We start from the raw sequence: 223,120 nt of genomic DNA on the forward strand, positions 1-223,120 counted from the left end.
GGACGCGCCCTGCGCGGCGTCGCCGAGTGCGGAGCCGCCCCCGTTGGCCAGCACCGGCCCGGCCGACAGCGTGGTGTCCGATGCCGACCGGCGCGACGAGTCGTTGACCATCGCCGCGGACAGCGACGGGTCCTCGGTACCGGGCTGCAGCAGCGTCAGCACCATCGTCGCGGCGAGCACCGCGGCGGCCCCGACGCCCAGCGGGGCGAACCGGCGGATGCGGGAGCGGGCGGGACGGCCGCGGTCGATCGCGACGACCGAGCCCGTCCCCGACAGCGAACCGGAGCCGTCCGGCTCGTGCAGCCCGGCGATGACCCCGCCGTCGACCTCGGTGCGCGGCGCGGGCACATCGGCCTGCGGGGTCTGCAGGGTCTCGGGCCCGTCGGGCACGAGGGAGGTCGAGGGGGAGGGAGCCCCGCCGAACAGCTCCACGCCGGACAGCCCGGCCGCCGACGACGACCCCACCCGCCGTGCGCGACGGCCCGGCGTCCGGCTGGCGGGCACGGCGTGCGCGCCCGTCCCGGTGACCGTCGCGTCCCCGGCCACCGCGGTGTCCCCGGTGGCACCGTGCGCCCCGGTCCCGGTGACGGTGTGCGCCCCGGTTCCGGTGACCGCGTGGGACCCGGTGCCGGTCGTGCGGCTGCGTGGTGCCCACGGGCCGGGGTCGGCCGTGTCGGCCCAGGTGATCCGCCCGGCATCCGTCGCCGCGGCACCGGTGGGGGAGTCCGCCGTGACGGCGGCACCGGTGTCGTCGGGGTCGGAGCCGGAGCGGGCGTCGCGGTCGTCGTCGTCGAGGACGCGGTGCCGCCCGGAGGCGCTCACCCGGTCCATGAGCTGGGTGGCCGTGGGTATGGCCGATCGGGCCGTGTCGTCCGCCGGGGCGGAGGACGCGGCATGCCTGCCCCGGGGAGACGGCACAGAGGGGGAGCTGTGCTCGGCGGCGAGTCGCGCGATCAGGTCGCGGGGGTCGACCTGATCAGCCGCAGCGGAACTCTTCCGTCGCATGAGGGGGGACTCTAGGTAGGGTGACCGACTGTGAACACCCTCGCTGAGAAGGGTGGTTGCGTCTCCGCGCCGACAGGTCGTCGGAGAGCGCCGAAGAGCAAGATCCCGCCATTTCGGCAGTATTGCTGGGCCGAACAGAGCAACCGCACTCTCAGGTGCACCCATTCGGGCTACACGGTCACGGTACGTCGCACCGTTAGCCGATTGTGACGGGCTACCGGTCGCGGAACAGTGGCCGTGCCTCCCCGGTGCTCCCCGCAAGACCTCCCCGCTCCCCGACCTCCGCAGGATCTGTGAACGATCACGCTCCCCCCGTCACGCCGTCCCTCCCGATCCCCGCACCGCGTTCCGAGATGCGCGCGCTCTGCGTGCTGCTGGCGCTGCCGCCGTCGGCGGGCACGGCCGCGCTCGGCCGCGGGCTGCGTCAGGACCTCGCCGCGGAGGGCGTGGACCTCGTCGTCGTCGCCGACGGCATCGAGCTGCTGGACACCCTGCGCTCCCGCGGCGCGGACCTGCTCGTGCTCGACATGGAGCTGCCCGGCCCCGAACCCTCGGTGCTGCTGGGCGCCGTCCAGTCCGAGTCGCCACCGACCCCGGTGATCACCGTCGTGCCGCGCGAACGGCGGGCCGGGGTGATCGGCATGCTGCGCGGCGACCGCGACGACTTCCTGATCCGGCCGTTCGTCCCGGACGAGCTCGCGTCCCGGATCCGGCTCCGGCTGCGTGCCGCCGCGGGCCTGCCGGCGCCGACGGTGCTCGGCCACGGCGGCCTGTCCGTCGACGTCGACGCCGGACAGGTCTTCGTCGACGGCCGCCGGGTCGCGCTGTCGCCGACCGAGTACGCGCTGCTGCTCGCGCTGGCCGAACGGGCGGGCGAGCCGGTCGCGCTCGACGACCTGGGCCGGCGGGCCTGGACCGAACCGGTGTCGGCCAACCTGGTGCAGGTCTACGTGTCCTACCTGCGGCGCAAGATCGGTCCCGAACGGATCAGGACCATCCGGGGGCTGGGCTACCAGCTGGACGGCTGAGCACCGGCTCTCAGGGCCCGAAGGACGACGCGACGTCGAGGAGCATGTCGTTCTCCTCCGGCGTGGACACCGTGACCCGCACCCCGTCGTCGGCGAACGGGCGCACGATCACCTTCCGCTCGCCGCAGTGCGTCGCGAACGCCGCGGTCCGGTCCCCGAGCGGCAGCCACACGAAGTTGGCCTGGCTCTCCGGGACGGTGAACCCGGACCCACGCAGCCCGGCGGCCACCCGGTCCCGCTCCGCGACGACGGCGGCGCAGTCGGCGAGGATCTCCTCCCGGTGCTCCAGCGCGGCGACGGCACCCGCCTGGGCGATCGAGCTGACCCCGAACGGCGGCGCCACCTTGCGCAGCGCGGTCGCGATCTCGGTGGAGGTCAGGGCGTAGCCGACCCGCAGTCCCGCCAGCCGGTAGGCCTTGGAGAAGGTGCGCAGCACGACCAGGTTCGGGTGCTCGTCGAGCAGCGGCCGGCCGCTGACGGCGTCGGGGTCGGTCACGAACTCGGCGTAGGCCTCGTCGAGCGCCACCAGCACGTCCGGCGGCACGGCGCCCAGGAAGCGGACGAACTCGTCGCGGTGCACGGCCGGGCCGGTCGGGTTGTTCGGGCTGCACACGAACACCACCCGGGTCCGCTCGGTGACGGCGGCGGCCATCGCGTCGAGGTCGTGCCGGTAGGCGGCGTCCAGCGGGACGGTGCGGATCTCCGCCCCGCCGATCTGGGTCACGATCGGGTACGCCTCGAACGAACGCCAGGCGAACAGCACCTCGTCACCGGGGCCCAGGCAGCCGATCTGCACGAGCTGCTGGCACAGCGTCACCGAGCCGCAGCCGACCGCGACCCGCTCCGGCGCGAGGTCGTACAGGTCGGCGATGCGGCCGGTCAGCTCGACGACGCCGAGGTCCGGATACCGGTTGCCACCTGCGGCGGCACGGGCCACGGCCGCCAGCACCGCCGGAGCGGGCGGCGCGGCCACCTCGTTGCTGGCGAGCTTGACCGCCCCGGGGACGGTGCGGCCCGGCACGTAGGCGGGCAGGGTGTCCAGATCGGGGCGGATGAGCGTCATGACGGCAACGGTATCCGTCGGGGGTCGAAACGCGGGCCGGTGCTCTGGTTGAGTGACGACATGACGACCACCGCTGTCCGGACCGAGGGCGTGCCGCTGACCGACGGGGGCGAGCTGCGCCTGACCGTGGCCGAACCCGACGGTGCCGCCCGCGGCGGGATCGTGGTGCTGCAGGAGGCGCGCGGGGTCACCGACTCGATCCGGCTGCTGGTCACCGGGCTCGCCGCGGACGGCTGGCTGGCCGTCGCGCCGCACCTCTACCGCGACGCGGACGCCGGTGGCGACCTCGCCGACGGCTCGGAGGCCGCGGTGGCCGAGCACGTCGGCAGCCTGGACCCGCGCCAGGTCATGGACGACTGCGACACCGCCTTCGGCTGGCTCGGCGACCAGGGCTTCGAGGCCGACCGGATGGGCGTGCTCGGCTTCGACCTCGGCGGCACGGTCGCGTTGCACGTGGCGGCGAACCGCACCCTCGGCGCGGCGATCACCGTCGCCGGCAGCGGGATCGAGTCCTCGCCGTGGTCCAGCCTGCCCGCGCTGGTGGAGACCGCGCCGGAGCTGACCTGCCCCTGGCTGGGCATCTACTCGGAGGCCTCCGACACCGACGCCGTCGCCCGCCTGCGCGACGCCGCGGCGTCCTCCGGGAAGGCGACCGACGTCGTCGTCTACCCGAGCACCGGCTACCGCTTCGACGACGACCCGGAGTCGGCCGCCGAGGCGTGGCAGCGGGTCCTCAACTGGTTCGACGCGCACCTGCGCTGACGAACGCCCCGGCCCGCGCGGCCACCCCGGCGACGACGGCGGCCCGCCGCGCGTCGTCGGCGTCCGGGAGTGCGCCGCGGGTCAGGAGCAGGTGGTAGAGCGGGGCGGAGACCGCCCGCACCACGGCGGCCGGATCGGTGCCGTCGGGCACCTCGCCGCGGGCCACCGCGTCGGTGACGCACGGCTCCCAGGCGGCGGTGCGGGCGTCGTAGAAGCCGCGCAGCGCCCGCGCCGTCCCCGCGTCGCCGACGGCGGCGCAGATCAGCGCGGTCAGCAGCCTGCCCTGCCGTGGGTCGGCCAGCGTGGCGCGGACGAGCTCGGCATTGGCGAGCAGGTCGCCGTCGAGGGAGCCGGTGTCCGCGCGCGGTGCGGAGGTCTCGACCATGTCCGACACCATGTCCTCGAGCACCGCCGCGACGCTGCCCCAGCGCCGGTAGACCGTCGTCTTGCCGACCCCGGCCCGCCGCGCGAGCTCTGCCAGGTCCAGCCCGGTCGGCCCGAGCTCGATCAGGGCATCGCCCGCCGCCGCCAGCACGGCCGACCGGACCCGCGCGGTCCGGCCCCCCGGTCTGCTCATCTCCGGTGCCACGGCGCCCACCCTAGCCCTTGACGGAACCAGGGTCCCGTTTGACGTGCTACGTTCAAACGGAACCACAGTTCCGTTAGAGGGGAGACGGTCATGGAGTACCGACGGTTGGGACGCAGTGGGCTGCAGGTCCCGGTGCTGAGCCTCGGCGCGGGCACCTTCGGCGGCAGCGGCGAGCTGTTCGGGGCATGGGGATCGGTCGACGTCGCCGGTGCGCGCCGGATGGTCGACCGCTGCCTCGACGCCGGGGTGACCCTGTTCGACACCGCGGACGTCTACTCCGCGGGAGCCTCGGAGGAGGTGCTCGGCGCGGCCGTCGCGCACCGCCGCGACGAGGTGCTGATCTCGACCAAGGCGGGGCTGCCCACCGGCCCCGGCCCGAACGACGCCGGGACCTCTCGGCCGCGCCTGGTCCGGGCCGTCGAGGACGCCCTGCGTCGGCTGCGGACCGACCACATCGACCTGTTCCAGCTGCACGCCTACGACGCGGGCACCCCGCCCGAGGAGGTCCTCTCCACCCTCGACGAGCTGGTCCGCGCGGGGAAGGTGCGCTACACCGGCGTCTCCAACTTCCCCGGGCGACGGCTCGTGCGGGCCCTGGACCTCGCCGACCGGCACGGGTGGGCACGGCCCGTCGCCCACCAGGTCTACTACTCGCTGGTCGGGCGCGACTACGAGTGGGACCTGATGCCGCTGGGCCGCGAGGAGGGGGTCGGCGCGCTGGTCTGGAGCCCGCTGGGCTGGGGGCGGCTGACCGGCCGGATCCGCCGGGGCACCCCGCTGCCCGCGGGCAGCCGCCTGCACGCCACCGCCGAGGCGGGCCCGCCGGTGCCCGACGACCTGCTCCACGACGTCGTCGACGTGCTCGACGCGATCGCCGCCGAGACCGGCGCGACGGTGCCCCAGATCGCGCTGAACTGGCTCACCACCCGGCCGACGGTCACCTCGGTGATCATCGGTGCCCGGGACCCGGAACAGCTGGAACAGAACCTCGGCGCCGTCGGGTGGAGCCTCGACGACGACCAGCTGGCCCGTCTGGACGCGGTGTCCCGCCGGCCCGCGCCGTACCCGCACTTCCCCTACGAGCGGCAGGAGGGCTTCGCCCGGCTCGCGCCGCCGATCGTCGGTGCGGCCTGACCGTCCCGGTGGGGCCGGACCACTGGTGCGTGGCAGGTGCCGTCGGGGATGCTCGGGTCATGTCGCCCGTGCCGTCACCGCAGACCGTCACCGACCCGGAGGTCCCCGAGCTCCTGTGGAGCCCGGACCCGACGCGGACCGGCGACACCGAGATCGTCCGCTTCGCCACCTGGGCGCGCGACGAGCGGGGCGCCCCGCTGACCGACGTTACCGACTACGCGCAGCTGCACGCCTGGTCGGTGACCGACCTGGAGGGCTTCTGGTCGGCCGTCGCCGAGTACTGCGGCGTGCTGTTCCACGACCGCCCGACGGCGACGCTCGGCTCGCGGGACATGCCCGGCGCGCAGTGGTTCCCCGGCGCGACGCTGAACTACGCCGAGCACGCCCTGACCCCCGGCCCGGGCCGCGCCGACGACGACGTCGCCGTCGAGTTCGTGCGAGAGGACGGCCTGGAGCGCACCGTCACCCACGCCGAGCTGCGCGACCAGGTCGCCCGCGCCCGCGCGGGGCTCGTCCGGGCCGGGGTGGGCGCGGGCGACCGGGTCGTCGCGCTCGCCCCGAACAGCGTCGAGACCCTTGTCGCCTTCCTTGCCGCGGCGAGCCTCGGGGCGATCTGGTCGTCGTGCTCGCCGGACTTCGGCGCCCGCGCGGTGCACGACCGCTTCGCCCAGATCGAGCCCGCCGTGCTCGTCGCCGTCGACGGATACCGCTACAACGGCAAGGGCTTCGACGTCCGGGACAAGGTCGCCGACCTGCAGGCCAGGCTGCCCACACTGCGCGCGACCGTCCTCGTGCCCTACCTCGACCCCGACGCCGCCCTCGACGGCACGACGACCTGGGCCGAGTTCACCGCCGAGACCGGCCCGCTGGAGTTCACCCCCGTCGCGTTCGACCACCCGCTCTGGGTGCTCTACTCCTCCGGTACCACGGGCCTGCCGAAGGGCATCGTGCACGGCCACGGCGGGATCGTCGTCGAGCACCTCAAGGCGATGCGCCTGCAGCACGGGCTCGAGCCGGGGGAGCGGTTCTTCTGGTTCACCACCACCGGCTGGATGATGTGGAACTTCCTGGTCGGCGGCCTGCTCGTGGGCGCGACGATCGTGATGTTCGACGGCAGCCCCGGCCACCCCGACCTCGGCGCGCTGTGGGCGCTCGCCGCGAAGCACCGGGTGGCGCTGTTCGGCGTCTCCGCCCCGTACGTGCAGTCCTGCATGAAGGCCGGCCTGCGTCCCGGCGAGGACCACGACCTCTCCGCGATGCGCGCGCTCGGCTCCACCGGCGCACCGCTGTCGGTCGACGGCTTCCGCTGGATCGGCGAGGCAGCCGGGTCACACATCCAGATCTGCTCGGTCTCCGGCGGCACCGACGTGTGCGCCGCGTTCCTCACCAGCGCCCCGACCGTGCCGGTCTGGCTGGGGGAGCTGTCCTGCGCGGCGCTCGGCGCCGACGTCCGCTCCTGGGCCGAGGACGGCACCGACCTGCTCGACGACGTCGGCGAGCTGGTCATCACCACGCCGACCCCGTCGATGCCGGTCATGTTCTGGAACGACCCGGACGGCACCCGGCTGCGCGAGTCCTACTACGAGGACTTCCCCGGCAACTGGCGCCACGGCGACTGGGTCCGCCGCACCCCGCGCGGCTCCTACGTCATCTACGGCCGCTCGGACTCCACCCTCAACCGCGGCGGGGTCCGGATGGGCACCGCGGACTTCTACGCCGTCGTCGAGAACGTGGAGGGCGTCGCCGACTCGCTGGTGATCGACACCACCGCGCTCGGCGCCCGCGAGGAGGGCACCCTGCTCTGCTTCCTGGTGCTCGACGACGGCACCACCCTCGACGACGTCGAGCCCACCCTGCGCACCCTGCTGCGCAAGGAGCTCTCGCCGCGGCACGTGCCGGACCGGTTCGTCGTCGTCGACGCGGTGCCGCGCACCCTGAACGGCAAGAAGTGCGAGGTGCCGGTGAAGAAGATCCTCTCCGGGACCGCACCGGAGAAGGCGGTGTCGGCCGGCGCGCTGCAGAACCCGGACGCGCTGACCCCGTTCGTGGCCCTCGCGGGAGCCTGACCTGCGCCGGACCGGGGTCCCTCGGTCAGGGGGACCCCGGTTCGGGAAGACCGGAACGCGCGTGTAGTGTTGTCCTCGCTGGTGGCCGTCAGGCACCGGGGAGGCTTCGCCTAGTCTGGTCTATGGCGCCGCACTGCTAATGCGGTTTGGGGTAACCCCCCCATCCCGGGTTCAAATCCCGGAGCCTCCGCACCGGCACGGCGGTCGATACACCGGTCGCCGGCCGACAACTGAAGATTGCTACGCTGGAAACAGCAACGCGCCCGTAGCTCAACGGATAGAGCATCTGACTACGGATCAGAAGGTTAGGGGTTCGAATCCCTTCGGGCGCACCACACGAGATCCGGCTCTGACCAGCGACAACGGTCAGGGCCGGATCTTTTTTCGTCGGTGGAAGTTGATCGCGGTCCACGAACCGGTCCACGAACCTTGCTAGCTTCCGCCACGTGGCCAGCCGATCCGACGCCCCCGTCAAGCGCCAGCGCGGCAGCATCCGCCGCCGGGCTCGGTGCTACGAGGTCCGTGTGTCGGCTGGTGAAGATTCCTCGACCGGCGAGCGGATCGTGTTGTGCGAGAGCGTCGACATCGAGGGAGACGGCGACCGCGCCGAGAAGGCCGCCTACCGCGAGGCCGAGAAGATCCGGACCCGGCTCCTCGCAGACGCGGACGAACTGAAGGTCGCGCGCACCAAGGCCACCGTCGGGGCCCTGCTCGAACGCTGGATGCAGCAGCACGAGATCGACGCCACCACCCGGATGACCTACGAGTCCCAGATCCGGATGTACATCCTCCCGAACCTCGGTGACGTCCCGCTGGTGCTGTTCGTCCGGGAGGCATCGCAGCGCCTGGAGACGCTCTACAGCCGCCTGCGGAGGTGCCGCGCACTGTGCAGCGGCCGGCTGTTCGTCGAGAAGCACGCGGCCGAGGGTCCGCACGACTGCGTGGTCGCGGGCTGCAAGCGGCACGTGTGCAAGCCCTACGCGGCGTCGAGTGTGCGGTCGATCCACGCGATCCTCTCCGGGGCGTGCAGCGCCGCGGTGCGTTGGGGCTGGATCGCGTTCAACCCCATGCCGTCGGTCCGGCCACCGTCGAAGGCGAGGCCGCAGCCGCGCCCGCCGACGAGCGCGCAGATGGCCCGCATCGTCGAGGCGGCCTGGGACGCGGCTGCTGAGTGGGGTCTCTACGTCTGGCTGTCCGCGGTGCTCGGAGCCCGCCGGGGCGAGGTCGTCGCACTCCAGTGGGAGGACATCGACCTGACCGCGGGCGTCGTCCGCCTGGACGAGAACTACGTCCGGGTCCCCGGCGGGATGGTCGTCAAGGACACGAAGACCCACCAGATGCGCCGGGTCTCGATCGACCCGCCCACGGTCGAGCTGCTCCGCCAGCACCGCGCGGACTGCGTGGAACGGCTCGCCCTGCTCGGGCTGACCGTGACCGACCGGACGTGGCTGTTCTCGGCGACGCCGGACATGAGCCGCCCTCGTGACCCGTCGTCGCTCACCCGGCGGTACGCCCGGCTGGTCGCCAAGCTCGACATCGACACCGGCTTGAAGGAGCTTCGCCACTACTCGGCGACCGAACTCCTGACCGCGGGCGTCGATCTCCGCACCGTCGCCGGACGGCTCGGCCACGGCGACGGCACCACCACCCTGCGGCACTACGCGGCATGGGTCACGGCCGCGGATGAGGGGGCGGCCGGCGTGATCGGCGGCCGGATGCCGGTGGTCCGCAGGCCACAGCGCAACGCTGGCGATGTCGCCGAGCCTGCGTAGGCTTGGGCTGAACCGATCCGGTCCGGCCGAAGCGGAGACGACGGCATGGCAGACCTCGCGACGGGCGCCCCGTCGTCGTTCACCGAACCGCTTGCCCGCCGCGTTCTGGCCGAGGCAGTCGACCGGGCGGACCTGCCGCGTGGCCCTGTCGAGCTGATCAGGATCGGCTCCAACGCCGTGTTCCGGATCGCCGGTGACCTCATCGCGCGGGTCGCGTCGCCCTCGGCACCGCTCGCCACCGCGGAGAAGCAGATCCGGGTCGCCCGCTGGCTGGCGGCGGAACGGTTCCCGGTGACCCGCGCGGTCGACGTCGAGCAACCGGTCGAGTTCGGCAGCTGCGCCGTCACCTTCTGGGAATCCGTCGCCCCGGGAACGACGTACGCGCCGATCGGTGACGTCGCCGCCGTCATCCGCCGACTCCATCAGCTCCCGACGCCCGACGGCCTCGACCTCCCGGAGATCGAACCGTTCGGGCCGGCCGGGGCCGACCTGCCCGACTTCCCGGGGCTCGCGCCGGACGACGCCTGCTTCCTCCAAGAACGGATCGAGTGGGCGCGCGAGGCATTCCCACGGTTGCCGTTCGAACTGCCGTACGGGGCCATTCACGGGGACGCGAATGTGGGCAACGTGCTCGTCGACACCGCCGGACATCCGGTGCTGATCGACCTCGACAGTTTCGCCACCGGACCGCGCGAGTGGGATCTGATTCAGACGGCGTTGTTCGCGACGCGTCTCGGCTGGCACAGTCGATCCGAGTACGCGGACTTCGTCCGTGTCTATGGATACGACGTCACTCAGTGGTCCGGTTTCGAGTGTTTGGCCGACATGCGTGAGATCGCGATGACCTCGTGGCTGAGCAAGAAGGCTACGGAGTCCCAGGCGACTGCGCGCGAGGCCGGCCGTCGCATCTCCGACATCCGGAATGGCGCTCCCCGAACGGACTGGGGAGCCTACTGATCACGCGGACCGTCATTCCGACGGTCGCCAGAGCCGAAGGTGTCGAGCGGAGTCGGCGAAGGTCCGCACCGCCGTGCTGCGCCGGTGCCGGACCAGCCGTTCCCTGAACTCATCCACGTAGCTGCTGCACCGTGCCGACCGGAGTTCCTCGCCGACCTCCAGGGCGTCCGCCGCGACCCTGCATCCCTCGTCGAGATCGCCCCGGTCGATCAAGGAGTCGGCGAGCACCATCGCCACGAAGAAGTCGCTCCTGACGTAATCGCCGGACGCGGATGTGAGCGCCCGCTGCGCGTGCTCCACCGCGATGTCGGCGCGGCCGAGGTCGCGGTGGCAGTGCGCCAGCTCCGCCGCCATCTCGGCCTGGTCGAAGTAGCTGATCCAGGCGGGTTCGTCCCCGGCCCGGCGCTGCTCGAAATGGTGCACCGCCGATCCCATCGCGCGGTCGCACGCGTCGGCGTCACCGATCCGTGCCAGCGCCCGGGCCTCCATGATGTGGAAATGCGATGTGAGGATCGGAATGCCGATCGAGTCGGTCCCGAGGCGAGCGGCCCGAGCCATGTTCGCGGCCTCGCGATAGCGACCGAGGAAACTCGCCTGATGACTCATCGCGTCCAGAATGCTCGCCGCAAGCAGACAGTCCTCTCCGGCGTCGGCCAGTCCGAGTGCCTGGATGAAATAGCGTTGCGCGAGTCCGTGGAGCCCGGCGTCGTACGCCATCCACGCGGCGAGTTGTGTCGATTCTCCGGCGGCTGCGAACAGGGCGCGCCGCACGTCTGCGGTGCCTGCGGCCCGCAGGAGCAGCGGCAGCTCCGTGCGGAGGTACTGCACCAGCGAGTTCCGGGCGTGTGCGCCGCCGAACGTGCTGTCCAGACGGTCGAAGGTCTCGCGCATCGTACGGAGCCGTTGAACGTCGGACAGCCCGATGCGCGACGGGCCCTCGGCGCGATCGCCGACCGGTGGTTGTGAACCCACCAGCCAGGAGACCGACGCCTCGTTCCAGGCCGCGACGTTCGTCGGCGCGCCGAGCACCACGGGCGCGCTCGCAAGATCGGCGTCGAGGAGCTGCGCGGTCGCCACGACTCCGTCCTCCGCCGAACCGGGGTAGGCGAGACCTGCCTGCGGGTCCGCCGTCGTCGGCCGGCGGAATCCGAGCTCGTCGAGCGCGACCGTGCGTCCGAGCGCAGCGCCCACCGCCTGCGCGATCGCCGTCCGCGTCGCGTCGTCACGAGGGACCGTCCCGGCGATCCACCGGCTCACGTAGGTGTGGGAGTAGCTCCGGCCGGCGGTCCGCGCAGCTGGGGACTCACTGACGGCGCGGGCGAACCGCTTCCGGCCGATCGTCCCGGCACGGTCGAGGAACCCCGCCTCGATCAGCAGTGAGGACAGCCGCTCGTTCGCCACGCGCCGGTCCCCCTCCCGGATCAGTGCGCCGTCTGACCGAGTGTGCCCCCCACTGCGCCCTGTCGCGGGTGAATCCGGAAATCCACTCTGGTTCCTGTCAGGACAACCGACGCGGTAGCTCTGGGAGGTGAGCGGGATGAACCGGTCAGGACTTCATGTCGACGGCGCGTTCGAGGGCCTCGACCCGGCGTCGGAGGTCGCGGAGTTCCCCGCGAACGTCCACGGGGTCGTCGTGCCGCGGATCGTCGCCGGTGCGACCGCCGCGCAGCACGGTGCCGAGATGGTCGGCAGGCCATCCGAGCGCCACGGAGAGGGCGACCAGCGTCCTGGGCTGACGCCGACGGGTGTTCAGGACGTGCACCAGCTCGCGGACGGTCGTCAGCGAGACCCCCGACTTCGACGCGAGATCGGTCATCGTCATGCCTCGCTCGTCGAGCCGGACCTTGATCGCGTCCGACACCGCGGACCAGTCCTGATTCACGTGCGCTCCCGCCCTGTCGAGGTGCGGCGAGCGTAGCGAGAGCGCGGTACCGCGCGCACTTCACGCGCGAAGCCGTGTTGACGAACTATCAATCTGAGCTCAATATGAGCGTGAAACTGGCACTGCTGGATCGGCTGGCAGGCCACGACAGGGGAGGCACGAGTGGATACGACGAAGACCTCGACGGCGGAGGTTCCGGCCGCCGACGCGACGGTGAGCAGGCCCGCCTTCTACACCGCGGCGGAGACTGCGGCGATGCTCCGGCTCGACGAGTCGACGCTGTACCGGCACCTGCGGCGGGGGACCTTTCCCGGACTCAAGATCGGTGGGCGCTACGTCGTTCCCGGAGCGGTCCTGGAGCGTCTGGTGGCCGACATCCTCACGACCGGGCGCTGCATCGACCTTGGCTCCTGGACCGAGCAGTGGCGGCACGATCAGGTCGCAGCGCTCGCCCGGGCCGCGGCCGCGGACGTCACGATCGTGGGCGGGGCGTCCTGATGGGCAGCGTCGGGGTGCTGATCTTGTTCATGGTCGTCGGTGCGGTGATCTGCGCGAAGGCGCGGGTGGCCGCCGGTGCGGTCGCGTTCTCGCTGATCGCGTTGGTGCTGTTCATCGCCACGCCGGTCGGGGCTGGCCTGCCGGACGCGATCGGCACGTTCATTTCGGCGTTCGACCGGGCGGCGACGCCCGCGCTGAACGGCGCCGAGACCGCGGGGGCCGGGTCGTGAGCGCGGCCGCCGAGCCCGGAGCGGGAGACCTCGCCCTCACGGCCGGGCGGGCCGAGAACCCGGAGGGACCCGCCTGCGGCGGGGCGGAGGGCCGTCCGGCCCGAGTTTGGCCCGGCCTCACTCAGATTCAAGGGCGCTCCGCTGGCGCTACGCGTCGCTGCGCGACCGACCTTCGGCCGGCCCTTGAGTCCGAGCCTCGGAGGCCGTGCGCGCCTGACGGCGCGGTGGCGGACGGGACGCCGCCACCGGGGGGGGGCGGACCGGCCGACCCTCCTCGCTCTTTCCGGAGGCCAGCATGACCGCGATCTTCCTACCCGGCCCGCCCGTCGTGGACCTGGACGACGACCCGACCGACCTGATCGACGTCACGGACCTGGTGTGCCCGGGCTGCGCCGGCCCCGTCATCGACGCCCCGCCGTCGGGATGGCCCGCCCGCGCCGGGCGCCCGCCGGAGTTCTCCCACGCCGACGGCTCGGTGCTCTGCCCGGACGGCATGGGCCGGGTCCCGGAGCCGGTGGAGGCGGCCGGGCTGCGGTATGGGCTCACCGACGCCGGTGCCGCCGTGTGGCGGGACGAGGGCACCGGGTGGTTGGCGTGAGCGCCCGCCCATCACGGGAGTGGGTGGTCCCGGAGCGGGTCGCGCAGCCCGGGGACCTGGACCCGCGGTTGCTGCGCCCGACCGGGCGGACGGACCGGCTGCAGGTCGTGGTCGAGCACTACGTCGTCGGGGCGGGGCGCTGCCCGGGGTGCGGCTGGCCGGTAGCGCGTCGGGAGGAGTGCCCGTCGCGTCAGGCCGCGGTGTGCCTGCTGGACAACCGGCCGTTGCCGGTCCGGCTGGCCCACCTGGTCGACGTCGTGCCCGGGGCCCGAGCGGGCCGCGACAGCGCGGCGGAGCGCGAGGAGCGGCGGCAGGCCGAGGACGCGTTGCCGGGGCTGTTCGAGGCGCTCGCACGCGGGCCGGAGAGGAACACGCAGTGAACGACAGAAAGCAGATGGGGCGGCCCGGCGACGGGATCTTGGCGGAACACGACCGCCGGGCCGCTCTCACCAACCAGTACGTGGAGGCAGGCGAGATGACGAGCGTAAACCCGAGCCCCGGACGGGTCGACGAGCTGGACTGGCGGACCCGCGCGGCGTGCCGCGACGTCGACCCGGAGCTGTTCTTCCCGACCGCGACCGCCGGTGCGGCCCTGATCGAGGCGGAGTCGGCGGCGGTGGCGGTGTGCACGGGGTGCCCGGTGATCGCCGAGTGCCGCAGGTGGGCGGTCGCGGAGCAGCCGCACGGCATCGCGGGCGGGTTGACCGAGGCGCAGCGCACCGCGCTGCGCCATCCCCGCCCGGCCCGGCGTGGCCGGCCGGTCGGGGTTCGGGTGCCGGTGTCGGTGCGGGGTGCGCGGCACCGCGAGACCGGTCGGGCCGCGCTGGCGGCCGGCGCCGAGCCAGGTCTGGTGGCTGCGCAGTGCGGGGTCACGCGGCGCACCGCGGAGCGGTGGGCGGCCGAGCTGCGCCGTGACCACCGCGTCGCGGTGGGCGTGCGGGTCGGGGGTGGCCGGTGATGGGCGTGTTCGGTGAGCCGACCGAGGTTGAGCGTCGGGTGTGGCGGGTCCGGGACCTGATCCGGTCCCTGGCCGTGGAGTGGTTCGGCACCCGTGAGACCCGCGCACCGATCGGCGACAGCAGCATGCCCCGCCCGGTCCTGGCCGATCCGCTGGCGGGGTTGCGGGCGGCGGTGCAGGTGCGGCGGGTCGCCGCTGCGCAGGGCCGGGAGTACGCCCGGGACGCCCGCGGCGCCGGACGGTCCTGGGCCGAGATCGCGTCGGTACTCGGGTTCGACGGTTTGGACGAGCCGGAGGTGCTGGCGTTCGAGCACATCGCCGAACGCGGCGGAGCCGCGGCGCCGCGGTGGGAATCGGTGTCGTGGCGCTGCACCACCTGCGCCGCCCGGGTCACCGACACCGGCCCCTACGGCAGCCACCCGACCGACGTCGAGTCCGGGCACACCGACGGCTGCGCGCGTCACTGCGCGGACATCGCCGCGTGGTCCGCCCGGACCGGATGGGACGACTGAGATGAGCGTTCTGTTCAGCTCCACCAGCCTCGTCCTCGCCGCGTTCGCCGCGGGCGCCCTGCTCGCCTGGGCCCGCGGCGCCCGCGCCCTGGCCGCCGGCCTCGCCCTGGTCGCGCTGCTCCCCGCAGCGACGATCGTCACCGCCCTCTCGTGGCCCGCCCTCATCGCCGTGGTCGGCCTCGCCGCGGCGATCGTCTGGCACCGCTGGTCGCGCTCGTCAGCGACCGTGTCTCGCTGGGCTGCGCGGTCGCGTCGCAAGGTCGGGGTGGCCTCGTCGCTGGACATCGTCCGCCACGCCGGGACCCTCGCCGTCCGGCGTCGCACCGGCACCGTCCGGCCCTCGCTGGCCGGGCTCCCGCGCTGGCAGCGGTTCCGGCTCGCCACGAGCGAGGCCGCCGTCGAGCTGTGCCGCACCGGCGCCCTTCGGGTGTGGGCGCTGGTCGAGGACGTCGTGATCGTCGTCGGCGGCCCCCGCACCGGCAAGACCGGCTGGCTCGCCGGCCGCGTCCTCGACGCCCCCGGCGCAGCCCTGGTCACCTCCACCCGCACCGACCTGCTCGACCTGTGCGCGCCGCTACGCCGCCAGACCCGGGGCGAGGTGCTCGTGTTCAACCCCGCCGGCCTCGGCGGCCGCGCGTCGACGATCACGTTCGACCCGCTGACCGGCTGCACCGACCCCGTCACGGCCACCGAGCGGGCCACGGACATGCTCGCTGCCGTCGCCAGCGGGTCCGGTGGGGACCGCGAGTTCTGGGACGGGCAGGCCCGCCGCGTCCTCGCGGCCCTGCTGCACGCTGCCGCCCTCGGACACAAGCGGATGGCCGACGTCCTGGGCTGGGTCGCCGACCCCGACACCGCCGGCCGCGAGGTCCCAGCCCTGCTGCGCCGCTCGGGGGTGACCGCGTTCGAGCAGGACGTCATGCAGTTCCTGACCACCAACGAGCGCACCCGCTCCTCGATCACCTCCAGCGTGATGCCCGCCCTGGGCTGGCTGACCCACCCCGCGGCGGCAGCGGCGGCGGAGCCGGGGGAGGGGTTCGACGTCGCCCGCCTCCTCGACGACCGCGCCACGGTGTTCCTGCTCGGCGCCGAGGAAGCCCAGACCGCACCCCTGGTCTGCGCGCTGACCGGGCACATCGCCCGCGAGGCCCGACGCCTGGCCGCCGGGCAGCCCAAGGGCCGGCTGGACCCGCCGCTGGGGCTGTTCCTCGACGAGGCCGCCCTCATCTCCCCGGTCCCCCTCGAATCGTGGACCGCGGACATGGGCGGGCGAGGGGTGACGATCCTGTGCGCGTTCCAGTCCCGCGCCCAGCTCCTCGCACGGTGGGGCGAGCACAAGGCCGCGACGATCCTGAACAACACCGCCGCGGTGATGATCTTCGGCGGGACCCGTGACAAGGCGGACCTGGAGTTCTGGTCCACCCTGGCGGGTGAGCGCGACGAGCGGGTCACCACGACCGACGACCACGGCCGCGTCGCGTCCCGGTCGGTCCGCAAGGTGCCGGTGTTGGCGCCGGCGCAGATCGCGAACCTCCCGGCTGGCCGGGTGGTGGTGATCCGGCGCGGGATCGCCCCGGTGATCGGCCGCGCTCAGATGGCGTGGCGCCGCCGCGATGTCCGGCGTCGGGCCTGGCTGCTGGCGCGGATCGAGGCTGAGACCCGCTGGCACCGCCGCAGCGAGGTCCTGCGCGCCTGGACGGACCAGCAGCTCGAACACGCGCTCGCCGCGCTTGCCGCGCGCTGGCCGGAGCGCTACGGCGAGGCGGCGGAGCGGGTCCGGTCGTCGAACCGGATGTTCGCTGAGCTGCGCACGATCCGCCGAGGCGGCGAGCACGACCAGGCCGTTGAGGCGACCGCGCTGAACGAGCCGTCCCCTGGCGCCGGGCCCGGTGGGGCTGCGGGTCCGGCCGGCCCCGCCGACGGCGCTGCGGGTGACGGGCGGTGGACCCGATGAGCGAGCGCTACGAGCTTCTGACCCCGGCCCAGGCCGTCGACCGGCTCGCCGACGACCTCCCCGGCGGCCGGGCGGACGCCGAGCAGATCGTCGCCTCCTATCTGCGCGATGCCACCGGTGTGCACGGCCGGCCCTCGTCGGGCTGGCGGCTGGATGAGTTCGATCTCGACGACGCCCGTGCCCGGTTCGGGTGGGTCGACTTCACGGGCGGGGAGACCGTCGCCCAGGCCCGCACCCGTGCCGACGCTGCCGCGGTCGCGGCTCTGCGCGAGGCGCGGGGGACGTCGGCGATCACCGACCGGACCCGGCTGTTCGCGCTGCACTCCGACGCGGAGATGTGGGGCTACCGCGCCCACCCGGTCGGGCTGGACGAGCTGACCGACACCACGGCGTGTGACCCGCAGCCGCGGCTCGTGACCGTCGCCCGAGAGGGGCGGGAGCGCTCGCACCGCGAGGCCACCGCCACCCACGACGCCCGCGTCCTGGCCGCCGAAGCCGCGGCCGCCGCGTCGACGACCGACGCCGATCACCACCAGCAGACCGACCGCGACCCGCGCGAGCAGCGGAGCGACGACCACGAGAAGGACGACACGATGCCCGCTGCGGATGACCGCAACCAGGACGAGGGGTGGTCGCTCGCCCCGGACGGGCGGCGGATGCAGATGCTGTCCGACGACCACCCGTCGATGTGTGCCCTGCGCGCGGAGATGGAGACGGCCGCCCGCACCGACGACGGCCCCGACCCTGTCGACGACGACAAGCGGGGTGACCGCGAGCGGATCCTCGACGAGGGGCCCGGGGGGTTCGTCGGTGGGATGTGGTTCACGCCGGACGAGGCCGCCGAGGGTGGGGTCCGGCCGTTGACCGAGACCGAGATGCGGCGGGTCGCGGACCTGGTCAGCGAGACCCAGACCGAGGCGCTCGCCGCGCACTTCGACGAGGTCTCGGACGCCGTCCGCGCCCGATCGGTCGGCGACGGTGACGGGGCGGGGCGGGAGCGATGAGCACGCCCCCGCACCCGCAGAACCCGGCCGGCCCCACCCCTGGGGCGTCGGAGGTCGTGGTGGCCGGTCTGGCCCGCGAGGTCCACGAGCTGCACCGCCGGGTCGACGACTTGGACCCGGTGGTGGAGCGGGTGGAGCGGTTGGAGGAGATGGCCGCGCGCACGGCGGACACCCTGGCCGCGGTCGTCGGGCGCCGGCAGAGGGCGACCGCCCCGTCGTGGCTGCTCGCCCCCACCGACACCGCCGACGTCGGCGGGTTGCTCGACGAGCTGACCGTGTGGTTGGGGGCGGTGTTCCTGCGCTACCCCGACGGGGCGTCGGTGCTGCCGGAGTGCTGGCTGTGGCACCCCGACGTCGTCGAGGAGCTGCTCTGGCTGGCCCACGCGTGGCTCGCCGCCTACCAGGGCCCGGATGCCTCGGTCAGTGCGGCGGGGGACTGGCACGACCGCCAGCGCCCCGGCGTCGTCGCCCGGGTCCGCAAGAGCGCGGGGTCGTGCTCGATCGAGCGCCACCAGACCCGCCCCGGCTGGTCGGCGCCGGGCGGGGCACCGGTCCCGGTCCCGGGCCTGGAGCACGCGGCCGCGATCACCGGGTGGTGGGCGCAGCACCGGGAGCAGATGCCGCCCGAGCCCGCTCCGGCCGCGGCCGGCCCGATCGGGGGTGCGCTCGGATGACCACCACCAGCAGCAGTGCGGGGCGGTGGGGTCGGGCCGCGGTGTGGCTCCCGGGCCTGGCCGTCGCGCTTGGCGCCGCGGTCGCGACCGCGCACGGCCTGTTTGAGGTCGCCGTGGCCGCCCGGGTCCCGGTCGGGGTGGCGTGGATCTACCCGCTGATCACCGACGGCCTGGCGTTGGCCGCCTACGCGGCGACGGCGCGGCTGGCCGGTTCCGCGGCCCGCTACGCGTGGAGCGTGGTGGTCGTCTCGGCCGGGCTCTCGGGGTTGGCGCAGGCGGTCTACCTCGCCTCGGACGCGGTGACCGCGGGTGGGGAGCTGGAGGTGTCGGCTGGGCTGCGGTTCGGGGTCGGGGCGTGGCCCGCGGTCGCTGCTGCGGTCGTGGCGCACCTGCTCTACCTCCTGGCCGAGACCCGCACCGCGGCCCCGGTCGCCGCGACGGATCCGCGGCCGACGGCCGAGCACGACGCCGGGCCCGCGCTGCGGGTCCGGGCGAGCATCACTGTCCCGGCGCCCGGCCGGACGCCGGTGGGACACCCCGGCGGGTTGGAACGCGGGTCGGGTGTCCCGCCCGCGCTGGACGGGCCGGTGATCTCGAGCCCGCCGCGGCCGGTGTCCCACCCCGCTCCGCGCCCCGCGGTCCGGCCGGACGGCTCCGGCCCGGGTGGGACGGGTGGGTCGGGTGCGGGCGCGCAGGAGCGCGCCCGCACCACCGCCCAGACCCACCGCGAGCGCCACGGCGACCTGCCCACGGTGCGTGAGCTGCAGGAGATGGCCGAGGTCGGCCGGGGCACTGCCGCCCGAGCGCTCCAGCAGCTCCGCGACACCCCACCGCAGGCCGCGAGCGGCCTGCACCTCGTCCCCGACGAGCCCCAGAACAGGACCCAGCCATGAACCCGAGCAGCCCAACCAGCAGCAGCACCACCGCCGAGACGAGCACGAGCAGCAGCGAGAGCGAGCAGAAGACCAGAACCGAGAACGACTACACCGAACAGAGCAAGAGCACCCCAAGATCAAAGGCAGCACACCTTGGCATCACGATCCGAGGGTGCGGTCCGGCCTGTGGCCGGTCCGCGAACCCCGACGCCGCTCCCGACCGGGCCCCGACCGGTTTCATGACCGTTTCGGGGTGGTCGGGATGCTGAAGGTCGTCAACGGCTACAGCCCCGAGTACCTGTTGAAGGAGGTCGCGACCGGGCGGGAGAACTACTACACCGGCGCCGTCACCGACGGGGAGCCGCCGGGCCGCTGGTGGGGTGCTGGGGCCAAGCGCCTCGGCCTCACCGGTCTGGTCGACGCCCAGGACATGCGCGCCCTCTACGAACGCTTCCTCGACCCGCGGCACGCAGGGTTTCGGGATCCGTCCCAGTGGGACAGCGTCCCAACGCTGGGACACACCGGGCGCAAGTACCTGTCCGAGGACGACCTGTACGCGGCCGCGTTGGAACGCGAGCCGGACGCGGCGGCCGAACGCCGCGCCGAGCTGCGTACCGAAGCCGGGAAAGCGGCCCGGCACAACGTCGCGTTCCTAGACGCCACGTTCAGCGTGCAGAAGTCGGTGACGCTGCTGCACACCGCGTTCGAGGCCCGCGAGGTCGCCGCCCGCCAGGCCGGCGACGAGGCCACCGCGGCGGCGTGGGGCGAGTTCCGGCAGGCCGTGGAGGACGCGATCTGGGCGGGCAACAACGCCGCCCTCGCGTACTTGCAGGACAAAGCCGGCTACTCACGGGTCGGGCACCACGGCGGCGCGGCGGGCCGGTGGGTGGACGCCCACGCGTTCACCGTCGCGTCGTTCCTCCAGCACGACTCCCGCGACCGGGACCCGCAGCTGCACATCCACAACACGATCCTGAACCGCGTCGAGTGCCCGGACGGGACGTGGCGGACCCTGGACTCCCGCGCGGTCCACCGGTGGCGCCCGGGCGCAGCGGCGGTCGGGGAACGCACGTGTGAGGAGCGGTTGACCGCGACGATCGGGGTGCTGCTGGCGATGCGCCCCGACGGCAAGGCCCGCGAGGTGATCGGGGTCCCGGCACAGGCGATGTCGCTGCTGTCGAGCCGTCGCCACGCCCTGACCGCAAAGGCGGCCGACCTGGTCGAGGCGTTCGAAGCCCGCTACGGGCGCGCCCCGAACGGTTACGAGCACGAGCGCCTCACCCAGCAGGCAACCCTGCTCACGAGGTCCGGGAAGTCCCACGACGGCGAGTCCCGCGACGACCTGCTGTCCCGGGTCGAGGTCCGGTTGCGCGCCGACATCGAGGGCGGTCTGGCCGGGATCGCCGACTCCGCCCTCGCGGCGCGCCGCGAGGGTGTGGAGCCGATGACGTTCGACCCGCGGGCGGTGATCGAACTCGCGCTGGCCGAGGTCGGGAACCGCAAGACGCACTGGACGACCGCGGACCTCACCCGGGCGGTCAACGCCGCCCTGCCCGACTACCTCGGCGTCTCCGACGGCGCCGAGATCGCGGCGTTGTTGGATCAGCTCACCGACGCCGCCCTCGACCACGCCCTGACCATGGACACCGCGAAACCCGCCGCCGAGCTGCTCCCCGACGACCTGCTCCTGGCCAACGGCCAGTCCGCCTACCAGGCCCCGGGCGGGGCGCTGTACGCGACACCGGAGCAGGTCCACACCGAACGGTTCCTCCTGGCGGCCACCGCCGCCCGGGACGGGGCGGCGTTGCCGGTCCGCGCGGCCCGCCGGTTCCTCGACCGGCTCGGTGAGGAGGGCATCGAGCTGGGCGTCGACCAGGCCGCCGCCGTGCGCGGCATCCTCACCTCCGGCGCCCGGATCGAGACCCTCGTCGGCCCGGCCGGGACGGGCAAGTCCTTCGTCGTCGGCGCCCTGGCCCGTGCCTGGACCGACCCCACCCTCCACGACCGCGCCGACGGCGGCGGGTCGGGGCCGGTGGGGCGGGTGTTCGGGCTCGCCACGAGCCAGATGGCGACCGAGGTCCTGTCCGGGGAAGGGCTCGACGCCCGCAACGTCGCCGCCTGGCTCGCCACCCAGGACCGCCTCCACACCGGCCGGACCCGGGACGAGGACGAGGCGTGGCGGCTGGGTGAGGGGGACCTGCTGGTGGTCGACGAGTCCGCGATGACCGACACCGCTGCGCTGGCCGCGATCCACCGCCACGCCGACACGGCTGGGGCGAAGCTGCTGCTGGTCGGCGATCACCGCCAGCTCGCCGCCGTCGGCGCCGGCGGCGGCATGGACCTGCTCGCCACCGCCGGGTCCCGCTACGAGCTCACCGACGCCCGCCGCTTCACCCACCCGTGGGCGCAGGAGGCGAGCCTGCGCCTGCGCGCCGGAGACGACACCGTGCTGCGCACCTACCACCAGCACGGCCGCATCCTCGACTCCGGAACCTGCGACGACGCCGAAGCCTCCGCCGTGCGCGGGTGGCTGGCCGACACCCTCGCCGGACACCACTCGCTGCTGCTGGTCGACACCAACGACCAGGCCGCCCGCGTGTCCGCGACGTTGCGCGCGGAGCTGGTCCGCCTCGGCCGCGTCGCCGAGGACGGGGTCTGGCTCGGCCGTCAGGGCACCGTGGCCGGGGTCGGGGACCTCGTGCAGGCCCGCCGCAACGCCTGGCACCTCGCCGGACGCCACGGCAACCGCCGCGGCCCGATCAACCGCGAGACCTACCGCATCACCGCCGTCCGCGACGACGGCGCTATCGAGGTCACCACCGACACCAGCCCCACCGACGGCGTCGCAGGTGGGGCCGACGGCAGCGGCGGGCTCGGGCAGATGCTCGTCCTGCCCGCCTCCTACGTCGCCGAGGATCTCGCCCTCGGCTATGCCGCCACCGTGCACGCCGCCCAGGGCACCACCGTCGACACCACCCACACCGTCGTCACCCCCACCACCGGCCCCGCCGCCCTCTACGTCGGCATGTCCCGCGGACGACAGACCAACACCGCTCACGTCACCACCCGCACCGCACCCGAGGACCCCGCTGACGGCACCGCGCGGCACGCCCTGCACCGCGACCCCGTCGCCACCCTCGCCGCGATCCTCGACACCACCGAAACCTCCCTGTCCCGCTCCGCCGTCGCGGTCGCCACCGAATCCGCAGAGAACGCCGCCAGCGTCCGGACCGCAGCCGAGCTGCTCGCCGACGCCGCGCAGCTGACTGCGACCGAACGCACCCGCGACCACCTCGACCGTCTCGTCGCCCACGGCGCCCTCACCGACCACCAACGCGCCCAGATCGCCGCCGAGGACGGCGCCGCGTCACTGACCCGCGTGCTGCGCCGGGCCGAACTCGCCGGCCTCGACCCCCAGGCCGTGCTCGTCGACGCCGTCGAGCGCGGCCCGCTGACCGGGTCGCGGAACCTGACCAACGTCCTGTACTCCCGCATCCGCGATAGCCACCGCTTCGACCCCGTCGGCGACACCTGGGCCGAATGGACACCCCGCACCGACAACCCCGAATGGCACGACTACCTCACCGCCCTCGCCCGCGCCGCCGACGACCGCGCCGCCACCCTCGGCCGCGCTGCCGCCGCCGACCCGCCCACATGGGCCACCAGCGCGTTCGGCGCCTGCCCGGCCGACGCCGACCAGCAGGCCGAGTGGAGCGCCGCCGTCGGCCGCGTGGCCGCCTACCGCGAGATGCGCGGCCACGACGACCCCGACGACGCACTCGGACCCGCACCCAAGCCCGGGCAGGTCGAGGAGTTCGCCGCCTACCGCTCCGCCCGGCGGACCCTCGGCCGCCCCGAGATCGACCGCGAGCACCTGGAACTGTCCAACGGACAGCTCCGCGCCCGCATCCGCGCCTACCAGCGCGAACTCGCCGCCGCACCCCGCTACGTCGCCAACGAACTCGCCGGAACCCGCCAGACCGCCGCTACCCACCAGCAGACCGCCGCGCTTCGCCGCGCCGAAGCCGACGCCCTCACCGATCCGAGTGAGCGGCAGCGGATCCTCGACGAGGCGAACCAGGCGACCGCTCTGGCCGCGGTGCTCGACGCCCGCGCCGAGCAGCTCCAGCAGATCGACGACGCCCGCGCCGCCTGGCTCGCCCACACCGCCCACACCAGGGTTCAGGCCGAACTGTCCAAGGCCGAGCTGTCCGCCCGCGACGCCGACGACGACCCCGCCCAGCAGGTCACCGCCCAGGAGTGGAAGGCCGCCCACGACGCCGCCATCGTCGACGACGACGCCCACCGCGAGATCACCGAGGACGACATCGACCACACCGATGCCGACCAGCAGCCCCACACCGCAGACGGCGGACGCACGGCCCCGGCCGCCTCGGTCGCCGACTCCGGGTGGGACGACGTCCGGGAGCGGGCCGAGCGCGAACCACGCCCCAGCGGGGAGGACGTCGTCCGGATCCCCGACGCCGCCGAGACGACCGGGTACCTCGACCACGCCGGCCGGGTCCTGGACGAGATCCGCTACCGCGACACCGGCGAGGACCTCGCCCGCGCCGTCGAGCTGACCCGCTGGCACACCGACGACCACACAATGGCCGAGGACGACAGCACGGCGGACGACGTGGTCGACGAGTACAGCGGCCGGTAGCGGGTCGGGTTCAGTCGGTGTCGGCCCGGCGGGGCACGGCGAGGGGCGCCGGACCCTCGCCCCGCCAGGCCCACCACAACGTCGCCCGGATCCCCTCACACCACCCCGGGCGGTCCACCACGAGATCGGGCTGGCGCACCGGGAGCAGCTCGACGGCCACGCACTCGGCCTCGATCAGCTCCTCATAGGCCGTCGCGCACGAGCGGGTCACCGGGGCCGCCGGCCGCTGCACCTGACCCCAGGACGTGCGATGCGGAGCACCGGCCAGCCACCGGCACGTCGCCACGACACCAGCCGCATACCAATCCTGTACCCTGTGCCCACCCCGGTCACGGGTCCGGGCCAGCGCTGCAGCCCATACTGCGACGAACTCTACGAGAGGTGCATGAACGTTCGACTCGGGGATCCGCTCGATCTGCTCGACTGGAATGCCCATAAGGCCAGCATCTCATAAGTCCCGATAGTTATCACCAGTTCAGCGAGAGGGAACTCGATGACCGGATGCCGTCCGCATGCCCTGCGGCGCTGAATCTGTGGAGTCGCGGGATGATGGGCGATCACAGCTTGCTGCTGGGCACCAGAGATAAGGTCTTCACGGAGAATCCAAGGACTGGACCGACGAGTAGTGCAAACATGATAGTTCCTACCCCAACCGTTCCACCAAGAATGAATCCGACGATTAGCACGGAGATCTCTAGGAACCATCGAACTTGGGTGATGGACCGTCCCGTGACTCGGTGTAGGCCGGTCATCAAACCGTCGCGCGGCCCGGGACCGAGTGCGGCCCCGAGGTAGAGGCCACCTCCGAGACCGACTAGAAGAATACCCAAGACAATTAGCAAGAAGTTGATCACAACTGAGTTTGATGGAGGAACTACTGCCAGGGTGATATCCATGAAGACGCCCAAGAGCAACGCGTTGCATACTGTGCCGAGGCCTGGGCGCTGTCGAAGAGGGAGCCAGAGGAGTAGCACGAGTAGCCCGATGGCGTTCGTCACGATGCCGACCGATAAGCCTGTGACTCGGGCAAGACCCTCGGCGAGGACGGTCCAGGGTGAGTTTCCCAGGCCGGACAGTACCAGTAGCCCTTCGCCAGTACCGAAGATACAGAGGCCGACGAGAAGCATGGTTACGCGACGCGGGCTTGGTCGCCATCGGCTGAGATCATTAGTTCCGCTGTTTCCGGCGGTCGGATGCACGTCCACTAGATTAGGTCATTCTTTTGGCAACGGACGAGGGACTGATACTCGTTTTGTAGGGCGCGAGTGACGGGGCCTGGGGTGAAGACTCTGTCATCAATCGCCCGCACGGGCTGCACTTCGTACGCGGTACCGGTAAGGAAAATTTCATCGGCACCGCCGATCTCCTCTGGCCAAATCCGGCGCTCGATCACCGAGATCCCCTGCCGTTCTGCAATCTTCATGACGGTAGCGCGGGTGATACCAGCGAGGAAGCAGTCTGCGATGGGTGTGTGTAGAGCACCGCCGCTAACGAGGAAGAGGTTGGCTCCAGTAGCCTCAGCGAGGCGCCCCTGCCAGTCGAGTAGGAGAGCATCGTCGAAGCCACGTTCGGCTACCTCGTGGCGGGCGAGCGTGCCGATAGCGTAATTTGAAGCCGCCTTGGCATGGGTCGGTGCTGTCGCTGGGGCCGGCCGCCGCCAGCTTGACGTGCCTAGTCGAATACCGGCCATCTTGGCTTCATCGCCAAAGACTGAGGGCCAGTCCCAGATGGCGATTGCAGTATGCGAACCTGCGTCGAAGCCTGGGACCTCGATGGAACCTGAGCCCCGCCATGAGATGGGCCGCACATAGCCGTTCATCACACCCATTTTAGAGACAAGCGCAACAGTTGCGTCACACAGCTCGTCGGCCGCAAATGGGACGTCGATACGCAGCGCTGCGGCTGAAGCGAGAAGACGACGGTGATGCTGCTCTAAGGCGAAGGCGGTTCCGTCGTAGACTCGAATTCCTTCAAAGACGGAGCTTGCGTAATGCAGTCCATGTGTCAGGACATGAAAGGTGGCATTGCCCCATTCTGTCAACTTTCCGTCAAGCCAGATGTGGCCCTTGCGGTTAGAGAAGTTCAACGCTACGCTTCCGATCGCATCAATCGATTGAGTGCCGCTACCGCTGAGTGTCATCAAAAGCTAGGAGTTGATCCTCAGCTACTGACCTTCGGGATAGCAGTAGAAGTTGGTCGGCCGAGAAAGCAAATCGGTCTCGATTCTCTCCTTCGCTTAGGTAGCGGCGCACGAAAGACTTTGCTTCCGTCTTGTACATATCTGCGTCGGTGACACGGCCCTCGAGTTCTTCGATCTCGTGGACGTATTCGCGGAGTGCTGCAACTGCGGCTCCACGATCGAAGATCAGGCCCGAGGGGGTCAGCTCGATTCCACCGCGCTCCCGGAACCATGAGTACAAGAATACACCCGTACCGGCATCGAAATTCCGGGTAGCGGCACGTGAGCGCGGATAGCGGATGAGGCGTTCGAGAAGGATCATGTCAATCTGCTCCTCGCGGAAAGGCACACGATCATCATCGACCGCCACGATTACAGTCTTCGCATCTACTTTCGTCTCTTCAAGTAGTCCAACGAACCAGTTGGTTTTCAAAGCTACGTTCTCGTCAAGAGGCCAGCGGCCTTGATGGTGATAGTAGTCATGAAGGTAACCCCACACGGACCGCGCATTGTAGCACCGGTCCGGCTGAAGTCCAGCTGATGCGCTCGGAGCGGTCCCGTTCACTAGAATTCGAGTAGCGGGAGGAATTGCCATTTCCTCGTGTATGCGCCGGAACTTGCTGAAAAAGAATAGTGCGTACGATTGCGAATACACCGGGCGCGAAGATGGCACATTCTCCGGAAAGAAGACGAGGCAGTTGCCGAGTCGAAACCCTGCGCTTCCATGCAGAAGAATGACAGACTGACAGTTGTTCTTTGGGTGTGGATAGAATGCTGCTAGGTCGTCAATCTCACGCGGCTCCTGGCGGCGCACGAGAAAACACTCTAGGCGGCGTCCGACGGGTGGAGCACCGTTGGTGGTCAATGCGCAGCCGAGGAAGAATGCAAGCTGGTCTCGGTCAGGAGGAACGAATGCTTCCCGCGTGGCGCCGAAGTCTGGTGCTGTGTTAAGCCCGGCAGCGATCCAAGTCGCCACATCGGATCGTAGTGCTTCAAGCTGGCGTTCAGACCTGAGGTGCAGGAGAACGTCGCTCGCGCGTTGGACGATAGTGCGTAGGAGATTGGCATCGTCTGAGCAAGCATTCGCTATCGATCCGTCACGTTCCTGTCGCAGTCGGAATCGGTCGACGAGGCCAGTGATCTCATGGACAGCTTCGTATAGCTCAGATTGAGTTCCCGACATCACTTGGCCTCAACGCGGTGAATCGTAAAGATCATAGGCACTGGACCAAAGTCTTCTAGGATTTGGAGTCCGTGTCGCTTCGCTGCGACGATAGTAGTGATGCAGGCATCGGTAGTCCCCTCGGCGCAATCCAGGGCTGCCTGACTGTTGCTCAGCACAATCCGGCGCTCGACGCCGCGAGGGACAAGGCCGGACGGTGCGGGGTGTGTTGCCGCGGTACGTGGCGTTGTGGTCAACCCTGCGTAGACCATGTTGTGTGTCGGCAACAGAAAACTGTCCACCATAGTTAGCCGCTGCAGGTTCGAGAATGTAAGTTTGTGCAGATCAGGATAAACTGCGCATGCGACCAGGGCGTGTTCTCCCGTTTCGGGTACCTGCTCTAGTGCAGTCTCAAGTGACTCGTGAAGCGTCACTCGGCCAACAGTTCCCTGCCGTTGAAACCACGCGTGAGCAGCACTCTCCAGATTCGTTCCCGAGGGGCCCAGCGTATGGAGGTGGCGAATGCCTTCCAGGTCGACGCAAGTCGCTTCTGGAATGACTACAGGATATTTTGCTGAAGACACACGAATCCTCTCGCTGGTGGCAAGTAGACGCAGGGTGCTCGGATCGAGTCGAGGCTTATGGGCTCGTACTCGTCTTTGGGGCCGGCCGACGCTTGTACGGTCGACAGGATCATTGCTGTCCGTGCGGCGGCAAGTCAAGGAACTCTCACGCGCAGGCGAGGTCGAAGTGAAGTTTGTGTGGCCAGTCACACTTAGAGGTCGCGCGGATTGATGGATGATCATGGGCGGCGGTGTGGTCGGCTGTCCCAGCGGTGCGTGGTCCAGGCCTGCCGGATCAGGCTACGGAGTGTGATGATGGTGTCGGCGAGGTCGAAGAACGCGTCGACGACGGTTTCGCGGCGTTCGTAGCAGCGCTGCAGCCGGTTGAAGCTGTTGTGCCAGGCGTTGGTGCGCTCGATGTGCCAGCGTTGGGTGGCCTGGATCGGTGCTTTCTCGCCCTTGCGCGCGATCTCGCTGTGCAGGCCCCGTTCGGTGAGTGTGTCGCGGGTCTTACCGGAGTCATAGCCGGCGTCGAGGTGCACGGTGATGTCGTCGGGCAGCGGGCCGAGAGCGTCGAGGTGGTCGAGAGTGGGGCCCAGTAGCGGGGAGTCGTGGCGGTGTGCCCCGGCCAGGACCCGGCCCAGTGGGATGCCATGGCCCTCGACGAGCACCGATCGCTTCATGCCCCTTGCGCCGGTCGACCGGTGACGGTCCGGCGACCTCACCGCCGCCGGGGGCCTTGGTGATGGCGCCGTCGACGGCAACGTCGTCAAGCAGCAGGCCGACGATGCGGTCGTAGGCGTCCAGGGCGATCCGGCGTAGCTGGGCGAAGACCCCGAGCCGGATCCACTCGTCACGGCGATCGCGGATGGTGGTCGCCGAGCAGGTGCTGTCGGCGATGCCCTGATACGGGCAGCCGAACCGCAGCACCTGCAGGAGCTTGTCGAACACGACCCGATCCGCGATCCGGCGGCGGTGACAGCCCCACGGATGAGTGGGATCGAACTCGACCCGGGGCGGCAGCAGCGCGGCGAACTGGTCCCACAACGGCTCGGTCAACCATGATGGCAGGGCGGGCACGCGGCCTCCAGACGATCACGAAGAGTCAACAACTTCATGATCGACAGGCCCGTGCCCGCCCCTCACCATCGACACCCGGCCGCGACCCAGCTGTGATCAATCCGCGCGACCTCTTAGAGGCCGCGCGGATTGATCACACCTCGGCCGTGGTTGGGTGTCTGAGGCGAGGGCGGGCACGGGCCTGTCGATCATGAAGTTGTTGACTCTTCGCAGACCATGGTCGACCACTGTTCCATACGGCACTCAGGACCCATCAGGTTCCGGGTCGGCCCACGGCTGCGATCGCTGTGGCTTGCGAGGCCCAGCAGGGCTTGCGGCGAGCCCGGTCCACGACCCGGTCCACGAACTGCACAGCCCTACTGCCGCTGATGCTCATCCCGTCACCCAGAGAGCACGCTCGCACCTGGGAATCCAGCCCTACGGGTGCGGACGCGCCAACTACGGATCAGAAGGTTAGGGGTTCGAATCCCTTCGGGCGCACACGACACGACAGGCTCCACCGGACTCCCGGTGGGGCCTGTTCGCTGTTCGGGCCACTCGACCGGCAGGGACCTCTCGACGGTGTGGGGTCAGCCGGGGACGGGACGCAGACGCGGCCGGGGCCGCGCCCCGGGGATCGGGTGCGGGGCGCGGCCGGGTACGACGGTGTTGCGCACGGTGCGGAGGCCGTCGACGGTCATCTCGACGACGTCGCCGGGGACCAGCGCGGGGAGGTCGGTACGGCCCCGCCGTGGTGCAGCGGCACCTCGCCCGTGCGCTCGCCACCAACGGGGCACTGCGCGTGCTGGCGTGTCCGTGGAACGTCGTCCCCATCGCCGAGACCCTGTGGTGGCACCCGGTGCACACCTACGGCCACGACGACGTCTGGTTCCGGGAGCTCCTCGGCGAGGCGGCGGGGGAGCTCACCGGAGACCCGGGTCCCCCCGGACTGCGGACGTCGGCCCCGGCCACGTCGTGACCGGGGCCGCGGCGTCGTGCCGGCGGGAGCCGGGCCGTGATCCGGAGTTCACCGGCGGAAACACCCATGTGCCCTGGAGCGGTCATGCTTCGGTCACCCCGCGCACCCCCGCCGGGACCTGGGTTCCGATGCGCCACCTCGATAGTGTCCTGGCTCACGGCGGCGACGCCATCGGAGCCGATGCGAGCCGTCGAGGAGGCCCCGAGTGCGCTACTGGACCACTGAGGACCGCCCGGCCGGCGAGCAGTTCAGCTACTGGCGCGAGGTGATCTGCGAGGCGTTCACCCCGCTCGCCGCGGAGCTGCCCGGCGCCCGGCGGACCGGGCGGGCGTACGCACACGAGATCCGCAGCTGGGTGCGTTCCAGCAGGCTGACCGCGACCAACTGCGCCGAGGTGTCGTCGGCGACCCAGCTCATCACCCACGGCCCGGCCGAGGTGCGTCGCACCGTCACCGACCACGTGTTCGTGAACCTGCAGATCAGCGGCCACTGCATCGGCACCCAGGCCGGGCGCCGCTGCGTCGTGGAGCCGGGCGGGTTCGCGTTGTTCGACACCACCCGTGAGTACGGGCTGGAGTTCGTCGCCGACGACCGGTCCCAGGAGTGGCGCTGTGTGTCGTTCCGGGTGCCCCGCGCCCGGCTGCTGCCGCTGGTGGCCGACCTCGACGCCGCCACCGCGACCACCCACGACGGCTCCTCGCCCGGTCTGGCCCGCATCGTCGCCTCCGCCATGCTGTCCACCTGGAACGGCCTCGACGCACTCGACCCGGCCGGCGCGGACGCCGCCGACACCGCGTTCACGACGCTGCTGGCCGCGGCGGCCGGCGGCTCCGACCGGCTGCGCGACACCGGACGCGCGGATCTCGACGCGGGCCTGCGGGCCGCGGTCAACCGCTACCTGGCGGCGCACCTGCGGACCGGCGACACCTCGGCCGCGGCGGTCGCCGCGCGCTTCGGCATCTCGGTCCGCAAGCTGCACCAGCTCTACGAGGGCACCGACCGCAGCTTCTCCCGCACCGTCATGGCCCTGCGCGTCGACGGGTGCACCCGTGAGCTCACCGCACCGACGCGGGCCGGGACCCTCACCGAGCTCGCCGCCCGCTGGGGCTTCGCCGACCTGTCCCACCTCAACCGGGTCTTCCGCGCCCACCACGGCTGCCTGCCGTCGGAGTTCGGCGAGCGCGAACCGGCCGGACCGGACGGACCGTGCACGCCGGTACCGGTCGCCGTGCACACCGGTTCGATCCCGGGGCGGCCTCCGGCGGCCACGATCGCCCGGCGTCCCTGACCCGGGTCGGGTCGGGGCCCGAGCGGAAGGCATCCGACGATGACTCTGGACTTCACCCTCGACGCCGAGCAGCTGGGCCTGCGGGAGCAGGCCCGGCAGTTCGCCGACACCGTCCTCACCGGTGTCGAGGCGGCGATCGCGCCGTTCTCGCAGCCCGCGGAGCGGTTCTACGCCATCGAGCCGTTCTACCGGCAGATGGCCGAGGCCGGGTTCGTGAAGGCGCTGATCCCGGCCGAGTACGGCGGCGGCAAGTTCACCTCGCTGCAGTTCGTGCTCGCCGTCGAGGAGATCGCCCGGGTCGACGTCAACGTCGCCTCCGCGATCCTCGGCACCGGCCTCGGGCTGCACCCGATCGTCCACTTCGGTACCGAGGAGCAGAAGCAGCGGTGGCTGCCCGCGTTCTGCGGGTCCGAGCCCAGGCTCGCCGCGATCGCCTACACCGAGGTCACCGGCGGTGCGAACTACGACTCGCCCGACCCGAAGGTCGGGGTCCAGACCTTCGCCCGGATCGAGGGTGACGAGATCGTCCTCGACGGCGCCAAGCACTACACCACCAACGGCTCCGGCTTCGACGGCCGCGGCGCCGACCTCATCTCGGTCGTCTGTCGTACCGACCCCGCGCTGCCGCCGCAGGAGTCGCTCGCGATCGTCGTCGTCGAGCGGGGCACCCCCGGTGTGGAGATCACCGGCATGCTCGACACCATCGGTCACCGCGCGACCAACTCGCCGCGGGTCGAGTTCCACGACGTCCGGGTCCCGCTGGCGAACATGATCGGCGGCCCCGGCGACGGCATGGAGATGGTGAAGACCGCGTTCACCTGGACCTGTGCGCCGATCGGCGCGGCCTGTGTCGGGCGGATGCGGGCGGCCTTCGACTACGCCTACGAGTTCGCGAAGACCGACAGCCGTTCCGGCCCGCGCCCGGTCATCGAGTACCAGAACGCCGGGTACATGCTCGCCGACATCAAGATCCGCATCGAGGCGACCCGCTACCTGTCGTGGAAGGCGGCCGACCACTTCGACCGCACCGGGGGCAAGGACCGCGAGCTCGCGAACATCACGAAGATCTACGCCTCGGAGCGGTCGGTCGACGTCGTCTACGACGCGATGCGCCTGGTCGGGGTGGACGCCTACACCACCGAGACGCCGATCGCCGGGATCATGCAGGACGTCCTGTGCTTCCCCGTCTACGACGGCGGCAACATGGGCGTCCGCCGCCGGCACCTGCACGAGATGCTGATGGAGCCGAGCTACGACCCGCTGGCGTCGGCGGAGAACCGGCTCGCGACCGGCGCTTGACGGTCCGGGGCCGGCCCGTGGTGGGACGGCCGGCCCCGGTCACGGTGGGGCCGGAACCCGCGTCAGTCCGGCAGTGTCGGGGGAGCGAGCTCGGCGAACCGGTCCCCGGGGCCGGGGTTCTCCGGCGGGGTCGCCCCGCCCAGGTGCGCGACGATCCCCCAGACCGCGTTGAGCGCGGTCTGCACGGCACCCTCCGCCCAGGCCGGGGTCCACGACACGTCGTCGCCCGCCATGAAGATCCCGCGCTCGGCCGCCGGCAGGTCGTCCTGCACGAAGTGGCAGTACATCCGCCGGTTGTAGCGGTAGTGGCCGGGCAGGGCGCCCTTGAACGCACCCAGGCTGTGCGGGTCGGACTCCCAGGTCACCGTGATCGGGTCGCCGATGACGTGCGCTCCGATGTCGACGGACGGGTAGATCCGCCGCAGCGCGCCCAGCGCCAGCTCGACCCGCTTCTCCACCGGGTACGGCAGCATCTTCAGCGAGTCGCTCATCCACGAGTAGGACAGGCAGATCACCCCGGGCCGGCCCGGTCCGTTGTCGAACAGGTAGGTGCTGCGGGTGAGCCGGTCGGTCAGCGTGGTGGACATGACCTCGCGGCCGGTCGACGGGTCGATGTCCCGCCAGAACGGCCGGTCCACCATCACGAACGTCTTGGTCGACTGCATGTAGCGGGTGCGGTCCAGGGCCATCCACACGTCCTGGCCGAACAGCGACTCGTCGGTGTCGATCTGGGTGGACAACAGCCAGCTCTGGCAGGTGGTGAGCACCGCGGACACGTCGCGGGTGCCGCCGTAGACGTCGGTGATGCGGATCGTGTCCGCGTCGAGCCGGTGCAGCCGGGCGACGCCCGGGCGGGTCCCGCCCCCGTGCAGCGACGACAGGCTGGTCCCGGCGGGCCAGTGCACCAGGTCGTCGGGGGTGCGCGTCCACAGTCCCTGCGGCACCTGCTCCACCCCGCCGACGACCAGCTGCTGGTCGTCCTCGCAGCCGGTCAGCACCACCCGCAGGATCTCCAGCATCGAGTTCGGGAAGTCCGAGTCCCAACCACCGGTTCCGAACCCCACCTGGCCGAACGCCTCGCGGTGGGCGAAGGACAGGTCGGAGAACGCCTTCGACGTGGACACGAAGTCGTAGAAGGTGCGGTCGTCCCACACCTCGACGAGCTCCGCCCACAGCGCCCGGATGCGCGCGGTGTCGCGCTCGCGGATCGCCTGCTGCAGGTCGCTGAAGCCCGCGCCCTCCTCCAGCGCGCTCGCCCAGGCGTCGGCGACCTCGGTGAAGAACGGCGGCAGGTCGGCCAGGGTCCGGCCGTAGTACGTCCGCCCGTGCAGGTCGATCACCGTGCTGCCGGCGGCCTCGGTCAGCGGGTTCGGGAACGGCGCGGTCTCCAGCCCGAGCAGGTCCACGTAGTGGTGGAACGCGGTCGAGGAGCGGGGGAAGCGCATCCCGCCCAGCTCGGCGACGATCCCGTCGGCCCCCTCGAAGGGCTGTGAGCGCAGCCGTCCACCCAGGTGCGAGGACTCGTACACGACCGGCCGCAGCCCGATGCGCATCAGCTCGTAGGCGGCGACGAGCCCGGCGATCCCGGCCCCGACGACCACGACCTCGGACCCCAGCCGGTCCGGTGGGACCCGGCCGAGACCGGCTGGGTGGGCCAGCCAGTCGTCGTAGGGGAAGGGGAAGTCCGGGCCGAACGCGGTGAGGGGTGGCTGCTCGGGGCTCATGGGTGGGCTCCTCGGGTCGTGTGCCGGGGGTCACCCGGCCCTACGACCCTAGTCAGGGCCCACCGGGGAATCAGCCCTTTCCGCGTCGCGAGCGCACGGCCCCGGTGACGATCCGCTGGTAGGTGGTCGGCAGCAGCCGCACCATGGAGTCGATGGCCCAGGCGTCCGGTCCGATGAGGACACGGCGCTGGTTGCGCCGAACGCCGTCGAGGATGGTCTTCGCGGCCCGGTCGGGGGTCGTGTTCAGCATCCGCTCGAACTCCGCGGTGGCCGCGGCGGCGGGCTTGCCGGTGGCGGTGGCGACGCTGTCGTCGACCCGGGCGGCCTTCGCGATGTTGGTGCGGATCCCGCCGGGGTGCACGCAGGTCGCCGACACCGGGGAGCCGGTGAGCTCGAGGTCCTGGCGCAGCGACTCGGTGAACCCGCGGACCGCGTACTTGCTGGCGTTGTAGCCGCTCATCAGGGGCTGCGCGGCGACGCCGAAGATGCTGGACAGGTTGACGACGTGCCCCGCCCCGGCGGCCTCCAGGTGCGGCAGGAACGCCTTGGTCCCGTGGACCACGCCCCAGAAGTTGATGTCCATGATCCAGCGGTAGTCCTCGAGGGACAGGCCCCCGACGGTCCCGGACAGCGCGACCCCGGCGTTGTTCACGATCATGTGCACCGCGCCGTGGTCGGCGACGACGACGTCGGCCCAGCCGTAGACGGCCTTCTCGTCGGCGACGTCGAGCTCGGCGATGGTGACCCGCACCTGCGGTCCGGCGAGCGCGGCGGTCTCGGCGAGGCCCGCGGCGTCCCGGTCGGCCAGGGCGAGGTGGCAGCCGTCGCCCGCGAGGCGCAGGGCCAGCGCGCGCCCGATGCCGGACCCGGCTCCGGTGATCGCGGCGGTACGACCGGTGAAGGACTTCATCGTCGAGCTCCCCCTCCTACGGGTGTGCCGGAGACCCTAATCCGACGACGGCCGACTCCTCAGGCCCGGGTGATCGGCACCACCCACCGGTCGATCGAGCCAATGGAACGAGACCGTTCCGTCTGCTAGCGTCGAACGAGACGGAACGGTTCCGTCTCGTTTACCTAGGAGGGTCCGATGAAGTTCCTCTACGACGACGAGTCCTTCTCCTTCGAGGCGCTGCGGGCCGCGGGCTACGCCCCCTACGGCGGCGCCGAGCTGGGGGAGGTCCTGGTCACCTGCCGGGCGATCCCCGAGGGCGACGAGGTGGCGTGGTCGACCCGGTGGGCCGCCACCGCCGCGCGGGTCGAGCGCATCGGACGCGACGCACTGGCCGCGGGGCACCGGGTCAGTGCCCGCGAGGCGCTGCTGCGGGCGTCGAACTACTACCGGACCGCGGACTTCTACCGCCGCGAGGACTCGGCCCGCGACCAGGAGTCCGTCCGGCTGCAGACCGCGTCGCGCCGGACCTTCGCCGACGCCGCCGCGCTGCTCGACACCCCGGCCCGCGCCCTGGAGATCCCCTACGAGGGCACCACGCTGCCCGCGTACCTGTTCACCGTCGACGGCTCGGGCGTCCCGCGCCCGACCGTGATCTACCACGGCGGCTACGACTCCACCCTGGAGGAGGACTACTTCGCCCTCGCCGCCGGGGCGCTGCGGCGCGGCTACAACGTGCTCGCCTTCGACGGCCCCGGCCAGGGCGCGACCGTGCGCGCCGGGCTGCACTTCCGCCCCGACTGGGAGGCCGTGGTCACCCCGGTGGTCGACGTCGCGGTCACCCTGCCCGAGGTCGACACCGGGAAAATCGCCCTGGTCGGCACCAGCCTCGGTGGCTACCTCGCGGCCCGCGCCGCCGCCTTCGAGCACCGCCTCGCCGCCTGCGTGCTCCACGACGGCGTCTGGGACATGTACGAGACCGTGGCAGGCGTGGCCGCCGCCGCAGCGGACGCCGGTGGTATCGAGGCACTCGTGGCCACGAGCACCTCGGCGCGCTGGCTGGTCGACAACGGGCGCTGGACCTACGGGGTGGCGACCTTCGACGACCTGCTCGAGGCCACCAGGGCCTACACCCTCGACGGCGTCGCCGACCGGATCACCTGCCCCACGCTGGTGCTCGAGGCCGAGAACGACCAGTTCTTCCGTGGTCAGCCGCAGCGGGTCCACGACGCGCTGACCTGCCCCAAGGACCTCGTGGTGTTCCCGGAGGACGAGGGCGGCGGCGAACACTGTCACGAGGGCGCCACCCTGCGGTTCCACCAGGTCGCCTTCGACTGGCTCGACGGCGTCCTCGCTGACTAGTCCCATCGGGTGAACCTCGCGGCGCACGACCGGCCTGGGCGCGCCACGACCGAAAACGGTCCGACCGCTCGGAATCTGCACTCTTCGTGACCGAATCATGCCTCCGGGAGGGGCATTCACCTGCGTGTTCGGGTGGCAGCACCCCGGTTGATTTGCAGTGGACGTGACTTCTGTCGCACTGTAAAACAGTCAATGATGACCGTAAGTGAGGCGGATCCGAGGATCCGGGCGGTCGCAACCCGGGCGTCCCCACCTCGTTGCAGGGGAGAGCAACACACCCCGGGGTCGATGGTGACGTCGACACCGCCTCAACGAAGAGGAGGACGGTATGGGCGAGAGCACGAGCCGCGTGGCGTTCATGCGTCGCTGCGACACCGGCGGCCGCTGGCCCGGCCAGGGGCGCCGGATGCCGCGGGCCCAGTCCTCACGCGTCGTGGACCTGCTGTTGGCCGCTCGCCGCCTCCTCGACGACGGTCGCCTCCCGCACCCCGAGCACGTCGTCGACCTGGGGTCGGCCCGCGTGGTGCTGCGGACGGTGTGGGCCGAGGCCATGTCCTCGCTCGGGTCGGGCTCGGTCCCGTCGCCGGACTTGGTGAGCATGCTCGGTGAGGTCAAGGAGCTCGACGAGCAGCTCCTGCTCGACGAGCTCGCCCACTCCGACCGTGCGCTGCAGGGCGTCCGCGCCGCGCTCGCCCAGCTCGGTGAGGCCCGCACCAGCACCACCCTGTTGGACACCGCCGCCTCCACCGCCTGCAGCCTCGGCTTCGACCGCTCGATCATCTCCCGGGTCGCGGACTCGCTGTGGATCCCGGAGCGCGTGCACGTGGAACGCGACCCGGCCTGGGCCGAGGAGATCCTCGCGCTGGGGCGCTGTCACCCGCAGACCCTCGACGGCCGGATCGTCGAGACCGAGATGGTCCGGCGCCGCACCTCGCTGCTGGTCGACGAGGTGCAGGAACGCCCCGGCGTCAACCGGCCGATCGCCGACGCCTCGATGTCGCGCAGCTACTGCGCGGCGCCGATCCTCGTGCACGGTGTCGTCGCCGGGTTCGTCCACGCCGACTGCTACTACCAGCAGCGCAACGTCGACCCGCTCGACCGTCAGCTGCTCACCCTCTACGCGCAGGGACTCGGCCAGGCGCTGACCCGCACGATGGTCCTCGACGAGATGGACCAGATCCGCGCCGACGCCGACCGGCTCGCCCGCCGGATCACCGACGCCCGCGAGGGCGACCTCGGCGACGGCTGGTGGGGCCACGGCGAGAACGGCCGGGTCACCGAGGGGGTCCCGGGCGGACAGACCGGTCCGCAGCGCAGCATCGTCGACGGGTTCCTGCGCTCCGCGCCGGTCGACCCGTCGCTCACCCGCCGCGAGGTCGAGGTCCTGCGGCTGATGGCCACCGGCGACACCAACGCCCGCATCGCCACCCGCCTGGTGATCTCCGAGGGCACGGTGAAGTCGCACGTCAAGCACATCCTGCGCAAGCTCGGCGCTGCGAACCGCGCCGAGGCCGTCTCGCACTGGCTGCGGGCCGAGCACGACCGGGCGGGCCGGATGTCCGCGGGTCCGGCCGGCTACCGGTGACCGCTCGCGCGGGTTCGTCCCGCGGAGCGCTGCCCCCGCCGTTGCGGGACTACCTGGGCCGGCTCGACGCGGCCACCCGCCACCTCACGTTCACCGCCCGCCAGGACCTGCGGTCCCACGTCTGGACCGAGCTGGCGCGCACGGCGGGTCCCGCGCCGGCCGAGGAGCAGCTCGTCCGCGCCCTGGAACGCCTCGGCCCGCCCGAGGCCCTCGTGCCCTCCCCCGTGGGGGGTGCCCCGCGTGCCCCCCGCGACCCCGCGGTCGTGCACCTGCTCGGCTGTTCCCTGCTGACCGTGGGGGTGACCGGGCTGATCGGGCTGGTCCGGGTCTGGCGTTCGCCGACCTGGCCGGTCCGCGACGCGCTGACCGCCACCGTCCTGGTGGTGGCCGGTGCCGCTGCACTTCCCCTGGTGACCGCGATCCACCCGGTCGCCGGAGCACTGCTCGGCGGCCTCGGAGCGGGAGCCCCGGCGGCCGCGCTCGTCCTCGGTGCGGTGCTGCTGATCCAGCGCCGGGCCCAGCGCAGGGAACTCCGTACGGAGCACGCCGCGGAGCCGGTCGCCCGTACCACCGATACCCCCCAGGGGGAGGGTGATCCGCCCCCCACGGGAGGTGTGACCCCCGCCTCCGCGGAGCGAGACTTCAGCTCGGTGGACCCGGACTGTTCCGGCCCCGCACTCGAAGGAGAGTTATGACCACGCCTGGGACCCTCACCCAGACGCCCGACGAGACCGTCGAGGTACCGCGCAGGACGGCGGGTTCCGGCGGGGCGGGCGTGCTGCGTCAGGTCGCCGACCCGTTCGTCACCGCGGGCGAGATGTGGCAGCTGATGGTCAAGGTGTTCGTCCTTGCCGTCCGCAAGCCGGTCGGCTTCTGGGCCGACACCCGCGACCAGTGCTTCGACATCCTCAAGCTCACCTGGCTCCCGATGTCCCTCGCGGCGTTCGGGTTCGGGTTCGGTGCGCCGGGGCTCACCGGCGGCGCCATCTTCTACACCTTCGGCATCCCGTACCGGCTCGGAGCGTTCTTCGAGTTCGCGTCGGTCCGCGAGTTCGCCCCGTTCATCAACGGGATGGTCGTCGCCGGTGTCGTCGGAACGGCCATCACGGCCGACCTCGGAGCCCGCCGCATCCGCGACGAGATCGACGCCATGGAGGTCCTCGGCGTCGACCCGATGCGGACGCTGGTGCTGCCGCGGGTCCTGGCCTGCACGATCATGACCGCCGTCCTGGACATCCTGGCGCTGGTCGTCGGTCTGGTCAGCGGCTACGTCGCGGCGGGTCCGATCTTCGACGCCAGCTACGCGGGCTACTACGGCTCCCTGTTCGACCTGCTCAACACGGTCGACCTCTGGGGCAGCGTCGTGAAGTGCGCGATCTACGGGCTGATCATCGGCGTCGTCTGCTGCTACGTCGGGCTCAACGCCAAGGGCGGTCCGATCGGTGTGGGGAAAGCGGTCAACCAGGCCGTCGTCATCTCCTTCGCCGGCATCTGGGTCATCAACTTCGTGTTCACGCTGACCATGCTCGGCCTGAACCCGCAGATGAGCGTCTACAAGTAAGGGAGGTGTCACGGACATGACGCAGCTCGACGACCGGGGGCCGCAGGGCGACCCCGACCGCACCGAACTCCGGGCACCCGAGAAGCAGGGCGTGGACGTCAGCTTCTCCTCGATCACCGGGAAGCTGAAGACCGGCCTCACCGAGGCCGGCGACATCGGCCGGTTCACCGCCGACGTCGTCCGGGACTTCCCGGACATGTTCCGCCGCTACGTGCCCGAGGTGTTCCGCCAGGCGGGCATCCTGATCTTCAGCTCCGCTCTGATCATCTGGTTCATGATGTTCATCATGGGCGGGCAGTGCGGCCTGGAGGCCAGCTACACGCTCAAGCAGATCGGCGCCCCGCTGTACTCCGCGGTGTTCGACGCCTACTGCGGCCTGCGCGAGCTCTCGGTCTACATGTGGGGCTGGATCCTCGCGGCGAAGGTCGGCTGCGGCTACGTGGCCGAGATCGGCTCCATGCGGATCTCCGACGAGATCGACGCCATGGAGGTCATGGGCATCAAGTCGAAGTCGTTCCTGGTCGGTACCCGGATCGCGGCCACCGTGATCGCCGTGCCGTTCATGTACTTCGTCGGACTGGCCATCCTCTACGTGGCGATGTACCTGGTCACGGTGGTGAACCTCGGCGGTGTCTCACCGGGTGGGTTCCTCTACCTGTTCTGGCTGTACCAGAGCCCGTACGACATGTTCGCGGTGATGGTCAAGATCATGACCGAGTCCATCGTGATCGTCGGCGTGGGCCTCTACTACGGCTACAACGCCAGCGGCGGGCCGGTCGGCGTCGGCCGTGCCACCGCGAAGTCGATGATCATCAACCTGGTGCTGATCTCGGTCATCGGGACCATCGGCACGCTGGCCTTCTGGGGGCTCGAGACGAACTCTCCGATCGCCAACTGACCTCTCCGGGGTCGTGCCGCTCATCCCCGGCGGCCGGCCCCGGAGTTCCCCGGCCCGCCCCGACAACCCCCGAACCCCGACGACAGCCCCCCGCCACGGTCCCGGCCCTCCCCAGCCGGCCACGGTCCGGACGTCGCTCCCCGCCGCCCGGTCCGCCGCACCGCGCCCGCTCCCCGGGACCGAGGTGCCCGCTCGCAGTCCCGCCGGACGCGTCCCCCGCGTCCACGGTCCCCGGAAGCCTCCGGGGCCGCTCCCCTCAGCACGTGATCCGCGTGCCGGTTCCCCCGCGCCGGCACGCGCCAGGTCGTCCAGGAGGATCAGTGACCTCGCCGAACCAGCCCCGGCACACCGGACCGGACTCCGAGTACCCCACCCAGCAGATTCCACCCGTCCACGACGGGGGGACCCAGGCCGCGGCCACCCGCGGACCCGGCTGGTCGACCGAGACCCGGGAGTTCCGGTACGGAACGGACCCGATCCTGCAGGTCGAGGGCCTCGCGAAGTCGTTCGGCAGCACCCAGATCCTGAAGAACATCAACTTCAACTTCCAGCACGACGCCATCACCACCGTGCTGGGCCCGTCGGGCACCGGGAAGTCGGTGCTCATCAAGCACCTGGTCGGGCTGCTCGCCCCGGACCGCGGCGCGGTCTACGTCGGCGGTGTCGACATCTGGTCGATGAGCGAGAACGAGCGCTACGACATGCGGACCCGGTTCGGCGTCTGCTGGCAGGACGGCGCGCTGTTCGGCTCCATGAACCTCTACGACAACGTCGCCTTCCCGCTCCGCAAGCACACGCGGATGTCGGAGAAGGAGGTCGAGAAGACGGTCATGACCGCACTCGACGAGGTCGGTCTGGCCAAGGCCGCGCACAAGGCGCCCAACGAGGTCTCCGGCGGCATGAAGAAGCGCGCCGGCTTCGCCCGCGCGCTGGTGATGAACCCCGACATCGTGCTGTTCGACGAGCCGGACTCCGGTCTCGACCCGGTCCGCACCTCGCTGCTCTGCGACATCATCATGGACGTCCACAACCAGCACGGCGGCACGTACCTGCTGGTCACGCACGACATCAAGACCGCCCGCAAGGTCAGCGACTACGTCGGCCTGATCTGGAAGGGCGAGGTCGTCCACTACGGACCGGCGCACGAGGCCTTCGAGCACCAGGACCCGTTCGTCAAGCAGTTCCTCGCGGGACAGTCCGCCGGCCCGCTCGGGATGGACTGAGCGATGAGCGGACTCCTCGGCAAGATCGCCGCCGGTCTGGTGGCGCTGCTCGTGGTCGGCGGTGTGTTCGTCGCCGTCGGCGGGACGCAGCCGTACACGGTCAGCGCGGTCCTGCCCGCCGGCAACCCCAACCTCATCCCCGGCGCACCGATCTACATCGACGGCTTCCAGGCGGGCGAGATCCGGTCCGTGCGGCCCGAGGAGGGCCACGCGGTCGTCGACTTCACCGTCGACGACGGACTGGCCCCGCTGCACGCCGGCGCGTTCGTCCACGTGCAGTGGAAGGCCGTCGTCGGTGAGCGCCTGCTGTTCGTGCAGGACGGTCCCAAGGACTACGCCGAGATCCCGAGCGGCGGCATGGTGCAGGGCGACTTCCCGAAGCCGACCGAGGTCGCGGACGTGCTCGCCGCCCTCGACGAGCCCACCCGGGCGCGGCTGACCAGCCTGGTCGGCACCCTGCAGAACACGGTCACCGGGCACGAGCAGGACCTCAACGCCACCGTCGACACCGCCGGACCGGCGCTCGCCGCGGTCGGCAACGTGCTGCGCGGCATCGGCACCGACGGTCCGGCGATCTCCAAGCTGGTCACCGACCTCAACGGCACGGTGGACACCCTGGCCAGGCGCCAGCAGGACCTCGGCTCGGTGGTCGACGAGCTGGGCACCAGCGCCCGGGCGACGGCCGCCCAGCGCGAGCAGCTCCGCTCCGCGCTGGCCAAGCTGCCCCCGACGCTGCGCACCGCCCAGGGCACGCTGAACAAGGTCCCCGGCGTCACCGACGAGGCCCTGCCGCTGCTGGAGGACCTGCGCCCGGCGACCGAGAAGCTGCCCGGCGTGTCCGAGCAGCTCGCCCCGCTGCTGCAGGACCTGCGGCCACTGGTCGCCGACCTCAAGCCCACGCTCGAGGCGGCCTCGGCGCTGCTCGACCGCACCCCCGGCCTCCTCGACTCGTCGAACCGGGCGCTGCCGGGCCTCGCCGAGACCGCGGGCGGCTACGCGCCGGTGCTCGAGGCGCTGCGCCCCTACACCCCCGACGTCGTCGGATTCCTCTCCACCTGGGGATCCGCCGCGCAGAACTTCGACTCGAACGGCCGTTACATGCGGATCTTCGCGCAGGCCGGCCCCGCCACGCCGGTCGTCTACCCGCCGGGCGTGACGCCGCCGGGGATCGTCCCGAACCTGAACCCGGCCCCTGGCTCCGCCGACCAGACCTCGGGCAACGGGGAGCAGGGGCCCGGCGCCCCGCTGCTGCCGCAGCTCGGCGACGCCAGCGGGGAGGGTCCGCGATGAGCCTCGGAGTCTCCCGCTGGCGGGTCCTCGCCGTCGGCCTGGTCGCGCTGCTCGCGGGCACCGGTGCCGCCGCCGGCCTCTCCAACGCCGAGTCCGGCCGGATCCTGATCGCGGAGTTCGCCGACGTCAGCCCGATCCTCGCCGGCCAGCAGGTCAAGATCAACGGCGTCACGGTCGGGGAGGTCGGGCAGCTCCAGTTCGACCCGCAGCGCAAGGTCGCCGAGGTCCCGCTGCGCGTCGACACCCGCGCCCTGCCGATCCACGCCGACGCGAAGGTGACCGTCGCCCCGGTGTCGCTGCTCGGGGAGCGCTTCCTCAACCTGAACACCGGCACCCCGGGCTCGCCCGAGCTGCCCATGAACCAGCCCATCGGGGTGGAGCGGACCGGCCAGGAGGCCGACCTGCAGAACATCCTCGACACCTTGGACGACCCGACGGCGGGCGCGCTCGCCGCACTGGTCACCACGCTGGGCCAGGGCACCGCGAACAACGGCGAGAACATCCAGAAGACCCTCGCCGCGCTCGCCCCGGCCATGAAGGACACCCACCAGCTCGTCGGCGTCCTGTCCGACCAGAACGAGCTGCTCGGCCGGGTCATCGACCAGGTCGAGCCGGTCACCGGCGCACTCGCCGTCGACCAGGGCAGGCGGCTCGACGGCCTGGTCGCCTCGACCACGTCGCTGCTCGACACCACCGCCGCCCGCGACGCGCAGCTGCGCGGCACCCTGCAGGAGCTCCCCGGCACCCTGGCCGCGGCCCGCGCCACCCTCGGCGAGCTCGCCGGCACGGCGCAGTCCACCGCGGTCACCCTGGGCAACCTGCGGCCGACCACCGACAACCTGGTGGACATCAGCCGTGAGCTGCAGCGCTTCGCCGACTCGGCCGACCCGGCGCTGGCCTCGGCCGACCCGGTCCTGGACCGGGCGAGCGAGCTGCTCGACCAGGCCCGGCCGGTCGCCGCGGAGCTCCGGGCCGCGGGCCCGGACCTGCAGCGCACGGTCACCGGTGCCGAGCCGATCGTCCGGGAGCTCAACGGGAACCTCGGCAACGTGCTCGGCTTCATCCGGAACTGGGCGCTGACCACCAACCAGAAGGACGGGCTGTCCCACTACTTCCGGGCCAGCTACGTGCTCAACGGTGACCCGGTCACCGGATTCCTGCCGGGCGGCGTGCCGGACTCCGCACCCGCGCCCGGACCGGACGCCAGCCCGAACCCGCAGGTGAACGAGCCCGCCCCGTCCCAGCCGGGGCCGGGGACCGCGGCCCAGCCGGGCCAGGACTCCAACACCCTGCTGCAGAGCCAGCCCACCCCCGAGAGCAGCGCCACCGGGCTCAGCCCGGAGCAGGAGCAGGGCGCGCTCGGAACCCTGCTGGGAGGCCAGTAATGGCGAGTGCCAAGCCCAAGCGCGGCGCGCGCTTCCGATCCGGTGTGATCGGCCTGCTGATGTTCGTCGCGGCGGGGTTCTTCCTCTACGTCGCGCTGACCGCCCAGAAGGGTCTGCCCTTCGCCCAGCACGAGTTCCGCACCGCGGCCGTCTCGGACACCGGTGACCTCGCCGTCGGCAACGACGTCCGGGTCGGCCAGGTCCGCGTCGGACGCGTCGACGACATCACCCTCGCCGACGGCGTCCCGCAGGTCCGGATGCAGCTCGACGACGCCGCCACGAAGGTCTTCAAGGACGGCTCGGCCGCGGTGACCGGCCGGTCCGGTCTCGGTCAGCAGTACCTGGACCTCGACATCGGCACCGAGCAGGCCGGCGTCCTCGGCGAGGACGACGTGCTCCCGGTCCAGCGCTCCCGCGGCGCGGTGCAGCTGCTGGACCTGGCCAAGGTCTTCGACCCGGCCACCCAGGACTCCACCCGCTCCGCGTTGCAGCAGCTCGGCAACGGTGCGGCCGGACACGGCCAGGACCTGGCGGACGTGGCGAAGGCCGGCCCGCAGATCCTGCCCTCGCTCGGCACGACCGCCCGGTCGCTGTCGGTCGACGGCGGCCGCGACCTGACCGGGATGCTGCAGTCGCTGGAGAGCCTGTCCTCGCGCTTCGCCGGCCGGGAGCAGGAGATCTCCTCGCTGGTCGGGCAGCTCGACACCACGTTCGCGGCGATCGACGCGGACAAGGGCACGGCGCTGGGGGACACCCTCGACATCGCCCCCGAGGCGCTGCCGGCCGCCCGCAAGGCCCTGGAGGACCTGCAGCAGCCGCTGGCGTCGACGAACTCGGCGATGACGCAGCTGCAGACCGGGTCCCGCTCGCTCGGCGACGCCACCCCGGACCTGCGGGGCGTGCTGGTCGAGGCCCCGCAGCCGCTGGACAAGCTGCCCGGCGTCTCCGACTCGGCCGAGCCCGCGCTCGGCTCGCTGACCCCCGCCGTCGCCGATGCGCGCCCCGTCGCGCCGAAGGTGACCCAGGGAGTCGGCTTCGCGAACACCCCGCTGCAGGTCCTGGCGCCCTACGCGCCGGAGATCGCGCAGTGGTTCACCAGCGCCTCGTCCGGCCTGTCCGACGGCGATGCCGCGGGCCACCACCTGCGGTTCACCCTGATGGTCCGGCCGGAGTCCTTCGTCGGAGCGGCGGGTCTGCCCGACCCCACCGCGGCGAGCAACCCGTACCCGGCCCCCGGCCAGGCACCGAACGACGCATCGCTGGGCCTGCTGCCCGCCCCGGGCCCGTCCAACCGGACGCCCCAGGAGCAGCCCGGCCAGGGCGACAGCGCCGCCGGCGGCGGCCTTCTGGGAGGTAACCGATGACCGCCCCCGCACAGGGCACCGGCACGCCACGGCTGCGCCGCCGGCTCCCGCTCTGGGTGGCCGCTCTCGCGGTCATCGGGATCATGCTGCTGTCGCTGGTCCTGGGCCTGCTCAAGCCGCAGGTCACGACGCTGCTCATGAAGCTGACCGGCGCCTCGACCCGGACCGTGCACTTCACCGCGAACCAGTTCCTCTTCGAGGACGTCTCGAAGGTGAAGGTCGCCGGTGTCGACTCCGGTGTCGTGAGCTCGGTCGACCCGGCGCCCGACGGCGGCGCGATCGTGACCGTCGTCGTCGACCCGGAGGTCGTGGACACCGTCGGCGACCAGCCGTCGGCACGGCTGCGGCCCACCACCCTGCTGTCCGGCCTGTTCTACATCGACCTCGTCCCGGGCGGTGACCGCTCCGCGGAGTGGACCGAGCAGATCCCGGTGGACCGCACCCGGCTCCCCACCGAGGTCGACGACGTCGCCGAGCGTCTCCAGCCCGACGCCCTCGAGGGCGCGAAGGCCGCGGTCACCCAGTTCGACGAGACCCTCGGCAACGCCGGCGGCAACGAGGCGCTCCACGAGCTCCTCGCCACGGCGCCGGGGACCCTCGGTCCGGCCGCCGGGGTCGTCGAGTCGCTGCGCGGCACCCAGCCGGAGAAGGACCTGACCGAGGTCGTGCGGGGTCTGCAGCGCACCACCGGCACGCTGAACCGCGAGCCGGGGCAGCTGGACGGCATCGTCGCGAACCTGCAGGACACCACGCAGGTCCTGGCCGAGACCTCCGGTCCGGTCGCCGACGCGGTCTCCAGGCTGCCCGGCGTCCTCGACACCACCGACGCCGGCCTGAAGCGGCTGAACGTGTCGCTGGACAAGCTGCGCGACACCGCGGGCCCGGCCCGGCCCACCGTCCAGGAGCTGGACGAGCTCCTGGGCCGTGCCGAGCCGGTGCTGGCCGACGCCCGCCCGCTGGTGTCCGACCTGCGCGCGGCGCTGGTCGACGCCCGCCCGCTGGTCGAGGGCCTGGTCCCGGCGAGCGAGGGCGCGACGCGGGTCCTCGACGACCTGCCGGCGCCGCTCGAGCGACTGGGCGAACCGGTCCTCGACTCGCTGAACACCCCGTTCGTCGGCGAGGGCCCGTACTCCGCGGTCGACAGCCGCGGTGTCCCCCTCAAGGACGAGGTCGGTCACATGTTCTCGAACCTCAGCAGGACCGGCGCCTACGTCGACCCCAACGGGCACGCGGTGTCCTTCCACCCCGGTCCCGGCCTCGGCACCGTGCCCGGCCTGGGCTCGGTGAGCCTGGAGAACATGTTCCAGCAGATCTTCCACGGGACGGGTGGTCGGTGATGGCGGCAACTCCCACACCTGCACCGGAGGCCCCCCGCGGGTTCCGGGCCAGGTTCCGGTCCGGACTGGACCGCGTCCGCAACGAGCCCGGTCTGGGCCGGAACGTGATCGCCCTCGGCGTCGTGATGGTGCTCGGCCTGGTCTGCGGGGGCTACATCCTGTCCCAGCAGCGGTTCGTGCCGCCGTGGGCGAACGAGCGGATGGTCTACGCGACCTTCTCCGAGACCCCGGCGCTGGCCCCCGGCCGCGGCCAGGAGGTCCGGATGTCCGGCGTCCCGGTCGGCGACATCCGCTCCTCCGAGCTCACGCCGGAGGGCACCGCCCGGGTGCTCCTGGCGATCGACGGCAACGACTACGACGGCCCCGTCTACGACAACGCCACCGTGGTCCTGCGGCCGAAGAGCCCGCTCAACGAGATGTACATCGAGATGGACCCCGGCACCCCCGCCGGCAAGGTCCTCGACGACTACGGCGTGCTCCCCGTCGCCAACGCCAAGCCGCCGGTGCAGATCGACGCGGCACTGGCCCACCTGGACCAGAACGCGCTCGCCGCGGTGCAGTCGCTGCTGGAGGCGTCCGACGTCGCCCTCGCGACGGCGCCCCAGGACCTCCCGCAGGGCGTGCGTGCCACCACCGAGGTGGTCGACCGGCTCAAGCCGGTCGTCGACCAGCTCGACCGGCGCCGCGACAACCTGGCCCGCCTGGTCACCTCGATCGGCCAACTCTCCACCGCCGTCGGCGGCGACGAGAAGCGGCTCACCGCCCTGGCGAACTCGCTGTCGACCACGCTGAGGACGGTGTCCGCGCAGAGCCAGGCCCTGCGTGACTCGCTGAACCAGCTGCCCGGCGTCGTCGACAACCTCGGTGCGGCCACCGGCAACGTCGCGCAGCTCTCCGACCAGCTCGACCCGACCCTGGACAACGTCCGGGCCGCCTCGGAGCAGCTGCCCGGCGCGCTGGACCGGCTGACCGACACCGTCGACACGCTCCACACCACCGTGGACAAGGCCCGGCCGGTCGCCAAGAAGCTCATGCCGGTCGCGGCGGACCTGCGCCCGTTCGTGAACGACCTGAACGGGACGCTGCCCGCGCTGAAGGAGATCTCCGGCCGGCTCGACCCGGTCACCGCCGGCCTCCAGCAGTACCTGCCGGACCTGAACGCCTTCGTCTACCAGACGTCGTCGGTGACCAGCCTGCGCGACGCCAACGGCGGCATCCTGCGCGGTCTGCTCCAGTTCGGCCCGACCACCATCCCGGCGCCCGGCGCCGACGAGCTCTCCCAGACGCCCCGGTAAGGAGGTGACCCCCGGATGAAGATCCCCCACTCCGCGCTCCCCGCGATCAGGACGACGATCCTGCTCGCCTTCACCGCGGCGTCGGCGTTCGTGTTCCTGTTCTTCTGGACCTCGGTCGGCGGCTACGTACCCGGCTACACCCAGGAGCAGTACACGACGTCGTTCCACGTCGACAAGGTCAACAACCTGGTCCCGCAGTCCGATGTCACCCTGAACGGGGTGAAGGTCGGCAAGGTCCTGACCGTCGAGGCGACCCCGGACGGGCGCGCCGAGGTGGTCGTCAACCTGACCGACGAGGACGCCATCCCGCTGCACGAGGGCATCACCGGCCGCATCAACTCGAAGACGCTGGTCGAGGAGACCTACGTGTCCCTCGTCGACGGCCGCGGTGCCGAGCTGCCCGACGGCAGCCGGCTCCCCGACGGCGCCGTGCAGTCCGCCGTCCTGCTCGACGACCTGATCCGGACGCTGCCCGACGATCGCCGCGTCGCGCTGGCCTCCACCCTGCAGTCGCTGGGTGCGGCCACGAAGGACACCCAGGCGGGGGTCGACGGCGCGCTGGCCGGCCTCGGCCAGCTCGGTCGCGAGGGCGGCACCGCCCTGGACGCGCTCGCCGCGCAGTCGAAGGACCTGGAGCAGCTCTCGCAGAACACCGCCGCGGTGCTCGCCGCGCTGGACGTGCAGCGCGGCCGCATCGCCGACCTGGTGACCGACGCCAACCTGGTCACCGAGGTCACCGCGAACAGCCGCACCGACCTGGAGAACACCGTCCGGGAGCTGCCGCCGACGCTGAAGGCCGCCCACGACGCCAGCGACGACCTGTCCCGGCTCGCCGGTGGGCTCGGCCCGGTCGCGGCGAACCTGGACCGGGCGGCGCCCGCCCTCGACGCGGCGCTGAACGAGCTCCCGGCGACCACCCGCGACCTGCGCGGACTGCTGCCCTCGCTCGACGCGACCCTGGGCAAGGCCCCGGTCACCCTGGACAAGGTCCCGCAGTTCTCCGACGACCTGCGGGCACTGCTGCCCGAGGCCGACCGGGCGCTGCTCCAGCTCAACCCGATGCTGGAGTACCTGAAGCCCTACGGCGGCGACATCTACCAGTTCTTCACCAACTTCGGTGAGGCGGTGTCGCGCGGCGATGCCAACGGCACGCTCCTGCGCGTGATGCTGGTGTTCCACGCCCAGTCGTTCGCGGGCAGTCCCGTCCCGCTCAACGGGATCCCGCCGCTGGACGACAACAACCCGTACCCGCGGCCGGGCACGCAGAACAACCCGCAGGACGACGCGCCCCCGCCGCAGGTGGCCGATCCCGGACCGGCGAACCAGGCGCCGCCGCCCGGGCCGGCCCCCACCGTCGGGCCGCAGCCCACGGGCGAGGCCGCCGAGGGCGACCAGCCCCCGGCACCGGCGCCGTCCGGTGGTGGACTCCTGGGGCTCGGCGGATGATCCGCGGCCTCCGCACGACCCTCGACGGGCGTGGCGCCGCATCCGCGGCGTCGCGCCCGTCGGGGCGTTCCGCCCTGGTCTGGATCATGCTGCTGGCCCTGGCGGCGCTGACCGTCGCCGGCGTGTCCCGGGTGAAGGTCGAGACCGGGGTCGAGTCGTTCCTGCCGTCGTCGGACCCGTCGGTGCAGCGCTACACCGAGCTCGCCCGCTCCTTCGGTGGCGACCCGATCGTCGTGCTGCTGCGCGCCCCGCAGGCCCCCGGCCTGCTCGACCGGGACGTGCTGCCGCACGTGCTCGGCATCGAGGGGCAGCTGTCGCAGCTGCCCGACGTCGCCTCGGTCTACGGCCCGGCGACGACGCTGAACCAGCTGGCGTCGCAGTCCCAGAAGCTGCTCGCCGAGCTCACCGGACGTCGCGACGGGCTGCAGCGCGCCGCGGCGATCACCGCCCGGCAGCGCGGCGAGGACCCGGCCGCCGCCGCGAACGCCGCCGTCGCGGCGTTCGACGCCCGGTACGGCCCGCTGATCGTGCAGGGCCTGCCGGTGGGTCTGCCGACCCTGCGCAACCAGCGCTTCATCGACCACTCGATCATGGGTTCGGGCGGTGAGCCGCGCCCGCAGTGGCGCTACGTCGTCCCCGACAACCGTTCGCTGGCCGTGCTGGTCCGCCCCCGCGAGGGGCTCGACCAGGCCGGGACCGAGCAGCTCGTCGCCGCGGTGAACGACACCGTCGCCCGGGCGCAGCTGCCCGCCGAGGCCACCGTCTCCGGCGTCCCGGCCATCACCGCCTCGCTCGGCGTCGCGGTGGACCGGGAGGCGCCGGTCCTGGGCGCGGTCGCAGTCGTCGCGATCGGGCTCTGCCTGTTCCTGGTGCCCTGGACCCGGCGGCGGCGACGGCTGATCCCGCTCGCGGTGACCCTCGCGGCGACCGCGGCGACGCTGGCCGTGCTGGGCTGGATCGGCCGCCCCGTCTCGCTCGGGGTGGTCGCGTTCCTGCCGGTCCTGGTGGGTCTGGGCAGCTACTACCCGACCTACTTCGCCCGCGGGGCACGGCCGCGGACGGTCGTCGTCGTCGCGGCGGGGACGGCGGCCGGGTTCGGTGCGCTGCTGCTCTCGCCGCTGCCGTTCGTGCGGGACCTCGGGTCGACCCTGGCCCTGGGCGTCGCGTTCGCGGTGGCGCTGGGCTGGTTCGTCTACCGGCCCGGTGGCTGGGCCGGCCCGGACCGGCCCGCGTCCGCCGCGCCGGCCGACCCCGCGACCGATGCCGCCGCCGACCCGGCCGACCCGGACCCGGCCGCCCCCGACGCCGACCCGGCCGACGCAGGTGCACCCGCCGGCGACGACGCGGCGGCGCCGGACGGTCCCGGGCCGGTGGCCCGCCCGGGCCGGTCGCGGCTGGTCGCCGTCGTCCTCGCCGGTCTGGTCGCGGTCGGCGGCTGGGCCACGCTGCCCTTCCTGCCCCTGCAGACCAGCGTCGACGCGTTGTCGGCCGGGCTGCCCGCCGTCTCCGACGCCACCCGGGTCGAGCAGATCCTGGGCTCGGGCGGCGAGCTCGCCGTCGTCCTGCGGTCCACCGACGGGAAGGGCGACGTGCTCACCCCGCAGGCGTGGACGTGGATGACGACGGCCCAGCAGTCGATCGTGCGGCTGCACGGCGACCAGGCGCGGCCCGCGCTCTCGGCGCCCACGCTGCTGTCGTTCCTCGGCCCCACCCCGGACCAGGAGCAGACCCGGGCCGGCGTCCGGCTGCTGCCGCCGTACCTCACCGGCGCGGTGCTGCGGCCCGACGGCCAGGTCGCGGTGCTGTCCTTCGGCGTCCGGCTCGACGACCTCGATCGGCTCCGTGGGCTGACCGACGCGATCACCGCCGAGCTGCCCCCGGCCCCGCCCGGCTTCGTCGCCGAGGTCTCCGGGCTGCCCGCCGTCGCGGTGCAGGGCTACGAGCTCGTCTCCGCCGACCGCTACCTCGCCGGCACCGCCGGCCTGGTCGCCGCGGCGCTGGTGCTCGGGGTCGGGCTGCGGCACCGGCGCGACGCGCTGCGCGCCGCACTGGCCGCCGTGCTGGCGACCGGCGCCAACCTGTTCCTGCTCTGGGGGTTCGGCATCCCGCTGAACCCGCTCACCGTCGCGCTCGGGTCGCTCACCGCCGCCGTCGGCTGTGAGTTCACCGTGATGACCTGCGACGCCGTCCGCACGCGCGACCCGCGCCTGCGGACCGCGGTGACCCTCGCCGCCCTCACCTCGGGCACCGGGTTCGCCGTGCTGGCGTTGTCCGACCTCGCCCTCATGCGCGAGTTCGGGCTGCTCCTGGCGTTGTCCGTACTGCTGTCCTACCTGGCCGCACGGGTCGTGGTGCGGGCGTTCCCGCCCGCGCACGGCCCGGCCGACCCCGCGCGGAGTACCCCCGCCCGGGAGAAGCTCGTTGGAGTGATGTGATGCGAGTCAAGTCCACACTGGCGTGGATCGCCGGCGCCGCCCTCGACCGGGTCCGGACCACCTGGACCGGCCGGATCGTGGCGGGAGTCCTCGTCCTCGCCCTCGTCGCCGGGGTCGGCGGCGGGGTCTGGTGGAAGATGCAGCAGGTCCCCGACGGCGCGGCGCTGGCCGTCGGCGACCGGGTCGTGACCGTCACCGACCTCGACGACCGGGTGCAGACCCTGCGTGCGCTCTACGGCGTCCAGCCGCCGGTCGAGGACCCGGTGAAGATGGACGGCTTCCGCCGCGACGCGGCCAAGGCCGTCGCGCTGAGCATGGTGCTGGAGGACCGGGCGACCGAGCTGGGCGTCGGCGTCGCGGACGCGAAGGTCCGCCAGACCCTCGACCAGTACATCACCCAGCAGCTCGGCAACGGCCCCGGTGCGCGCGACGACTTCGTCAAGGTCCTCGGCAACGTCGGCACCACCGAGGACAAGGTGATGAACGAGGTCCGCCAGCAGATGGTCGTCGGGGAGCTGTTCGACAAGGTCACCAAGGACGTGACCGTCACCGACGACGACCTGCGTGCCGAGTTCCCGAAGTATGCCCAGCGGCTCGGGACCCCGGAGAAGCGCGAGCTGTCCAACATCGTCGTCGCCAGCAAGGAGGCCGCCGACAAGATCGCGGCCGACCTGCGGGGCGGCGCCGACTTCGCGACCGTCGCGCGGGCCACCACGATCGACAACGCCACCCGCGCGAACGGCGGGGCGCTGGGCCCGATCGGCGCCGACCAGCTGCAGCCCGACTACGCGAAGGCCGCCTTCGGCGGCCCGGCCGGCCAGGTGTTCGGCCCGGTGCAGAACCAGTTCGGCTGGAACGTCGGCCGGTCGGGGGCGGTGACCCCGGGCGTCCCGGCGAACTTCGACCAGGTCAAGGACCGACTCCGCGAGCTGGTGCTGTTCGACCGCCGGATCGGCCTCTGGGGTCAGTGGATGACCGACTCGCTGGCCGACGGCGACGTCCGCTACGCCGACGACTACCGCCCCGCCGACCCGGACACCGCGCCCACCGGCGCGAGCCCGGGCCTGCCCTCGGGCACGCCGCAGACGGTCCCGCCCGCGCCGGGCGGCGGCGGGTGAGTCCCGCCTGGACCGTCCTGACCTTCGCGGGTCTGGGCGTCCTGCTCGCCCTCATGGGGTGGGCGGGACGCCGGCACGCCGCGGGCCTCGGCGCGGTCCCGGGGATGCCCGCCGAGCTGCAGCGGCACCGGGTGGCGGTCATCCGCCGCGGCGCCACGGCCTGCCTGGTGGTCGGCGTCGCGTTCGTCGTGGTCGGGGTGCTGGCACCGTTGCTGTGAGGCCCATCGGGTCACCAGCAGGTCATCAGCGGGTCAGCAGCAGGAACAGGCAGTACGAGGTGACCAGCGCCAGCACCACCAGCGCGGGCACCACCAGCCGCGGGTCGAGCTCGACGGTCCGGGAGCCCCGGCGCGGCCCCTCCAGCTCGGCGCGGGTCGCGTCCGGGTCGGGCGGGCCGAGGAGGTCCGAGATCCGGAAGCGGCGCTCGACGTCGGAGACGGCGGCGACGCCGTGCAGCAGCTCCGCGGGCGGCCCGCAGGCCACGATCCGGCCGTGGCACAGGATCGCGACGACGTCGGCCAGCTCCCGGGCCAGCGCGACGTCGTGCGTGGTGACCAGCACCGTCGCCCCCGACCGCTCCTGCTGCTCGCGGACCGCCGTCACCAGCGTGTCCGCGTGCGCGGCGTCCAGCCCGGTCTCCAGCTCGTCGAGGACCAGGACCGGCGCCTCCACGGCGAGGGTGCGGGCGATCGCGAGCCGTTTGCGTCCGTGTGCCGGCAGCTCCGCGGGGAGCGCGTCGGCCCGGTCGTGCAGCCGCATCTCGCGCAGCCGGTGCATCGCGATGCGCTCGACCCGCTCCGCGGACAGACCGCGGCCATCGAGGGCGTAGGTCAGGTTGTCGTAGGCCGACAGGGACCCGAACAGCGACGACTCGAACACCGACGGGCCGCCGAACAGCACGCTCATGCCGCGGCGCAGGCGTCGCAGCTCGGTCTCGCCGGCCGCGTGCACGTCGACACCGCCGACGGTGACGGTGCCCCGGCCCGGCGCGACGAGCCCGGCGAGGTGGCGCACCAGGGGGGTCTTGCCCGAGCCGGACGGGCCCATCAACACCGTCACGGTGCCGGGCGCCAGGTGCAGCCCGAGTCGGAACAGCACCGGGGTGTCGTCGATCATCGTCGTCACGTCGGTGAAGTCGACCGCCGGCCCGCGGGGCGGCCTGCCGCCGGACACGGGATCGGTCATCGCACCAGTGGACGCCCCGGGCTCCGGAGGCTCGTCTCCCGGCGGTGGTGACTCCCTCTCCCGTAGTGGGTGTCCCTGCGTGCGGAGGGGGCCTACGCCCGGGCGGTCCCTCTAGCCTGCGGCCATGATCGAGCAGGTGCGGAGCCGGTCCACGATGCCGTGGGCCCTGGTCCTGTCGGCCGCCGCGTGGATGCTGAGCGCGGTGCTGCTGGCCGTCGCGTGGGCCGGGCTGCGGCCGGAGCCGACGGTCGACGAGGACACGGCGAGCACGCTGGCGGGCCAGGGTGCCCCGGTCGTGGCGTCCGGGGCGACGGCGCCGTACCCGACCTGGCTGCTGCTCGTCCTCGCGGTGCTGCTCCTCGCGGCGGGCGCCGCCCTGGCGCTGCGCCGCCGCGTCGCCCGTTACCCCGCGGTCGTCCTGTCCGTTGTGTCGGTGGTGCTCCTCGCCGTGGCGGGGCGCTGGGAGACGATCCCGGCGATGGCCCTGCTGGTGGTCGGGACCGTCCCGCTGCTGACGCCCTCCGCGCTGCGACACCTGCGCTGAGCGACCGAAGGGAGACCTCGTGGCCGTCCCGGGGTTCGACTGGTTCTCCGACCGCGTGGACTGGGTCAGCCTGGTCCGCGGCGCCTCGCTGGCGTTCAGCGTGCTCGTGATCGGCGGGCTCGCCGCGCCGCTGGGCTCGCAGATCCCGGTCGTCGGGCCGGCCTGGCTGATCATCACCGCGGTCGTCGCGTTCGTGCTGGCGGGCTACCGGATCGGCGACGCCGTCGACCCGCGGGTGCACGGCGCCGGCGCGGCCGTCGCCGGGTACCTGCTCGTGTTGCCGCTGGTGGTGCTGGGCACCGGTGGGCTCGACCCGACCCAGCTCGTCCTCACCCTGCTCACCGCCGTGGTCATGGGCGCGATCGCCGGGCATCTCGCGGGCCGGAACCGGGACCGCCGCACCGTGTGACGACGCGGCCGGCCGGCGACGGCTCCGCACCCGAGCGGGGGATACGCCGAGCTCGACGACCGCTCGCGCCGGATCGCCCACGTCCTGCGCGACGCCGGGCTGCGCCGCGGCGACCACGTCGCCTTCCTCTCCGACAACGCCCCCGAGGTCTTCGAGATCTACTGGGCGGCGATGCGCTCGGGCCTGTACATCACCGGCATCAACCACCACCTCGCCGCGGACGAGGCCGCCTACATCGTGGACGACTGCGGTGCCCGGGTGCTGTTCGTCTCGGCCGCGAAGCGCGAGCTCGCCGAGGCGCTCGTGGAGCGGACCCCCGGCGTGGAGCGCCGTTTCGCCTTCGGGGGAGCGGTCGAGGGCCACGAGTCGCTCGGCGCCGCGACGGAGCTCGCCGTCGACGGGCCGCTGCCCGAGCAGCCCCGCGGCGCGGACATGCTCTACTCCTCGGGCACCACCGGACGCCCCAAGGGCATCAAGCCCGCGCTGCCGACGATCCAGGTCGACGAGCCCGGTGACCTCTACACCGCGGTGTTCGGCCCGATGTACGGCTTCGGCGAGGACACCGTCTACTACTCGCCGGCGCCGGTGTACCACGCCGCGCCGCTGCGCTTCGGCGGCATCGTGCACGCCCTCGGCGGGACCGTGGTGATGGCGCAGAAGTTCGACGCCGAGGCCGCGCTGGCGCACATCGCGCACCACCGGGTGACCCACGGCCAGTTCGTCCCGACGATGTTCGTCCGGATGCTCAAGCTCCCCGACGCCGTCCGGACGTCCTACGACGTCTCCTCGCTGCGGGTGGCCGTGCACGCCGCCGCGCCGTGCCCGGTCGACGTCAAGCAGAAGATGATCGACTGGTGGGGCCCGGTCCTGTACGAGTACTACTCCTCGACAGAGGGCAACGGCGTCACCTTCATCGACCCGGCGGCGTGGGCGGACAAGCCCGGCTCGGTCGGCAAGGCAGGCCTCGGGGTCATCCACGTCTGCGACGACGACGGCCGCGAGCTGCCGACCGGCGAGGTCGGCACCGTCTACTTCGAGCGCGACGTACCGCCGTTCGAGTACCACAACGACCCGGAGAAGACCCGTGCCGGCCGCCACCCCGAGCACGACAACTGGTCCACCACCGGCGACGTCGGCTACCTCGACCCCGACGGCTACCTGTTCCTCACGGACCGCAAGGCATTCATGATCATCTCCGGTGGGGTGAACATCTACCCGCAGGAGATCGAGGACGTCCTCACCCTGCACCCCGCGGTCTACGACGTCGCCGTCATCGGCGTGCCGGACCCGGAGATGGGCGAGCAGGTCAAGGCGGTCGTGCAGACCCCCGACGGCGTCGAGGGCTCGCCGGAGCTAGCGGCCGAGCTCCTCGAGTTCGTCCGCGAGCGGATCGCCCGCTACAAGGCCCCGCGCAGCGTGGACTTCACCGACCAGCTGCCCCGCAGCGCCACCGGCAAGCTCGTCAAGGGCGAGCTGCGCGCGCGGTACGCGGAGCCGGCCACCGCCTGACGGCCCACAGCGGTCACTCCCGGGGCAGCCGGTCACACACTGTGCCTCCGTAGGGAGTACGGAACCACCCCCCGGGAGCGATGTGACCTCCCTCGCTCCCCGGCCACCATCTGGTCCGACGGCAGCGCCCGGCCCCCGGACGTCTGCCCCTGCACTCAACGAGGAGATCACCATGGGCTTCTTCGCCGACAGCAACGAGGTCGACACCTACATCGGCGGCGCCTTCCGCGCGGCCAACGACCACCCCGAGTCCGGCCCGAAGATGCGTGCCGCCGGCATCAACCTCCGCGTGCTCTACACCGACCCGGACACCGAGATGTGGGTCAAGATGCGTGAGCCGGCGATGGAGGTCCACACCGGCGCCGACGACGACAAGGCCGACATCACCCTGATGATGCGCGCCGACACCGGCGACAAGTTCTGGCGCGGCGAGTACAACCTCGCCGTCGGTCTCGCCAAGGGCGAGGTCAAGGCCAAGGGCCCGGTCAACAAGATCCTGAAGCTGGTCCCGCTGACCAAGCCGATGTTCCCGATGTACCGGGAGCTGGTCGCCGAGAAGGACGCGACCGCGAACGCCTGACCGCCCCGTCCCAGAGCAGAGGAAGGACGCCGATCCGATGGCGACCATGAAGGCGGTCGTGCTCCGCGAGCCGCACAAGATCGAGGTCATGGAGGTCCCGAAGCCGGAGATCACCGACCCCGGTGACGTCCTGCTGCGGGTCGACCTCACGGCGATCTGCGGGACCGACCTGCACCCCTACGAGGGGCGCATCGTGATCGAGGACGACGTGGTGCTCGGCCACGAGTTCCTCGGCACCGTCGAGGCCGTCGGATCCGCGGTCAACCTCGTCTCCGAGGGCGACCGCGCCGTCGCCTCCTGCGTCGTGAGCTGCGGCAACTGCTACAACTGCCGCCGCAACCGGCCGGGCCAGTGCTTCGGCACGATGATCTTCGGGCTCGGGGTGACCTTCGGCAGCCTGTCCGGCGGCCAGGCCGAGTACGTGATCGTGCCGAACGCCGACCGCACGCTGCGCAAGCTCTCCGACGAGGGCAAGGGCAACGACGAGGACAAGCTGTTCGTCGGCGACATCATGGCGACCGGCTACGAGGCCGTCCGCAAGTTCATCCAGCCCGGCGACACCGTCGCCGTGGTCGGGGCCGGCCCGGTCGGGCTGTGTGCCGCGATGTCGGCGAACGTGCTCGGCGCCGCGCAGACGATCGTGGTGGACAAGGTCCCGGCCCGCCTCAAGGAGGCGGAGGCCATCGGTGCCGTCCCGGTGAACGCCGACGAGACCGACCCGGCCGACGCCGTGCAGGACCTCACCGACTGGCGGGGCGCCGACGTCGTGATCGACGCCGTCGGGCACCCGTCGGCGCTGCTGTCGGCCTGCACCCTGGTCCGCTCCGGTGGCGCGATCTCGATCCCCGGTGTGTACACCGAGGACAGCATCGAGCTGCCCTTCGGCGACCTGTACCTGAAGGGCGTCACCATCGCCCAGGGCGTCGCGAACATCACGAACTACATGGACGAGACGCTGGCGCTCATCGCGGCGGGCAAGCTCGACCCGAGCCGGTTCATCTCGCACCGCATGCCGATGTCGCAGGCGACCGAGGCGTACCGGATGTTCGAGGAGCGCGAAGCCACCAAGATCGTCCTGGACCCGACCGCATGACCGCCGGGACGACCGTCCGCCACTTCCCGATGCGGATCGGTGGCGAGGACGTGGACTCGAACGACCGCCTCGAGATCCGTGACCCGCAGAACGGTGAGCTGGTCGCCACCGCCGCCTCCGGTGGCGCGTCGGCGATCGACGCGGCCGTCGACGCGGCCCAGGCCGCCTTCGACGACGGCGGCTGGTCGCGAGCCACCCCGGCGCACCGCGCCTCGGTGATGCGCGCGATCGCCGACCGGCTCGGCGAGCGGCTCGACGAGATGGTCGAGCTGGAGATCATGGCCAACGGCGCCACCGTGCGTCAGGCCACCGGCTTCCACGTCGGCTACTGCGCCCCGCACCTGGAGTACTTCGCCGGCCTGGCGGAGCGCTACGAGTTCGAGACGCCCATGCCGCGGGCCACGTTCCCGGTGCTCGGCCAGTCGACGCTCCGCAAGGAGCCGATCGGCGTGGTCGGCGCGATCGCACCGTGGAACTTTCCGCTGCTGCTGAGCCTGTGGAAGTTCGCCCCGGCCCTGGCCGTCGGCAACTCGGTGATCCTCAAGCCGGACGAGAAGACCCCGCTGTCGGCGCTGGAGTTCGCGGCCATCGCCGAGGAGTGCGGGCTGCCGCCGGGTGTGTTCAACGTCGTCCCGGGCCCCGGCCCGGACGCCGGCGCGCGCCTGGCCAGCCACCCGGGCGTCGGCAAGATCGGCTTCACCGGATCCACCGACGTCGGACGCGAGATCATGCGCCTGGCCTCGGGCACGGTCAAGGCCGTGACCCTGGAGCTCGGCGGCAAGTCGCCGGCGCTGGTCCTCGACGACGCCGACCTCGACATCGCCGTCGACGGGGTGCTCTACGGCTGCATGCTGTACTCCGGCCAGATCTGCGAGTCGATGACCCGGCTGCTGCTGCCGGACTCGCTGCACGACGAGTTCGTGGAGCGCATGGTCGCCCGCGCGTCCACCATCCGGCTCGGGGACACCCGGGACTGGGAGACCGACATGGGCCCGGTCGTCTCGGCGAAGCAGAAGGACCGGATCCTCGAGCTGATCCGGTCCGGCAAGGACGAGGGCGCCACCGCGGTCCTGGGCGGCGACGAGGCCCACGTCGAGGGCTACGAGGGCGGTCACTGGATCCAGCCGACCATCTTCACCGGCGTCCGCAACGACATGCGGATCGCCCGCGAGGAGATCTTCGGTCCGGTGCTGTCGGTCATCCGCTACGGCTCGGAGGCCGAGGGCGTCGCCCTGGCCAACGACACGCAGTACGGGCTGGCGTCGTCGGTGTGGAGCCGCGACAACTCCCGGGCCCTGGACGTCGCCGAGAAGATCAAGGCCGGCTCGGTCTGGATCAACGACGCGCACCAGATCAACTGCGAGGTGCCGTTCGGCGGGTACAAGCAGTCCGGCGTCGGCCGTGAGCTCGGCCCACGCGCGCTGGACCCCTACGTCGAGGAGAAGAACGTCCACCTCGACCTGTCCGGCACCCGCGAGGCGCGTCCGTACGACGTCCTGCTGAGCCACGCCGACGACTGAGGCCTGCCCCGCCATCGGCCCCGTCCCCCGGTACCCCCTCACCGGGGGACGGGGCCGCCTCTCCCGATGGGGGTACGACCTCCCCCTCCCGGGGAGACGACCGTCCCCACGTCTCTCCGCACACTCGTCAGTGACCCCGTGTCACCAGCTTTCCGCCCGCGGAGCACCCCGCCGGGCTCGGAGGAGATCCGATGACCGCCACCTTCGACGCCACCGACTTCGAGTCGGAGATGTACGACCCGGACGCCGTGGACATGATCCCGGCCACCAGCGAGGGCAAGCCCGAGCACTACCCGATCGACATCTCGACCAAGGCGTTCTGGAACCAGACCTCGGAGCAGCGTGAGGAGACCTTCAAGGTCCTGCGCCGCGAGCAGCCGGTCTCCTGGCAGCGTCCGGTCGACGACGCCGTCACCCCCGACCCCGACGACCCCGGCTACTGGGCGGTGGTCAGCCACGCCGACATCGTCACGGTCAGCCGGGACAACGACACCTTCATCTCCGGGCAGGGTGTGCTGTTCGACCTGCTCCCGCCGATCTTCCTCGAGCTGACCCAGTCCTTCCTCGCGATGGACAACCCCAAGCACGACCGGCTCCGCAAGCTCGTCGCCTCGGCGTTCACGCCCAAGCAGATCAAGCTGATCGACGACCGGATCGCGCTGGCCGCGAAGGAGATCGTCGACGACGTCGTCGCCGAGCCCTCCGGCGAGATCGACTTCGTCCAGCGGGTCGCGAAGGTGCTCCCCACCCGCATCTTCTGCGACATCATGGGCGTCCCCGAGCACCTGCGCGAGGCCACTGAGCGCAACGCCGCCGACATCGTCGCCTGGGCCGACGACGAGGTCCTCGCCGGCCGCGCCGCCGACGAGGTGCAGGTGCAGGCCGCGACGAACCTGCACGACATCGCCGCCGAGCTCATCGAGCTGAAGACCGCGGAGCCGTCCGACGACCTGATCACCTCGCTGATCAACGCCGAGGTGGACGGCCAGAAGCTCGACGAGTTCGAGATCGGCTCGTTCTTCGTGCTCATGGCGGTCGCCGGCACCGACACCACCCGGCACACCTCGGCGTTCACCGTCCGCGCCTTCACCCACTTCCCCGAGCAGAAGCAGTGGCTCATGGAGGACTTCGACGGCCGGATCAACAACGCGATCGAGGAGTTCGTCCGGTACGCCTGCCCGGTCATGACCTTCCGCCGCACCGCGGTCGTCGAGACCGAGCTGGGCGGCAAGAAGATCGTCCCCGGCGACAAGGTCGTCATGTTCTACCCGTCGGGCTGCATGGACGAGAAGGTCTTCGACGACCCGGAGAAGTTCGACCTCTCCCGGGAGAACGCGAAGGCGCACACCGGCTTCGGCGGCGGCGGCGTGCACTTCTGCCTGGGCAACCAGCTCGCGAAGTCCATGCTCAAGGCGCTGTTTCGCGAGCTGCTGTTCCGCATCCCGCAGTTCGAGGTCGGCGAGCCCGAGCTGCTGGGCACCAACTTCATGCGCGGGGTGAAGCGCATGCCGTTCCGATTCTCCCTGGAGAAGTGATGGGTCTGCGTATCGAGCTCGACGAGGGCAAGTGCAGCGGCCTGGGCCTGTGCGAGGCCGAGGCGCCGGAGCTCTTCGAGGTCCGCGACGACGGTTCGCTCGCGGTGCTGGACGCCACCCCGGCCGAGGAGCACCGGGCGGCCTGCGAGGCGGCGATCGCCTCCTGTCCGACCGAGGCGCTGCGCCTCGTCGAGAGCTGACCGCACACACCCCCTCACCGCGGGGACGCCGGGAGACCGCCACTCCCGGCGTCCCCACTCCCTTCTCCGGAGGAGCACACCGTGGAGCACCTCGTCGTCGTCGGTGCGTCGCTGGCCGGCATCCGGGCCGTCGAGGCGGCCCGCAAGGCCGGCCACCGGGGCGCCGTGACCCTCGTCGGGGCCGAGCGGCACCTGCCCTACGATCGCCCGCCGTTGTCGAAGGCCTTCCTCGACGACACCGGCGAGGAGCCGGCCGACCCGCGGTTCCGGACCGAGGAGCACCTGCGCGACGAGCTGGGGGTCGAGCTGCGCCTCGGCGTCCCGGCGACCTCGCTGGACACCGCGGCGAGACTGGTCGGGCTCGGCGACGGCGCCGAGCTGGGCTACGACGCGCTCGTCGTCGCGACCGGCGGGGCGGCGCGGACGCTGCCCGGCACCGAGGACCTCTCCGGGGTGCACGCGCTGCGGACCTGGGACGACGCGCTCGCCGTCCGCTCCGCGCTGGACGCGGGCGCCCGCACCGTCGTCATCGGTGCGGGGTTCATCGGCTCGGAGGTCGCCAGCTCGGCGCGCAAGCGCGGCCTGCCCGCGACGATCGTGGAGACCCTGCCGGTCCCGCTGGTCCGTTCGGTCGGCGAGGACATGGGCAAGGCCTGCGCCGACCTGCACCGCGCGCACGGCACCGACCTGCGCTGCGGAGAGACCGTCGACGGGCTGGAGTCCTCCGGCGGCGCGGTCACCGGGGTCCGCCTGGGGTCGGGCGAGATCGTCCCGGCGGACCTGGTCGTCGTCGGGATCGGGGTGTCCCCGTGCACCGGCTGGCTGGAGGGCTCGGGCGTCGAGCTGCACCAACGCGACCGCGGCGTCGTCGCCGACGCCACGCTGCGTGCCGCCGACGGGGTGTACGCCGCGGGCGACGTCGTGCACTTCCCGAACCACCTGTTCGACGGCGAGGTCATGCGGCTGGAGCACTGGACCACCGCCGCCGAGCAGGGCGCGGTGGCAGCCAGGAACGCGCTGGACCCGGCGAACGCCACCGAGCTCGGCACCGTTCCGTACTTCTGGTCGGACTGGTACTCCAGCCGGATCCAGTTCGTCGGCCGGCCCGCCGCCGACGAGATCCGGGTGGTGTCCTCCGAGCAGGGCGACGACCGCTTCCTCGCGCTCTACCGGCGCGGCGACCGGCTGGTCGGGACGATCACGATCGACCGGCCCACCCAGATCATGAAGTACAAGCGGCTGATCTCGAAGCGGGCGAGCTGGGCCGAGGCGCTGGAGTTCGCCGGGGTGGGCTAACCGTTCCGCTGGCCGTGCTGACCCGAGGCGTCCGCGGCATCGCCGTCGTCGACCTCGAGCATCCGGCGGGCCAGGCGCTTCCAGCTCGCGAGGTGCGGCTCGGTCTCGTGGTCGCGGGGGTTGATGGCGTAGGTCATCGCGACCCCGCGCATGCTGGTGAACAGCAGCTCGCGGCACTCGTCGAAGGCCGGGTGGCTGGACAGCGCGGGGCCGAACAGGGTGGCGACCACGTGGGCCACCGCGGTGCCGAGGCGCCGCTCCGCGGGGAGCAGCTCGGCACGGATGTCGTCGTTGGTGCGGGCCGCGACCCACAGCTCCATCGACGCCCAGAAGTACGGCTGCATGAACGTGCCCCACAGCAGCTCCACGGCCCGCTCACAGCGGGCGGTGCCGGTGGTCCCCCCGTACTCCGAGTCCACCACCCACTGCTCCATGTCGGCGATCCGCTCGGCGGCCAGGTGCTGCGCGGCCGCGATGAGCAGTGACTCGCGGCTCGGGAAGTGGTGCAGCAGCCGCCCGCGCGACACCCCCGCGCGCCGCTGCACGGTCACGGTCGTCGAGTGCGCGTGGCCGTGCTCGTACAGCTCGTCGAGGGCGGCCGCGAGGATGATGGCCCGGCTGCTGGCCCGGCGTTCGTCCTGCGTGCGGCGGGGGCGGGGCGAGTGCGGTCCGCCCGCGGGGGAAGCCATGCCGGGGAGGGTAGCCCTCGGCGGCGTGACGGACGGCCGTACGTGCTGCTCCACCCGACCCCGGGGTTCGTCGTCCGAGGGGGGTCGATGATCGATGACGACACTCGTCCGCTCACATCGTGGGACGGGACGTAACACTCTCGGGTATCCGCTTCGATCACCAGAGTGACGTCGGACGTGAGGCGGGTGGATGGACAGCACCGGACCGTACGGGCGGTACTACGCGGAGCGCGCCGCGGCGGGTCAGCGCACCGTGCTGTGGCCGTGGCTGCTGCTGGCGCTGGTCGTGCCGGTGGTGCTGCTGGGCGGGGCGATCGTGAACGGCGACGACCGTGCCGAGGCGACCACCGTCCACCGGGCCGCGCCCGTCCCGGCGCGGGAGGCGACCGAGGGCGTGTACCGCGCCGGTCTCGACCTCGCACCGGGCACCTGGGCCACCGACGGTCCGACCCCGGGCCGGGAGTGCGGCTACACGCGCACCGGCGTGGACGGCACCGAGGTGTCCCGCGGGGTCCTGCACGGCCCGGCCGCCGCCCGGATCCTCGACGGCGAGTCGGTCGTCCTCACCGGAGCCTGCACCTGGTCGCTCCGCTGACCCGTCGGTCGGGATCGCCCGTCCGCGTGCCCGGTCCGTACATTCAGCGGGGTGCGTGACGCCGAGTCGGGACCGGTCCCCGGACCCGCCGTGCTCCGTCGCGAGCCGGGGCGGCTGCTCTGGGAGCAGCTGCTCGATGACCTGCGCCGCCGCCTGGACTCCGACGCGTTCACCCACGGCTTCCCCGGCGAGCTCGCCCTGGGCCGGGAGTACGGCGTCAGCAGACACACCGTCCGCCAGGCGGTGAAGGTGCTGCGCGACGAGGGCCGCGTCGTCGGGACGCGGGGCCGGCCGTCGCGGCAGGCGGCGCCGGTCGAGACCGCCCAGCGCCTGGGCGCGCTGTACAGCATCCACGAGTCCGTCCGGGCCATGGGCCTGGAGCAGCGCAGCGTCGTGCGCTCCCTGGACGTCCGCGCCGACGGCGTGGTCGCGGCGCGTCTCGGCCTGGAGGAGTCGACACCGCTGGTGCACCTGGAACGGCTGCGGCTGGCCGGTGGCGAGCCGCTCGCGCTGGACCGGGTGTGGCTCCCGCACGACCTGGCCGCGCCGCTGCTGCACGCCGACTTCACCGGGGTCGCCCTCTACCAGCGCTACGCCGAGCTGTGCGGCGTGGTGCTCACCGGTGGCCACGAGACCATCGCGCCGATCCTGCCCACCCCCGCCGAACACCGGCTGCTGGGCGGGAGCCCGTCGACCGCCGCGTTCTCGGTGTCCCGGCTCGGCAGCGCGAAGGGGCGCCCGGTCGAGTGGCGCCGCACGCTGGTGCGCGGGGACCGCTTCGTGCTGCGGGCCGACTTCTCCACCCGCGACGGCTACCAGCTCGACCTGCTCAAGGCCCCCGACCGCAGCGACCCGCGTCGCTGAACGCCCCTATGCGGGGCGAGCAGGTTCGGAGCGGACGAGCGCACCGTGCACGGTCCGGGCACCGACGACGAGCCAGGCCGCCACCAGCAGCACGTACAGCGCCATAGCGACGACGGCGAGCGCCGGCGTCCCCAGCCGTTCCACCAGCAGGTTCGTGCCGGTCACGCAGGTCCCCAACGGGAAGGTGAAGCTCCACCAGGTCAGCGTGAACGGCAGTCCCCGCCGGACGGTCCGCAGGGTCACCGCGGCCGCGAGCGCCAGCCACAGCATCGCGAACCCCCACACCGGGACTCCGTAGACCACCGCGATCACCGCCGCGGCGCCCGCGTACGGCTCCGGCACGCTGCCGGGCGCGGCGTTCGCCAGGAGCCCGGCCGCGGTGACCGACTGGCCGAGCGGGCCGAGCACGATCCACAGGGTGGGGACGGCCGCCGCCGGGCCGGTCCCGTGCACGACGAGCCGGTGCCAGATCTGCGGGAGCAGGGCCAGCGTCGCGAACAGGCTCATCCCGAACAGCGCGACGCAGGCGAGCAGCAGCGTGGTGCGGCCCTGGCCCGGCGCCAGGTGCACGACGAGCAGCGCCCCGTCCGCGGCCGACACCATCGGCGGCACCACCGGCAGCAGCCACGCGGGGGACACCGCGTCCGGCCCGACCGTGTGCCGGGTGATCATCAGATACGGCACGCCGACCGCGGTGACCAGCCCGAACACCGTCCCGACGAGCCACAGCACCGCGCTCGTCGCGAGCGCGGCCGGAGCGCCGAGCACGGCAGGGCCGAACTGGACCGCGCCGGCGCCGACCGTCATGAAGGCCATCGCGACGGCGCCGTAGGACTGCACGGCCACCGGGTCCGCGGCGTGCGCGCGGGCCCGCTCGGGGGAGCGCACCCGGTGCGCCACCGCCGCGGCCACGAGCACCACCAGCAGTGCCGAGGCCAGGCCCCACACCCCGGTCGCCCACGCGGTCAGCAGCGGGGAGCGGAACGGCAGCGTCGCGGCGGCCCCGCCGACGATCCCGGTGCCCATCACCGCGGCGAACCAGTTCGGCCCGAACGACCGGACCGCGTCGCCCGGGGTGTCGAGCCCGCGCAGCAGCCCGAGGCGGACGAACGCGTGCGGCGGAGCGGCCGCGGCCGGGGGACGGAGGTGCGTGGTCATGTCCCCACGGTCGGCCGGTCGGTGACCGGGCGGTACCCGTCGCGGCGTTGCGGAGTCACAATCAGAGGTTGTGACCCTGTCCCCGCGCGTCGCCGACCTCGTGCCCTACGACCTGCTGGTCTCGGTCGCCACCCTGGGGAGCATGGGCAGGGCTGCCGCGGTCCACGGCATCTCCCAGGCCGCGGTCAGCGCCCGGGTCAGGACGCTGGAGGCCGCACTCGGGCTGACCCTGCTGGAACGGTCGCCGCGCGGTACCCGGCTCACCCCGGACGGGGCGCTCGTCGTCGAACGGGCGCGGGCCGTGCTGGACGCCGCGCACGCCCTGGACGAGGGCGTCGCCGCGCTGCGCACCGACCGGGCGGCCCGGCTGCGGGTGGCCGCCAGCTTCACCGTCGCGGAGTACCTGCTGCCCCGCTGGCTGGTCGCGCTGCGCGCCGAGCTGCCCGGCACCGCGGTCACGCTGACCTCGCACAACACCGCCGAGGTGGTCGACGACGTCCGCTCCGGCGACGCCGACCTCGGATTCGTCGAGGGCCCGGACCTGCCCGCCGACCTCGACGGCCAGGTCGTCGGGCGGGACCGGCTGGTGCTCGTCGTCGCGCCGGACCACCCGTGGGCCCGGCGCCGTGCGGTGGACGCGGCGCGGCTCGCGACGACGCCGCTGGTGGCCCGCGAGCCCGGCTCGGGCACCCGGGAGTTCCTGGAGCGCGCCCTCGGGGACCTCGCGCCGCCGGTGCTGGAGCTCGGCTCGACGACGGCGATCAAGAACGCGGTCGCGGGCGGCGCGGGCCCGGCGGTGATCAGCGGTCTGGCGGTGGCGGCCGAGGTGGCGGCCGGAACGCTGCGGACGGTCCCGGTGCGCGGCGCCGACCTGCAGCGACGCCTGCGCGCCGCCTGGCGGCGGGGCCGCGCGCCGTCCGGGCCCGCGCTGGTCCTGGTGCGGCTCGCGGCTCACCGCTGACCGGTCCCGGGGCACCGCAGGTTCCCGTCCGCGACGGACGGGCGCCGCGGACGGGACCGTCGAGGTGCAGGCTCAGCAGGCAGCCAAGGCCGTGTCGAGGTCCGGGTACCAGGTGATGACCTGGTCCAGCCCGGTCATCCGCACCGGTCGGATCACCGCCCGGTTGTCCGGGCCGGTGACCCCGTCCAGGCGGACCCCGGCCTCGCCGGCCGCGCGCGAGGACCGGACCACCGCCGTCAGACCGTGCGACCCGAGGAACCCGACGCCGGACAGGTCCAGCAGGGCCCGCGCCGGTCGCGTCTGGTGGAGCATCTCCGACATCCGCACCCGGATCGCCTCGGCCTCGGCGAGGTCGACCTCGCCGATCACCTCGAGGACGGTCACCCCGGGCGCCGGGGTGTGCTCGCGCAGGCTCACCCGGGAGTGCGGTTCCGGCCAGCTGCCCGTGTGGCCGAGCCGCCGGCGGTCGGGCTCGGCCGCCGTCACGACGGCCGCCCGACGCCGGGCACGCCTGGCCGGCGACCCCGCCTGCCCGATGGGGCGGGGCCGCGTGTCCGGGAACGTGCGGCCGAGTTTCCGATGGGCTCACCGTACCGGGCCCGGGTCGGTTGTCCACCGGTCGACCTGCAGGATCCCGGCCCGAGGGACAGTCTTCACCGGGTGACCACCTCCGCATCACCGCGGCCGGAGGACCCGGCCGGCGACGGCGCCGTGACCGTCGTGCGGCGCGGGCCGACGGGTGTACCGGCACACCGCCGGGTCGATCGTCCGGCTGCCGCAGGAGTGATCCGCCGACCGCCGGGAACCCCGTCGGGGCACACCCGAGGAGAGGACACCCGTCGTGCAGATCGGCTTCAAGCTCTTCGCCGAGGCCTACACACCGCAGGAGATGGTCCGTCAGGCCGTCCGTGCCGAGGAGGCCGGTTTCGACTTCGTCGAGATCTCCGACCACTACCACCCGTGGCTGGAGAGCCACGGCCACTCCGGGTTCGCCTGGTCGATCCTCGCCGCCATCGCGATGCGGACCGAGCGGATCGGCCTGGCCACCGGGGTGACCTGCCCGACGATCCGCTACCACCCGGCGATCATCGCCCAGGCCGCGGCGACGACCGCGCTGCTGTCCGAGGGCCGGTTCACCCTCGGCGTCGGCTCGGGCGAGCAGCTGTCCGAGCACGTCACCGGACATCCGTGGCCGGTCGTCGGCGTGCGGCACGCGATGCTCCGCGAGGCGTTGGAGATCATCCGGCTGCTGTGGACCGGTGGCTACCGGACCTACCGCGGCACCCACCTGTCCGTCGAGGACTCGCGGGTGTTCGACCTGCCGGAGACGCTGCCGGACATCGTCGTCGCCGCGGGTGGGCCGAAGGCGGCCCGGATCGCCGGTGAGCTGGGTGACGGCCTGTTCGCCACCGAGCCCCGCACCGACCTGATCGACGCCTACACCGCCGCCGGCGGCACCGGTTCCCGCTGGGCCGAGGTCCCGCTGGCCTACGCCGGAACCGTCGACGCGGCGCTGGAGTCGGCGCACCGGCTGTTCCGGTTCGGTCCGACCGGCTGGAAGATCCAGGCCGAGCTGCCCAACGTGCGCAACTTCGAGGCGGCGACGGCCTTCGTCCGTCAGGAGGACATGGCCGACGCGTTCGGAGCGGGCCCGGACGTCGAGGCCCACGTCGCGACGGTGCAGGGCTTCGCCGACGCGGGCTACGACCGGCTCGCGCTGATCAGCGCCGGACCGGACGTCGACGAGTTCTTCACCTTCTACGAGGAGCAGCTCGCCGGCCGCCTGCGCGACCTCGCCGACCGGTGACCACGGATCGGGCACCGGACGGGTCGGCGTGCGACGTGTCCGGTGCCCGACCGTGACCACGGCCGGTCGGCCGTACGGTCCCGGTGACCGCGCCGCGGCAGGCACCGGGACGAGCGGGCCCCTCGTCAGCCGTCCAGCTTCGACGGGTCCAGGGTCGCCGTCTTCACCCCGAGGCTGCGGTTGAGCAGCAGGGTGATCCCGTAGAGGACCAGGCCGAGCAGGAGCAGCAGCCCGGCCAGCTCGTACTGGATCGCGTCCCGCCCGGAGAAGGGCAGGACCAGGTACAGGCTCGCGACCGCGCCGACGATCGGCAGTCCGGGCGGAGCCCGGAAGTGGTCCTCGGCGATCCGGTCGCGGCGCAGCACCAGCACCGCGATGTTGACGATCGTGAACACCGCGAGCAGCAGCAGCGACGTGGTGCCGCCGAGCGCGGAGACGACGTCGGAGTCCGAGTCGAGCGACACGTAGCTGATCAGGGCGAACGAGATCAGCGTCGTGAAGATGATCGACACCCACGGCGTGCGGCGGAACGGGTGCACCCTGGCCAGCGGCTTGGGCAGCACGGCCTGGTTGGCCATCCCGTAGAGCAGCCGCGATGCCATCAGCATGTTGATCAGGGCCGAGTTGGCGACGGCGAACATCGAGATGAACGGCAGCACGACGTCGGCCGGGATGCCGGGGGCGCCGGCGCGGACGACCTCGACCAGCGGAGTCTCGCTCGCGGCCAGCGGGCCGACCGGGACCAGCGCCACCGAGCAGATGGCGACGAGCACGTAGATGATCCCGGTGACGGTCAGGCCGGTGATCATGATCTTGGGGAAGATGCGGCGCGGCTCGTGGCACTCCTCGGCCATGTTCACCGAGTCCTCGAAGCCGACCATCGCGAAGAACGCGAGCGAGGTCGCCGAGGTGACGGCGAGGAACACCCCCTTGTCCTCCGGGGTGTCGAAGGCGACCACGCGCGACCAGTCGGCGTCGCCGCCGGCGATGGCGTAGATCCCGATCAGGATCACCAGGAGCAGGCCGGACAGCTCGACCAGGGTGAGCACTACGTTGAGCTTCACGCTCTCGCCGACGCCGCGGAAGTTCACCAGCGCGACCAGCAGCATGAAGCCGAGCGCGATCAGGACGATCCCGCCGTTGCCCAGGTCCAGCCCGAAGCCCTCGTTCAGGTTCGCCGCGAACGCCCGGGACGCCGTCGACGCCGAGGTGATCCCCGAGCTCATCACCACGAAGGTGACCATGAAGGTCAGGAAGTGGATGCCGAACGCCTTGTGCGTGTAGAGCGCCGCGCCCGCTGCCTGCGGGTACTTGGTGACGAGCTCCAGGTAGGAGAACGCGGTGATCATGGCGACGGCGAAGGCGACCAGGAACGGCACCCACGCCGCCCCGCCGACCTCCTCGGCGACCTGACCGACCAGGGCGTAGATCCCGGTACCCAGGATGTCGCCGATGATGAACAGCAGCAGCAGCTTGGGCCCCATGACGCGCTTCAGCCCGGGACCGTCCTCCGCCACCTGCGTCGTGGCTTCCGCCATCGTGCCGTGCTCCCCTCCGCGGCGGCCCGGTGCCGCCCGCGACCGGGCCAGCCTGGTGGGGGGTTCGTGCCGTGTCGAGTCGAAAGGGCGGCGTGTTTCCTCCGGAACGAGTGTGTGTGCCGTCGGCCACGGGACGGCCACCCTCCGATGTCTGCTCGCGGGCCGTCGGGCGGCGCCCCGGAGGAACCGGGCTCAGCCGCGGTGGCGGGGCCGGCGCGGAGTGTCCGGGTAGGGCTCGGGGTGGCCGTCGTCGACCGGGCCGGGCCGGGGTGCCTGCGGCGCGGGCTGCGGAGGCAGCGGACGGCCCTGTGGCTGCCCGGGCGGCACCGGCGGCGCCGGCGCCGTTGGCTGCCCGACGGCACCGGGCGACGGCGCGAGGGTCCGCTCGCGGTCCCGCTCGGCCTGGTCGCGGAGCAGGTCGCGGATCTCCTTGAGCAGGTCCAGGTCGGTCTCCAGGGCCGGGTCCTCCGCGTCGCGCCTGCGGCGGTCCTGGAGCCACTTCATCGGGAAGACGACCAGGAAGTAGATGACCGCGGCGGTGATCAGGAAGGTGATGACGGCGTTGAGGAAGCTCGCGTAGTCGAGCTGCACCTCGTCGGTCAGCGGGATCGTGCCCGGGGGCACGGCGTTCTCCCCGCCGGAGAACAACCGGAGCAGCGGCTCCAGGAACGCCTTGGTGAAGGCGGTGACCACGGACGTGAACGCCGCACCGATGACGACGGCGACGGCCAGGTCGATCACGTTGCCGCGCAGCAGGAATTCCTTGAAGCCCTTCAGCACGCCGGAGCACTCCTCGGGGTCGGGGGCGGGGTGGGTCCGGCGCAGGAGGGTAACCGGACCGGGACCGCCGCGCCGGGCCTGCGGCTGCCCGGTGCCGCACCGGCCCGGGCGGTGGGGGTCAGGCGGTGGGGCCGGCCCCGGCCGCCGGAGCGTCCGTGCGGGCAGAGGCGTCCGGGACGCCCGGGCGGGCGGCGATGAGCCGGTCCAGGAAGTCCCCGGCCTCGCGGGCGGCGCGGTCCACGTCGCCGTCCGCGATGGCATCGACGATCCCGGTGTGCGAGATGTCGTCGTCGGTGCCCGCGGTGCCCGGCATCGTGGTCTTCACGCTGTCCGCGACCGCCTCCACCACGCCCCGGTAGAGCTCGACGAGCAGGCTGTTGCCCGCACAGCGGACGACGGCGACGTGGAAGTCGGTGTCGGCGCGGGCGGCGAGCTCCACGTCCGCGGCGTCCGGCTCCTCCCCGCGACGGCCGCACTCCGCGACGGCGGCGACGGCCCGGTCGCGCTCGGCCAGCGCGGCCCGCAGGACGGTCAGGTCGGCGTCGGTCCGGCGGGCGGCCGCCATCCGGGCCGCCTCGACCTCCAGGGTGCGGCGGACCTCCAGCACCTCGCGCAGCTCCGGGCCGCACAGCGTGCGCAGCGCCCCGGACAGCTCGGTGGTGGCCCGCACGTAGGTGCCGTCGCCCTGGCGCACCTCCAGCAGGCCGCCGTGGGAGAGGGCACGGACGGCCTCGCGGACGGTGTTCCGGCCGACCTCCAACGACGAGGCCAGCTCCGACTCCGGCGGGATCCGGGCGCCGACCGGCCACTCACCGCCGGTGATGGCGGAACGGAGCTGACCGATGACCTGGTCGACCAGGCCACCGCGGCGCGCTGTGACGAGAGGCACCGGAACATCCTTCCATCCGAACATCCTACGTCTGTAACAATACTGTTTCGTGAGCATTGCTGAGCAGGAGACACGCGCGGAGGAGACCATCGCCACCGGACGGGCCGAGGACATCGGGCCGTCGCGCCGTGGCGCGCTCGTCGGGACCCCCCTGCTCGTCGTCGGGGTGGCGCTCGCCGCCGCGAACCTCCGTCCGGCCGTGACCTCGATGTCCTCGGTGCTCGGCGAGGTCCGCGACGGCCTCGGTGCCTCCGCGATCTGGGCCAGCGTGCTCACCGCCGTCCCCACCATCTGCTTCGGTCTCGCCGCGATCGCGGCCCCGCTGCTCGCCCGTCGCCTCGGCACGGCCCGCGCGATCGGCCTGGCGATGGCGGTCCTGACCGCGGGGCTCGTGCTGCGCGTCGTCGACGGCCCGTGGGTCGTGCTCGGCGGCACCTTCGTCGCCGCGGCGGGCATCGCGATCGGCAACGTGCTGATCCCGGTGGTGGTCAAGCAGTCCTTCCCGCACGCCGTCGGCCGGGTCACCGGCATCTACACCGCGGCGCTGGCCGCGGGTGGCGGGATCGGCGCGGCGTTCACCCCGCCGCTGGAGCCACTGCTCGGCGGCTGGCGCGGCGCGGTCGGGGCGTGGGCGCTGCTGTCGCTGGCCGCACTCGTCGTGTGGGCCGCCGGGGCCCGGCACGGCGAGCCGGAGCCGGTCGTGCGCACCGCGGAGGCCGTGGAGCGACGCCCGATGGTGCGCCGCCCGCTGGCCTGGGTGGTCACCGCGTTCTTCGGGCTGCAGGCCTGCGTCGCCTACGTCGCGATGGGCTGGCTGTCGGAGCTGTTCGTCTCGGTCGGGGTGACCCGCACCGACGCCGGCCTGATGCTCGCCCTGATCAACCTCATCGGCATCCCGCTGAGCTTCATCATCCCGCCGATCGCGCTGAACCGGCCGTCGCAGTCGGGCTGGATCGTCGGGCTCGCCTGCTGCTCGCTGGCCGCCGTCGCCGGGCTCGCGATCGCCCCGGCCGCCGCGCCGTGGCTGTGGACGGTCCTGCTCGGCACCGGCATGGCGGTCTTCCCGCTGGGGCTCGGCGTGATCGCGCTGCGCACCCGCGAGTCCGCCGAGACCACCGACCTGTCGGCGATGGCGCAGGGCTTCGGCTACCTCATCGGCGCGGCGGGTCCGTTCCTGTTCGGGGTCCTGCACGGCGCCACCGGTTCCTGGACGCCGTCGCTGGTGCTGCTCGGCGTGGTGATCGTCGTCGAGATGGTGCTGGGCTGGGTCGCGGGACGCCCGCGACTCGTCTGAAGGCCGGCCGCGCGGCACCGTCGCGGTGATATATGAGAGCCCCCGGTGCCGCGTCCGGCGTCGTGGGCCCGGTGTACCGTCGTGGACGTCCGATCTCCCGGCGCATCTCCGCCCGGCGGCGGCCCGAGATCGGGGTCCTCGATCCGTCAGGGAGTACTCGTGACCGACACCGCCCTTCCCCCGGCCGGGGACACGGCGCGGCTGGTCGACCAGACCGGCCCGTACTTCGGCCGCTTCGGCGGCCGCTACGTCCCGGAGGCGCTGGTCGCCGCGCTGGACGAGCTCGAGCAGGCCTACCACGCGGCGATGACCGACGAGGCCTTCCAGGCCGAGCTCGCCGAGCTGCACCGCACCTACTCGGGGCGTCCGAGCCTGCTCACCGAGGCGCCGCGGTTCGCCGCGCACGCGGGCGGTGCACGCATCCTGCTCAAGCGGGAGGATCTGAACCACACCGGCTCGCACAAGATCAACAACGTGCTGGGCCAGGCACTGCTCACCAAGCGGATGGGCAAGACCCGGGTCATCGCGGAGACCGGCGCCGGGCAGCACGGTGTCGCCTCGGCCACCGCCGCCGCCCTGATGGGGCTGGAGTGCGTCGTCTACATGGGCGAGGTCGACACCGAGCGCCAGGCGCTCAACGTCGCCCGGATGCGCATGCTCGGCGCCGAGGTCCGCCCGGTCACCTCGGGCACGCGCACCCTCAAGGACGCGATGAACGAGGCGATGCGCGACTGGGTCACCAACGTGGCCGACACGCACTACCTCATCGGCTCGGTCGCCGGTCCGCACCCGTTCCCGGCGATGGTGCGCGACTTCCAGCGGATCATCGGGGTCGAGGCCCGCCAGCAGGTCCAGGACCTGACCGGTGCGCTGCCCGACCTGGTGTGCGCCTGTGTCGGCGGCGGCTCCAACGCGATGGGCATCTTCCACGCCTTCCTCGACGACACCTCGGTCGAGCTGGTCGGGTTCGAGGCGGGCGGCGACGGCGTCGACACCCCGCGGCACGCGTCGTCGATCGGCGGCGGCGACGTCGGGGTCCTGCACGGCTCGCGCAGCTTCATCCTCCAGGACGAGGACGGCCAGACCCGCGACTCGCACTCCATCTCCGCCGGTCTGGACTACCCGGGCGTCGGCCCGGAGCACTCCTGGCTGCACGACATGAAGCGCGCCCGCTACGAGTCGGTCACCGACGCCGAGGCGATGGACGCCTTCCGCCTGCTCTGCCGCACCGAGGGCATCATCCCGGCCATCGAGAGCGCGCACGCGCTGGCCGGTGCGCTGCGCGAGGCGAAGCGCCTGGGCGAGGGCAAGGTCGTGCTGGTCAACCTGTCCGGCCGTGGCGACAAGGACGTCGACACCGCGGCGAAGTACTTCCAGCTCATCGACGAAGAGGGCAACGCCGTGACGGACGGAGCGGTCTGATGGCCAGCGTGGCGCAGCGGATCGAGGCGGTCCGGGCCGAGGGCCGCGCCGCACTGGTCGGGTACCTGCCGGTCGGCTTCCCGACCGTCGAGGGCTCGGTCGAGGCGATGCGGGCGATGGTCGCGGGCGGCGTCGACGTCGTCGAGGTCGGGCTGCCCTACTCCGACCCGCTGATGGACGGCCCGGTCATCCAGCGCGCCACCCAGCAGGCGCTGGACAACGGCGCCCGCTCCCGCGACGCGTTCACCGCCGTCCGCGGGGTCGTCGACGCCGGCGCGCCGGCGCTGGTCATGACCTACTGGAACCTCGTCGACCGCTACGGCATCGAGCGGTTCGCCGCCGACCTCGCCGAGGCGGGCGGTTCCGGTCTGATCACGCCCGACCTGCTGCCCGACGACTGCGACGAGTGGCTCGCCGCGTCGGAGAAGCACGACCTCGACCGGATCTTCCTGGTCGCCCAGACCACCACCCCCGAGCGGATGCGGATGACCGTCGGCGCGAGCCGTGGCTTCCTCTACGCCGCGTCCCTGATGGGCGTCACCGGCGTCCGCTCGGTCGGCGTCGAGGCTCGTGACCTGGTCACCCGTGCGCGGGAGCACGCGACCCTGCCGGTGTGCGTCGGCCTGGGTGTGCGGACCGCGGAGCAGGCGGCCGACGTCGCCTCCTACGCCGACGGCGTCATCGTCGGCACGGCGTTCGTGCAGGCCCTGGAGTCCGGTGGGCCGTCCGCGGTCGAGTCGCTCGCCCGCGAGCTCGCCGAGGGCGTCCGGGCCGCGGAGCGCGTCTCCGCCTGACGGAGTCACCCGGCCGCGCCTCCGACCAGGGGCGCTGCCGTCCGACCTGCCGTGCGACCGCGGCGCCACGAGGGTGCGTCGTGGTCGACCGCCGGGCTCGGGCCCGCCGCGGCCGGGCGCAGACGCGTCGCCGCCGTCGGCCCTGTCCGCGGGCCGGTGCGTGCCGTCGGGGGCCGATCGGACGGGACCAGCGGTGGTCGCGCGCGGTGAGCGTGAGGTCCCTGAGAGTCGTCGCGGCGGTCGGCCGTAGGTCGGTAGGCCGACCGGAGCGATCGGACCCCGCCCGCCGGACGGCGACGACCGGACGGCGGTGGGTGCTCTCAGGAACGCAACCCCGCCGCGGTGGGGTTCCTATGTTCGTGTCACCGCACCGCGGCCCGCTCCCCCTCGGACGCCGTGGCGGTGGCCGGGGCTCCCCACCCGGCCGGTTCCACGAACCGGAGTGATCCGATGACCCGCCCCGCCCTGCGCGGACGCACCCCCGGCGTCCGCGCGACCGCAGCGTCGCACCCACGACCGGCCCGAGGCCGGTCGGTGACGGTCCACCGCTCGCGCACCCACCACCCCCGCCCGCTGCGGGCACCCTCACCGGCCGGGCGCACGCCCGGCGACCGGTGAACCGCCCGGTTCCGCATCCGGTCACCGCACCCCTGCGGCGGGACACCCCGCCGCCCGCCGACGCCTGGCTGGCGCACCGCCGCGCTCGCACGGTGTGGGGATCCGTGCTGGTCACGGTCCTCGTCGGCCCGTCGCTGATCTGGATGCTCCGTTCCGGGCCGCAGCCGCTGCTGCACCAGCTCTCGGTCCTGACCGGGCTGCTCGCGCTGTCGGCGATGGTGATCGTCGCGGTGCTGCCGTCCCGGGTGCGCGGACTCTCCGGAGCCCTCGGCCTGGAGACCCTGCTCGGCCTGCACCGCAGGCTCGGTGTGCTGGCCGGGGTGCTCGTCGCCCTGCACCTGGCCTGTGTGGTGGCCGACCACCCGGAACGCGTCGGGCTGCTCGTGCCGTTCGCCGCACCGGCCCGCGGCCAGGCCGCCACCCTCGCGACGGTCGCGGTCGTCGTGCTGCTGGTGCTCGCGCTGCGCGGGGTCCGGACCGGCTCGCACGAGGTGTGGCGCTGGCTGCACCTGAGCCTGGCCGCGGTCGTCGTCGGCGCGTCGTCGCTGCACGTGCTGTGGCTGAACAACCTGGTCGGCGACGCCGTCATGGGGCCGGTGCTCGGCGGGCTCGGCCTGCTGCTGGTCGCGGTGCTGGTGCTCCGCTGGGGTGCCCGCGCGGCGACCGGCGAGTTCCGGGTGCACGTCGTGCGCCCGGAGAGCCCGACCGTGTCGACGCTCGTGCTCGCCCGGCCCGGCCGGCACGCCGGGCCGTGGTTCCGGCCCGGCCAGTTCGCCTGGCTGCGGCTGGAGCGGATGTCGGTGGAGGAGCACCCGTTCACCATCGCGTCGTCGGCGGCCGACGGTGGGCGGGTCGAGTTCACCGTCCGGCACACCGGCGACTTCGCCGGGCGGCTGCGTGAGCTGCGCCGCGGCGACCCGGTCTGGGTGGACGGCCCGTACGGCTCGTTCACCCCGGACTCGGTGCCGTCGACCGGGCTCGTGCTGATCGCGGGCGGCGTCGGGATCACGCCGATGATGAGCATGCTGCGCACCGCCGCCGACCGCGGCGACCGGCGGCCGTACCGGCTGGTCGTGCACGCCCGCGACCGCGCCGACCTGCTGTTCCGGGCCGAGCTCGCGCACCTGCGCACACTGATCGACCTGCAGGTCACCGAGGTGCTGCGCCGCCCGTCCGCGGACTGGGCCGGGGCCACCGGGCCGATCGACACCGCGCTGCTCGCCGCCGTCCTGACCGATCTCGACGACCCGGCCCGCCGCCTCGACTACTTCGTCTGCGGCCGGCCGCAGCTCGTCGGCGACGTCCTCGCCACCCTCACCGCGCTCGGTGTCCCGGACGACCGGGTGCACACCGAGCAGTTCGCCCAGGTCTGAGAAGGGGAGAGCCCATGTCCCGCCGGATCCCCGGCCCGCTCCGCTGGTCGGTGCTCGCCGCGCTGGCCGCGGTCGCCGCGGTCGCGCTCGCCCAGTACTGGGTGGCCACCTCGGCCTCCACCGACCAGCAGCAGGGATGGACGCAGACCCGGTGGGGGCCGCTCGGCCCCGCCGATCGCGACCTGCTGCAGAAGGTGCGCCTCGCCGGTCTCTGGGAGGCACCGACCGGGCAGCAGGGTGAGCAGCAGGCCACCTCGCCGGCGGTCCGCGAGGTTGCGCGCAAGCTCGGCGTCGAGCACCACGATCTCGACGCGCTGGTCCGCTCCACCGCCGAACAGCTCGGGGTCCTGCTGCCCAGCAGACCGAACGACCAGCAGATCGGCTGGATGAACGACCTGACCGCCCGCACCGGGACCGACTACGACCGCCAGTTCGTGCAGCTCCTGCGCGCCGCGCACGGCTCGGTCCTGCCGGTGATCACCGACGTCAAGGTCGGCACCCGCAACGAGCTCATGCGGCAGTTCGCGAACGAGGCGTCGGTGTACGTCACCCGGCACATCGGCTACCTGGAGTCGACCGGGCTGGTCGACTACGCGGCCCTGCCGGCCCCGCCCGATCCGGTTCCGACCGGCGCCCGCAGCGCGACCGACGTCGTCGTGCCGGCCCTGGTGGTCGGGGTCGCGCTGCTCGCCGCGGGCGGGCTGCTCATGACCCTGCACCGGCGTGGCCGCCCGGCCGCCGGCCCGACCACCGCCCTCGTCCCCGCCCCGCGCCACCCCCGCGACGGCGCCCGACGGGCCCTGCCGGTCGGACCGCCCGACCCCTGGGACGAGCTGGCGCACGTGCCGCCGGTCCGACCCCGGCCCGACCCCGACGCCGGCCTCGCCGACGCCACCCCCCCACTACCTCGACCTGGACACCGACACCGGAGCGCCGCCCTCCCGCACCACCGGCGCGCACCGCACCGCCCCGAGGAGCCGATACCGATGAGACCCACCACCAGTCGCAGCAGGACGATCGCGGTCACCGCGCTCGCACTGGGCCTGCTCGTCGCCGGGCCCGCCGCCTACGCCGCCGGGGCCGCCTCCGTCGACCGGGGGGACCGGCCGGCGAACGTCGCATCCGGGCCGTCCGACTCGTCCGGCTCGTCCGGCTCGTCCGACGGGGCCCGGGACACGTCCGATGCCGCGGGCTCCTCCGGGGGCGGCGGGCACGACCACTCCGGGCACACGGGGTCCGGCTCCTCGGGCCCGGGCACCTCGGACGCGGGCTCGGGCAGCTCGGACGCGGGCTCGGGCGCCGACGGCTCGGGCTCGGGGTCCGGTGCCGCCGACGATCAGGCCTCCGGTGCCGCCGACGGCCGGGGTTCCGACGGCGCGGGGGGCGGAGCCGCCGGGAAGGCCGACGGGAACGGCACGGGCGCGCCGTCGGCGCTCGACATCCTCGCCGTCGACTGCTCCGGCAGCAGGCTCACCGCCCACGACGGGTTCCAAAAGGCGCCCCGCTGCGTGTCCACCGCGTTCGGCGAGGTCGCCGACGCCGGCCGCAGCCCGTCGCTGCTGATCACCCAGGCCCCGACGAAGGTCCGCCCGGGGGAGGCGTTCCGCCTGACCGTCAGCACCCGGAACCTGGTCCGCGACCGGTTCCTGCCCGCGGCCCAGGGCGGCTACTACGCCGAGGCGTCCCTGCTGAACGGCCAGGGGCTCCAGCGCGGCCACTTCCACACCGCCTGCCGGATCCTGCCCGACCCGGGCGAGGCACCGGACTCGGCGCCCGACCCGCTGTTCTTCCTGGCCACCGAGGACGGCGGCGGGGGAGCACGGCCGGACAGCGTCACGATCGACGTGCCCGGGGTCGAGAAGACCGGCGAGCTGCAGTGCTCGTCGTGGGCCGGCGACGGGTCGCACCGCACCCCGATGATGCAGCGGGCCAACCAGACGCCCGCCTTCGACTCGGTCCGGATCGAGGTGGGCTGACATGCGACTCTCCGGACCCCTCCTGACCATGGTCGCCGTCGGCGCGGTCGCCGCCGGGGCCGCGACGGCCAACGTCGTGCTCACCGCAGAACCGGAACCGCTGCCCCCAGCGGCCCCCGCCGCCGTCGACCAGGCGGCGGGCTCGCTCGCCCTCCCGGCGGCGCCCGCTCCGACGGCCGCCCCGGCCCCGGCCGCGACCGGCACGGTCGCCTACACGGGCCGGTCGACGAACGGGACGGTCACCGTCGACATCTGGGTCACCGACGGCGCCGTGAAGGCCTACGTCTGCGACAACCGCGGCATCGAGTCCTGGACGACGGGCACCGCCACCCCCGGCGGCACCACCCGCCTGACCGGCAAGGACGGCGCGGAGGTCGCGTACAGAGTCGCCGACGGTGTCGCCACCGGCACCGCCCGCGCCGACGGGCGGTCCTGGGAGTTCACCGCGGCCCGGACCGACGCGTCCGACCCGGCACCCGCACCGGCCCCCGCGCCTGCCGAGGCCCCGGCCACCGGCGGCAGCGGCTACGGCGGTGGGTACTGATGTCCCCCCGCGCGCGGCACGAGGACCGCGACCTCACGGACCCGGTCGGGTTCGCCCCGGTCCCCGCGGACATCCCGAACCCCCGCGGCCCCGAGCACAGCGGCGGCTGGGCCGCCGTCCCGGAGCCGTCCCGGGCACCCGACCACGACCCCGACACGGCCGCGGACCGATGGGCGGGCACCGCCGACCGGCGCCGCGACGCCGTCGCGGGGGACCTGTTCACCCCGACCGGCCCGCTCACCTCGCCCCCGGGCGGCGGTTCGGGCGCCCACGGGGTCACCACGCCGCGCCGCCCGGCGCGGGACGCCGGGACCGCGCGTCCCGGCCGCCCGCGCCGGGCCGCCGGTGACGTCCCGCAGTCCGGATGGTCCACGGGCGCCGACGACGCGGCCCGGGCCGGGAGCACCCCCGGCCGTCGCCGGTCCCGCGCGGCGACACCCGACCCGACCCGCGCGCGTCGCCGCCCGGCCGCGGAGGCGGCCCAGGAGGTCGCCGTCCCGGCGGAGGGCCCGTCGTGGCGGGTCGTCGCCGTCCCGGTCGTCGTCGGGTCGCTGGTCGCGGTGGCCCTCGGTGTCTGGGCCCGTCAGCACGTCGGCACCGGCGTCGCGGTGAACCTCGCCGGGTTCTCCAGCGGGGCCGCGGCGAAGGCCTGGCTCGGCTCGGCGGCCCTGGTCCTCGCGATCGTCCAGGGGGTGACGGGTCGGATGATGATGCGCGGCTACGCCGACCCGGCGACCGCGGTCGCGCACCGGTGGTCGGGCCGGGTCGCGGTGCTGGTGACCGTGCCCGTCGCCGTGCAGTGCCTCTACGCGTTCGGCTGGTCCGGCGCGACGACGTCGGCGCTGCTGCACTCCGCGCTCGGCTGCCTGTTCTACGGCGCGTTCGTCACCAAGATGCTGCTCCTGCGGCGTCCGGGCGTGCCCGGATGGCTGCTCGCCGTCGCGGGTGGGGTGCTGCTCGCCGTGCTCGCCGGGGTCTGGCTCACCTCGGCGCTGTGGTTCTTCACCGGCCACGGCCTGTCGTTCTGATCCCCGACCGCTCCCACCGAACCCCGGAGGTCCCCCGTGTCCCCGATCCCGCGCCGCCGGCTCCTCGCCGGCGCCGGTGCCGCCGTGGCCTGCTGTGCCGCGGGCTGCGCCACCTACGGAACCCCGCGTGACACGGCTCCCGCCGCGCCCGCACCGTCCACCCCCACACCGGAGCCGACCACTCCGGCGCCCGCGCCGAGCAGCGCCGCCGCCCCGGTGCCCGCCGGACTCACCGCCGTCGACGACGTCCCGGTCGGCGGCGGGCGGGTCTTCGCCGAGCAGCGGGTCGTCGTGACCCGCCCGGACGCGAACACCGTCCTGGCCTTCGACGCGACCTGCCCGCACCAGGGCTGCCTCGTCGACCAGGTCTCCCGGGCCGGCATCTCCTGCCCCTGCCACGGCAGCCTGTTCGCCGTCTCCGACGGGGCCCCGCTCGACGGACCCGCCCGGGCACCGCTCACCTCGCGACCGGTGCGGGTCGAGAGCGGGCAGGTGGTCCTGGCCTGACAGTGCCGAGGCCGCCGAGGCGCCGGGGTGCCGACCGCCGTCGCCCGGGAGCGGGCTGTCCGGCGGCCGCTGAGAGCCCCGCGCGCGACCGACGGGTCCGACTGCTCCGGACGGCGGAACGCTTTCCCACCCGTCGCGCTCGCGGGTCCGTCCACCGGTCGGGGGTCTCAGTCCGCGAACGGCGGCCGCCGCCGGTCGTAGCGTGCTGTCCGCATCGGTTCCGTGGTCGCTCCCCGACTTCCACGCCGCACGACGTGGCCGCCGGATCCGGCGACGCTCCCCGTCGCCGGGCCCGCGCGTCCCGCCCGCGGCGCCGGAGGACCGCCGTGCCCGGGACCTCGACCCCGGGCACGGCGGTTGCACATCCCCGGAACCGGCGCCCGGCCTCAGCCGAGGGTGAACGGGTCGCGGGTGCCGCCGGTCAGCTCCACCCACACCGACTTGTTCTCCAGGTACTCCTCGACGGCCGCGACGCCGTTCTCCCGGCCGAGCCCGGAGTGTCCGAACCCGCCGAACGGGACGCTCGGCGACACCACCCGGTAGGCGTTGATCCACACCGTCCCGGCGCGGATCCTCCCCGCGACCCGGTGCGCACGGTGCACGTCCTTCGTCCACACCGCACCGGCCAGGCCGTAGGGGGTGTCGTTGGCGAGCGTCACCGCCTCGTCCTCGTCGGTGAACCTCAGCGCCGCGAGCACCGGGCCGAACACCTCCTCCCGGTAGACCGTGGACTCGGGCGTCACCCCGGTGATCACGGTCGGCTGCACGAAGTAGCCGCCCAGGCCGGACTCGGCGGCCCCGCCGTAGGCGACGGTGTTGCCCTCCGCCTTCGCCGTCTCCAGGTAGCCGAGCACCTTCTCGTACTGCGGCCCGTTCGCGACGGGACCCATCTCGGTGTCCTCGGCGTTCGGGTCGCCGAGGGTGATCGTCGCCGCGCGCTCGGCGACGAGCCGGACGAGCTCGTCGTGGACGTCGGCGTGCACGATCAGCCGCGACCCCGCCATGCAGGTCTGGCCGGTCGCGGCGAACACGCCGGCGACGATCCCGTTCGCGGCGGCCTCCAGGTCGGCGTCGGGGAACACGACCTGCGGGGACTTGCCACCCAGCTCCAGGGTGACCGTGTTCAGGTTCTTGGCGGCCGCCTTCGCGATCGACCGTCCGGTCGCCGTGGAGCCGGTGAGCGCGACCTTGTCGACGCCCGGGTGCCCGGCCAGGTGCGCGGCGGTGTCCCGGTCGTTCGTGGTGACGACGTTGACCACGCCGGCCGGGATCCCGGCCTTCTCGATCAGCTCGGCCCACTTCAGCGTCGAGGCGGGCGCGTGCTCCGACGGCTTCACGACGATCGTGCAGCCCGCGGCCAGCGCGGGTGCGACCTTCCAGGTCATCAGCAGCAGCGGGGAGTTCCACGGCGTGATCGCCGCGACGACGCCGACCGGTTCCTTGCGCGTGTAGACCAGGTAGTTCGGGTTCGGAGTGGGGATCTGGCGGCCCTCGATCGTCGGGGCGATCCCGGCGTAGTACTGGTACCAGCCGCCGAGACCGCCCAGCTGGCCGATCATCTCCCGGTACAGCTTCCCGGAGTCGCTGACCTCGGTCCGGGCCAGCGCCTCGGCGTTCTCGGTGATCAGGTCGCCCAGCCGACGCAGGCAGGCGGCGCGGCCGAACGGGGTCATCGCGCCCCACTCGCCGTCGAGCGCGCTGCGGGCGGCGGCGACGGCGGCGTCGACGTCGTCGGGGCCGCCGTCCGGCACGGTCGCCCAGGGCGCTCCGGTGAACGGGTTCTGCGTCTCGAAGGTGCGGCCGGACGCCGCGTCGGACGGCTTCCCGCCGATCAGCATCCTGAACGTCTCGAGCTCGGCCATGGACGGTCCTCTCTCCAGCGACTCCGGTGGCGCACACGTCCTCGCCGACGACCCTACGAACCCGGGCCACGATCCGCAGCCGGTGCAGGATGGGCACATGGCACTCGATCTGCACCACGTCGTGGACGGTCCGGCCGACGCACCGGCGGTGCTGTTCGGCCCGTCGCTGGGTACCGACCTGCATCTGTTCGACGCCCAGGTGGCGGCCCTGTCCGACCGCTTCCGCTGCGTCCGGTTCGACCTGCCCGGCCACGGCGACTCGGCCCCCGTCACCGGTGACCTGACGATCGCCGACCTCGGCCGCGGCGCGCTCGCCGCTGCCGACGCCGCCGGGGTCGCGGACTTCCACTACGTCGGCGTCTCGATCGGCGGGGCGATCGGCCAGTGGCTCGGCGTGCACGGCGGGGAGCGGGTGCGCAGCATCGCGGTCCTGGCGACGGCGGCGCGCTTCCCGAACCCGGACTCGTGGCCGCAGCGCGCGGCGACCGTGCGGGCGGACGGCACCGCCGCGATGGTCGGCTCTCGCACCGGGACCTGGTACGTCGAGTCCTGGGCGCAGCGCGACCCGGCCGGAGAGCAGCGGCTGCTGGACATGCTGCGCGCCTCCGACGACGAGAGCTACGCCGCCTGCTGCGCCGCCATCGGCGCCTTCGACATCCGCGCCGAGCTGGGCGAGGTGTCGGTGCCGGCACTCGCCGTGGCGGGGGCGGACGACCCGGCGACGCCGCCGTCGTCCCTGCACGAGATCGCCGACGCGATCCCCGGCGCCCGCTACGCCGAGGTCGCCGACTCGGCCCACCTACTGAACTACGAGCGCCCCGACGAGGTGAACGCCCTGCTCACCGAGCACCTGACGGCCCGGAGCTGACCCGCCCCGGCCCGCCCGCGCCGGAGGAAGGGCGCTCGGAGGAACGGGTGGCGCGGCGGGCGCGGTAGGCGGCGACGTGCGCTCGGTTCGCGCAGTTGCCGGTGTCGCAGAAGCGCTTGGAACGGTTGCGGGACAGGTCGACCAGCACGGCGTCGCAGTCCTCGGCGGCGCAGCGGCGCAGCCGGGACAGGTCGTCGCGGCGCACCAGGTCGACGACCGACATCGCGATCTCCGCGCCCATCCGGTCCGCCAGCGGGGCGTCCTGCGGGGTGACGTGCAGGTGCCAGTCCCAGCCGTCGTGCCGCGCGAGGTGCGGGCGCGCATCGGTCTCGGCGAGGATGGCGTTGACCAGGGTGACGGTGCCGTCGCGGTCGGGGCCGTCGTCCTCGCCGTGGGCGGGCCACAGCCCGGCCAGCCGCTCGCGGAGCACCCGGACGGCCCGGCGCTCGTCGTCGGAGCCGGCGCGGCGCCCCGAGTACGGCTGCTCGGCCAGCCACGCGGCGAAGCCCGGCACGTCGTCGAGCGGGTCCGGGTCGGCCCGACGGGTGTTCACCAGCGCCGCGGCCGCCGCGAGCAGCACCTGGGTGTCATGGGCGAATTCCATGTTGACCCCTGACATGGTCGGTTCCTAGTGTCAGGAGTCTATGGGTGCTTCGGTCGTGACACGGGATCACGTGGTCCGCGGGCTGCTGTGGGCGCTGGTCTCGGCCGCCGCGTACGGCTTCTCCGGGCCGCTCGGTGCGGCGTTCCTGGAGGCGGGCTGGTCGCCCGGGCTCACGACGCTGCTGCGCATCGCCGGCGCGGCGGTCCTGCTCCTCCCGGTGACGGTCGTGATGCTGCGCCGGTACCCGCTCAGCGCGCCGAACGCCCGCAAGGTCCTGCTCTACGGCCTGGCCGCCGTCGCGGGTGTCCAGCTGTGCTTCTTCCAGGCGTTGCAGCACCTGTCGGTGGGCGTCGCGCTGCTGCTGGAGTTCCTCGCGCCCGTGCTGCTCGTCGGCTGGACGTGGGCGCGGACCCGGACCGCCCCGGCGGCGGTGACGCTCGTCGGCTGCGTGGTCTCGCTGGTCGGGCTGGTACTGGTCGTCGACCCGTTCGGGCCGCAACGCGTCGACCTGACGGGAATCCTGTGGGGCCTCGGCTCGGCGGCGTGCGTCTGCGTCTACTTCCTCCTCCCCGGCGGCGACGACCGCGATGGCGTCCCACCACTGTTGATGATCTCCGGCGCGATGGTCGTCGGCGCGGTGACGCTCACGGTGACCGGTCTGCTGGGCATCACGCCGTGGCGGGTGGGGGAGTCCAGCGGGAGCCTGGCGGGCGCCGACGTGCCGTGGCCGGTGCTGCTCGGGATGCTGGTCGTGCTCGCGACGGTGCTGCCGTACCTCACGGGGATCATCGCGATCCGACGGCTCGACACGCGGGTCGCCTCGTTCGTGGGGCTGTCCGAGGTGATGTTCGGGGTGCTGGCGGCCTGGATGCTGATCGCGCAGGTCCCGAGCCTGATCCAGGTGGCGGGCGGGGTGCTGATCCTCGGGGGGATCATGCTGATCCGGCGGGCTGAGAACCGGGTCGCGGCGACGCCGGGGGAGATCGCCACCCAGGGCTGAACACCACTCACGCTCCCCGACCGGGACGAACGAGTGAACATCTCCTCGGCCGGGCGCCGGTCACGCCCTTCGCCGGGGACGCTCGTTGTACGGGGTGTCGGTGCCGCTCCCCGCACCGACGGTGCTGCCGGCCCCGACCGGCGTGATGCGGAGCCGAGGTCGACAGTGTCCGACGGTCAGTTCGTCACCAGTTCCTTCTGTGCGAAGGGCGAGTGCGTCGCGGTGGCGGCCGACGCGGCCGGTGTGCGTGTCCGGTCGACGACCGCGGAGGCGACCGTCGTCGGCTTCACCGACGACGAGTGGACGGCCTTCGTCCGCGGGGTCAAGAACGGCGAGTTCGACCTCGACCGTCTGCGCGGCTAGGACCGCCCCGCGAAGCGTCGCTCCAGCATCGCGCGGCTCTCGTCGGGGGACATGGCCCGGTCGAGGAGTCGCCGCCAGATCCGGCGGTAGTCGGCGACGGCCTGCGGGGTGTCGACGAAGACGTCGTTCTCCGTGCCCTCGACATTGACCATCGGCCAGTCCGTCTCGGGACGGCGTGGGGTGAAGACGGAGAACGTGCTGGTCGCGCTCGTCCAGCCGGCGTGGAACGGCAGGATCTGCAGCGTGACGTTGGGCTGGTCGCCCCGGCGGATCAGCTCGCCGATCTGCGCCCGGAGCACCTCCTGGTCGGCGCACCGGTGCAGTGCGACCTCGTCGAGGAGGACGTGGAGCTCCAGGGGCGGGGCCTCGGCCCGGTCGGGCTCGATGACGTTCTGCCGGCCGAGGCGGATCTCCACCATGCGCTCGATCTCGCTCCGGGCCCGACCGGCGAACACCTCGGTCAGGAGCAACCTCGCGTAGTCCTCGGTCTGCAGGAGACCGGAGATCGGGATGCTGAACGTCTCCTTGGCCCGGGACTCCGCCTCCAGCGAGATGAGCATGTCCAGGTCGACGCCCGACGGTGCGGGACCGAAGGGCTCCCACCAGCCCGGAGCCTTCGCGTCGTTCGCCCATCCCAGGATCCGCTCGCGGTCGGCGTCGGATGCCTCGTAGATGTCCAGCAGGTCGCGGACGTCACGGAACTTCGGCTCCACCTGCCCCGTCTCGATGCGGGACAGCTTGGAGGGCGAGACCTCGAGGAGCTTCGCGATCTCGGAGAGCTGCCGGTGGCGCCCCGTGCGGAGCTGCTTGAGGGCCCAGCCCAGCCGTTTGCGGATGACGAGTGGGCCGTGTGCCGCGGTCATGACCACACGTCCTCCGGTGGCTCCTGCCGATGGTCGCCCGCGATGCTACTGCGGATGCACGTGCAGACCCCGATGGTGCGGCCGGTCCGCCGCCGGACCCGCGTGGTCAGCCCGCGGCGACCGCCTGCTGGACTGCCTGCGGGGTCGCGTCGACCTGGGTGCCGTCGACCTTCACGGTCGGGGTGCCGGACACGCCGTCGCGCAGCGCCTGCTGGGTGATCTGGGTGACCCAGGGGGCGTAGCGCTGGTCGTCGACGCACTGGGCGAAGTCGCCGCCCGCGCCGACCTTCTGCCCGAGCGCGACCAGCTGCTCGTTCGGGAGCCCCGCGCCGCCCTCGGCGGGCTGGTTGTCGTAGAGCTCCTTCTCGAACTGCGGGAACACCCCCGCCGCGGCCGCGCACCCCGCCGCGGCGCCCGAACGCGTCGAGTACCGGGTCGACGAGGCCCGGTCCAGGATGGCGATGGGGTGGTAGACGATCTTCGCCTGACCGGAGGAGACGAGCTGGTCGAGGGTCTGCCCGGCCTGCGCCTCGAACTGCTTGCAGATCGGGCACTGGAAGTCGAGGTAGATGTCGATCGTCTTCGGGGCCGCCTCGTTGCCGACGGTCACGCCCTGCGCGGACGCGTTGGCCGGGACCGCGATCCCGCCTCCGGAGTTCTTCCAGTAGACGCCGACACCGACGACGGCCGCGAAGGCCACGACGACGATCACTGCGATCACCGTGAACTGCGACGGTCCCTTCTTCGCGGTGAGCGGGTTCTTCGCCGCCGCCTTCCGCTTCCCGGTGGCCATCAGGGTCTCCTCCTCGGATGTCCGTGTGCCCCGCTCCCGACGACCAGTTGTACGCCCTCTCGTCCCGCAACGGTTCGGCGGGGCATCGGTCCGCCACAGGTCAGGGGCCCGGGTGGCGGATCTTCGATCGCGTGTAGAACCATGGGGTCGTGAGTACCGACAGCGCCGTGGACCGGCCCGCACCGGAGACGGACGTCCGTACGGTCGAACTCAAGATCGACGGCATGACCTGCGCCGCCTGCGTCGGCCGCGTCGAGCGCAAGCTCGGCAGGCTCGACGGGGTCGACGCGACCGTCAATCTCGCGACCGAGCGCGCGCTGGTCCGGTACCCGTCGGCCACCCCGGTCTCCACGCTGGTCGAGACGGTCCGCAGGGCCGGCTACGGCGCCACCGAGATCCGCCCCACCGACACCGGTGACGAGGCCACCTCCGACGACACCGCGCTGCGCCGGCTGCGGACCAGGATGGCCGTCGCGCTCATCCTGTTCATCCCGCTGGCCGACCTGTCGCTGGCGATGTCGCTGGTGCCGTCGCTGCGCTTCCCGTACTGGCAGTGGGTGGTCGTGGCGCTCGCGCTGCCCGTCGTCGGCTGGGCGGCGTGGCCGTTCCACCGCACCGCGGTGCTGAACCTGCGTCACGGGACGACGTCGATGGACACCCTCGTCTCGCTCGGCGTGATCTCGGCCTCGGCCTGGTCGCTGGGGGAGATGGCCTTCCTCGACACCCGGCAGACCCTCACCGGGTGGGACGCGGTGCTGCACCCCTCCGGGCCGCTCTACATCGAGGTCGCCGCCGGGGTGACGACGTTCGTGCTGGCCGGGCGGTACTTCGAGGCACGGGCCCGCCGTACCGCCGGGCGGGTCATGCGCTCGCTCGCCGCGCTGGAGACCGACGAGGTCACCGTCCTGTCCGGGGGTGTGGAGTCCCGCGTCCCGGTGCGACGCCTGCGGGTCGGCGACCGTTTCCTGGTGCGGCCGGGTGAGCGGGTCGCCGCCGACGGTGTCGTCGAGACCGGGCGGGCCGCCGTCGACACCAGCGCGATGACCGGTGAGCCGGTCCCGGTCGAGGTCGGGCCGGGCGACGCCGTCACCGGCGGCACGATCGCCTCGGGCGGGCGGCTGGTCGTCGTCGCCGAGCAGGTCGGGGCCGACACCCGCCTCGCGCGGATGATCGCGGCCGTCGAGCGGGCGCAGACCGAGAAGTCCGCGACGCAGCGGTTGGTCGACCGGGTGTCGTCGGTGTTCGTGCCGGTGGTGCTGGGGTTGGCGCTGCTCACCCTCGGGGGCTGGCTGCTGGCCGGCGCGGGCTGGGCCGGCGCGCTGGCCCCCGCGATCGCCGTCGTGATCATCGCCTGCCCGTGTGCGCTGGGGCTGGCGACGCCGACCGCGCTGATGGTCGCGACCGGCCGTGGCGCCGAGCTGGGCATCTTCGTGAAGGGGCACCGGGCGCTGGAGACCACCCGGGCCGCCGACACGGTCGTGCTCGACAAGACCGGCACGCTGACGACCGGGCGGATGGCCGTGGTCGAGGTCGCGGCCGTCCCGGGTGGCGACGCGGCGCAGCTGCTGGCCCGCGCCGCCGCCGTCGAGAGCGGGTCCGAGCACGCCATCGCCGTCGCGATCCGGGCCCACGCCGGTTCGGACGTCCCGGCGGTGGAGGACTTCGTCGCGCTGCCCGGGCTCGGGGCCCGCGGCACCGTCGACGGCCGCACCGTCACCGTCGGTCGTCCCCCGGAGGACCCGGGTGCGCTCGCGCCGCGGCTCGCGGAGTGGGAGGCGGCCGGGCACACCGTCGTCGCCGTGCACGTCGACGAGGCTCTCGCCGGGCTGATCGCGCTGGCCGACCCGGTGAAGGAGTCCGCGCCGGTGGCCGTCGCCGAGCTGGTCGCGATGGGGCTGCGCCCGGTGCTGCTGACCGGTGACCGGCCCGCCGCCGCGCACGCCGTCGCCGCCGCCTGTGGGATCACCGAGGTCGTCGCCGGCGCGCTGCCCGACGGCAAGGTCGACCACATCCGTGGGCTGCAGGCCCAGGGCCGCACCGTCGCGATGGTCGGCGACGGGGTGAACGACGCCGCCGCGCTCGTCGCCGCGGACCTGGGCATCGCCGTGGGCTCGGGCACCGACGTCGCCCTGGAGGCCGCCGACGTCGTGCTCGTGCGCGACGACCTGCGCGTGCTCCCGGCGACCGTCGAGCTGGCCCGCGCCACGATGGGCACCATCCGCGGCAACCTCTGGTGGGCGTTCGGCTACAACACCGCGGCGATCCCCGTCGCGATGGCGGGGCTGCTGAACCCCCTGCTCGCCGGGGCCGCGATGGCGCTCTCGTCGTTCCTGGTGGTCACCAACAGCCTGCGGCTGCGGAAGGCCGCGAGCTGGGCCGACGGGGCGCTGGGCGGGACACGCACCCCGGTCGGCGAGGAGAGCACCGATTACGTCGAGGCGCGGGACTGACTCCTGTCCGGGGCGGGCCGGTGGGGGAATCCCGCATCGGGGCCGCGGGACTAGCTTCCACTGCCGTGAGCAGCTACCTCGTCGAGCGCCGGACCGTCGTGGACGCACCGGCCGACCGCGTCCACCCACTGGTCGCGGACCTGCACGCGTGGCGGGGCTGGTCGCCCTGGGAGGGCCTCGACCCGGACCTGCACCGGGAGTACTCCGGGCCCGAGCGCGGCCTCGGCGCGCGGTACTCGTGGTCGGGCAACCGCCGGGCCGGCCGCGGGACGATGGAGGTCGTCGGTGACGCCGCGGACCAGGTCGACGTCGCGGTGACCTTCGAGAAGCCGTTCCGCTCCACCGCCACCTCGACCTTCCTGTTCGTCCCCGCCGACGGTGCCCGGACCGAGGTCGTCTGGCGGATGACCGGCGAGCAGCGGGGGATCGCCGCGCTGCTGGGCCGCGTCGTGCCGATGGACCGGATCCTCGGCGGCGATCTGGAGAAGGGCCTGACGCGGCTGGGCGTCGCGGCTCGCCCCTGAACGGGCCGACCGATCATGTCGAGGCGCTGACCGCCGCGATCATCAGATGTGACGATCCGGGGGTTTCGGGCGATACGGTCCTGCTCATCCTGGCGATGGGACGGTCGTGACCACCTCGCAGCGCCCGCAGGGCGACCCCTACCGTCCCGGGCCGGGCCACGGCGCTCCGCCGTGGCACCAGGCAGCACCCGTGCCCGGGCAGTTCCAGCGCCCCGGGCCGCAGCCCGCCGTGCCACAGCAATGGATGCCGCCTGCCGGAGCGGTCCCGCAGCAACCTCACGGCTGGGCTCCTGTCGCGCCGGCTGCGCCCCGGAACGGGCTCGGTATCGCCGCGCTGTGCCTCGGCATCGTCGGGCTCCTGTTCGGGCTGGTTCCCTTCACCGGCTTCCTGGCGTTCGCGCTCGGCGCCGTGGGCGTGATCCTGGGGCTGGTCGGGTTCGGTCGAGCCCGTCGTCGGACTGCCAGCAACCTGAAGACGGCGATCACCGGGACCGTTCTCTCCGTGATCGCGATCGCCCTCGGTGTCTGGGGCATGGTCATCGTCTTCACCGGCCTGAACCAGCTGTCGGAGGATCTCGGCAACCTGTCTGCGGCATCGTCGCCGGCCGCCACGTCCGGGACGGGGACGACGCCGGCGGACGTGACGAACCCCTTTGTCGCCGGTCCGGTCACCTACACGCTGGAGATCACCGGTGATGCCGAGAAGATGATGGTCTCCTACGGCACCGGCAGCGCCACCAGCTCGTCGTCGGACTACCAGGCGCTGCCGTGGAGCAAGACCGTCGAGGTGACGGGGGACTACAAGTTTGCCCAGGTCAACGCAGTGAGTTCCGGGCCCGGCACTATCACCTGCACCATCACCGACGTCGCGACGGGTCAGGTCGTCGACACCCAGACCTCGGAATCGCTGGACGACAACCAGTACAGCTCGGCGAACGTCGGCTGCACCACTGTCGGCTGATCCCGGCGCACCCTCGGGCCGTGTCCGGCACGAGGTGGTCACGCACGATCGAGCCGGACACCCCAGGGGCCCTGCCGGGACGCCGGCCGGGCCCCTCCTCCTGTCTCGGCGGGGTCCGCCGCACGACGCAGCGGTGGTCCCGCACCGCGGCCGTGACGAGCCGCGGCGCATCGACCGGAATAGCCGGTCGGGCAGCGTGGCTGATCACGGTGTGACCGCACCTCTACCCGATGCGATCGACTCCCGTCTCGACCGGATGCTCGCCGGCATGGAGTGGGAGCTGCGCCGGTCCCGCCGATCCCGGGTGACCGACGGCGCCGTGTCCACGGTGCTCCGCGACACCGCCGGGTTCGTGTTCCTGCACGACGGCCGCGCCGCGGTCCGGGCGGCGGCCGAGCAGGGCTGGACCCCGGTCGCGGCGGGCGACCTCGTCCTGGTCCCGCGGCGCGCCGACCTGACCGTCCGCGGCGACGGCGGCGCCGAGGCCACCGTCGTCGAGCTGACGCGGCCCCCGGCCGCGCGGCCCGACGAGGGCCCGCTCCCGGACGCGGTGGTCGCCCGGTCGTTCGGGGCCGCCGAGCCGGGCATGGCGGTCCTGGTCCGCGGCATGGCGTGCGGGTGGAGCACCGTCGGCGGGGCGGTCCGCAGCGGCGACACGGTGATCTGTTCGCGGATCGCGACCACGATCGCGGTGACCGCGGTGCGCATGTGGGTCGAGCAGCAGCCCTGCTGCGCGGACCGGTGGCTGTCCTCCGCGCTGGACCCGCGCATCGGGCGGGCCCTGCGCGCCGTGCACGCCGACCTCACCCGCGCCTGGACGGTGGCCGACATGGCCCGGGAGGCGACCATGTCCCGGGCCGCCTTCGCCGAACGCTTCACCGAGCTGGTCGGGCGCAGCCCCGCCGGGTACCTGACTGCCGTCCGGGTCGGGGTGGGGCGGGAGCTGCTCGCCGACGACACGGCCACCGTCGCGGAGGTCGCGCACCGGGTCGGCTACCGCTCCGAGCTCGGGTTCGCCCGCGCCTTCCGGCGGGAAGCAGGCATGTCGCCGTCCCAGTGGCGCGCCTCGGCCCGGGCGGTCCGGGCCCGCTGACCCGGCCTACGACCGGCTCGGCTCCTGCGGCGCGGACCCGAACGCCAGCCCACCCACCGTCGCCACCACGGCCGCCGCCGCCAGCGTGACGCGGACCCCGACGCCGTCGACGAGCAGCCCGCCGACGACGGCGCCGACGGTGATGCCGAGCTGGAAGCCCGCGACGAGCAGCCCGCCGCCCGCCTCCATCCGGTCCGGCACCACCCGGGCCATCCACGTCGACACGACCGTCAGCCAGGCACCGAACGACAGCCCCCACACCGCGACACCCGCGACGACGACCGGCAGCACCGCGGGGAACGTCGCCACCGACGCGACCCCGGCGGCCAGCACCAGCGGGACGGCGTACCGCACCAGCCGCAGGTACCGGTCCACCAGCATCCCGACGACGAGGTTGCCCACCACCCCACCGGCGCCGAACACCGCGAGCAGCACGGCCACCCCGCCGGCGTCGAGCCCCGGGACGGTCCCGAGCGCGGGCCGGACGTAGGTGAACGCGGCGAAGTGCCCCAGGACGGTCAGTACGTGACCGGCCAGTCCACGCGGCATCCCGGGGGCGCGCAGCGTGTCGACCAGCGGGCGCAGCCCGTCGGCGGCGTCCGGCGCGACCGGGGGCAGCACGGTGCGGATCGTGAGCGCGGTCAGCGCGGACAGGACCGCGACACCGACGAACACGGCCTGCCACCCCGCCAGCGCACCGAGGTAGACGGCCACCGGCACCCCGGCGACCGTCGCGAGGGTGGTGCCGGTGTTGACCAGCATCATCGACCGTCCGAGCCGGCCCGGCGTGCTCAGCCGGGACGCCACCGCCAGCGACATCGCCCAGAACCCGCCGATCGCCGCACCCAGCAGGAGCCTGGCGGCCAGCAGCACGACGAAGCTCGGCGCGATCGCGACCAGGATGTTCGACACCGCGGCGCCCGCCGCGAGCACGGTCAGCAGGGCGCGGCGGTCGACCCGCGGGAGCAGCGCGCCGATCGTCGGGGCCACGAGGAGCCCCACGAACGCCGTCGCCGACACCGCCTGGCCCGCCTGCCCCTCGGTGATGCCGAGCGTGGTGGCCATCGGGGTGAGCAGACCTGGCGGGAGGAACTCCGCGAGGACCAGGACGAAGCTCGTGAGGGCCATGACGCCGACGGCGCCCCAGGCGGTGCGGTCCGGACGGGTGGAGGTGGATGTGGTGGATGTGTCGGTCACGCTGTCAGCCTTCGCCGTGGTGCGGCCGGGTACCCGTCCGATCGTCCGGCGTGACAGACCGGTCGTCCGGATCGGGGCCGTTGGTCAGAGCACGGGTTGCACCGGCAACTCCCCTTGTGCCGCGAACGAGGTGGCGACGACGTGGCCCGCCGCGCCGAGGTCGAGGAACCGGGGCGGCGGGCCGCCGTCGGTGACGTGCCGGCGCCTGGGATGACGGCCGGGCACCACGTCCGCGGTGACCCCGGCTTCGGTGAGCAGCCGGGCGATGCCGTCGATGAGACCGCGCGGCCCCCGCGCGAGCAGGCCCCGACCACCCGCCAGGTGCACGGGGAGGTCGTCGAGCCGGTGGAAGCACTCCGCCGGCGGGTACCAGCCGCCGGTCTCGGACTCGACCAGCATGCGGAGCCGGTACGCCAGCAGCTCCGGCTCCGGCGGCGCACCGCGGACGTACACCGAGTCCGAGATCTCGGTGTGCAGGCGGAGCACCGGGTGCTCGCCGTGGAGCCCGACGTGCGTGACGTCCGGCCCCGGGGTACCGGCGAGCTCCCAACCGAGGACGCCGTCGGCGTCGATCCGGACGTGCGTCCGCGCCAGCTCCTCGACGTCCTCCTGCCATGGCTGGTCGAGGACGAGGTCGACGGACAGCCGCTCGCCCGCGATCCGCACGGCACCGACCCGTGCCTCGACCTGGTACTCCGCGACGACCGTCCCGAGGAGCTCCAGGTCGAGCGGCTGCTCCGCCACGCTCACCCGCCCCGCCGCATCTGCTCCAGCATCGCGTTGTACGCCTTCAGCTCCGCGTCGTCGTCCCGCTCGGCCTGCCGGTCCTTGCGGGCGGCCTCCCGGGAGTCGTCGCGCGACCACTGCACCACGAGCGTGACCATCACCAGCAGCATCGGGATCTCACCGGTCGCCCAGGCGATCCCGCCGCCGGTGCGCTGGTCGTCGAGCAGGTCCACCCAGGGCAGCCCGACCTGGCGGTAGAAGTTCTCGCCGAGCTCCGTGGAGGAGCTCATCACCGCGACGCCGAAGAACGCGTGGAACGGCATCGTCGCGAGCATGACGGCCAGCCGCCCCAGGTGCGGCAGCCGGTGCGGGGCGGCGTCGACGCCGATCAGCGGCCAGAAGAACAGGTAGCCGACGAGCACGAAGTGCAGGTTCATCAGCTGGTGGGTCCAGTGGAACCGCAGCGCCCCGTCGAACAGCGGGGTGAAGTACAGGACGTAGAACGAGCCGACGAACAGCACCGCCGCGAACGCCGGGTGCGTCACGACCTTCGCGACGCGCGAGTGCACCGCCGCGAGCAGCCACTCCCGCGGGCCGGGCGGGTTGCCGCGGCCCGCCGGGCGCAGCACCCGCAGCGCGAGCGTGACCGCGCCGCCGAGGCTCAGCAGGATCGGCGCGAGCATGTTCAGCGTCATGTGGCTGATCATGTGGACGCTGAACATGGACGGGGAGTAGAAGCCCAGCCCCGACGACGTCGCCAGCAGCAGCGTCGCGCAGCCCAGCAGCCACGCGACGGTGCGTCCGACCGGCCACGTCACCCCGCGGGCCGCCAGCCGTCGCACGGCGGCCAGGTACAGCCCGGCGAGCACCAGCGCGCCGGTGCCGAACAGCAGGTTCCAGCGCCAGTCGACGAGCACCGCGAGCGCCGAGAACGGCCGGGTGATGTCCCAGCCGATCAGGGTCTGCAGTGCCGAGTCGTCGGCGACGACGAACCGCGGCGGCACCAGCCGGATGCTCGCGACACCCAGCGTCGCCACCGTCGCCCCCAGCACCGCGACGACCGGCAGCAACCGCCCGGGGGGCACCGGTCCGGCCGGGTCGGCGACGAGCCCGCGGGCGAGCAGCGCGGTCAGCGGGACCAGGGCCGCGAGCAGCACCGCGACGACGACGGCGACCCGTACGTAGGGCGACCCGCCGAGCGGCCCGGCGTCGGTCACCACCAGCTGGAAGACGACCTCACCGAGCAGGTACACGACCCCGCCGACGGCGAGCAGCCCGCGGACCCGGCCCGCGGCCCGTCCCTCGACGACGCCGCCGTGCGCGCGGAACGCGACCAGCCCGGCGACCAGCCCCAGCCAGGCGGTGCCGGCGACGGCGCGCAGCACGTTCGCGTCGCCGCTCCAGTCGTGCCCGGCCCCGGTCGCGGCCGGGTGCACCGCGGCGGGCACCGCCATCGCGCACGCGGCGAGCAGCCCGAGCGCGGCGGCGGCCTTCCAGCTCAGCGAGAACGCCGACCCGAGGGCGACGAGCAGCAGCAGGGCCCCGGCGAGCGCCCAGCCCAGCGGCTCCTCGATCGTCGCGGCGGCGCCGAGCCACCCGAACGGGCCCACCGACGCCAGGACGCCGGGGGAGTTGCCGGTCATGTCGGCCACCGACAGCCAGCCCGCGGCGATCGCCGACACCCCGGCGACGGTGGAGGCCAGGGTGCCCCGGCGCAGCGCGCGGTAGCCGTGGACGTCGACCGTCCCGGACGTCTGCGGGGCCGCGACCAGCCCGCCGACCAGCAGCGACCCGGCGGCAAGCGCGGTGGCGGCCACGGCCAGGACCTTCGCGACGACCGTCGCCGCCTTCAGCCCCGGCTCGGGCACCGGCAGCCCGCTCTGCCGCCAGAAGCCGTCGTCGCCGATCGAGACGGCGACCGCGGCACCGGCGCACAGCAGCACCAGGGCGACCGTGAGCGCGGTCAGGAGCCCACGGCGGTCGCGCCGCGCCGGCACCGCCGGTGCGGGCGGCGCACCGCCGGCCGCGTCGGTCGTCGCCTGCTCCGTGCTCGCGCTCACCGAGAACTCCTCCGCAGGTGGTCACCGGGCACCGACCGCGCCCGTGTCACCTCCGATGGTCCCCGTCCGGCCCGGCGCGCGCCGCACCGGGTCGGACGGGACTGCTCAGTTCCCGGTGATCCCGGACCACCAGCGCTGGATCGCCTCCCAGAAGCCCTGCGCGTCCTGCCCGATCTGGCCCGGGTCGGGCAGGTTCGAGGGCAGCGACGGCAACGACGGCAGCTCGGTCGGCAGCGACGGCAGGTTCGACGGGAGCGACGGCAGGTTCGTCGGCAGACCCGGGATGTTGCTGGGGATCTGGATGCCGCCGCCGTTCTCGCTGCTCGGGGCCTCGGTCGTCTCGGTCGTCGTCTCGGTGGTGGGCAGTGCGCTGGTCTCGGTGGTCGGCGGCGCCTGGGTGTCGGAGTCATCGTTGCCGAACAGCAGGAACCCGAGCAGCAGCACCAGCAGCGCGACGACGAGTGCGCCGATCGCGATCCACTTCCCGATCCCCGACGAGCCGAGGTCGCGCGGCTCGGGTTCCGGCTCCGGTGCGACGACCGGCGTCGCGACGGCAGCCGGCTCGGCCAGGATCTCGGCGACGCGCTGGGCGTCCGGGCGCCGCGCCGGGTCGGTGGCGGTGGACTGCGCGATCGCCGTCCGCAGCGGCTCGGGCACGTCCGCGGGCACGACCGGGGCGCGGTTCACGCGCTCGGCGGCGCCCTGGAGTCCCTGTCCCTGGTACTCCCGCCGCCCGGTCCAGGCCTCCAGCAGGACGAGGCCGAGCGCGTACACGTCGGTCGGCGGTCCGACCGGGCGGCCCTGGACCTGCTCCGGCGACAGGTACGCCGGCGTCCCGATAATCTCGCCGGCCGCGGTGTGGCCGTCGGCCCCGAGCAGGGCGGCGATGCCGAAGTCGGCGAGCCGGGCCCGGCCGTCGGAGTCGATCAGGATGTTCGACGGCTTGACGTCGCGGTGCGTGACGCCCTGGGAGTGGACGTAGGCCAGGGTCTGGGCGACCTCGGCGCCGATCCGCCGGATGTCCTCGGGCGGCAGGTCCTCGGACGCGATGACGTCCTTGAGCGTCGGCCCGTCGACGAGCTCCATCACCAGGTAGGCGCGGTCGGCCTCGACGGCGAAGTCGTGCACGGCGACCAGGCCGGGGTGGCGCAGGTTCGCCATGACCTGCGCCTCCTGCTCGAAACGCTGGTCGGCACTCGGGTCGTCGGCCGCACCGAAGATCTTCACCGCGACCGGCCGGTTGAGCCGGGTGTCGGTGGCCCGGTGGACGTCGGACATCCCGCCCTGGCCGATCAGCCCTTCCAGCCGGTACCGGCCGCCGAGCAGCTCGGGCTCGGTGATGGGGGCGGGCATCATCCGGGTCGCGTCCGGCCGCGACGGCCGCGGGGCGCCGTAGGCCGCGGTCGGCGGGGCACCGAGGTGGTGGGTCGGGGCCTCCCCGGGCCCGAGGCGCCGGGTGCCGTCCGGGGGACCACCGGGACCGCCGGGGCCCGGACGGCCGGGGCCGGGGGGCGGGCCGACCCGGCGGGTGGCGTCCGGTGCGTTGCTGCGGGTCGCCGGGTCCTCGTCGGCGCGCCGCGGTGCGGGCCGGGACCCGCCGACGCGACGGGTGGGGTCGGGCGCGGGACCGCCGCTCGGCGGCCGCTGCCGGCGGTTCCCCGTCCGCCACGGGTCGGACGCGTCCCTGCGGGTGCGCTCCGGATCGTCGCCGCGGGTCACGGGCCCTCCCGGTCTGCTGGTGCGGCCGGACCGCGGGCGCGCGCACCGGCCGTCCGCCGTCGCGGCGGACCTCCTGGCGGGGACCGTACCGTCCGGAACCGGTCACCCGGGTGGACGGCGCGCCAGCACCACCCGGTGATCCTGCGCCGCGGCGCGGTCAGCGTGCCGCGACCGGTGTGCGCAGGTCGGCGGCGGGGAACGGGGGCCGGTCGTCGAGGCGGACCGACAGCTTCCCGGCGGCCCGCCAGGCGCGAGCGGTGAGGTCGCGGTCGGCGTCGGTGACGAGGTTGCCCATCACCCGCAGCGCCACCGTCATCAGCGCCCGCGACCGCATCCCGATCGGCCCGGCCAGCGGCAGCAGCCGGGGGATCGTGATCAGCCCGGCGAGCCGCCGCGCGATGGAGAACGCCAGGCCGTAGTGCGAGCGCAGGGTCGCGGGCCAGGCGCGGTCCAGGTCCGCGCCCGAGGCGAGCAGCTCCGCGACCAGGCGTCCGGTCTCCAGGCCGTAGTCGATGCCCTCGCCGTTGAGCGGGTTCACGCAGCCCGCCGCGTCGCCGACCAGCGCCCAGTTCGGCCCGGCGACGCCGGACACCGCCCCGCCCATCGGCAGCAGCGCGGAGCGGACCAGCTCGACCTTCGGGCCGAGCTCCCACTCGGCGCGGCGCGCGTTCGCGTAATGGTCGATCAGGCCGCGCAGCTTGATGTTGGCCGGGCGCCGGTCGGTGGCGAGCGTGCCGACGCCGATATTGACCCGGCCGTCGTTCAGCGGGAACAGCCAGCCGTACCCGGCCAGGACCTCGTCGGCCTCGCCACGCAGCTCCAGGTGCGAGCTGATCCACGGGTCGTCGTGCCGGCCGGAGGTGACGTAGCCGCGGGCGGCGACGCCGTAGGCGGTGTCCTGGTGCCACTCGCGGCCCAGCACCCGCCCGAGCGTGGAGCGCGCGCCGTCGGCGACGACGAGCCTGCGGCACCGGACGGAGCGGCCGTCCTCGAACACCACGGAGTCGACCCGGCCCCCGGAGAACGTCACGTCGACGGCCTTGGCGTCCTCCATCGGGGTCGCGCCGGCCTCCAGCGCGACCCGGCGGATGCCCGCGTCGAGCTCGGTGCGCGGGATCGCCGAGCCGTGCGCCGGCAGCGATCCGCCCGGCCACGGCAGCTCCAGGACCTGCCCGAACCCGTGCGCGCGCAGCCCCCGGTTGGTGCCGTGGGAGTCCACCCAGGCATCGAGGCCCAGGTGCCCCAGCTCGGCGATCGCGCGCGGGGTCAGCCCGTCACCGCAGGCCTTGTCCCGGGGGAAGGTCGCGGAGTCGGCGAGGACGACGTCGAGACCGTGCCGCGCCGCCCACGCCGCCGCCGCCGACCCGGCCGGTCCCGCCCCGACGACGAGCACGTCGGTGGAGTCCGGGGTGGCGGCGGGCGGGACGGGACCGGTGCTCATGACCACAGTGTCGCAACCCGGCCGGGCGACCGCCGCCGAGCGTGCCCCCGGTCACGACCGGGTCAGGTGCCAGAGGATCACGTCGTGGGCGTGGCGGGCCTTGTCGTCGCCGCGGAAGGCGACCTCGTGCACAGCCGTCCCGACGGTGACCGCGATCTGGCTCGAGCTCGCGAACCGGCCCAGCAGGTTCCGGTCGGCGACGAAGGAGACCGAGGAGATCCGGCCGTAGGGGATCGAGGTGATCGCCGTGCGCTTGCCGACGAAGGAGTTGTCCTGCAGGACCACCCGCAGGTCGGTCAGGCCGAGGAATCCGGTGCCGGCGCCGATCGCGTCGTACACGGCGCTGATCCGCTCGCCCTCCAGCAGGCCGGCGGCGACCTTGTCGAGCTGGTCGCGCTTGTCGAAGACGGGTTCGCTCATGCCCTCGATACTGCCCGGCGGGCGAGCAGTGTCCGCACCGTCCAGACCAGCGCGGAGACGGCGAACAGCACGACGGTCAGCCACACCCACCGCATCCGGTACGGCTCCTGGTCGAGCCCGGTCGCGTTCAGCGTGCTCAGCGCGCCCTGCCCGATGATCCCGGGCAGGAACATCAGCAGCGCGAGCCCGGAGCCGAGCACCGGGATCCGGACGTGGTTGACCAGTGGTACCCGGGTGCGGGGCAGCGTGAGCAGCAGCAGCCGGTCCCCGGCGGCGTAGAGCGGGAACAGCACGAGGTCGTGCAGCAGGACCGCGCCGGCGAACCGCCAGGCCATCCTGACCAGGTCCGGGGACCCGGAGACGATCGCGTACACCGCCCATCCGGCGAGCGCGAAGCAGCCGAGGGCGGCGAGCAGGCGGCTACCGGACAGCAGCACGGGAGAATCCGATCGTCGCGACCCACTTGGTGTTGTGCACCCCGGGCAGCGCCGGGACGATCAGCCGCGCCGGGTACCCGTGGTCGGGCGACAGGTCGGCGCCGTTGACCCGCAGCGCGAGCAGCGAGTCCGGCGACAGCGTCTGGGCGCGGTTGAGCAGTGACCGGGAGAACGGGCTCCCCACCTCGACCGACCGCACCTCCGCGGTCACCGGGTCGGTCACCCCCGCCGCGCGGGCCAGGTCGGTCAGCCGTACGCCCGTCCACACCTGGGAGGTCGACCAGCCCTCGACGCAGGCGAGCGGCAGTTCCGCGGTGTGCTGGGGCAGCGCGGCCAGCGCCGCGCGGTCGAGCACCACCGGTGCCGCGCCGCCGGTCAGGGTCAGCGTCCAGGCGCTCCCGACCGCGGCCAGGGCGATCCCGGAGGCGACGAACGTGCGGTTGACCGGGAAGTCGTTCGGCCCGCCCCGCTCGGTGCTGTCGGGTGCCGTCGTCCGACCCCGGGGCAGCAGCAGCGCGGTCGACCGGAGCTGGTCGGTGAACTGTCCGACGGTCAGCGCCGCGACGAACAGCATCCCTCCGCCGACCAGGGCGATCGCGCCGCGCCGCGACATCGTCGGCGGGTCCGGGTCCGGCGCGACGAGCGGGTGCGCCGGCTCGGGACGGGTGTCGGCGAGCGGCGTCGCGAGCTCGGCGCGCAGCGACCGGCTCCGCAGCGAGCGGACCATCGTCGGGAGCTTCGTGACCACGTGCAGCGCGAACGAGGCCAGGAACACCCAGGCCGCGGCGTAGTGGCCGTCGTAGAAGGAGAAGCCGAAGACGTAGAGGTCGCGCGGATTGATGGATGATCATGGGCGGCGGTGTGGTCGGCTGTCCCAGCGGTGCGTGGTCCAGGCCTGCCGGATCAGGCTACGGAGTGTGATGATGGTGTCGGCGAGGTCGAAGAACGCGTCGACGACGGTTTCGCGGCGTTCGTAGCAGCGCTGCAGCCGGTTGAAGCTGTTGTGCCAGGCGTTGGTGCGCTCGATGTGCCAGCGTTGGGTGGCCTGGATCGGTGCTTTCTCGCCCTTGCGCGCGATCTCGCTGTGCAGGCCCCGTTCGGTGAGTGTGTCGCGGGTCTTACCGGAGTCATAGCCGGCGTCGAGGTGCACGGTGATGTCGTCGGGCAGCGGGCCGAGAGCGTCGAGGTGGTCGAGAGTGGGGCCCAGTAGCGGGGAGTCGTGGCGGTGTGCCCCGGCCAGGACCCGGCCCAGTGGGATGCCATGGCCCTCGACGAGCACCGATCGCTTCATGCCCTGTTTACGCCGGTCAACCGGTGACGGTCCGGCGACCTCACCGCCGCCGGGGGCCTTGGTGATGGCGCCGTCGACGGCAACGTCGTCAAGCAACAGGCCGACGATGCGGTCGTAGGCGTCCAGGGCGATCCGGCGTAGCTGGGCGAAGACCCCGAGCCGGATCCACTCGTCACGGCGATCGCGGATGGTGGTCGCCGAGCAGGTGCTGTCGGAGACGCCCTGATACGGGCAGCCGAACCGCAGCACCTGCAGGAGCTTGTCGAACACGACCCGATCCGCGATCCGGCGGCGGTGACAGCCCCACGGATGAGTGGGATCGAACTCGACCCGGGGCGGCAGCAGCGCGGCGAACTGGTCCCACAACGGCTCGGTCAACCATGATGGCAGGGCGGGCACGCGGCCTCCAGACGATCACGAAGAGTCAACAACTTCATGATCGACAGGCCCGTGCCCGCCCCTCACCATCGACACCCGGCCGCGACCCAGCTGTGATCAATCCGCGCGACCTCGTAGTCGTACTGGACGTTCAGCAGGCCGGTGACGATCAGGAACAGGATCGAACCGACCAGGAGCACCAGGGACAGCCGTTCCAGCAGCTTCACCGGGTTCCGCTCGGGGGCGGTGAACAGCTTCGGGATGACCGACCACAGCTTCGCCAGGACCAGCGGCACCAGCACGATGCCGAGTCCGACGTGCAGTCCCTCGGTGAGCCGGAACAGCCAGGCCGGCGACACCGGCCAGTCCACCCAGGGTAGCTGCAGACCGCCGACGGCGTCGGCGGCCGGGATCGCCTGCTCCCGGCCGTAGGCGAGCCGGTCGAGGAGCCCGGTGAACGCGACTACCGGCAGACCCACCAGCAGCGGGAGGGCGAACATCGAGGTCAGCCAGGGTCCCCGGATCGGGCTGCGCCATCGCATCACGCGTCTCACGATCGGGTCAGCTCCAGGAACACTCGGGCGCCGAGGTGCACGTCGGTCACGCGCAGACCGGCGCGGCCGGCGGTCACCGCGAGGGGGACCGCGCCCTGCACCGCCCACGGGATCGGCTCGCCCGCCCCGCCGCCGCAGAGAACCCGGGCGGTGCCGCGCCAGGCGTGCTCGGGACGCGGGTCGGCCTCCACCAGCACCGTCCCGCCGCGGGCGAGCAGCCGCGCGGCGCGGGTGAGCAGGGCGGCCGGGTCGCCGCCGATGCCGAGGTTGCCGTCGGCGAGCAGCACATGGGACCAGCTGCTCTCCCCGGGCAGCGGGCCGAACAGGTCGGCCTGGACCATCGCGACGCCCCGGTGGCGGCAGAGCACCCGGGAGACCGCGGAGCCGTCGACGCCGAGGGCGGCGATCCCGCGCGCGGCGAGTGCGGCGAGCAGCCGGCCGGGCCCGCAGCCGAGGTCGACGGTGGGGCCGGTGCAGTGGCGGACCAGCCAGTCGTCGCAGCCACCGGCCGCGTCGGCCCAGCGGTCGACGTCCAGGGCGATCTCGGTGCCGTCGTCGCAGAGCAGGCGCGAGGGTGCGCCGGACAGCGGCATGTCGAAGCCTTCGGCGGTCACGGTCACACCGACACCTCCGGACATCGCAGGGTCAGCTCGGCGACGGCGCGGGCGAAGCGGCTGCCCGGGACCTGCGCGGCGACGGCGACGGCCTCCGCGGCCGTGTCGACATCGGTCAGCGGCTCGGCGAGGACCACCCGCAGCCCGGCGGCCCGCAGCGCGTCCAGCGTCCGGTCGCCGGTCTCGGCGGTCGACATCGGCACGCCGTGCAGCGCGGCGGCGGCGAGCGGGTCGCGCAGTCCCAGCACCCACCACCCGCCGTCGGTCGCGGGGCCCAGGACGGCGTCCACCCCCGGTTCGGCGAGCCGGTCCGCACAGCGGGACAGCAGCTCGGTCGACGCCTGCGGGGTGTCCATCCCGACCTGCAGGGTCGGGCGTCCGGGGTGGCGCGCGAGGGCGTCGGCGTGCGCGGCGGCGATCCGTGCGGCCAGACCGTCCCCCCGCTGCGCGACAACGCCGAGCCCGTCCAGCGCGGCCGCCAGCTCGGCGGCCCCGGTGGCGGCGGCCCGGTCCCCGGTCAACGCGACGACGGTGTCGCCGGGCACCCCGGCGGCGGCGCCGAGGGTGTCGAGCAGCGCCGCCGAGGCGATCGCCGCGGCGAGCTCCGGCGTCGCGGGCGGGCACAGCCGGGTCTTGACCCGGCCCGGCTCGGGGGCCTTCGCGAGGACGACGGTGGTCACGGGGCCGGTCATCGCAGCAGCCGGATCATGTCGCGCCCGGCCCGGACGGTGCCCGTGACGGAGCCGGAGACCTTGGACCGCCCGCCGGCGCGGCGGGAGTAGGCGACCGGGATCTCGTCGAACCGCCAGCCCGCGCGCCCCGCCCGCAGGAGCAGCTCCAGCGGGTAGCCGAAGGCCCGGTCCTCGATCTGCAGGTCCAGCAGTGCCTGCCGGCGTGCGACCCGGATCGGGGCGATGTCGTGCACCGGGACCCCGCGGGCGCGCAGCATCCCGGCGATCACCGCGTTCGCCGCGCGGGCGTGCCAGGGCCACACACCGACCGTGTCCGGCACCCGCCGTCCGACGGCGATGTCGGCACGGCCGGACGCGACGGTCTCGGCCATGCCGGGCAGCACGTCGGGGTCGAGGGAGCCGTCGCCGTCGAGGAAGGCCACGAGCTCACCGGTGGCCGCCTCCAGCCCGGCGTGCACGGCGGCGCCGTAGCCGCGTCGCGGTTCGACGACCACGCGTGCCCCGTGCCCACGTGCGACCGCGGCGGTGTCGTCGGTCGACCCGTTGTCGACGACGATCACCGGCCAGTCGTCGGGCATTCGCTTGAGGACATACGGCAGCGCCTCCGCCTCGTCGAGGCACGGCAGCACGATCTCCGGGTGCACGTCGCGATCCTCACCTCTCTGCCGGACCACCGCCCGCCGAATGCGGGACGGTCCCGCAGGGGGTTCGGACGGCGTCCCTCAGCGGCTCGGGGCGATCGGTGAACGGAGCGGGTCGGTCGCGAAGGCCGTCACCCCGTCGGTGAAGCTGGTCCGGGCGCGGAAGCCCAGCCGGGAGGCGGCGTAGGCCGGGTCGGCGACGACGTGGCGCACGTCGCCGGGCCGGGCGCCGCCGACGATCTCGGGCTCGGGACCGTCCATCGCGCGGGCCAGCTCGGCGGCGAGGTCACCGATGGTGTGCGGCTCGCCGGAGCAGACGTTCGCGGCGCCGAAACCGGTCGGCTCCGGATCGGCGACGAGTGCGGCCGCGTTGGCCGCGGCGACGTCGGTGACGTGGACGAAGTCCCGGCGCTGCCGGCCGTCCTCCATCACCCGCGGCGCCTCACCCCGCTCCAGCGAGGACCGGAAGATCGACGCCACGCCCGCGTAGGGGGTGTCGCGGGGCATCCGGGGGCCGTACACGTTGTGGTAGCGCAGCGACCACACGGTGCCGCCGGTCTGGCGGGCCCAGGCGCTCGCGAGGTGCTCCTGGGCGAGCTTGGTCGCGGCGTAGGTGCTGCGCGGGTCGACCGGCGCGGACTCCGGGACGAGGCCGGACTCGAGGTCCTTGCCGCACTCCGGGCAGCGGGGCTCGTAGCGGCCGGCCTCGATGTCGTCGAGCGCGCGCGGCCCGGGCCGGACGACGCCGTGGTCGGCACAGTCGTAGCGGCCCTCGCCGTAGACGACCATCGACCCGGCCAGCACGAGCCGGTCCACCTTGGCGGCGTGCATCTGCGCCAGCAGCACCGCGGTGCCGAAGTCGTTGTGGGAGGCGTAGTCGGGGGCGTCGGCGGCGGAGACGCCGTGCCCGACCATCGCGGCCTGGTGGCAGACCGCGTCCATCCCCGGCAGGAGCCGGGACAGGGTCTCGCCGTCGCGGACGTCGCCCCGGACCAGCTCGTGGTCCAGCTCCGGGGCCTCGCCGCCGTGGGCCTGCGGCAGCAGCGCGTCGAGCAGGACGACCTCGTGGCCGTCGGCGACGAAGCGGTCGGCGACGTGGGACCCGATGAATCCGGCACCGCCGGTGACGAGAACACGCATGTCCGCAGACGCTAGGGCGTGCCGGCCCCGCCCGCCGGGTGCACGTCCGGCCCGGCAGCGCTGTCCTCGGGCCCGGTCGCGCTGCCCTCGGGCCCGGTCGCGCGGTCGGCGGGCCCGGCCGTGCGGTCGGTGTCCCAGGCCTCGGCGGCGGCCAGCGCCAGGCCGAACAGGCCGGCCCGGGCCTCGCGGGCATCGGTCCAGCCGCGGTGCTCCCACTCCGGCCCGGCGAGCGAGTCCGCGGCGAGGAACACCTGGCCGTAGCCGACCCCGATCCGGCGCGCGGCCGCGACCAGCGCGGACGCCTCCATGTCGACCACCGCGCAGCCCTCGTCGCGGCGTCGCGCGACCCGCGCCGGGGTCTCCCGGAACACCGCGTCGGTGGTCCAGCACCGCCCGACGACGTACGGCACCCCGGCCCCCGCCAGGGTCCGGGCCACCGCGTCGACGCCGTCCGGGTCGGCGTCGATCGTGCGCGACGGCGGCTGGTAGTGGAACGAGGTGCCCTCGTCGCGCAGTGCGCTGCCCAGGACGACGGCGTGCCCCAGCGTCAGCTCGTGCCGCAGCGCCCCGGCACCCCCGACCCCGACGACGGTGCGGACGCCCAGCGCCGCGAGGTGCTCCAGGAACATCGCCGCCAGCGGCGCGCCGACGCCCGGGTGCAGCACCGCGACCGGTGTCCCGCCGGGCCCGGTCGTGCGCCAGACCGGGCTGCGGCCGAGCTCGCTGCGCAGCACGGTCACCGCCGCGGAGCGTGTCCCGACGTCGGCGACGACCTCGGGGAACCAGCACAGCACCGCCGCGGACGGCATGTCCGGGCGGTGCGGGGTGATCGCCGACGCCCGGATCACGCCCTCGGCGTCCAGGTCGTCCTCGTGCAGGGGGAGGTCCATCGGCGACGATCATCCCCCGCGGACCCGGTCGGGTGGAACCGCAGGTCGACGGGGTGCCCCTCGCGTCCGGCGTCCCCGAAACGCCGGTGCGCAGTATCGTCGGCGACCAGCGCCCTGACCCCGGGCGGATCGGAGGGTGGGACAGGCATGGCCGGAGACTTCCGCGGCCCGCCCCCCGCGGGCGGGCGTCCGCCGCAGGGCGAGCCACCGCGCGGTGGCCGTCCCGCCCGGCCCGGCAGTCCCGGCTGGACGAACCAGCCCCGCAACCCGCTGCCCGGTCACGGGGGCCGTCCGCTCCCGCCGCCGTCCCCGCCGCAGCAGCAGCCCGGGTCACCGCCCTCGCGCGGGGGCCGCGGACCGCTGCGCAAGCCGCCGCCCGGCCGCGCCGCCGGGGCACCGCCGCCGACCCGGGCCGCCGCGCCGGCGCGCCCGGTCATGCCGCGCCCCGCCGGATCCGGAGCCGGAGGAGCCGGGGCCGGGGTGCATCCCGCGTCGCAGGCGCCCCGCGACGGCCGGGTCACCCGTGGCCCGTCGATGCCGGACTGGCGCCGCGTCGGCCGGGCCACCCGCGGGCGCTGGAAGGCCGTACTGATCCTGTTGCTGGTCGCGATCGTCGGGTTCGGCGTCTACCTCGACCAGAACATGACCCGGGTGCAGGCGCTGCCCGCGGACTCCCAGGCGTCGTCGTCGGGGACGAACTACCTGATCGTGGGCTCGGACAGCCGCGAGGGACTCTCCGCCGAGGACGAGGAGCGCCTCGCCACCGGCGATGCGGCGGGCCAGCGCACCGACACGATCATGCTGCTGCACACCGGGAGCTCCGGGAGCGTGCTCGTCTCCATCCCGCGCGACTCCTACCTGCCCATCCCCGGGAAGGGCAGCAACAAGGTCAACGCGGCGTTCGCGTTCGGCGGGCCGGAGCTGCTGGTCGCGACGGTCGAGGGTGCCACCGGCCTGCACATCGACCACTACGTCGAGGTCGGCTTCGGCGGGTTCGTCGGCGCGGTCGACGCCGTCGGCGGGGTGGACATGTGCGTCCCCCGCGCGATCGACGACCCGAAGGCCGGGCTGAACATCCAGGCCGGCTGCCAGGAACTCGACGGGACGACCGCGCTCGGCTACGTCCGCACCCGCGCGACGCCCGGTTCGGACTTCGACCGGGTCAAGCGGCAGCGCGAGTTCCTCTCCGCGCTGCTCGGCAAGGCCACCAGCCCGCTCACCCTGATCAACCCGTTCCGGATGGTCCCGCTGGCGTCCGCGGTGACCGGGACGATCACCGTCGACGACTCCGACCACATCTGGAACCTCGCCGGCCTGGCCTGGGGGATGAAGGGCGTCTCCGGTGGCGACGGCGTGCAGACGACCGTCCCGATCGGCGGCAGTGCGGGCGGGTCGAACCTGCGCTGGGACCGCACCCGGGCCCAGGCGCTGTTCGGCGCCCTGCAGAACGACCAGACCCCGCCGGAGTCCAGCTTCGGCCCGTGAGGGACGCCGGTCAGGCGGTCTTCTTCGTCGACCGCCGACGCGTGGTGGTCGACTTCGCGGGCGTCGCGTCGTCGGTGCCGGTGGCGTCGCCGCTCGTGTCCGTGTCCTTGTCCGCGGTCTTCTTCGGCCGGGAGGAGGACCGCCGGGCCGGGGTCTTCTTCTCCGTTGATCCGGAACCCGATCCTGAACCCGGCCCGGAACCCGATCCGGAACCGGAGTCCGACTTCGTCGACCGTGCCGCGTCCACACTGGCCTGCAGCGCGGACAGCAGGTCGCTCATCGAGTCCCCGCCGTCGTCGGCGGCCTCCGCGGCGGGCGCCGGGCGGGCCTCGCCGTCGGACTTCTTCGCCTCGATCAGGTCGGCCATCGCGTCGCGGTACTCGTCGTGGAACTCCGACGGGTCGAAGTCCGCGCCCATGCTCTCGACCAGCGACGAGGCCATCTTCAGTTCCTGCGGCTTGAGGTCGACGTCGTTGTCCAGGATGTCGAAGTCCGGCTCACGGATCTCGTCCTGCCAGATGAGGGTCTGGAGCACGATCGCCTTGCCGCGCACCCGCAGCAGGGCGAGGGTCTCGCGCTGGCGCAGCGCCACCTTCACCACGGCGGTGCGGTCGGTCTCCTCGAGCGCCTCGCGCAGCAGCGCGTAGGGCTTGGCGGCCTTGGTCTCCGGTTCGAGGTAGTAGCTCTTGTCGAAGAGCATCGGGTCGATCTGGTCGTTCGGCACGAACTCGATCACGTCGATCTCGTGCCCCGTCTTCACGGGCAGCGACGCGAGGTCGGCGTCGTCGAGGGTGATCAGCTCGCCGTCGGGGGTCTCGAAGCCCTTCACGATGTCGGCGTAGGTGACCTCCTCGCCGCACACCTCGCAGGTCCGCTTGTAGCGGATGCGGCCACCGTCCTCGCCGTGGACCTGGTGGAACCGGACGTCGTGGTTGGTCGTCGCCGAATAGACCTTGATCGGGACGCTGACCAGCCCGAAGGACACGGCCCCGCTCCAGATCGCGCGCATGCGGTCCCCCCTCGCGTGCCGTCGATGGTGACAGCATGACGGTGTGCAGCCCATGCTCGCCACCCCCGGACCCCTCCCGACCGGCACCGGTTGGTCGTTCGAGGTCAAGTGGGACGGCATGCGCGTGCTGGCCGAGGTCACCGATGGCGGTGGCGAGCCAGCACTGCGTCTGCGTACCCGTTCCGGCCGCGATGTCACCGCGAACTTCCCCGAGCTCGCCGGTCTGGTGGACCTCGCCCCGGACGTGCTCCTCGACGGCGAGGTGGTGCTGCTCGACGGCGGTGTCCCCAGCTTCGCCGCGCTGGCCCACCGGATCCACGGTCCCGCGGGCGGGCGTCCGGTCACCTTCATGGTGTTCGACGTGCTGCGCCTGTACGGGGTGCCGCTGCTCGACCGCCCGCTGTCCGAGCGCCGGGCCACCCTGGAGCGGCTCGACCTCGCCGCCACCCCGCACGTCGAGGCGTCCCCGCTCTACCCGGACGGGGCCGCCCTGCTGGAGGTGACGGCGTCGCGCGGGCTGGAGGGCGTCGTCGCCAAGCGGGAGGACTCGCGGTACCGGCCGGGCCGGCGCAGCCCGGACTGGGTGAAGATCGCCCACCGGCAGTCGCAGTCCTGTGTGGTGGGCGGGTGGAAGCCCGAGCGCGGCGGCGGTGGCGGTCGGGTCGGGGCGCTGCTGCTCGGTGTCCCCGGCCCGGACGGTCTGGAGTTCGCCGGCCGGGTCGGGTCCGGGCTGGCCGGGGCGGCGGTGCAGGACCTGCTCGCCGCCCGGCTGACCGAGGTGCCGGAGTCGCCGTTCGCGCAGCTCCCGCCCCGGCCCGACGCCGCGGACGCCCACTGGTGCTCCCCGACGGTCGTCGTCGAGGTCGCCCACCTCGGGTGGACGGCGGCGGGCCGGCTGCGGCAGCCGGTGTTCCGCGGGATCCGCGACGACGTCGAGGCCGTCGACGTGCGCCGGGAGCCGGGCTGAGGGGCATCCGATCATCACCCGTTCGTATGGTCCGGGCGGCGGTGTGGTTCGGTGTGCGGCGACATCGATGATCCGGAGGTGACCTGCGTGGCGGTCATGCTGACCTGGCGATCCGACCCCGAGACCGACGGCGCCGCGGGCACGGAGTCGGCGCGCATCACGACCACTGCCGGCGGCTTCCGTGCCGTCGGCCGGATCATCCGTGGCGGGGAGGGCGGGGTGCTCACCGCGTCCTACCGGCTCGTCGTCGCGGGTGACGGGACGCTGTCACGGCTCGCCGTCGACGTCGCCACCGCCGAGGGGGAGCAGCAGCTCACGCTCTCGCGCAGCACCGACGGCGTCTGGCTGGTCGACGACGGCTCCGGCGGCAGCCGCGGCCACTTCGGCGGCGCCCGCGACGTCGACCTGGCCTTCAGCCCGGTGTTCAACGCGCTGCCGCTCCGGCGCCTCGCCCTGCACCGCGAGCCCGCCGAGCACGTGCTGCCGATGGTGTTCGTCGACCTCCCGACGCTGACGGTCGAGAACACCGAGCAGACCTACCGCACCGTGACGGCCGGGTCCCCCGGCACACCCGGTGTCGTCCGCTTCGCCGCCGGGTCGTTCGTCGCCGACATGACCGTCGACGACGACGGGTTCGTCCTGGACTACCCGGGCGTCGCGTCCCGGGTGAGCCTCTAGCGCTTCACCGGCTCGACGACGTCGCCGCGGCGGCCGAGCTCGCGCAGCTCGGCGAACACGTCCGGGGCGTCGAGGTCGACCGGCACCTCCAGCGGCTCGCGGGTGGAGGCCCACCGCATCCGCGCCTCGTGCCCGGAGCGGACGGTCGCGGCCAGCCCGCCGGTGGAGGCCAGCGCCCCGCGCATCGCGCCGAGCCGGCCCAGCGCGTCGTCGACGGCGGCGAGCAGCGCGCCCCGGTTGCCCTCGCACATCGCCAGCACCAGCTCGGGGCGGGTCCCGGCGACCCGGGTGCCGTCGGCGAACGAGCTCGCGGACAGGGCGAGGGCGAGATCGTCACCCTGCTCCCCGGCACCGACGGAGGCGAGCACCGCGGCGAACAGGTGCGGCAGGTGCGAGATCCGCGCGACGGCGACGTCGTGCTCGTCGACGGCCGCGGGCACCACCCGGGACCCGCAGTCCCAGGCCAGCTCGGCGACGTCGCGCCACACGTCGACGTCGAGACCGTCGTCGGCGGCGACCACCCAGGCGGCGTCGGTGAACAGCTCCGCGGACCCGGCGGACCAGCCGGACTCGGCCGTGCCGGCCATCGGGTGCCCGCCCACGAACCGGGTGCGCGGCGCGAACTGGGCGACCGCGTCCGCGACGGGCACCTTCACGCTGACCGCGTCGGTGAGCCGGCAGGTGGGGGCGACCGCGTCGACCCGGCGCAGCACCGTCTCCAGCGCGGTCAGCGGGACGCACACGACGACCAGCGCGTCGGCCTCGGCGGCCCGGGCCAGCGCGGCGTCGGTGTCGGTGGTGACGTCGAACCCGTCGGCGACGGCGGCGGCCGCGGTCGGCTCGGACGCGGCCGTGCCCCAGACCTCACGCCCGGCGCGGGCCGCGGCCCGCATCAGCGACCCACCGATCAGTCCGGTCCCCAGCACGCACACCGCTCGCATGCGTCACGAGGGTAGAGACCACCCGTTCCCGGCCCCGCGCGGACTCCACCCTCTCGCACCTCCCGGCCCGGTGATCACCGTGTGGGGAGTGCCGGGGCGAGGGACCTGCGCTGCACGCTCCACAGTCGGCGATCATCGACGGGCGAGCAGCGCGGCCCCGCGGGGGGACAGCCGGTAGCCGGTCTCCAGGCTCTCGGTCAGGCCCAGCTCCTTGAGCGCGCGGACGTCGCGCTTGAAGGCGAGGGTGTCCCGTCCGGCCCGCTCCGCGAGCTCGGCGGCCCGGACCCCGGGCAGCTCGGCGACCAGCCGCAGCGTGGGCCGGGTCCAGGGCCCGCGCCGCGACCGGCGGTCCATCCGGTCCAGGGTCGCGACGACGTCGTCGAGGTCCCCGGTCGCCTCCCGCAGCGACTCCCGCGGGTCGGTCCCGGCGAAGCGCAGCCGGATGCGGAACACCGGGTCCGAGGGAGCCCCGCGGAACGCGCGGCGCACCCGGTCGGCCGACTGCTCACCGGCGGCGCGGGCGTCGTCGTCGGTGATGGCGGCCGGGTCCACCTCCTCCACGGCGACGACCTCGACGACCCCGGCCGCGGTCCGCAGCGTCGAGCCGGCGACAATCCGGGAGCGCGCCCACCGGCGGTAGACACGATCGACGTCGCCCTCGGCCACTCCGCGGGCCACGGCCACCGGCAGGATCACCGCAGAGCCCCCTCCAGCGCCCGCGCCAGCCCCAGCAGCACGTCCTCGCCGACGGTGATCCCCACCAGCTGCACCCCGGCCGGCAGCCCCGGCACCGGCACCGGCAGCGCGACGACGGGCCGGTCGAGCAGGTTGAACGGCGAGGTCAGCTGCAGCATCGACGGCAGCACCGGCACCCCGTCGTGCTCGGTCGCGCCGATCGGGGTGGCCCGCAGCCGGGTGGTGGGGCAGAGCAGCACGTCGCAGGAGGCCCCGAGCCGGTCGAGCAGGGCGCGCCCGATCCGGCGGCGCTCGCGCCGGGCGTCGACGTAGACGTGCGTGGGCACCTCGGCGTGCGGGGCGAGCCGGGCGGCGGTCGCGGGCTGGTACTCGTCGCGGCGCTCGGTGAACCAGTGCCGGTGCGTCGCGTAGGCCTCCGCGCCGGTGATCACGGGGTAGGTGGCGGCGAGCTCGGCGACGCCGGGGGTGTCCTGGGCAGCGACGGGTGCGCCGAGCGCGGTGAGCGCGTCGGCGGCGGCGCGGACGGCGTCGGCGATCACCGGGTCGTGCGGGCGCCACCAGTCGTCGCCGGCGACGCCGATCCGGGGCAGCACCGCCGCGGCTGACGCGCCGGGCTCCCCGAGCGCGGTGCGGGCGACGGCGAGCGAGGCGGCGTCGGCGGCCAGCAGCCCGACCGTGTCGAACGACTCGGCGAGCGGGAACACCCGCTCGCCCGGGATGGCCCCGCGCCGCGGCTTCAGCCCGGCGACGCCGCACAGCGCGGCCGGGGTCCGCACGCTCGCCCCGGTGTCGGTCCCGACGGTCAGCGCGAGGTGCCCGGCGGCGACGGCCGCGGCGGGCCCGGAGGACGAGCCGCCGGTGATCCGGGACGGGTCGTGCGGGTTGCGGGCCGGGCCCGTGGCCGCGACGTCGCCGGTGGGGCCGTAGGCGAACTCGTGGGTGTGGAGCTTCGCGACGACCACGGCTCCGGCGGCCCGCAGCATCGTCACCACCGGCGCGTCGGCGGCCGCGGGCCCGGCGTCGGCCAGCAGCCGCGAGCCGCACCGGGTCGGCAGCCCGGCGACGTCGACGAGGTCCTTGATCCCGACGGCGACGCCGTGCAGCGGCCCCAGCCGTCGGCCCGCGGCGGACAGCGCGGTCAGCTCGGCGGCGCGTTCCCGGGCCCGGTCGGCGTCGAGGGCGACGACGCTGCCGGTGGTGTCGGACTGCAGCCGGGACAGCACGTCGTCGACGTGCTCGGAGGGCGAGAGCTCCCCGGAGTCGAGGGCCCGCAACAGGTCGGGGAGCGGCAGCACGCGTTCAGCCTGCCGTCGCTCCCCGCCTCCGACAACCGGTGATCAGCAACCGGTGATCAGCGCGCGGCCAGCTCCCTGGCGATCTCGCGGGCCTCCTCCGGCGACGACGCCGACGGCTGCCCGTCGCGCAGCGGGCGCCGCGCCGTCTCGGGCAGGAACAGCAGCGTGACGACCCCGATCACCCCGGCGGCCATCAGGTAGTAGCCCGGCCACAGCAGGTCCCCGGTGGCGAGGACGACCGCGGACATCACCAGCGACACGGTCCCGGCGAACGCGGACACGAAGATGTTGAACGCGATCGACAGACCGCCGTAGCGGATCTGGGTCGGGAACAGCGCCGGCAGGGTCGAGGGGCTGGTGGCGGAGAAGCAGATCAGCAGCAGGCCCATGAGCAGCAGCCCGAGGAACACCGAGGGGATCGAGCCGTTCTGCATCAGCAGGATCATCGGGATGCCGAGCACGATCAGCCCGCCGGCTCCGGTCCACATGATCGGTTTGCGCCCGATCCGGTCGGAGAGCCTCCCGAGCAGCGGGATCACGAACACCGCCGGCCACAGCACGACGATCTGCAGCCACGACGACGTCGTGGAGTCGATCGAGGTGCCGCCGTGCTGGTCGACCGTGGTCTCCAGGTAGGTCGGCATGTAGCTGGTGAGCATGTAGTTCGTGACGTTCCAGGCGACGACGACGCCGCCGACCATGACGAAGGTCGGCAGGTACCTCGTGAAGATCAGCTTGAGGCCGTCCTTCACCTGGGTGCCCTCGCGCTCCTCGGACTCCGAGAGCATGGTCTGGAACGCCGGGGTCTCCTCCAGCCTGACCCGCAGGTACACCCCGACGATGCCCAGCGGCAGCGCGACGAAGAACGGGATCCGCCAGCCCCAGCTGGACATGTTCTCCGGGCTGAGCAGCAGCGGCAGCACCGAGGCGATGGTGGCGCCGAGGGCGTAGCCGACGAACGTGCCGAGCTCGAGGAAGCTGCCGAAGTACCCGCGACGACGGTCGGGCGCGTACTCGGCGATGAAGGTCATGGCACCGGCGTACTCACCGCCGGTGGAGAAGCCCTGCAGGACACGGGCGGCGACGAGCAGGATCGGCGCGGCCAGCCCGATCGAGGCGTAGGACGGGATGAGGCCGATCAGGAACGTGCCCAGCGCCATCAGGATGACCGTGATCGACAGGACCTTGGTCCGGCCGATGCGGTCGCCCAGCGGGCCGAAGAACAGTCCGCCGAGCGGGCGGAAGAAGAAGGCGACCGCGAAGGTCGCGAACACCGCCACCTGGGACAGCGGCCCGGGCGGGAAGAACTCGGCCTCGATGGTCGTGGCGAGATAGCCGTAGACACCGAAGTCGAACCATTCGGTGATATTGCCGACCGCGGCCGCAGCAACCGCGCGGCGCATGGTCGCGGGGTCGGTGACGGTGACGCCGTCGACCGCCCCGTCTGCTGTGTCGTCCACTCGTTCCCCCTGGCGACTGGGCACGCCACGGTGACGCTTTCGTCGTAGAACTGTCGGTCCGTGGCGTTCTGTCCGATTGCTTGAACAATTCTCCTCGACGTTAACGAGGCGCCGCGTCCATTGCCGGATGGGGCGTCGTCGTGGCTGTGAGCGGAGTCATCCGAATCGGTGCTTCCGCAGGCGGGACAGCGCTTTTTCGACGTGGGACCGTGGTCGACGGGCGCAGATGGCGCCCGTGGGACTCGCAAGCGTCGCGACTCCGCCCGGGTCATCCGGACCCGGTCACCGGACCCGGCGCGTGCCCGTGTGAGGAGGAGCCGTCATGGCTGTGTCGAGCGCCGTTTTCCTGTCGATCATCGCGAGCACGGGGGTGGGCCTGGCGGTCACCTCCGCGCTGGCCGCCTACGCCCAGCGCAACTGGAAGGGCTACGGCCGCGTCTCCGCCGGCTCGGCCGACGAGACCGCCTGAGCGACCGCACCGACGGCGCCGCGCTCCTTCCGGGGGCGCGGCGCCGTCGCGTGTTCAGCCCGTCGCGGCCAGGGCGAGACCGGCGTACACGGCGACCCCGGCCGGGAACGCCGCCTCGTCGAACACCACCCGGTTCGAATGGTTCGGCGGGGCGAGGGCGGGATCGACCGACGGCGGCCGTGCCCCCAGGAAGGCCAGCGAGCCCGGCACCCGGTCCAGCACGTAGGAGAAGTCCTCCGCGCCCATCAGCGGATCCGGCATGGCGACGCAGGCGCCGCGGCCGAGCACCTTCTCCGCGACGCGCACCAGCCCGGCGGTCGCCCGGTCGTCGTTGCGGGTGACCGGGTAGCCCGGGACGATCTCCACCTCGGCCGTGCAGCCGTAGGCCAGCGCGGTGTGCCGGCAGTGCTCGATGACCGCCTGGTGCAGCAGCGCGCGCACCGGCTCCGACAACGTCCGCAGCGTCCCGGTCAGCAGCGCGGTCTCCGGGATCACGTTGTCGGTGGTGCCCGCCTCGATCCGGGACACGGTGAGCACCGCTGACTCCTGCGGCCCGACCCGGCGGGTCAGCAGGGTCTGCAGGCCCCCGACCATCGCCGCGGCGGCGGGGACCGGGTCGCAGGCGTCCTGCGGGGCCGAGGCGTGCCCGCCGCGGCCGGTCACCCGGACCCGGAGCACGTCCGCGGCCGCCATGATGGGGCCCGGCCGGTGGTGGAGCTGCCCCGTCGGCACGGTCGAGGAGATGTGCAGGGCGTAGGCCAGCTCGGGGTCCTCGTCGAGCACTCCCTCGTCGATCATGTGCTGGGCGCCGTGGAACCCCTCCTCGCCCGGCTGGAACATGAACACCACCCGGCCGGCGATGCGGTCCCGCCGGTCCGCGAGCAGCCGCGCGGCCGAGGCGAGCATCGCGGTGTGGGTGTCGTGCCCGCAGGCGTGCATGACGCCGTCGGTGCCCGAGGCGAAGTCCAGCCCGGTGTCCTCGGGCAGCGGCAGCGCGTCCATGTCACCCCGCAGGAGCACCGTCGGTCCGGGACGGTCGCCGTCGAGGACCGCGGTCACCGACGTGCACGAGCCGCCCGTGCGGATCCGCAACGGCAGCCCGTCGAGGGCGCGCAGCACCGCGTCCCGGGTACGGGGAAGGTGCAGTCCGAGCTCCGGGGCGCGGTGCAGCTCGCGCCGCAGCGCCACCGTCCGCGGCTGCAGGACGCGGGCGGCCTCGAGCAGGCCGCCGGGGAGCCCCGCGACCGAGGCGGGCGTGATGGGCATGGACCGATCGTCGCTGACCGGAGCCCGTCCGGCGCCCGCAGGCCCGGTGTGACCACGCGTACCTGGTCGTGGCGTGACTCACAAGCCCGGAGCGACGTACCGTTGACGCGTGCCCACACAGAGCGTTGAGGCAGCCCCGGACACCCGTGGCGCCGCCCTGCCCGGATTCGCGGTCGCCGCGATCCGGGAGGAGGGTCGTTGGCGCTGTGTCCGGCTGGGCTCCGAGGCGCTCGTGGATCTCGACGCGGCGATCGCCGCGCTGCGCGCGCAGCGTTCCACCGGCGCGGTGCTCGGCCTGCTCGACGTCGACGACGAGTTCTTCGTCCTGATCCGCCCGTCCGCGGGCGGGGTGCGGCTGCTGATCTCCGACGCCGTCGCCGCGCTGGACTACGACATCGCCGCCGACGTGCTCGACCTGCTCCGCGTCGAGCTCCCGCCGGACGACGACGCCCTCGACGACGCCTGGCCCGAGGGTGACCTGGGCATCGTGGCCGACCTCGGTCTGCCCGCCGACGAGCTGGAGATCCTCGTCTCCGACCTCGAGCTCTACCCCGACGAGCAGCTGGACACCATCGCCCGCCGGTGCGGGTTCGCGGCTGCGCTGGACGAGCTCGTCGGCTCCTGAGTGTTCCGCTCGGCCGACCGGCTCGCGCTGGGCCGCGCCCTCGACGTCGCACGCGGCGCCGCGGCGACCGGGGACATCCCGATCGGCGCGGTCGTGCTCGCCGCCGACGGCACCGAGCTCGCCGCGGCCTGCAACGCCCGCGAGGCCACCGGCGACCCGACCGCGCACGCCGAGGTGCTCGCCCTGCGTGCCGCCGCCGCCGTCGTGGGGGAGTGGCGGCTGACCGGGACGACCCTCGCCGTGACCGTCGAGCCGTGCACGATGTGCGCCGGCGCGATCGGGCTGGCCCGGGTCGAGCGCGTCGTGTTCGGGGCGTGGGAGCCGAAGACCGGCGCCGCCGGCTCGCTGTGGGACGTGCTGCGCGACCGTCGGCTCGCGCACCGGCCCGAGGTCGTCGGCGGGGTCCGTGCAGGTGAAGCAGCCGCCCTGCTGCGCGAGTTCTTCGGTCGGACCCCGTCCGTCGACCGTGACTGAGCCTGGAGTAACCTTGTCGGCGGTAGCGTGTCCGAGCGGCCGAAGGAGCGCGCCTCGAAAGCGCGTGAGGTTCACGCCTCCGTGGGTTCAAATCCCACCGCTACCGCCAGGTCAGAGGGCCGGATCCCCGGGTCGGGGGTCCGGCCCTCTGTCGTTGGCGCGATGAGTTCCCGAGGGCCGGGCGGTCCCTGTGGTGGTCGACGATCCGCTCACCACCCGGGAGGCCCCACCGTGACCGATGTCTGGAAGCTCGTCCACGCCGAGCGCGCCGCGCTGCTCGCCGACCTCCGGGACCTCCCCGACGACCGGTGGGACACGCCGTCGCTCTGTCCCGGATGGACCGTCCACGACGTGCTCGCGCACCTCGTCGACACCGCCCGGACCACCCGGACCCGGTTCGTCCTCGGCATGCTGCGCGCCCGCATGGACTTCGACCGGCAGAACGCGGCCGGTGTCGCGCGCGAGCGCGGCGCCACTCCCGAGGAGACCCTGCGGCGGTTCGCGGCCTGCTTGCCGCTGACCGCCACGCCGCCGGCCCCGCTGGCGACCCGCTGGGTCGAGATGGTGGTGCACGGCGAGGACATCCGACGTCCGCTGGGGATCGTCCGGCCCTACGGACCCGCCGCCGTCGCCGGTGCCGTGCAGGTGCAGGCCCGCACGTCGGTGTCGTTCGGGGGCGCCCGCGAGACCGTCTCCGGCCTCTGTCTGCGGGCGACCGACGCCGACCTCGTGATCGGGTCCGGCACGGAGGTGACCGGGACGGCGCTGGCCCTGCTCCTCGCGGTCTCGGGGAGGCCGGTCCGGCCGGGGGAGCTCGTGGGGCCCGGCGCGGCCGTGCTCGCGCGGGCGGAGTGATCTCCGCCCACCTCCGACCGTGGTCCGAGGCCGCGGATCATTCCCGGCTCCGATGTGGCCGACCGCTCTCCGCCGCGACAGTGGGTACACACCCCCACACGAGGAGCTGGAGATGACCACGATGACCACCACCCCGGAACCCACCCGCCCCGGTGACCCGGACGCCTACCCCGTTCTCACCGTCCTGATGCTGATGCTGGGTGGTTTCGTACTGCCCGTCGTCGGCTGGCTCGCCGGCGTCGTGATGCTGTGGACCGGTCGCTCCTGGACGGTCGGGGAGAAGTGGCTCGGCACCCTGGTGTGGCCGGGGATCGTCGCCGTGCCGGCGCTGGTGCTGGCCGTAGGCCTCGCGGTGCCCTCGGAGCCGGGCGCCGGGCACTGGGCGATCATCGTCGCCGGGATCGTCGGTGTCCTGGGTGCGCTGGTCGTGCTGCCCTGGACCTTCGTCCGGCTGCTGCGCGCCGCTCGGCCTACCCACTGAAGTTGGTAGTGATGCTCGCTCGAACAGGTGAACGGAATATCCGTCACGCAACCTCCTGATTCGGACTTGTGAGACACATCGCTGCCGCGTATGCGGAGGTAGGTGCACCCAGGGGCGGCGATGTGCGGGTTTCGTCGAGTCGCGTGGGTCACATCGTCGTCCGCATCACGACCACGGCCACCCTCGTTCCGCTCTCCAACGGACTCCGTCGGCCGCTCCCCTCCCGGGCCACGGAGCGAAGGAGAGGACAACGATGTCTGCCCCGACTCGTGCACGCGCCGAACGCCGCGACGTCAGTCGTCGCCGGTTCCTCGGCTACCTGGTCGCCGCCCCCACACTGGTCGTCGCGGCCGAGGTCGGCCGCCAGCAGCTGTTCGCCCCGCCGGGGGCCTCGGCCGCGGCGATCCCGTCGCCGCCCCAGGTCGCCGACGCCTACGACCTGCTCGATGCCATCCGAGACTCGTCCCGCCCGACCTCGGCGCTGGTCCGGGTGGAGGTGAACCGGGACGGCACCGTGTCGTTCGAGCTGCCGCGGTCGGACAACGGGCAGGGGATCATCACCTCGACCGCGATGATCATCGCGGAGGAGATGGACCTCGACCCGGACCAGGTCAGGGTCACCCTGGCCGACTCGCGCCCCGAGCTGGTGTTCAACCAGCTCACCGGCGGCTCCAGCACGACGTTCTCGACCTACACCCCGATCCGGGTCGCCGCGGCGATCGCCAAGGGCAGGCTGCTGGACGCGGCCGCCGCCCTCCTCCAGCAGGACGCGAACACGCTCACCAGCCGTGCCGGGCTCGTCACCGGCGCCGGGGGCAGCGCGATCCCGTTCGGCGAGCTCACCGAGGCCGCGGCCGTCGACGCCACCCGCTCGGTCGAGGTCGTGCTCAAGCCGCGCGAGGAGTTCACGGTCATCGGGACCGACCGGCGCAACGCCCAGGCCCGCGACATCGTCACCGGGCGCAAGCAGTTCATCGCCGACCTGAAGATCCCCGACGCGCTACCGACGGTGATCTGCCGCGGCCCCGGCCTGAACTGCGCCCCGCTGTCGGTCGCGAACGCCGACGAGGTCCGCTCCATGCCGGGCGTCACCGACGTCGTCGACTGCGCCACCGGCGTCGCCGTGCGCGCGCACACCTACGGCCAGGCCGTCGACGGGGTGAACGCGCTGCGCGTGCGGTGGGACGCCGGCACCGTCGAGGGCGAGAGCGACGAGTCCGTGCTGCAGAAGGTGCGGGCGGCCGAGCTGCCGCTGGCGGTCCCGTCGGTGCCGGGGGAGACCGTCGAGGGCGACTTCACCTTCTACTTCCGCAGCAGCTCGGCCCTGGAGACCAACACCGCGATCGCCGATGTCCGGGACGGCAGATGCGAGATCTGGACCTCGCTGAAGATCCCGATCACCGTGCAGCACGACATCGCCGAGCAGCTCGGGCTGCCGGTCAACGCGGTCACCATCCACATCGTCCCGGGCGGCGGCTCGTTCGGTCGTCGTCTCTTCGGCGACGCGGCCAAGGAGGCCGCCGAGATCTCGCAGAAGCTCGGCAAGCCGGTCAAGCTGATCTGGTCGCGCGCCGACGACTCCCGCCAGGGCAGGGTGCACCCGATGGCCACCTCCCGGATCCGGGCGGTCGTCTCGGGGGAGTCCGTCGTCAGCTTCGAGCAGCGCCACACCGGCGTCGCCTGCGACTTCGGGCACGGCTTCGGCGACGCCGTCACCGCGGCCGCCGCGAAGGCCCCGCTGGGGCAGGTCTCGGTCGCGGAGGCGATCTGGGAGCTGACCCAGGCCACGCCGTACGACTTCGGTGTCCAGACCCGGCTGCTCAACGAGGTCGACATGCGGTTCAACACCGGCTCGATGCGCAATGTGTACTCGCCCGACGTCTGCACCGCCCGCGACCTGATCGTCGACCGCATCGCCGAGAAGATGGGCAAGGACTCCTACGAGTTCCGCCGCGAGTTCCTCCGCAACGACGCCATGCGCGCGGTGCTCGACAAGGTCGCGGAGGAGGGCGACTGGGGCCGGTCGATGCCCGACGGCACGGCGCAGGGCATCGGGTTCCACGTCGAGTACAAGGGGTTCGCCGCCTGCCTGGTCGAGATCGACTGCCGCCCGCAGACCGTCGACCGGAAGGTCCGCCAGGCGCGGACCGGTCCGCGCGTGACCAAGGCTGTCTTCGCCGTCGACGGTGGCCTGGTCATCAACCCGCTCGGCTTCAAGGCCCAGATCATGGGTGGGATCAACGACGCGATCGCGATGACGCTGACCGCGGGCCTGCACCTGGTCGACGGGCACTTCGTCGAGGCGAGCTGGGACAACTACTTCTACACCCGGCAGTGGAACACCCCGCCCGAGATGAACATCGTGCTCATCGAGGACTCGGAGGCCCCCGAGCCCGGCGGTGCCGGCGAGTTCGGCGTCGCCGCGACCTGCGGCGCGATCGCCTGCGCCTACGCGCGCGCCACCGGCACGGTGCCGACGCAGTTCCCGATCCTGCACAACGAGCCGCTGCCGTTCGAGCCCTACCCGACGATCCCGCCCGTGCCGCCGTCGCCGACCAACGGCCTCGCCTTCGCCCGCTGAGGAGACTGACATGCCTTCCCACACCTTCACGGTCAACGGCGAGAAGGTCACCGTCGACGTCGAGGACGACGTCCGGGTGCTCTGGGTCCTGCGGGACCTGCTGGGGGTGACCGGGCCGAAGTACGGCTGTGGCATCAACGTCTGCAAGGCCTGTACGAGCCACATCAACGGCAAGGCCTTCAACCCGTGCTCGGTCCCGGTCGGGGCGATCTCGGAGTCCGACGAGATCACCACGATCGAGGGGATCGCCGACGGCGAGAAGCTGCACCCGATGCAGCAGGCCTGGATCGACCACGACGTCGCCCAGTGCGGGTACTGCCAGCCCGGCCAGATCATGGCGGCGATCGACCTGGTCAAGCGCTGCTCGGCCGAGGGGCGCTCGATCGACGACGAGGCGCTCGACGACATCCGCAACATCTGCCGGTGCGGGACCTACAACCGCATCCGGAAGGCGATCAAGGCCGGCGCCGACAACATGTGACGCCGCCGCGGCGAGTGCCTACGCCGCACCACTCTAGGCCGTTAGTGTGAACGGCCAGCTCCCCACACCGAAGGACGGATTCGATGCAGAACCGGATGCGACGCTCCCTCATCGCCGTCGGCGCGCTCGCCGCGGTGGCCTTCCCGCTGGCCGGGATCGCCTCGGCCGACACGGACACCGACGCCGAGCACGGCTACCCCAGCACGCAGAGCCCGACCCAGGGCCTGGACGCGGTGCTGGAGACCACCGACACCCTCGGTTACGGCTTCTTCGACTCGGCCGACGCCGTCTCGTCGAGCAACCGGCCCGACGGCGTCAACGGCACCGACACCGAGATCCCGCAGGCCGACCCCCGCTTCGTCGAGGGGCCGGCCGGTGGGCTGCTGAAGGACGGACCCTTCGAGTAAGGGGCTCCCACGGCGGCGGGGCCGGTACTCCTCACGGGGTGCCGGCCCCGCCGTCGTTCCCGGGTCGGTGCAGGCCCGTCAGTGCAGGACCTTCAGCCCCACCACACCCGCGACGATCGCGAGCAGGCACAGCAGCCGCGCCGTCGTCGCCGGCTCGCCGAGGGCCGCCATGCCGTAGAGCGCGGTGCCGACCGCGCCGATGCCGACCCACACGGCGTACGCGGTGCCGACGGGCAGGTCGCGCAACGCCAGGGCCAGCCCGGTCATGCTCAGAGCCAGCGCGCCCGCGAACAGCAGCGACGCGCCGAGCCTGCTGAACCCGCGGCTCTGCGACAGCGCCGCGGCCCACACCGTCTCCAGCACACCGGAGACCACGAGGTAGATCCATGCCATGACGAGCTCCCTTCCGGAGGGGATGCGTCGTCTTGGCGTTCCGGGTACGGCGCGTCTCGTCCGGGGAGCCGCCGGGGGGCGGTCCGGTACCAGGATGGCGGAGCGCCGCGCCCGGGTCGAGCGATGGTGACCGGTCGGACCGGGACCTACGCTCGCCGGGTGCGTCTGCTCGCCGTCGTCGCAGGGTTGTGTCTGTTCACCGGCGGGATGATCATGCTGCCTCCGTGGCTCCAGTACGCTCTTCCCGATCCGGACGCCCAGCCCTACGTGTACTACCTCCCGCCCGGGGCCCCCGATCCGCCCGGTCCGGACCTCACGTGGCCGATCCTGGGCTCGGTGCTGTTGGGCGTCGGTCTCCTCTGTGGGGTGACGGCGTTGCTGTGGTGGGTCTTCCGGCTGATCGCCCGTCTGCGCTGACCGCCGGGGCGTCGGGGAGGACGGGCCGACACGGCCACCAGGAGCGGACCCACCGCGCCATCCTGCCCGGGAGCCCGCTGTGGCCTACGGTCGCCGGCATGCTGGTCGTGGGATCGGTCGTCATCCGGGTCGACGATCTGGCGGAGCAGATCCGGTTCTGGACCGCGGCCCTGGACTACGAGCTGCGCACCCCCGTCGACGACGACTTCGCGCTCCTGCGCCCCCGCGACGGCCGCCCCGGCCCGAACGTGTCGCTCGACGTCGCGCCGTCCGAGCGGGTCCTGCCGCCGCGCATCCACCTGGACCTGTACGCCGAGGACCAGCAGGCCGAGGTCAGGCGCCTGGTCGCACTCGGCGCACAGGAGGTCCCGTGGCGCCACCGGCCCGCCGACGCCGACTACGTGATCATGCAGGATCCGGAGGGCAACCGGTTCTGCGTCGTCGACGGCGGGGGCGGGCCCGCGTCGTCGGGAGCCTGATCGGGAAAGGGGTCGACGTCGGTGGCCGGTCGGCGGAGGCTCTCGTCGTGGACCATCGACTGCTCGCCTTCGCCGCCGCCGCGGCGGTCGTCATCGCCATCCCCGGACCCAGCGTCGTGTTCACCGTCGGTCGTGCGCTCGCGGCCGGCCGGTCCGCCGCGCTCGCGACGGTCCTCGGCAACGCCGTCGGTGTCTTCCTGCAGGTGGTCGCGGTGGCCGTCGGCCTCGGGCAGCTCGTCGCACAGTCCGCTGCCGCGTTCACCGTCCTCAAGCTGGTGGGGGCCGCCTACCTCGTGTACCTGGGGATCGCGGCGTTCCGGCACCGGCACGACGTCGTCCGCGCGATGCATCGCTCCGCTGAGGGCCGGCGCATCGGCGCGGCCCGCAGCGTCGTCGACGGCCTGGTGGTGGGTGTGCTGAACCCGAAGTCCGTCGTCTTCTTCGTCGCGTTCCTGCCCCAGTTCGTCGACGTGCGTGGGCCGGTCGGCACGCAGATCCTGCTGCTGGGGGCGCTCTTCGTCGCCATCGGCCTGGTGCTCGACAGCGTGTGGGCCCTCGCCGCGGGATCGGCCAGGGACTGGTTCGCGTCGTCGCCGAGGCGGATCGCGGCGGTGGGCGGTGCCGGTGGGCTCGCGATGATCGGTCTCGGCGTCGGGGTGGCGGCGACGGGGTCGTCGCAGTAGGGCGGCTACCGGCCGAGGCCGACCACGACCCCGAGCACGACCAGCGCGAGACAGATCGCGGCGTTCAGGACCGGGTGCTCGGCCAGGATCGCGACGAACTCGCGCAGGGTGGCGCTGGGCCGGTAGTAGCGGGCGGTCGGCGCGCCGACGACCTGGCCGTTCACCCCGACCCGGCGGGCGGTGAGCGCGGCCCGGAACGCATGGAAGTCGTTGGTGACGATGACGCAGCGATGGTCGGGCAGCCGTTCGGTCATGAGCGCCCGGCTGAACTCGAGGTTCTCCTGCGTCGTCCTCGACCGGTCCTCCCGCAGGATCTTCTCCGACGGCACGCCGCGGGCGACCAGGTAGTCGGCCATCGCGACGGCCTCGGCGACCGGCTCGTCGGGACCGCGGCCACCGGAGGTCACCAGCATCGGGTTCCCGCCCCGCTCCCGCTCCTGGTCCCACAGGGCGGCCCCGCGGTCCAGACGGGCGGCGAGCAGCGGCGGCACCGCACCGCGGATGAGCCCCGACCCGAGCACGACGACGAAGTCGACGCCCGGGCGGACCCCCAGCCGCCCGTAGACGAAGGCGTAGGCCAGCAGGCTGCACAGCAGGAACCCGAGGTAGGCCGCGAGCAGCAGCGCCGCGAAGGTCAGCGCCGTCAGGAACCGGTTCTCGACGCGCACCATGATCGGGACGAGGACGACGACCGCGAGGCAGGCGAGCCCCGCGAGCAGGGACAACAGGTTCGCCGGCCGCCGCCCCTCCCGCCGCATCATCACGACGCCGTTGACGAGCAGGAAGCCCGTCAGCACGAGCACGCCCACGATCAGCAGCGCCGCGACCACCACCGTCACGGGCTCGATGACGCCGATGTCGAGCCGGAGGAGCTGGGCGAACACCGCCATCAGGAGCAGGACCGTCGCCGTCCCGCCGAGCAGCGCGTTGCGGAACCGTCGTCGCTCGACGAGCACCCCGACCACGCACAACGTCGCCGACAGCGCGGCCAGGGTGAACAGGACACCGGCGACCGTCACCGGGCCACCCCCAGCCGCATCCCGTCGGACGGGCGGTCCGTTCTCCGCACGTGCTCCTCGCCGGTCACCGGTCCTCCTCGTCGCGACGGCTCTGCACCCGAGCCGTGGCTCATCCGATCATGACGCCCGGCCGTCCGACTAGAGGGAGCTCCGCGCGTCCGGGTGGCCGCCGTCGGCCTGTGTCATCCGTACCGGGGTCCACCAGGAGATGCTGCGCAGCACCCACTCCACCGGCCCGTACCGGAAGCGCCGCAGCCACCAGCGGCTCGCGACCACCTGGACCACCAGGATCGCCGCGGCGAACGGCAGCAGGACGCGGTAGCCGCCCGGGCCGGAGAACGCCGGGACCATGGTCAGCAGCAGGACCAGCAGTGTCGCCGAGAGGTAGTTCGTCAGCGCGAGCCGCCCGAGCGGGGCGAGGACGGAGGAGACCCACGGCCCGACCGGGGACGCCGTCAGCAGGACGAGGGCGCTCGCGTAGCCGACGGCCATGACGAGCCCGGCGGTCGAGGACACCTGGTCGAAGCCGCTGTTCTCGATCGTGTCGACCTGGATGCTCAGCAACGGCACCGCAGCGACGACGGCCCCGGCCAGCACAGCCGTCCACGCGGCCCGGTTCGGTGCCGCGATCTGGCGGTGCAGGCCGTAGCGGGCGGCGGCGAGGCCGAGCAGGAACAGGCCGGGGATGAGTAGCAACCCACCGCTGGTGAACGTGAGCGCCACGCCGATCGCGACGGCTCCGCCGAGCGCGATCACCGGCCGCGGCAGCCAGGAGGCCGGGAGGAGCACGACGAGGCCGACGATCGCGTACGGGAGCAGTGCCTCACCGGGCTGCAGGAGCTGGTGTGCGGCGCCCAGCACACCGAGCGCGAGCAGCCGGCGCAGCAGCACGAGCCACGGCCGGGCGGTCCGCCCGGCCGCTCCGTCCAGGATCAGGGCGGTGCTGAGTCCGAACAGGAACGAGAACAGCGGGAAGAAGCGTTGGTGCGCCGTGACCTCGAGCCACTGGGGCAACGCGCCCTGCCAGGAGCCCGGAAGGGACGGCAGCCCGGCGATCGCGATCATGTTGACGGGGAGGATTCCGCACAGGGCCAGCCCGCGGAGGGCGTCGAGGGCCTCGACCCGGTCGGTCGAGGTCGGGGGTGCTGGGGCGCTCAGGTCTGGTCGGTGCACCCGTCCAGCATGGCGACCGCGCGACGCGGGCGGATCGGCCCGGAGACCGGTTCCGCCCGCGGGGAATCGTCCTTTCGGCCGGGTCACTGCGGTGGGAGCCTCGGACGATGTCGGCATCCCGCGTTCCGCTCCTGCGCTGGCAGTTCGACCTGACGTGGGTCCTGTTCGAGTACCACCTCGAGCGGCTCGACGACGACGAGACCCTGTGGCGGCCGGCGCGTGTCTGCTGGACGGTGCACCCGTCCGACGACGGGACGTGGCGGCCCGACTGGGCGGACTCCGAACCCGACCCGATCCCCGTCCCGACGATCGCGTGGCTCACCTGGCACATCGGCTGGTGGTGGTCGGTGACGACGGACCATCTGCGTGGTCGCACGCCGCCCGACCGCGCCGACGTGGTGTGGCCGGGTGACGCCGCCGCCACCGTCACCTGGATGCGCGCTCTGCGTGACGAGTGGACGCAGGTCCTGGACGGACTGTCCGACGACGACCTGGCCGCGGAGGCCCCGTTCCCGTGGCAGGGGGATCCGGCGATGACGGTCGGTCACACGCTGGCCTGGGTGAACACCGAGCTCGCGAAGAACGCCGCGGAGATCGGGCAGCTGCGGCTGGTGCGCGCGGCCGGCCGCTGAGGCGATCCGTGCGGTCAGGCCCTGCGGCCGCGGAATCGTGCCGACGTCGGCCCGTGTTCATCACAGCGGTGCCTGGTGGCCGGTAACGGGCAATGAGTGCATTCCGCAGCGCAACTGCGCCTGGTGAGCGCTATGTGCCCTAAGGTCCGATCATGACGATTCGCTGGGAGGCGCTGACGATCGACGCCCGCGATCCGGCCGCTCTCGCACAGTGGTGGGCGGAGACGCTCGCCTGGGAGGTGGTCGATTGGCTCCCTGCGGGAGTGGAAGTGCGCCAGCCCGAGCGCCGGTGCGCGTCGCTCTTCTTCGTCTCGGTGCTCGAGGCCAAGCAGGGGAAGAATCGACTGCACCTCGACCTGTACGCGGACGATCAGAACGACACCGTCGATGCGCTCACGGCGCGAGGTGCGACAAGGGCCGACGTCGGCCAGCCGGGGGATGCGCCCTACATCGTGATGCGCGACCCCGAGGGAAACGAGTTCTGTCTGCTCGACCCTCGCTGACGACGAGCACGCCACGGCGTCGCAGAGATGTCATTGGGGATTCCGTGCCCTCGTGGCGCCGTACGTCATGTCTGACGGCTGTTCCCACGAGGAACGCCAGCACCCCTATGGCGAGCCAGGCCAGTGCCCCGCCGTCGTCGAGCGCATGGGGAAGGAACACCGTCGACAGGAGTAGAAGGAAGAGGCCGATACGCAGCACGGTCCACTTCCATTTCCGGACGCCACGGAGCATGCGTCGGAGGCGGGGAGCAGGTCGGTGCGCCTGTGGAGTGCCGCACTGTCGATCGTCGGCGAACCTCGGGGACTCCTCGAAGGGGACGGTCGGAGGGGTCGCCCCCGGTGGACAGGACCGCATCCTGCCTACGGCTGCCCGCACCTGCGTGACGAATCGTCGCATGTGTCCACCGGCGGCTTCAGGGATCAGAGTTTCGGATTCTACTGCTGCGATGACAGCTCGTCCCGATCGTCTGGCGGGCAGTTCGACCGATGGCCGATCAGGTGGGAGATGGGGGCGTCTCGGAGCCATCGCGGCCGAGGTTCGATCGCCGGCGGGCCCTGGCCCTGCGCCAGGACACCAGTGCGAGCAGCACCACGAGCACGGGTATCGCAACGGCGAGCGCCTGGTCCACGCGAACGATTCCGGCGGCGAGCTCGGAACTGTCGTGAAGGAGGCGACCGATGAAGAGCGCCGTCGACGCCCACGCCACCGCCGCGGGTGCCGCGACCAGAACGAACGCGCGGAGCGACAGCTCAGAACCCACCAGCCGCGGGACGAGGGTCCGTACGACGGCGAACCACTGGGACAACACCACCACGGTGCGGGGTCGCGACGCGATGGCGTCCAGACACGAGCGGACCATCGGGACGTCCCGCACACGGGCGAGGGTCGAAGTCAGATCACTGCTCCGGCCTCGGAGAAACGCGAGGAAACGCCCCAACACGGCCGCGATACAGATGCACGGGACGCTGGCCGTCCACGGCACCGCGCCCGCTGCGCTGAGTACGCCGACCGCGATCGGCACTCCGAGCCCCGGCGTCACGACGCCGATCAGTAGCGCCGATTCCGCAACCACCAGTGCGGTGGCCACCAGCAGCATCACGTCGCCCGGGCCGGACGAAAGGATGTCTACCAGCACCAGGAGTCTCCGATTGTTGCGTGCGCGGAACGACCACTGTGGCAGGCAACGTCGGCTGATCCACGAACGCCCGGAGTGTGCCGTCGCTGTCAGTCCCACCAGAGACCTTCCACGGTGGCTGCGATCGCGAGATTCCGGAGAGCTGCCGAGCCGGTCCTGCTCTCCGGGCGGTGACGGGTTCCAGTGCGGAGCCCTTCGATCTTCCGACCCACCTGGTCCACCGGCTACCGTGAACGGGTACCGCACAGGCAGCGGATCTCCGACGACATGTCGACGAGGGAGACCCATGTCTGCGATCACCGTCCGGCCGTTCCGGAGAAGCGACCGTGATCAGCTCACCGACCTGGTCAGTGGCCACGCCCACGCCGTGATGCCCGGGGTGTCGATCACGGTCAACGCGGTGCTGAGCCAGCTCGAACACGAACCGGACGAGTTCATCGTCGACCCGTGGGTCCAGGAACGAGCCACCCTGGTCGCCGAGCAGCGCGGCCGGATAACCGCGGCCGCCCACATGGTCCGCTATGCCGACCACTCCGGCGTCGGCCCCGACCTGCGTGGCACGGGCGAACTCCGGTGGCTCCTGCAGTGGCCCGACGCGTCCTACTGGCCCGACGCCCATCTGGCGGGCCGCTCCGTGACCGATGCGGCGCTGATCGTCATGCGCTCCTGGAGCGTCCAGGCCGTGCTGGCCGACTTCACTCTCCCCGCACCCGGCCTGACCGGCGTCGCAGAGCAGTGGCCCCACATCGGTCAGCTACTCGACGGACTCGGGTTCGTGAGTCGTCGAAGCGAGCAGGTACTACTGGCCGACGTCTCGGACTTGCCCGCCGACGTCCGTGAGGACCTGACGATCCTCCGGACCCTCGGCGAGTGCGGCACCCGCTTCACCGCCCTGGCAGATGGGCAGGAGGTCGGATACGTGGAGATCGACACAACCATCAACGGCGCAGGACGGCTGTCGGCTCCGACGGGGTGGGCAGACGTGGGGAATCTGCACGTCACCGAGTCCATGCGCAGGCAAGGTGTCGGATCCGCGCTCCTCGCCACCGCTGCGCAGTGGCTGCGGCTCGCCCGGGCAGATCGACTGCTGGCATACGCCGAACCCGACGAGTCCGACCTGGCCTCGTTCCTGAAGCGGTCCGGGTTCCGGAGCGTGACGACGAACCGTCGGGCATGGGTGCAGACCACCACTGTGCAGCCGGGCGTCTCGTGACCGAAGGAGGCGAACGTGTCGTAGTGGGTGTGCGCAGCGACGTCGCCCAGCGCGTGGACGGTCTGATCCGGGCCCGACCGGACGACGAGCGAGACCGGAAATGAGACCGAACGCCGAACGCCGGGGGCTCCGCGTGGGAGCCGCCCGGCGTTCTGCCTGTTCAGGCTGGCGGAGGATACGGGATTTGAACCCGTGAGGGATTGCTCCCAACACGCTTTCCAAGTCTGCCGACGGTCGTCCGGTGAGGACCGTTCCGCCGTCCACATGCGTCGGCTCTCGGGCCTGTGCACCTCGCGGACCTGCACGGACGTCGGCGAATGAGACTGGAACTGAGACTGTCCTCCACGCACCTGGCCCGCTGGTGATCTCCTCGCGGCGCAGGCTCGTCCCTGCCGGGCCGAGGGGTGGGGTGCAAGGTACGGGGTCCAGCCTTGCACCCCACCCCTCGGGCTGGCTGCCGTCTCGGTGCGCCGCGAGGAGATCACCAGCCCCGCCGCCCCCCTGATCTCCGAGCGGTGCCGGGTTCGGGCGGAGCCCGGCCGCCGGAGGCGCTGTCTGGGGTCACTCCTGGATGTAGCCGGTTTCGGGGTCGATCATGCTGAGGAAGCCGCGGATGGCGTCGTGGAGTTCCTCGGTCGTCGCTGGTCTGCGCCCCGATCCGAACTGGGAGAAGCCGTAGTCCGGGTTCGGTCCGGTCTCCCAGGCGAAGTCGTAGGTGCCTGGCGCGGCGGGGCGTGGTCGGACGGTGAACCGCTCGCCGTCGACGACGAGGGCCCTCGGTCGCTCCTGCTCCCAGATCCGTCGAGCGTCTGCGTCTGTCATGACCGGATCGTCTCGGATAGGCGCTGCTCGGTGGGGAGGGGCCGGGTAGCCGAGCCACGGCGCCGCGAACGGGCCGGAGGTGTAGTGAGCGAGCGACGGGGCCGGCGTGGCCGGCCCCGCGCCGCCGGAGGCGGCGCCTTGATCCCCTAAAGGCAAATTCGGCAGTCGAGGTGTGCGGTTGCGAGTCGAGGTGACCGTGAGGCCTCCCGAGTGGTTACCGGCAGGCCGAACCCTCGCTTGCCGCACTTTGAATGATAGGCAGTACCATAGGTCCTAGATGGTCTGCAAGAGTGGAGGCCCAGGGCTCCTGGCGGGGACAGGGTCTCTGTCAACTTCGCGGGAGGTGTTGGATGCTTGGTCTGATAGTGCGCTTTAACTTGAAGGATGCCGAGGCCGCGCAAAAGTTTGATGCCCTGGTGGCGGAAATAAGCAGACAGGTCGAGTCCTCGGAGCCGGGCACTCTGCTCTACGTGGTCAACACCGTAGAAGGCGCACCTCTCTCGCGCATCTTTTACGAGGTGTACGCAGACGGCGACGCGTTCGAAGCGCATGAGGCGACCGAGCACATCAAGTATTTTCTCAACGAGCGGGAGCGGTACATTACAGACTTGCGGGTGGAATTCGTCACTCCGGTGAGCGGAAAGAATCGTCCCGATGTCCGGTGAAGAATCTAGGAGTTTTGGACGCCGGGTTGCCTTTCTTCGCAAGAAGCTCGGCTATTCGCAGTTGGAGTTCGCCCGGAAGGTGGATCGATCGGAGACCTGGCTGAGCCAGGTTGAGCGGGGCGTGCGACAGATCGACCGCCTGTCGGTGCTGGAACGGCTCGCGGCCGCCCTAGAAGTCTCAGTGGCGGAGTTGGCGCCGGAGAAACCGGCTGTGACTGCCGTCGCCGAGAAGTCCTCGGCTGCATCCACACTGGCTTTGACACTTGCTTCCAGCCCCGCGCTGCGCGCGATGGTTAACCTGCCAGGCATAGTGGACCTGGCTGAGGTCGAGCGGCGAGCGGCGCAGGCGTGGGAGCTGACTCACGCTGCGAGGTATGATGCGTTAGCTGATCTGCTCAGTGGCTTGGTGGCGGATGTTGAGGCTGTCGAGAGACAGACTGCGGGCGACGAGCTGGCGCGTGCCCGCCGGACACGGACGCGAGTTTACCTCGCTGCCGGTGGTGCGTTGGTCAAGCTCGGCGAATTCGGGGCCGCTTGGGTAGCGATTGACCGTGCCGCGACGGCGGCGGGCCTGGCCGGGGACCTTCTCCTTCTCGTGGAATGCAGGTTTCGCCTCGCTATCGCTTTCCTGGCTGCGCGACGTTTCGATATGGCCTTCCAGGTCGCGGACACAGCAATCACCGCCTTGTCGGACCGTGTGGCCGTTGACACCCCCGACGTTGCCGCGCTCTCTTTGTTGGGAGCTCTGCACCTCCAGCTAGCGGTGACTGCAGCCCGGACCGGCGATGGTGACAGCGCGTACAGCTACCTGACCGTCGCTCGTGCGACGGCGGAGCGCGTCGGGGAGGGACGCAACGACTACAACACGGAGTTCAGCCCGACGAACGTCGAGCTACACGAGGTTGCCGTGGCCGTTGAGCTAGGAGACGCGGGCCGCGCGTTGAGAGCGGCAAGCGGACTTGACGCTACTTGTCTCTCGGTCGAGCGCCAGGGGCGACTCTTGATCGATGTCGCCGCGGCGAACGCACAGCTTCGCCGCCCCGACGCCGTGATAGCGGCCCTGATGCAGGGCCTTGCGGTCTCGCCCGAACAGGTTTCATCGCATGCCCGTGCACGGACCCTGGTGGCTGACCTCCTGCGCGATCACGGCAATAACTCCAGCGTGAAGGCCTTGGCGAGGCAGATCACCGCGAGCTGACCCAAACCCCGACAGCGACCCGCACTTAAGGTGTTGACTCGCACTATTAGTGTCGGTACCGTGTGCCTGGTGACGGGAGATGCCTGTCATCCTGACGAGGGAGCCCGACATGGCACGGAGTAACAGGTTTGTGGTGGCGATGGGTGATGTGTTCCCGCGCGGCGCGTTCGTTGTGTCGGAGGTGGAGGCGGTGCGGGACTTCGACAAGTCTTCGCCGGGGCGTCCGGTGCAGCAGGTGGATCGGGAGTCGGGGTTGCCGGTGTGGTCTGTGTCGGTGCTGGATGCTGATCCGGAGGCGCGGCGGTCGGAGAAGACGGTGGTGGTGAAGATCGCGGCGGCGCATCAGCCGGTGCCGCCGGAGGCGGCTGGGGGGTTGCCGTTCCGGCCGGTGGAGTTCGACGGCCTGACGGTGACTCCGTATGTGCAGGAGTCGGGTGGTCGTCCGCGTGTGGCCTACAGCTTCCGCGCGGCGGGGATGCGCTCCCCTGGTCCGCAGCGTGGGCAGGCGGGCAAGAACCAGGACGCGGCCTGACCGGGTGTGGTGTGGAGGAGCCCGTTAGTGGCGGGCTCCTCCACGAGGTCTTCCTCGTCTCATGTTGTGGCCGTAGCAGGCACTCGATCGACTCGGAAGGACACCGAGCATAGATGAACGTTGAGTTTTCTCCATCCCCTGCCGTTCGGCTCGGGGGTGTGACCGGTGCTGGCGAACGCAGCTGGGTTGCTGGGGCGGCGTGTCGGGGGATGGACACGGGGTTGTTCTTCCCCGTCGATGATCGTCCGGGGGCTGCCGAGTCTGCGTTGGCGGTGTGCCGTCGCTGCCGGGTTCGTGGGATCTGTCTGGTGGAGGCGTTGCTGGTGGAGGACCCGGCCCGCCGTTTCGGTGTGGTTGGTGCCACGACTCCGGCGGAGCGGGATCGTCTGCATCGCACCGCACGTGTCGCCTCCCGCCGCGAGGCTGCCGCTGTCACCTCGATGTCGGGGAGGGCTGCGGCATGAGCCCCAACGCGACCACGGACATCGATGGCGGGGAGCGTGCGGTGTGGTGTGAGGTGTGTCTGACCCCGCTGGATGAAGTGGCGTCGGCGCCGCGGCGGTGTGGTGATCATCGCGGGCAGCTCGCGTTGGTCCCGGCGCCGGTGGTGTGTGGGCCGCGTCGTTCCCCGGGGTGGGACGGGGACCGGCGATGACAACGACGACGGCGGGTGCTCTGGTCCTGGCCGGGTTGGTGGCGCTGGTGGCGCTGGCTGGTCTGCACTGGTTGGGGCAGTTCTTCGGTCGGATCGCTGAGGGGGTGGCGACGATCGCGGTCGTGTTCGTCACCGTGTGGCTGGTGGGCAAGGCCACGGTGATCGTCGCGGTGTGGGTGGTCCGGCATTGGCGTACCACGATCACGACGGTCGGGGTCGTCGGGTGGTGCTGGCTGTGGGGCTGGCCGTCGCTGCTGGGCACTGTTGTTGCGGCGGTGCTGGTGTTGTCGGTGTGGTGGTGGGTCTCGGTGGTGTCGTTCGACCGCGGGGCCGGGCGACGGTTGCGGGCGTGGTGGCTGCGCTGGACGGTCTATGCCCCTCGGATGCCCCGCTGGCTGCGTTCGTGCAACCTCACGGTCCCTGACCGGGTGGGGCCGGCGGTGGCGCAGGTGAATCCGTTGCGTCGGACCCCGGTGGTGTCGCGGTCGCGGCCGGTGGCCGATCAGCTCCCTCGGATCGTGGGGGTCCGGTCGGGGCCGTCGTGGGTGGAGTGTTCCCGATTTCTTTGACGCCGGTTTAGGCTGCCAAGTCGGTTATTTTCCTGAATCCTAGCTCGTATTCGGTGGGTGTCAAGTATCCGAGGGTGGAGTGCCGTCTGCGACGGTTGTAGTAGCTCTCGATCCACGCGAATGTCTGCTGTCGGACCTCGGTGACGTCGTTCCATGGCCGGGTGTGGATGAGTTCTTTCTTGTAGCTGGCGAAGAACGACTCGGCGACGGCGTTGTCGAAGCAGGTGGCGCGTCGGCCCATCGATCGGGCCACATTGTTGGCGGCGCAGAAGTCGGTGAACTCCCGGCTCGTGTATTGCGTCCCGCGGTCGCTGTGCATGATCACTCCGGCTGGTGGGCGGCGGGTGAGCAGGGCGGCGGCGAGGGCCTCGATGATCAGGTTGGTGCGCAGGTGGTCGGCCACGGCGTAGCCGACGACCTTGCGGGAGTGCAGGTCGATCACGGTGGCGAGGTAGGCCCAGCCGTCGACCGTCTGGATGTAGGTGATGTCGCCGCACCAGCGGGTGTCGGGAGCCTCGGCGGTGAAGTCACGCCCGATCAGGTCCGGGGCGTCGATCGGGCGTAGACCTGCGACGGTCGTCTTGCGCCAGGTGTGAGGGTGGCGGCCTTGCAGGCCGGCGGCGCGCATGAGCCGCCAGACCCGCTTGCGGGCGGTCCGGTGGCCGCGAGCGACCAGCTCGGCCCACACCCGGCGCACGCCGGGGTCACCGCGCAGGTCGTGGTGGATCTCTCGGATCGTGTCGGTGAGCTCGGCGTCGGTGCGTTCCCGCTGGCTGGGTCCGGTCTTGAGCCACCGGTAGTAGCCCTGTCGGGCCACGCCGAGCTGGGCGCACATGAACGTGACCGGATACTCGCCCTCGGTTGCCCAGTCCGCGATCGCCGCGTATTTCACGGCTGTTCTTTCGCGAACCAGGTCGCTACTTTTTTTGCGAAGTCCCGCTCCATTCGCAGGGTCGTGTTCTCCTTGCGGAGCCGTTCCAGCTCGGCCCGCTCCGGTTCGGACAGGTCCGTGTCCGGGACCTGCCCGGATTCGCGTGCTTTCTTCACCCACTTGCCTAACGTCATCTCGTGGACGCCGATACTCTTCGCTACCTCGGCGATTGTTCGGCCGGAATCGAGGACAAGACTGACGGCCTGGTCCTTATACTCCTGGGTGAAATGGCGGCGTGTCGCCACGCGATCCCCTCCGCTGCGATCAGCGGCAGTCTACGACCGGTGTCTACAAGATCGGGAACGGTCCAGGGACGAGGTCCGGGTTCGGCTGGTGGCGGGGCAGACCCCCGAAGAGTTCGACACCGCGACCCGCGCTCTGGCGGTGGCCCGGGGTGTGCGCCGCTGCCAGGTCCGGGAGGTCGCCCCGAATGTGGTGTCGATCGATTTCCAACGCCGCAACCTCCTCGATGTCCTGGTTCGTTCGCCAGGGGTCGAGACGCTGTCCGGGATCGACGGGGCTGCGGTTGATCTGGGGAAGGTCTGGTCGGGGCGCACCGAGTACGGCACGGATTGGTGGCAGTCGTTGATCGGCGGTCACACCCTGGTTGCGGGGGCTACGGGGGCGGGGAAGGGGTCGTTGATGTGGGCGCCGCTGGTCTCGGTCGCCCCCGCGATCCGTGACGGTCTGGTGCGGGTCAACGGGATCGACCCCAAGGGGATGGAGCTGGCCTACGGACGCGGGGTGTTCCACCGCTACGCGGTCACCTCGAAAGACGCACTCGCCCTGCTCGATGACCTCGTCGAGCAGATGGAAGCCCGTAAACGCGCCTACGCCGGTGCGACCCGCCTGGTCCCGATCACGACGGAGACGCCGTTGGAGATTGTAGAGTTCGACGAGATCGGTGCGCTGCTGCGTTACGGCGGGGACCGCAAGACCCGCGAGGCGATCACCGACCGCGTCGCCCTGTTGACGACCCAGGGCCGCGCTCTGGGGTTCACGGTGCGCGGGTATGTGCAGGAACCGACGAAGGACACCGTCCCGGTGCGGGAGTTGTTCCCCCGCCGGATCTGCCTGCGCGTGGCGTCGAAGTCCCACGTGTCGATGGTGCTGGGGGATCAGGCCTACGACCGTGGTGCGTGGGCGAACCGGATCGGTGAAGACGAACCCGGCGTGGGTTATCTGTTCGGCGACGGCATCCGTGAACCCCTGCGTGTCCGGGCCGGGTGGGTGTCCGACGGCGCGGTGAAAGACCTCGAAACGTTCGTCACCCGCACTGCCCCGCCCGCAGATATGGCGGCACCGGTACTCACCCTGCCCGCGCCCACCGACACCCTGCCCGATGCCCGCCGCAAGATCGGAGACGCCGCATGACCCCCACCGACACAGCGGGCCGGGAGCCGGTCGATCAGGACACGCTCAGCCGGGCGCAGAAGGCGATGCTCGCTCTGTCCGACGATGTCGCGGTCCAGCTCGCCGCAGACCACGGGGTGTGTGTCCGTCCTCTGGCGATGCGGCGGATCGACCAGTCCAGCGGCCGGGTCGAGGTCGTCCCGGTGCCGTGTGGTTCGACCCGGGAAGACCAGTGTGGACCGTGCGCGGACAAAGCCCGACGGCTACGCATGGTCCAGTGCCGCGAAGGCTGGCACCTCGACAACGAACCCATCGTGAAACCGGCTGACCCGACCGACGCGCAGAAAGAGTTGATGGCCGCCCGCGCGGACTTCCACGCCGCCTACACCGACTGTCTCGGCGCAGGTGCCGAAGCCGAGTGCGCTGAGATCCGCGAGATCGTCGAGGACATCGACACCGAACTCCGCGCTCTCGGTGTCCGGGGCCGCCTCGCCCCTCTCGACCCGACACCCCAGACCGTGCGCCGCTCCACCCGCCGACGCCAGGACGCACCCAACCTCCCGCGCCGCCCGGTGGAGGACCGCACCGTGGGCCGGGTGTTCGGCGGGAAGTACCGGCCCTCCACGTTCCTCACCCTCACCCTCGACACCTACGGCCGCGTCGACGGCCACGGCGCCGCCCTCGACCCCGACACCTACGACTACCGCCGGGCGGCGCGGGATGCGATCCACTTCCCGAAGCTGCTGGACCGGTTCTGGCAGAACACGCGGCGCTGTGTGGGTTGGGACGTGCAGTACTTCGGCACCGTCGAACCCCAGAAACGCGGAGCACCCCACTTCCACGCCGCCATCCGCGGCACCATCCCCCGCTCCGAACTCCGAGCGATCACCGCCGCGACCTACCACCAGGTCTGGTGGCCCGCCCACGACGAACTCGTCTACAGCGGGGACCGGCTCCCCCGCTGGGACCACCACCACAAGGCGTTCGTCGACCCGGACACCCGCGAGCCGCTGCCCACCTGGGACGAGGCGACCGACCCCGACGCCCTCGCGGCTCCGGCGCACACGGTGGTGTTCGGGCCGCAGGTCCACGTCAAGGGAATCCTCGGCGGCACCGAAGAAGCCGGACGGCACATCGGTTACCTGACCAAGTATCTCACCAAGAGCGTCGGGCAGGCCGCCGGCCTCGACGACACCGCCACGTCACGGCAGCGCGAGCACGCCCGCCGCCTGGCCGCCGAACTCGCGATCACGCCGTGCTCGCCGCGCTGCCCGATCTGGCTGCTCTACGGGATCGAACCCAAGGGCGCCCGACCCGGAACGACACCCGGGCATTGCACGGGCAAAGCGCACAAGCCCGAACACCTCGGCATCGCCGGACGCCGCGTCCTCGTCTCCCGAAAATGGTCCAACAAGTCCCTGTCCGACCACCGCGCGGAACGGACGGCGTTCGTTCGGCAACTCCTCGACCAGGCCGGAATGAAACCCGCCTACCCGATCGATGACGGCCCGTTCACCTGGGAGGCCACCAAGCCCGGGGACTCGGACGTGCCACCCCGCACCGTGCTGCTGCTCCATGCGATCAACCAACGCTCCCGATGGCGCGCCGACTACGACGCCGCCGTCCTGGCCACCACCGACGCACCACCCGACGCACCACCCGACGACCGTTCGGCAACCGAGGGAGCAGCGGCATGACGAAGATCAGCGAGGCTCGGATCGTGCTGACCGTCGAGGAGGCCGCCGAACTGCTGGGCATCGGCCGGACGCTCATGTACGCCTTGGTCGCTGCCGGGGAGGTCGAGTCGGTCCGGATCGGGCGGCTCCGGCGCATCCCGCGCGACGCCCTGGTCGTCTATGTCGAGGGACTGCGGGGGCGTGTCGCGTGACGGAGAAGAAGCGCACCCGACAGCCGAACGGCACGTCGAGCGTCTACGAGGGCAAGGACGGCTACTGGCACGGTCGGGTCACCGTCGGGGTTCGTGACGACGGCAAGTCAGACCGCCGTCACGTCATGCGGAAGTCCAAGGCGGACGCCATCCGCGCGGTCCGCAAGCTCGAACGCGACCGCGATTCGGCAACCGTCCAGGCGCTTGGCCGGGTCGGCACGGTGGGGGAGTGGTTGGAGCACTGGGTGGAGAACATCGCCGCCGCCGTGGTCCGGGAGAACACGCTCGCCGGGTACCGGGTCGCGATCCGCACGCACCTGATCCCTGGGATCGGCGCCCACCGGCTCGACCGGCTGCAGCCCGAGCACCTGGAGAAGCTCTACGCGCGGATGATCCGCAACGGCGGCTCGCCCGGTACCGCCCACCAGGCGCACCGCACCCTCCGGACCGCACTTGGTGAGGCCGAACGACGCGGACGGATCACCAGGAACCCGGCCGCGCTCGCGAAGGCGCCCCGGGTCAGCGAGTCGGAGGTGGAGCCGTACTCGGTCGACGAGGTCCGACGGCTGCTTACCACCGCCGCCGAGGGGCGGAACCACGCCCGCTGGGCCATCGCCCTCGCGCTCGGGCTCCGTCAGGGGGAGGTCCTGGGGCTGCGCTGGACCGACGTCGATCTGGACACCGGGACGCTCCTCGTCCGCCGGGGGCGACTACGTCCTCGCTACCGGCACGGCTGCGGCGGCTCGTGCGGCAAGAAGGCCGGCTACTGCCCGAACCGGGTCGCGGACCGGCCGGAGACCGACGAGACGAAGTCGCGCGCCGGACGCCGAGCCATCGGCCTCCCCGACGAGCTGGTCGCGCTCCTGAAGTCCCACCGCGAGGAGCAGGACTGTGAGCGAGACACGGCTGCGCAGCTCTGGCGGGACTCCGGCTACGTCTTCACCGATGAGCGCGGTGAACCGCTCAACCCGAACACCGACTACCACCACTGGAAGAAGCTCCTGTGCGACGCCGGGGTCCGTGACGGACGACTGCACGACGCCCGCCACACCGCCGCGACGGTGCTGCTGATCCTCGGCGTCCCGGAGCGCGCGGTCATGGGACTGATGGGCTGGTCGACGACCGCGATGGCGGCCCGCTACCAGCACGTCACCGGGGTCGTGCGCACCGACGTCGCCCAGCGTGTGGGTGGTCTGATCTGGGGCCGACCGGATGACAAGTGAGACTGGAAATGAGACTGAACGCCGAACGCCGGGGGCTCCGCGTGGGAGCCGCCCGGCGTTCTGCCTGTTCAGGCTGGCGGAGGATACGGGATTTGAACCCGTGAGGGATTGCTCCCAACACGCTTTCCAAGCGTGCGCCCTAGGCCACTAGGCGAATCCTCCGCGAAGAAGGTTACGCGACGCCCTCGGCGATCCGACGCGGCCCCCTCGTCGCCCGACGGCGCCGTCCGTGGCACACTGTCCGCGGACCCCGTGCGGCGTCCATCCTGTGAACTCCCCCAGGGCCGGAAGGCAGCAAGGGTCAACAGGCTCTGGCGGGTGCGCGGGGTCCCCTTCTGTCTCCGAGCGGGTCCCCGAAGTGTCGGACCCCCTGGGTAGCCTTCCCCTCGTGGCTCTGGCTCTGTACCGCAAGTACCGCCCGGCCAAGCTGGCCGACGTCGTGGGGCAGGAGCACGTCACCGAGCCCCTGGCCACCGCCCTCACCGCGGGGCGGATCAACCACGCGTACCTGTTCTCGGGGCCGCGGGGCTGTGGCAAGACGTCCTCGGCCCGCATCCTGGCGCGGTCGCTGAACTGCGAGCAGGGGCCGACCCCGGACCCGTGCGGCGTCTGCAACTCGTGCATCGCGCTCGCCCCCGAGGGATCGGGCAGCATCGACGTCGTCGAGCTCGACGCGGCGTCCCACGGTGGTGTGGAGGACGCGCGCGAGCTGCGTGACCGGGCGTTCTACGCGCCGGCCGAGTCGCGCTACCGCGTGTTCGTCGTCGACGAGGCGCACATGGTCACCACCCAGGGCTTCAACGCGTTGCTCAAGATCGTCGAAGAGCCCCCGGAGCACCTGGTCTTCGTGTTCGCGACGACGGAGCCGGAGAAGGTGCTCCCGACGATCCGGTCGCGGACCCACCACTACCCGTTCCGGCTGATCCCGCCCGGGACGATGCGCTCGCTGCTGGAGAAGATCTGCGGCGAGGAGCAGGTGACCGTCGCGCCGCCGGTGTTCCCGCTGGTCATCCGGGCCGGGGGTGGTTCGGCCCGGGACACGCTGTCGGTGCTGGACCAGCTGCTCGCCGGCGCCGGGCCGCAGGGCGTCACCTACGAGCGCGCGGTCGCGTTGCTCGGGGTGACCGACTCCGGCCTGATCGACGACACCGTCGACGCGCTCGCCGCGGCCGACGGCGCCGCCGTCTACGGCGCGGTCGACCGGCTCGTCGAGGCCGGGCACGACCCGCGGCGTTTCGCCTCGGACCTGCTGCAGCGCTTCCGTGACCTGATGCTCGTGCAGGCCGTGCCGGACGCCGCGGAGCAGGGCCTGGTCGACGGCGCCGAGGACGAGCTGGCCCGGATGGCGGACCAGGCCGCCCGGCTCGGTCCGGCGACCCTGACCCGCTACGGCGAGATCCTGCACCAGGGCCTGATCGAGATGCGCGGGGCCACCGCGCCGCGGCTGCTGCTGGAACTGCTGGTCGCCCGGATGCTGCTCCCCGCGGCCACGACCTCCGACGGCGGCCTGCTCGAACGCCTGGAGCGCATCGAGCGGCGCAACGCGATCGCCCCCGACCCCGCCGGCCCGTCCGACGACGGCGCCGCCAAGCGGTTCGTGCGGCCCAGCGAGCGCCCGCCGGCGCCCACCTCCGACGGCGCCGCCCCGGGTGCGGGCGGCGGCGCGCCGGCGCGTTCCGCGGAACGCGACGCCGGGGCCCCGGCCGCCGTGCCCGCCCCGGCGCCGGCGCGACCGGACGAGCCGGCACCGCGGCCCGCGGTGACCAGGGCTGCGGACGTGCCGCGTTCCGCGGAACGCGACGACGAGGACGGCTCCGCGGCCACGCCGGCCGCCGGTCCGGCCGCACCGGCACGCTCCGGAGACCGGGCCGAGGCCGACCCGCGTTCCGCGGAACGCGCTCCGGCCTCCGTCCCCGATGCCCCTGTGCCTGATGTCCCTGTGCCTGATGTCCCTGTGCCCGACGACTCCGTCCCCGACGCGTCCGTCCCCGCCGTGTCGGCGCCTGCCGAGTCCGACCCTGTCGCCCCCGGGGCGGGCGACGGCCCGGTCCCGGCGGACGGCCCCGCAGCGGACGCTCCCGCCACCGGTACCGGGCACACGGACGGCGAGCCCGCCCGGCAGGCCGACGGCCCCGGTGACGGCGCCCGGCGGGCGGACGATCCCGGCCCGGGCGGCGCTGGTGCCGAAGACATCGAGGAACCGGCAGCGCAGGCGGCTCCGTCCCGGAGCCCCGCTCCGCCCCGCGACGGCGCGCCCCCCGACGCCGTGCCGCCGGAGTCGGCGCAGCCGGTGTCGTCGGCGTCGTCGCTGGACGCGACCGCGGTCCGCCGGGTCTGGCCGGAGATCCTCGCCGCCGTCCGTCAGCGCAGCCGCAGCACGGAGGCACTGCTGGTCAACGCCACCGTCCGGGCGGTCGACGGCGACACCCTGGTCCTCGCGATCGGCGCTCCGCCGCTGGCCCGGCGACTGTCCGAGGCACGCAACACCGACGTGATCGCCGACGCCCTGCGCGCCGTCCTCGGGGTCCAGTGGCGGGTCCACTGCGACACCGGGGAGGCCGCGACCGCGCGTCGCGCCGCCGCACCGGACCGCGCCCAGCGGGCGGTACCGCAACGTCCCTCGCAGCGTGACGCACCGCAGCGTGAGCAGGGCGGGCGCCCCGCTCGCCGACCTGCGGGGGACTCCGACGTCCCGCTGCCGCCGGAACCGCCGCCGGAGGATGCACCGCCGGACCCTCGTGATGCCGGACCGCAGGGGGGCGACGGTCCGGGCGCACGACCGGCCCCGGTGCGGAACCAGGCCGCCGAGGAGGAGGACATGCTCGCCGAGGCCGCGGCCGAGGCGGCGTCGCCGGGCGCCCGTCGCGACCCCGAGGCCGCCGCGCTGGAGATCCTCACCTCGCACCTGGGAGCACGCAAACTCGACCCACGCTGACCCCGGCCCGGACGGAGCGCGGTCAGCGGCGCAGCTGTGCCAGCACCGCCTCGGCCACCGCCGCCGCGATCCGGTCCCGCCCGGCCGGGTCGGTCAGCACGGCGGCGTCGCCGGCGTTGCGCATGTTGCCCGCCTCCACCAGCGCCGTCGGGACTGTCGAGGAGTTCAGGCCGGCCAGGTCCGGGCGGCCGTCGAGCCCGTCGCGGCCGATGTAGCCGGCCGGGGCGAACCCGGCCGAGCGCAGCGCGTCCCGCAGCCCGGTGGCCAGGCGCAGCGACGCCGGTCCCGTCCCGTGCACGGCGGGCTCGGCGTAGGCGACGTGGAACCCGTGGGCCGAGGCCGCCGCGCCGTCCGCGTGCAGCGACACGGCCAGCGCCGCGCCGGCCCGGCCGCCCGCCGCCCCACGGGCGTCGACACACGGGCCGACGCCGACGTCGTCGGAACGGGTGAGGACCACCCGCACACCGGCGGCCTCCAGCCGGGACCGCACGCGCCCGGCCAGGTCCCAGGTGAAGGCGTGCTCGGCGTAGCCGGCGTTCGTGGAGGTGCCGGTCGTGTTGCACGGTTTGGTCCCGCCGCGCCCGTCGGGGACCGGCCGGTTCACCGCGGCCTTGTTCGCGGCGTTGCCGCCGTTGTGACCGGGGTCGAGCAGCACGACCGGGCGGGGGACCGGTGCCGGCGTGGTGGGCGGCGGTGCCGGCGTGGTCGGCAGCGAACGGGTCGTCGCGGCCGGTCGCGGGGCCGCGTCGACGGGAGGCGGGACCGGCGCCGGCGCACCGCAGCCGGCGCACACCAATGCGACGACGAGCGGGAGGACGGCCGTGGCGGAACGGATCAGGGCGCGCACGGTCGGTCAGCCTGACACGTCTACCCTGGAGAACGACACGTCCGCGCCGGTTGCGCCGGGGAAGCCCCCGATCGCGCGAGCCGGACCCGACAGCGAGGGGTACGCGTGCAACCCGGTCAGCCCGACATGCAGATGATCCTGCAGCAGGCCCAGAAGATGCAGCAGCAGCTCCAGCAGGCGCAGGCCGAGCTCGCGACCGCCGAGGTCACCGGCCAGGCCGGGAACGGGCTCGTCGAGGTCACCGTCACCGCGGGTCTGGAGCCGCGCTCGGTGCGGATCGATCCGAAGGTCGTCGACCCCGACGACGTCGAGACCCTGCAGGACCTCGTCGCTGGCGCGCTCGCCGACGCGGTCCGCCGTGCGCAGGAGCTGCAGCAGGAGAAGATGGGCCCGCTCGCCGGAGGCCTCGACATGGGCGGCCTGGGCCTCCCGGGCGCCTGAGGTGTTCGAAGGACCGGTCCAGGACCTGATCGACGAGCTGAGACGCCTGCCCGGGGTCGGTCCGAAGAGCGCCCAGCGCATCGCGTTCCACCTGCTCGCCGCGGACCCGGCCGACATCAACCGGCTCCAGGAGGTCCTGCAGACGGTCAAGCAGGGCGTCGCGTTCTGCGACGTGTGCGGCAACGTCGCGTCGGACACCCGCTGCCGCTACTGCTCCGACGCACGGCGCGACCCGACGCTGGTGTGCGTGGTCGAGGAGCCCAAGGACGTCCTGGCCGTCGAGCGGACCCGGGAGTTCAAGGGCCGCTACCACGTGCTCGGCGGTGCGCTCGACCCGCTGGCCGGGATCGGCCCGGACAGTCTGCGGATCCGTGAGCTGCTCGCCCGCCTCGGCGGCACCGGTCCGGCGACCGACGAGACCGAGATCTCCGAGGTCATCATCGCGACCGACCCCAACACCGAGGGTGAGGCCACCGCGACCTACCTGGTGCGGCTGCTGCGCGACTTCCCCGGTCTGAGCGTCACGCGACTCGCGTCCGGCCTGCCGATGGGTGGCGACCTGGAGTTCGCCGACGAGATGACGCTCGGCCGCGCGCTCGCCGGCCGACGGGCCCTGTAGGCCCGGACACGGAACGGCCGGTCCGTACCGGGCGCGACGCCCCGGTCGTGACCGGCCACCCGGCGCAGCAACCCCCCGCCGCTGCGCCTCCTTCCTGGTGAGATCCCGACTGCGGAGCCCCAGTGGGGCTGATGCTCCTTCGGCGAGCCTCAGCGGGGCTGATGCTCCTTCGGCGAGCCTCAGCGGGGCTGATGCTCCTTCGGCGAGCCTCAGCGGGGCTGATGCTCCTTCGGCAAGCCTCAGTCGGTGTCCTCGTCGCCCCACGCGTCCACGTGGTGCGACCGGCCGTGGAGCTGGCGCTGCCTGCGCTCCCACTCCCGGCGGCGCTGCTCGGCGATCCGACGCCACGCCTCGCTCTGGCGCCGGTCGGTCACCCCGATCACGATCGCCGAGAGGACCAGCGTGGCCAGCCCGGCCAGGGCCACCGCCACCAGCGCGATCACGGCGACCACCGCCCGGTACGGGCGCGGTGGTACGTGCCTGCGTGCGGCACCTGCGTCCTGCGGATCATGTCCATCTCCCTTCGTGTGTCGCGGTCGGTCCGTGGTCCCCGTCCGCCACGGTCGGTGTGGCTGCCGTCACGTCCGGGTGATGTCAGCATGCCCGATGGAGCGCTCCCGTGCAATTGCAGACTCAGGGAATTGCACGGAGCTGTAGATTGCACGGCAGGACCGGGGAGGAGTGCGGGGTGGAGCAGGAGCCGACCGGCGCACGACGACGGCTGGGTGCCGAGCTGCGCCGGCTGCGCGTCAACGCCGGGCTGAAGCTGGAGGACGCCGCGGCCGGGGTGGGCTGCTCGGCGTCGAAGATCAGCAGGCTGGAGAACGGCAAGGGGGTGCCGCGCCCGGCCGACGTCGCCGCGCTGGTCGAGGTCTACGGCGGGGTCGCCGGGGTCGAGGCGGAGATGCTTGAACGGCTGGTCACCGAGAGCCGTACCCGTGGCTGGTGGGAGCCGTTCACCGAGGGCCTGCGCACCGACCCGCACTTCCTGCCGTCGCCGGGTCGGTACGCGGCCGCCGAGACCGACGCGACCGCCGTCGCCGCGTTCGACCTGACCGTGCTGCACGGGCTGCTCCAGACGCCCGCCTACGCCCACGCCGCGCTGCGCGCCCGGCTCCCGGGTCGCCCGGACTGGGAGATCGACCAGCTCGTGCGGCTGCGCGGTCGTCGCCACGAGGCGCTCACCGCGACACCGCCGCTGGTGCTCGACGTGGTCGTCGACGAGGCCGTGCTCGTCCGCGCGACCGGCGGTCCCGCGGTGATGGCCGAGCAGCTCGACCGGCTGCTCACGCTGTCGGAGCTGCCCGACGTGACGCTGCGTGTACTCCCGTTCGGCGCCGGGCCGCAGCGTGCGCACGCCGGCCGATTCGCGATCCTGACCGTCCCCGACGCACTCGGGCCCGACGTCGTCCACACCGAGGGGCACGCGGGGGAGTCGTTCCTGGAGTCGCCCGCCGACCTGCGCACCTACCGTGAGGTCTTCGACGAGGTCCGGGCCGCCGCGCTCGACGAGGACGCCTCGCGGGCCGCGGTCGCGAACCACCGGGACGCGCACCGGGCCGCCGCCGTCGAGGCGTCGAGCGAACGGGACGTGCGTACCAGTTCGTAGCGCTATCGTGACGCAAGGGACTACCGGTTGGTAACGGACCGCTATAGGTTTCCCCGTCATCAGGTGTCCTCACGCACACATCGGGTGGACGCCTCTGCTGACGAGGGGACCGGAATGCGCAGACGGTGGATGACGGCGGTCATGGCGGGCGTGCTCGCAGTGGGCATGACCGCCTGCGCGAGCTCGGAGCGCGGAGCGGGCGGCGACGCCGCAGGAGGGACCTTCGTCTTCGGCGCGCCGCCGGCGCGCCGAAGAACTTCGACCCGATCTTCAACGACGACGGCGAGAGCTTCCGCCCGGCGCGGCAGATGTTCGACACGCTGATCACCCACAAGCCCGGGACCACCGAGCTCGCGCCCGGCCTGGCCACCGAGTGGAAGTCCACTCCGGACGGCAAGACCTGGACGTTCACCCTCCGCGAGGGCGTCACGTTCCACGACGGCACGCCGTTCGACGCGACCGCGGTCTGCGCGAACTTCGACCGCTGGTTCCAGATGAAGGGAGCCGCGGCCCAGAGCCAGATGATCTACTACGGCGATGTCTTCGGGGGCTTCGCCAAGAACGAGGGTGACGCCTCGGGCGCACCGCTCTACAAGTCCTGCACGGCGCAGAGCCCGAACACCGCCGTCCTGGCGCTGAACAAGTTCAAGGGCGCGTTCCCGGCCGCCTTCGCCCTCCCGTCGTTCTCGATCTCCAGCCCGACGGCGCTCAAGCAGTACGACGCCGACGCCGTCACCCAGAGCGGTGACTCCTTCACCTACCCCGCCTACGCGAACGAGCACCCGACGGGCACCGGCCCGTTCAAGTTCGAGAGTTTCGACAAGGCGAACAACACGATCACCCTGGTCCGCAACGACCAGTACTGGGGTGAGAAGGCCAAGCTCGACCGGCTCATCTTCAAGATCATCCCGGACGAGAACGCCCGCAAGCAGGAGCTGGCCGCCGGCACCATCGACGGCTACGACTACCCGTCGCCCGCGGACTACCAGACCCTGAAGGACCAGGGCGACCAGGTGCTGATCCGCCAGCCGTTCTCGCTGCTCTACATGGGCATCAACACGAAGAACAACCCCAAGCTCAAGGACCTTCGGGTCCGTCAGGCGCTCGCCTACGCGATCGACCGCGAGTCGCTGGTCCGCACGAAGATGCCGGAGGGTTCCGCGGTCGCGAAGGAGTTCGTGCCGCCGACCGTCGCGGGCTACGCCGACGACGTCACCGAGTACCCGTACGACCCGGAGAAGGCCAAGCAGCTGCTCGCGGAGGCCGGCGCGCAGAACCTGACGCTGAACTTCTACTACCCGACCGAGATCACCCGGCCCTACATGCCGAACCCGGCGGACCTGTTCTCGGCGATGTCGGCGAACCTGAAGGCCGTCGGCATCACGGTCAACCCGGTCGCGCGGCCGTGGAACGGCGGCTACAAGGACGACGTCCAGAAGGCCGGCAAGCACGACCTGCACCTGCTCGGCTGGACCGGCGACTACAACGACGCCGGCAACTTCGTCGGCACGTTCTTCGGCCGGGAGAAGGCCGAGTTCGGGCCGCAGGACCCGGCGATGTTCGCCGAGCTGGCCAAGGCCGACGCCATCCCGGACCCGGCCGGCCACGCCGCGGCGTACCAGCAGGCCAACAAGGACATCATGGCCAAGTACCTGCCGGCCGTGCCGATCCTGACCACCGGACCGGCGATCGTCGTCGGACCGAACGTGCAGGGCCTCGTCCCGTCGCCGCTGACCGACGAGCGCTTCGTCTCCGTCAGCAAGAACTGACCGTGCCCCGGGCGCCGCGGAGACCCCGCGGCGCCCGGCCGCGTGTCCCGCCTCCCACCACTGAGGACATCCACGCATGCTGCGCTTCGTCGCGCGCCGCCTGCTCCAGGTCGTCCCGACGCTGCTCATCCTGTCCGTGCTGTTGTTCGCCTGGCTGCGCTCGCTGCCCGGTGGACCGGCCGGTGCGCTGCTCGGAGACAAGGCGACCCCGGAGTCGATCGCCGCACTCAACAAGACACTGGGCCTGGACCAACCCATCCCGATCCAGTACCTGCACTACCTCGGCCGGGCGCTGACCGGCGACTTCGGCGCCTCCCTCGTCACCGGAGACCCGGTGATCACCGAGCTCGGCCGCGCGCTGCCGGGCACGATCGAGCTCTCCCTGGCGGCGCTGCTGCTCGCCGTCGCCCTCGGGATCCCGCTCGGCTACCTCGCCGCCCGCCACCGCGGCGGGATCTGGGACAACCTGACCATCGTCGGAACGCTGGTCGGTGTCGCCGTGCCGGTGTTCTTCCTCGGCTACGTGCTCAAGCAGTTCCTGGCCGTCGACCTCGGTCTGTTCCCGCCGTCCGGGCTGCAGTCGACCGGCATCGACGCCACCTCGGTGACCGGCTTCCCCACCCTCGACGGCCTGCTCACCCGCGAGTTCGACGCCAGCTGGGACTCGCTGATGCACCTCGTGCTGCCGGCCGTCACGCTGGCGACGATCCCGCTCGCCGTCATCGTGCGGATCACCCGGGCCTCGGTGCTCGACGTGCTGGAGTCCGACTTCGTCCGCACCGCCAACGCCAAGGGCCTCGCGCCGGGCACCGTCCGCGGCCGGCACGTCCTGCGCAACGCGCTGCTGCCGGTCTCCACGACGATCGGCCTGCAGACCGGCCTGCTCCTCGCCGGCGCGGTGCTGACCGAGAAGGTGTTCAACCGGCCCGGCATCGGCACCCTGATCGCCGAGGGCATCGAGCGCCGCGACTACCCGCGGCTGCAGGCCGTGGTGCTGCTCGGCGCACTGATCTACGTGCTGGTCAACCTGCTCGTCGACCTGTCCTACGCCGTGATCGACCCGAGGGTGAGGCTGCGATGAGCGCACCGACCACCTGGGCGCAACGGCGCAGGGACCGGATCGACGACACCGCGGGCCGCAGCCTGTCCGCCGACGCGCTGCGCCGGCTGCGTCGCAGCCCCACCGCGATCGTCGGTGCGGTGATCATCGGGCTGTTCGTGCTGGTCTCGGTGTTCGCGCCGCTGCTGGCCCCGCACGACCCGGCCCAGGCCTTCCCGCAGCTGCTCGACCAGCTGCGTCCCGGCTCGATCCCCGGACCGCAGCCGGGCTTCCCGCTCGGCAGCGACCAGAACGGCCGCGACGAGTTCTCCCGGATGATCCTGGCGTCGCGCCAGACCCTGCTGGTCGGCGTGCTCGCCACCGTGTTCGGGCTCGCGGTGGGTCTGGTCATCGGCGTGGTCGCCGGGGCCTTCGGCGGCTGGATCGACACCGTCCTCATGCGGGTCACCGACGTGCTGCTGTCGATCCCGTCGCTGCTGCTCGCCATCTCCGTCGCGGCGCTGGCCGCCCGGCCCAGCCAGACCACGGTCATCATCGCCGTCGCGCTGGTGAACGTGCCGATCTTCGCCCGGCTGCTGCGCGGGTCGATGCTCGCCCAGCGCGACTCCGACCACGTCCTCGCGGCCACCGCGCTCGGCGTGAAGCGACGGGCGGTGGTGCTGCGGCACATGCTGCCCAACGCGATCGGCCCGGTGATCGTGCAGGCCACGCTGACCCTGGCGACGGCGATCCTCGACGCGGCCGCGCTGTCCTTCCTCGGCCTCGGCGACGCCGACCCGGCCCGCGCTGAGTGGGGCCTCATGCTCGCCTCCGCGCAGCCCTACCTCGACGTCCGGCCCGGGCTGGCGGTCTACCCGGCGATCGCGATCATCGTCGTCGCGCTCGGGTTCACGCTGCTCGGCGAGTCGCTGCGCGAGGCCATCGACCCGAAAGGCCGGAGATGACCACACCTCCGATGAACCCGCTGTTGCAGGTCCAGGACCTGTCCGTGCGCTTCGTCCGCAAGGGCGAGGCCGACGTCGTCGCCGTCGACGGGGTGTCGTTCGACGTCCGCCCCGGCGAGGTCGTCGGCCTGGTCGGCGAGTCCGGCTGCGGCAAGTCCGTGACCTCCCTGGCGATCATGGGACTGTTGCCGGGCCGCACCCCCCGGGTGGGCGGCTCGGTGCTGTTCTCCTCCGGGGACGAGTCCGTCGACCTGCTCACCCTGTCCGACGCCGCGCTGCGCGAGCGGCGCGGCCGCGACATCGGGATGGTCTTCCAGGACCCGCTGTCGTCGCTGAACCCGGTCGTCCCGGTGGGTGTCCAGATCACCGAGGCGCTCGTCCGGCACCGCGGGATGTCCAAGGACGAGGCGCGCCGGGAGGCGGTGTCGCTCCTGGAGCGGGTCGGTATCCCCGACCCGGCACGACGCGTGTCGGCCTACCCGCACCAGATGTCGGGCGGGATGCGCCAGCGGGCGCTGATCGCGATCGCGCTGGCCTGTCGGCCGAAGCTGCTCATCGCCGACGAGCCGACCACCGCCCTCGACGTCACCATCCAGGCCCAGATCCTGGAGCTGCTGCGCGAGCTGGTCGCCGAGACGGGGACGGCACTGATCATGATCACGCACGACCTCGGCGTCGTCGCGGGGCTCTGCGACCGGGTCAACGTCCTCTACGGCGGCCGGGTCGTGGAGCGCGCGGAGCGGCACGCACTGTTCGGGGGGCCGCGCCACCCGTACACCTCCGGTCTGATCCGGTCGATCCCGCGGCTGGACTCCGACCCCGCCGACGAGCTGCCCGCGATCACCGGGTCGGTGTCGGACAACCTGCCGTGGGACCACGCGTGCGCGTTCGCGCCGCGCTGCCCACGGGCGCTGGAGACCTGCACCTCGGTCACCCCGGCGGCCGACGACGAGGCGGGCCGGCTGCTGCGCTGCCACAACCCCGAGCCGATCGGAGCGACGGCATGAGCCCGCTGCTGGAGGTCTCCGACCTGCAGGTGCACTTCCCGATCACCCAGGGGGTGCTCGTCCAGCGCACCGTCGGGCACGTCAAGGCCGTCGACGGCGTCTCGCTGCGGATCGAGCGCGGCGAGACCTACGGCCTGGTCGGTGAGTCCGGCTGCGGCAAGTCCACGCTCGGCCGGGCGGTCCTCAAGCTCACCGAGCCGACCGCGGGGACGGTCTCCTTCGACGGCACCGACGTCGCCGCGCTGAAGGGGGAGCCGCTGCGCCGGATGCGCCGGCGGTTCCAGATGGTCTTCCAGGACCCGATGTCGAGCCTCGACCCGCGCCAGTCGGTCGGGTCGCTGCTGCGCGAGGGGCTGGCCGCACACGGCATCGAGGCCGGTCCGGACCGGCTCGCCGAGCTGATGCGCGCGGTCGGTCTGCCCGAGTCGGCCCTGCGCCGCTACCCGCACGAGTTCTCCGGCGGGCAGCGCCAGCGCATCGGCATCGCCCGTGCGCTCTGCGTGGAGCCCGACCTGGTCGTCGCCGACGAGCCGGTGTCCGCGCTGGACGTGTCGGTGCAGGCCCAGGTGCTGAACCTGCTGCGGTCGCTGCAACGCGAGCTGGGTCTGACCTACCTGGTCATCGCGCACGACCTGGCCGTCGTGCGGCACGTGTCCGACCGGGTCGGGGTGATGTACCTCGGGTCGATCGTGGAGGAGGCGCCGGCCCGCGCGCTCTACGACGGCCCGCTGCATCCCTACACCCGGGCGCTGCTCTCGGCGGTGCCCCAGCCGGACCCGACGGTGGAGGACACCCGCGAGCGGATCCTGCTGTCCGGGGACCTGCCGTCGCCGGCCGCGCCGCCCGCCGGGTGCCGGTTCCACACCCGCTGCCCGTGGCGTCAGGAGGACCGGTGCTCCACCGAGCGCCCGCAGCTCCGGACGCTCGACGGCGACACCACCGGGCACCGGGTCGCCTGCCACCACGCCGAGGCCATCCGCGACGGGGTCATCACCCCGCACGAGGTGACCGCGGAGGAGGCCGACGCCGCCGTCGGCCCGGGCAGCGGCCCGGAGGTACCCGGCCAGCAGATCACCCTCGGCGACGCGATCGGCCGCTGACCGGCCCACCGGTCACCCGTGACCGGGCCGTCCGTACGAGACCTCTCGTGCGGACGGCCCGTTTCGCGCGGTGGTGGAGGGCGTCAGCGCAGGGCGCGGTTGATCGCGCTCACGACGCCCTTGAGGCTGGCGCTGGTGATCGAGCTGTCGATCCCGACGCCCCAGAACACCTTCTCCTCGACGGCGCACTCGACGTAGGCCGCGGCGCGGGCGTCGTCACCGCCGCCCATCGCGTGCTCGTGGTAGTCGAGGACCCGGACGTCGAACCCGATCCCGGCCAGCGCGTCCACGAACGCCGCGATCGGCCCGTTCCCGGAGCCGGCGATCTCGTGCAGGTCGGACTCGACGCGCACCGTCGCCACGATCTCGTCGCGGCCCTCGCCGTCGCTGTGGACGCGGTGGCGCACCAGCTTGAGCGGGGTCTCGCGGCCCAGGTACTCGACGTCGAACGCGTCGCGCATCGCCTTGGGCTCGACCTCGCCGCCCTCGGTGTCGGTGAAGGCCTGGATGACGTGGCTGAACTCGATCTGCAGCCGTCGCGGCAGGTCGAGCTGGTGCTCGGTCTTCATGATGTAGGCGATGCCGCCCTTGCCGGACTGGCTGTTGACCCGGATGACGGCCTCGTAGGTGCGGCCGATGTCCTTCGGGTCCACGGGCAGGTACGGGACCTCCCAGGTGTGGTCGGCGACCGGGTGCCCGGCCTCGGCGGCGTCGGCCTCCATCGCGGCGAAGCCCTTGTTGATCGCGTCCTGGTGGGAGCCGGAGAACGCGGTGTAGACCAGGTCGCCGCCCCACGGGTGGCGCTCGTGCACCGGCAGCTGGTTGCAGTACTCGACGGTGCGGCGGATCTCGTCGATGTCGGAGAAGTCGATCTGCGGGTCGACGCCCTGGGTGAACATGTTCATGCCCAGCGCGACCAGGTCGACGTTGCCGGTGCGCTCGCCGTTGCCGAACAGGCAGCCCTCGATGCGGTCGGCGCCGGCCTGGTAGCCGAGCTCGGCGGCGGCGATGCCGGTACCGCGGTCGTTGTGCGGGTGCAGCGACAGGATCAGCGCGTCGCGACGGGCCAGGTTGCGGTGCATCCACTCGATGGAGTCCGCGTAGACGTTCGGCGTCGCCATCTCGACCGTCGCCGGCAGGTTGACGATCATCGGGTGCTCGGGCGTCGGCTGCCAGATCGCGCTCACCGCGTTGGTGATCTCGACGGCGTACTCCAGCTCGGTGCCGGTGTAGGACTCCGGCGAGTACTGGAAGGTCCAGTCGGTCGCCGGGTACTTCTCGGCGAACTTCGCGACCTCCTCCGCGCCGTCGGTGGCGATCTTGGTGATGCCCGCGCGGTCGGAGCGGAAGACGACCCGGCGCTGCAGGATCGAGGTCGAGTTGTAGAGGTGGACGATCGCCGAGTGCGCGCCCTCGCAGGCCTCGAAGGTTCGCTGGATCAGCTCCGGCCGGGCCTGGGTCAGGACCTGGATCTGCACGTCGGACGGGATCGCCTCGTCCTCGATGATCTCGCGGACGAAGTCGAAGTCGGTCTGGCTCGCCGCCGGGAAGCCGACCTCGATCTGCTTGTAGCCCATGCGTACCAGCAGGTCGAACATGCGCCGCTTGCGCAGCGGGCTCATCGGGTCGATCAGCGCCTGGTTGCCGTCACGCAGGTCGACCGCGCACCACAGCGGCGCGGTGTCGATGACCTTGTCCGGCCACGTGCGGTCCGGCAGCGAGACCGGCTCGACCAGCTGATGGAACGGCTTGTACCGGTGCACCGGCATCTGCGAGCCGCGCTGGCGGTTCCAGGCCGGCTGGGTCGCGTGCGGCGCGCCCTCGGGGGTGCGGACGTTGCTGCGGGCGCGGGCCTCGTAGGCGTCGGGAGAGGTGGTCACGGGAACTGCTCCTGATGTCGGACGGTCGTGGCGACCGGCGGACACGCGAAACCCCGCGACGAGGGGCCGGTCGGTTCAGACCCCGCCGCGGCGGCGAAGGAGCAGGCGCGCCATGCTCCCACCGTAGACCCGACCCCCCGTTGTACGGCAACCCGCTGTCCCGGACCGGCGTTGGTGTCACCCGGACGACGGCACGCAACGAAGTGATCACAACCGAGAGCGTTCTTCCTCGTTGTGGGGGCAGTGAGGGCACGGCGGTGCGACCATGACGCCGTCGGAGACAAAGGGGTGTGTGATGGCGGCAACCGTGGGTACGACTGTGCGGCAGGGCGTGGGCATCATCGCGACGATCGTGCGGATCGTGGGCCTGGTGATCGTGGCCATCCTGGTCGCGCACATCGTGCTGACCCTGCTCGACGCCAACCCGGCGAACTTCCTCACCGAGTACATCTCGTCGTGGGCGGCCCAGCTGAACCTCGGCCTCGGTGACCTGTTCACCCCGGCCCAGCCGAAGATGGCCGTCACGCTGAACTACGGGGTCGCGGCGATCCTCTGGCTGATCATCACCACGGTCGTCGTCAGGCTGCTGCGCCGCGTCTGAGGACCGTCCGCTCCGCCAGCCGGGTGAGCGCCTTCGGGAAGATCTCGGCCGGCGGGGTGACGAGCCCGGCCCCGACCTGCCCGACGCCCGCGACCCGTCCGGCCATACCCGTGTTGATCTGCGGGAGGATGCCCGTCCGGCAGACTCGGGTGACGTCGATGCCGCTGGGGACACCGGCGAACTCCAGGATCGGGACGGTCCACCGCCGGCTCTCCCCGAGCGTGATCTCGCGCATCCGGCGGGTGGTGGCCAGTGCGTCCGGCACGGTCCCGCCGACGAACCGCACGATCGCCGGGGCGGTCGCCATGGCGAAGCCACCGATCCCGGCCGTCTCGGTGATCGCCGAGTCGCCGATGTCGGGGTTGGCGTCGGCCGGGCCGTAGTCGCCCAGGAACAGGCCGTCGGCCAGCTGGGCCGGGCCGGTGAACCACTCGTCGCCGGTGCCGGAGACCTGGATGCCGAAGTCGGTTCCGTTGCGCGCCATCGCCACCACCATGGTGGAGCCGTCGACGTCCCGGGCGGCGTCCAGGGCCAGCTTGCACGCGGGCATGGCGAGGTTCAGGAAGAAGTGGTCGTTGCCCCCGACGAACCGCAGCGCCTCCGCGACGTCGGCGCTCGGGACACCGGCGGCGGCCGCCGTCGCGACGAGGTCCGGGCCCAGGTCCCGCAGCAGCATCAGGGTCCCCGCCCGGTTGCGGTTGTGCGCCTCGTCGCCCATCTGCAGCATCTGGGTCAGCACGCCGGTCACGTCGACCGGCTCACCCGCGTCCCGCCGGGCCCGGACGGCGCCGCGCAGCAGCGGGCCCAGCACGTCGCCCATCCAGCGCAGCCGCCGGATCACCTCCGGGCCGTAGGCGCCGTAGCGCAGGACCTTGCCCAGCCCCTCGTTCAGCGAGCAGTGGGCACGGCGGCCGGTGGCCGGGTCCTCGAGCACGAACATCCACATGCCCGGGGTGACGACGCCGGCCATCGGGCCGACCGCCCCGCGGTGGTGGCACGGCTCCAGCGAGACCGAGGAGCCCGACGCGAACAGCGCTGCGGCGTCCTCCGGGTCGGTGACCAGGCCCTCCAGCGCGGCGCCGCCCATCAGGGCGCCGCGGAGCGGGCCTGATGCGCGCTCCCAGGTGATCGGTGGCCCGGCGTGCAGGAACTCTCCCGGGGTGAGGCCGAGGACCTCCGAGGCCGGGGCGACGTCGACGAGCGTCGCGGTGACGTCGAGCATCGCGGCGAGGGCGCGCTCGTTCGCCGCCCGGCGCAGCGGGTCGGTGGCGACGGTCGCCAGATCGGCCGCGGTGCCGTCCATCGGCGGGCGCCAGTCGACCCGGGTGACCGGGACGGCCTGGTCGGCGGCGGCGTCGGCGAGCAGGTCGGTGCCGGTGCTCACCAGCGAGGGGGTGGTCATCGGGCGGCTCCGGTCGTCGTGTCGGCGGGAAGGAGTGCGAGTGCCCGGCGCGTGGCGCCGGCGTGCGAGAGGTGGACCTCCGCGCCGGCCGCGACCAGCGCGTCGATCTGCGCGGCCAGGTCCTGCGGGTCGGCGCCGGTCCCGACGACCGAGACGACGGCCGGCACCCGGGACCCGGCGATCGCGGGGGCCAGCACGGAGGCCGGGTCCGGCTCGGCGCCGTGCCCCAGCACCAGGTCGAGCAGGACGACGGCGGTCTCCGGGTCGGCCAGCGCGGCCGCGAGGTGCTCCAGGCGCAACGTCGGGTCGATCATCGGGTGGGCGCGGCCACGGGTCCACTCGTCGTCGCCGAAGTCGACGAAGGTGTGGCCGGCCCGGGCAGCGTCCTCGCCCGCGATCTGCGCGGACTCGGTGGCGAGCGTGCCGCCGACGAACAGGCCGCGCAGCCGGTGCCCGCCGGGCGCCGGCCGCGCGGTGCCGTGCACCGGCCAGTCCGGGACGGGTCGGCCCAGCCGGACCAGGGCGGCCTCGGTCGCCGCGGTCAGGTCGGGCCTGCCCGGCCCGAGCAGCGCGTACTCGACCGGCGTCGTGAGCGTCGCGACCAGCCGGTCGATCCGTTCGGCGACCTCGGGGGCGGGGGGCTTGGACACCAGCACGATCAGCTCGACGGCCGGGTCCGCGTCGAGGCGGCGCAGGGCCTCCCGGGTGGCGAGGCCGCCGACCGGAGCGGACAGGTCCCGCCCGCCGACGCCGAGCGCGGCGCGCACACCGACCCCGGCGTGGTCGAGCAGCGCCATCACCTGCTGGCACCCGGTCCCGGACGCGGCGACGAGCCCCACCGGACCGGGCTCGACGACGTTGGCGAATCCCAGGCCGAGCCCGTCCAGCACGGCCGTCCCGCAGTCCGGGCCCATGACCAGCAGGGACCGCTGCGCGGCGGCCTGCTTGAGCGCCACCTCCTGCTCCACCGGCACGTTGTCGCTGAAGATCATGACGTCGCTGCCGGCGTCGAGGGCGTCCATCGCCTCGACGGTGGCGTGCGGCCCGGGCGCCGACACGAGCACGACCGAGCCCGGTGCCCTGTCCAGCGCCGTGGCGGTGGTGCGCGGCGGCGCGACCGCACCGGCCCCGCCGTCCGGTGCCGGTCTGCCCGCCTCGGCGAGCGCTTGGTCGACACCCGCCACGGCGGCGGACAGCGCGTCGTCACCGGTCAGGTGCAGGGCGACGACCAGGTCGTTCGCGCCGGTCCCGGCGGGGACGGAGAACCCCATGCCGGTCAGGACGTCGACGTTGAGCGGGGTGGCCATGGCGACCTGCGCGGCGACCACCCCGTCGAGCTGCTGGGCGGTGCGGCTGACCCGGAGCAGCGTGACCGAGTCGGCGTAGGCGCCGGGCCGGACCTCGACGTGCGTCGTCGTCATGCGGCGACTCCTTCGGTGTGCAGGGCGGACAGGGCGAGCGCGGCGCCGTGGACCATCGCGGCCCCGGAGGTGTGCCCGACGACGGTGAGCGCGGCGCGGGCCGCGGGCTCGGCCGCCGTGCCGAGCGCGGTGACCAGCGCGGCGAACTGCGGCACGACCTCGCCGCGCAGGGCACACCGCAGGAGCTCGGCGGACAGCAGCGTGGTGCGGTGCAGGTGGGCCAGGACGGCGGCGTCCACCTCGGGGGTGGCGACGCCGGCGGCCCGGTGCAGGGCGAGCCAGCCGCACAGGACGTCGTCGCCGAGCGGGGTGAGCCCCTCGCCGCGTCCGACGAGCCCGGCGACGGCGGCCGGGGTCACCTCGGCCGGCAGGCCGGGGGCCGGCCGGAGCCCGGTGCGGGGCAGCGGGGACCGCGCGGGCACCCGGGTGTCGACCAGCCGCCGGACGACGACCGGCTCGTCGTCGAGGTGCAGGACCCCGCCGTGCACGGCGGCGGTGCCGACGGCGAGCGAGGGGAGCCGGGACCGCAGTCCGCAGGGCACCGGCACCGCCTCCGCGCCGAGGACGCCGACGCAGGTCTCGCGACCGTCGTCGTGGACGGCGAGGTAGACGGCGTCGGAGCCGCGGTGCACGACCCGGACCGGTCCGTCCGCGGCCCGCCGCAGCAGGTCGCGGACCCGGACGGGTGCGCTGACTCCGATCACGGACCGAAACTAGCCTGGGCAGCAGCGTCCGCCGATGTTAACTTGTGCCACCTTCGGACCGAAGGGGCGGCAACAGTTGCTGACGGAGGAGACCGGGGACCCGGAGTTCCCGGCCCGCGAGGCGCTGGCCCGGCTCGATGCGCTGCACACCGGGCTGACCCGGATCGCGCTGGAGGGCGGGGACCTCGCGGGGATCGCGGCCGAGGTCGGGCGGGTGCTCGACGTGGGCGTCGCGGTCACCTCCACCGACGGGCGGGAGCGGGCGTCGGCGCTGTCGGAGGACCAGCTCCGGATGCTGACCGAGCACGACCTCGTCGACCCGACGGGCCGGCTGCGCGTCGAGCGGATGGGGATCGACGGCGTCCCGGTCGCGGGCGGGGAGGCCCGCACCCTGCGGGTCGCGGCCGGTGGGCAGAACCTCGCCCGGCTGGTCTGCGTGCGCCTGACCGCCCGGCTCGCCCCGGACGACGTGCAGGCGCTGGAGCGCGCCGCCGCGGTGGCCGCGCTGCTGATCACCCGCGAGGAGGCGGTCACCGCCGTCGAGACCAAGTACCAGGGCGACTTCCTGCGGGACCTGCTGCTGCGCCGCACCGCCGACCCCGCCTACGTCGCCGAGCACGCGGACACCCTCGGCTGGGACCTGCGCCGCCCGATGGTCGTGCTGACCGCCGAGCTCGACCCGATCGACGCGCGGGTCCCGGCCGAGCAGTGGCGCGCCTGGCAGAAGCGGTTCTCGGCGGGGTGGCGCCAGGTCTGCTCCGGGCTGGGGGAGGGCATCCCCACCGTCGACTTCTCCTCCGAGGTCGTGACCCTGCTGCCGGTCGACGCGGACCCCGGTCCACCCCCCGGCCGCGACATCGTGCGGCGGGCCGTCACCGCGGTCGCCGGGGACAAGGGCGGCGGGCGACGGCAGTTCTCGGCGGGGGTCAGCCGCCCGGTGCCCGACATCGACGCCCTGCCCGGCGCCTACGCCCAGGCACGGCGGGCGGTCGAGGTGGGCCGCCGGATCTCCGGCGGCGGCAGCACGACGTTCTTCGACCAGCTCGGCCTGCACCGGCTGCTCGCGCTCGTCCCGGACCCGGCGGAGCTGGACTCCTTCGTCCGCGACGCGCTGGGCCCGCTCGCCGAGCCCACCACCGAGGCCGCCGAGCTGCGCGAGACCCTGCAGGTCCTGCTCGACACGAACTTCACCGTGGCCGAGGCGGCCCGGGTGCAGTTCTTCCACTACAACACGATGCGCTACCGCGTCGCCAAGCTGGAACGGCTCCTCGGCCCGCTGTCGACGGACCCGAACCTGCGGCTCGACGTCGCCGTCGCGCTGCAGGCGCTGCGCATCGTCGGCCGACCGGGCGGAACGTGAACGACATCCAGCGGAAACCGCACGGCCCGACGCATGCAGGCATCGTGCTGGCGTCATCAATTCGTGCCAGTGGATCCACCGGTCAATCGGCAGTAGTAGCCGTCGAGGTGCGACCTGGGTCTCATTAGCTTGAGTCGGGTCTCCGGTGCCGTGTGAAGGGATCGCCATGTCGATGTTCAGGTGGGAAGTGGTCGATCCGGGGCCGGGGGAGGCGGTCGCACCCCGCCAGCGGCTCCCCTGGGGGAAGACGGTCGGGCTGGGGATGCAGCACGTCGTCGCGATGTTCGGGGCGACCTTCGTGTTCCCCGTGGTGATGGGGCTGGACCCCAACCTCGCGATCCTGTTCTCGGGCCTGTGCACCGTCCTGTTCCTGGTCGTCTGCAAGAACATGGTGCCCAGCTACCTCGGCACCAGCGCCGCCTTCGTCGGCGGGGTCGCGGCGATCCGGGCGGCCGGCGGCGACTCCGCCGCCGTGACCGGGGCGATCATGGTCTCCGGCCTGGTGCTGCTCGCGATCGGTGTGTTCGTGCACCTCGCGGGCGCCCGGCTCGTGCACCGGGTGCTACCGCCCGCGGTGACCGGTGCGGTCGTCATGCTGATCGGGTTCAACCTGGCCCCGGTCGTCGCGTCGGTGTACTGGCCGGTGGACCAGTGGACCGCGCTGCTCACCGCGACGTTCCTGGTCTGCGCCGCCGTCCTGTTCCGCGGCTTCTGGGGACGGATCGCGGTGTTCCTCGCGCTCGTCTTCGGGTTCGTGCTCTCCTGGCTGCTCGACCTCCTGAGCGGCCCGATCACCTCCTGCGGCGGTGCGGACTGCACCCCGGAGCCGCACTCGCGCGTCTCCTTCGAGGGCCTGGCCGACGCCGCCTGGTTCGGACTGCCCAGCGGGACCCTGGACGACGGCGTCCCGGCCGTGCACGCGCCCAGCTTCTCGCTGATGTTCGTGCTGCTGGTGCTCCCCGGCGTCATCGCGCTGGTCGCCGAGAACCTGGGGCACGTCAAGGCGGTCGCCGAGATGACCGGCGACGACCTCGACCCCTACCTGGGCCGGGCGCTGGGCGCCGACGGCGCCGCCACCGCGCTGGCCAGCCTGTTCGGCGGGTCCCCGACGACGACCTACGCCGAGAACATCGGCGTCATGGGTGCGACCAGGGTGTACTCCACCGCGGCCTACTACGTCGCGGCCGCCGTGGCGATCCTGCTCGGCCTGTGCCCCAAGTTCGGCGTGCTGGTCGGGGCGATCCCCGGCGGTGTGCTCGGCGGGATCACGCTCGTGCTCTACGGGATGATCGCGCTGGTCGGCGCCAAGATCTGGGTGGAGAACGGGGTCGACTTCGGCGAACCCCGCAACCTCGTCGGCCTCGCGGCGGGCATGGTCGCCGGCATCGGCGGCGTCGCGCTGGACCTGGGCAACGGGTTCGAGCTGGGCGGCATCGCGCTCGGCACCATCCTGGTGATCGTCTACTTCCACGCCGTCGCGCTGCGCGACCGCCGGTCCGGGACGTCCGGCCCGTCCGGCGCGTCCGGGACGCCCGCCGGGACGATGGTGACCAGGGTCGACGACGGGGAGGCGAAGGACAGCCCGTGAAGCCCGCACCCTTCGACTACGTCCGCCCGACGGACCTGGCCGGGGCCGTCGCCGCGCTCGCGGCGCCGGACTCGAAGGTGCTGGCCGGTGGACAGAGTCTCGTGCCGCTGCTGTCCATGCGGCTGGCCGCACCGTCCCTGGTCGTCGACATCAACGGCGTACCCGGCCTGGACACGATCACCGAGGTCGAAGGGGGTGTCCGGGTCGGCGCGCTGGCCCGGCACACCGCGGTCCTGGAGTCACCGCTGCTCGCCAGGGTCCAGCCGCTGGTGCCGGCCGCGCTGGCCCACGTCGCGCACCCCACGATCCGCAACCGCGGCACGACCGTCGGGTCCCTCGTGCACGCCGACGCCGCCGCCGAGATGCCGGTGGTGCTGCGGCTGCTGGAGGGGGCGCTCGACGTCGAGGGGCCCGCCGGGCGCCGCACGATCGGAGCGCGTGAGCTGTTCGTCGGCCCGCTGGAGTCGGCGGTCGGCCCGGACGAGATCGCCGTCTCGGCGTTCTTTCCCGCCCTGCCGGCGGGCGCGGGCGTCGCCTTCGACGAGGTCGCCCGCCGGCACGGCGACTACGCCCTGGTCGGCGCGGGGGCGGTCGTCGACGGCGACCGGGTCCGGGTCGGCTACCTGTCGGTGAGCGACGTCCCCGTGGTCGTCGACCTGACCGGCGTCGCCCCGGCCGACCGGGCCGACGCCGCCCTCGAACACCTGGACCCGGCCACCGACATCCACGCCACGGCGGCCTACCGGCGACAGCTGGTCCGGGTCCTGACCGACCGGGTGGTGGCCGCGGCGACCCGGAACGCGACCGCGCAGGGAGGCGGGCGATGAGCGAGACGCTCCACGACATCCGGCTGACGGTGAACGACGTCGTCCACGACCTGCGGGTCCCGGCACGGCGGCTGCTGTCCGACGCGCTGCGCCACGACCTCGGCCTGACCGGAACCCACGTCGGCTGCGAGCACGGGGTCTGCGGGGCCTGCACGATCCTGCTCGACGGCGAGCCGGCGCGGGCCTGTCTGATGCTCGCCGTCGCCGCGCAGTCCTGCGCGATCACCACCGTCGAGGGGCTGACCGAGCCGGACGGGTCGTTGTCCCCGGTGCAGCAGGCCTTCGCCGAGTGCCACGGTCTGCAGTGCGGCTTCTGCACCCCCGGCTTCCTGACGACGATCACCGCCGGGCTGCGCCGCGACCCCTGCCCCACCCGCGAGCGGGCCCGCGACATGATCGGCGGGAACCTCTGCCGCTGCACCGGCTACCAGAACATCGTCACGGCGGTCGAGCGGGCCGCCGAGATCGGGGCCGCCCGGTGACCACCAAGCTCATGGGCCAGCGCGTCCAGCGGGTCGAGGACCAGCGCTTCCTGCGCGGCGGCGGCCGCTACCTCGACGACGTCGACCCCGGACCCGGCGTGCTGCACGCCGCGGTGCTGCGCTCCCCGCACGCGCACGCCCGCATCCGCGACATCGACGTGTCCGGCGTCCTCGACGTGCCGGGCGTGCACGCGGTCTACACCCACGACGACCTGACCGGCCCGATGGCGGAGCCGCTGCCCGTGCTCATCCCGCACCCCGCGCTGACCCACGGCCGCACCCAGTTCGCGCTGGCCGGCGACGAGGTCAACCACGTCGGGGAGGCGGTCGCGTTCGTCGTCGCCGAGGACCGCTACCTCGCCGAGGACGCCGTCGACCGGATCGTCGTCGACTACGAGGTGCTGCCCGCCGTCGTCGGGATCGCGGCGGCCCGCACGGCCGAGCGGCTCGTGCACGACGACGTGCCCGGCAACGTCGGCGCCCGGATGGAGCAGGCCGTCGGCGACGCCCCGGCCGCCATCGCCGCGGCGCCGCACCGCCTGGAACTGGACCTGGAGATCGAGCGCAGCGCGTGCATGCCGCTGGAGGGCCGCGGCACCGTCGCCCGCTGGGACCCCGCCCTCGGCCGGCTCGTCCTGTGGACCTCCACCCAGAGCTCCACCGGGGTCCGCGCCGCCGTCGCGGCACGGCTGGGCCTCGACATCGGGCGGGTCGACGTGATCACCCCGGACGTCGGCGGCGGCTTCGGCGTCAAGATCGTCCACCCGTGGCCGGAGGAGCTGCTGGTCCCGATGGCCGCCCGCGCCCTGGGCCGGCCGGTGAAGTTCGTGGAGGACCGGCGCGAGCACTTCGTCTCCTCCGCGCACGAGCGCGGCCAGGTCCAGCACGTCGAGGTCGGCTTCGACGACGACGGCAGGCTGCTCGGCCTCGACGTCGAGTTCTGGCACGACCACGGCGCCTACACCCCGTACGGCCTGATCGTCCCGATCATCACCTCGACCCAGCTGCTCGGCCCGTACAAGCCGGGCGCCTACCGGGTCGCCTTCTCCTCGCTCTACACCAACACCGTGATCGTGACGCCGTACCGCGGCGCCGGGCGCCCCCAGGGCTGCTTCGCCATGGAGCGCACGATGGACGCGATCGCGGGCTACCTGGGCCGCGACCGCGCCGAGGTCCGCGCGGTGAACTTCATCCAGCCGCACGAGTTCCCCTACGACCACGGCCTGATCTTCCAGGACGGCAGGCCGCTGGAGTACGACTCGGGCGACTACCCGGCCCTGCTGGAGAAGCTGCGCACGCTGATCGACTGGGACGGGTTCGCGGCCTTCCGCCGCGCGTGCGCCGAGCAGGGCCGGACCGTCGGGATCGGGCTGGCCTGCTACGTCGAGGGCACCGGCGTCGGCCCCTACGAGGGCGCGCACGTGCACGTCGCGACGACCGGCCGGGTCACGGTCGCGACCGGGCTCACCACCCAGGGCCAGAGCCACGAGACCGCGTTCGCCCAGATCGTCGCCGACGAGCTGGGGGTGCGGTTCTCCGACGTCGAGGTCGTCACCGGCGACACCCGGCGGATGCCCTACGCGGTCGGCACGTTCGCCTCCCGGGCCGCGGTCATGTCCGGCTCGGCGGTCCTCAAGGCCGCCCGGCGGACGAAGGAGAAGGCCCTGCGGCTGGCCGCCGACGCGCTCGAGGCCGACGTCGCGGACCTGGAGATCGTCGACGGCGTGGTGGGGGTGCGGGGCACCGAGCGGTCGATCCCGTTGGGCACGCTGTCGGTGCTGTCTAACCCGCTGCGCTACGCCTTCGACGAGGCCTCGAAGGCCGCCACCCAGTTCTCGGTCGGGGACACCGCTGACCACACTGCGTTGCCGGTCCCCGACGGGGAGCAACCGGGTCTGGAGGGCACCGACTTCCACAGCACGCCGCGCGCGACCTACGCCTCCGGGATGCACGCCGCGATCGTCGAGACCGACCCGGACACCGCCGAGATCCGGATCCTGCGTTACGCCGTCGTCCACGACTGCGGCCACCTGATCAACCCGATGGTCGTCGAGGGACAGATCCACGGCGGCGTCGCCCAGGGCGTCGGCGGCGCGCTGTACGAGCGGATGGCCTACGACGAGTCCGGCCAGCTGCTCAACGCGTCCTTCATGGACTTCCTGATGCCGTACGTGTCCGAGGTCCCCGACGGGATCGAGATCGACCACCTGGAGACGCCCTCGCCGCTCAACCCCCTCGGCATCAAGGGGGCGGGCGAGGCCGGTGTCATCCCGGTCTCGGCGGTGATCGCCGCCGCGGTCTCCGACGCCGAGGGCTTCCCGGTCACCGCGATGCCGATCTCGCCGTCGGACCTGTTCAGCCTGCGTGAGGAGCACCGCTCGTGAAGATCAGTGGCAGCAACGTCGTCGAGCACCCGGTCGAGCGGGTCTGGGAGGCGCTGCTCGACCCCCGGGTGCTGGTCGCGACCATCCCCGGCTGCGAACGGCTGGAGCCGACCGGCGAGAACGCCTACGCGATGACGGTGACCGCCGGGGTCGCCGCGATCAGGGGCACCTACACCGGCAGCTGCGCGCTGTCGAAGCTGGAACCGCACGAGTCGCTGGTCATGACCCTGAACGGGGCGGGCGGGCCGGGCACGGTCGACGCCGTCGTCGACGTCACCTTCGACGACCTCGGCGCGGGCGGCACCCGGATCGGCTACACCGCCGACGCGACGGTCGGCGGCATGGTCGGCGGCGTCGGCCAGCGGATGCTCGCCAGCGTGTCCACCCGGATGGCGGACCGGTTCTTCGACGCCGTCGGCGCGGCGATCGGCGCAGGTGGTGTGGGCGCCGTGCCCCCCGTGCCCCCTGCGCGCGGGACCCCTGTGCCCGCTGTCCCCGTGCCGGCCGTAGCGGTGGCGGAGCCGGCACCGCTCGTCGGCGCCCCGGCCTACGCCGAGCCGCTGACGGGCGCGCAGGTGTTCACGTCCGCGCCCGCCGCCGGGGGCCCGGGCAGCGGTGAGCTCACCCGCGGCATCGGGATCGGCGCGGCCGTCGCGCTGCTGGGCGTGCTGGTCGGCGCCGTGATCGGGCGTCGCCGGTGAGCGCCGACATCACGGTCGCGACCCCGGCCCGCGAGCAGGCCGCCGCGGTCAGGGCCAAGGAGATCTCCGCCCGCGAGCTGCTCGACCTGCACCTGGAGCGGATCGCGCTGCGCAACCCGCGGCTCAACGCGATCGTCTCCCTCGACGAGGAGCGCGCCCGGGCCGGGGCCGAGGCCGCCGACCGCGCACTGGCCGCCGGGACGGAGCCCGGTCCGCTGCACGGGCTGCCGTTCGCGTTCAAGGACACCCACGCCGTCGCCGGCTGGCGGACCACCTACGGCTCCCCGCTGTTCGCCGAGCACGTCCCGGACACCGACGATCTGCTGGTGGAGCGGGTGCGGGCGGCCGGTGCGGTGACGATCGGCAAGACCAACGTCCCCGAGTTCGCGGCCGGCTCGCACACCTTCAACCGGGTGTTCGGCACCACGCTCAACCCGCACGACCCGACCCGGTCCGCCGGCGGGTCCTCGGGCGGGGCGGCGTGCGCGCTGGCGACCGGGATGGTGCCCTTGGCCGAGGGCTCGGACATGGGCGGCTCGCTGCGCAACCCGGCGTCGTTCTGCGGGGTCGTCGGACTGCGGCCGTCCTGGGGGCGGGTGCCGGAGTGGCCGTCGGCGAACATGTGGGAGCCCACCTCGACCGGTGGGCCGATGGCCCGCACCGTCGACGACCTGGCGCTGCTGCTGTCGGTGCTGGCCGGGCCGGACCCGCGGGCGCCGCATGCGCTCGGCGACCCCGGCGCGGCCTTCGGGGCACCGGTCGTCCCGGCGTCGCTTGCCGGGCTGCGGGTGGGGTTGTCCGCAGACCTGGACGGGGCTTTCGCCGTCGACCGGAGCGTCCGGGCGGTCGTCGAGGCGGCCGGGGTGGCACTGGCCGGGGCCGGCGCGGCGGTGACCGGCTCGATCCCGGACCTCACCGGCGCCGACGAGTGCTTCCGCACCCTGCGTGCGTGGCACTTCCAGGCCCGGTTCGGTCTGCAGCTGGCCGTGCACCCCACCGAGTTCAAGTCCTCGCTGGCCGCGAACATCCGGGCGGGGGAGTCGCTGACCGGCGCGGACGTCGCCGTCGCGTTCCAGCGGCGCACCACGCTGGCGCACCGGATGCGGGAGTACTTCGCCGACCACGACGTGCTGGTGCTGCCGGTGTCGCAGGTCCCGCCGTTCCCAGCCGACCGGGAGTTCCCGGACACCGTCGACGGGATGCCGATGGACTCCTACCTGGACTGGATGCGTTCGGCCTACCTGATCACCGTGACCGGCTGCCCCGCCGTCTCGGTGCCGTTCGGGACCACTCCCGACGGGCTCCCGGTGGGGGTCCAGATCGTGGCCCGCCACGGCGCCGACCGGTACCTCCTGGAGGTCGCGGCCGCGGTCGAGGCACTGGCGAAGAGTGCCACTCGAACGGTGCTTTGACGGCAGAAGTCGCCATGTCCCACCGCTCGGTCGGTGAGTTCAATCGACATCACCGACCCCAGGCAGGAAGGACCCCGATGAGCCGGCGCATCCGGATCGGCATCGACACCGGTGGCACGTTCACCGACGTCGTCGCCTTCGACGAACGGTCGGGCGAGCTCGTCACGACCAAGACGCCCTCCACCCCGGCCAACCCGGCCGACGGCTTCCTCGCCGGCATCGACAAGGTCCTGGAGCTGCTGGGTGCGAGCCAGAGGAGCGCAGGCGGAACGAGCATCAGAACAGCCGCCGAGATCGAGGCCGTCAGCCACGGCACGACCGTCGCCACCAACCTCCTGCTCGAGGGGAAGGTCGGCCGGCTCGGTTTCGTGACCACCGCCGGCTACGAGGCCATGCTGGAGATCGCCCGCCAGTCAGTGCCGGACGGCTACGGCAACTCCTACTTCTGGGTCAAGCCGAACCGGATCGTGCCCCGGGACCTGGTCCGCGGAGTGGAGGGCCGGCTCGACTTCACCGGCGCCGAGGTCCGCCCGTTCGACGAGGCCGGGGCCCGCGCGACCGCCCGCTGGTTCCGCGACCACGGCGTCGACACCCTGGGCGTCTGCTTCCTGCACGCCTACGCCGACCCCACCCACGAGCAGCGGATGCGGGAGGTCCTCGCCGAGGAGCACCCGGCCGCCGTCGTGTCGCTGTCCAGCGAGGTCCTGCGCGAGTACCGCGAGTTCGAGCGGGCCACGACGGTCCTCGTCGACGCCGCGGTGAAGCCGCGGCTGTCGGCCTACGTCGCCAACATCACCGAGCGGCTCACCGAGTACGACGGCCGCGCGATCCCGTTCTACGTCATGAAGTCCAACGGCGGCGTCCTGTCCGCCGACGAGGTCGTCCACCAGCCGATCACGACCGTCCTGTCCGGACCTGCCGCCGGGGCGCTCGGTGCCGCGCTGATCGCGCAGGAGGCCGGCTACGACAAGGTCCTCACCTCCGACGGCGGCGGCACCTCCACCGACGTCAGCGTCGTCATCGGTGGCGAGCCGACGCTCACCACCGAGGGCACGGTCGGGCGGTTCCCGTCCAAGATCCCGATGATCGACGTCGTGACCGTCGGCGCCGGCGGTGGCTCGATCGCCTGGATCTCGCCGGAGGGCACCCTCAAGGTCGGCCCGCACTCGGCCGGCGCCGACCCCGGTCCGCTCTGCTACGGCAGGGGCGGCACCGAGGTGACCGTCACCGACGCGCACGTCGTCCTCGGCCGCATCCCCCCGCACCTGCTCGGCGGGGAGATCCCGCTCGATGTCGACGCCGCCCGCGCCGGCATCGAGCGCCTGGCCAAGGAGCTCGACCTGACCCCGGAGGCCTGTGCCACCGGCGTCCTGGAGATCTCCGCCTGGAACCAGGCCAACGCGTTGCGCCAGGTCACCGTCAAGCGCGGCCTCGACGTGCGCGACTTCGCCCTCACCACCTTCGGCGGGTCCGGGTCCCTGCTGCTGTGCCGGCTCGTCGACGTGCTCGGCGTCCCGACCGTCCTGGTCCCGCCGAACCCCGGCAACGTGTCCGCGTTCGGCCTGCTCACCGTGGACGTGAAGAACGACTACGTGCAGACCCACGTCGCGCTGGCCGACGGGCTCGACCCGGCCGAGGTCTCCCGCGTCGTCGACGACCTCACCGCGCAGGCCGCGGCCGCGCTGGGCCGGGAGGGGTTCCGGGCCGCGCAGCACGCCTTCGTCCGCACCGCCGACCTGCGCTACTTCGGGCAGGCCTTCGAGGTGCGCGTCCCGGTGCCGGACGGACCCGTCACCCCGGACACCCTGGCCGCGGTCGCCGACGCCTTCCACGCCGCGCACCGGGCCCTCTACGGCTACGACTTCGCGGGCGACCCCGGCCAGCAGGTCGAGTGGGTCAACATCCGCGTCTCGGGCATCGGCCCGATCCGCCGCCCGGAGATCGCCACCCACGACCTCGTCGCCGACCCGGTCGTCGCCGCGGCGGGCCGGCGCCCGGTCTGCTTCGACGCCGCGCAGGGCTACCTCGACACCCCGGTGTACCGGCGGACCGACCTCGTCCCCGGCGCGGTCGTCGACGGCCCGGCCGTCGTCGAGGAGTTCGGCTCCACCGTCCCGCTGCACCCGGGCTTCACCGCCCGCGTCGACAGCCGCCTGAACATCATCGTGACCCGGAGGGCCGCCCAGTGACCCCAGCGACCCCAGCGACGACCGACCGCCCGGCCGACACCGGCTCGCGTCGCGCCCCCACGGCGTTTCCCTTCGGCCCACTGACCGAGGACGCCGGTGCGAGCGCCGACCCGGTCCTCGTCGAGATCGTGCAGGGCTCGCTGACCAGTGTGGAGTCCGAGGTCGAGACGGCTATCGCCCGCACCAGCCGCAGCCCGATGATCCGCGACGCGCACGACTTCCGGGCCGGCATCCACGACCGGAGGCTGCGCAAGCTCACCGGCCGCTCCTACTCCGCGCTCGTGCACCCGATCGCCCGGGAGTTCCCGCTGGACCAGATGCGCGAGGGCGACGTCTTCTTCCACAACGACGTCTACCGCTCCGAGGGCGGCATCGGTCACCTGCCCGACCTGTGCGTCACCGTCCCGGTGTTCGCGGGTCCCGCGGAGGACCGGCGGGTGGTCGCGTTCGTGCAGGCCTTCGGCCACCACGACGACATCGGCGGGGCGGTCCCCGGCTCGATGCCCTCGAACGCCACGAGTGTGTTCGAGGAGGGACTGATGGTCCCGCCGATCCGGCTGTGGGACGCGGGCGTCCCGAACCGGGCCGCCCTGGCGATCATGACGCGCAACTCCCGGATGCCCGACTCGCTCGCCGCCGACCTCGACGCCGAGTGCTCGGCCTGCCTGATGGGTGCCCGTCGCCTCGGCGAGCTCTTCGACCGCTACGGCACCGACACCGTCGAGTCCTGCTTCGACGCGATCATCTCCCGCACCACCGAGACCTACCGCCGCGAGATCCTCGGCCGGATCCCGGTGGGGACCTGGACCTGGGAGGACTACGCCGAGCACGACGGCGTCGACGAGCCCCGCCTGCACGCCCAGCGGATCACGCTCACCCGCACCGGCCCCGACGACCCCGACGGCGAGCGGCTGATCCTCGACTTCGCCGGCACCTCCCCGCAGGCCAAGGGGCCGATCAACCACTGCGGCGACTACTCCGACGGCGTCTTCCTCAAGAAGTGGCTCGCGCCGATCCTGCGCAACCTCGCCGACTCCCCGGAGCGGATGGCCGAGCTCGACGTCAACGAGGGGGTCGTCCCGCTCATCGAGATGCGGTTCCCGCCGCCCGGGACGCTGCTGACCCCGGTGTTCCCCGCGCCGACCAACGCGCGCACCTTCGTCATCCTGCGGCTGCTCGGGGTGCTCGCCGGTGTCGTCGCCAAGGCCGTCGACGGCCGGATGCCCGCCGACCAGGAGACGATCCGCTACACCGGCGTCTACGGCGAGGACCTCGAGGGCCGCCCGTACCTCATGCGCGAGGTGCTGGGCGGTGGCTCCGGCGGCCGCTACTACGCCGACGGCGAGGACACCATCCACGTCGTCCCCGACTCGCGGAACCTGCCCACCGAGTTCACCGAGGCCCGCTTCCCGTTCCGGGTCGAGTCGCTGTCGCTGGCCACCGACTCCGGCGGCGCCGGGGAGTTCCGTGGTGGCCTCGGCTACGAGAAGCACGTCCGGATGCTCAAGGACGCGCACTTCATGTCGATCGCGGACCGGTCGATCCTGGCCTGCTGGGGGGTCCGCGGCGGGAAGGCGGGGCGGCCCTTCGAGGTCGTGATCGACCCGGGCGGGCCGCGCGAGCGGGTGGTCGACGCGCTGGCCGACGCCGAGCCGGTCCGGGCCGGTGAGGTGATCCGGATCCGCACCACCGGGGGCGGCGGCTGGGGCGACCCGCTGCGCCGCGACCCGGCGGCCGTCGTGCGGGACGTGCTGTGGCGCAAGGTGTCCGCCGCGGCGGCGCTGGCCGACTACGGCGTCGTCCTGACCGGGGACCTCGACGACGGCACCCTCGGCTTCGACGCGGGCGCCACCACGGCCGAGCGCGCGGATCGCGCCGCGTGGTCCCGCGACGACGACGCGTTCTTCGACCGCGGCCCCGGCTACGCGACGCTGGCCGGCGGGGCCGCGTACGCCGACGTCGACCGGCTCTGAGGTCGCCGTGCGGGTCGTGATCTGCGGGGGCCACGGCAAGACCGGGCGGGCGGTGGCGGCCGCGCTGCGGGCGCGGGGCGCCACCGCCGTCCCGCTGGGGCGCGCGGACGACGTCGCCGGGGCCGCGGCCGGCGCCGACGCCGCCTACCTGATCGCCCCGAACCTGCACCCGGACGAGCCCGCGCTGGTCGCGGGCTGGCTCGACGGGCTCCGCACCGCGGGCGTCACCCGGGTCGGCTACCACTCGGTGGCCGCGCCGTACGCCCCGGACATGCCGCACCACCTGGGCAAGGCCAGGGCCGAGGACGTCGTCCGCCGGTCCGGGCTGCGCTGGACGATCCTGCAGCCCGGCGCCTACCTGCAGAACCTGGACCTGACCGGGCCGGTCCGGGTGCCCTACGACGTGCACGCCGTCTTCGGGTTCGCCGACCTCGACGAGGTCGGGGCGGCCGCCGCGACCGTCCTGACCGAACCCGGCCACGAGGGCGCCACCTACGAGCTCGCGACGCGCACCGCGACCGTCGCCGAGCTGGCGGCGGAGGCGGGCACGACCGCCGAGCGGGTCCCCGGGCCGTCCGGCCTCGGCCCGGTTCTCGACGCGATGTTCGCCTACTACGACCGGTACGGCCTGCCCGTGGGCACCCGCCCGCTCGCCCATCTCCTCGGGAAGGAGCACCCATGATCGTCGGTGACCCCTGCCGGCGAGCAGGCCCGGTCTCCGCCGCCGGTGCCACGGCGAGCGGCACGGCGGCCACCCCGCTCCCGGGGGCGTCGTCGTGAGGGTCCTGCTGGCACTGGGCGGCAACGCGATGACCGCCGCCGACGGCAGCGCGCGGCCGGAGGACCAGATCGCCGCGGCGCGCGTCGCCGCCGGGGCGGTGGCCGGGCTGCTGGCCCGCGACCACGACATCGTCATCACCCACGGCAACGGCCCGCAGGTCGGGAACCTGCTGGTCAAGAACGAGCTGGCGGCCGCCGTCGTCCCACCGGTCGGGCTGGACTGGTGCGGCGCGCAGACCCAGGGGACGCTCGGCTTCGTCCTCACCACGGCGCTCGACGCGGCGCTGGCGGCGGCCGGGGTCGACCGGCGCACCGCCGCCGTGGTGACCCGCACCCGGGTCGCGGCCGACGACCCGGGCCTGCTCCGGCCGTCGAAGCCGGTCGGGCGCCACCTCCCTGCCGACGAGGCCGCCGTGCTGGTCGCACACGGCCAGACCTGGCAGGACCGTGGCGAGCGGGGATGGCGCCGGATGGTCGCCTCGCCCGAGCCGCTCGAGATCGTCGACGGCCCGGCGATCCGGGCCCTGGTCGACGCCGGGTTCGTCGTCGTCGGCAACGGCGGCGGCGGGATCCCGGTCGTGCGGCTGCCCGGCGGCGAGCTGGCCGGCGTCGAGGCCGTCATCGACAAGGACCTCGGTGCCGCGCTGTTCGCCCGCACGGTCGGCGCGGACGTGCTCGTCATCGGCACCGACGTACCGCACGCGGTGCTGCACTTCGGGACCCCGGCCGCCGAGCCGCTCGGCACGATCGGTGTCGAGAAGCTGCGTGCCCACGCCGCCGACGGTCACTTCGCCGGCGGCTCGATGGGCCCCAAGGTCGACGCGGCCTGCCGCTTCGTCGAGAACGGCGGCACCCGCGCCGTCATCACCGACCTCGCCCACATCACCGAGGCCGTCACCGGCGACGCCGGAACCGTCGTCGTCCCGTCCTGAGACCGCTGGAGAAGGAGAGTCCGTCATGCCCGACGCCATCGAGGTGCGCAAGGTCCCGATCCACTCCGTGGCCGACGCGAGCGAGCTCGCGTCGCTGATCGACGACGGGGTCCTGCACGCCGACCGGGTCGTCGCGATCATCGGCAAGACCGAGGGGAACGGCGGGGTCAACGACTACACCCGCATCATCGCCGACCGTGCCTTCCGCGAGGTGCTGGTCGAGAAGGGCGCCCCGGCCGAGCAGGTCCGGGAGGTCCCGATCGTCTGGTCCGGCGGCACCGACGGCGTGATCAGCCCGCACGCGACGATCTTCGCGACCGTCCCGCCGGAGGACGTCGTGCCCTCCGACGAGCCCCGTCTGACCGTCGGCTTCGCGATGAGCGAGCAGCTGGCACCGGAGGACATCGGCCGCACGCCGATGATCACCAAGGTGGCCGACGCGGTGCAGGCCGCGATGAAGAAGGCCGGCATCACCGACCCCGCCGACGTGCACTACGTCCAGACCAAGACCCCGCTGCTGACCATCCACACCATCCGTGACGCCAAGTCCCGCGGGAAGACCGTGTGGACCGAGCACACCCACGAGTCGATGGATCTGTCCAACGGCTGCACCGCGCTCGGCGTCGCCGTGGCGCTCGGCGAGATCGAGATGCCGTCCGACGCCGACGTCATGCACGACCGCGGGCTCTACTCGGCGGTGGCGTCCTGCTCGTCGGGCGTCGAGCTGGACCGGGCCCAGGTCGTCGTGGTCGGGAACGCGACCGGGGTCGGCGGCCGCTACCGGATCGGGCACTCGGTGATGACCGACGCCCTTGACGCCGACGGCATCTGGAAGGCGATCCGCGACGCGGGCCTGGACCTGCCGGAGCGGCCGCACACCTCGGACCTGGACGGTCGCCTGGTCAACGTGTTCCTCAAGTGCGAGGCGTCGCAGGACGGCACCGTCCGCGGCCGGCGCAACGCCATGCTCGACGACTCCGACGTGCACTGGCACCGCCAGATCAAGGCCTGCGTCGGCGGGGTCACCGCCGCCGTCACCGGCGACCCCGCGGTGTTCGTGTCCGTGTCCGCGGCCCACCAGGGCCCCGAGGGAGGCGGGCCGGTCGCCGCCATCGTCGACCTGGGGTGAGCGCGCCCCGGACCGCTGCTCACCGGAGCGCGCGGTCCCGCCCGGCACTGGCCGCCACGGTGGCGGTGCCGGGCGCGGCGAGCCGGATGCGCCAGGCCCCGCACCGGCAGCGTTGGTAGCTCACCACGCCGTCGGAGGTGCGGTGCCGGGACGCGGTGCGCCATTCGTGGTCCAGGGGTGTGCTCACGACGACCACGCTGCTGTAATGGTTCAGTGCTTATCAACCCTTACGGTCAGGATCCGGTCCTGCTCGCGGCCGACCTGGTGAACGTGCCGCCGTCCTCGACCGAGGAGCTGGTGGAGCGTTGCCTCGCCGCCGGGGTGTCCCGTGACTGGGAGCCGGTCGGGTCCGACCTGCCCGCGGTGCGGGACTTCCTGCGCCGGTGGGAGGAGGTCGTCGACGCCGGACCCGGCGCGGAGCGGGCACGGCTGCTCAACGCCCTGCTCGCCGAGTCGACCGGGCCACCGCGGCTCACCGACCACGACGGGCACTGGCACCTGCACCACCGCGACGACGGCCTGGGCCTGGCCGGTGTGCTGCGTGCCCTGCTCGCGACCGGCACCGCCACCCACCTGGCGACCCGGGGGATGGACCGGCTCGGCCGGTGCGCCGCGCAGGGCTGCACCCGCGTCTACGCCGACGTCTCCCGCAACGGCAGGCAGCGCTACTGCAGCGCACGCTGCGGCAACACCGACGCGGTCCGTCGGCACCGCCGTCGTACGACGGTCGGGTGAGGGGCGGCTCATACCCGAGCGCCGGTCCGTGGGCGAGCCCGTGTGGTCTGGGTCATCGGTGACCGTCCAGATCCTGAAAACGGGCGGTGCTCGCCGGTACTGTTCCGTTCCGACCAGCGCCGCCGATGCGTCACCTGCGCATCACGGCGGTCGAAGTGTGCACCCGACGGCTCCCACGCGGAGTCAGGATTGGAGGTCGGCGTGGCCCTCGTCGTGCAGAAGTACGGCGGTTCGTCGGTCGAGAACGCGGAGCGCATCAAGAAGGTCGCCGAGCGCATCGTCCGCACCCGCAAGGAGGGCCACGATGTCGTCGTCGTCGTGTCCGCCATGGGTGACACCACCGACGAGCTGACCGATCTCGCCGAGCAGATCTCCCCGAAGCCGCCGCTGCGGGAGATGGACATGCTGCTCACCGCGGGGGAGCGCATCTCGAACGCGCTCGTCGCGATGGCGATCCACTCCCTCGGCGCCGAGGCCCGGTCGTTCACCGGCTCGCAGGCGGGGATGCTCACCACGTCCAAGCACGGTGACGCCCGCATCACCGAGGTGAACCCGTGGCGCCTGCGCGAGGCCCTCGACGAGGGGTACATCGTGCTCGTCGCCGGCTTCCAGGGCATGAGCGCGGACTCCCGCGACATCACCACGCTGGGCCGCGGCGGGTCGGACACCACCGCCGTCGCGCTGGCCGCCGCGCTGAACGCCGACGTCTGCGAGATCTACTCCGACGTCGACGGCGTCTACACCGCCGACCCGCGGATCGTCTCCAAGGCCAGCCTGCTCGAGACGGTCACCTACGAGGAGATGCTCGAGCTGGCCGCGTCCGGCGCGAAGGTGCTGCACCTGCGCGCCGTCGAGTACGCCCGCCGCTACGGCGTCCCGCTGCGGGTGCGCAGTTCCTACAACGACAAGCCGGGCACTCTGGTCTCCGGCTCGATCGAGGAGATCCCGTTGGAGAATCCGATCATCACCGGCGTCGCCCACGACCGGTCCGAGGGCAAGATCACCGTCACCGGCGTGCCGGACACCCCCGGGATGGCGGCGAAGATCTTCCGCACGGTCGCCGACGCGGAGATCAACATCGACATGGTGCTGCAGAACATCTCCAACGTCTCGGACAAGAAGACCGACATCACCTTCTCGCTGCCCCGCACCGACGGTGACACCGCCGTCGCGGCGCTGGAGCGCGCGAAGGCCGAGATCGGGTTCGCCGAGCTGATCTACGACAACGACATCGGCAAGGTCTCCCTGGTCGGCGCCGGCATGCGCAACCACCCCGGCGTCACCGCCAAGTTCTGCGAGGCGCTGTCCGACGCCGGGATCAACATCGAGACCATGAACACCTCGGAGATCCGGATCTCGGTGATCTGCCGCTCCGACCAGCTCGACGACGCGGTGCAGGCGCTGCACGTGGCGTTCGAGCTCGGCGCCGAGGACGACGCGGTGGTCGCCGCCGGAACGGGCCGGTGAGCGGGATGGCCATGGACAAGCCCGTTCTGGCGCTCGTCGGCGCGACCGGTGCCGTCGGCACCACCATGATCGAGATCATCGACGCGCGCGAGTCGGTGCCGTGGGGCGAGATCCGGCTGATCGCGTCCGCGCGCAGCGCCGGCAAGGTGCTGACGGTCCGCGGCCAGGACATCACCGTCCTGGAGCTCGCGCCCGAGGTCTTCGACGGCGTCGACATCGCGATGTTCGACGTGCCGGACGAGGTCTCCGCCGAGTGGGCGCCGATCGCCGCCTCCCGCGGCGCGATCGCCGTCGACAACTCCGGTGCGTTCCGGATGGACCCCGAGGTCCCGCTCGTGGTGCCCGAGGTCAACCCGGAGAAGGTGACCGAGCGCCCCAAGGGCATCATCGCCAACCCGAACTGCACGACGCTGTCGATGATGGCGGCGATGGGTGCGCTGCACCGCGAGTTCGGTCTCGAGGCGCTGGTGGTGTCGTCGTACCAGGCGGCGTCGGGCGCCGGTCAGCCCGGCATCGACCAGCTGCAGGCCGAGATCTCCGCGCTGGCGGGCAAGGACGCCGGCAAGGTCTCCGGCGACGTCGCCGCGGTGCTCACCGAGGCCGGGATCCCGGTCGGGGACGGCTCGCCGTTCCCCGCCCCGCTGGCGCTCAACGTCGTGCCGTGGGCGGGCTCGCTCAAGGAGGACGGCTGGTCGTCGGAGGAGCTGAAGGTCCGCAACGAGTCCCGCAAGATCCTCGGGATCCCGGAGCTCAAGGTCTCCGCGACCTGCGTGCGCGTCCCGGTCGTCACCACGCACGCGCTGGCGATCCACGCGACCTTCTCCTCGGAGGTCTCGGTGGACGCGGCCCGCAAGGTGCTCGGCGCGCAGCCGACCATCGTGGTGAAGGACGACCCGGCCGCCGGTGAGTGGCCGACCCCGGCCGACGCCGTCGGCGGGGACCCGACCGTGGTGGGCCGGATCCGGCAGTCGCTGGACTTCCCGAACACCCTGGAGCTGTTCGTGTGCGGGGACAACCTGCGCAAGGGCGCCGCGCTGAACACCTACGAGGTGGCGGAGACGGTCGCTGCGGCCGGCTGATACCTCCCTTCCACGACGACGGCCGCCGTCCCGGACATCCGGGGCGGCGGCCGTCGGTCGTGGAGGGTCTACGGCAGGCGCAGCGTCGAGACGATCGCGCGGTGGTCGGTGCCCGGCACCAGGTGCGTCGAGAAGGACTCCGCGCTGATACCGCCGGTGTAGACGATGTGGTCGATCTGCGGCCCCAGCCACGCCGGTGCCCAGGTCGGCCAGGTCCCGGCCAGCCCGTTGCCGGTCTGCGACCCGGCGTCGCCACAGCCCCTGATGGCGTCGCGGAACACCGAGTGGTCGAGGCTGGCGTTGAAGTCCCCGGCCACGATCGCCGGGCTCGTCCCGGAGCACCACTTGGCGACGGTCTCCAGGTCCGAGCGCCACTGCCCGACCGAGCGCGGCACCGGGGCGACGGAGTGGAACGCGACGAAGCGCAGGTCCCCCAGGCCGCCGCCGGTGATCTCGATGTAGTCGAAGCGGACGTCCTTGCCGACCCGGGTGCGGACGTCGCCGAGCCGGTCCGACCAGGCGACGGTGTTGCCGGTGACGTCGCGGTCCCAGCGGTCGACGCTCGACGCGGTCCGGTAGCCCAGCGGCTCCAGCAGCGGGGCGATCTCGCTCTCGTAGCGCCCGCCCGCCTCCGGGATCGAGACGACGTCGGGGTTCTGCTCGGCGACGAGCGCGGCGAGGGACCGTGCGTCGGCGTTGCCCTCGTAGACGTTGAGCGCCAGCACCTTCAGCGGGGTCCCGCCGGCGGGGGCGGGGCTCGCCACGGTGCGGGGGAGCACCATCGCGGCGCCGACCAGCGCCACCAGCGCGAGGACGACCGGCACCGGCCAGAACCGGCGGGCGGCCAGGGTGATCAACAGGCCGACCACGACCAGCACGCCGAGCGCGGCGACCATCAGCGGCCGGAACGCGATGACCTGCGCGAACGGCGAGTGGGCGTCGAGGCCGACGAGGTCGGGCAGCGTCGCGAGCGCGGCCGCGGCGCCGAGGAGCAGCGCGAACCCCCAGCGCACCCGACCTCCCCGGCGACGGGGCCGCCCACTCGGGATGGGCTGGGTCTCGGAGTCGGGGTGGGGCGGTGCGCTCACTCGGTCCAGTCTGCCCGAGTGGCACACCCGTCCGCCGCGCCCGGGCGGTGCGCTGCGCTGATCGTCTGTGGACGCTCTCAGTGTCCGACTTGCGCGACCGCTCGTCGACCATCCGACGGCAGCGGGATCACCGAGATGCAGCCCAGCGGGCCTGGAAGATCCACGATTCCCGCTGAGGTGCATCTCGGTGACGCCGACGGCCGTGCGGCCCCGGCCGGTCAGGCCCGGGCCCGCAGCAGCGGCGCCGCCACCGCGGCGGCGACGACCGCGACCGACCCGCACACCAGCATCGCCGCGCCGGGGGACGCGGTGTCGACCAGCAGCCCCGCGAGCGGGGTCGCGATCGCGATCCCGAGCGTCGTCGCGGAGCCCTGCAGCCCGGTGACCAGGCCGCGCACCCGGTCCGGGGCGAGATCGCCGATCGCGGCACTGCCCGCCGCGAGCGTCGACGCGGTCGCCAGGCCCGCCGGAATCAGCAGGAACAGCAGGCTCCACCACGACCAGGCCAGCGCCGCCGGGAACGTCGCCAGACCGAGGGCGGCGAGCAGCAGCGGCAGGGGCAGGCTGCGGCGGGCACTGCCGTAGAGGAACCCGCCCACCAGCGACGCCAGGCACCACACCACGTTGACCAGCGCGATCGCCCACGCCTGCCCGGCGGAGGTGAGGGCGGCGATGAACGCGAACTCGGTGCCCATGATCGCGATCACCGCGGCGGTCACCGTCAGCAGCGCGCCGACCAGCGGCCGGGTCAGCCAGCTGCGCAGCGGTGGGCGGGGGCCGGAGCGGGCGGCCTCGTCGCCGTCGGCGCGGACCGGAGGGTCGAGCCGCCACAGCGCGATCCCGGCCAGGACGAACCCGGCGCCGATCACGCGCATCGTCGTCGCCGAGCCCAGCCACACCGTCAGCAGCGACCCGACGGCGGGCCCGGCCATGTAGGAGATCTCGACGGTCATCGAGTCCAGCGCGAACGCGGGGCGTCGCCGTCCCGGCGGGACGGCGGCCGCGATGACCTGCCGGACCAGGGAGAACACCGGGAGGGTCAGGACGCCGGCGACGAAGGCCGCGCCGAGCAGACCGGCGTAGCCGAGCAGCGGCGCGACCGACCAGAACAGCAGGCCCGCGGTCATCGTGAGGGCCAGGACCGGGCGCAGCCCGTAGCGGTCGACCACCGTCCCGAGCAGTGGGGCGCCGATCGCCATCCCGGTCGGGACCGCGGCGGCGACGAGGCCGGCGGCACCGAAGCCGTGGCCCAGGGTGGTGACGGTGTGCAGGGTCAGGGTGACGCCGACGGCCGTCGCGGGGATGCGGGCGGCCATGCCGATCGCGGTGATCGCGCCGACCCCGGGCAGGCGCAGCACGTCGGCGAACGCGCCGAGGCCGGTACGCGGTGCGGTGGCGGCGGTGTCGGGCACGACCCCATCCTGACCCGCGCCCCGGCGTCGTCGCGAACCGGTTCGGGGTTTCGACCTGGGCCGCACGGGAAGTCAGTGGGTACCGAACACCGCCGACCGCGACGCGGCCGCGCAGCCGCGGGAGCGTCTCGGTCGCACCGGCGGGCCATCACCCGCCCGCCCCACCCACCACGCGTACGAGGAGGCTCGGCCGTGACCACGTCGCACCAGCCCAAGCCCACCACCACGGACTCCGGCAGCCCGGTCGCCAGCGACGAGCACTCGCTGACCATCGGCCCCGACGGCCCGCTCCTGCTCAACGACCACTACCTCATCGAGCAGATGGCGAACTTCAACCGGGAGCGCATCCCGGAGCGTCAGCCCCACGCCAAGGGCGGCGGAGCCTTCGCGAAGTTCGAGACCACCGAGGACGTCTCGCAGTACACCAAGGCCGCGTTCCTGCAGCCCGGCGTCGAGTCCCGGGGGATCATCCGGTTCTCCACCGTCGCGGGTGAGCGTGGCAGCCCTGACACCTGGCGTGACCCGCGCGGGTTCTCGCTCAAGCTGTGGACCACCGAGGGCAACTGGGACATGGTCGGCAACAACACGCCGGTCTTCTTCGTCCGCGACCCGATGAAGTTCCAGCACTTCATCCGCAGCCAGAAGCGGCGCGTGGCGAACAACCTGCGCGACCACGACATGCAGTGGGACTTCTGGACGCTGTCGCCGGAGTCGGCGCACCAGGTCACCTGGCTGATGGGCGACCGGGGCATCCCGAAGTCCTGGCGGCAGATGAACGGCTACTCCAGCCACACCTACAGCTGGATCAACGACGCCGGCGAGATGGTCTGGGTGAAGTACCACTTCAAGTCCGACCAGGGCGTGGAGTGCCTGACCCAGGACGAGGCCGACACCCTCGCGGGCTCGGACCCCGACTACCACCAGGCCGACCTCTACAACGAGATCGAGGCGGGCAACCACCCGTCGTGGACGTTGTACGTGCAGGTCATGCCGTTCGCCGACGCGAAGACCTACCGGTACAACCCGTTCGACCTGACCAAGGTGTGGCCGCACAGCGACTACCCGCTGATCAAGGTCGGGAAGCTGACGCTGGACCAGAACGTCGAGGACTACCACGCCGAGATCGAGCAGGCCGCGTTCGAGCCGAACAACCTGGTGCCGGGCACCGGGCTGTCGCCGGACAAGATGCTGCTCGCCCGCGGGTTCTCCTACGCCGACGCCCACCGCGCCCGGCTCGGGGTCAACTACAAGCAGATCCCGGTCAACGCGCCGCGCAGCGAGGTGAACAACTACCAGAAGGACGGCGCGATGCGGATCACGAACACCCGTGACCCGATCTACGCGCCGAACTCCTACGGCGGCCCGGCGGCCGACCCGAAGCGGGTCTCGGAGGCTCTCTGGTACGCCGACGGCGACATGGTCCGCAGCGCGTACACGCTGCGCGAGTCCGACGACGACTGGGGCCAGGCGGGGATCATGGTCCGCGAGGTCTTCGACGACGCCGCCCGCGAACGGTTCGTCGGCAACGTCGCCGGGCACCTGCTCGACGGCGTGTCCGAGCCGGTCCTGCAGCGTGCCTTCGAGTACTGGCGCAACGTCGACAAGAACATCGGCGACCGGATCGAGCAGGCCGTCCGCAACGGCGGCTGACCGCTCCGCGCACCGACCGACGGCCCCGGGGACACCCCCGGGGCCGTCGTGCGTCCTAGGCTCGGGCCGTGGAGATCTGGCACAACCCGCGCTGCTCGAAGAGCCGCGCCGCCCTCGCGTTGCTGACCGAGCACGGTGCGGAGCCGACGGTGCGCCGCTACCTCGACGACCCGCCGAGCCGCGCCGAGCTCGAACGGGCGCTGGCCGCGCTGGGCACCGAGGACCCGCTCGCGATCACCCGCACCGGTGAGCCCGCGTTCCGCGAGCAGGGCCTCGCCGGGGCCGACCGGGACACCCTGCTCGACGCGCTGGCCGCCGAGCCGAAGCTGATCGAGCGGCCCGTGGTGATCGACGGCGACCGGGCCGTCGTGGGCAGGCCGCCGGAGAACGTGCTGGGCCTGCTCGGCGGGCGGCGTCAGCGCTGAGGTGCCGCGGGGACAGGGCGGTCAGGAGCCGACCGGCGGGTGTCCCAACGGGTGCTGGCGAGCCGTCGCTCGGCGAAGGTGAGCAGGTCGAACACGTCCTGCGCGAAGTAGCCCCGTGTCCCACGATCCAGTGCCCTGCGGGTGAGGATGCCGGCATCTGTCAACTCGTCGAGCGCTTTGTGCGCGGCCGGAGCGGAGACGCCGAGCAGACGGCAGAGCGTCGCAGCGGTCACGAGCGGGGCCTCTGGCAGGAGATCCAGGAGTCGTGCGACGGCGGACCCCGCTCGTGGGACGTCACGTATCCCACGCGTGGTTCGCAGGGCGGAGAGACGCGCGGACCAGTCGTCCCGCAGCTCCACGAGGTCTGCGCTGAAACGCTCGACCTGGTCGACGGCAGTCGCCGCCGCTTCGACGAATGTGGACAACCACGCTGCGGTGCCCTCCCAGGCTTCGGCCGAGTCCGCCGGACCCGTGTACCGGTACGCGGTCAACCCGTTGACATAGGCGTCCGAGTGGGTGAGCAACACCAGGCTGATCGGGAGGATGGCGGTGGGGGTGAGGCCGCGGCGCGTGAGGACGGTGTGGATCAGCGCGCGGCCGACGCGTCCGTTGCCGTCGGTGTACGGGTGGATCGTCTCGAACTGCGCATGCACCAGCGCGGCCTGCACCAGCGGGGCGTGGACGCCGCCCGTCGCGAAAGCGACCAGATCCTCCATCAGAGGATGTACCTGTTCCGGGGGAGGCGGCACGAAGTCGGCCCCGAGCGGATTCCACCCCCCGCCGCCGATCCAGTTCTGCACGGTGCGCAGACCGTGGTGGTCCTCGGGCAGCAGCGCCCGGTGCAGACCGTTGACGGCGTCGACCGTCACCGCGGCGCCTTCGGTCAGATCGGTCGCGGCGGCTCGCAGGACGGCGATGTTGTTCGCCACGAACCGAGCGCTCGCGCTGACCTTGCCCTGACCTACCCGTTCCGACTCCGCCAACTCGGCGATGGCCACCCGTTGCGCGGACACGTGCATCCCCTCGATACGGGACGACGCGATGGCCTCGGACCGTAGGAGGAAGCGGGCGAGACTCTCCAGTCCCCTGCCGCCGGGGCCGGTTGCCAGTCCTCGTACCGCGGACTCCACCGCCGCGGCTCTGTGGCCGAGCACGCCTCCGAGGGAGAGCGGTCGCCCGTCGAGGGGATCAGGGACGTACGCGGTGTAGCGTCCCCCGCGTCGGGCTTCCCGGGTGGTCGCATCCCAACTGGGTTCCCAGAACCTTCCGACGAGCTCTGCCATTCGGTCACGTACCTCGTAAAGTTGTCCGGCACAGCCCAGTAGTGAACTTTGAGGGGTCAAAGTTAACCACAACGGCGGGCGGGTGAAGGAAAGCCCGGATCAGCTCGCCAGCGCTCGCCGCACGAAGTCGACCTCGGTCGCGATCAGGTCCAGCTGGTCGGACACCACCAACGAGCCGTGTCCGGCGTCGAACCGGCTGACCTCGTAGGGCACGTCCCCGCGCGCGGCCAGCGCGTCCAGGTAGTTGTCGATCTGACGGATCGGGCAGCGCGGGTCGTTCTCCCCGGCCAGCACCAGGACCGGCACCCGGACCTCGTCGACGTAGGTCAGCGGCGAGGCCTCCCGGTAGAGGTCGGGCAGCTCGTCGGGGGAGCCGCCGAACAACGCCCGGTCGAACGCGCGCAGCTGCTCCATCTCGTCGGCGTAGGCGGCGGCGTAGTCGGCCACCGGCACCCCGGCGACGGCCGCGGCCCATCGCTGCGGCTGCGTGCCCGCCGCGAGCAGCGACAGGTATCCGCCCCAGGACCAGCCGTCGACGACGCAGCGGGCCGGGTCGACGGTGCCGTCGGCGACCAGCGCGTCCTGCACCGCGGCGACGTCGGCCAGCTCGGTCAGCCCGGGGCGGCCCTCGATCGCGTCGCGCCACGCCGAGCCGTAGCCGGTGGAGCCGCGGTAGTTGACCTCGACGACGGTGAACCCGGCCTCGACCCAGGTGGCCCGACCGGCGTCGAAACGGTCCTCGTCGGCGGCGTGCGGGCCGCCGTGCAGCACGAACACCGCGGGCGCCGGGCCGTCGTCGGTGCGCGGCGCCTCGGCGACGAGGCTGTGCACGGCGCCGCCGGGGCCCTCGGTCCACACGTCGCGCACGGCGACCGAGCCGGGCGGGCGCTCCCCGGGCGGGGCGACCAGGACGTCGTCGGTGCCGTCCGGGCGCAGCGCCCGGATCTGCGACGGGGTGGCCGCCGACGACGCGGAGTACTCCACGGTGCCGTCGTCGCGGACCTCGGCGGACCCGACGCAGCCGGGCGCGGTCGGAAGCGCGGTCAGCTCGCCGGAGTCCAGGGCGTAGCGGAACAGCCGGGTCCTGGCGGCGTGGGTGTGCGCGACGAGCAGTGCCGAGGCGTCCGGGACGAAGCCGCCGACGAGCTCGCCGGGCAGGTCGATCGCGAGCTCGGTGACCTCGCCGGTGGTCGGGTCCCAGACCAGCAGCTCGTCGCGGCCGCGGCGTTCGTGGCCGACGAGCAGCCGCTGGTCCCCGGCGACGGGGGAGAACTCCAGCGCGGCGAGGCCGCGGCCGGGCCCGTCGTGCAGTTCGGCGACGGTGTCACCGGTGGCGACGTCGAGCACCCGCAGCGACGGGTGGCGGGAGTCGCCGTGCTCGGAGTGGGAGATGGCGAGCAGCGTCTCGTCCTCCGACAGCGCGCCGACGCCGGCGTCCTCGGTGTGCCGGTAGATCTCGCGCGCGTCGGTGCCGGAGCCGCGCTCGTGCACCGACAGGACGGTGCCGTCGTCGGTGGACACCCCGACCGCGGTGACGCGGCGGCCGATCTCCAGGCCCGCCGGGTAGCCGTCGCCGACACCGGGGACGGCGGGCACGGTGTCGGTGCCGGGGCCGGAGGCCCACGGCTGGGCGACCCAGTGGCCGAACTCGTCGCCGTCGGTGTCGGCGAACCACCAGATCTGTCCGCCGTCCGGCGGCAGCACGGCCGAGGTGGTGCCGTTGCGCCGGTCGGTGACCTGGCGGTGCTCCCCGGAGTCGCGGTCCCACGCGTGGATCTCGAAGGTGCCGGTCGCGTTGGAGACGTAGACCGAGCGTGCCGGCGCGTCGCGGGCCCAGCCGGGGCGCGACATGCGGACCGCGGTGAACCGGGACCGCCAGCGCTGCTCGCGCTCGTCGTCGAAGAGCGTCGGGGGAACGGGGGCGATCGGGTGCTGGCTCACGACCCGATCGTGCCGAATGCCACGAACGGGTGCACCGGGCGGGGTCTGCGGCCGCGCATCCGGCAGCATGGAGGCATGCGGAGACCGGCCCGGCTGCTGCTCGCCGGGATGCTCGTGCTCCCCCTGGCCGCCGCGGGCTGCGGTGCCGTCGGACCGACGACGGGCACCGTCGCGGCCGGGCCGACCGTCACCGCGTCCGCCGACTCCCACGGCCTGACCCCGGTCCGCTTCGACCACTGGGAGGCACGGCCGGTGACCGCGGTCCCGACCGTGCGGGTGAGACGGGGTACGACGGTGGTGCTCACCGTCGGCAGCGACGTCGCGCGCCGGGTGCTGGTCCCGGAGCAGGGCCGCGCCGTCGACGTCAGCGCCGGGGGCACCGTCACCCTGCGCTTCCTCGCGCTGGGGACGTTCACCGTGCGGGTGGCCGAGCCCGGTGCGGTCCGTGGCGGGACGATCATCGGCCGGGTCGAGCCCTGGCACTGACCCGCCGGGGGGATCAGGCGAAGGCGTCGGCCCGGTCCGCGATGGCGCGCAGCCCCTCGGCGATGTCCACACCGGACGGCGCGGTGTCGGGGTCGACCATCCACTGGACCATGAGCCCGGTGAGCAGCGCCTGGTAGACGGAGCCGAGCACGTGCACGCGGCGGTCCGCGGCGGCCGGGTCGTCGGGCAGCGTGTGGAAGGTGAGGGCCAGGCCCTCGCGGATCTCCCGCTGGGCCTCGGCGAGCTTCGCGCGCAGCTCGGGCAGCCGCTCGGCGTGGGCGAGCGCCTCGACGTGGGTGGCCCACAGCCTTCGCTGGGTGGAGAACAGGCCGACCACCCGGCTCCAGGTCTCCTCGACCCGTCGCTGCGGGTCGGTGGGCCCGCCGGCGGGCTCGGCGAGCGCCCGGTCGAGCTCCTCGCCCCAGGCCGTCGTCGCCCGCAGCAGGGCCTCGGTGAGCAGGGCGTCCTTGGAGCCGAAGTGGTACCCGATGGAGGCCAGGTTCGTCCCGGACGCGGCCACCACGTCCCGTGCGGTCGTGCGGCCGAACCCCTTCTCGTAGAGGCACTGCGCGGCCCCGTCCAGAAGCTCCTCGCGGTGTCCCATGATCGCGGAACCTATCGGGTCGTCACGGACGTCCGTACACCGGCCGTTCACCCGGTCTGCCACCCTCGTGCAACGCTTGCGTGACGCCCGTCACGGCAGGTAAGGACTGTCGTGACGGTGTCCTCGACGGAGTGGGCGCCGGAGCGACGAGGAGTCACCGTGAGCAGACTGCGATTCGGCACCTTCCTGGCCCCGTTCCACCAGCCCGGGCAGAACCCCACACTCGCGTTGCAGCGCGATCTCGAGCTGGTGGAGCACCTCGACCGGCTCGGCTACGACGAGGCCTGGATCGGGGAGCACCACTCCGCGGGCTCGGAGATCATCGCGTCGCCCGAGATCTTCATCGCGGCCGCCGCGGAGCGGACCCGGCACATCCGGCTGGGCACCGGCGTCACCTCGATCGCCTACCACAACCCGTTGTGGGTGGCCGACCGCATGGTGCTGCTCGACCACCTCACCCGCGGGCGGGCGATGCTCGGCTGCGGCCCCGGCTCGCTGCCGACCGACTCGGCCATGATCGGCCTGAACCCCACCGACACGCGCGAGCTGCTCGAGGTGAACCTCGACATCATCATGCGGCTGCTGCGCGGGGAGACCGTCACCGCCCGGACCCGCACCCACACCCTCGTCGACGCCCAGCTGCAGCTGGCGCCCTACTCCGACCCGTGCTTCGACATCACGGTCGCCGCGGTGGCCTCGCCGACCGGGCCGCGGATGGCCGGGCAGCACGGGGTCGGGCTGCTGTCGATCGGCGCCACCCTCACCCAGGACGGCTTCGACGCGCTCGCCCACCACTGGGGTGTCGTCGAGGAGCGCGCTGCCCACCACGGGCAGCCGACACCGGACCGCAGCAAGTGGCGGCTGGTCGGGCTGATGCACGTCGCCGAGACCCGGGAGCAGGCCTACCGCGAGGTCGAGTACGGCATCGAGCACTGGTTCCGGTACTTCCAGAAGGTCGCGGCGTTCCCGCAGATGGCGGTGGCGGGCGGTGACGTCAAGGAGATGATCGACTTCATCAACGACGCCGGGATCGGCGCGATCGGCACCGTCGAGGACGCGAAGGCCCAGGTGCGCAAGCTCGTCGACCAGTCGGGAGGGTTCGGCGCGTTCCTGCTGCTCGGCCACGAGTGGGCCGACCCGACCGCGACGAAGCGCTCCTACGAGCTGATCGCCCAGCACGTCATGCCCGAGTTCCAGGGGCAGGCCGCGGGCACCCTGGCCGCGAAGGACCGGGCCAGCTCCACGCGGGAGAAGCACGCACAGAGCCAGCTCGACGCCGTCGACACCATGACCAAGCGCTACGAGCAGGAGCGGTCGGGCGGCTGAGCCGTCCCGGCGCGGCGGTCAGGCACCGCTGCGCCGGGCACGGCCCGCACCGGCCACCCACAGGGTCAGCAGCACCGCCCCGGTCGGCGCCGAGAAGATCAGGAACCACAGGGGGCTGAGGTCGGTGAGCAGCGCCAGCACCGTGGTCCCGGCCGCGGCCGCGGCGGTGATGCACAGCCAGATGATCGACAGGACCTTCATGGCGATGCCGCCGGGGCTCGCGGCGAACACCAGGCCGTCGCGACGGCCGGGGTTCCGCTCGGCGGGCAGGTCCCGGGTCACCCGGCCCAGGTCGCCCCGGGTGCGCATCCGCCAGACCTCGGTCAGGCGCTCGTCGTACTCGGCGAGGTCGAGGTAGCCCTCGGCGTGGGCGGCACGCAGCCGGTCGGCGACGGCCTGGCGTTCGGCGTCGGAGATACGGATCTGCTCGGGGCCCACCACCTCGTCCACCTCCTCGATGATGCCCGTCCGCGGCCGGTCCGTGCCAGCATGACCGCTGTGGCGGCGAGGGTGGTCCCGGCTCGGGCGCGGTTCGCGGCCGCCGTCGTCGTCGCGCGGCCCGGCACCCGGGTGCTGGAGGTGGGCTGCGGACCGGGCGCGGTGGCGTCGTTGGTCTGCCCCGCGCTCGACCCGGGCGCGGGTGGCGCGATGGTCGCGGTGGACCGCTCGGCCGTCGCCGTCGCGCGGACCGCCGAGCGCTGCGCGGCGTTCGTCGACGACGGCGTCCTCACCGTCGTGCGGTCCGATCTGGCCGGGCTGCGGCTCGCGGCCGATTCCGTGGACGTCGCGTTCACGCTGAACGTCAACCTGTTCTGGACCCGCGACCCCGGCCCCGAGCTGGCGGTGCTGCGTGGGGTGCTCGCACCGGGCGGGGTGCTGCACGTGCTCTACGAGGGCGCCCCACCGGCCGCGGTCACCGCTGGGCTGGAGCGGCACGGCTGGGAGGTGTCCGTCGTGTCGGGTGCGGGCGGGGCGGGCGTCTCGGCGCGGCCGGGCTGACAGACGGGTGCCCGGCGGGACCTCGTCACCGCCGGGCACCGTGTCGTGGACCCAGCCTCACTCGCAGGCGATGCCGTCGTCGTCCCGGTCCAGCGCCGAGCGGTAGCCCGGGGCACCGCGGTACAGAGGGGCCGCACCGGCGTTGCGGGCCGCGGTGCAGTTGGCGTAGTAGGCCGACCCACCGCCGGACGAGGGGGCCGGCGCAGCGGGTGCCGGTGCCGCCGGGGCGGCCGGGCGCGGGGCCGGTGCGGCCGGGCGCGGCGCCTGCGGGGCGGGGCGCGGTGCGGCGACGGCCGTGTGCGGGGCGGGCGGGGTCGCGACGAGCGGCCGTGCCGGCGCGGGCACGTACGGACGGTCGACGTCGGTTGCCACCGGCGCGTCGGTCGCCGCCGCGGCGGGGGCCACCGGCACGGCCGGTGCCGCGGCCTCGGTCAGCGTGACCGCGGCGGCGCGGTCGTACGTCGTCGATCCCACCGGGTCCTGCGCGGTGACCGTGCCCGCGGCGACCCCGGCGGCCGCCGGGGAGGGCGGGCCGAGCACGACGTGGGTGAAGCCGGCCTGCGCCAGGACCTCGCGGGCCCGGGCATCGGTCATGCCGACGACGTCCGGCACCGCGACCGGGGCGGGGGCGGCTGCGGGGACGGGGGCGGCCGGTGCCGCCGCCGGCAGCGCCGGCTGCGGTGCGTTCGCGGCACCGATGACGCCGATGGTGGTCGTCAGCAGACAGAGCACGCTGCCCGCCACGCCCAGGGCGAGCCCGGCGCCGCTGCGCCCCGCCGTCGTGGTCGCGCCGGTGCGGAACCGGCGCCGACCGGCCTGCGAGAGCGCCCATGCCGGCACCGTCACGAGCAGACCCAGGAACGGGACCCACCCGGCCACCAGCCCCACGATCCCCAGCCAGAAACCGGCGGTCGCCGGGGTGTTCCCCCGTCGCACGACGGGGATCGGCTGCGTCGCCGGCTCCACGGCGGGCCAGGACTGGGTGGCGGTCATGGGAGGTCCTCTCACGGTGGTCCTACCGGAGCTGCCCGCTCCGACGAACGACCTATCGAGAGGTGTGACGTGGCCATTACCGCCCGTCATCAGGGTTGATGACGGCGCCTGCGGTCAGGGCGTGAGCACCAGCTTCCCGACCGCGGAGCGCTCGGCGTAGGCGCGGGTCGCGGTCGCCGCGTCGTCCAGCGACAGGGTCCGCGGGCGGGCCGGGTGCAGCTCCCCGGAGCCGATCCGGCGCAGCACGTCCTCCGCCAGGTCCCGCGAGGCGGCCGGGTCGGTGCGCGACCAGTCGCCCCAGTCCACGCCGACGACGGTCCGGTTCCGCAGCAGCACGAGGTTGGCGGGCAGCTTCGGGATCGTGCCGGAGGTGAAACCCAGCACGCAGAACCGGCCGCCGGCGGCGAGCGCCCGCAGCGCGGCCTCCGCGGCGTCGCCGCCGACCGGGTCGATCACGACGTCCGCACCTCCGCCGGTGTGCCCGCGGATCGTGTCCTTGAGCGAGTCGTAGCCGACGGCGACCTCCGCCCCGGCCTCGAGCGCGGCCGCACGCTTGTCCGGGGTGGACGCGACGGCGAGCACCCGGGCCCCCGCGGCGCGGGCGTGGTCCACCGCGGCCTGCCCGATCCCGCCGCTCGCCCCGAGCACGACGACCCACTCACCCGGCCGGACGGTGACCCGGTCCCGGAAGGCGAAGGCGATCGTCCCGTGGCTCTCCAGCGAGCTGGCCGCGACGCCCGCGTCGACCTCGTCGGGTACCGGGACCAGGAGGCCCTCCGGGACGACGGCGTGGCTGGCGAACCCGCCGAAGCCCGTGAGCAGGGCGGCGACCCGCCTGCCGTCCGGGGTCGTCCCGGCGATCGCGCTGCCGGGTGTGAACGGCAACGGCGGCCGCAGCTGGTAGTCGCCGCGGGCGATCAGCCCGTCGACGAAGCTGACCGCGGCGGCCTCGACGGCGACGAGCACCTCGCCCGGACCCGGCTCGGGGGTCGGTTCCTCCACCAGCTCGAACCGCTCCGGATCGGCGAACTCCCGGCAGACCACCCGTCGCACCACGCCTCCTCGCGTCGTCCACTGCGTCCGTGGGTGAGCCTCGCACGCGGTGCCCGGCGATGATCGTCGGTGTGGCCGTGGTCATGACCGCGCCGGGTGGGCCTCCCGCAGGACGTCCCGCACGCTGCGCGGGTCGCGCCCGGTGATCCGGCGCACCGCGTCGCTCGTGCGGGCCTGGGACCCGGTGGCGATGAGCCCGTCGAGCCCGGCGAGCACGGCGGCGTAGTCGGCGGGCATCCCGTCGGCGACGAGCCGGGCGGTCATCTCGGACACGGTCACCGGCCGGTGCCGGGCCGGCCGTCCGGTGACCTCGGTCCAGACCGCGCACACGTCGTCGTAGGACAGGGCCGCGGGCCCGGTGACCACCACGTCCGGTTCGGGTGGTGCCGGGGCGAGCAGCAGCGCGGAGGCGACGGCGGCGATGTCCCCGGCGTCGACGAACGGGATCCGGCCGTTCCCGGTGGCGGTGACCAGCTCACCGGCGCGCAGCCCGCGTGCGGTGAGGTGGTCACCGAGCAGGTTCTGGGTGAACCACGACGGACGCAGCACCGACGGCTCCGGGACCGTGTCCAGGACGAGGTCCTGCACCGCGCCCAACCCGGGCGTGCCGCGCTCGACGGCGGCCGCGCTCAGCAGCACCACCCGGCGCAGACCGCGCCGGACCGCCCGCTCCAGGACGGGGGCGAGAACGGGGGCCGGGTCGGGAGTGGCGAGCGGCGGGAGCAGGTACAGGCTCTCGGCACCCTCGAACGCGGAGTCGTGGGTCGCCGGGTCCAGCCAGTCGAACCGAGGGGACGTGGACCGGGCGGCCCGGCGGACGTCGGCCCCGGCGGCCTCCAGCAGGTCGGCGACGCGGCGCCCGGTGGTGCCGGTGGCCCCGGTGACCAGGACGGTCATCGGGCGGCCTCCGCCAGTCCGGTGCGGCCGAACACCTGCTGGACCTCCAGCGGGCTCCAGCGGTCGAGGTGTCCGGTGATGCCTTCCGGGCCGACGGTCACGACCGCAACCTAGCGCAGCGTGTACTCCGCGCGGGGAGCCGGGCGCCGCGAACGGGAAGGTCATCGTGCCGTCGGGTGCCCAGGGCGCGGCGAAGCCCGCCATGTCGTGAGCCAGGATCCGGTCCAGGGCCGCGTCCACGGCAGCGTGCCCGTCTGGCGCGTGGCGGTGCACGGCGGTCCGATCGACGACACGGGCGCGACCGCCCTCGCCGAAATCGTCACCCGGGGGATGACCGCGCCGCGCTGAGCCGGCCGGGTGGTCTTCGTGATCCACTGTCGCGCGGGTCCGGCCCTACTCCCGCCGGGCGCGTCGAGGGAGGAGCATGGTGGGCGTGTCGTCCGACCGCACGGAGCCCGGGTCCGAGGACGACCTCCGGTCCGACGGTCGCAGTACGCGCTGGGACGCACACCGCGCGCGCCGTCGCGAACAGGTGGTCGACGCGGCGCTGGTCGTGCTGGGCCGTGACGGGGAGGACTTCGGCCTGGACCAGGTGGCGCACGAGGCCGGGGTGACCAAGCCGGTGATCTACCGGCACTTCGGTGACCGGGCCGCGCTGCTCGACGCGATGGCCGAGCGGGCGACCGACCGCCTGATGGAACGGCTCATGCCCGCCCTGTACCGGGAGAGCGCGGTCCGGACGCGGATCCACGACTCGGTCGACGCGGCCATGGGCTTCTTCGACGACTCACCGGGTGTCGACCTGCTGTTCCGTCGCCGACTGCCCGGCCAGCGGGGCGAGGTCGTCGACGCCGGCCGGGAGTTCATCGCCTCCGCACTGACCGGCCTGCTCGGGGCCTATGCCGAGATGCTCGACGTCGACGAGTCCGGCCTGGTCCAGGTGTGGTCGCAGTCGGTGGTCGGCGCGGTGCAGGCGACCGCGGAGTGGTGGCTGCGCGGCCGGGCGACCGGGGACACGCTGGATCGCGCCGTCGTCACCGACCACCTGACGGACCTGATCTGGGTGCAGATCGAGGGGATGGCCCGACGGCGGGGGCTCACTCTGGGGCCCGAATCTTTACACCCAACGAGAGCCGAGCCGAAATAGGCGTTACTCCGCGTATAGAGTACCGTCGCGAGCCGGTCGCCCCGGCAGGTCTCGGACCCTCGTGGCGGCCACCGGATGTATCTGTGCACGGGCCCCGCCGGCGGGGAACTCCGGGCGCGCAGTCGTGCGGAGGTGGAGCCATGTCCGAGGGGGCGAACGGCGGGGGTCGGCCGGGTCCGGTACCGGTCGACGATCTGGCGCCCGGTGGGCCGCGGGCGAAGGCCCGGGGCTGTTTGTGCTCGGTTCTCGCGAACGCGGCGTTCCGGGCGGGGAGCGAGAGCAGGCCCTGCATCGATCCACGCTGCCCGATGCACGCCGACACGTCCGAGGACTGATCCCGCCACGGTGGGGCGCTCCGGCGCCCCGCCCTACCCGGCAGGGCGGGGTTCGCCTCGGGGGATGTGTTCCCCGCCCTGCCACTTCCCCTCCGCAGGAGACGATCGTGTTCGACCTGGAGCGCGTGACCGCCGAGCTGCAGCGTGAGCTGGGCGCGGTCCGCGAGGAGCGCCCCGGTGTCCGCCATGCCGGGCTCGTCACCCAGCTGCGCCTGGCGGGGGAGGTCGGCGTCCGCGACGGCACGACGACGATCCGCGCCGAGTTCGACTCCCCGGCGCCCGCACTGCGGATGCGCTCCGAGCTCGGGGCGCTGCACGGCCGGGGCGGCCTGCGGGCCGAGGTCGTGACCGGCGGCGGGGGGACCCTGCGCTACCAGGTGCGGGTCACGGCGCCCGGGACCGATCTGGCCCGGGCGACGGGGCTGGTCGACCGGACCGGACGGCCGGTGCTCGGGCTGCCACCGGCCGTCGTCGCGGCGGGGCCCGCCGTGGCCGCCGGGGTCTGGCGTGGGGCGCTGATCGCGCGGGGCCGCGTCGCGAGGCCGGCCGGGCGGGTCCGGCTGGTCGTCAGCTGCCCGGGCCCGGCCGTCGTGCTCGCGCTGGTCGGCGCGGCGCGTGGCCTGGGGGTGCTGGCCGCGCCGCAGGAGACGGTGAGCGAGCACCGGGTCGTCGTGCGGGACCCGGAGAGTGCCGAGGCCCTGCTGCGCAGCGTCGGGGCGCCGGGTGTGGCCGAGGTGCTGAGCCGGGTCCCGGTCACCCCGCGGGGTACGACCGGCACGGACGGGTCGCTGCAGACGGTGAACGCCCGTCGGGCCGCGACGGCGGCCGCCGCGACGACCGAGCGGGTCCGGGTGGCGCTGCGCGTGCTCGGTGACGACGTCGCCCCCCATCTGCGGGAGACCGCGCTGCTGCGCCTGGAGTCCCCGTCGCTGTCCCTGGCGGAGCTCGGTCGTCTCGCCGACCCGCCGCTGACCAAGGACACCGTCGCCGGGCGGCTGCGCAGGTTGGTCCGGCTGTCCGGCGTCGACGGATCCGACGAGGACTGAGCCCCGCCCGCCACGATCCGCCGTTGCGGCGTGCTCGGGGTACGGTGTGGACTCAAGCATTCGCCGCCTAAATTCGTCGAAATCGGGAGGTTGCTTTTCCATGCCTCGGTCCGACTCAGTCGCCAAGAATCCAGAAAAGGGATACGTCGCTCTTCTCGGGTGGAGTCTCAACGCGGTGGAGGCGATCGACCGCTTCGACCGCCGATACGTCGTCGTGGCCCCGGACTGGGCGGAGGAGTATTGCAAGGAGCACGAGATCCCGTACGTCCCGTGGAATTTCGAGCGGCTGAACGACCGTTCGATGGAGATCGCGGAGACCTTGCAGGAGATGGGCGTCGACGTCGCCATCCCGCTGTTCGAGGAAACCGTGGAATGGGCCGGCGCGATCAATTCGGTGCTGCTCGACAACCCGCGGCTGTTCGGGCAGGCGATGCTGCTCCGGGACAAGGCGTTGATGAAGCGGCGCGCGCAGCTCGGCGGGATCCGGGTGGGCATCTTCGAGGAGGCCCACGACCGTGACGACATCGTCCGCTTCCTCAAGCGCGTCAACCAGACCCTGCTGAAGCTCGACGGCGACCCGAACGACCCGATCCACATCAAGGCGTTCGACAAGGCGGGGTGCCTCGGGCACCGCGTGGTGCGCACCTACGAGGACATCGACAACATCCCGGACGAGGAGTTCCCGCTCCTGATGGAGTCCCACCTCGACGGGTGGGAGTTCGCCGTCGAGGCGTGGGTGCACAAGGGGAAGATCAAGTTCCTCAACATCTCCGAGTACGTCACCCTCGGCTACTCGGTGTTCGTGCCGGCGACCCCGGAGCTGGAGAAGTACCGGCCCGCGATCACCGCCCAGATCGAGAAGCTGATCAAGACCTTCGACATCGAGTTCGGCTTCGTCCACCCGGAGTACTTCGTCACCTCCGACGGCGAGATGTACTTCGGCGAGGTCGCGTACCGGCCGCCGGGCTTCAAGGTCTTCGAGCTGCTCGAGCGCTCCTACGGCTTCAACGCCTACCAGGGCCTCGTGCTGGCGTTCGACCCGAAGACCACCGAGGAGGAGATCGACGCCTTCTTCCCGAAGGAGGTCGAGGGTGCCTCCGGCGTGGCCGGCTGCTTCGGGGTCTACCCGCGCCGCCGCGTCGTCAGCAGCCTGCAGATCCCCGAGGAGACCGAGGACGACGACTACTACGAGTCGCACGACCTCACGTCGCCGGTCGAGGAGACGGTGACGAAGAGGACCGCGTTCGGCACACACTGGGGTCTGCTGTACTTCTTCGGGGACGACCCCTACCGGATGCGGGATCTGTTGAAGAAGCAGGAAGAACTCGACTTCTACGTCTGAGGGCGGGTACCCCGCCCACGGCCGTGGAGCCCGAACGAGGGAAGCCGTGTGAAACCGACCGTCGACGTCGCGAGTGGGACCTCCGTGCTGGACAGGCGCCTGGTCTCGCTCGACGACGCCACCCGCGACCTTGCCCGGACCACGGACTTCGGCAAGACGACGAAGATCCGCAGGGTTCTGGAGCAGCTCCGTCGCGTGCTGCTGCAGGAGGGTGGCCCCGCCGCCGTGCAGGCCCGTGCCCGGCAGCTGGAGGAGGCCGGCGTGTTCGCCGGCACCGACTGGGCCCAGCCCGACATCCTCGTCCCGGCGTTCGTCGGGGCGGGGCTGCACAGCGGCGTCGCCGACACGGTGGTGATGGAGGCGACCAGCGAGCTGCGGATGCTCGCGGTCGCCCTGGGGGAGTACGACCACCCCGCGATCTCGGCCGACGAGGCCCGCCAGTTCCTGTCCCAGGTGCTGGCGATGAACCTGGAGCTGCTGTTCACCCCGCCGACCGAGGCGGAGCGGGTCCACGAGGGCCGGACGGCCCAGATGATCCGCGACCTGTTCCGCCACATCGCCGAGGGCATCGGCTACGACAGCATCCTCGACAAGCTGGTCGCCGAGATCTGGCGGATCCTGCGCCAACGTCCGATCCAGGTCGACCAGGTGACGTCGCTGATCACCCGGCTGTCGGTGTGGCGCGGCGACCCCAGCGTCGACCTGTCCTCCGGGCAGGGCCTCGATCGGCTCATCACCGCGCTGTTCGGGACCACCGAGGCGAGTCGCGAGGACCCGGGCATCGACGTCTTCCGCTCGCGTCTGGAGGCGATGGACACCGGCGGCCTGCAGTACGAGGCGGCCGGGTTCGCCCGGGCCATGCACGACACCGGGCTCGTGTCGCCGTACCACGCGGAGCTGCTGCAGTTCCTGCGGCACGAGAGCGACTACCTGCTCGCCGAGGCGCTCGGCCTGTCCGACACCGGCAAGAACTGCCTGCTGCGCTTCCGCGACCTGGTCCACCGGCTGATCGAGGAGGCCGTCACCCCGCACACCGCGCAGTGCATCTACGGTCTGGCGTTGCTGCTCGACCGCGGGATCCTCTACGAGCCGCCGGTCGTGCCCGGGCTGTGGCGCCAGATCGCGCTCGAGATCGGCCCGGCCGCCCGGGAACGCCTGGTCGCCGCGTTCGGCGAGCAGCCCGAGCCCGAGGTACGGCTGCTGGCCGGCGTGCTGTCGATGCTGGGCCAGCCGCTCGGCGTCGGGCAGGGTGACAACCCCACCTGCCAGTCCGCGCGCGCCCTGTCGATGTGGGCCTACAACGACCCGGACTACCTGCTCCAGATGGTCGTCTGGGCGGCCCGCGACGACGAGATCGTCATGCACTTCGAGGGACAGCGGATCTCGTCGCAGGAGATCGGGGCCGGGGTCGCGGAGAAGCTGCCGATCGACCTCGACCCGGTGTCGCTGGTCGTCGTCCCGCACCTGGACCGGATCTACGCCGAGATGGGCCGTCGCTGCGCGGACCGGCCCGGGGACCCGCACCGCTGGGTCAACCCGGAGTTCCACGGCTGGTGGGCGGCCCGCGGCTTCCACATCAACGTCGACGTCGAAACCGGCAACCTCATCGACCTCGACGCCTTCCTGCGCCAGTTCCACGCCGGCTACCACCCCGCCTACAACGGAGGGCAGCCGCTGATCCACCCGCAGCCCGCCGGGATCGCGGTGACCGACAGCGCCGCCCGCTACGTCGGCTGGCACGCCATCGCGATCCTGCGGGTCGCGCCGGACCCCAGCGACGTGATGCGGGTGTACTTCTACAACCCGAACAACGACAGCGGACAGGACTGGGGCGACGGCGTGGTCGTCTCGACCGCGGGCAACGGGGAACGCTTCGGCGAGGCGTCGCTGCCGTTCGACCAGTTCGCATCGCGGCTCTACATCTTCCACGGCGACCCGCTGGAGCTCGGCGAGCCCGGCCGGGTGCCCGCCGAGGTCATCGACACGATCGTCGGCTACATCGAACGCAGCTGGGGTGTCGACCGGCTCCCCGCCGGCGCGCTCCAGGCCTCCGACGGCCCGGCGGCCCCGACCGTCTGACCGGGCCGTGGGGGAGGAACGCCGCCAGGACCCGCCTGCGCCCGGTACCGCCGGAGGGGCTCCGCCTGCGCCTGGCGTCGTCGGTGCGGTGCCGCCTGCGCCCGGCGCCGTCGCCGGGGTGCCGACGGTGCTCGGCGCGGCCGGAGCGGTGCTGCTGACCGGCGGTGCCTGGGCGGTGGTGCTCCGGCCCGAGGCGGCGCTCGCGCTCGGCGCCGCGGTGGCCGGGATGGGTCTGGTCGTCGTGGCGTGGCTGCTGCTGGTGCGCGCACCGGTGGCCCCCGCCCACGCGGTGCGTGCGCTGCTCGCCTGGGCCGCGCCGCTGCTCGTCGCGCCGCCGCTGTTCTCCCGCGACGTGTACAGCTACCTCGCCCAGGGGATGGTTGCGCTCGGCGGGGCCGACCCGCACCGGACCGGCCCGGCGGCCGGGCTGCCCGCCGGGTCGCCGGTCCTCGCGCGGGTCGACGGCTACTGGCGGGAGACGCCGTCGCCCTACGGGCCGGTGACCGACCTGTGGCAGAAGGCGGTCGCCGCCGTCGCCGGGGACGGGGCGGTCGCCGGGGTGGCGGCGTACCGGATGCTCGCCGTCGTCGCGGTGGCGGGGATCGCGTGGGCCGTGGTGCGCCTGGCCCGCGTGCACGGGGTCCCGCCCGGGACGGCACTGGCGTGGGGCGTCGCGAACCCGCTGGTCCTCTGGCACGTCGTCGGCGGGATGCACAACGACGGGCCGATGCTCGCGCTGCTGCTCCTGGGGCTCGCCGTCGGGCTGCGCGGGCCGCGGACGTCGCTCGTCGCCGGCACCGCGCTCGTCGCGCTGGGGGCGCTGGTGAAGGTCCCCGCGGCGGCCGGGCTCGTGGTCCTGGCGGTCGCCGCGACCCGGTCCGCGTCCGGCCGCGCCCACCGGTGGGCCGCGGTCGCACTGGTCGCGGGGGTCTCCGTGGCGGTCGCGCTCGTGGTGTCGTCCGTCGAGGTCGGCGCGGGGAGCTGGCTCGCCGCGGTCTCCGCACCCGGGCAGCTGTTCAGCTGGATGGCGCCGACCAACTGGGCCGCGGCGCTCGCGGGCGTGCTCGGCGCGGACCCGGCCGCGGCGCTGACGGTGGCGCGGACCGTCGGGACGGTGCTCGCCGCGGTGCTCGCGGCCGGGGTGCTCGTGGCGCAGGCCCGCGGCCGGACCACCGCGACGACGGCGCTCGGCCTGGTGCTCGGCGCCGTCGTCGTGCTCGGGCCGGTGCTGCACCCGTGGTACCTGCTGTGGGCCCTGACCCCGCTGGCCTGCGTGCCGCACCGCCCGCGGCCGCGGGCGGTGCTGACCGGAGTCGTGGCGGTGTCCGCGGTGCTGGTGCCGCCGCTCGCGGGGGACTTCTCCAGTCGGCCGGGGCAGCTCGCGGCCGCCTACGCGGGCGCGCTGCTCGTCGTCGGCGTGGTGGTGGCGGTGCTCGTCCGGACCCGCGCGCGGGCCCGCGCCGCGACCGGATCATGCTGACCCCGTGGTGAAGGCACTCGCGCCGCGGATCGCGGCGGTCGTCGTCGGCGGGGTGCTGCTGCACCTGGCGTTCCCGCCGCGCACCGTGTGGTGGACCGCGATCGTGGCGTTCGCGCTGCTCTGGTGGGCCCTGTCCGGGGTCCGGGTACGCCGTGCCGCGTGGCTGGGTGCGGTGTTCGGGTTCGCGTTCTACCTGGCGCACCTGATGTGGATCCAGGACTTCCTGGGCCGCGACTACGGGCCGTTCCCGTGGGTCGGGCTGTCGCTGGTGATGGCGGGGTTCCCGGCGCTCGGCGGCGCGCTCGTCGCCCTCGCCGCCCGGCTGCCCGCCGCACCGGTGTGGGGTGCGCTCGCGTTCGCCGCGCAGGAGTGGCTGCAGAGCAGGTTCCCGCTGAACGGTTTCCCCTGGGGCCGGGTCGCGTTCGGGCAGGTCGAGGGACCGTTCCTGCCGCTGGCCGCGATCGGTGGGGCCCCACTGGTGTCGGTCGCGGTGGTCGCGGCCGGATTCTGCGTGGCGGCGTTCCTGCAGCGCCCGCGCCGGGTCGTCGGCCTCGTCCCGGTCGTTGTGATCGTGCTCGTGCTGCTCGCGGTGCCGACCCCGCCCGTCGACGCCCAGGACGGCACCCGCACCGTCGCGGTCGTGCAGGGCAACGCGCCCGACATCGGGCTCGGTCTCTTCTCGGCCGGTCGGACCCTGCGCGCGAACAGCCTCGCCGAGACCTCCGTGCTGGCCGACCGGGTCCGGTCCGGCGCGGTCGCGCGGCCGGACCTCGTCGTGTGGCCCGAGAGCTCGCTGTCGACCGACGGCGTCGACCCGGCGGTCGACCGGGCCGTCGACGCGCTCGGCGTGCCGTTCCTGATCGGCGCCAACTACGAGGCGGGTGCGACCGACACCGAGAACGCGGTGGTCGTCTGGAACCCGGGGACGGGAGCGGGGGAGCGCTACGCGAAGCAGGAGCTCGTGCCGTTCGGCGAGCGCATCCCGCTGCGGGCGGTCACGCAGTACCTGACCCCGTTCGTCGCGCTGGCCGACTTCACCCCGGGTACGGCGCCCGGGGTCCTGCCCGTCGCGGGCACCCGGGTGGCGACGGCGATCTGCTACGAGACCGCCTACGACCACGTGCTGCGCGACGGCGTCGCCGACGGTGGTTCGCTGCTGGTGATCCCGACCAACAACGCCTGGTACGGGCGGGGCGAGATGACCTGGCAGCACCTCGCTATGTCGCGGCTGCGGGCCGTCGAGCACGGCCGGGCCGCGGTCGTCGCGGCGCTGTCCGGGGCGAGCGCGGTGATCCGGCCGGACGGCTCCGTCGTCGCCAGGACCGGGCTCTACACCGCCGACACCCTGGTCGAGCAGGTGCCGCTGCGCACCGAGCTGACGTTCGCGACCCGCTGGGGTGCCTGGTTCGAGCACGGTCTGGCGCTCGCCGGGCTGCTCGCCGCCGCGGCCGGGTACCTGCTGCGCCGCCGGGAGCTCAGCCGGACGTCGACCGGCGCATGACCACCCGCGGGAACCCGCCGGACACCCCGGTGGTCTCCGCGGCGACCGTGAACCCGCCCGCCTCGAACAACGCGCGGGTGCCGACATAGGCCATCGTCAGGTCGACCCGGGCTCCCCGGTTGTCCACCGGGTAGCCCTCGACGGCCGGTGCGCCCTGGTCGCGGGCGTACCCGACGGCGCCGGCGAGCAGGGCGTGCGCGATGCCGCGGCCCCGGTGGCCGGCACGGACCCGGAAGCACCACACCGACCAGACCGGGAGGTCGTCGACGCGCGGGATGGTGCGGGAGCGGGCGAACGGCAGCTCCGCGCGCGGGGCCACGGCGGCCCAGCCGACCGGTTCGCCGTCGTCGTGGGCGACGACGCCGGGCGCGACCACGCGGGTCGTCAGCTCCCGGACGTACTCGCCCCGGGCCCGGCCGGTCAGGGCACGGTTCCGCGCCGCGGGCAGCCGGTGCGAGAGGCACCAGCAGACCGACGCGTCGGGGGAGCGCTTCGGGCCCAGCAGGGTCGCGAGGTCGTCGAAGGAGGTGGCCGGAGCGACGACGAGGGGCACCGCGCCACGCTAGTCCGGGAACGCCTCGGCGAGCATCCGGTGTCCATGGGCCTCGAACGGCTCGTCGCCGACCTGCAGGGCCCAGGTCGCGGTGCCGACGGCCTCGGCGACCCATTCGCGGCGCCACGGGCCGGGCTCGCGCGGGTCGCCGCCGTAGCCTTCGTGGTGGGCAGCCTCCAGCGCCGGGTCCCACCGGAACTGGCGGGACGCCAGGCGGACGAGGTCGGTGAGCGGTGGGCGCAGTGCCGCCCGGCCCAGGTCGATCATCGAGACCGCCCCGTCGTGCACCAACCAGTTGCGCGGATGCCAGTCACCGTGGGTGGGAACGAGCCGGGCCGCCGGGACCGGCCAGCCGCTCACCTCCGCCCGCAGCCGCGCGAGGATCCCGGGTGCGATGCGGTGCGGACGCCCGAGCCTGGTCAGGACGGTGTCGCGCAACTGGGCGCCGTAGCCGTCGTCGTCGACGGCTACGCGGTCGTGCAGCAGTGCCAGCAGCTCCCCGGCCCCGCGGTAGGTCGACGGCTCGTGCTCGGCGGGTGTGTCCTGCACCAGGGCCCCGGGCAGGTAGCGGGTGACCAGCAGCTTCGCGTCGGCATCGGCCCGGTGGAGCTCCGGCGCACGACCGCGGGCGACGAGCGGGGCCAGCCACTCGCGGTGGGCGCGGATCTCCCGGGCGATGTGGGCGTCGGCGTCGTCGCCGGCCTTCACGACGAGGTCGACGCCGTCGTGGCGAACCCGCAGCACCGTGGTCCCGACCAGGCCCCAGCCGAGGTCGGCCACGACCTCGTGCCCGGGCAGCCAGGATCCGAGCAACGAGGCCTGACGGGCGGACAGCGGCACGGCACGACGCTAGCCGCCCGGAACACGCCGATGGCGGCACCCCCAGTGGGGATGCCGCCATCGGACGGAGGAACTACTGCCCGGCGCTACTGCCGGGCGGGGTGTCTCAGCGAGGGGACACCGAGGAGGCCTGCGGGCCCTTGGCGCCCTGCGTGACCTCGTAGGACACGGCCTGGTTCTCCTGCAGCTCCTTGAAGCCGCTGCCCTCGATCGCCGAGTAGTGGACGAACACGTCAGCGCCGCCGTCCTCGGGAGCGATGAAGCCGAAGCCCTTCTCGGCGTTGAACCACTTCACGGTTCCGTTGGTCATGGTGACTCCTTGTCATGCAGCTTTCGGACGGAACAACCACGTCGTGCGGCTGCCCGGGTCAGAGGAATTCCCAGACGGCAGCCAGCTTCAGCTACACCAAAGACAGCGGATCCGCCCGCATCATCATTCTGCGGACGCCTGTGAAACACGAAACTCAGAACTACGGTGACCGAGAGGAACGCTACCGCAGCACGCCGTGTGGGCCAAACACCCGTTCCTCCCGGCGGGCCCGGAGGCGACGATCCCGGGTCCGTGACCTGCTGATCATGGTGCCGATCGTGACCCTCGTCACTGACGGTCGTCGCCCCGGGGGCCGGGGCGACGACCCGTCGTCGGGGGATCAGGCGTCGGTGGCGGCCCGCTGCCGCACCGCGATGGGTGCGCCGGCGAGGTCCTCCTCGTTGCAGAGCAGCTTGAGCTCGTAGTACGCGGCCTCCGAGGCCTCGTTGTAGTCGAGGTGGATGGCGATCACGTCCACCGGCTCGCCCAGCCAGGTCTGGGTCTCGCGCAGCCACTGCGCGGCACGTTCCAGTGCGGTCGGGAGGTCGTTGTCGCGGAACTGGACCGGGCGGAACGGTACGTCCTGGATCCCGTCGAGCTGGTGTGCCGGGCGGGGGAGGCCACCGGCCAGTCCCGCGTCGTCCAGTTCGAGCGCTACCGGGTTCTCACTCATTCCTCCAGGATCCCGCATCACGCCCTGTCGTCGCACCCCACCACCCCGGCGGGTCGCCCGTGCCCCGGTGGTTCCGACCACGGGCCGTCGAGCAGCCGGTGGCGGTCCGCTACCGGGGAGCGGTCGCCCCGTTCCAGTCGACGAGCTGGACGACGACGCCGTTGGGGTCGCGGACCTGGAAGGCTCGCTCGCCCCACTCCTCGGTGGTCAGCGGCATGGTGATGGCGACCCCCTCCTCGACGAGGCGTGTCAGCTCGCCCTCCAGGTCGTCGACGGTGAACGCGAGGATCTGCCCGGCCGCGTGGAGGCCGCGCTGGTCGTCCGGGAGCGTCTCCAGGCCGCGTCGCAGGAAGATCACGTTCATGCCCACGTCGTCGCGGGTGAGCGAGGCGAACCCGTCCGCCGCCGCTCTCGCCGAGCAGGAGGCCCGCGAGGCGGCCCTGGCATCGTCGCTGACCGACGAGCAGTGGTGGGCGGTCAACGCGCCGCTGCTGGACCGCGTGCTGGACCCGGAGGTCTACCCGCTGGCGGTCCGGGTCGGCAGCGCGGTGGGCGCGGCCCACGGGAGCGCCTGGGATCCGGATCGCGCGTGGGAGTTCGGCCTCGCGCGGACCCTGGACGGGCTCGCGGGGCTCGTCGGGGAGTAGTCCACCGGAACACGACGAAGGCCCAGATCCGCTGGATCTGGGCCTTCATGTGGTCGGGGTGACAGGATTTGAACCTGCGACCTCTTCGTCCCGAAGCAACTGGGGCGGCGGCTCGATGAGCTTCAACGCCCAGGTCAGCACGGCTCCTCCGTCCGTGGACGTCCGCTGGAGGGTTCCTCAGTTGGGGGCCGTTGTCAGGCAGTTGGTCAAGCAGCTCCACCATCAGGTGCACCCCGAATCCACGGAGAGACGATCCACTTCTTCCAGTGATGTATGCCCTTCGTCATTGCCCCTCGTGCGCTGCACGGACTCGCTGCGGCATCTGCCACCGGCAACAGTCCATCGTTGGCTTCTGCCGTCGAACTCTGGAGTAACCCGGAGCTGGGGGCTACTCCTTCGCTCTTCCTGAGTGCCATCCCGTCGACCTGTCGCCAGACCGACCGTGCGGGCACCCGTGGGCGGCCCTCGACGCAACCGCACTCGACGTGCCACGGCTCCGCCCACGGGTGTCCGTGCGGTACGCCCACCGGGAGGTTGACGGGATGGCACGGCGCCACCATCCCGGAGATCCGCCTGCCCGGCGAGGGCAATAGGTCAGCGATCCTAAGTGTTCGACGCCTTCGCGCCGGTCGCCACCTGGGAGCAAAGCTGCCTCTATGGGATGAACCCACCTTCTCATGATCTTGCTTGGTAGTCTAGAATTAGCTTGACTTATGTCCATAGCACTCGGGGTGGCGCTGCAATTGATGCCGAATCGAACCAATCGGCAAGCTGTCGAAATGATGACGCCGAAGTGAGTATGCACGGGTCATCGATCCCCTTATTCGATGCAAGCCGTACTAGTACCTCAAACTCTGTTTCACCGAAGCGGCCCGCTGTTGATGAGGCGGGGGGCGTAAACATTTTTCCGTATTACGCTGGGTTCTCCTTCGCGTGGGCAAAGAATGAGATCCTCCGCACTCCGGCCAGCGAAGCGTCGGTTGTTCTCGATCCGTGGAACGGCAGCGGCACAACGACCTTAGCGGCCGCGTCGCTCGGTATTCAGTCGATCGGGATCGATCTGAATCCAGCAGCGAACGTTGTCGCAGAAGCACGATTCGCGGCAGCATCCCGACCAATTCCAGAATTGGAGAAGCTGGGGGCTGATGCACCTTGGGGAAGCTCAGTTAGGAGCCTTGGGGCCTGGTTCGCGGAAGAATCATCAATTAGACTATCGCAATGGACTCGCCGCGCCGCGAGTGCAGAACCTGACGTTCGCGCACTAATACTGGTTGCGATCTTCCGAACGATCCGTGACTTGACCAAGACCTTTGAGGGCAGCAATCCGACCTGGGTTAGGCGGGCTCGGAGCGTCGACGACCTTATCAATCCAGGATCGGTTGCGATCGACACTGCGGTGCACGCAGCCTATCGTTCCATCGTCGACTCAGCGCTAGGGCGAAGCTTGTGCAATGCGCCAAAACCGCATATCGTCGATGGTTCGGCGGGCCGCCTTCCGATCCGAAGCGGTGCGATCGATCGCATCATCACCTCGCCTCCTTACCTCACTCGGATCGACTATGGAGTGGCATACTCAAGAGAATTGGCCGCTTTGGGAGTTGACCTCACTATCAACCGCCACATTAGAGCCGAGCTGATGGGGACCACGCTAATTCGACCCAATCGGAGCGGGTCAGCGCTGCGGCCCGACTCAGTAGCCGCAAAAACACTAGAGGCCGTTAGGTCGCACCCCAGCAAGGACTCCGCCGGATACTATCGGAAACAGTTCGAGCAGTATCTGACCGATCTGCGCTCTGGTATTACTGAGCTCTCAAGGGTCGCCTCCAAAGGTGCATCCATGACCGTAGTAGTGCAAGACTCCTACTACAAGGACGTCGAGGTTCGACTCGCCGATATATTTGTCGAGGAGGCCGAGGTAGAGGGCTGGACTCTTTCGTCTCAGCCGGAGCGATTCAACGTTAGCCGTCTACTGACGACCATGAATACCCCGGCACGCGCATATGAGAAGGGCGCGGTCTCAGAGTCAGTCCTACGATTCGCAAGGAGCTAAGATGCCCGGGAGAAGGCGGAAGACTAAGGTGGAGCCAGTTGCTTCCGAAGTACTCATAGAGTCTATCGATACCAAGATCACCGAGGTTCGAACTAGGACGCTCGACTTCTCCTTCAATGAGCTCGTCGACATGTATAAAGACGAAGAGCTTATCATTGATCCTGAGTTCCAGCGGCTATTCCGATGGACCACGGGGAACCAGTCCCGGTTCATCGAATCTCTTCTTCTGGAGCTCCCCGTTCCGCCAATATACCTAATTGAACGCGACGATAGGGTCTACGAGCTCATCGACGGCCTACAGCGTATATCCTCGTATCTGAACTTTCGCGGAGAGTTGGTTGTTGATGGCGAGAAGAATGAGCCACTAGAGCTCGATGACTGTGACATTGTGCCAGAACTCAACGGGTACAAGTATGCAGCTCTCCCGAGGGCGCTTGAGATTAAGCTGAAGAGAAGTTACATTCGTGCTGAGATTCTTCGCAAGGAAAGCGATCCTCGTCTCCGCTACTACATGTTTAAGCGTCTGAACACGGGAGGTGAAGAGCTTTCAGAGCAAGAAATCCGGAACGCCACGATTAGGCTTCTGTCCAATGACTTCAACAAGTTCATCGGTGAGTTGAGCCTTAACGAAGACTTCCTCTACTGCGTAGATCCAGTTCCAGATACCGCACGTAAGCGCAAGTACCTCGAAGAGTTAATCTTACGCTTCTTCGCATTCAGGAACAACTTGCCAGCGTTTCGACACGACGTCGCTGACTTTCTGACCGAGTACATGGAAGCAGTCTCGGATCCTCAGGACTCTACACATCCGTTCGACTATGAGGGCGAGCGACAGGCGTTTGAACAGACCTTCAAGCTTCTTCGTGCGGCAAGCGAGGTGAACGAAGGATCGTTCAAACTATTCGGCTCGGTTGTTCCAGCCACAGGAGTTTCGAAGAATCAGTTCTCAGTTTACCATTTTGATGCTCTAAGTCTTGGACTGCAGGACCTGCTGACGACCGTCGACGCTTCTGATAAGCCCCTCATCGAACGAATCTCTGCAGTCATAGCCACCGGCAAGGTCGACCCTGAATTCCTGAAGAATACTGGGCCAGGCAAGAATGATCCCGCCCCGTTGCGTGCTCGAGTTAAGTACTTCAAGGAGAAGTTCGAGGCGGTCGTGAGTTGAAACTTCTCGACTTAAGAGCCGAGCTTGAGAACGATCTTTCTTGGCGCCTTGATGAGCTCCGCCATTTGCGGAACTTGTTGCTTCCGACGGCAGACCAGGAGAGCTGGCCAGTCTCGTCTATGCGAACTCTGCTGGTGATGCAGTACGCTCACCTAGAAGGCTACGTGCGCAATTCGGCCAACATATACGTCGCGTTCATTAACAGCATTCAGGCCGCAGCTTCAGATGTTCGAGCTGAGCTAGTCGCTGCGGCGCTCCTGCAGGAGTTTGAAGCGGTGCGTAAGGGCGGCGGCGTCGAAGCTCAGGAAGATGGCGACGAGAATGGGGTACTTCTGAAGCGAGCAAAATCGCAAGTTGCTTTCGTAAACAAGATTCGGATGATTCTGGAGAATCCCGTAGAGATTGACTCCGGCTCGGCGGTCTCTTTGGATATGAATCTTAGTGCTGACGTCCTGCGGCGCCAGCTGTTCGTTCTTGGCATCCCCTCTGAAAGAGTTGAGCGAGCTCAGTTCAGCGCGCTCGAGTTCGTTCGGCGGACTCGCCACGATATCGCGCACGGAAACCGAAAGGAGAGGATCTCCACCGGGGAGTTTCAGGCACACACCAGTCAGAGTGAGCGCTTCATGTCCGACCTTGCTCGGTTGATCACGAGCGCGGCCCGCGATGGTTGGTATCGCAGTGGGGATGGCGCTTGAGCTCCTGTCTCTCGCCGCGATCAGTCGCTACAACAGTGCGCGCCTGGACCGGCCGGAGGCCGCAGCCTGGCGCGCTTGGCGCCGTAGTACTGCAACGGCAGTTGATCAGCTCGGGGGTCGTTCGCCGCGTCGGCGGTAGTGGCAGTCGCGGGCCTGTTGTTGGCGTTCACGGCGCCAGGTCGACCAGTGCATGACGTGGTCGATGCAGGTGAGCGGGGTGAAGGCGAGCGCGGCGAGGAGACGGCGGATCTCGTTGCCCGACAGCTGAATCAATGCGCGCCGGCTGGCTGAGGATCCCCCTTTTCGGCCTCGCGTGCGTGTTCGGCGGCGCGGGTGACGGCGAGGTAGGCCGCGGTGAGCATGGCCAGGGTGATGTGGGCGTGCCAGGCTCGGTAGGAGCGGACTTGGTAGTGGTCGAGGCCGGCCTCGTTCTTCGCGGTCTGGAAGCATTCCTCAATCGCCCACCGCGCCCCGGCGACTCGAACGAGGTCGCGCAGCGGCGTGTTCGCCGGGGCGGCGCAGCGGTAGAACGCCAGCTCACGGATGGTCTTGCCCTCTGCGGGCTCGGTCTGGCGGCGCACCAGCAGCCAGTGCCCCCAACCCGCCGGGAGGCCGTCGATGGCCAGCGCAACCGCGGTCCAGTCATAGACCCGCATCCCGTGCGCGCCCGGCCCGATCGCGCGGCGCTCCCACCCGTCGTGCCCGGTGTCGAGATCACGCGCCCCGGCGATCGTGGCCAGGGCCTTGGCCGGGCGACGATTCCCGTCCGGGCTGGTGAGCATGTCGTCATTGCGGGTGGCCAACACGAACGGGATCTCCCGCTCGGTGAGCCAGTCGCGAAAGCCCGGGTTCTGCCCGTAGACCTCGTCCGCGGTCACCCACGACCCGGACGTGAGTGCCCCAGCGGCGTACGTGCGGGCCAGCATCGCCGTCCCCAGCTGCGGTTTCGTGGCGAACTCGACGTCATCGGGGACATCCGCGCGCTCGCAGCGTTCGCGGTCCTCGGTCCACGAGGTCGGCAGGTAGAGCTCCCGGTCGATCAACGCCCGCCCCCGCTTCGAGGCGTAGGCCAGGAACACACCGAGCTGACAGTTGTCGATCTTCCCGCTGGTGCCGGTGTACTGGCGCTGCACCCCGGCCGAACGCAGGCCCTTCTTGATGAACCCGGTCTCGTCCACGATGAACACCCCCGACGCGGTGTCGGTGAGATGTTGCAGGACGTAGCCGCGCAGGTCGTCGCGGACCCCGTCGACGTCCCAGTCCGCGGTGCGCAGCAGCCGCTGCATCCCGTCCGGCGACATCGCCCCGGCGTGTTCGGCGAGGGTCCAGCCGTTCTTCCGCTCGAGCCCCGCGAGCAGGCCTCGCAGGTAGGTTCCGACCCGCCGGCGCGGCTCGACCCTGCGGAAACGGCCAGAGATCAGCTCCACCACCGCATCCAACGAGGCCACCCACCCGGCAAGATCAACCACGCGGTGATCATCACCGCCGAACGGCCGTCAGCCTCTCACCACACGCCGAACTGCCGTTGCAGTACTAGGAAACTGTGCGGTCTGTCTGGGCCTTGAGATTACGGATCGCGCCGGTGCTGGTGCGGGTGACGGTGCGGTGGGCGCCGTCGGCGAGGTCGACGGTGATGGTGTGTTCGGCGACGTGGGCGGTGACCAGGGTCCGGGCCTGATCACGTCCGAGCGCGATGAGTTGGCGGGCGATCATGATGGTGCCGGTGGTCGAGACCCGGCGGGTGACAGTCACCGGTTCGACCGACGGGCGTGGTGGTGGTCCGGCGGGGCGGGCGCCGCGCAGGTGGCGGGCCTGGTCGTAGGTCAGCGGGTTCGGCCTGGTCCGGAGAAGTTCACGGGTTTCGGGGTCGAAGATCAGCAGGACGTGGTCCTCGATGCGGATGGTGACCCGGCGGCCGCCGAGGATCTCCGCGGCGAGGTTCCAGCGTCCACCGAAGCTGATCAGGCCCTGGGCGGAGACGGTGCGGTCGACCTCGATCGCGGTCCCGTCGGGCTCGACCGGTGGTAGCGGTGGCGGGCCGGCGGGCCGGCCTCCGGTCGCGGCGAGGGTGGCGAGCTGGTCCTCGGTGTAGGGGGAACGGACGGTCTTGATCCGGGCCCCGCCGGCGGTGAGGTGGATGACCTGGGTGTCGGCCCAGAACGTGACGGTGACCCCGGCCCGGAGCGGACCGAGCCAGAACTGTTTGCCGAGAACGGCGAGGTTTCCCGAGGCGGGGACGACCCGTTCGAACTCCACCGGTCCGCCCCGATAGACCTCGATCTCGGTGCTCGGCTCGTCGTCCGGGGCCGGGGCGGGGTGCTCGGAATGTGGGGTCGGGGCGGGCGCGGTGGTGAGTCGGGCGGGCAGCCGCAGCGGGAGCAGGTCCTCGTCGCCGCGCTGGTGCTGGCTGGGAGCGAAGCGGTCGACCGGGCAGGCCATGTCGATGGCCTGGTGCGGGCGGGTGCAGTTGTAGGTGGTGATCCAGGAGTCCAACGCCGCCTGCGCCGCGGTCAGGGTGTCGAAGGGATCGGTGTGGTCGAGCAGCTCCCGGCGCAGGGTCTGGTGGAACCGCTCGACCTTCCCGGTCGTGGTCGGGGTCGCGGGCTGGGTGAGGCGGTGGGTGATGGCGTTGTCACGGCAGATCCGGTCGAACAGGACCTCGCCGCCGCGGCCGAAGCGGGCGGTGAACTGTTTGCCGTTGTCGGTCAGGACCTCGTCGGGGATGCCGTAGCGGCGCAGCGCGTCGGCGAAGGCCAGACAGACCGCGCGGCCGGTGGCCCGGACCATGACGGTGGCGATGACGGCGAAGCGGGAATGGTCATCGACCCCGGTCACAATCTTGGCCTCGGTCACGGTGCCGTCGGGCTGGCGGAGGTGGATGCCGCCGACGATGTCGAGCTGCCACAGCTGCATCGGGGCGGGGCGTTCCCAGCGGCGATAGTCCGAGCGGCGTCTGCGTCGGCGGCGGGGTTCGACCAGGCCGTTGCGGTGCAGGATCCTCGCCACCGTGCTGCGCGAGGGGGCCTGGGCGCCGAAGCGGGGGCCGAGTTCATGGGCGATGCGTCGGGGCCCCCAGCGGGGGTTGCCGCGGCGCATCTCGCAGACCGCGACCTCCACCTGCTCGGATGCCTGGTGAGGGCAGGAGTCCGGGCGGTGTGAGCGCGAGGCGAGGCCGGCCAGGCCTTCGGCGCGGTAGCGGGTGATCCAGGTGTGCAGGGTCTGTCGGGAGACGCCGAACTGAGCCGCGACCTGGTAGCGCGGTTCGCCTTGCTCGACGGCCAGCACGGCGCGGTAGCGCTGCTCGACCACGGTCATGTCCACCAGGGCCAATCCCGGCCTCCCACCACCCGCTGACCAGCACGGACAGCGGACAGGAAAGCCGATCAGGCCCGAACGTCAAGCATCAGGTGAGACCGGAACGTCAAGCATCAGCCGGGACACGACAGCGCCGCCAGCGCTCGCCGTGTCTAGACCTTCCATTCGGTATCAAGGGCGCCTACTACTGCAACGGCAGTTCGGCGTGTGGTGAGAGGCTGACGGCCGTTCGGCGGTGATGATCACCGCGTGGTTGATCTTGCCGGGTGGGTGGCCTCGTTGGATGCGGTGGTGGAGCTGATCTCTGGCCGTTTCCGCAGGGTCGAGCCGCGCCGGCGGGTCGGAACCTACCTGCGAGGCCTGCTCGCGGGGCTCGAGCGGAAGAACGGCTGGACCCTCGCCGAACACGCCGGGGCGATGTCGCCGGACGGGATGCAGCGGCTGCTGCGCACCGCGGACTGGGACGTCGACGGGGTCCGCGACGACCTGCGCGGCTACGTCCTGCAACATCTCACCGACACCGCGTCGGGGGTGTTCATCGTGGACGAGACCGGGTTCATCAAGAAGGGCCTGTGTTCGGCCGGGGTGCAGCGCCAGTACACCGGCACCAGCGGGAAGATCGACAACTGTCAGCTCGGTGTGTTCCTGGCCTACGCCTCGAAGCGGGGGCGGGCGTTGATCGACCGGGAGCTCTACCTGCCGACCTCGTGGACCGAGGACCGCGAACGCTGCGAGCGCGCGGATGTCCCCGATGACGTCGAGTTCGCCACGAAACCGCAGCTGGGGACGGCGATGCTGGCCCGCACGTACGCCGCTGGGGCACTCACGTCCGGGTCGTGGGTGACCGCGGACGAGGTCTACGGGCAGAACCCGGGCTTTCGCGACTGGCTCACCGAGCGGGAGATCCCGTTCGTGTTGGCCACCCGCAATGACGACATGCTCACCAGCCCGGACGGGAATCGTCGCCCGGCCAAGGCCCTGGCCACGATCGCCGGGGCGCGTGATCTCGACACCGGGCACGACGGGTGGGAGCGCCGCGCGATCGGGCCGGGCGCGCACGGGATGCGGGTCTATGACTGGACCGCGGTTGCGCTGGCCATCGACGGCCTCCCGGCGGGTTGGGGGCACTGGCTGCTGGTGCGCCGCCAGACCGAGCCCGCAGAGGGCAAGACCATCCGTGAGCTGGCGTTCTACCGCTGCGCCGCCCCGGCGAACACGCCGCTGCGCGACCTCGTTCGAGTCGCCGGGGCGCGGTGGGCGATTGAGGAATGCTTCCAGACCGCGAAGAACGAGGCCGGCCTCGACCACTACCAAGTCCGCTCCTACCGAGCCTGGCACGCCCACATCACCCTGGCCATGCTCACCGCGGCCTACCTCGCCGTCACCCGCGCCGCCGAACACGCACGCGAGGCCGAAAAGGGGGATCCTCAGCCAGCCGGCGCGCATTGATTCAGCTGTCGGGCAACGAGATCCGCCGTCTCCTCGCCGCGCTCGCCTTCACCCCGCTCACCTGCATCGACCACGTCATGCACTGGTCGACCTGGCGCCGTGAACGCCAACAACAGGCCCGCGACTGCCACTACCGCCGACGCGGCGAACGACCCCCGAGCTGATCAACTGCCGTTGCAGTACTAGCCCGAACGTCAACCATCACCCGGGACAGGAACGTCAAGCATCAGGTGAGACCCGACAGAGCGCTGATGCCTGTGTCGTGTCCCGGCTGATGCTTGACGTTCCGGTCTCACCTGATGCTTGACGTTCGGGCCTGCTGGCGTAGTTAGACGGTGGCGGCGTCGGCGACGGTGACCCAGGCGTCCGCTCGGTCGGGGTCGGTGCCGCTGGAGAGGGCGATGCTGCGGGCCAGGGCTCGGGCGGTGTCGAGGTGGTCGTCGCTGAGCTTGAGCGCGAGGACAGCGATGTCGTAGGTGGCTTCGCCGTTCCTCCCTCGGGGGTCGATGAACCACAGTCGTCCGCGCCCGTGGAGGACGTTGGGCGGCGAGAGGTCGGCGTGGCACAGCCCAGTCGGTACGTCGGCGGCAAGCTCGTCGAGAACCACGCTGGCGGCCTCGCGGACCGTGGCGGGTTCAGGGCCGCGGTGTGGTGGCTGGTCGTCGGCCGGTGGGTCGGTGAGCCGCGCTCGGAGCCAGGGCACGATGCTCGGCACCGAGGGCACGCCGTCCTCGTCGGCAAGTGTGTACAGCATCGCGGCTGTATCCGCGAGGTCCCGCGGCCTCGCTTCCTGCTCGGCGAGCGATGCGCCGGGCTCGACCGCGTCCATGGCGGTCCACGTGCTCGTGGGCGTGTTCCGCAGGAGACGGACCGCTGGCGCCAGACCAGCCCGTGAGAACTGGTCCAGTACTGCGGCCTGGTGGACGGCATCGGGGTCTGGGCTCGATCGCAGGATCAATCGAGTGCCGGTGCTGGTCGTGGCTTCGACGACGTGGGCCGACCTGGCAGAGAACGTCCGGCCGGTCAGGGTGACCGAGAGAGCTGCGCAGACCTCGGCCAGCTCGACGGGAAGCGCCTGGATCCAGGCGGGTGCGCGGTCAGGCCATCGCGCGTGCGCGGCGCGGGCGACGTCGGGTTGGAGCGGTGTCACGGGCGTAGTGCGGTGGCGAGGGTGTGCATGTCGTCGACGACGACCATGGCGTCCGCGTCGGCCAGGCCCTCGGCGCGTTCGGGCTGCTTGGCGTAGCCGATGCACGGCACCCCGGCTGCAGTCCCGGCGAGGACGTCGGTGATCGAGTCTCCGACGAACACCGCGTCGCTCGGTGCCGCTCGGCTGATGTCCAGGGCTGCGTGCAGTAGGTGGGGGTGGGGCTTCATCTGCTCGGGGTGCCCGAAGGGGCGGCCGATGATCTGCGCGACGTGTTCGGTGAGGTCGTGGCGGGCCAGGTAGGTGCGGATGGCTCGTTCAGAGTTGTTGCTGACGGCCAGGACGGTGTGTCCGGTGGCCACGGCGGTGCGGATGAGCTCGTGAGCTCCGGGGGTCGGTTCGGCGATGGTCGCGGCGCGGGTCTCGTGCTCGATGACGTGGGCCTCGACGTCGCGGCCGGACTCGGGCGAGTGCCGGTAGGCGGCTCGGAGCAGGACCAGCGGGTCATCGGTGCGGACCTCGGTGAGATCGATGCCGTGCACGGTGGCGAACTGGCGGACAGCGGCGGCGACCTCGGGTGCGGGGTGGCCGGCGAACAGGTGCGCGACGGGCCCGTCGAAGTCCAGGAGCAGGACCCGGGCGCCGCGGAGCAAGTCGGCGAGCTGGGTGCGGGTTCCGGCCAGGAGGATCACTGCGGGTAGTCCCGGGTGATGGTGGTCCACACGGAGTCGAACCAGGTGCGGGCCTGGGTGACGTACTGGGGGCCATTGCTGGTGTCGGCGTCGTCGCCGGTGGAGAAGTGGAACAGGGTGGCGTCCTTGCCCATCGGGTCGAAGATCGGCACGGGGGCCTTGTCGATGGTGACGGTGTGTTCGAGGACGGGGTAGAAGCCGAAGAACGCTTCCTCGTCGTTGATCAGGTAGAGCTTGAACAGCGGGGACGCGCTGTGCGCCCGGACCTCCGCGGTCGCGGACTTGACCAACCCGAGGTCGGCAAGCTCCCCGACGCCGTCGGTGATGCTGTCCACGGCACGACGGGTGATCCGGTCGGCGCGCTTGCGGACGGCGGGGTCGTCGGCGGCGGTGTCGGCACGGCACGGGAGCGCGAGGGGGACGCCGGGGTCGGACAGCATGATCCGCACGGCGATCGACTCCGGGCTCAGGCGTCCGGCGCGGACCTTGTCCAGGACCTCGGACAGGGTGTTGGCCAGGGTCTCCCCGGAGAACCCGGCGAAGTCGATGCGCACGTGCGGGCGCTCGAACGCGGCTTCGATGTGCGGGCGCAGCCCCACCGGTAGCTCGGTCTGGGCGCGGACGAACACCCCGCTCCCCTGGCGGCTGATGAGCAGCCGCTCGGCGTAGAGGGGGCGCAGGGCTGCCTTGACTGTCTCGCGGGCGACGCCGTAGCGCTCGGCCAGGTCAGGTTGCGACGGCAGCTTCTCTCCGGCCTTGAGCTTGCCGAGCTTGATCGCGGCGCGGATCTGGTTGGAGATCTGCTGCGACGGGGTGCGCGGATCCTCCGGGTCCAGGTGCGCGAGGAACTCGGCTGGCGTGCTCATGACCCCACGGTATCGGTCGGCTGGCTAGCCCGGCTAGCCAGCTTCCTTATTGGCGCTTGACATGGCTAGCCAAGCCGGTCACGCTGAGATGGCTAGCCAAGCTGGTCAGGCGAACGAAGGAGAGAGCGATGAGGGATCTTCCGGTGGTGCTCGACGGCTACAAGCTCACGGTGGTGGAGCCGCCTGCGCCCAAGACCCGTCAGGACGCGAACGGTGCGGAGGTGCCGGTGACGGATCGGGATGGGGTGACGCAGTTCGTGGTGTCGCTGTTCGCGAAGTTGCAGGTGGCGGCGGGGCAGCGGGCTCCGAAGGGTGAGGAGATCAAGGTGACGCTGACGACGGATCCGGGTGAGGGGTTCGGGGAGGACGCGCGGGTGCAGTTGATCGATCCGAAGATCAACCCGTACTCGATCGAGTCCGCGGATGGTCGGACGGTGTCGGGGATCGCGTTCAAGGCGATGGGGCTCAAGCATGCCCACCCGGCTCCTGCGCCGATGCGGCGGGGCAAGGACGACGAGAACCAGTCCTGACCGACCTCTGCGTGTCGGTGTCGCCCGGGTGATGTGCGGGCTGGCCGCGTGATGTAGCGGCCCATCTGTTCGCCGGAATGGTGTTCCGGCAATTCCCAGTAATTCCGAGACGGGGACACCTGTGTCCTCGATCAGGGGTGATCTGCGGTGGTGTGTAGCGAATGCAGCGGTAGCGGGGCGTGCGATGTGTGCGACGGCTACGGCGACTCGATAACAGGTGTCGAGTGTGGGGCGTGTGGTGGTTCCGGAGTTTGCCCGGACTGCTTCGGAGACGGCGAGACCACGAGCCGAGTGGCCGTGGTCGGGATGGAGATGACGGCATGAACACCAACACGAGTGTCCGTCCGCGGGTGACGACTGGTGTCGGTCGGCTGGTGCGGCGGTTGGAGATCGAGCGGCGCCGCTGGGCCCGCACCGAGCACCCCGTCGTCGCGACGGAGCAGGCGTGGCGGGCGGGTGTCGCCGAGGGCCTGCGCCTGGCCCAGCTCGCGATCCGCAAGGGGGTCTGAGCGGTGGCGATCAACCTCGGAGCCCGGGACCGGGTCAAGACGTTGCCGAAGGTCAACCGGCGCGCGCTGCGCAAATACGGGGAGTTCTGGCGGGCATTGCAGCTCGTCGGGGACGCCCTTGCAGAGGCGGACAAGGTCGCCGCGAAGGCCACCGACACCAAGTCCAAGCGGTCCGGCAAAGGGTTGTCGGCCAAGGCCGGTGCTCAGGGAGAGCACTGGTCGACCGCGTCACCGGAGGAGATCCGGGCCTCGGCCAAGACCGCACACGCCTCCCTACGGGTCATGGCCGCCTCAGCCAAGAAGTGGGAGGCCGAGTTGGTCTCCCGCGAATGGAGGAAGTGATGTCGAAAGCTGTCGACCGCACCGTCGAAGAACTCGACGCTGCGATGCGCGAACTCAAGCGCAGCCTGCACGGGATTCCGTATCGGACGGGCGGGTTCAAGAACACCCACGACAACCTCGCCCGCGACGTCGCCCACCTCACCGTGCACCTCGATTCGGCGCGTGGGGCCTTGCGCGAACAGAAGTAACCCATCTCTGGGTGGTGGGGTCGCCCGCTGCACTGATTCTTGGCGGAAACACACAGCGGGCGCCCCTGCTACCCGACACAAACTCTCGTGAGGACTGGTAGCAGTGAACAAGCGTAGTAGCTCTGCGACACGTATGAACGGCCCGTCTCGGACCCATGTGGGTCGGGCGTCTCGGCCTCCGGGTCGGGAGTTCCAGGCGCTGGCCTGGACGGCTCGGCATCCTGGGTTCGTCGCCGTCCCTTTGATCGTCCTGGGGCTGGCGCTGATGCTCGGCCCGGTCATCACGGTGGTCTTCCTGACCGTCTTGGTCGTCTCTGTGGCGGTCTGGGGCCGTGCCCACCCGGCCACCTTCGACCGCTTCGCCGCCCCCGCTCTACGGGCCACCTGGCGGCGGTGGACGGTCTACCGCGGCCGTCGCTGGGCGCAGCTCATGTCCGACTGCGGACTCACGAAGGAGCACCGCCACACGGGCGACCTGCTCGTCCCCCGGGTGCTGCGGGTGCGGTCGTCGTCGCGATCGATCGACACCGTCTACGTCCGCATGGTCCGTGGCCAGGACGTCGCCTACTGGCAAGAGCGCTCCTCGATCCTCTGGGAAGCGCTCATCGCCCACCGGGTCGCGATCACCCGCCACCGGCCCGGCGTGGTCGCGATCGTGATCGAGTGGGAGTTGCCCTTCACCCGCACGATCCCGGCCCCGGACATCCCCGAGACCACCGAGGACGTGGACCTGGGCGCGGTGGAGATCGGGGACAACGAGCGCGGCGAACCCTTCACCGCCCCCGTCATCGGCGGACACCGCCTGGTCGCCGGCGCCTCCGGAGCGGGCAAGGGCTCCGTGCTCTGGTCGACCCTGCGCGGGGTCGGGCCGTGCATCCGCGACGGCATCGTCCGGGTCTGGATGGTCGACCTCAAGGGCGGCGTGGAGACCGAACAGGGCGCACCGCTGTTCCACCGCTACGCCACCACCATGCCCCAGGCCCTCGAACTGCTCACGGAGTTTCGGGATGCGATGCGGGACCGGCAGGACGACATGCGCGACCAGAACATCCGCGCCTGCACCCCCAGCGTCGGGACGCCGGTGGAGCTGCTGGTGATCGATGAGATGGCGATGCTCACCGCCTACGGCGACCGCACCTCCGTCCGTGACGCCCTCCGTTTGCTGGCGGAGGTGATGACGCAGGGGCGGGCGTCGCTGTTCGCGGTCCACGGCTACCTGCAGGAGCCGTCCAAGGACGTCGTGGACGTCCGCGAGCTGTTCACCCAGCGGATCTGCCTCGGCGTCACCGCCGCCTCCCACGTCGACATGGTCCTCGGCGAAGGGGCCCGGGAGCGGGGTGCGCTGGCCGATGAGATCCCCGGCGACGCCCGCCACGCCGGGATCGGCTTCGTCATCGACAAAGGCTCCCGCCTGCCGATCCGGTTCCGGGCCGCGTTCGTCTCCGACGACGACATCGCCGAGCTGGTCCAGCGCTGCACCCCGCCGCCGGACGCGGACGTGATCGACCTCCACGACGACAGCGACAACACAGGGCGGGGGGCCGCCTGATGGGCACCACCACCGCATGGGTCCTGCGCACCTGGGCCAAGTTCACCCTGCTCTTCGCCCTCATCGTGGCCGGGACCTGGCTCTACCTCGGGTCCGCCTCGGGCTGGTTCTGGGTCGTGACCGCTGGCGCGGTCGTGGCGGAGTGGTACATCATCCGCCAGCTCGCCCGGGAATGGTCCTGGGAGGCCCGCGCCACCTGGTGGTGGTCGGCATGACCACCAAGACGAGCACCGTGCAGGGCGCGCTGTTCGGGGACCCGGTCATCGTCGAGACCACCGACCACGGGCCCGCCGCGACGCAGGACCCCCGGGAGGTCGCCCGTGTGGTCGGGCTGGCCCAGGATCCGGGGCTGTTCGTGGTCGAGCGCTCGGGTCGGGTGCTGCGCGCCGATGCTGCCCGCCCCGGCTGCGCCGACGCACTGGCCCGGCATGACGGTGACACCGTCGCCCAGCTCCTCGACACCGGACACCTGCGCCTCGGCGGCACCCACCACATCCACCACGCGGGCTCCGAGGGCCCGGCCCGCTCGGTCCTGGTTCCGAAGGCGACCCGGGACATGGTGTCGCGCTGGGACCACCTCCGCCCCATCCCGGAACCCACCCGGGCACCGGAACCGCAGAAGGCGCCGCAGCGCTCCACCGGGTTGATCGGCGTCGACGTGGTCGAGCCGGGTAAGGCCCTGGTCTGCCTGGGCACGACCGGGCAGGGCGGAACGGTGCTGCGCGACGGCGGCCGCTACCGGGTCGAGAACGACCACGGCGCACTCGTCGGCCACGCGTCCAGCTACCGGGCCGCAGCCCGGCTCCTGGCCCGCTACCACGGCTTCACTCCGGGGCCGGTCGAGATCGAGCACGAGCACCGCCTCTACCGCCGGTGATCCGGCCCGGTCCCGCCGCGTGAGTCCAGCTCCCGGCGGGGCCGGCGCCACCCCAACCCACTCACTCGTCCCTCGGAGGGATGCCGTGATCACGGCTGCCACAACCACGCCCGACATGCACGAGCACGACCTGTCCCACCTGCTGCGCTCGGAGAACTTTCAGACCTGGCGACGCGAGGTCACAGCGATCGGCGGCTGCGCCGCACCGATCCACCTCACCGGCTCCTCGCGGATCTACGACCGCGCCACCGGCACCGTGTTGGCCGAGCGGGAAGGCGAGATCCTCGCCCCCTGCGGCAACCGGCGAGCGAGCGTGTGCCCGGCTTGCTCGGATCGCTACGCCTCCGACGCCTACCACCTGCTCCGCTCCGGAATGGCGGGCGGCAAGGGCGTGCCGGACACCGCGGCAGTCCACCCGCGGCTGTTCGTCACGCTGACCGCGCCCTCGTTCGGGCCGGTCCACACCCGCCGGGTCACCGCCCGCGGGCTCGTCGTCCCCTGCCGCTGCGGGACCAAGCACCACCGCGACGACCCCCGCGTCGGATGCGCCCTCGATCCTGAGTCGCACGACTACGTGGGCGCGGTGCTGTGGCAGGCGCACTCCGGGGTCCTGTGGAACCGGTTCGCCATCCGCCTCCGTCGCCTGCTCGCGCAGGTGCTCGGGGTCCGGGTCCGTGACTTCCGGGATCACGCCCGGCTGTCGTACGCCAAGGTCGCGGAGTACCAGCGCCGTGGGCTGGTCCACTTCCACGCTGTCGTGCGCCTCGACGGCCCGGAGGGGCCCTGGACCGCGCCACCGGCAGGGCTCACCGCCGACGCGCTGCACGCGGCGATCCGGGATGCCGCGCACGACGTGTCACTGACAGTGGACCGGCCCGACGGCACCCCGCAGGTGCTCGCGTGGGGCACCCAGGTCGACACCCGTCCGATCACGAGTACGACCGCGGTGGCGCTGGAGAACGACGACGGCGAGATCACCGACTCAGCGCTGGCCGCCTACGTCGCCAAGTACGCCACCAAGGGCACCGGCAAGTCCGAGGCCACCGACCGCCCTATCCGCGACATCGCCCACCTCGACCACCTCGACATCACCCCCCACCACCGGCGGCTCATCGAGACCGCGTGGGAGCTCGGCGGGCGCGAGGAGTACGAGGGGCTGAACCTGCGCCGGTGGGCGCACATGCTCGGGTTCCGCGGCCACTTCCTCACCAAGTCCCGCGCGTACTCCACGACCTTCGGGGCGATCCGTGGGGATCGGCGCACCTACCGCCTCGGGGAGACCTTGGCCGCTCTCGACACCCCGACCGAGCCCGGAGCGGTGCTGGTGGTCAACGACTGGCAGGTCGTGCACATCGGGCACCGGAACGACGCGGAACGAGAGATCGCGATCGGCATCGCCGAACGACGACGCGAGCAGCGGCGGACCGGCTCCGGGAGGACACCGTGAAGCTCGACGAGATCCCGCCGTGGCGCCTGTTCCGGGTGTCCGAGGCGATGGAGCTGCTCTCGATGAGCCGGTCGGTGATCTACGAACAGCTCCGCTCCGGGCGGCTGCGCTCGGTCCATCAGGGCCGCGCACGCCTGATCCCCGCCTCGGCGATCGCCGCGTACGTCCAACTGCTGACCGACGAGACAGGGAACCGCTATGAGCGCACGGCGTAGCCGCGGGGACGGAAGCCTGCACTGGCACGAGGCCCGGCAACGTTGGATCGCCTCGGTGACCATCGGCTACACCCCCGAGGGCAAGCGGATCGTGCGCTCGGGCAGCGGGAAGACCAAGACCGCCGCCAAGGCCAAGCTGCGCGAGATCGTCCGCGCCGTCGAGGACGGGCACGCCGTCGCCGAACACGGCTACACCGTCGAACATGCGGTCCGCGACTGGCTGACCTACGGCCTCACCGGCCGCGCCGAGAGCACGACCACCAAGTACGCCATCCTCGCCGACCAGCACGTCATCCCTGCGCTCGGCGCCCGCAAGCTGCGGGAGCTGTCTGCGGAGGACGTCGACCGCTGGCTCGCCGGCAAGTCTCGCGACCTGAGCACCCGTACTCTGCAGGACATCCGCTCGATCCTGCTCCGCTCGGTCAAGCGCGCCCAGGCCCGGGACAAGGTGCAGCGCAACGTCGTCCTGCTGTGCAGCACCCCGAGCGGTCGGACCGGACGCCCGTCCAAGGCTCTGACCTTCGCCCAGGCCCGCGCCCTGCTCTCCCGCGAGGTCACCACCACCTACGGCGCCTACGTCGTCCTCGGCCTGCTCACCGGAGCCCGCACCGAGGAGCTGCGCGCGCTCGTCTGGGGCGACGTCGACCTGATCGGCGATCCCGACGCCGACCCGCCGGTGCCGCCGCACATGAAGGTGTGGCGCTCGGTCCGCCGCGACGGCGACACCAAGACCCGCAAGTCCCGGCGGACGATCGCCCTGCCGAGCCGCTGCATCGAGGTCCTGCGCGCCCAACGCGCCCGCGTCGACCGCCACCGCACCCGGGCCGCCGTCCGCTGGCAGGAGCATGACCTCGTGTTCTCCTCCGAGACCGGCACCGGCCTCGACGCGGCCAACGTCCGCCGCGGGTTTCGCCGGGTCCTCACCGCCGCCGGACTCGAGGCCGCCGAGTGGACACCTCGGGAGCTGCGGCACAGCTTCGTGT

The 223,120-nt window shown here is 72.5% G+C and carries 216 protein-coding genes, 4 tRNA genes, 1 other RNA gene, 5 pseudogenes and 1 riboswitch (2 of these 227 running past the window's edge); of the genes and pseudogenes, 148 read left to right on the top strand and 78 right to left on the bottom strand.

Annotation, left to right across the window (positions count from 1 at the left end; genetic code table 11):
- Nucleotides 1–1,005 carry the 5' portion of a family 16 glycosylhydrolase gene (locus Ae717Ps2_RS35520; protein WP_158071555.1) on the bottom strand. Its footprint begins 792 nt before the window's first position, so the window shows 1,005 of its 1,797 coding nt (coding positions 1–1,005); it begins with the start codon at nt 1,003–1,005; the stop codon falls past the left edge of the window.
- Nucleotides 1,006–1,358: 353 nt separating this feature from the next.
- Here Ae717Ps2_RS35520 and Ae717Ps2_RS27985 point away from each other — a divergent pair, with 353 nt between their 5' ends.
- Nucleotides 1,359–2,033, top strand: a complete 675-nt coding sequence (locus Ae717Ps2_RS27985) for a response regulator transcription factor (protein WP_020621680.1) — start codon at nt 1,359–1,361, stop codon at nt 2,031–2,033.
- Nucleotides 2,034–2,043: 10 nt separating this feature from the next.
- On the opposite strand, the gene hisC is transcribed toward Ae717Ps2_RS27985, so the two are convergent.
- Complete coding sequence (hisC, locus tag Ae717Ps2_RS27990; RefSeq protein ID WP_075309058.1) at nt 2,044–3,096, bottom strand: histidinol-phosphate transaminase; 1,053 nt, start codon at nt 3,094–3,096, stop codon at nt 2,044–2,046.
- Nucleotides 3,097–3,156: 60 nt separating this feature from the next.
- On the opposite strand from hisC, the gene Ae717Ps2_RS27995 reads away from it, so the two are divergent.
- Nucleotides 3,157–3,858, top strand: coding sequence for a dienelactone hydrolase family protein (locus Ae717Ps2_RS27995; RefSeq protein ID WP_075309056.1), 702 nt, complete (start codon nt 3,157–3,159; stop codon nt 3,856–3,858).
- On the opposite strand, the gene Ae717Ps2_RS28000 is transcribed toward Ae717Ps2_RS27995, so the two are convergent.
- A complete protein-coding gene (locus tag Ae717Ps2_RS28000) occupies nt 3,830–4,447 on the bottom strand; it encodes a TetR/AcrR family transcriptional regulator (RefSeq protein WP_212567615.1) in 618 nt (205 codons plus the stop codon). The genes Ae717Ps2_RS27995 and Ae717Ps2_RS28000 overlap by 29 nt on opposite strands.
- A 90-nt stretch (nt 4,448–4,537) precedes the next feature.
- Between Ae717Ps2_RS28000 and Ae717Ps2_RS28005 the strand changes: the two genes are divergently transcribed.
- The 6 genes from Ae717Ps2_RS28005 (at nt 4,538) to Ae717Ps2_RS28030 (ending at nt 10,376) form a co-directional block, all read left to right on the top strand.
- A complete protein-coding gene (locus Ae717Ps2_RS28005; protein ID WP_075309054.1) occupies nt 4,538–5,581 on the top strand; it encodes an aldo/keto reductase in 1,044 nt (347 codons plus the stop codon).
- A 59-nt stretch (nt 5,582–5,640) separates the two neighbouring features.
- Nucleotides 5,641–7,647, top strand: a complete 2,007-nt coding sequence (locus Ae717Ps2_RS28010; RefSeq protein ID WP_075309052.1) for an acetoacetate--CoA ligase — start codon at nt 5,641–5,643, stop codon at nt 7,645–7,647.
- 99 nt (nt 7,648–7,746) lie between these two features.
- Nucleotides 7,747–7,837: transfer RNA gene (locus Ae717Ps2_RS28015), tRNA-Ser, on the top strand.
- Between the two features lie 69 nt (nt 7,838–7,906).
- Nucleotides 7,907–7,982 (top strand) — tRNA-Arg (locus Ae717Ps2_RS28020).
- A 111-nt stretch (nt 7,983–8,093) separates the two neighbouring features.
- Nucleotides 8,094–9,419 (top strand): tyrosine recombinase XerC, encoded by a 1,326-nt coding sequence (gene xerC / locus Ae717Ps2_RS28025; protein WP_075309050.1) that lies wholly within the window; start codon nt 8,094–8,096, stop codon nt 9,417–9,419.
- A gap of 45 nt (nt 9,420–9,464) precedes the next feature.
- Nucleotides 9,465–10,376: an aminoglycoside phosphotransferase family protein gene (locus tag Ae717Ps2_RS28030; protein ID WP_075334068.1), complete on the top strand. Its 912-nt coding sequence runs from the start codon at nt 9,465–9,467 to the stop codon at nt 10,374–10,376.
- 12 nt (nt 10,377–10,388) lie between these two features.
- Here Ae717Ps2_RS28030 and Ae717Ps2_RS28035 read toward each other — a convergent pair whose 3' ends face one another.
- Both Ae717Ps2_RS28035 and Ae717Ps2_RS28040 read right to left on the bottom strand, forming a co-directional pair.
- A complete protein-coding gene (locus Ae717Ps2_RS28035) occupies nt 10,389–11,777 on the bottom strand; it encodes a regulator (protein ID WP_083702519.1) in 1,389 nt (462 codons plus the stop codon).
- Nucleotides 11,778–11,922: 145 nt separating this feature from the next.
- Complete coding sequence (locus tag Ae717Ps2_RS28040; RefSeq protein WP_075309042.1) at nt 11,923–12,258, bottom strand: helix-turn-helix domain-containing protein; 336 nt, start codon at nt 12,256–12,258, stop codon at nt 11,923–11,925.
- Nucleotides 12,259–12,420: 162 nt separating this feature from the next.
- Here Ae717Ps2_RS28040 and Ae717Ps2_RS28045 point away from each other — a divergent pair, with 162 nt between their 5' ends.
- From Ae717Ps2_RS28045 to mobF, 11 genes are all read left to right on the top strand, one after another.
- Nucleotides 12,421–12,756 (top strand): helix-turn-helix domain-containing protein, encoded by a 336-nt coding sequence (locus tag Ae717Ps2_RS28045; protein ID WP_060713740.1) that lies wholly within the window; start codon nt 12,421–12,423, stop codon nt 12,754–12,756.
- Nucleotides 12,756–12,986, top strand: a complete 231-nt coding sequence (locus tag Ae717Ps2_RS28050; protein ID WP_060713739.1) for a hypothetical protein — start codon at nt 12,756–12,758, stop codon at nt 12,984–12,986. Before Ae717Ps2_RS28045 ends, Ae717Ps2_RS28050 begins: the two co-directional genes overlap by 1 nt.
- A gap of 295 nt (nt 12,987–13,281) precedes the next feature.
- Nucleotides 13,282–13,584: a hypothetical protein gene (locus Ae717Ps2_RS28055; protein WP_075309040.1), complete on the top strand. Its 303-nt coding sequence runs from the start codon at nt 13,282–13,284 to the stop codon at nt 13,582–13,584.
- Entirely contained in the window at nt 13,581–13,964 is a 384-nt protein-coding gene (locus Ae717Ps2_RS28060) for a hypothetical protein (RefSeq protein WP_143510480.1), read from the top strand. Before Ae717Ps2_RS28055 ends, Ae717Ps2_RS28060 begins: the two co-directional genes overlap by 4 nt.
- Complete coding sequence (locus Ae717Ps2_RS40560; RefSeq protein ID WP_369804861.1) at nt 13,961–14,542, top strand: WhiB family transcriptional regulator; 582 nt, start codon at nt 13,961–13,963, stop codon at nt 14,540–14,542. The genes Ae717Ps2_RS28060 and Ae717Ps2_RS40560 overlap by 4 nt, the downstream gene beginning before the upstream one ends.
- Nucleotides 14,542–15,054: a hypothetical protein gene (locus Ae717Ps2_RS28070; RefSeq protein ID WP_075334071.1), complete on the top strand. Its 513-nt coding sequence runs from the start codon at nt 14,542–14,544 to the stop codon at nt 15,052–15,054. The genes Ae717Ps2_RS40560 and Ae717Ps2_RS28070 overlap by 1 nt, the downstream gene beginning before the upstream one ends.
- A gap of 1 nt (nt 15,055) precedes the next feature.
- On the top strand, nt 15,056–17,008 hold the full coding sequence (locus Ae717Ps2_RS28075; protein WP_075309032.1) for a type IV secretory system conjugative DNA transfer family protein: 1,953 nt from the start codon (nt 15,056–15,058) through the stop codon (nt 17,006–17,008).
- Complete coding sequence (locus Ae717Ps2_RS28080; RefSeq protein WP_139320146.1) at nt 17,005–18,012, top strand: hypothetical protein; 1,008 nt, start codon at nt 17,005–17,007, stop codon at nt 18,010–18,012. Before Ae717Ps2_RS28075 ends, Ae717Ps2_RS28080 begins: the two co-directional genes overlap by 4 nt.
- A complete protein-coding gene (locus Ae717Ps2_RS28085; protein ID WP_075309028.1) occupies nt 18,009–18,686 on the top strand; it encodes a hypothetical protein in 678 nt (225 codons plus the stop codon). The genes Ae717Ps2_RS28080 and Ae717Ps2_RS28085 overlap by 4 nt, the downstream gene beginning before the upstream one ends.
- The gene (locus tag Ae717Ps2_RS28090; protein WP_075334073.1) at nt 18,683–19,579 is read left to right on the top strand and encodes a hypothetical protein; all 897 of its coding nucleotides are present in this window, start codon (nt 18,683–18,685) and stop codon (nt 19,577–19,579) included. Before Ae717Ps2_RS28085 ends, Ae717Ps2_RS28090 begins: the two co-directional genes overlap by 4 nt.
- 244 nt (nt 19,580–19,823) lie before the next feature.
- Nucleotides 19,824–24,227, top strand: a complete 4,404-nt coding sequence (gene mobF, locus Ae717Ps2_RS28095) for a MobF family relaxase (RefSeq protein WP_075334396.1) — start codon at nt 19,824–19,826, stop codon at nt 24,225–24,227.
- Between the two features lie 10 nt (nt 24,228–24,237).
- Here the strand turns inward: mobF and Ae717Ps2_RS28100 are convergent, their stop codons facing one another.
- The 4 genes and pseudogenes from Ae717Ps2_RS28100 to Ae717Ps2_RS28125 form a co-directional block, all read right to left on the bottom strand.
- On the bottom strand, nt 24,238–24,438 hold the full coding sequence (locus Ae717Ps2_RS28100) for a hypothetical protein (protein ID WP_139318866.1): 201 nt from the start codon (nt 24,436–24,438) through the stop codon (nt 24,238–24,240).
- Nucleotides 24,439–25,431: 993 nt separating this feature from the next.
- Nucleotides 25,432–26,367: a branched-chain amino acid transaminase gene (locus Ae717Ps2_RS28110; RefSeq protein ID WP_075309020.1), complete on the bottom strand. Its 936-nt coding sequence runs from the start codon at nt 26,365–26,367 to the stop codon at nt 25,432–25,434.
- Nucleotides 26,351–27,589, bottom strand: a complete 1,239-nt coding sequence (locus Ae717Ps2_RS28115) for a DUF6421 family protein (protein ID WP_075334397.1) — start codon at nt 27,587–27,589, stop codon at nt 26,351–26,353. The genes Ae717Ps2_RS28110 and Ae717Ps2_RS28115 overlap by 17 nt, the downstream gene beginning before the upstream one ends.
- A 781-nt stretch (nt 27,590–28,370) precedes the next feature.
- Nucleotides 28,371–29,211, bottom strand: a pseudogene (locus Ae717Ps2_RS28125) (IS5 family transposase).
- Between the two features lie 730 nt (nt 29,212–29,941).
- Here Ae717Ps2_RS28125 and Ae717Ps2_RS28130 point away from each other — a divergent pair.
- The 3 genes from Ae717Ps2_RS28130 (at nt 29,942) to Ae717Ps2_RS28140 (ending at nt 32,756) form a co-directional block, all read left to right on the top strand.
- On the top strand, nt 29,942–30,169 hold the full coding sequence (locus tag Ae717Ps2_RS28130) for a hypothetical protein (protein WP_075309016.1): 228 nt from the start codon (nt 29,942–29,944) through the stop codon (nt 30,167–30,169).
- A 205-nt stretch (nt 30,170–30,374) separates the two neighbouring features.
- Nucleotides 30,375–31,457 (top strand): helix-turn-helix domain-containing protein, encoded by a 1,083-nt coding sequence (locus Ae717Ps2_RS28135; RefSeq protein ID WP_075309014.1) that lies wholly within the window; start codon nt 30,375–30,377, stop codon nt 31,455–31,457.
- Between the two features lie 39 nt (nt 31,458–31,496).
- The gene (locus tag Ae717Ps2_RS28140; RefSeq protein ID WP_075309012.1) at nt 31,497–32,756 is read left to right on the top strand and encodes an acyl-CoA dehydrogenase family protein; all 1,260 of its coding nucleotides are present in this window, start codon (nt 31,497–31,499) and stop codon (nt 32,754–32,756) included.
- A 62-nt stretch (nt 32,757–32,818) separates the two neighbouring features.
- Here the strand turns inward: Ae717Ps2_RS28140 and Ae717Ps2_RS28145 are convergent, their stop codons facing one another.
- Nucleotides 32,819–34,480 carry an NAD(P)/FAD-dependent oxidoreductase gene (locus tag Ae717Ps2_RS28145; protein WP_075309010.1) on the bottom strand — a complete coding sequence of 554 codons (1,662 nt, stop codon included), beginning with the start codon at nt 34,478–34,480 and terminating at the stop codon, nt 32,819–32,821.
- A gap of 70 nt (nt 34,481–34,550) precedes the next feature.
- A complete protein-coding gene (locus tag Ae717Ps2_RS28150) occupies nt 34,551–35,390 on the bottom strand; it encodes an SDR family oxidoreductase (RefSeq protein WP_075309008.1) in 840 nt (279 codons plus the stop codon).
- Nucleotides 35,391–35,567: 177 nt separating this feature from the next.
- Here Ae717Ps2_RS28150 and Ae717Ps2_RS28155 point away from each other — a divergent pair, with 177 nt between their 5' ends.
- From Ae717Ps2_RS28155 to Ae717Ps2_RS28225, 15 genes are all read left to right on the top strand, one after another.
- Entirely contained in the window at nt 35,568–36,731 is a 1,164-nt protein-coding gene (locus tag Ae717Ps2_RS28155) for a S9 family peptidase (RefSeq protein WP_075334074.1), read from the top strand.
- 328 nt (nt 36,732–37,059) lie between these two features.
- Nucleotides 37,060–38,316 carry a LuxR C-terminal-related transcriptional regulator gene (locus Ae717Ps2_RS39430; RefSeq protein WP_083695459.1) on the top strand — a complete coding sequence of 419 codons (1,257 nt, stop codon included), beginning with the start codon at nt 37,060–37,062 and terminating at the stop codon, nt 38,314–38,316.
- On the top strand, nt 38,313–39,011 hold the full coding sequence (locus Ae717Ps2_RS28165; protein ID WP_075550154.1) for a hypothetical protein: 699 nt from the start codon (nt 38,313–38,315) through the stop codon (nt 39,009–39,011). The genes Ae717Ps2_RS39430 and Ae717Ps2_RS28165 overlap by 4 nt, the downstream gene beginning before the upstream one ends.
- Nucleotides 39,008–39,877: an ABC transporter permease gene (locus Ae717Ps2_RS28170; RefSeq protein ID WP_020623112.1), complete on the top strand. Its 870-nt coding sequence runs from the start codon at nt 39,008–39,010 to the stop codon at nt 39,875–39,877. The genes Ae717Ps2_RS28165 and Ae717Ps2_RS28170 overlap by 4 nt, the downstream gene beginning before the upstream one ends.
- Before the next feature lie 16 nt (nt 39,878–39,893).
- Entirely contained in the window at nt 39,894–40,775 is an 882-nt protein-coding gene (locus Ae717Ps2_RS28175; RefSeq protein ID WP_020623113.1) for an ABC transporter permease, read from the top strand.
- A 320-nt stretch (nt 40,776–41,095) separates the two neighbouring features.
- The gene (locus Ae717Ps2_RS28180) at nt 41,096–41,998 is read left to right on the top strand and encodes an ABC transporter ATP-binding protein (protein WP_369804862.1); all 903 of its coding nucleotides are present in this window, start codon (nt 41,096–41,098) and stop codon (nt 41,996–41,998) included.
- A gap of 3 nt (nt 41,999–42,001) precedes the next feature.
- Nucleotides 42,002–43,288 carry an MlaD family protein gene (locus Ae717Ps2_RS28185; protein ID WP_075334075.1) on the top strand — a complete coding sequence of 429 codons (1,287 nt, stop codon included), beginning with the start codon at nt 42,002–42,004 and terminating at the stop codon, nt 43,286–43,288.
- The gene (locus Ae717Ps2_RS28190) at nt 43,285–44,673 is read left to right on the top strand and encodes an MlaD family protein (protein ID WP_075334076.1); all 1,389 of its coding nucleotides are present in this window, start codon (nt 43,285–43,287) and stop codon (nt 44,671–44,673) included. Before Ae717Ps2_RS28185 ends, Ae717Ps2_RS28190 begins: the two co-directional genes overlap by 4 nt.
- Entirely contained in the window at nt 44,673–46,037 is a 1,365-nt protein-coding gene (locus Ae717Ps2_RS28195) for an MlaD family protein (RefSeq protein ID WP_083695460.1), read from the top strand. Before Ae717Ps2_RS28190 ends, Ae717Ps2_RS28195 begins: the two co-directional genes overlap by 1 nt.
- The gene (locus tag Ae717Ps2_RS28200; protein WP_075334077.1) at nt 46,034–47,374 is read left to right on the top strand and encodes an MlaD family protein; all 1,341 of its coding nucleotides are present in this window, start codon (nt 46,034–46,036) and stop codon (nt 47,372–47,374) included. Before Ae717Ps2_RS28195 ends, Ae717Ps2_RS28200 begins: the two co-directional genes overlap by 4 nt.
- Nucleotides 47,374–48,669, top strand: coding sequence for an MlaD family protein (locus Ae717Ps2_RS28205; RefSeq protein ID WP_083702601.1), 1,296 nt, complete (start codon nt 47,374–47,376; stop codon nt 48,667–48,669). Before Ae717Ps2_RS28200 ends, Ae717Ps2_RS28205 begins: the two co-directional genes overlap by 1 nt.
- A 15-nt stretch (nt 48,670–48,684) precedes the next feature.
- Nucleotides 48,685–50,115, top strand: coding sequence for an MlaD family protein (locus tag Ae717Ps2_RS28210; RefSeq protein WP_075308984.1), 1,431 nt, complete (start codon nt 48,685–48,687; stop codon nt 50,113–50,115).
- Nucleotides 50,112–52,550, top strand: a complete 2,439-nt coding sequence (locus Ae717Ps2_RS28215) for an RND transporter (protein ID WP_143510485.1) — start codon at nt 50,112–50,114, stop codon at nt 52,548–52,550. The genes Ae717Ps2_RS28210 and Ae717Ps2_RS28215 overlap by 4 nt, the downstream gene beginning before the upstream one ends.
- Nucleotides 52,550–53,668: a peptidyl-prolyl cis-trans isomerase gene (locus tag Ae717Ps2_RS28220; RefSeq protein WP_139318862.1), complete on the top strand. Its 1,119-nt coding sequence runs from the start codon at nt 52,550–52,552 to the stop codon at nt 53,666–53,668. The genes Ae717Ps2_RS28215 and Ae717Ps2_RS28220 overlap by 1 nt, the downstream gene beginning before the upstream one ends.
- Nucleotides 53,665–53,886 carry a hypothetical protein gene (locus Ae717Ps2_RS28225; RefSeq protein ID WP_020627751.1) on the top strand — a complete coding sequence of 74 codons (222 nt, stop codon included), beginning with the start codon at nt 53,665–53,667 and terminating at the stop codon, nt 53,884–53,886. Before Ae717Ps2_RS28220 ends, Ae717Ps2_RS28225 begins: the two co-directional genes overlap by 4 nt.
- Nucleotides 53,887–53,911: 25 nt before the next feature.
- On the opposite strand, the gene Ae717Ps2_RS28230 is transcribed toward Ae717Ps2_RS28225, so the two are convergent.
- Nucleotides 53,912–54,853 (bottom strand): ABC transporter ATP-binding protein, encoded by a 942-nt coding sequence (locus tag Ae717Ps2_RS28230; protein ID WP_075334078.1) that lies wholly within the window; start codon nt 54,851–54,853, stop codon nt 53,912–53,914.
- 124 nt (nt 54,854–54,977) lie between these two features.
- Between Ae717Ps2_RS28230 and Ae717Ps2_RS28235 the strand changes: the two genes are divergently transcribed.
- The 9 genes and pseudogenes from Ae717Ps2_RS28235 (at nt 54,978) to Ae717Ps2_RS28275 (ending at nt 63,539) form a co-directional block, all read left to right on the top strand.
- Nucleotides 54,978–55,397 carry a hypothetical protein gene (locus tag Ae717Ps2_RS28235; RefSeq protein WP_075308980.1) on the top strand — a complete coding sequence of 140 codons (420 nt, stop codon included), beginning with the start codon at nt 54,978–54,980 and terminating at the stop codon, nt 55,395–55,397.
- A gap of 19 nt (nt 55,398–55,416) precedes the next feature.
- On the top strand, nt 55,417–55,806 hold the full coding sequence (locus Ae717Ps2_RS28240; protein ID WP_060713702.1) for a hypothetical protein: 390 nt from the start codon (nt 55,417–55,419) through the stop codon (nt 55,804–55,806).
- Between the two features lie 42 nt (nt 55,807–55,848).
- Nucleotides 55,849–57,315, top strand: a pseudogene (locus Ae717Ps2_RS28245) (acyl-CoA synthetase); the annotation flags it as partial.
- Nucleotides 57,316–57,487: 172 nt separating this feature from the next.
- Nucleotides 57,488–57,895: an SCP2 sterol-binding domain-containing protein gene (locus tag Ae717Ps2_RS28250; RefSeq protein WP_075334079.1), complete on the top strand. Its 408-nt coding sequence runs from the start codon at nt 57,488–57,490 to the stop codon at nt 57,893–57,895.
- 37 nt (nt 57,896–57,932) lie between these two features.
- Nucleotides 57,933–58,988, top strand: coding sequence for an alcohol dehydrogenase catalytic domain-containing protein (locus Ae717Ps2_RS28255; protein WP_083695465.1), 1,056 nt, complete (start codon nt 57,933–57,935; stop codon nt 58,986–58,988).
- Nucleotides 58,985–60,508: an aldehyde dehydrogenase gene (locus tag Ae717Ps2_RS28260; RefSeq protein WP_075334080.1), complete on the top strand. Its 1,524-nt coding sequence runs from the start codon at nt 58,985–58,987 to the stop codon at nt 60,506–60,508. Before Ae717Ps2_RS28255 ends, Ae717Ps2_RS28260 begins: the two co-directional genes overlap by 4 nt.
- 191 nt (nt 60,509–60,699) lie before the next feature.
- Nucleotides 60,700–62,043, top strand: coding sequence for a cytochrome P450 (locus Ae717Ps2_RS28265; RefSeq protein WP_083695467.1), 1,344 nt, complete (start codon nt 60,700–60,702; stop codon nt 62,041–62,043).
- The gene (locus tag Ae717Ps2_RS28270; protein ID WP_020627742.1) at nt 62,043–62,243 is read left to right on the top strand and encodes a ferredoxin; all 201 of its coding nucleotides are present in this window, start codon (nt 62,043–62,045) and stop codon (nt 62,241–62,243) included. Before Ae717Ps2_RS28265 ends, Ae717Ps2_RS28270 begins: the two co-directional genes overlap by 1 nt.
- 81 nt (nt 62,244–62,324) lie before the next feature.
- Nucleotides 62,325–63,539 carry an NAD(P)/FAD-dependent oxidoreductase gene (locus Ae717Ps2_RS28275; protein WP_075334081.1) on the top strand — a complete coding sequence of 405 codons (1,215 nt, stop codon included), beginning with the start codon at nt 62,325–62,327 and terminating at the stop codon, nt 63,537–63,539.
- On the opposite strand, the gene Ae717Ps2_RS28280 is transcribed toward Ae717Ps2_RS28275, so the two are convergent.
- Nucleotides 63,536–64,228, bottom strand: a complete 693-nt coding sequence (locus Ae717Ps2_RS28280; RefSeq protein ID WP_075308972.1) for a TetR/AcrR family transcriptional regulator — start codon at nt 64,226–64,228, stop codon at nt 63,536–63,538. The two genes, Ae717Ps2_RS28275 and Ae717Ps2_RS28280, sit on opposite strands and share 4 nt — an antisense overlap.
- Before the next feature lie 190 nt (nt 64,229–64,418).
- Between Ae717Ps2_RS28280 and Ae717Ps2_RS28285 the strand changes: the two genes are divergently transcribed.
- Together Ae717Ps2_RS28285 and Ae717Ps2_RS28290 are read left to right on the top strand one after the other, a co-directional pair.
- A complete protein-coding gene (locus Ae717Ps2_RS28285) occupies nt 64,419–64,823 on the top strand; it encodes a hypothetical protein (protein WP_075308970.1) in 405 nt (134 codons plus the stop codon).
- A 51-nt stretch (nt 64,824–64,874) separates the two neighbouring features.
- Nucleotides 64,875–65,687: a GntR family transcriptional regulator gene (locus Ae717Ps2_RS28290; RefSeq protein WP_020627738.1), complete on the top strand. Its 813-nt coding sequence runs from the start codon at nt 64,875–64,877 to the stop codon at nt 65,685–65,687.
- A 6-nt stretch (nt 65,688–65,693) separates the two neighbouring features.
- Here Ae717Ps2_RS28290 and Ae717Ps2_RS28295 read toward each other — a convergent pair whose 3' ends face one another.
- Nucleotides 65,694–66,845 carry a TDT family transporter gene (locus Ae717Ps2_RS28295; RefSeq protein WP_075308968.1) on the bottom strand — a complete coding sequence of 384 codons (1,152 nt, stop codon included), beginning with the start codon at nt 66,843–66,845 and terminating at the stop codon, nt 65,694–65,696.
- A 70-nt stretch (nt 66,846–66,915) separates the two neighbouring features.
- Here Ae717Ps2_RS28295 and Ae717Ps2_RS28300 point away from each other — a divergent pair, with 70 nt between their 5' ends.
- On the top strand, nt 66,916–67,806 hold the full coding sequence (locus Ae717Ps2_RS28300; protein WP_075308966.1) for a LysR family transcriptional regulator: 891 nt from the start codon (nt 66,916–66,918) through the stop codon (nt 67,804–67,806).
- Nucleotides 67,807–67,878: 72 nt separating this feature from the next.
- Here the strand turns inward: Ae717Ps2_RS28300 and Ae717Ps2_RS28305 are convergent, their stop codons facing one another.
- On the bottom strand, nt 67,879–68,292 hold the full coding sequence (locus Ae717Ps2_RS28305; RefSeq protein ID WP_020627735.1) for an STAS domain-containing protein: 414 nt from the start codon (nt 68,290–68,292) through the stop codon (nt 67,879–67,881).
- A 355-nt stretch (nt 68,293–68,647) separates the two neighbouring features.
- Between Ae717Ps2_RS28305 and Ae717Ps2_RS28310 the strand changes: the two genes are divergently transcribed.
- Nucleotides 68,648–69,613, top strand: a complete 966-nt coding sequence (locus Ae717Ps2_RS28310) for a TIGR03557 family F420-dependent LLM class oxidoreductase (protein WP_075334082.1) — start codon at nt 68,648–68,650, stop codon at nt 69,611–69,613.
- Nucleotides 69,614–69,738: 125 nt separating this feature from the next.
- Here Ae717Ps2_RS28310 and Ae717Ps2_RS28315 read toward each other — a convergent pair whose 3' ends face one another.
- The 3 genes from Ae717Ps2_RS28315 to Ae717Ps2_RS28325 all read right to left on the bottom strand — a co-directional run bounded on the left by Ae717Ps2_RS28315 (nt 69,739) and on the right by Ae717Ps2_RS28325 (nt 72,820).
- Nucleotides 69,739–71,151, bottom strand: a complete 1,413-nt coding sequence (locus tag Ae717Ps2_RS28315) for an APC family permease (RefSeq protein ID WP_043282049.1) — start codon at nt 71,149–71,151, stop codon at nt 69,739–69,741.
- A 192-nt stretch (nt 71,152–71,343) separates the two neighbouring features.
- The gene (gene mscL, locus Ae717Ps2_RS40565) at nt 71,344–71,931 is read right to left on the bottom strand and encodes a large-conductance mechanosensitive channel protein MscL (protein WP_020627732.1); all 588 of its coding nucleotides are present in this window, start codon (nt 71,929–71,931) and stop codon (nt 71,344–71,346) included.
- 118 nt (nt 71,932–72,049) lie between these two features.
- Nucleotides 72,050–72,820, bottom strand: a complete 771-nt coding sequence (locus tag Ae717Ps2_RS28325) for a FadR/GntR family transcriptional regulator (protein WP_083695469.1) — start codon at nt 72,818–72,820, stop codon at nt 72,050–72,052.
- 49 nt (nt 72,821–72,869) lie between these two features.
- Between Ae717Ps2_RS28325 and Ae717Ps2_RS28330 the strand changes: the two genes are divergently transcribed.
- The 9 genes from Ae717Ps2_RS28330 to Ae717Ps2_RS28365 all read left to right on the top strand — a co-directional run bounded on the left by Ae717Ps2_RS28330 (nt 72,870) and on the right by Ae717Ps2_RS28365 (nt 82,376).
- Nucleotides 72,870–74,114, top strand: coding sequence for an MFS transporter (locus Ae717Ps2_RS28330; protein ID WP_020623503.1), 1,245 nt, complete (start codon nt 72,870–72,872; stop codon nt 74,112–74,114).
- Between the two features lie 159 nt (nt 74,115–74,273).
- Entirely contained in the window at nt 74,274–75,536 is a 1,263-nt protein-coding gene (gene trpB / locus Ae717Ps2_RS28335) for a tryptophan synthase subunit beta (RefSeq protein ID WP_020623504.1), read from the top strand.
- A complete protein-coding gene (trpA, locus tag Ae717Ps2_RS28340) occupies nt 75,536–76,330 on the top strand; it encodes a tryptophan synthase subunit alpha (RefSeq protein ID WP_075308960.1) in 795 nt (264 codons plus the stop codon). Before trpB ends, trpA begins: the two co-directional genes overlap by 1 nt.
- A 450-nt stretch (nt 76,331–76,780) precedes the next feature.
- Nucleotides 76,781–76,948, top strand: a complete 168-nt coding sequence (locus Ae717Ps2_RS37495; protein ID WP_158071556.1) for a hypothetical protein — start codon at nt 76,781–76,783, stop codon at nt 76,946–76,948.
- Between the two features lie 92 nt (nt 76,949–77,040).
- The gene (locus Ae717Ps2_RS28345; protein WP_143510487.1) at nt 77,041–78,321 is read left to right on the top strand and encodes a ferric reductase-like transmembrane domain-containing protein; all 1,281 of its coding nucleotides are present in this window, start codon (nt 77,041–77,043) and stop codon (nt 78,319–78,321) included.
- Between the two features lie 14 nt (nt 78,322–78,335).
- The gene (locus Ae717Ps2_RS28350; RefSeq protein ID WP_075334083.1) at nt 78,336–80,297 is read left to right on the top strand and encodes a DUF4142 domain-containing protein; all 1,962 of its coding nucleotides are present in this window, start codon (nt 78,336–78,338) and stop codon (nt 80,295–80,297) included.
- A gap of 1 nt (nt 80,298) precedes the next feature.
- Entirely contained in the window at nt 80,299–80,841 is a 543-nt protein-coding gene (locus Ae717Ps2_RS28355; protein ID WP_075334084.1) for a hypothetical protein, read from the top strand.
- A complete protein-coding gene (locus Ae717Ps2_RS39440) occupies nt 80,841–81,869 on the top strand; it encodes a DUF6529 family protein (protein ID WP_233147702.1) in 1,029 nt (342 codons plus the stop codon). Before Ae717Ps2_RS28355 ends, Ae717Ps2_RS39440 begins: the two co-directional genes overlap by 1 nt.
- Before the next feature lie 36 nt (nt 81,870–81,905).
- Nucleotides 81,906–82,376: a Rieske (2Fe-2S) protein gene (locus Ae717Ps2_RS28365; protein ID WP_075308952.1), complete on the top strand. Its 471-nt coding sequence runs from the start codon at nt 81,906–81,908 to the stop codon at nt 82,374–82,376.
- A gap of 386 nt (nt 82,377–82,762) precedes the next feature.
- Here the strand turns inward: Ae717Ps2_RS28365 and Ae717Ps2_RS28370 are convergent, their stop codons facing one another.
- Nucleotides 82,763–84,238 (bottom strand): aldehyde dehydrogenase, encoded by a 1,476-nt coding sequence (locus tag Ae717Ps2_RS28370; RefSeq protein ID WP_075334085.1) that lies wholly within the window; start codon nt 84,236–84,238, stop codon nt 82,763–82,765.
- A gap of 97 nt (nt 84,239–84,335) precedes the next feature.
- Here Ae717Ps2_RS28370 and pcaD point away from each other — a divergent pair, with 97 nt between their 5' ends.
- On the top strand, nt 84,336–85,106 hold the full coding sequence (gene pcaD, locus Ae717Ps2_RS28375; protein ID WP_075312521.1) for a 3-oxoadipate enol-lactonase: 771 nt from the start codon (nt 84,336–84,338) through the stop codon (nt 85,104–85,106).
- Here pcaD and Ae717Ps2_RS28380 read toward each other — a convergent pair.
- Nucleotides 85,078–85,710 (bottom strand): CGNR zinc finger domain-containing protein, encoded by a 633-nt coding sequence (locus Ae717Ps2_RS28380; RefSeq protein WP_020625334.1) that lies wholly within the window; start codon nt 85,708–85,710, stop codon nt 85,078–85,080. The two genes, pcaD and Ae717Ps2_RS28380, sit on opposite strands and share 29 nt — an antisense overlap.
- Before the next feature lie 55 nt (nt 85,711–85,765).
- Between Ae717Ps2_RS28380 and Ae717Ps2_RS28385 the strand changes: the two genes are divergently transcribed.
- Both Ae717Ps2_RS28385 and Ae717Ps2_RS28390 read left to right on the top strand, forming a co-directional pair.
- Nucleotides 85,766–86,710 (top strand): DMT family transporter, encoded by a 945-nt coding sequence (locus Ae717Ps2_RS28385; protein ID WP_158071557.1) that lies wholly within the window; start codon nt 85,766–85,768, stop codon nt 86,708–86,710.
- A 165-nt stretch (nt 86,711–86,875) separates the two neighbouring features.
- On the top strand, nt 86,876–87,073 hold the full coding sequence (locus Ae717Ps2_RS28390) for a DUF397 domain-containing protein (RefSeq protein WP_020625336.1): 198 nt from the start codon (nt 86,876–86,878) through the stop codon (nt 87,071–87,073).
- Here Ae717Ps2_RS28390 and Ae717Ps2_RS28395 read toward each other — a convergent pair.
- A complete protein-coding gene (locus Ae717Ps2_RS28395) occupies nt 87,070–87,936 on the bottom strand; it encodes a helix-turn-helix transcriptional regulator (RefSeq protein WP_139318859.1) in 867 nt (288 codons plus the stop codon). The genes Ae717Ps2_RS28390 and Ae717Ps2_RS28395 overlap by 4 nt on opposite strands.
- Nucleotides 87,937–88,042: 106 nt before the next feature.
- Entirely contained in the window at nt 88,043–88,729 is a 687-nt protein-coding gene (locus tag Ae717Ps2_RS28400; protein ID WP_020627125.1) for a thioredoxin domain-containing protein, read from the bottom strand.
- A gap of 149 nt (nt 88,730–88,878) precedes the next feature.
- On the opposite strand from Ae717Ps2_RS28400, the gene Ae717Ps2_RS28405 reads away from it, so the two are divergent.
- The 4 genes from Ae717Ps2_RS28405 (at nt 88,879) to Ae717Ps2_RS35530 (ending at nt 93,757) form a co-directional block, all read left to right on the top strand.
- A complete protein-coding gene (locus Ae717Ps2_RS28405) occupies nt 88,879–91,179 on the top strand; it encodes a cation-translocating P-type ATPase (protein WP_233147703.1) in 2,301 nt (766 codons plus the stop codon).
- 65 nt (nt 91,180–91,244) lie between these two features.
- Nucleotides 91,245–91,703, top strand: a complete 459-nt coding sequence (locus Ae717Ps2_RS28410; RefSeq protein ID WP_075308944.1) for an SRPBCC family protein — start codon at nt 91,245–91,247, stop codon at nt 91,701–91,703.
- Between the two features lie 106 nt (nt 91,704–91,809).
- Nucleotides 91,810–92,664: a DUF4190 domain-containing protein gene (locus Ae717Ps2_RS38535; protein ID WP_175581815.1), complete on the top strand. Its 855-nt coding sequence runs from the start codon at nt 91,810–91,812 to the stop codon at nt 92,662–92,664.
- 211 nt (nt 92,665–92,875) lie between these two features.
- A complete protein-coding gene (locus Ae717Ps2_RS35530; RefSeq protein ID WP_084797530.1) occupies nt 92,876–93,757 on the top strand; it encodes a helix-turn-helix transcriptional regulator in 882 nt (293 codons plus the stop codon).
- A gap of 6 nt (nt 93,758–93,763) precedes the next feature.
- Here Ae717Ps2_RS35530 and Ae717Ps2_RS28425 read toward each other — a convergent pair whose 3' ends face one another.
- The 15 genes from Ae717Ps2_RS28425 to Ae717Ps2_RS28495 form a co-directional block, all read right to left on the bottom strand.
- Nucleotides 93,764–94,954, bottom strand: a complete 1,191-nt coding sequence (locus Ae717Ps2_RS28425) for an MFS transporter (RefSeq protein ID WP_075308940.1) — start codon at nt 94,952–94,954, stop codon at nt 93,764–93,766.
- An 84-nt stretch (nt 94,955–95,038) separates the two neighbouring features.
- The gene (locus tag Ae717Ps2_RS28430; protein WP_075308938.1) at nt 95,039–95,698 is read right to left on the bottom strand and encodes a hypothetical protein; all 660 of its coding nucleotides are present in this window, start codon (nt 95,696–95,698) and stop codon (nt 95,039–95,041) included.
- 2 nt (nt 95,699–95,700) lie between these two features.
- A complete protein-coding gene (locus Ae717Ps2_RS28435; RefSeq protein ID WP_083702522.1) occupies nt 95,701–97,740 on the bottom strand; it encodes a cytochrome c oxidase assembly protein in 2,040 nt (679 codons plus the stop codon).
- Nucleotides 97,741–97,845: 105 nt separating this feature from the next.
- A complete protein-coding gene (locus Ae717Ps2_RS28440) occupies nt 97,846–99,459 on the bottom strand; it encodes a serine/threonine-protein kinase (protein ID WP_075334086.1) in 1,614 nt (537 codons plus the stop codon).
- 157 nt (nt 99,460–99,616) lie between these two features.
- Nucleotides 99,617–100,900 (bottom strand): geranylgeranyl reductase family protein, encoded by a 1,284-nt coding sequence (locus tag Ae717Ps2_RS28445; RefSeq protein WP_075308934.1) that lies wholly within the window; start codon nt 100,898–100,900, stop codon nt 99,617–99,619.
- Nucleotides 100,901–100,951: 51 nt separating this feature from the next.
- Nucleotides 100,952–101,320 carry a PH domain-containing protein gene (locus tag Ae717Ps2_RS28450; RefSeq protein ID WP_075334087.1) on the bottom strand — a complete coding sequence of 123 codons (369 nt, stop codon included), beginning with the start codon at nt 101,318–101,320 and terminating at the stop codon, nt 100,952–100,954.
- Nucleotides 101,317–101,757 carry a hypothetical protein gene (locus tag Ae717Ps2_RS28455; RefSeq protein WP_075334088.1) on the bottom strand — a complete coding sequence of 147 codons (441 nt, stop codon included), beginning with the start codon at nt 101,755–101,757 and terminating at the stop codon, nt 101,317–101,319. Before Ae717Ps2_RS28455 ends, Ae717Ps2_RS28450 begins: the two co-directional genes overlap by 4 nt.
- Entirely contained in the window at nt 101,741–102,532 is a 792-nt protein-coding gene (locus Ae717Ps2_RS28460) for a molybdopterin-dependent oxidoreductase (RefSeq protein WP_233147704.1), read from the bottom strand. Before Ae717Ps2_RS28460 ends, Ae717Ps2_RS28455 begins: the two co-directional genes overlap by 17 nt.
- A 72-nt stretch (nt 102,533–102,604) precedes the next feature.
- Entirely contained in the window at nt 102,605–103,447 is an 843-nt protein-coding gene (locus Ae717Ps2_RS28465; protein ID WP_075329730.1) for an IS5 family transposase, read from the bottom strand.
- 62 nt (nt 103,448–103,509) lie between these two features.
- Nucleotides 103,510–103,971 (bottom strand): hypothetical protein, encoded by a 462-nt coding sequence (locus Ae717Ps2_RS28470; RefSeq protein ID WP_075334089.1) that lies wholly within the window; start codon nt 103,969–103,971, stop codon nt 103,510–103,512.
- 5 nt (nt 103,972–103,976) lie between these two features.
- Nucleotides 103,977–104,600, bottom strand: coding sequence for a methyltransferase domain-containing protein (locus tag Ae717Ps2_RS28475; RefSeq protein WP_020624082.1), 624 nt, complete (start codon nt 104,598–104,600; stop codon nt 103,977–103,979).
- Nucleotides 104,597–105,286, bottom strand: a complete 690-nt coding sequence (locus Ae717Ps2_RS28480; protein WP_075308932.1) for a DUF2064 domain-containing protein — start codon at nt 105,284–105,286, stop codon at nt 104,597–104,599. Before Ae717Ps2_RS28480 ends, Ae717Ps2_RS28475 begins: the two co-directional genes overlap by 4 nt.
- Nucleotides 105,283–105,930, bottom strand: coding sequence for a glycosyltransferase family 2 protein (locus Ae717Ps2_RS28485; RefSeq protein ID WP_075308930.1), 648 nt, complete (start codon nt 105,928–105,930; stop codon nt 105,283–105,285). Before Ae717Ps2_RS28485 ends, Ae717Ps2_RS28480 begins: the two co-directional genes overlap by 4 nt.
- 78 nt (nt 105,931–106,008) lie before the next feature.
- The gene (locus Ae717Ps2_RS28490) at nt 106,009–107,067 is read right to left on the bottom strand and encodes an NAD-dependent epimerase/dehydratase family protein (protein ID WP_075308928.1); all 1,059 of its coding nucleotides are present in this window, start codon (nt 107,065–107,067) and stop codon (nt 106,009–106,011) included.
- An 11-nt stretch (nt 107,068–107,078) separates the two neighbouring features.
- Nucleotides 107,079–107,957 carry a nucleoside phosphorylase gene (locus Ae717Ps2_RS28495; RefSeq protein WP_139318858.1) on the bottom strand — a complete coding sequence of 293 codons (879 nt, stop codon included), beginning with the start codon at nt 107,955–107,957 and terminating at the stop codon, nt 107,079–107,081.
- 147 nt (nt 107,958–108,104) lie between these two features.
- Here Ae717Ps2_RS28495 and Ae717Ps2_RS28500 point away from each other — a divergent pair, with 147 nt between their 5' ends.
- Nucleotides 108,105–109,442, top strand: a complete 1,338-nt coding sequence (locus tag Ae717Ps2_RS28500) for an LCP family protein (RefSeq protein WP_075334090.1) — start codon at nt 108,105–108,107, stop codon at nt 109,440–109,442.
- 10 nt (nt 109,443–109,452) lie between these two features.
- Here the strand turns inward: Ae717Ps2_RS28500 and Ae717Ps2_RS28505 are convergent, their stop codons facing one another.
- Entirely contained in the window at nt 109,453–110,451 is a 999-nt protein-coding gene (locus Ae717Ps2_RS28505; RefSeq protein WP_075334091.1) for a Ku protein, read from the bottom strand.
- A gap of 52 nt (nt 110,452–110,503) precedes the next feature.
- Between Ae717Ps2_RS28505 and ligD the strand changes: the two genes are divergently transcribed.
- Complete coding sequence (ligD, locus tag Ae717Ps2_RS28510; RefSeq protein WP_083695481.1) at nt 110,504–111,418, top strand: non-homologous end-joining DNA ligase; 915 nt, start codon at nt 110,504–110,506, stop codon at nt 111,416–111,418.
- Nucleotides 111,419–111,514: 96 nt separating this feature from the next.
- Entirely contained in the window at nt 111,515–112,096 is a 582-nt protein-coding gene (locus Ae717Ps2_RS28515; RefSeq protein WP_075312513.1) for a putative glycolipid-binding domain-containing protein, read from the top strand.
- On the opposite strand, the gene Ae717Ps2_RS28520 is transcribed toward Ae717Ps2_RS28515, so the two are convergent.
- The 4 genes from Ae717Ps2_RS28520 to Ae717Ps2_RS28535 form a co-directional block, all read right to left on the bottom strand.
- Entirely contained in the window at nt 112,093–113,037 is a 945-nt protein-coding gene (locus Ae717Ps2_RS28520) for a prephenate dehydrogenase (protein ID WP_075308920.1), read from the bottom strand. The two genes, Ae717Ps2_RS28515 and Ae717Ps2_RS28520, sit on opposite strands and share 4 nt — an antisense overlap.
- Nucleotides 113,038–113,169: 132 nt before the next feature.
- A complete protein-coding gene (locus tag Ae717Ps2_RS28525) occupies nt 113,170–113,733 on the bottom strand; it encodes a hypothetical protein (protein ID WP_020624092.1) in 564 nt (187 codons plus the stop codon).
- Nucleotides 113,730–115,028 carry an amidase gene (locus tag Ae717Ps2_RS28530; protein WP_083695483.1) on the bottom strand — a complete coding sequence of 433 codons (1,299 nt, stop codon included), beginning with the start codon at nt 115,026–115,028 and terminating at the stop codon, nt 113,730–113,732. Before Ae717Ps2_RS28530 ends, Ae717Ps2_RS28525 begins: the two co-directional genes overlap by 4 nt.
- Nucleotides 115,029–115,084: 56 nt before the next feature.
- Nucleotides 115,085–116,488: an MFS transporter gene (locus Ae717Ps2_RS28535; RefSeq protein ID WP_075334092.1), complete on the bottom strand. Its 1,404-nt coding sequence runs from the start codon at nt 116,486–116,488 to the stop codon at nt 115,085–115,087.
- Between the two features lie 322 nt (nt 116,489–116,810).
- Between Ae717Ps2_RS28535 and Ae717Ps2_RS37500 the strand changes: the two genes are divergently transcribed.
- Nucleotides 116,811–116,957, top strand: coding sequence for a hypothetical protein (locus tag Ae717Ps2_RS37500; RefSeq protein WP_020626980.1), 147 nt, complete (start codon nt 116,811–116,813; stop codon nt 116,955–116,957).
- 54 nt (nt 116,958–117,011) lie between these two features.
- On the opposite strand, the gene Ae717Ps2_RS28540 is transcribed toward Ae717Ps2_RS37500, so the two are convergent.
- The gene (locus tag Ae717Ps2_RS28540; protein WP_075308914.1) at nt 117,012–118,223 is read right to left on the bottom strand and encodes a M20 family metallopeptidase; all 1,212 of its coding nucleotides are present in this window, start codon (nt 118,221–118,223) and stop codon (nt 117,012–117,014) included.
- A gap of 109 nt (nt 118,224–118,332) precedes the next feature.
- Here Ae717Ps2_RS28540 and Ae717Ps2_RS28545 point away from each other — a divergent pair, with 109 nt between their 5' ends.
- The 8 genes from Ae717Ps2_RS28545 (at nt 118,333) to Ae717Ps2_RS28580 (ending at nt 124,127) form a co-directional block, all read left to right on the top strand.
- The gene (locus Ae717Ps2_RS28545) at nt 118,333–118,848 is read left to right on the top strand and encodes a tRNA adenosine deaminase-associated protein (RefSeq protein ID WP_020627335.1); all 516 of its coding nucleotides are present in this window, start codon (nt 118,333–118,335) and stop codon (nt 118,846–118,848) included.
- Nucleotides 118,849–119,322: a nucleoside deaminase gene (locus Ae717Ps2_RS28550; RefSeq protein ID WP_075308912.1), complete on the top strand. Its 474-nt coding sequence runs from the start codon at nt 118,849–118,851 to the stop codon at nt 119,320–119,322. It abuts the gene before it with no gap.
- A 21-nt stretch (nt 119,323–119,343) separates the two neighbouring features.
- Nucleotides 119,344–119,431: transfer RNA gene (locus Ae717Ps2_RS28555), tRNA-Ser, on the top strand.
- Nucleotides 119,432–119,553: 122 nt separating this feature from the next.
- The gene (locus Ae717Ps2_RS28560) at nt 119,554–120,177 is read left to right on the top strand and encodes a maleylpyruvate isomerase family mycothiol-dependent enzyme (RefSeq protein ID WP_075334093.1); all 624 of its coding nucleotides are present in this window, start codon (nt 119,554–119,556) and stop codon (nt 120,175–120,177) included.
- 112 nt (nt 120,178–120,289) lie between these two features.
- Nucleotides 120,290–120,658, top strand: coding sequence for a hypothetical protein (locus tag Ae717Ps2_RS28565; protein ID WP_020626252.1), 369 nt, complete (start codon nt 120,290–120,292; stop codon nt 120,656–120,658).
- Nucleotides 120,659–120,911: 253 nt separating this feature from the next.
- Nucleotides 120,912–123,239 carry a molybdopterin cofactor-binding domain-containing protein gene (locus tag Ae717Ps2_RS28570; protein WP_075334094.1) on the top strand — a complete coding sequence of 776 codons (2,328 nt, stop codon included), beginning with the start codon at nt 120,912–120,914 and terminating at the stop codon, nt 123,237–123,239.
- 10 nt (nt 123,240–123,249) lie between these two features.
- Nucleotides 123,250–123,720 carry a (2Fe-2S)-binding protein gene (locus Ae717Ps2_RS28575; protein ID WP_020623427.1) on the top strand — a complete coding sequence of 157 codons (471 nt, stop codon included), beginning with the start codon at nt 123,250–123,252 and terminating at the stop codon, nt 123,718–123,720.
- Between the two features lie 83 nt (nt 123,721–123,803).
- Nucleotides 123,804–124,127, top strand: coding sequence for a hypothetical protein (locus Ae717Ps2_RS28580; protein WP_020623426.1), 324 nt, complete (start codon nt 123,804–123,806; stop codon nt 124,125–124,127).
- A gap of 78 nt (nt 124,128–124,205) precedes the next feature.
- Here the strand turns inward: Ae717Ps2_RS28580 and Ae717Ps2_RS28585 are convergent, their stop codons facing one another.
- Nucleotides 124,206–124,520, bottom strand: a complete 315-nt coding sequence (locus tag Ae717Ps2_RS28585) for a multidrug efflux SMR transporter (protein ID WP_075308904.1) — start codon at nt 124,518–124,520, stop codon at nt 124,206–124,208.
- A 21-nt stretch (nt 124,521–124,541) separates the two neighbouring features.
- Nucleotides 124,542–124,607: riboswitch (guanidine-III (ykkC-III) riboswitch) on the bottom strand.
- 72 nt (nt 124,608–124,679) lie between these two features.
- On the opposite strand from Ae717Ps2_RS28585, the gene Ae717Ps2_RS28590 reads away from it, so the two are divergent.
- The 3 genes from Ae717Ps2_RS28590 (at nt 124,680) to Ae717Ps2_RS28600 (ending at nt 126,099) form a co-directional block, all read left to right on the top strand.
- Entirely contained in the window at nt 124,680–124,937 is a 258-nt protein-coding gene (locus Ae717Ps2_RS28590) for a hypothetical protein (RefSeq protein WP_139318856.1), read from the top strand.
- 98 nt (nt 124,938–125,035) lie between these two features.
- Nucleotides 125,036–125,416 (top strand): VOC family protein, encoded by a 381-nt coding sequence (locus Ae717Ps2_RS28595; RefSeq protein WP_075308900.1) that lies wholly within the window; start codon nt 125,036–125,038, stop codon nt 125,414–125,416.
- A gap of 47 nt (nt 125,417–125,463) precedes the next feature.
- Nucleotides 125,464–126,099 (top strand): LysE family translocator, encoded by a 636-nt coding sequence (locus Ae717Ps2_RS28600; RefSeq protein ID WP_075308898.1) that lies wholly within the window; start codon nt 125,464–125,466, stop codon nt 126,097–126,099.
- A gap of 5 nt (nt 126,100–126,104) precedes the next feature.
- On the opposite strand, the gene Ae717Ps2_RS28605 is transcribed toward Ae717Ps2_RS28600, so the two are convergent.
- Both Ae717Ps2_RS28605 and Ae717Ps2_RS28610 read right to left on the bottom strand, forming a co-directional pair.
- The gene (locus tag Ae717Ps2_RS28605) at nt 126,105–127,118 is read right to left on the bottom strand and encodes a YdcF family protein (protein ID WP_075308896.1); all 1,014 of its coding nucleotides are present in this window, start codon (nt 127,116–127,118) and stop codon (nt 126,105–126,107) included.
- A 138-nt stretch (nt 127,119–127,256) separates the two neighbouring features.
- Complete coding sequence (locus tag Ae717Ps2_RS28610) at nt 127,257–128,291, bottom strand: DUF418 domain-containing protein (RefSeq protein ID WP_075334095.1); 1,035 nt, start codon at nt 128,289–128,291, stop codon at nt 127,257–127,259.
- Nucleotides 128,292–128,398: 107 nt separating this feature from the next.
- On the opposite strand from Ae717Ps2_RS28610, the gene Ae717Ps2_RS28615 reads away from it, so the two are divergent.
- Both Ae717Ps2_RS28615 and Ae717Ps2_RS28620 read left to right on the top strand, forming a co-directional pair.
- A complete protein-coding gene (locus Ae717Ps2_RS28615) occupies nt 128,399–128,923 on the top strand; it encodes a DinB family protein (RefSeq protein WP_075308894.1) in 525 nt (174 codons plus the stop codon).
- A 152-nt stretch (nt 128,924–129,075) separates the two neighbouring features.
- Nucleotides 129,076–129,426 carry a VOC family protein gene (locus Ae717Ps2_RS28620; RefSeq protein ID WP_075334096.1) on the top strand — a complete coding sequence of 117 codons (351 nt, stop codon included), beginning with the start codon at nt 129,076–129,078 and terminating at the stop codon, nt 129,424–129,426.
- 494 nt (nt 129,427–129,920) lie between these two features.
- On the opposite strand, the gene Ae717Ps2_RS37505 is transcribed toward Ae717Ps2_RS28620, so the two are convergent.
- Entirely contained in the window at nt 129,921–130,562 is a 642-nt protein-coding gene (locus Ae717Ps2_RS37505; protein WP_075334097.1) for a hypothetical protein, read from the bottom strand.
- A gap of 286 nt (nt 130,563–130,848) precedes the next feature.
- Between Ae717Ps2_RS37505 and Ae717Ps2_RS37510 the strand changes: the two genes are divergently transcribed.
- Nucleotides 130,849–131,775, top strand: coding sequence for a GNAT family N-acetyltransferase (locus Ae717Ps2_RS37510; protein ID WP_075334098.1), 927 nt, complete (start codon nt 130,849–130,851; stop codon nt 131,773–131,775).
- 561 nt (nt 131,776–132,336) lie between these two features.
- Here the strand turns inward: Ae717Ps2_RS37510 and Ae717Ps2_RS28635 are convergent.
- Entirely contained in the window at nt 132,337–132,597 is a 261-nt protein-coding gene (locus Ae717Ps2_RS28635) for a hypothetical protein (RefSeq protein WP_075334099.1), read from the bottom strand.
- 350 nt (nt 132,598–132,947) lie between these two features.
- On the opposite strand from Ae717Ps2_RS28635, the gene Ae717Ps2_RS28640 reads away from it, so the two are divergent.
- The 5 genes from Ae717Ps2_RS28640 (at nt 132,948) to Ae717Ps2_RS28660 (ending at nt 136,216) form a co-directional block, all read left to right on the top strand.
- On the top strand, nt 132,948–133,262 hold the full coding sequence (locus tag Ae717Ps2_RS28640) for a putative quinol monooxygenase (protein ID WP_075334100.1): 315 nt from the start codon (nt 132,948–132,950) through the stop codon (nt 133,260–133,262).
- The gene (locus tag Ae717Ps2_RS28645; RefSeq protein ID WP_075334101.1) at nt 133,252–134,460 is read left to right on the top strand and encodes a helix-turn-helix domain-containing protein; all 1,209 of its coding nucleotides are present in this window, start codon (nt 133,252–133,254) and stop codon (nt 134,458–134,460) included. The genes Ae717Ps2_RS28640 and Ae717Ps2_RS28645 overlap by 11 nt, the downstream gene beginning before the upstream one ends.
- 109 nt (nt 134,461–134,569) lie before the next feature.
- Nucleotides 134,570–134,992, top strand: a complete 423-nt coding sequence (locus Ae717Ps2_RS28650) for a plasmid replication, integration and excision activator (RefSeq protein WP_075333751.1) — start codon at nt 134,570–134,572, stop codon at nt 134,990–134,992.
- Between the two features lie 113 nt (nt 134,993–135,105).
- Nucleotides 135,106–135,456 carry a WhiB family transcriptional regulator gene (locus tag Ae717Ps2_RS28655; protein WP_083702444.1) on the top strand — a complete coding sequence of 117 codons (351 nt, stop codon included), beginning with the start codon at nt 135,106–135,108 and terminating at the stop codon, nt 135,454–135,456.
- A 187-nt stretch (nt 135,457–135,643) separates the two neighbouring features.
- Nucleotides 135,644–136,216 carry a hypothetical protein gene (locus Ae717Ps2_RS28660; RefSeq protein ID WP_075334102.1) on the top strand — a complete coding sequence of 191 codons (573 nt, stop codon included), beginning with the start codon at nt 135,644–135,646 and terminating at the stop codon, nt 136,214–136,216.
- Between the two features lie 7 nt (nt 136,217–136,223).
- Here the strand turns inward: Ae717Ps2_RS28660 and Ae717Ps2_RS28665 are convergent, their stop codons facing one another.
- Both Ae717Ps2_RS28665 and Ae717Ps2_RS38540 read right to left on the bottom strand, forming a co-directional pair.
- The gene (locus Ae717Ps2_RS28665; RefSeq protein WP_075333032.1) at nt 136,224–137,108 is read right to left on the bottom strand and encodes an IS3 family transposase; all 885 of its coding nucleotides are present in this window, start codon (nt 137,106–137,108) and stop codon (nt 136,224–136,226) included.
- Nucleotides 137,105–137,392 carry a transposase gene (locus Ae717Ps2_RS38540; RefSeq protein WP_075333031.1) on the bottom strand — a complete coding sequence of 96 codons (288 nt, stop codon included), beginning with the start codon at nt 137,390–137,392 and terminating at the stop codon, nt 137,105–137,107. Before Ae717Ps2_RS38540 ends, Ae717Ps2_RS28665 begins: the two co-directional genes overlap by 4 nt.
- Before the next feature lie 61 nt (nt 137,393–137,453).
- On the opposite strand from Ae717Ps2_RS38540, the pseudogene Ae717Ps2_RS28675 reads away from it, so the two are divergent.
- The 4 genes and pseudogenes from Ae717Ps2_RS28675 to Ae717Ps2_RS28690 all read left to right on the top strand — a co-directional run.
- A pseudogene (locus Ae717Ps2_RS28675) lies at nt 137,454–138,521 on the top strand (FtsK/SpoIIIE domain-containing protein); the annotation flags it as partial.
- Nucleotides 138,518–140,197: a replication initiator gene (locus Ae717Ps2_RS28680; protein ID WP_075334103.1), complete on the top strand. Its 1,680-nt coding sequence runs from the start codon at nt 138,518–138,520 to the stop codon at nt 140,195–140,197. The pseudogene Ae717Ps2_RS28675 and the gene Ae717Ps2_RS28680, both read left to right, overlap by 4 nt.
- Nucleotides 140,194–140,388, top strand: coding sequence for an excisionase family DNA-binding protein (locus tag Ae717Ps2_RS28685; RefSeq protein ID WP_075308882.1), 195 nt, complete (start codon nt 140,194–140,196; stop codon nt 140,386–140,388). The genes Ae717Ps2_RS28680 and Ae717Ps2_RS28685 overlap by 4 nt, the downstream gene beginning before the upstream one ends.
- Complete coding sequence (locus Ae717Ps2_RS28690; RefSeq protein ID WP_075334104.1) at nt 140,385–141,611, top strand: site-specific integrase; 1,227 nt, start codon at nt 140,385–140,387, stop codon at nt 141,609–141,611. Before Ae717Ps2_RS28685 ends, Ae717Ps2_RS28690 begins: the two co-directional genes overlap by 4 nt.
- A gap of 74 nt (nt 141,612–141,685) precedes the next feature.
- Here Ae717Ps2_RS28690 and Ae717Ps2_RS28695 read toward each other — a convergent pair.
- Nucleotides 141,686–141,773, bottom strand: a tRNA-Ser gene (locus Ae717Ps2_RS28695).
- Nucleotides 141,774–141,853: 80 nt separating this feature from the next.
- Here Ae717Ps2_RS28695 and ffs point away from each other — a divergent pair.
- Both ffs and Ae717Ps2_RS28705 read left to right on the top strand, forming a co-directional pair.
- Nucleotides 141,854–141,948, top strand: an RNA gene (gene ffs, locus Ae717Ps2_RS28700) — signal recognition particle sRNA small type.
- A 51-nt stretch (nt 141,949–141,999) separates the two neighbouring features.
- The gene (locus Ae717Ps2_RS28705) at nt 142,000–144,546 is read left to right on the top strand and encodes a DNA polymerase III subunit gamma and tau (protein WP_198932248.1); all 2,547 of its coding nucleotides are present in this window, start codon (nt 142,000–142,002) and stop codon (nt 144,544–144,546) included.
- A gap of 22 nt (nt 144,547–144,568) precedes the next feature.
- Here the strand turns inward: Ae717Ps2_RS28705 and Ae717Ps2_RS28710 are convergent, their stop codons facing one another.
- Nucleotides 144,569–145,393, bottom strand: coding sequence for an N-acetylmuramoyl-L-alanine amidase (locus tag Ae717Ps2_RS28710; protein WP_233147706.1), 825 nt, complete (start codon nt 145,391–145,393; stop codon nt 144,569–144,571).
- Nucleotides 145,394–145,519: 126 nt separating this feature from the next.
- Between Ae717Ps2_RS28710 and Ae717Ps2_RS28715 the strand changes: the two genes are divergently transcribed.
- The 3 genes and pseudogenes from Ae717Ps2_RS28715 to Ae717Ps2_RS40570 all read left to right on the top strand — a co-directional run.
- Complete coding sequence (locus Ae717Ps2_RS28715) at nt 145,520–145,834, top strand: YbaB/EbfC family nucleoid-associated protein (RefSeq protein ID WP_020624775.1); 315 nt, start codon at nt 145,520–145,522, stop codon at nt 145,832–145,834.
- A gap of 1 nt (nt 145,835) precedes the next feature.
- A complete protein-coding gene (recR, locus tag Ae717Ps2_RS28720) occupies nt 145,836–146,453 on the top strand; it encodes a recombination mediator RecR (RefSeq protein WP_075334105.1) in 618 nt (205 codons plus the stop codon).
- A gap of 97 nt (nt 146,454–146,550) precedes the next feature.
- Nucleotides 146,551–146,649, top strand: a pseudogene (locus Ae717Ps2_RS40570) (hypothetical protein); the annotation flags it as partial.
- Nucleotides 146,650–146,692: 43 nt separating this feature from the next.
- Here the strand turns inward: Ae717Ps2_RS40570 and Ae717Ps2_RS39445 are convergent.
- Complete coding sequence (locus tag Ae717Ps2_RS39445) at nt 146,693–146,896, bottom strand: hypothetical protein (protein WP_139318855.1); 204 nt, start codon at nt 146,894–146,896, stop codon at nt 146,693–146,695.
- Nucleotides 146,897–147,141: 245 nt separating this feature from the next.
- Between Ae717Ps2_RS39445 and Ae717Ps2_RS28730 the strand changes: the two genes are divergently transcribed.
- The 6 genes and pseudogenes from Ae717Ps2_RS28730 to Ae717Ps2_RS28755 all read left to right on the top strand — a co-directional run bounded on the left by Ae717Ps2_RS28730 (nt 147,142) and on the right by Ae717Ps2_RS28755 (nt 153,942).
- Nucleotides 147,142–148,062 (top strand): helix-turn-helix transcriptional regulator, encoded by a 921-nt coding sequence (locus Ae717Ps2_RS28730; protein WP_075308876.1) that lies wholly within the window; start codon nt 147,142–147,144, stop codon nt 148,060–148,062.
- A 129-nt stretch (nt 148,063–148,191) separates the two neighbouring features.
- Nucleotides 148,192–149,831 (top strand): annotated as a pseudogene (locus tag Ae717Ps2_RS28735) (ABC transporter substrate-binding protein).
- Between the two features lie 76 nt (nt 149,832–149,907).
- Entirely contained in the window at nt 149,908–150,912 is a 1,005-nt protein-coding gene (locus Ae717Ps2_RS28740) for an ABC transporter permease (RefSeq protein ID WP_060713643.1), read from the top strand.
- Nucleotides 150,909–151,835 (top strand): ABC transporter permease, encoded by a 927-nt coding sequence (locus Ae717Ps2_RS28745; RefSeq protein ID WP_075334106.1) that lies wholly within the window; start codon nt 150,909–150,911, stop codon nt 151,833–151,835. The genes Ae717Ps2_RS28740 and Ae717Ps2_RS28745 overlap by 4 nt, the downstream gene beginning before the upstream one ends.
- Nucleotides 151,832–152,842, top strand: coding sequence for an ABC transporter ATP-binding protein (locus Ae717Ps2_RS28750; protein WP_283160349.1), 1,011 nt, complete (start codon nt 151,832–151,834; stop codon nt 152,840–152,842). Before Ae717Ps2_RS28745 ends, Ae717Ps2_RS28750 begins: the two co-directional genes overlap by 4 nt.
- Nucleotides 152,839–153,942, top strand: a complete 1,104-nt coding sequence (locus Ae717Ps2_RS28755; protein ID WP_075334107.1) for an ABC transporter ATP-binding protein — start codon at nt 152,839–152,841, stop codon at nt 153,940–153,942. The genes Ae717Ps2_RS28750 and Ae717Ps2_RS28755 overlap by 4 nt, the downstream gene beginning before the upstream one ends.
- Before the next feature lie 83 nt (nt 153,943–154,025).
- Here Ae717Ps2_RS28755 and leuA read toward each other — a convergent pair whose 3' ends face one another.
- Nucleotides 154,026–155,822 carry a 2-isopropylmalate synthase gene (leuA, locus tag Ae717Ps2_RS28760; protein WP_075308866.1) on the bottom strand — a complete coding sequence of 599 codons (1,797 nt, stop codon included), beginning with the start codon at nt 155,820–155,822 and terminating at the stop codon, nt 154,026–154,028.
- Between the two features lie 307 nt (nt 155,823–156,129).
- On the opposite strand from leuA, the gene Ae717Ps2_RS28765 reads away from it, so the two are divergent.
- Nucleotides 156,130–156,423, top strand: coding sequence for a hypothetical protein (locus tag Ae717Ps2_RS28765; protein WP_060714930.1), 294 nt, complete (start codon nt 156,130–156,132; stop codon nt 156,421–156,423).
- Here Ae717Ps2_RS28765 and Ae717Ps2_RS28770 read toward each other — a convergent pair.
- Genes Ae717Ps2_RS28770 through Ae717Ps2_RS28780 form a run of 3 tightly spaced genes read right to left on the bottom strand, consistent with a single transcriptional unit; the run spans nt 156,401 to nt 159,950 of the window.
- Complete coding sequence (locus Ae717Ps2_RS28770; RefSeq protein WP_075308862.1) at nt 156,401–157,825, bottom strand: DUF1116 domain-containing protein; 1,425 nt, start codon at nt 157,823–157,825, stop codon at nt 156,401–156,403. The two genes, Ae717Ps2_RS28765 and Ae717Ps2_RS28770, sit on opposite strands and share 23 nt — an antisense overlap.
- Nucleotides 157,822–159,246, bottom strand: coding sequence for an FdrA family protein (locus Ae717Ps2_RS28775; protein WP_075334108.1), 1,425 nt, complete (start codon nt 159,244–159,246; stop codon nt 157,822–157,824). Before Ae717Ps2_RS28775 ends, Ae717Ps2_RS28770 begins: the two co-directional genes overlap by 4 nt.
- Complete coding sequence (locus Ae717Ps2_RS28780) at nt 159,243–159,950, bottom strand: DUF2877 domain-containing protein (protein WP_075334109.1); 708 nt, start codon at nt 159,948–159,950, stop codon at nt 159,243–159,245. The genes Ae717Ps2_RS28775 and Ae717Ps2_RS28780 overlap by 4 nt, the downstream gene beginning before the upstream one ends.
- Nucleotides 159,951–160,026: 76 nt before the next feature.
- On the opposite strand from Ae717Ps2_RS28780, the gene Ae717Ps2_RS28785 reads away from it, so the two are divergent.
- The 12 genes from Ae717Ps2_RS28785 to Ae717Ps2_RS28840 all read left to right on the top strand — a co-directional run bounded on the left by Ae717Ps2_RS28785 (nt 160,027) and on the right by Ae717Ps2_RS28840 (nt 175,707).
- On the top strand, nt 160,027–161,310 hold the full coding sequence (locus Ae717Ps2_RS28785; protein WP_075334110.1) for a CdaR family transcriptional regulator: 1,284 nt from the start codon (nt 160,027–160,029) through the stop codon (nt 161,308–161,310).
- 172 nt (nt 161,311–161,482) lie between these two features.
- Nucleotides 161,483–162,898: a uracil-xanthine permease family protein gene (locus tag Ae717Ps2_RS28790; RefSeq protein WP_083702604.1), complete on the top strand. Its 1,416-nt coding sequence runs from the start codon at nt 161,483–161,485 to the stop codon at nt 162,896–162,898.
- Nucleotides 162,895–163,725 carry a xanthine dehydrogenase family protein subunit M gene (locus Ae717Ps2_RS28795; RefSeq protein WP_020623356.1) on the top strand — a complete coding sequence of 277 codons (831 nt, stop codon included), beginning with the start codon at nt 162,895–162,897 and terminating at the stop codon, nt 163,723–163,725. Before Ae717Ps2_RS28790 ends, Ae717Ps2_RS28795 begins: the two co-directional genes overlap by 4 nt.
- Nucleotides 163,722–164,207, top strand: a complete 486-nt coding sequence (locus Ae717Ps2_RS28800; protein ID WP_020623355.1) for a (2Fe-2S)-binding protein — start codon at nt 163,722–163,724, stop codon at nt 164,205–164,207. Before Ae717Ps2_RS28795 ends, Ae717Ps2_RS28800 begins: the two co-directional genes overlap by 4 nt.
- The gene (cutA, locus tag Ae717Ps2_RS28805) at nt 164,204–166,591 is read left to right on the top strand and encodes an aerobic carbon-monoxide dehydrogenase large subunit (RefSeq protein WP_075308854.1); all 2,388 of its coding nucleotides are present in this window, start codon (nt 164,204–164,206) and stop codon (nt 166,589–166,591) included. Before Ae717Ps2_RS28800 ends, cutA begins: the two co-directional genes overlap by 4 nt.
- The gene (locus tag Ae717Ps2_RS28810; protein ID WP_075308852.1) at nt 166,588–167,292 is read left to right on the top strand and encodes a carbon monoxide dehydrogenase subunit G; all 705 of its coding nucleotides are present in this window, start codon (nt 166,588–166,590) and stop codon (nt 167,290–167,292) included. Before cutA ends, Ae717Ps2_RS28810 begins: the two co-directional genes overlap by 4 nt.
- Nucleotides 167,289–168,704, top strand: coding sequence for an amidase (locus Ae717Ps2_RS28815; protein WP_083695489.1), 1,416 nt, complete (start codon nt 167,289–167,291; stop codon nt 168,702–168,704). The genes Ae717Ps2_RS28810 and Ae717Ps2_RS28815 overlap by 4 nt, the downstream gene beginning before the upstream one ends.
- 77 nt (nt 168,705–168,781) lie before the next feature.
- Nucleotides 168,782–170,893 (top strand): hydantoinase/oxoprolinase family protein, encoded by a 2,112-nt coding sequence (locus tag Ae717Ps2_RS28820; protein ID WP_075334111.1) that lies wholly within the window; start codon nt 168,782–168,784, stop codon nt 170,891–170,893.
- Complete coding sequence (locus tag Ae717Ps2_RS28825; protein ID WP_083702526.1) at nt 170,890–172,866, top strand: hydantoinase B/oxoprolinase family protein; 1,977 nt, start codon at nt 170,890–170,892, stop codon at nt 172,864–172,866. The genes Ae717Ps2_RS28820 and Ae717Ps2_RS28825 overlap by 4 nt, the downstream gene beginning before the upstream one ends.
- 7 nt (nt 172,867–172,873) lie before the next feature.
- The gene (locus Ae717Ps2_RS28830; protein ID WP_075308848.1) at nt 172,874–173,548 is read left to right on the top strand and encodes an SDR family oxidoreductase; all 675 of its coding nucleotides are present in this window, start codon (nt 172,874–172,876) and stop codon (nt 173,546–173,548) included.
- Nucleotides 173,549–173,642: 94 nt separating this feature from the next.
- Nucleotides 173,643–174,578 (top strand): carbamate kinase, encoded by a 936-nt coding sequence (locus Ae717Ps2_RS28835; RefSeq protein WP_075308846.1) that lies wholly within the window; start codon nt 173,643–173,645, stop codon nt 174,576–174,578.
- 25 nt (nt 174,579–174,603) lie between these two features.
- Complete coding sequence (locus Ae717Ps2_RS28840; protein WP_075308844.1) at nt 174,604–175,707, top strand: ring-opening amidohydrolase; 1,104 nt, start codon at nt 174,604–174,606, stop codon at nt 175,705–175,707.
- Between the two features lie 19 nt (nt 175,708–175,726).
- Here the strand turns inward: Ae717Ps2_RS28840 and Ae717Ps2_RS37515 are convergent, their stop codons facing one another.
- Nucleotides 175,727–175,894: a hypothetical protein gene (locus tag Ae717Ps2_RS37515; protein ID WP_158071558.1), complete on the bottom strand. Its 168-nt coding sequence runs from the start codon at nt 175,892–175,894 to the stop codon at nt 175,727–175,729.
- 26 nt (nt 175,895–175,920) lie between these two features.
- Between Ae717Ps2_RS37515 and Ae717Ps2_RS28845 the strand changes: the two genes are divergently transcribed.
- The 3 genes from Ae717Ps2_RS28845 to Ae717Ps2_RS28855 all read left to right on the top strand — a co-directional run bounded on the left by Ae717Ps2_RS28845 (nt 175,921) and on the right by Ae717Ps2_RS28855 (nt 178,988).
- Entirely contained in the window at nt 175,921–176,442 is a 522-nt protein-coding gene (locus tag Ae717Ps2_RS28845) for a CGNR zinc finger domain-containing protein (RefSeq protein ID WP_075334112.1), read from the top strand.
- Between the two features lie 201 nt (nt 176,443–176,643).
- On the top strand, nt 176,644–177,909 hold the full coding sequence (locus Ae717Ps2_RS28850) for an aspartate kinase (RefSeq protein ID WP_075334404.1): 1,266 nt from the start codon (nt 176,644–176,646) through the stop codon (nt 177,907–177,909).
- Nucleotides 177,910–177,914: 5 nt separating this feature from the next.
- Entirely contained in the window at nt 177,915–178,988 is a 1,074-nt protein-coding gene (locus Ae717Ps2_RS28855) for an aspartate-semialdehyde dehydrogenase (RefSeq protein WP_075312495.1), read from the top strand.
- A gap of 68 nt (nt 178,989–179,056) precedes the next feature.
- Here the strand turns inward: Ae717Ps2_RS28855 and Ae717Ps2_RS28860 are convergent, their stop codons facing one another.
- Both Ae717Ps2_RS28860 and Ae717Ps2_RS28865 read right to left on the bottom strand, forming a co-directional pair.
- A complete protein-coding gene (locus Ae717Ps2_RS28860) occupies nt 179,057–180,076 on the bottom strand; it encodes an endonuclease/exonuclease/phosphatase family protein (RefSeq protein WP_139320149.1) in 1,020 nt (339 codons plus the stop codon).
- Nucleotides 180,077–180,294: 218 nt separating this feature from the next.
- Nucleotides 180,295–181,488, bottom strand: coding sequence for an MFS transporter (locus tag Ae717Ps2_RS28865; protein WP_020623585.1), 1,194 nt, complete (start codon nt 181,486–181,488; stop codon nt 180,295–180,297).
- Between the two features lie 192 nt (nt 181,489–181,680).
- Here Ae717Ps2_RS28865 and Ae717Ps2_RS28870 point away from each other — a divergent pair, with 192 nt between their 5' ends.
- Complete coding sequence (locus Ae717Ps2_RS28870; RefSeq protein WP_020623584.1) at nt 181,681–183,138, top strand: catalase; 1,458 nt, start codon at nt 181,681–181,683, stop codon at nt 183,136–183,138.
- A gap of 68 nt (nt 183,139–183,206) precedes the next feature.
- Nucleotides 183,207–183,563, top strand: a complete 357-nt coding sequence (gene arsC, locus Ae717Ps2_RS28875) for an arsenate reductase (glutaredoxin) (RefSeq protein WP_020623583.1) — start codon at nt 183,207–183,209, stop codon at nt 183,561–183,563.
- On the opposite strand, the gene Ae717Ps2_RS28880 is transcribed toward arsC, so the two are convergent.
- Complete coding sequence (locus Ae717Ps2_RS28880) at nt 183,554–184,576, bottom strand: Fic family protein (RefSeq protein WP_233147707.1); 1,023 nt, start codon at nt 184,574–184,576, stop codon at nt 183,554–183,556. The two genes, arsC and Ae717Ps2_RS28880, sit on opposite strands and share 10 nt — an antisense overlap.
- Nucleotides 184,577–184,945: 369 nt before the next feature.
- Nucleotides 184,946–186,787 (bottom strand): prolyl oligopeptidase family serine peptidase, encoded by a 1,842-nt coding sequence (locus Ae717Ps2_RS28885; protein ID WP_233147708.1) that lies wholly within the window; start codon nt 186,785–186,787, stop codon nt 184,946–184,948.
- A 75-nt stretch (nt 186,788–186,862) separates the two neighbouring features.
- Here Ae717Ps2_RS28885 and Ae717Ps2_RS28890 point away from each other — a divergent pair, with 75 nt between their 5' ends.
- Nucleotides 186,863–187,273 carry a hypothetical protein gene (locus tag Ae717Ps2_RS28890; RefSeq protein WP_020623580.1) on the top strand — a complete coding sequence of 137 codons (411 nt, stop codon included), beginning with the start codon at nt 186,863–186,865 and terminating at the stop codon, nt 187,271–187,273.
- Between the two features lie 13 nt (nt 187,274–187,286).
- Here the strand turns inward: Ae717Ps2_RS28890 and Ae717Ps2_RS28895 are convergent, their stop codons facing one another.
- On the bottom strand, nt 187,287–187,877 hold the full coding sequence (locus tag Ae717Ps2_RS28895; RefSeq protein WP_020623579.1) for a TetR/AcrR family transcriptional regulator: 591 nt from the start codon (nt 187,875–187,877) through the stop codon (nt 187,287–187,289).
- 159 nt (nt 187,878–188,036) lie between these two features.
- Here Ae717Ps2_RS28895 and Ae717Ps2_RS28900 point away from each other — a divergent pair, with 159 nt between their 5' ends.
- Nucleotides 188,037–189,203 carry an LLM class flavin-dependent oxidoreductase gene (locus Ae717Ps2_RS28900; protein WP_020623578.1) on the top strand — a complete coding sequence of 389 codons (1,167 nt, stop codon included), beginning with the start codon at nt 188,037–188,039 and terminating at the stop codon, nt 189,201–189,203.
- A gap of 18 nt (nt 189,204–189,221) precedes the next feature.
- Here the strand turns inward: Ae717Ps2_RS28900 and Ae717Ps2_RS28905 are convergent, their stop codons facing one another.
- Nucleotides 189,222–189,653, bottom strand: coding sequence for a DUF1707 domain-containing protein (locus tag Ae717Ps2_RS28905; protein ID WP_020623577.1), 432 nt, complete (start codon nt 189,651–189,653; stop codon nt 189,222–189,224).
- A gap of 48 nt (nt 189,654–189,701) precedes the next feature.
- On the opposite strand from Ae717Ps2_RS28905, the gene Ae717Ps2_RS28910 reads away from it, so the two are divergent.
- Nucleotides 189,702–190,202: a class I SAM-dependent methyltransferase gene (locus tag Ae717Ps2_RS28910; RefSeq protein ID WP_075308834.1), complete on the top strand. Its 501-nt coding sequence runs from the start codon at nt 189,702–189,704 to the stop codon at nt 190,200–190,202.
- Between the two features lie 57 nt (nt 190,203–190,259).
- On the opposite strand, the gene Ae717Ps2_RS40100 is transcribed toward Ae717Ps2_RS28910, so the two are convergent.
- From Ae717Ps2_RS40100 to Ae717Ps2_RS28925, 3 genes are all read right to left on the bottom strand, one after another.
- Complete coding sequence (locus tag Ae717Ps2_RS40100; RefSeq protein ID WP_175581810.1) at nt 190,260–191,195, bottom strand: excalibur calcium-binding domain-containing protein; 936 nt, start codon at nt 191,193–191,195, stop codon at nt 190,260–190,262.
- Between the two features lie 114 nt (nt 191,196–191,309).
- Entirely contained in the window at nt 191,310–192,248 is a 939-nt protein-coding gene (locus Ae717Ps2_RS28920) for an NADPH:quinone oxidoreductase family protein (protein ID WP_075312489.1), read from the bottom strand.
- An 81-nt stretch (nt 192,249–192,329) separates the two neighbouring features.
- Entirely contained in the window at nt 192,330–193,145 is an 816-nt protein-coding gene (locus Ae717Ps2_RS28925; protein ID WP_075334114.1) for an ergot alkaloid biosynthesis protein, read from the bottom strand.
- A 207-nt stretch (nt 193,146–193,352) separates the two neighbouring features.
- Between Ae717Ps2_RS28925 and Ae717Ps2_RS38550 the strand changes: the two genes are divergently transcribed.
- From Ae717Ps2_RS38550 to lnt, 7 genes are all read left to right on the top strand, one after another.
- Entirely contained in the window at nt 193,353–193,493 is a 141-nt protein-coding gene (locus Ae717Ps2_RS38550) for a hypothetical protein (RefSeq protein WP_020623941.1), read from the top strand.
- Between the two features lie 85 nt (nt 193,494–193,578).
- A complete protein-coding gene (locus Ae717Ps2_RS28930) occupies nt 193,579–194,292 on the top strand; it encodes a TetR/AcrR family transcriptional regulator (protein ID WP_158071559.1) in 714 nt (237 codons plus the stop codon).
- A gap of 442 nt (nt 194,293–194,734) precedes the next feature.
- Nucleotides 194,735–195,673, top strand: coding sequence for a DNA-binding protein WhiA (whiA, locus tag Ae717Ps2_RS28935; RefSeq protein WP_158071560.1), 939 nt, complete (start codon nt 194,735–194,737; stop codon nt 195,671–195,673).
- A 100-nt stretch (nt 195,674–195,773) separates the two neighbouring features.
- On the top strand, nt 195,774–197,015 hold the full coding sequence (locus Ae717Ps2_RS28940; protein WP_043276708.1) for an acetyl-CoA carboxylase biotin carboxylase subunit family protein: 1,242 nt from the start codon (nt 195,774–195,776) through the stop codon (nt 197,013–197,015).
- A gap of 84 nt (nt 197,016–197,099) precedes the next feature.
- Complete coding sequence (locus tag Ae717Ps2_RS28945; RefSeq protein WP_233147709.1) at nt 197,100–199,094, top strand: hypothetical protein; 1,995 nt, start codon at nt 197,100–197,102, stop codon at nt 199,092–199,094.
- Between the two features lie 88 nt (nt 199,095–199,182).
- A complete protein-coding gene (gene mptB / locus Ae717Ps2_RS28950; RefSeq protein WP_075308826.1) occupies nt 199,183–200,574 on the top strand; it encodes a polyprenol phosphomannose-dependent alpha 1,6 mannosyltransferase MptB in 1,392 nt (463 codons plus the stop codon).
- A 4-nt stretch (nt 200,575–200,578) separates the two neighbouring features.
- On the top strand, nt 200,579–202,075 hold the full coding sequence (gene lnt / locus Ae717Ps2_RS28955; RefSeq protein WP_143510490.1) for an apolipoprotein N-acyltransferase: 1,497 nt from the start codon (nt 200,579–200,581) through the stop codon (nt 202,073–202,075).
- Here lnt and Ae717Ps2_RS28960 read toward each other — a convergent pair.
- The 5 genes from Ae717Ps2_RS28960 to Ae717Ps2_RS28980 all read right to left on the bottom strand — a co-directional run bounded on the left by Ae717Ps2_RS28960 (nt 202,050) and on the right by Ae717Ps2_RS28980 (nt 204,815).
- On the bottom strand, nt 202,050–202,628 hold the full coding sequence (locus tag Ae717Ps2_RS28960) for a GNAT family N-acetyltransferase (RefSeq protein ID WP_075308824.1): 579 nt from the start codon (nt 202,626–202,628) through the stop codon (nt 202,050–202,052). The two genes, lnt and Ae717Ps2_RS28960, sit on opposite strands and share 26 nt — an antisense overlap.
- A 9-nt stretch (nt 202,629–202,637) precedes the next feature.
- The gene (locus tag Ae717Ps2_RS28965) at nt 202,638–203,468 is read right to left on the bottom strand and encodes a phosphotransferase (protein ID WP_075308821.1); all 831 of its coding nucleotides are present in this window, start codon (nt 203,466–203,468) and stop codon (nt 202,638–202,640) included.
- A 106-nt stretch (nt 203,469–203,574) separates the two neighbouring features.
- Complete coding sequence (locus Ae717Ps2_RS28970) at nt 203,575–203,778, bottom strand: cold-shock protein (RefSeq protein ID WP_020627798.1); 204 nt, start codon at nt 203,776–203,778, stop codon at nt 203,575–203,577.
- Between the two features lie 340 nt (nt 203,779–204,118).
- On the bottom strand, nt 204,119–204,451 hold the full coding sequence (locus tag Ae717Ps2_RS28975; RefSeq protein ID WP_020627797.1) for a hypothetical protein: 333 nt from the start codon (nt 204,449–204,451) through the stop codon (nt 204,119–204,121).
- A 109-nt stretch (nt 204,452–204,560) separates the two neighbouring features.
- Nucleotides 204,561–204,815: a glyoxalase/bleomycin resistance/extradiol dioxygenase family protein gene (locus Ae717Ps2_RS28980; protein ID WP_083695499.1), complete on the bottom strand. Its 255-nt coding sequence runs from the start codon at nt 204,813–204,815 to the stop codon at nt 204,561–204,563.
- On the opposite strand from Ae717Ps2_RS28980, the gene Ae717Ps2_RS35545 reads away from it, so the two are divergent.
- From Ae717Ps2_RS35545 to Ae717Ps2_RS36500, 4 genes are all read left to right on the top strand, one after another.
- Nucleotides 204,814–205,098, top strand: coding sequence for a TetR/AcrR family transcriptional regulator C-terminal domain-containing protein (locus Ae717Ps2_RS35545; protein ID WP_139318853.1), 285 nt, complete (start codon nt 204,814–204,816; stop codon nt 205,096–205,098). The two genes, Ae717Ps2_RS28980 and Ae717Ps2_RS35545, sit on opposite strands and share 2 nt — an antisense overlap.
- 799 nt (nt 205,099–205,897) lie before the next feature.
- Entirely contained in the window at nt 205,898–207,148 is a 1,251-nt protein-coding gene (locus Ae717Ps2_RS40575) for a DNA methyltransferase (RefSeq protein ID WP_369804885.1), read from the top strand.
- Between the two features lies 1 nt (nt 207,149).
- Nucleotides 207,150–208,316 (top strand): DUF262 domain-containing protein, encoded by a 1,167-nt coding sequence (locus Ae717Ps2_RS28990; RefSeq protein ID WP_075332855.1) that lies wholly within the window; start codon nt 207,150–207,152, stop codon nt 208,314–208,316.
- On the top strand, nt 208,313–209,011 hold the full coding sequence (locus tag Ae717Ps2_RS36500) for an MAE_28990/MAE_18760 family HEPN-like nuclease (RefSeq protein ID WP_143510269.1): 699 nt from the start codon (nt 208,313–208,315) through the stop codon (nt 209,009–209,011). The genes Ae717Ps2_RS28990 and Ae717Ps2_RS36500 overlap by 4 nt, the downstream gene beginning before the upstream one ends.
- Before the next feature lie 105 nt (nt 209,012–209,116).
- Here the strand turns inward: Ae717Ps2_RS36500 and Ae717Ps2_RS38555 are convergent, their stop codons facing one another.
- The 3 genes from Ae717Ps2_RS38555 to Ae717Ps2_RS29005 all read right to left on the bottom strand — a co-directional run bounded on the left by Ae717Ps2_RS38555 (nt 209,117) and on the right by Ae717Ps2_RS29005 (nt 212,326).
- Entirely contained in the window at nt 209,117–209,284 is a 168-nt protein-coding gene (locus tag Ae717Ps2_RS38555) for a hypothetical protein (RefSeq protein WP_170917006.1), read from the bottom strand.
- Entirely contained in the window at nt 209,281–210,480 is a 1,200-nt protein-coding gene (locus tag Ae717Ps2_RS29000) for an IS701 family transposase (RefSeq protein ID WP_075311481.1), read from the bottom strand. Before Ae717Ps2_RS29000 ends, Ae717Ps2_RS38555 begins: the two co-directional genes overlap by 4 nt.
- A gap of 64 nt (nt 210,481–210,544) precedes the next feature.
- Nucleotides 210,545–212,326 (bottom strand): IS481 family transposase, encoded by a 1,782-nt coding sequence (locus Ae717Ps2_RS29005; protein WP_217695641.1) that lies wholly within the window; start codon nt 212,324–212,326, stop codon nt 210,545–210,547.
- Between the two features lie 249 nt (nt 212,327–212,575).
- Between Ae717Ps2_RS29005 and Ae717Ps2_RS29010 the strand changes: the two genes are divergently transcribed.
- Both Ae717Ps2_RS29010 and Ae717Ps2_RS38560 read left to right on the top strand, forming a co-directional pair.
- A complete protein-coding gene (locus Ae717Ps2_RS29010) occupies nt 212,576–213,775 on the top strand; it encodes an IS701 family transposase (RefSeq protein WP_075332982.1) in 1,200 nt (399 codons plus the stop codon).
- On the top strand, nt 213,772–213,939 hold the full coding sequence (locus tag Ae717Ps2_RS38560; RefSeq protein WP_170917006.1) for a hypothetical protein: 168 nt from the start codon (nt 213,772–213,774) through the stop codon (nt 213,937–213,939). The genes Ae717Ps2_RS29010 and Ae717Ps2_RS38560 overlap by 4 nt, the downstream gene beginning before the upstream one ends.
- Before the next feature lie 164 nt (nt 213,940–214,103).
- Here the strand turns inward: Ae717Ps2_RS38560 and Ae717Ps2_RS29015 are convergent, their stop codons facing one another.
- The 3 genes from Ae717Ps2_RS29015 to Ae717Ps2_RS29025 are packed head-to-tail and all read right to left on the bottom strand — an operon-like array spanning nt 214,104 to nt 216,480.
- Complete coding sequence (locus Ae717Ps2_RS29015) at nt 214,104–215,030, bottom strand: phosphotransferase (protein ID WP_083702227.1); 927 nt, start codon at nt 215,028–215,030, stop codon at nt 214,104–214,106.
- Nucleotides 214,922–215,614, bottom strand: coding sequence for an HAD family hydrolase (locus tag Ae717Ps2_RS29020; protein ID WP_083702228.1), 693 nt, complete (start codon nt 215,612–215,614; stop codon nt 214,922–214,924). The genes Ae717Ps2_RS29015 and Ae717Ps2_RS29020 overlap by 109 nt, the downstream gene beginning before the upstream one ends.
- Nucleotides 215,611–216,480, bottom strand: coding sequence for a winged helix-turn-helix domain-containing protein (locus tag Ae717Ps2_RS29025; protein ID WP_075332857.1), 870 nt, complete (start codon nt 216,478–216,480; stop codon nt 215,611–215,613). Before Ae717Ps2_RS29025 ends, Ae717Ps2_RS29020 begins: the two co-directional genes overlap by 4 nt.
- A gap of 128 nt (nt 216,481–216,608) precedes the next feature.
- On the opposite strand from Ae717Ps2_RS29025, the gene Ae717Ps2_RS29030 reads away from it, so the two are divergent.
- From Ae717Ps2_RS29030 to xerC (Ae717Ps2_RS29075), 10 genes are all read left to right on the top strand, one after another.
- Complete coding sequence (locus Ae717Ps2_RS29030; RefSeq protein WP_075332858.1) at nt 216,609–217,010, top strand: hypothetical protein; 402 nt, start codon at nt 216,609–216,611, stop codon at nt 217,008–217,010.
- Nucleotides 217,011–217,330: 320 nt separating this feature from the next.
- Nucleotides 217,331–217,519 (top strand): hypothetical protein, encoded by a 189-nt coding sequence (locus Ae717Ps2_RS29035; RefSeq protein ID WP_075332859.1) that lies wholly within the window; start codon nt 217,331–217,333, stop codon nt 217,517–217,519.
- Between the two features lie 3 nt (nt 217,520–217,522).
- On the top strand, nt 217,523–217,861 hold the full coding sequence (locus Ae717Ps2_RS29040; protein WP_075332860.1) for a hypothetical protein: 339 nt from the start codon (nt 217,523–217,525) through the stop codon (nt 217,859–217,861).
- Nucleotides 217,849–218,049, top strand: a complete 201-nt coding sequence (locus Ae717Ps2_RS29045) for a hypothetical protein (RefSeq protein ID WP_233147389.1) — start codon at nt 217,849–217,851, stop codon at nt 218,047–218,049. Before Ae717Ps2_RS29040 ends, Ae717Ps2_RS29045 begins: the two co-directional genes overlap by 13 nt.
- Before the next feature lie 241 nt (nt 218,050–218,290).
- Nucleotides 218,291–219,598 (top strand): FtsK/SpoIIIE domain-containing protein, encoded by a 1,308-nt coding sequence (locus Ae717Ps2_RS29050; RefSeq protein ID WP_233147390.1) that lies wholly within the window; start codon nt 218,291–218,293, stop codon nt 219,596–219,598.
- Nucleotides 219,598–219,813, top strand: a complete 216-nt coding sequence (locus Ae717Ps2_RS29055) for a hypothetical protein (RefSeq protein ID WP_075332862.1) — start codon at nt 219,598–219,600, stop codon at nt 219,811–219,813. The genes Ae717Ps2_RS29050 and Ae717Ps2_RS29055 overlap by 1 nt, the downstream gene beginning before the upstream one ends.
- A complete protein-coding gene (locus Ae717Ps2_RS29060; RefSeq protein WP_233147391.1) occupies nt 219,810–220,475 on the top strand; it encodes a hypothetical protein in 666 nt (221 codons plus the stop codon). The genes Ae717Ps2_RS29055 and Ae717Ps2_RS29060 overlap by 4 nt, the downstream gene beginning before the upstream one ends.
- Nucleotides 220,476–220,590: 115 nt before the next feature.
- On the top strand, nt 220,591–221,922 hold the full coding sequence (locus Ae717Ps2_RS29065; protein ID WP_075332864.1) for a replication initiator: 1,332 nt from the start codon (nt 220,591–220,593) through the stop codon (nt 221,920–221,922).
- Nucleotides 221,919–222,137: a helix-turn-helix domain-containing protein gene (locus Ae717Ps2_RS29070; protein ID WP_233147392.1), complete on the top strand. Its 219-nt coding sequence runs from the start codon at nt 221,919–221,921 to the stop codon at nt 222,135–222,137. The genes Ae717Ps2_RS29065 and Ae717Ps2_RS29070 overlap by 4 nt, the downstream gene beginning before the upstream one ends.
- Nucleotides 222,121–223,120, top strand: partial view of a tyrosine recombinase XerC gene (gene xerC / locus Ae717Ps2_RS29075; RefSeq protein ID WP_075332865.1) — the 5' portion only. Its footprint extends 164 nt past the window's final position; 1,000 of the gene's 1,164 nt are visible here — the first part of the coding sequence; it begins with the start codon at nt 222,121–222,123; its stop codon lies beyond the right edge, outside the window. The genes Ae717Ps2_RS29070 and xerC (Ae717Ps2_RS29075) overlap by 17 nt, the downstream gene beginning before the upstream one ends.

Origin of the sequence: Pseudonocardia sp. Ae717_Ps2 (genome assembly GCF_001932475.1) — a bacterium.
Lineage (GTDB): Bacteria > Actinomycetota > Actinomycetes > Mycobacteriales > Pseudonocardiaceae > Pseudonocardia.

What these genes read in the sequence shown, in the direction of transcription:
- Ae717Ps2_RS29005 (WP_217695641.1), bottom strand. Translation starts at nt 212,326, where the DNA reads ATGACCGTGGTCGAGCAGCGCTACCGCGCCGTGCTGGCCGTCGAGCAA.
- Ae717Ps2_RS29065 (WP_075332864.1), top strand. Translation starts at nt 220,591, where the DNA reads ATGCACGAGCACGACCTGTCCCACCTGCTGCGCTCGGAGAACTTTCAG.
- mobF (WP_075334396.1), top strand. Translation starts at nt 19,824, where the DNA reads ATGCTGAAGGTCGTCAACGGCTACAGCCCCGAGTACCTGTTGAAGGAG.
- Ae717Ps2_RS28655 (WP_083702444.1), top strand. Translation starts at nt 135,106, where the DNA reads ATGAACGTTGAGTTTTCTCCATCCCCTGCCGTTCGGCTCGGGGGTGTG.
- Ae717Ps2_RS28270 (WP_020627742.1), top strand. Translation starts at nt 62,043, where the DNA reads ATGGGTCTGCGTATCGAGCTCGACGAGGGCAAGTGCAGCGGCCTGGGC.
- Ae717Ps2_RS28215 (WP_143510485.1), top strand. Translation starts at nt 50,112, where the DNA reads ATGATCCGCGGCCTCCGCACGACCCTCGACGGGCGTGGCGCCGCATCC.
- Ae717Ps2_RS40100 (WP_175581810.1), bottom strand. Translation starts at nt 191,195, where the DNA reads ATGACCGCCACCCAGTCCTGGCCCGCCGTGGAGCCGGCGACGCAGCCG.
- Ae717Ps2_RS28970 (WP_020627798.1), bottom strand. Translation starts at nt 203,778, where the DNA reads ATGACCAACGGAACCGTGAAGTGGTTCAACGCCGAGAAGGGCTTCGGC.
- Ae717Ps2_RS28010 (WP_075309052.1), top strand. Translation starts at nt 5,641, where the DNA reads ATGTCGCCCGTGCCGTCACCGCAGACCGTCACCGACCCGGAGGTCCCC.
- Ae717Ps2_RS28085 (WP_075309028.1), top strand. Translation starts at nt 18,009, where the DNA reads ATGAGCACGCCCCCGCACCCGCAGAACCCGGCCGGCCCCACCCCTGGG.
- Ae717Ps2_RS28520 (WP_075308920.1), bottom strand. Translation starts at nt 113,037, where the DNA reads ATGCGAGCGGTGTGCGTGCTGGGGACCGGACTGATCGGTGGGTCGCTG.
- hisC (WP_075309058.1), bottom strand. Translation starts at nt 3,096, where the DNA reads ATGACGCTCATCCGCCCCGATCTGGACACCCTGCCCGCCTACGTGCCG.
- Ae717Ps2_RS28840 (WP_075308844.1), top strand. Translation starts at nt 174,604, where the DNA reads ATGCCCGACGCCATCGAGGTGCGCAAGGTCCCGATCCACTCCGTGGCC.
- Ae717Ps2_RS28205 (WP_083702601.1), top strand. Translation starts at nt 47,374, where the DNA reads ATGGCGGCAACTCCCACACCTGCACCGGAGGCCCCCCGCGGGTTCCGG.
- Ae717Ps2_RS28790 (WP_083702604.1), top strand. Translation starts at nt 161,483, where the DNA reads ATGTTCAGGTGGGAAGTGGTCGATCCGGGGCCGGGGGAGGCGGTCGCA.
- Ae717Ps2_RS28645 (WP_075334101.1), top strand. Translation starts at nt 133,252, where the DNA reads ATGTCCGGTGAAGAATCTAGGAGTTTTGGACGCCGGGTTGCCTTTCTT.
- Ae717Ps2_RS28490 (WP_075308928.1), bottom strand. Translation starts at nt 107,067, where the DNA reads ATGCGTGTTCTCGTCACCGGCGGTGCCGGATTCATCGGGTCCCACGTC.
- Ae717Ps2_RS27995 (WP_075309056.1), top strand. Translation starts at nt 3,157, where the DNA reads ATGACGACCACCGCTGTCCGGACCGAGGGCGTGCCGCTGACCGACGGG.
- Ae717Ps2_RS28775 (WP_075334108.1), bottom strand. Translation starts at nt 159,246, where the DNA reads ATGACGACGACGCACGTCGAGGTCCGGCCCGGCGCCTACGCCGACTCG.
- trpA (WP_075308960.1), top strand. Translation starts at nt 75,536, where the DNA reads ATGGCCAGCGTGGCGCAGCGGATCGAGGCGGTCCGGGCCGAGGGCCGC.
- Ae717Ps2_RS28980 (WP_083695499.1), bottom strand. Translation starts at nt 204,815, where the DNA reads ATGAACGTGATCTTCCTGCGACGCGGCCTGGAGACGCTCCCGGACGAC.
- Ae717Ps2_RS28170 (WP_020623112.1), top strand. Translation starts at nt 39,008, where the DNA reads ATGACCACGCCTGGGACCCTCACCCAGACGCCCGACGAGACCGTCGAG.
- Ae717Ps2_RS28740 (WP_060713643.1), top strand. Translation starts at nt 149,908, where the DNA reads ATGCTGCGCTTCGTCGCGCGCCGCCTGCTCCAGGTCGTCCCGACGCTG.
- Ae717Ps2_RS28110 (WP_075309020.1), bottom strand. Translation starts at nt 26,367, where the DNA reads ATGACACTCAGCGGTAGCGGCACTCAATCGATTGATGCGATCGGAAGC.
- pcaD (WP_075312521.1), top strand. Translation starts at nt 84,336, where the DNA reads ATGGCACTCGATCTGCACCACGTCGTGGACGGTCCGGCCGACGCACCG.
- Ae717Ps2_RS28515 (WP_075312513.1), top strand. Translation starts at nt 111,515, where the DNA reads ATGCTGACCTGGCGATCCGACCCCGAGACCGACGGCGCCGCGGGCACG.
- Ae717Ps2_RS29045 (WP_233147389.1), top strand. Translation starts at nt 217,849, where the DNA reads ATGGAGGAAGTGATGTCGAAAGCTGTCGACCGCACCGTCGAAGAACTC.
- Ae717Ps2_RS28285 (WP_075308970.1), top strand. Translation starts at nt 64,419, where the DNA reads ATGGACAGCACCGGACCGTACGGGCGGTACTACGCGGAGCGCGCCGCG.
- Ae717Ps2_RS40575 (WP_369804885.1), top strand. Translation starts at nt 205,898, where the DNA reads ATGCACGGGTCATCGATCCCCTTATTCGATGCAAGCCGTACTAGTACC.
- Ae717Ps2_RS28030 (WP_075334068.1), top strand. Translation starts at nt 9,465, where the DNA reads ATGGCAGACCTCGCGACGGGCGCCCCGTCGTCGTTCACCGAACCGCTT.
- Ae717Ps2_RS28755 (WP_075334107.1), top strand. Translation starts at nt 152,839, where the DNA reads ATGAGCCCGCTGCTGGAGGTCTCCGACCTGCAGGTGCACTTCCCGATC.
- Ae717Ps2_RS28800 (WP_020623355.1), top strand. Translation starts at nt 163,722, where the DNA reads ATGAGCGAGACGCTCCACGACATCCGGCTGACGGTGAACGACGTCGTC.
- Ae717Ps2_RS28150 (WP_075309008.1), bottom strand. Translation starts at nt 35,390, where the DNA reads ATGAAGTCCTTCACCGGTCGTACCGCCGCGATCACCGGAGCCGGGTCC.
- Ae717Ps2_RS28660 (WP_075334102.1), top strand. Translation starts at nt 135,644, where the DNA reads ATGACAACGACGACGGCGGGTGCTCTGGTCCTGGCCGGGTTGGTGGCG.
- Ae717Ps2_RS29060 (WP_233147391.1), top strand. Translation starts at nt 219,810, where the DNA reads ATGACCACCAAGACGAGCACCGTGCAGGGCGCGCTGTTCGGGGACCCG.
- Ae717Ps2_RS28235 (WP_075308980.1), top strand. Translation starts at nt 54,978, where the DNA reads ATGATCGAGCAGGTGCGGAGCCGGTCCACGATGCCGTGGGCCCTGGTC.
- Ae717Ps2_RS28280 (WP_075308972.1), bottom strand. Translation starts at nt 64,228, where the DNA reads ATGGCTTCCCCCGCGGGCGGACCGCACTCGCCCCGCCCCCGCCGCACG.
- Ae717Ps2_RS28820 (WP_075334111.1), top strand. Translation starts at nt 168,782, where the DNA reads ATGAGCCGGCGCATCCGGATCGGCATCGACACCGGTGGCACGTTCACC.
- Ae717Ps2_RS28075 (WP_075309032.1), top strand. Translation starts at nt 15,056, where the DNA reads ATGAGCGTTCTGTTCAGCTCCACCAGCCTCGTCCTCGCCGCGTTCGCC.
- Ae717Ps2_RS37510 (WP_075334098.1), top strand. Translation starts at nt 130,849, where the DNA reads ATGTCTGCGATCACCGTCCGGCCGTTCCGGAGAAGCGACCGTGATCAG.
- Ae717Ps2_RS28190 (WP_075334076.1), top strand. Translation starts at nt 43,285, where the DNA reads ATGAGCCTCGGAGTCTCCCGCTGGCGGGTCCTCGCCGTCGGCCTGGTC.
- Ae717Ps2_RS28350 (WP_075334083.1), top strand. Translation starts at nt 78,336, where the DNA reads ATGTCCCGCCGGATCCCCGGCCCGCTCCGCTGGTCGGTGCTCGCCGCG.
- Ae717Ps2_RS28685 (WP_075308882.1), top strand. Translation starts at nt 140,194, where the DNA reads ATGACGAAGATCAGCGAGGCTCGGATCGTGCTGACCGTCGAGGAGGCC.
- Ae717Ps2_RS28445 (WP_075308934.1), bottom strand. Translation starts at nt 100,900, where the DNA reads ATGAGCACCGGTCCCGTCCCGCCCGCCGCCACCCCGGACTCCACCGAC.
- Ae717Ps2_RS28615 (WP_075308894.1), top strand. Translation starts at nt 128,399, where the DNA reads ATGTCGGCATCCCGCGTTCCGCTCCTGCGCTGGCAGTTCGACCTGACG.
- Ae717Ps2_RS28890 (WP_020623580.1), top strand. Translation starts at nt 186,863, where the DNA reads ATGCGGAGACCGGCCCGGCTGCTGCTCGCCGGGATGCTCGTGCTCCCC.
- Ae717Ps2_RS27985 (WP_020621680.1), top strand. Translation starts at nt 1,359, where the DNA reads ATGCGCGCGCTCTGCGTGCTGCTGGCGCTGCCGCCGTCGGCGGGCACG.
- Ae717Ps2_RS28210 (WP_075308984.1), top strand. Translation starts at nt 48,685, where the DNA reads ATGAAGATCCCCCACTCCGCGCTCCCCGCGATCAGGACGACGATCCTG.
- Ae717Ps2_RS28265 (WP_083695467.1), top strand. Translation starts at nt 60,700, where the DNA reads ATGACCGCCACCTTCGACGCCACCGACTTCGAGTCGGAGATGTACGAC.
- Ae717Ps2_RS37495 (WP_158071556.1), top strand. Translation starts at nt 76,781, where the DNA reads ATGACCCGCCCCGCCCTGCGCGGACGCACCCCCGGCGTCCGCGCGACC.
- Ae717Ps2_RS28400 (WP_020627125.1), bottom strand. Translation starts at nt 88,729, where the DNA reads ATGGCCACCGGGAAGCGGAAGGCGGCGGCGAAGAACCCGCTCACCGCG.
- Ae717Ps2_RS28315 (WP_043282049.1), bottom strand. Translation starts at nt 71,151, where the DNA reads ATGGCGGAAGCCACGACGCAGGTGGCGGAGGACGGTCCCGGGCTGAAG.
- Ae717Ps2_RS39440 (WP_233147702.1), top strand. Translation starts at nt 80,841, where the DNA reads ATGTCCCCCCGCGCGCGGCACGAGGACCGCGACCTCACGGACCCGGTC.
- Ae717Ps2_RS28770 (WP_075308862.1), bottom strand. Translation starts at nt 157,825, where the DNA reads ATGACCACCCCCTCGCTGGTGAGCACCGGCACCGACCTGCTCGCCGAC.
- Ae717Ps2_RS29035 (WP_075332859.1), top strand. Translation starts at nt 217,331, where the DNA reads ATGAACACCAACACGAGTGTCCGTCCGCGGGTGACGACTGGTGTCGGT.
- Ae717Ps2_RS28355 (WP_075334084.1), top strand. Translation starts at nt 80,299, where the DNA reads ATGCGACTCTCCGGACCCCTCCTGACCATGGTCGCCGTCGGCGCGGTC.
- Ae717Ps2_RS28635 (WP_075334099.1), bottom strand. Translation starts at nt 132,597, where the DNA reads ATGACAGACGCAGACGCTCGACGGATCTGGGAGCAGGAGCGACCGAGG.
- Ae717Ps2_RS28450 (WP_075334087.1), bottom strand. Translation starts at nt 101,320, where the DNA reads ATGAGCGAACCCGTCTTCGACAAGCGCGACCAGCTCGACAAGGTCGCC.
- Ae717Ps2_RS28595 (WP_075308900.1), top strand. Translation starts at nt 125,036, where the DNA reads ATGCTGGTCGTGGGATCGGTCGTCATCCGGGTCGACGATCTGGCGGAG.
- Ae717Ps2_RS29030 (WP_075332858.1), top strand. Translation starts at nt 216,609, where the DNA reads ATGAGGGATCTTCCGGTGGTGCTCGACGGCTACAAGCTCACGGTGGTG.
- Ae717Ps2_RS28080 (WP_139320146.1), top strand. Translation starts at nt 17,005, where the DNA reads ATGAGCGAGCGCTACGAGCTTCTGACCCCGGCCCAGGCCGTCGACCGG.
- Ae717Ps2_RS28570 (WP_075334094.1), top strand. Translation starts at nt 120,912, where the DNA reads ATGTCTGCCCCGACTCGTGCACGCGCCGAACGCCGCGACGTCAGTCGT.
- Ae717Ps2_RS28195 (WP_083695460.1), top strand. Translation starts at nt 44,673, where the DNA reads ATGGCGAGTGCCAAGCCCAAGCGCGGCGCGCGCTTCCGATCCGGTGTG.
- Ae717Ps2_RS35545 (WP_139318853.1), top strand. Translation starts at nt 204,814, where the DNA reads ATGCCCACGTCGTCGCGGGTGAGCGAGGCGAACCCGTCCGCCGCCGCT.
- Ae717Ps2_RS28115 (WP_075334397.1), bottom strand. Translation starts at nt 27,589, where the DNA reads ATGTCGGGAACTCAATCTGAGCTATACGAAGCTGTCCATGAGATCACT.
- Ae717Ps2_RS28975 (WP_020627797.1), bottom strand. Translation starts at nt 204,451, where the DNA reads ATGAGTGAGAACCCGGTAGCGCTCGAACTGGACGACGCGGGACTGGCC.
- ligD (WP_083695481.1), top strand. Translation starts at nt 110,504, where the DNA reads ATGCTCGCCACCCCCGGACCCCTCCCGACCGGCACCGGTTGGTCGTTC.
- Ae717Ps2_RS28140 (WP_075309012.1), top strand. Translation starts at nt 31,497, where the DNA reads ATGACTCTGGACTTCACCCTCGACGCCGAGCAGCTGGGCCTGCGGGAG.
- Ae717Ps2_RS28155 (WP_075334074.1), top strand. Translation starts at nt 35,568, where the DNA reads ATGAAGTTCCTCTACGACGACGAGTCCTTCTCCTTCGAGGCGCTGCGG.
- Ae717Ps2_RS28070 (WP_075334071.1), top strand. Translation starts at nt 14,542, where the DNA reads ATGGGCGTGTTCGGTGAGCCGACCGAGGTTGAGCGTCGGGTGTGGCGG.
- Ae717Ps2_RS28650 (WP_075333751.1), top strand. Translation starts at nt 134,570, where the DNA reads ATGGCACGGAGTAACAGGTTTGTGGTGGCGATGGGTGATGTGTTCCCG.
- Ae717Ps2_RS28295 (WP_075308968.1), bottom strand. Translation starts at nt 66,845, where the DNA reads ATGACCACGCACCTCCGTCCCCCGGCCGCGGCCGCTCCGCCGCACGCG.
- Ae717Ps2_RS28640 (WP_075334100.1), top strand. Translation starts at nt 132,948, where the DNA reads ATGCTTGGTCTGATAGTGCGCTTTAACTTGAAGGATGCCGAGGCCGCG.
- Ae717Ps2_RS28480 (WP_075308932.1), bottom strand. Translation starts at nt 105,286, where the DNA reads ATGACCGGCCCCGTGACCACCGTCGTCCTCGCGAAGGCCCCCGAGCCG.
- Ae717Ps2_RS28395 (WP_139318859.1), bottom strand. Translation starts at nt 87,936, where the DNA reads ATGACCGCGGCACACGGCCCACTCGTCATCCGCAAACGGCTGGGCTGG.
- Ae717Ps2_RS28990 (WP_075332855.1), top strand. Translation starts at nt 207,150, where the DNA reads ATGCCCGGGAGAAGGCGGAAGACTAAGGTGGAGCCAGTTGCTTCCGAA.
- Ae717Ps2_RS28500 (WP_075334090.1), top strand. Translation starts at nt 108,105, where the DNA reads ATGGCCGGAGACTTCCGCGGCCCGCCCCCCGCGGGCGGGCGTCCGCCG.
- Ae717Ps2_RS28855 (WP_075312495.1), top strand. Translation starts at nt 177,915, where the DNA reads ATGGCCATGGACAAGCCCGTTCTGGCGCTCGTCGGCGCGACCGGTGCC.
- Ae717Ps2_RS28250 (WP_075334079.1), top strand. Translation starts at nt 57,488, where the DNA reads ATGGGCTTCTTCGCCGACAGCAACGAGGTCGACACCTACATCGGCGGC.
- Ae717Ps2_RS29025 (WP_075332857.1), bottom strand. Translation starts at nt 216,480, where the DNA reads ATGAGCACGCCAGCCGAGTTCCTCGCGCACCTGGACCCGGAGGATCCG.
- Ae717Ps2_RS28175 (WP_020623113.1), top strand. Translation starts at nt 39,894, where the DNA reads ATGACGCAGCTCGACGACCGGGGGCCGCAGGGCGACCCCGACCGCACC.
- Ae717Ps2_RS28715 (WP_020624775.1), top strand. Translation starts at nt 145,520, where the DNA reads ATGCAGATGATCCTGCAGCAGGCCCAGAAGATGCAGCAGCAGCTCCAG.
- Ae717Ps2_RS28255 (WP_083695465.1), top strand. Translation starts at nt 57,933, where the DNA reads ATGGCGACCATGAAGGCGGTCGTGCTCCGCGAGCCGCACAAGATCGAG.
- Ae717Ps2_RS28145 (WP_075309010.1), bottom strand. Translation starts at nt 34,480, where the DNA reads ATGAGCCCCGAGCAGCCACCCCTCACCGCGTTCGGCCCGGACTTCCCC.
- Ae717Ps2_RS28260 (WP_075334080.1), top strand. Translation starts at nt 58,985, where the DNA reads ATGACCGCCGGGACGACCGTCCGCCACTTCCCGATGCGGATCGGTGGC.
- Ae717Ps2_RS28230 (WP_075334078.1), bottom strand. Translation starts at nt 54,853, where the DNA reads ATGACCGATCCCGTGTCCGGCGGCAGGCCGCCCCGCGGGCCGGCGGTC.
- Ae717Ps2_RS28580 (WP_020623426.1), top strand. Translation starts at nt 123,804, where the DNA reads ATGCAGAACCGGATGCGACGCTCCCTCATCGCCGTCGGCGCGCTCGCC.
- Ae717Ps2_RS28940 (WP_043276708.1), top strand. Translation starts at nt 195,774, where the DNA reads ATGCCTCGGTCCGACTCAGTCGCCAAGAATCCAGAAAAGGGATACGTC.
- Ae717Ps2_RS28750 (WP_283160349.1), top strand. Translation starts at nt 151,832, where the DNA reads ATGACCACACCTCCGATGAACCCGCTGTTGCAGGTCCAGGACCTGTCC.
- Ae717Ps2_RS28090 (WP_075334073.1), top strand. Translation starts at nt 18,683, where the DNA reads ATGACCACCACCAGCAGCAGTGCGGGGCGGTGGGGTCGGGCCGCGGTG.
- Ae717Ps2_RS28370 (WP_075334085.1), bottom strand. Translation starts at nt 84,238, where the DNA reads ATGGCCGAGCTCGAGACGTTCAGGATGCTGATCGGCGGGAAGCCGTCC.
- Ae717Ps2_RS28050 (WP_060713739.1), top strand. Translation starts at nt 12,756, where the DNA reads ATGGGCAGCGTCGGGGTGCTGATCTTGTTCATGGTCGTCGGTGCGGTG.
- Ae717Ps2_RS28055 (WP_075309040.1), top strand. Translation starts at nt 13,282, where the DNA reads ATGACCGCGATCTTCCTACCCGGCCCGCCCGTCGTGGACCTGGACGAC.
- Ae717Ps2_RS28495 (WP_139318858.1), bottom strand. Translation starts at nt 107,957, where the DNA reads ATGGACCTCCCCCTGCACGAGGACGACCTGGACGCCGAGGGCGTGATC.
- Ae717Ps2_RS28540 (WP_075308914.1), bottom strand. Translation starts at nt 118,223, where the DNA reads ATGCCCATCACGCCCGCCTCGGTCGCGGGGCTCCCCGGCGGCCTGCTC.
- Ae717Ps2_RS28220 (WP_139318862.1), top strand. Translation starts at nt 52,550, where the DNA reads ATGCGAGTCAAGTCCACACTGGCGTGGATCGCCGGCGCCGCCCTCGAC.
- Ae717Ps2_RS28380 (WP_020625334.1), bottom strand. Translation starts at nt 85,710, where the DNA reads ATGGAATTCGCCCATGACACCCAGGTGCTGCTCGCGGCGGCCGCGGCG.
- Ae717Ps2_RS28005 (WP_075309054.1), top strand. Translation starts at nt 4,538, where the DNA reads ATGGAGTACCGACGGTTGGGACGCAGTGGGCTGCAGGTCCCGGTGCTG.
- Ae717Ps2_RS28200 (WP_075334077.1), top strand. Translation starts at nt 46,034, where the DNA reads ATGACCGCCCCCGCACAGGGCACCGGCACGCCACGGCTGCGCCGCCGG.
- Ae717Ps2_RS28505 (WP_075334091.1), bottom strand. Translation starts at nt 110,451, where the DNA reads ATGCGCGCGATCTGGAGCGGGGCCGTGTCCTTCGGGCTGGTCAGCGTC.
- Ae717Ps2_RS39430 (WP_083695459.1), top strand. Translation starts at nt 37,060, where the DNA reads ATGGGCGAGAGCACGAGCCGCGTGGCGTTCATGCGTCGCTGCGACACC.
- Ae717Ps2_RS29055 (WP_075332862.1), top strand. Translation starts at nt 219,598, where the DNA reads ATGGGCACCACCACCGCATGGGTCCTGCGCACCTGGGCCAAGTTCACC.
- Ae717Ps2_RS28925 (WP_075334114.1), bottom strand. Translation starts at nt 193,145, where the DNA reads ATGACCGTCCTGGTCACCGGGGCCACCGGCACCACCGGGCGCCGCGTC.
- Ae717Ps2_RS28745 (WP_075334106.1), top strand. Translation starts at nt 150,909, where the DNA reads ATGAGCGCACCGACCACCTGGGCGCAACGGCGCAGGGACCGGATCGAC.
- Ae717Ps2_RS28620 (WP_075334096.1), top strand. Translation starts at nt 129,076, where the DNA reads ATGACGATTCGCTGGGAGGCGCTGACGATCGACGCCCGCGATCCGGCC.
- Ae717Ps2_RS28565 (WP_020626252.1), top strand. Translation starts at nt 120,290, where the DNA reads ATGACCACGATGACCACCACCCCGGAACCCACCCGCCCCGGTGACCCG.
- Ae717Ps2_RS28575 (WP_020623427.1), top strand. Translation starts at nt 123,250, where the DNA reads ATGCCTTCCCACACCTTCACGGTCAACGGCGAGAAGGTCACCGTCGAC.
- Ae717Ps2_RS37500 (WP_020626980.1), top strand. Translation starts at nt 116,811, where the DNA reads ATGGCTGTGTCGAGCGCCGTTTTCCTGTCGATCATCGCGAGCACGGGG.
- Ae717Ps2_RS28895 (WP_020623579.1), bottom strand. Translation starts at nt 187,877, where the DNA reads ATGGGACACCGCGAGGAGCTTCTGGACGGGGCCGCGCAGTGCCTCTAC.
- Ae717Ps2_RS28585 (WP_075308904.1), bottom strand. Translation starts at nt 124,520, where the DNA reads ATGGCATGGATCTACCTCGTGGTCTCCGGTGTGCTGGAGACGGTGTGG.
- Ae717Ps2_RS28185 (WP_075334075.1), top strand. Translation starts at nt 42,002, where the DNA reads ATGAGCGGACTCCTCGGCAAGATCGCCGCCGGTCTGGTGGCGCTGCTC.
- Ae717Ps2_RS28680 (WP_075334103.1), top strand. Translation starts at nt 138,518, where the DNA reads ATGACCCCCACCGACACAGCGGGCCGGGAGCCGGTCGATCAGGACACG.